Origin of the sequence: Sulfitobacter sp. (assembly GCF_036960155.1) — a bacterium.
Lineage (GTDB): Bacteria > Pseudomonadota > Alphaproteobacteria > Rhodobacterales > Rhodobacteraceae > Sulfitobacter.
Window position 1 is genome coordinate 1 of record NZ_JBALWB010000009.1, and the last position, 191,888, is coordinate 191,888.

At 53.6% G+C, this 191,888-nt stretch carries 188 protein-coding genes, 1 tRNA gene and 2 pseudogenes; 93 read left to right on the plus strand and 98 right to left on the minus strand.

Annotation, left to right across the window (positions count from 1 at the left end; genetic code table 11):
- Window positions 1-610: 610 nt before the first annotated feature.
- The 4 genes from V7775_RS17350 to V7775_RS17365 form a co-directional block, all read right to left on the minus strand.
- Complete coding sequence (locus V7775_RS17350) at window positions 611-1,051, minus strand: MarR family winged helix-turn-helix transcriptional regulator (RefSeq protein WP_335753180.1); 441 nt, start codon at window positions 1,049-1,051, stop codon at window positions 611-613.
- A 266-nt stretch (window positions 1,052-1,317) separates the two neighbouring features.
- Complete coding sequence (locus V7775_RS17355; RefSeq protein ID WP_335753181.1) at window positions 1,318-1,458, minus strand: hypothetical protein; 141 nt, start codon at window positions 1,456-1,458, stop codon at window positions 1,318-1,320.
- 70 nt (window positions 1,459-1,528) lie between these two features.
- Window positions 1,529-1,654: a hypothetical protein gene (locus tag V7775_RS17360; RefSeq protein ID WP_335753182.1), complete on the minus strand. Its 126-nt coding sequence runs from the start codon at window positions 1,652-1,654 to the stop codon at window positions 1,529-1,531.
- A gap of 733 nt (window positions 1,655-2,387) precedes the next feature.
- Complete coding sequence (locus V7775_RS17365) at window positions 2,388-6,344, minus strand: PEP/pyruvate-binding domain-containing protein (RefSeq protein ID WP_335753183.1); 3,957 nt, start codon at window positions 6,342-6,344, stop codon at window positions 2,388-2,390.
- Window positions 6,345-6,676: 332 nt separating this feature from the next.
- Between V7775_RS17365 and V7775_RS17370 the strand changes: the two genes are divergently transcribed.
- From V7775_RS17370 to V7775_RS17385, 5 genes and pseudogenes are all read left to right on the plus strand, one after another.
- Entirely contained in the window at window positions 6,677-7,573 is an 897-nt protein-coding gene (locus tag V7775_RS17370) for a PhnD/SsuA/transferrin family substrate-binding protein (protein ID WP_335753184.1), read from the plus strand.
- 20 nt (window positions 7,574-7,593) lie between these two features.
- The gene (locus tag V7775_RS17375; protein WP_335753185.1) at window positions 7,594-9,912 is read left to right on the plus strand and encodes a response regulator; all 2,319 of its coding nucleotides are present in this window, start codon (window positions 7,594-7,596) and stop codon (window positions 9,910-9,912) included.
- 404 nt (window positions 9,913-10,316) lie between these two features.
- Window positions 10,317-10,478: a hypothetical protein gene (locus tag V7775_RS17380; RefSeq protein ID WP_335753186.1), complete on the plus strand. Its 162-nt coding sequence runs from the start codon at window positions 10,317-10,319 to the stop codon at window positions 10,476-10,478.
- Window positions 10,479-10,495: 17 nt separating this feature from the next.
- Window positions 10,496-10,675: pseudogene (locus tag V7775_RS24850) on the plus strand (choice-of-anchor L domain-containing protein); the annotation flags it as partial.
- A 399-nt stretch (window positions 10,676-11,074) separates the two neighbouring features.
- Complete coding sequence (locus V7775_RS17385; RefSeq protein ID WP_335753187.1) at window positions 11,075-11,287, plus strand: hypothetical protein; 213 nt, start codon at window positions 11,075-11,077, stop codon at window positions 11,285-11,287.
- Between the two features lie 172 nt (window positions 11,288-11,459).
- On the opposite strand, the gene ureG is transcribed toward V7775_RS17385, so the two are convergent.
- From ureG to V7775_RS17420, 7 genes are read right to left on the minus strand one after another with little or no spacing between them, the layout of a single operon-like run.
- Window positions 11,460-12,107 carry an urease accessory protein UreG gene (ureG, locus tag V7775_RS17390; protein ID WP_335753188.1) on the minus strand — a complete coding sequence of 216 codons (648 nt, stop codon included), beginning with the start codon at window positions 12,105-12,107 and terminating at the stop codon, window positions 11,460-11,462.
- A complete protein-coding gene (locus tag V7775_RS17395; protein WP_335753189.1) occupies window positions 12,104-12,751 on the minus strand; it encodes an urease accessory protein UreF in 648 nt (215 codons plus the stop codon). Before V7775_RS17395 ends, ureG begins: the two co-directional genes overlap by 4 nt.
- Window positions 12,741-13,214, minus strand: a complete 474-nt coding sequence (locus V7775_RS17400; RefSeq protein WP_335753190.1) for an urease accessory protein UreE — start codon at window positions 13,212-13,214, stop codon at window positions 12,741-12,743. Before V7775_RS17400 ends, V7775_RS17395 begins: the two co-directional genes overlap by 11 nt.
- 10 nt (window positions 13,215-13,224) lie before the next feature.
- Window positions 13,225-14,934: an urease subunit alpha gene (gene ureC / locus V7775_RS17405; RefSeq protein ID WP_335753191.1), complete on the minus strand. Its 1,710-nt coding sequence runs from the start codon at window positions 14,932-14,934 to the stop codon at window positions 13,225-13,227.
- Entirely contained in the window at window positions 14,935-15,240 is a 306-nt protein-coding gene (locus tag V7775_RS17410) for an urease subunit beta (protein ID WP_335753192.1), read from the minus strand. It lies immediately after the preceding gene.
- A gap of 9 nt (window positions 15,241-15,249) precedes the next feature.
- Window positions 15,250-15,552, minus strand: coding sequence for an urease subunit gamma (locus tag V7775_RS17415; RefSeq protein ID WP_335753193.1), 303 nt, complete (start codon window positions 15,550-15,552; stop codon window positions 15,250-15,252).
- Between the two features lie 3 nt (window positions 15,553-15,555).
- Window positions 15,556-16,356 (minus strand): urease accessory protein UreD, encoded by an 801-nt coding sequence (locus tag V7775_RS17420; protein WP_335753194.1) that lies wholly within the window; start codon window positions 16,354-16,356, stop codon window positions 15,556-15,558.
- A gap of 398 nt (window positions 16,357-16,754) precedes the next feature.
- On the opposite strand from V7775_RS17420, the gene V7775_RS17425 reads away from it, so the two are divergent.
- The 9 genes from V7775_RS17425 (at window position 16,755) to V7775_RS17465 (ending at window position 26,412) form a co-directional block, all read left to right on the plus strand.
- The gene (locus V7775_RS17425; protein ID WP_335753195.1) at window positions 16,755-18,221 is read left to right on the plus strand and encodes an ATP-binding protein; all 1,467 of its coding nucleotides are present in this window, start codon (window positions 16,755-16,757) and stop codon (window positions 18,219-18,221) included.
- The gene (locus tag V7775_RS17430; RefSeq protein ID WP_335753196.1) at window positions 18,218-18,898 is read left to right on the plus strand and encodes a response regulator; all 681 of its coding nucleotides are present in this window, start codon (window positions 18,218-18,220) and stop codon (window positions 18,896-18,898) included. The genes V7775_RS17425 and V7775_RS17430 overlap by 4 nt, the downstream gene beginning before the upstream one ends.
- A gap of 162 nt (window positions 18,899-19,060) precedes the next feature.
- Window positions 19,061-19,447, plus strand: coding sequence for a hypothetical protein (locus V7775_RS17435; protein ID WP_335753197.1), 387 nt, complete (start codon window positions 19,061-19,063; stop codon window positions 19,445-19,447).
- Window positions 19,448-19,567: 120 nt separating this feature from the next.
- Complete coding sequence (locus tag V7775_RS17440) at window positions 19,568-20,740, plus strand: YHYH protein (protein WP_335753198.1); 1,173 nt, start codon at window positions 19,568-19,570, stop codon at window positions 20,738-20,740.
- A 70-nt stretch (window positions 20,741-20,810) separates the two neighbouring features.
- The gene (locus V7775_RS17445) at window positions 20,811-21,938 is read left to right on the plus strand and encodes a patatin-like phospholipase family protein (RefSeq protein ID WP_335753199.1); all 1,128 of its coding nucleotides are present in this window, start codon (window positions 20,811-20,813) and stop codon (window positions 21,936-21,938) included.
- A gap of 92 nt (window positions 21,939-22,030) precedes the next feature.
- Window positions 22,031-22,933 (plus strand): LysR family transcriptional regulator, encoded by a 903-nt coding sequence (locus V7775_RS17450; protein WP_335753200.1) that lies wholly within the window; start codon window positions 22,031-22,033, stop codon window positions 22,931-22,933.
- 516 nt (window positions 22,934-23,449) lie between these two features.
- The gene (locus V7775_RS17455; protein ID WP_335753201.1) at window positions 23,450-24,178 is read left to right on the plus strand and encodes a serine acetyltransferase; all 729 of its coding nucleotides are present in this window, start codon (window positions 23,450-23,452) and stop codon (window positions 24,176-24,178) included.
- Complete coding sequence (locus V7775_RS17460; protein ID WP_335753202.1) at window positions 24,178-25,065, plus strand: VOC family protein; 888 nt, start codon at window positions 24,178-24,180, stop codon at window positions 25,063-25,065. The genes V7775_RS17455 and V7775_RS17460 overlap by 1 nt, the downstream gene beginning before the upstream one ends.
- A gap of 204 nt (window positions 25,066-25,269) precedes the next feature.
- Window positions 25,270-26,412 (plus strand): alpha-D-ribose 1-methylphosphonate 5-triphosphate diphosphatase, encoded by a 1,143-nt coding sequence (locus V7775_RS17465; RefSeq protein WP_335753203.1) that lies wholly within the window; start codon window positions 25,270-25,272, stop codon window positions 26,410-26,412.
- Window positions 26,413-26,505: 93 nt separating this feature from the next.
- Here V7775_RS17465 and ccoS read toward each other — a convergent pair whose 3' ends face one another.
- From ccoS to ccoN, 8 genes are all read right to left on the minus strand, one after another.
- Complete coding sequence (gene ccoS, locus V7775_RS17470; protein WP_335753204.1) at window positions 26,506-26,646, minus strand: cbb3-type cytochrome oxidase assembly protein CcoS; 141 nt, start codon at window positions 26,644-26,646, stop codon at window positions 26,506-26,508.
- On the minus strand, window positions 26,643-28,760 hold the full coding sequence (locus V7775_RS17475) for a heavy metal translocating P-type ATPase (protein ID WP_335753205.1): 2,118 nt from the start codon (window positions 28,758-28,760) through the stop codon (window positions 26,643-26,645). The genes ccoS and V7775_RS17475 overlap by 4 nt, the downstream gene beginning before the upstream one ends.
- Window positions 28,757-29,209 (minus strand): FixH family protein, encoded by a 453-nt coding sequence (locus V7775_RS17480; protein WP_335753206.1) that lies wholly within the window; start codon window positions 29,207-29,209, stop codon window positions 28,757-28,759. Before V7775_RS17480 ends, V7775_RS17475 begins: the two co-directional genes overlap by 4 nt.
- Window positions 29,206-30,612, minus strand: a complete 1,407-nt coding sequence (gene ccoG, locus V7775_RS17485; RefSeq protein ID WP_335753207.1) for a cytochrome c oxidase accessory protein CcoG — start codon at window positions 30,610-30,612, stop codon at window positions 29,206-29,208. Before ccoG ends, V7775_RS17480 begins: the two co-directional genes overlap by 4 nt.
- A 102-nt stretch (window positions 30,613-30,714) precedes the next feature.
- On the minus strand, window positions 30,715-31,578 hold the full coding sequence (ccoP, locus tag V7775_RS17490; RefSeq protein ID WP_335753208.1) for a cytochrome-c oxidase, cbb3-type subunit III: 864 nt from the start codon (window positions 31,576-31,578) through the stop codon (window positions 30,715-30,717).
- Entirely contained in the window at window positions 31,571-31,789 is a 219-nt protein-coding gene (locus V7775_RS17495; RefSeq protein WP_335753209.1) for a cbb3-type cytochrome c oxidase subunit 3, read from the minus strand. Before V7775_RS17495 ends, ccoP begins: the two co-directional genes overlap by 8 nt.
- A gap of 11 nt (window positions 31,790-31,800) precedes the next feature.
- Window positions 31,801-32,526: a cytochrome-c oxidase, cbb3-type subunit II gene (gene ccoO / locus V7775_RS17500; protein WP_335753210.1), complete on the minus strand. Its 726-nt coding sequence runs from the start codon at window positions 32,524-32,526 to the stop codon at window positions 31,801-31,803.
- Window positions 32,527-32,535: 9 nt separating this feature from the next.
- Entirely contained in the window at window positions 32,536-34,149 is a 1,614-nt protein-coding gene (gene ccoN / locus V7775_RS17505; protein WP_335753211.1) for a cytochrome-c oxidase, cbb3-type subunit I, read from the minus strand.
- A 14-nt stretch (window positions 34,150-34,163) separates the two neighbouring features.
- Between ccoN and V7775_RS17510 the strand changes: the two genes are divergently transcribed.
- Entirely contained in the window at window positions 34,164-34,304 is a 141-nt protein-coding gene (locus tag V7775_RS17510) for a hypothetical protein (protein WP_335753212.1), read from the plus strand.
- On the opposite strand, the gene fnrL is transcribed toward V7775_RS17510, so the two are convergent.
- Window positions 34,301-35,032 carry a transcriptional regulator FnrL gene (fnrL, locus tag V7775_RS17515; RefSeq protein ID WP_335753213.1) on the minus strand — a complete coding sequence of 244 codons (732 nt, stop codon included), beginning with the start codon at window positions 35,030-35,032 and terminating at the stop codon, window positions 34,301-34,303. The two genes, V7775_RS17510 and fnrL, sit on opposite strands and share 4 nt — an antisense overlap.
- Window positions 35,033-35,366: 334 nt before the next feature.
- On the opposite strand from fnrL, the gene V7775_RS17520 reads away from it, so the two are divergent.
- From V7775_RS17520 to V7775_RS17530, 3 genes are all read left to right on the plus strand, one after another.
- A complete protein-coding gene (locus V7775_RS17520; protein ID WP_335753214.1) occupies window positions 35,367-36,338 on the plus strand; it encodes a PfkB family carbohydrate kinase in 972 nt (323 codons plus the stop codon).
- A 164-nt stretch (window positions 36,339-36,502) separates the two neighbouring features.
- The gene (locus V7775_RS17525; protein WP_335753215.1) at window positions 36,503-37,648 is read left to right on the plus strand and encodes a lytic murein transglycosylase; all 1,146 of its coding nucleotides are present in this window, start codon (window positions 36,503-36,505) and stop codon (window positions 37,646-37,648) included.
- A gap of 338 nt (window positions 37,649-37,986) precedes the next feature.
- Window positions 37,987-38,691, plus strand: a complete 705-nt coding sequence (locus tag V7775_RS17530) for a hypothetical protein (protein ID WP_335753216.1) — start codon at window positions 37,987-37,989, stop codon at window positions 38,689-38,691.
- A 149-nt stretch (window positions 38,692-38,840) separates the two neighbouring features.
- On the opposite strand, the gene V7775_RS17535 is transcribed toward V7775_RS17530, so the two are convergent.
- A tRNA-Thr gene (locus tag V7775_RS17535) sits at window positions 38,841-38,915 on the minus strand.
- Between the two features lie 166 nt (window positions 38,916-39,081).
- On the opposite strand from V7775_RS17535, the gene V7775_RS17540 reads away from it, so the two are divergent.
- The 6 genes from V7775_RS17540 to V7775_RS17565 all read left to right on the plus strand — a co-directional run bounded on the left by V7775_RS17540 (window position 39,082) and on the right by V7775_RS17565 (window position 43,474).
- Entirely contained in the window at window positions 39,082-39,279 is a 198-nt protein-coding gene (locus V7775_RS17540; RefSeq protein ID WP_335753217.1) for a hypothetical protein, read from the plus strand.
- Window positions 39,280-39,282: 3 nt separating this feature from the next.
- On the plus strand, window positions 39,283-40,554 hold the full coding sequence (gene murA / locus V7775_RS17545; protein ID WP_335753218.1) for a UDP-N-acetylglucosamine 1-carboxyvinyltransferase: 1,272 nt from the start codon (window positions 39,283-39,285) through the stop codon (window positions 40,552-40,554).
- Complete coding sequence (locus V7775_RS17550) at window positions 40,551-41,021, plus strand: DUF2948 family protein (RefSeq protein WP_335753219.1); 471 nt, start codon at window positions 40,551-40,553, stop codon at window positions 41,019-41,021. Before murA ends, V7775_RS17550 begins: the two co-directional genes overlap by 4 nt.
- A gap of 81 nt (window positions 41,022-41,102) precedes the next feature.
- Window positions 41,103-42,404 carry a histidinol dehydrogenase gene (gene hisD / locus V7775_RS17555; RefSeq protein ID WP_335753220.1) on the plus strand — a complete coding sequence of 434 codons (1,302 nt, stop codon included), beginning with the start codon at window positions 41,103-41,105 and terminating at the stop codon, window positions 42,402-42,404.
- 122 nt (window positions 42,405-42,526) lie between these two features.
- Complete coding sequence (locus V7775_RS17560; RefSeq protein ID WP_335753221.1) at window positions 42,527-43,006, plus strand: UPF0262 family protein; 480 nt, start codon at window positions 42,527-42,529, stop codon at window positions 43,004-43,006.
- Between the two features lie 3 nt (window positions 43,007-43,009).
- On the plus strand, window positions 43,010-43,474 hold the full coding sequence (locus tag V7775_RS17565; protein WP_335753222.1) for an arsenate-mycothiol transferase ArsC: 465 nt from the start codon (window positions 43,010-43,012) through the stop codon (window positions 43,472-43,474).
- A 145-nt stretch (window positions 43,475-43,619) separates the two neighbouring features.
- Here V7775_RS17565 and V7775_RS17570 read toward each other — a convergent pair whose 3' ends face one another.
- Together V7775_RS17570 and V7775_RS17575 are read right to left on the minus strand one after the other, a co-directional pair.
- Complete coding sequence (locus V7775_RS17570; RefSeq protein ID WP_335753223.1) at window positions 43,620-43,973, minus strand: hypothetical protein; 354 nt, start codon at window positions 43,971-43,973, stop codon at window positions 43,620-43,622.
- A gap of 170 nt (window positions 43,974-44,143) precedes the next feature.
- On the minus strand, window positions 44,144-45,226 hold the full coding sequence (locus V7775_RS17575; RefSeq protein ID WP_335753224.1) for a porin: 1,083 nt from the start codon (window positions 45,224-45,226) through the stop codon (window positions 44,144-44,146).
- 295 nt (window positions 45,227-45,521) lie between these two features.
- Here V7775_RS17575 and lepA point away from each other — a divergent pair, with 295 nt between their 5' ends.
- From lepA to V7775_RS17600, 5 genes are all read left to right on the plus strand, one after another.
- A complete protein-coding gene (gene lepA, locus V7775_RS17580) occupies window positions 45,522-47,321 on the plus strand; it encodes a translation elongation factor 4 (RefSeq protein WP_335753225.1) in 1,800 nt (599 codons plus the stop codon).
- Window positions 47,322-47,430: 109 nt separating this feature from the next.
- Window positions 47,431-48,480 (plus strand): hypothetical protein, encoded by a 1,050-nt coding sequence (locus V7775_RS17585; RefSeq protein WP_335753226.1) that lies wholly within the window; start codon window positions 47,431-47,433, stop codon window positions 48,478-48,480.
- A 165-nt stretch (window positions 48,481-48,645) separates the two neighbouring features.
- A complete protein-coding gene (locus V7775_RS17590; protein WP_335753363.1) occupies window positions 48,646-49,146 on the plus strand; it encodes an alkylphosphonate utilization protein in 501 nt (166 codons plus the stop codon).
- 88 nt (window positions 49,147-49,234) lie between these two features.
- A complete protein-coding gene (locus tag V7775_RS17595) occupies window positions 49,235-49,426 on the plus strand; it encodes a CTP synthetase (RefSeq protein WP_335753227.1) in 192 nt (63 codons plus the stop codon).
- An 87-nt stretch (window positions 49,427-49,513) separates the two neighbouring features.
- Window positions 49,514-50,341, plus strand: a complete 828-nt coding sequence (locus V7775_RS17600) for a 3-keto-5-aminohexanoate cleavage protein (RefSeq protein WP_335753228.1) — start codon at window positions 49,514-49,516, stop codon at window positions 50,339-50,341.
- Here the strand turns inward: V7775_RS17600 and V7775_RS17605 are convergent.
- The 7 genes from V7775_RS17605 to V7775_RS17635 all read right to left on the minus strand — a co-directional run bounded on the left by V7775_RS17605 (window position 50,314) and on the right by V7775_RS17635 (window position 57,606).
- Complete coding sequence (locus V7775_RS17605) at window positions 50,314-51,087, minus strand: polysaccharide deacetylase family protein (RefSeq protein ID WP_335753229.1); 774 nt, start codon at window positions 51,085-51,087, stop codon at window positions 50,314-50,316. The genes V7775_RS17600 and V7775_RS17605 overlap by 28 nt on opposite strands.
- Window positions 51,084-52,217: a glycosyltransferase family protein gene (locus V7775_RS17610; RefSeq protein WP_335753230.1), complete on the minus strand. Its 1,134-nt coding sequence runs from the start codon at window positions 52,215-52,217 to the stop codon at window positions 51,084-51,086. The genes V7775_RS17605 and V7775_RS17610 overlap by 4 nt, the downstream gene beginning before the upstream one ends.
- Window positions 52,214-52,798 carry a histidine phosphatase family protein gene (locus tag V7775_RS17615; RefSeq protein ID WP_335753231.1) on the minus strand — a complete coding sequence of 195 codons (585 nt, stop codon included), beginning with the start codon at window positions 52,796-52,798 and terminating at the stop codon, window positions 52,214-52,216. The genes V7775_RS17610 and V7775_RS17615 overlap by 4 nt, the downstream gene beginning before the upstream one ends.
- Window positions 52,795-53,775: a glycosyltransferase family 4 protein gene (locus tag V7775_RS17620; RefSeq protein ID WP_335753232.1), complete on the minus strand. Its 981-nt coding sequence runs from the start codon at window positions 53,773-53,775 to the stop codon at window positions 52,795-52,797. The genes V7775_RS17615 and V7775_RS17620 overlap by 4 nt, the downstream gene beginning before the upstream one ends.
- A gap of 65 nt (window positions 53,776-53,840) precedes the next feature.
- A complete protein-coding gene (locus V7775_RS17625; protein ID WP_335753233.1) occupies window positions 53,841-55,079 on the minus strand; it encodes a glycosyltransferase family 4 protein in 1,239 nt (412 codons plus the stop codon).
- Between the two features lie 4 nt (window positions 55,080-55,083).
- Window positions 55,084-56,289, minus strand: coding sequence for a glycosyltransferase family protein (locus V7775_RS17630; protein WP_335753364.1), 1,206 nt, complete (start codon window positions 56,287-56,289; stop codon window positions 55,084-55,086).
- Between the two features lie 36 nt (window positions 56,290-56,325).
- Window positions 56,326-57,606 carry a nucleotide sugar dehydrogenase gene (locus V7775_RS17635; RefSeq protein WP_335753234.1) on the minus strand — a complete coding sequence of 427 codons (1,281 nt, stop codon included), beginning with the start codon at window positions 57,604-57,606 and terminating at the stop codon, window positions 56,326-56,328.
- A 225-nt stretch (window positions 57,607-57,831) separates the two neighbouring features.
- On the opposite strand from V7775_RS17635, the gene V7775_RS17640 reads away from it, so the two are divergent.
- The gene (locus tag V7775_RS17640; protein WP_335753235.1) at window positions 57,832-60,369 is read left to right on the plus strand and encodes a mechanosensitive ion channel family protein; all 2,538 of its coding nucleotides are present in this window, start codon (window positions 57,832-57,834) and stop codon (window positions 60,367-60,369) included.
- 66 nt (window positions 60,370-60,435) lie between these two features.
- Window positions 60,436-61,221, plus strand: coding sequence for an MBL fold metallo-hydrolase (locus V7775_RS17645; RefSeq protein WP_335753236.1), 786 nt, complete (start codon window positions 60,436-60,438; stop codon window positions 61,219-61,221).
- A 110-nt stretch (window positions 61,222-61,331) separates the two neighbouring features.
- Here V7775_RS17645 and V7775_RS17650 read toward each other — a convergent pair whose 3' ends face one another.
- Entirely contained in the window at window positions 61,332-62,267 is a 936-nt protein-coding gene (locus tag V7775_RS17650; RefSeq protein ID WP_335753237.1) for an MBL fold metallo-hydrolase, read from the minus strand.
- A 104-nt stretch (window positions 62,268-62,371) separates the two neighbouring features.
- On the opposite strand from V7775_RS17650, the gene V7775_RS17655 reads away from it, so the two are divergent.
- Window positions 62,372-62,947, plus strand: coding sequence for a TetR/AcrR family transcriptional regulator (locus V7775_RS17655; protein ID WP_335753238.1), 576 nt, complete (start codon window positions 62,372-62,374; stop codon window positions 62,945-62,947).
- Window positions 62,948-62,988: 41 nt separating this feature from the next.
- Here V7775_RS17655 and V7775_RS17660 read toward each other — a convergent pair whose 3' ends face one another.
- Genes V7775_RS17660 through V7775_RS17675 form a run of 4 tightly spaced genes read right to left on the minus strand, consistent with a single transcriptional unit; the run spans window position 62,989 to window position 68,849 of the window.
- A complete protein-coding gene (locus V7775_RS17660) occupies window positions 62,989-64,143 on the minus strand; it encodes an ABC transporter permease (RefSeq protein WP_335753239.1) in 1,155 nt (384 codons plus the stop codon).
- On the minus strand, window positions 64,140-65,168 hold the full coding sequence (locus V7775_RS17665) for an ABC transporter permease (RefSeq protein ID WP_335753240.1): 1,029 nt from the start codon (window positions 65,166-65,168) through the stop codon (window positions 64,140-64,142). Before V7775_RS17665 ends, V7775_RS17660 begins: the two co-directional genes overlap by 4 nt.
- Window positions 65,165-67,087, minus strand: coding sequence for an ABC transporter substrate-binding protein (locus V7775_RS17670; RefSeq protein WP_335753241.1), 1,923 nt, complete (start codon window positions 67,085-67,087; stop codon window positions 65,165-65,167). The genes V7775_RS17665 and V7775_RS17670 overlap by 4 nt, the downstream gene beginning before the upstream one ends.
- Window positions 67,080-68,849, minus strand: coding sequence for an ABC transporter ATP-binding protein (locus tag V7775_RS17675; RefSeq protein ID WP_335753365.1), 1,770 nt, complete (start codon window positions 68,847-68,849; stop codon window positions 67,080-67,082). Before V7775_RS17675 ends, V7775_RS17670 begins: the two co-directional genes overlap by 8 nt.
- A 282-nt stretch (window positions 68,850-69,131) precedes the next feature.
- Here V7775_RS17675 and V7775_RS17680 point away from each other — a divergent pair, with 282 nt between their 5' ends.
- From V7775_RS17680 to V7775_RS17725, 10 genes are all read left to right on the plus strand, one after another.
- Complete coding sequence (locus tag V7775_RS17680; protein ID WP_335753242.1) at window positions 69,132-70,187, plus strand: C4-dicarboxylate TRAP transporter substrate-binding protein; 1,056 nt, start codon at window positions 69,132-69,134, stop codon at window positions 70,185-70,187.
- Between the two features lie 80 nt (window positions 70,188-70,267).
- Window positions 70,268-70,798, plus strand: a complete 531-nt coding sequence (locus tag V7775_RS17685; protein ID WP_335753243.1) for a TRAP transporter small permease — start codon at window positions 70,268-70,270, stop codon at window positions 70,796-70,798.
- Window positions 70,798-72,138 (plus strand): TRAP transporter large permease, encoded by a 1,341-nt coding sequence (locus V7775_RS17690; RefSeq protein ID WP_335753244.1) that lies wholly within the window; start codon window positions 70,798-70,800, stop codon window positions 72,136-72,138. The genes V7775_RS17685 and V7775_RS17690 overlap by 1 nt, the downstream gene beginning before the upstream one ends.
- Window positions 72,135-72,911 (plus strand): IclR family transcriptional regulator, encoded by a 777-nt coding sequence (locus V7775_RS17695; RefSeq protein ID WP_335753245.1) that lies wholly within the window; start codon window positions 72,135-72,137, stop codon window positions 72,909-72,911. The genes V7775_RS17690 and V7775_RS17695 overlap by 4 nt, the downstream gene beginning before the upstream one ends.
- A 21-nt stretch (window positions 72,912-72,932) precedes the next feature.
- Window positions 72,933-75,029 (plus strand): 3-hydroxyacyl-CoA dehydrogenase NAD-binding domain-containing protein, encoded by a 2,097-nt coding sequence (locus tag V7775_RS17700; RefSeq protein ID WP_335753246.1) that lies wholly within the window; start codon window positions 72,933-72,935, stop codon window positions 75,027-75,029.
- A 42-nt stretch (window positions 75,030-75,071) separates the two neighbouring features.
- Entirely contained in the window at window positions 75,072-76,271 is a 1,200-nt protein-coding gene (locus V7775_RS17705) for an acyl-CoA dehydrogenase family protein (RefSeq protein WP_335753247.1), read from the plus strand.
- A gap of 4 nt (window positions 76,272-76,275) precedes the next feature.
- The gene (locus V7775_RS17710) at window positions 76,276-77,409 is read left to right on the plus strand and encodes an acyl-CoA dehydrogenase family protein (RefSeq protein WP_335753248.1); all 1,134 of its coding nucleotides are present in this window, start codon (window positions 76,276-76,278) and stop codon (window positions 77,407-77,409) included.
- Window positions 77,390-77,821, plus strand: coding sequence for a PaaI family thioesterase (locus tag V7775_RS17715; protein WP_335753249.1), 432 nt, complete (start codon window positions 77,390-77,392; stop codon window positions 77,819-77,821). The genes V7775_RS17710 and V7775_RS17715 overlap by 20 nt, the downstream gene beginning before the upstream one ends.
- Window positions 77,818-78,588, plus strand: coding sequence for an oxepin-CoA hydrolase, alternative type (locus V7775_RS17720; RefSeq protein WP_335753250.1), 771 nt, complete (start codon window positions 77,818-77,820; stop codon window positions 78,586-78,588). Before V7775_RS17715 ends, V7775_RS17720 begins: the two co-directional genes overlap by 4 nt.
- Window positions 78,589-78,604: 16 nt before the next feature.
- On the plus strand, window positions 78,605-80,098 hold the full coding sequence (locus V7775_RS17725; RefSeq protein WP_335753251.1) for a class I adenylate-forming enzyme family protein: 1,494 nt from the start codon (window positions 78,605-78,607) through the stop codon (window positions 80,096-80,098).
- A gap of 40 nt (window positions 80,099-80,138) precedes the next feature.
- On the opposite strand, the gene rpe is transcribed toward V7775_RS17725, so the two are convergent.
- Window positions 80,139-80,828 (minus strand): ribulose-phosphate 3-epimerase, encoded by a 690-nt coding sequence (gene rpe, locus V7775_RS17730; RefSeq protein ID WP_335753252.1) that lies wholly within the window; start codon window positions 80,826-80,828, stop codon window positions 80,139-80,141.
- 283 nt (window positions 80,829-81,111) lie between these two features.
- On the opposite strand from rpe, the gene V7775_RS17735 reads away from it, so the two are divergent.
- From V7775_RS17735 to V7775_RS17750, 4 genes are all read left to right on the plus strand, one after another.
- Window positions 81,112-82,317, plus strand: coding sequence for an aminotransferase-like domain-containing protein (locus V7775_RS17735; RefSeq protein WP_335753253.1), 1,206 nt, complete (start codon window positions 81,112-81,114; stop codon window positions 82,315-82,317).
- A gap of 48 nt (window positions 82,318-82,365) precedes the next feature.
- Window positions 82,366-83,013 carry a DUF1007 family protein gene (locus tag V7775_RS17740; RefSeq protein WP_335753254.1) on the plus strand — a complete coding sequence of 216 codons (648 nt, stop codon included), beginning with the start codon at window positions 82,366-82,368 and terminating at the stop codon, window positions 83,011-83,013.
- The gene (locus V7775_RS17745) at window positions 82,998-83,897 is read left to right on the plus strand and encodes a nickel/cobalt transporter (protein WP_335753255.1); all 900 of its coding nucleotides are present in this window, start codon (window positions 82,998-83,000) and stop codon (window positions 83,895-83,897) included. The genes V7775_RS17740 and V7775_RS17745 overlap by 16 nt, the downstream gene beginning before the upstream one ends.
- A 127-nt stretch (window positions 83,898-84,024) precedes the next feature.
- A complete protein-coding gene (locus tag V7775_RS17750; protein WP_335753256.1) occupies window positions 84,025-85,011 on the plus strand; it encodes a helix-turn-helix domain-containing protein in 987 nt (328 codons plus the stop codon).
- Between the two features lie 46 nt (window positions 85,012-85,057).
- On the opposite strand, the gene V7775_RS17755 is transcribed toward V7775_RS17750, so the two are convergent.
- On the minus strand, window positions 85,058-85,447 hold the full coding sequence (locus V7775_RS17755) for a phosphorelay protein (protein ID WP_335753257.1): 390 nt from the start codon (window positions 85,445-85,447) through the stop codon (window positions 85,058-85,060).
- A gap of 363 nt (window positions 85,448-85,810) precedes the next feature.
- On the opposite strand from V7775_RS17755, the gene V7775_RS17760 reads away from it, so the two are divergent.
- Window positions 85,811-86,464 (plus strand): HAD-IA family hydrolase, encoded by a 654-nt coding sequence (locus V7775_RS17760; RefSeq protein ID WP_335753258.1) that lies wholly within the window; start codon window positions 85,811-85,813, stop codon window positions 86,462-86,464.
- On the opposite strand, the gene V7775_RS17765 is transcribed toward V7775_RS17760, so the two are convergent.
- From V7775_RS17765 to V7775_RS17775, 3 genes are all read right to left on the minus strand, one after another.
- Window positions 86,439-86,750 (minus strand): antibiotic biosynthesis monooxygenase family protein, encoded by a 312-nt coding sequence (locus V7775_RS17765; RefSeq protein ID WP_335753259.1) that lies wholly within the window; start codon window positions 86,748-86,750, stop codon window positions 86,439-86,441. The two genes, V7775_RS17760 and V7775_RS17765, sit on opposite strands and share 26 nt — an antisense overlap.
- 112 nt (window positions 86,751-86,862) lie before the next feature.
- Window positions 86,863-87,891, minus strand: a complete 1,029-nt coding sequence (locus V7775_RS17770) for an extracellular solute-binding protein (protein WP_335753260.1) — start codon at window positions 87,889-87,891, stop codon at window positions 86,863-86,865.
- 106 nt (window positions 87,892-87,997) lie between these two features.
- On the minus strand, window positions 87,998-89,515 hold the full coding sequence (locus V7775_RS17775) for a citrate lyase subunit alpha (protein ID WP_335753261.1): 1,518 nt from the start codon (window positions 89,513-89,515) through the stop codon (window positions 87,998-88,000).
- 158 nt (window positions 89,516-89,673) lie between these two features.
- Between V7775_RS17775 and V7775_RS17780 the strand changes: the two genes are divergently transcribed.
- Entirely contained in the window at window positions 89,674-90,123 is a 450-nt protein-coding gene (locus V7775_RS17780) for a methyltransferase family protein (RefSeq protein ID WP_335753262.1), read from the plus strand.
- Between the two features lie 70 nt (window positions 90,124-90,193).
- Complete coding sequence (locus V7775_RS17785; RefSeq protein WP_335753263.1) at window positions 90,194-91,009, plus strand: IclR family transcriptional regulator; 816 nt, start codon at window positions 90,194-90,196, stop codon at window positions 91,007-91,009.
- On the opposite strand, the gene V7775_RS17790 is transcribed toward V7775_RS17785, so the two are convergent.
- From V7775_RS17790 to V7775_RS17810, 5 genes are read right to left on the minus strand one after another with little or no spacing between them, the layout of a single operon-like run.
- The gene (locus V7775_RS17790) at window positions 91,006-91,857 is read right to left on the minus strand and encodes an FAS1-like dehydratase domain-containing protein (protein ID WP_335753264.1); all 852 of its coding nucleotides are present in this window, start codon (window positions 91,855-91,857) and stop codon (window positions 91,006-91,008) included. The two genes, V7775_RS17785 and V7775_RS17790, sit on opposite strands and share 4 nt — an antisense overlap.
- A 39-nt stretch (window positions 91,858-91,896) precedes the next feature.
- Window positions 91,897-92,565: a DUF1045 domain-containing protein gene (locus V7775_RS17795; protein ID WP_335753265.1), complete on the minus strand. Its 669-nt coding sequence runs from the start codon at window positions 92,563-92,565 to the stop codon at window positions 91,897-91,899.
- Window positions 92,565-92,903, minus strand: coding sequence for a carboxymuconolactone decarboxylase family protein (locus V7775_RS17800; protein WP_335753266.1), 339 nt, complete (start codon window positions 92,901-92,903; stop codon window positions 92,565-92,567). Before V7775_RS17800 ends, V7775_RS17795 begins: the two co-directional genes overlap by 1 nt.
- Before the next feature lie 10 nt (window positions 92,904-92,913).
- Window positions 92,914-93,672, minus strand: coding sequence for an amino acid ABC transporter permease (locus V7775_RS17805; protein WP_335753267.1), 759 nt, complete (start codon window positions 93,670-93,672; stop codon window positions 92,914-92,916).
- Window positions 93,673-93,680: 8 nt separating this feature from the next.
- Window positions 93,681-94,439 carry an amino acid ABC transporter ATP-binding protein gene (locus V7775_RS17810; protein WP_335753268.1) on the minus strand — a complete coding sequence of 253 codons (759 nt, stop codon included), beginning with the start codon at window positions 94,437-94,439 and terminating at the stop codon, window positions 93,681-93,683.
- A 126-nt stretch (window positions 94,440-94,565) separates the two neighbouring features.
- Here V7775_RS17810 and V7775_RS17815 point away from each other — a divergent pair, with 126 nt between their 5' ends.
- Window positions 94,566-95,342: an ABC transporter substrate-binding protein gene (locus V7775_RS17815; protein ID WP_335753269.1), complete on the plus strand. Its 777-nt coding sequence runs from the start codon at window positions 94,566-94,568 to the stop codon at window positions 95,340-95,342.
- A gap of 73 nt (window positions 95,343-95,415) precedes the next feature.
- Complete coding sequence (locus V7775_RS17820) at window positions 95,416-96,795, plus strand: MATE family efflux transporter (protein ID WP_335753270.1); 1,380 nt, start codon at window positions 95,416-95,418, stop codon at window positions 96,793-96,795.
- A gap of 44 nt (window positions 96,796-96,839) precedes the next feature.
- Here V7775_RS17820 and V7775_RS17825 read toward each other — a convergent pair whose 3' ends face one another.
- Window positions 96,840-97,856 (minus strand): alpha/beta hydrolase family protein, encoded by a 1,017-nt coding sequence (locus V7775_RS17825; protein ID WP_335753271.1) that lies wholly within the window; start codon window positions 97,854-97,856, stop codon window positions 96,840-96,842.
- A 140-nt stretch (window positions 97,857-97,996) separates the two neighbouring features.
- Between V7775_RS17825 and V7775_RS17830 the strand changes: the two genes are divergently transcribed.
- Window positions 97,997-98,995: a helix-turn-helix domain-containing protein gene (locus V7775_RS17830; RefSeq protein ID WP_335753272.1), complete on the plus strand. Its 999-nt coding sequence runs from the start codon at window positions 97,997-97,999 to the stop codon at window positions 98,993-98,995.
- Between the two features lie 12 nt (window positions 98,996-99,007).
- Here V7775_RS17830 and V7775_RS17835 read toward each other — a convergent pair whose 3' ends face one another.
- Window positions 99,008-99,601, minus strand: coding sequence for an HD domain-containing protein (locus V7775_RS17835; RefSeq protein ID WP_335753273.1), 594 nt, complete (start codon window positions 99,599-99,601; stop codon window positions 99,008-99,010).
- Between the two features lie 594 nt (window positions 99,602-100,195).
- Here V7775_RS17835 and V7775_RS17840 point away from each other — a divergent pair.
- Window positions 100,196-102,229, plus strand: a complete 2,034-nt coding sequence (locus V7775_RS17840; protein ID WP_335753274.1) for an ATP-binding protein — start codon at window positions 100,196-100,198, stop codon at window positions 102,227-102,229.
- 334 nt (window positions 102,230-102,563) lie between these two features.
- On the opposite strand, the gene V7775_RS24855 is transcribed toward V7775_RS17840, so the two are convergent.
- Window positions 102,564-102,740, minus strand: coding sequence for a transposase (locus tag V7775_RS24855; protein WP_443070142.1), 177 nt, complete (start codon window positions 102,738-102,740; stop codon window positions 102,564-102,566).
- Between the two features lie 1,393 nt (window positions 102,741-104,133).
- On the opposite strand from V7775_RS24855, the gene edd reads away from it, so the two are divergent.
- A complete protein-coding gene (edd, locus tag V7775_RS17845; RefSeq protein WP_335753275.1) occupies window positions 104,134-105,942 on the plus strand; it encodes a phosphogluconate dehydratase in 1,809 nt (602 codons plus the stop codon).
- A 3-nt stretch (window positions 105,943-105,945) separates the two neighbouring features.
- The gene (gene eda / locus V7775_RS17850; protein ID WP_335753276.1) at window positions 105,946-106,584 is read left to right on the plus strand and encodes a bifunctional 4-hydroxy-2-oxoglutarate aldolase/2-dehydro-3-deoxy-phosphogluconate aldolase; all 639 of its coding nucleotides are present in this window, start codon (window positions 105,946-105,948) and stop codon (window positions 106,582-106,584) included.
- A gap of 5 nt (window positions 106,585-106,589) precedes the next feature.
- Here eda and V7775_RS17855 read toward each other — a convergent pair whose 3' ends face one another.
- Window positions 106,590-106,982, minus strand: coding sequence for a 5-carboxymethyl-2-hydroxymuconate isomerase (locus V7775_RS17855; RefSeq protein WP_335753277.1), 393 nt, complete (start codon window positions 106,980-106,982; stop codon window positions 106,590-106,592).
- An 84-nt stretch (window positions 106,983-107,066) separates the two neighbouring features.
- On the opposite strand from V7775_RS17855, the gene hpaR reads away from it, so the two are divergent.
- Window positions 107,067-107,534 carry a homoprotocatechuate degradation operon regulator HpaR gene (hpaR, locus tag V7775_RS17860; RefSeq protein ID WP_335753278.1) on the plus strand — a complete coding sequence of 156 codons (468 nt, stop codon included), beginning with the start codon at window positions 107,067-107,069 and terminating at the stop codon, window positions 107,532-107,534.
- A gap of 3 nt (window positions 107,535-107,537) precedes the next feature.
- Here hpaR and V7775_RS17865 read toward each other — a convergent pair whose 3' ends face one another.
- Window positions 107,538-109,190: a sulfatase-like hydrolase/transferase gene (locus V7775_RS17865; RefSeq protein WP_335753279.1), complete on the minus strand. Its 1,653-nt coding sequence runs from the start codon at window positions 109,188-109,190 to the stop codon at window positions 107,538-107,540.
- Window positions 109,191-109,374: 184 nt separating this feature from the next.
- Between V7775_RS17865 and V7775_RS17870 the strand changes: the two genes are divergently transcribed.
- Entirely contained in the window at window positions 109,375-110,304 is a 930-nt protein-coding gene (locus V7775_RS17870; protein WP_335753280.1) for a lipid A-modifier LpxR family protein, read from the plus strand.
- A 113-nt stretch (window positions 110,305-110,417) separates the two neighbouring features.
- Complete coding sequence (locus V7775_RS17875; protein WP_335753281.1) at window positions 110,418-111,488, plus strand: Hint domain-containing protein; 1,071 nt, start codon at window positions 110,418-110,420, stop codon at window positions 111,486-111,488.
- A gap of 22 nt (window positions 111,489-111,510) precedes the next feature.
- Here V7775_RS17875 and V7775_RS17880 read toward each other — a convergent pair whose 3' ends face one another.
- On the minus strand, window positions 111,511-112,083 hold the full coding sequence (locus tag V7775_RS17880; protein ID WP_335753282.1) for a TlpA family protein disulfide reductase: 573 nt from the start codon (window positions 112,081-112,083) through the stop codon (window positions 111,511-111,513).
- A 23-nt stretch (window positions 112,084-112,106) separates the two neighbouring features.
- Here V7775_RS17880 and argH point away from each other — a divergent pair, with 23 nt between their 5' ends.
- The 5 genes from argH to V7775_RS17905 all read left to right on the plus strand — a co-directional run bounded on the left by argH (window position 112,107) and on the right by V7775_RS17905 (window position 118,104).
- Window positions 112,107-113,498: an argininosuccinate lyase gene (argH, locus tag V7775_RS17885; RefSeq protein WP_335753283.1), complete on the plus strand. Its 1,392-nt coding sequence runs from the start codon at window positions 112,107-112,109 to the stop codon at window positions 113,496-113,498.
- Window positions 113,495-113,665, plus strand: a complete 171-nt coding sequence (locus tag V7775_RS17890) for a hypothetical protein (protein WP_335753284.1) — start codon at window positions 113,495-113,497, stop codon at window positions 113,663-113,665. Before argH ends, V7775_RS17890 begins: the two co-directional genes overlap by 4 nt.
- 157 nt (window positions 113,666-113,822) lie before the next feature.
- Window positions 113,823-114,140, plus strand: a complete 318-nt coding sequence (locus tag V7775_RS17895) for a DUF2834 domain-containing protein (protein WP_335753285.1) — start codon at window positions 113,823-113,825, stop codon at window positions 114,138-114,140.
- 31 nt (window positions 114,141-114,171) lie between these two features.
- Window positions 114,172-115,455 carry a diaminopimelate decarboxylase gene (gene lysA / locus V7775_RS17900; protein WP_335753286.1) on the plus strand — a complete coding sequence of 428 codons (1,284 nt, stop codon included), beginning with the start codon at window positions 114,172-114,174 and terminating at the stop codon, window positions 115,453-115,455.
- A 21-nt stretch (window positions 115,456-115,476) separates the two neighbouring features.
- The gene (locus tag V7775_RS17905; protein WP_335753287.1) at window positions 115,477-118,104 is read left to right on the plus strand and encodes a TIGR02302 family protein; all 2,628 of its coding nucleotides are present in this window, start codon (window positions 115,477-115,479) and stop codon (window positions 118,102-118,104) included.
- Window positions 118,105-118,122: 18 nt separating this feature from the next.
- Here V7775_RS17905 and V7775_RS17910 read toward each other — a convergent pair whose 3' ends face one another.
- Window positions 118,123-118,956, minus strand: a complete 834-nt coding sequence (locus tag V7775_RS17910; protein WP_335753288.1) for a zinc-ribbon domain-containing protein — start codon at window positions 118,954-118,956, stop codon at window positions 118,123-118,125.
- Window positions 118,957-119,122: 166 nt separating this feature from the next.
- On the opposite strand from V7775_RS17910, the gene V7775_RS17915 reads away from it, so the two are divergent.
- From V7775_RS17915 to V7775_RS17930, 4 genes are read left to right on the plus strand one after another with little or no spacing between them, the layout of a single operon-like run.
- Window positions 119,123-119,800 (plus strand): cell division ATP-binding protein FtsE, encoded by a 678-nt coding sequence (locus tag V7775_RS17915; protein WP_335753289.1) that lies wholly within the window; start codon window positions 119,123-119,125, stop codon window positions 119,798-119,800.
- The gene (locus V7775_RS17920; protein WP_335753290.1) at window positions 119,797-120,705 is read left to right on the plus strand and encodes a cell division protein FtsX; all 909 of its coding nucleotides are present in this window, start codon (window positions 119,797-119,799) and stop codon (window positions 120,703-120,705) included. The genes V7775_RS17915 and V7775_RS17920 overlap by 4 nt, the downstream gene beginning before the upstream one ends.
- The gene (locus V7775_RS17925) at window positions 120,702-121,442 is read left to right on the plus strand and encodes a lysophospholipid acyltransferase family protein (RefSeq protein WP_335753291.1); all 741 of its coding nucleotides are present in this window, start codon (window positions 120,702-120,704) and stop codon (window positions 121,440-121,442) included. Before V7775_RS17920 ends, V7775_RS17925 begins: the two co-directional genes overlap by 4 nt.
- The gene (locus V7775_RS17930; RefSeq protein WP_335753292.1) at window positions 121,429-122,034 is read left to right on the plus strand and encodes an MSMEG_1061 family FMN-dependent PPOX-type flavoprotein; all 606 of its coding nucleotides are present in this window, start codon (window positions 121,429-121,431) and stop codon (window positions 122,032-122,034) included. Before V7775_RS17925 ends, V7775_RS17930 begins: the two co-directional genes overlap by 14 nt.
- 15 nt (window positions 122,035-122,049) lie before the next feature.
- Here the strand turns inward: V7775_RS17930 and lpdA are convergent, their stop codons facing one another.
- From lpdA to V7775_RS17995, 13 genes are all read right to left on the minus strand, one after another.
- Window positions 122,050-123,438: a dihydrolipoyl dehydrogenase gene (gene lpdA, locus V7775_RS17935; RefSeq protein WP_335753293.1), complete on the minus strand. Its 1,389-nt coding sequence runs from the start codon at window positions 123,436-123,438 to the stop codon at window positions 122,050-122,052.
- A 45-nt stretch (window positions 123,439-123,483) separates the two neighbouring features.
- Complete coding sequence (locus tag V7775_RS17940; protein WP_335753294.1) at window positions 123,484-123,747, minus strand: hypothetical protein; 264 nt, start codon at window positions 123,745-123,747, stop codon at window positions 123,484-123,486.
- 105 nt (window positions 123,748-123,852) lie between these two features.
- The gene (locus V7775_RS17945) at window positions 123,853-124,278 is read right to left on the minus strand and encodes a hypothetical protein (RefSeq protein ID WP_335753295.1); all 426 of its coding nucleotides are present in this window, start codon (window positions 124,276-124,278) and stop codon (window positions 123,853-123,855) included.
- A gap of 8 nt (window positions 124,279-124,286) precedes the next feature.
- A complete protein-coding gene (gene odhB / locus V7775_RS17950) occupies window positions 124,287-125,789 on the minus strand; it encodes a 2-oxoglutarate dehydrogenase complex dihydrolipoyllysine-residue succinyltransferase (RefSeq protein WP_335753296.1) in 1,503 nt (500 codons plus the stop codon).
- 3 nt (window positions 125,790-125,792) lie between these two features.
- Window positions 125,793-128,747, minus strand: a complete 2,955-nt coding sequence (locus V7775_RS17955; RefSeq protein ID WP_335753297.1) for a 2-oxoglutarate dehydrogenase E1 component — start codon at window positions 128,745-128,747, stop codon at window positions 125,793-125,795.
- 408 nt (window positions 128,748-129,155) lie between these two features.
- The gene (gene sucD / locus V7775_RS17960; protein ID WP_335753298.1) at window positions 129,156-130,043 is read right to left on the minus strand and encodes a succinate--CoA ligase subunit alpha; all 888 of its coding nucleotides are present in this window, start codon (window positions 130,041-130,043) and stop codon (window positions 129,156-129,158) included.
- A 1-nt stretch (window position 130,044) separates the two neighbouring features.
- Window positions 130,045-130,470, minus strand: coding sequence for a hypothetical protein (locus tag V7775_RS17965; RefSeq protein ID WP_335753299.1), 426 nt, complete (start codon window positions 130,468-130,470; stop codon window positions 130,045-130,047).
- A 4-nt stretch (window positions 130,471-130,474) separates the two neighbouring features.
- Entirely contained in the window at window positions 130,475-131,668 is a 1,194-nt protein-coding gene (sucC, locus tag V7775_RS17970; RefSeq protein ID WP_335753300.1) for an ADP-forming succinate--CoA ligase subunit beta, read from the minus strand.
- A 187-nt stretch (window positions 131,669-131,855) separates the two neighbouring features.
- Window positions 131,856-132,572 carry a DUF4344 domain-containing metallopeptidase gene (locus tag V7775_RS17975; protein ID WP_335753301.1) on the minus strand — a complete coding sequence of 239 codons (717 nt, stop codon included), beginning with the start codon at window positions 132,570-132,572 and terminating at the stop codon, window positions 131,856-131,858.
- Window positions 132,569-133,603: a MaoC family dehydratase gene (locus V7775_RS17980; RefSeq protein ID WP_335753302.1), complete on the minus strand. Its 1,035-nt coding sequence runs from the start codon at window positions 133,601-133,603 to the stop codon at window positions 132,569-132,571. Before V7775_RS17980 ends, V7775_RS17975 begins: the two co-directional genes overlap by 4 nt.
- Window position 133,604: 1 nt before the next feature.
- Entirely contained in the window at window positions 133,605-133,808 is a 204-nt protein-coding gene (locus V7775_RS17985) for a DUF1737 domain-containing protein (protein WP_335753303.1), read from the minus strand.
- A gap of 16 nt (window positions 133,809-133,824) precedes the next feature.
- Window positions 133,825-134,379 (minus strand): NnrU family protein, encoded by a 555-nt coding sequence (locus V7775_RS17990; RefSeq protein ID WP_335753304.1) that lies wholly within the window; start codon window positions 134,377-134,379, stop codon window positions 133,825-133,827.
- 3 nt (window positions 134,380-134,382) lie between these two features.
- Complete coding sequence (locus V7775_RS17995) at window positions 134,383-135,240, minus strand: HpcH/HpaI aldolase/citrate lyase family protein (protein ID WP_335753305.1); 858 nt, start codon at window positions 135,238-135,240, stop codon at window positions 134,383-134,385.
- Between the two features lie 288 nt (window positions 135,241-135,528).
- Between V7775_RS17995 and V7775_RS18000 the strand changes: the two genes are divergently transcribed.
- Complete coding sequence (locus V7775_RS18000; protein ID WP_335753306.1) at window positions 135,529-135,861, plus strand: hypothetical protein; 333 nt, start codon at window positions 135,529-135,531, stop codon at window positions 135,859-135,861.
- Between the two features lie 2 nt (window positions 135,862-135,863).
- On the opposite strand, the gene V7775_RS18005 is transcribed toward V7775_RS18000, so the two are convergent.
- Window positions 135,864-136,619 (minus strand): sulfite exporter TauE/SafE family protein, encoded by a 756-nt coding sequence (locus tag V7775_RS18005; protein ID WP_335753307.1) that lies wholly within the window; start codon window positions 136,617-136,619, stop codon window positions 135,864-135,866.
- Window positions 136,620-137,014: 395 nt separating this feature from the next.
- Here V7775_RS18005 and mdh point away from each other — a divergent pair, with 395 nt between their 5' ends.
- The 11 genes from mdh to V7775_RS18060 all read left to right on the plus strand — a co-directional run bounded on the left by mdh (window position 137,015) and on the right by V7775_RS18060 (window position 147,273).
- On the plus strand, window positions 137,015-137,977 hold the full coding sequence (mdh, locus tag V7775_RS18010; protein WP_335753308.1) for a malate dehydrogenase: 963 nt from the start codon (window positions 137,015-137,017) through the stop codon (window positions 137,975-137,977).
- A 125-nt stretch (window positions 137,978-138,102) separates the two neighbouring features.
- Entirely contained in the window at window positions 138,103-138,765 is a 663-nt protein-coding gene (locus V7775_RS18015; RefSeq protein WP_335753309.1) for a DUF1194 domain-containing protein, read from the plus strand.
- A 152-nt stretch (window positions 138,766-138,917) separates the two neighbouring features.
- Complete coding sequence (gene sdhC / locus V7775_RS18020) at window positions 138,918-139,301, plus strand: succinate dehydrogenase, cytochrome b556 subunit (RefSeq protein WP_335753310.1); 384 nt, start codon at window positions 138,918-138,920, stop codon at window positions 139,299-139,301.
- A gap of 10 nt (window positions 139,302-139,311) precedes the next feature.
- A complete protein-coding gene (gene sdhD, locus V7775_RS18025; RefSeq protein ID WP_335753311.1) occupies window positions 139,312-139,683 on the plus strand; it encodes a succinate dehydrogenase, hydrophobic membrane anchor protein in 372 nt (123 codons plus the stop codon).
- Between the two features lie 183 nt (window positions 139,684-139,866).
- The gene (gene sdhA / locus V7775_RS18030; RefSeq protein ID WP_335753312.1) at window positions 139,867-141,672 is read left to right on the plus strand and encodes a succinate dehydrogenase flavoprotein subunit; all 1,806 of its coding nucleotides are present in this window, start codon (window positions 139,867-139,869) and stop codon (window positions 141,670-141,672) included.
- Between the two features lie 2 nt (window positions 141,673-141,674).
- Window positions 141,675-142,571 carry a hypothetical protein gene (locus V7775_RS18035; RefSeq protein WP_335753313.1) on the plus strand — a complete coding sequence of 299 codons (897 nt, stop codon included), beginning with the start codon at window positions 141,675-141,677 and terminating at the stop codon, window positions 142,569-142,571.
- Window positions 142,568-142,891 (plus strand): hypothetical protein, encoded by a 324-nt coding sequence (locus V7775_RS18040; protein WP_335753314.1) that lies wholly within the window; start codon window positions 142,568-142,570, stop codon window positions 142,889-142,891. Before V7775_RS18035 ends, V7775_RS18040 begins: the two co-directional genes overlap by 4 nt.
- A 45-nt stretch (window positions 142,892-142,936) precedes the next feature.
- The gene (locus V7775_RS18045; protein WP_335753315.1) at window positions 142,937-143,716 is read left to right on the plus strand and encodes a succinate dehydrogenase iron-sulfur subunit; all 780 of its coding nucleotides are present in this window, start codon (window positions 142,937-142,939) and stop codon (window positions 143,714-143,716) included.
- A gap of 12 nt (window positions 143,717-143,728) precedes the next feature.
- Window positions 143,729-144,505: a DUF1963 domain-containing protein gene (locus tag V7775_RS18050; protein ID WP_335753316.1), complete on the plus strand. Its 777-nt coding sequence runs from the start codon at window positions 143,729-143,731 to the stop codon at window positions 144,503-144,505.
- Window positions 144,506-144,790: 285 nt separating this feature from the next.
- Window positions 144,791-146,434, plus strand: coding sequence for an FAD-binding dehydrogenase (locus V7775_RS18055; protein WP_335753317.1), 1,644 nt, complete (start codon window positions 144,791-144,793; stop codon window positions 146,432-146,434).
- The gene (locus V7775_RS18060) at window positions 146,431-147,273 is read left to right on the plus strand and encodes an urea carboxylase-associated family protein (protein WP_335753318.1); all 843 of its coding nucleotides are present in this window, start codon (window positions 146,431-146,433) and stop codon (window positions 147,271-147,273) included. The genes V7775_RS18055 and V7775_RS18060 overlap by 4 nt, the downstream gene beginning before the upstream one ends.
- A gap of 15 nt (window positions 147,274-147,288) precedes the next feature.
- Here the strand turns inward: V7775_RS18060 and deoD are convergent, their stop codons facing one another.
- Window positions 147,289-147,999 carry a purine-nucleoside phosphorylase gene (gene deoD / locus V7775_RS18065; protein ID WP_335753319.1) on the minus strand — a complete coding sequence of 237 codons (711 nt, stop codon included), beginning with the start codon at window positions 147,997-147,999 and terminating at the stop codon, window positions 147,289-147,291.
- A 141-nt stretch (window positions 148,000-148,140) separates the two neighbouring features.
- On the opposite strand from deoD, the gene V7775_RS18070 reads away from it, so the two are divergent.
- Window positions 148,141-148,494, plus strand: coding sequence for a hypothetical protein (locus V7775_RS18070; RefSeq protein ID WP_335753320.1), 354 nt, complete (start codon window positions 148,141-148,143; stop codon window positions 148,492-148,494).
- A gap of 57 nt (window positions 148,495-148,551) precedes the next feature.
- On the opposite strand, the gene V7775_RS18075 is transcribed toward V7775_RS18070, so the two are convergent.
- The 3 genes from V7775_RS18075 to V7775_RS18085 all read right to left on the minus strand — a co-directional run bounded on the left by V7775_RS18075 (window position 148,552) and on the right by V7775_RS18085 (window position 151,635).
- On the minus strand, window positions 148,552-148,893 hold the full coding sequence (locus tag V7775_RS18075; RefSeq protein ID WP_335753321.1) for an H-NS histone family protein: 342 nt from the start codon (window positions 148,891-148,893) through the stop codon (window positions 148,552-148,554).
- A gap of 83 nt (window positions 148,894-148,976) precedes the next feature.
- A complete protein-coding gene (locus V7775_RS18080) occupies window positions 148,977-150,947 on the minus strand; it encodes a protein meaA (RefSeq protein ID WP_335753322.1) in 1,971 nt (656 codons plus the stop codon).
- Between the two features lie 94 nt (window positions 150,948-151,041).
- On the minus strand, window positions 151,042-151,635 hold the full coding sequence (locus V7775_RS18085) for a GNAT family N-acetyltransferase (RefSeq protein ID WP_335753323.1): 594 nt from the start codon (window positions 151,633-151,635) through the stop codon (window positions 151,042-151,044).
- A gap of 66 nt (window positions 151,636-151,701) precedes the next feature.
- Between V7775_RS18085 and V7775_RS18090 the strand changes: the two genes are divergently transcribed.
- From V7775_RS18090 to V7775_RS18115, 6 genes are all read left to right on the plus strand, one after another.
- A complete protein-coding gene (locus tag V7775_RS18090) occupies window positions 151,702-153,087 on the plus strand; it encodes a 1-acyl-sn-glycerol-3-phosphate acyltransferase (protein ID WP_335753324.1) in 1,386 nt (461 codons plus the stop codon).
- Window positions 153,088-153,222: 135 nt separating this feature from the next.
- On the plus strand, window positions 153,223-154,503 hold the full coding sequence (ccrA, locus tag V7775_RS18095) for a crotonyl-CoA carboxylase/reductase (RefSeq protein WP_335753325.1): 1,281 nt from the start codon (window positions 153,223-153,225) through the stop codon (window positions 154,501-154,503).
- Between the two features lie 371 nt (window positions 154,504-154,874).
- Window positions 154,875-155,597: a helix-turn-helix transcriptional regulator gene (locus V7775_RS18100; RefSeq protein WP_335753326.1), complete on the plus strand. Its 723-nt coding sequence runs from the start codon at window positions 154,875-154,877 to the stop codon at window positions 155,595-155,597.
- A gap of 100 nt (window positions 155,598-155,697) precedes the next feature.
- Window positions 155,698-156,333, plus strand: a complete 636-nt coding sequence (locus V7775_RS18105) for an acyl-homoserine-lactone synthase (protein ID WP_335753327.1) — start codon at window positions 155,698-155,700, stop codon at window positions 156,331-156,333.
- 42 nt (window positions 156,334-156,375) lie between these two features.
- On the plus strand, window positions 156,376-157,914 hold the full coding sequence (locus V7775_RS18110) for an ATP-dependent DNA helicase (protein WP_335753328.1): 1,539 nt from the start codon (window positions 156,376-156,378) through the stop codon (window positions 157,912-157,914).
- Window positions 157,911-158,609 (plus strand): SDR family oxidoreductase, encoded by a 699-nt coding sequence (locus V7775_RS18115; protein WP_335753329.1) that lies wholly within the window; start codon window positions 157,911-157,913, stop codon window positions 158,607-158,609. The genes V7775_RS18110 and V7775_RS18115 overlap by 4 nt, the downstream gene beginning before the upstream one ends.
- Here the strand turns inward: V7775_RS18115 and V7775_RS18120 are convergent.
- From V7775_RS18120 to V7775_RS18175, 12 genes are all read right to left on the minus strand, one after another.
- Window positions 158,606-159,367 (minus strand): TIGR02186 family protein, encoded by a 762-nt coding sequence (locus tag V7775_RS18120; protein ID WP_335753330.1) that lies wholly within the window; start codon window positions 159,365-159,367, stop codon window positions 158,606-158,608. The genes V7775_RS18115 and V7775_RS18120 overlap by 4 nt on opposite strands.
- On the minus strand, window positions 159,367-160,278 hold the full coding sequence (locus V7775_RS18125; RefSeq protein WP_335753331.1) for a sulfite exporter TauE/SafE family protein: 912 nt from the start codon (window positions 160,276-160,278) through the stop codon (window positions 159,367-159,369). The genes V7775_RS18120 and V7775_RS18125 overlap by 1 nt, the downstream gene beginning before the upstream one ends.
- Window positions 160,279-160,364: 86 nt before the next feature.
- Window positions 160,365-161,336 carry an ABC transporter permease gene (locus V7775_RS18130; RefSeq protein ID WP_335753332.1) on the minus strand — a complete coding sequence of 324 codons (972 nt, stop codon included), beginning with the start codon at window positions 161,334-161,336 and terminating at the stop codon, window positions 160,365-160,367.
- 3 nt (window positions 161,337-161,339) lie between these two features.
- Window positions 161,340-162,434, minus strand: a complete 1,095-nt coding sequence (locus V7775_RS18135; protein ID WP_335753333.1) for an ABC transporter permease — start codon at window positions 162,432-162,434, stop codon at window positions 161,340-161,342.
- Between the two features lie 3 nt (window positions 162,435-162,437).
- The gene (locus tag V7775_RS18140; protein WP_335753334.1) at window positions 162,438-164,027 is read right to left on the minus strand and encodes an ABC transporter ATP-binding protein; all 1,590 of its coding nucleotides are present in this window, start codon (window positions 164,025-164,027) and stop codon (window positions 162,438-162,440) included.
- Between the two features lie 98 nt (window positions 164,028-164,125).
- A complete protein-coding gene (locus tag V7775_RS18145; RefSeq protein ID WP_335753335.1) occupies window positions 164,126-165,130 on the minus strand; it encodes a BMP family lipoprotein in 1,005 nt (334 codons plus the stop codon).
- 150 nt (window positions 165,131-165,280) lie between these two features.
- Window positions 165,281-165,697 (minus strand): GNAT family N-acetyltransferase, encoded by a 417-nt coding sequence (locus tag V7775_RS18150; protein WP_335753336.1) that lies wholly within the window; start codon window positions 165,695-165,697, stop codon window positions 165,281-165,283.
- Complete coding sequence (tsaB, locus tag V7775_RS18155) at window positions 165,694-166,299, minus strand: tRNA (adenosine(37)-N6)-threonylcarbamoyltransferase complex dimerization subunit type 1 TsaB (protein WP_335753337.1); 606 nt, start codon at window positions 166,297-166,299, stop codon at window positions 165,694-165,696. Before tsaB ends, V7775_RS18150 begins: the two co-directional genes overlap by 4 nt.
- A gap of 11 nt (window positions 166,300-166,310) precedes the next feature.
- Window positions 166,311-166,871, minus strand: coding sequence for a NifU family protein (locus V7775_RS18160; protein WP_335753338.1), 561 nt, complete (start codon window positions 166,869-166,871; stop codon window positions 166,311-166,313).
- An 89-nt stretch (window positions 166,872-166,960) separates the two neighbouring features.
- Window positions 166,961-167,416 (minus strand): universal stress protein, encoded by a 456-nt coding sequence (locus V7775_RS18165; RefSeq protein WP_335753339.1) that lies wholly within the window; start codon window positions 167,414-167,416, stop codon window positions 166,961-166,963.
- A 141-nt stretch (window positions 167,417-167,557) separates the two neighbouring features.
- Window positions 167,558-168,436 (minus strand): branched-chain amino acid aminotransferase, encoded by an 879-nt coding sequence (locus V7775_RS18170; RefSeq protein WP_335753340.1) that lies wholly within the window; start codon window positions 168,434-168,436, stop codon window positions 167,558-167,560.
- Window positions 168,437-168,460: 24 nt separating this feature from the next.
- Complete coding sequence (locus V7775_RS18175) at window positions 168,461-168,691, minus strand: hypothetical protein (protein WP_335753341.1); 231 nt, start codon at window positions 168,689-168,691, stop codon at window positions 168,461-168,463.
- Window positions 168,692-168,861: 170 nt separating this feature from the next.
- On the opposite strand from V7775_RS18175, the gene V7775_RS18180 reads away from it, so the two are divergent.
- Window positions 168,862-169,569 carry a M48 family metallopeptidase gene (locus V7775_RS18180; RefSeq protein ID WP_335753366.1) on the plus strand — a complete coding sequence of 236 codons (708 nt, stop codon included), beginning with the start codon at window positions 168,862-168,864 and terminating at the stop codon, window positions 169,567-169,569.
- 5 nt (window positions 169,570-169,574) lie between these two features.
- On the opposite strand, the gene V7775_RS18185 is transcribed toward V7775_RS18180, so the two are convergent.
- Window positions 169,575-169,835 (minus strand): CBU_0592 family membrane protein, encoded by a 261-nt coding sequence (locus V7775_RS18185; RefSeq protein ID WP_335753342.1) that lies wholly within the window; start codon window positions 169,833-169,835, stop codon window positions 169,575-169,577.
- A 156-nt stretch (window positions 169,836-169,991) separates the two neighbouring features.
- On the opposite strand from V7775_RS18185, the gene V7775_RS18190 reads away from it, so the two are divergent.
- Window positions 169,992-170,351: a YigZ family protein gene (locus V7775_RS18190; RefSeq protein ID WP_335753343.1), complete on the plus strand. Its 360-nt coding sequence runs from the start codon at window positions 169,992-169,994 to the stop codon at window positions 170,349-170,351.
- Window positions 170,352-170,431: 80 nt separating this feature from the next.
- Here V7775_RS18190 and V7775_RS18195 read toward each other — a convergent pair whose 3' ends face one another.
- Window positions 170,432-170,788 carry a hypothetical protein gene (locus tag V7775_RS18195; RefSeq protein ID WP_335753344.1) on the minus strand — a complete coding sequence of 119 codons (357 nt, stop codon included), beginning with the start codon at window positions 170,786-170,788 and terminating at the stop codon, window positions 170,432-170,434.
- A gap of 123 nt (window positions 170,789-170,911) precedes the next feature.
- Between V7775_RS18195 and V7775_RS18200 the strand changes: the two genes are divergently transcribed.
- Window positions 170,912-171,691, plus strand: a complete 780-nt coding sequence (locus V7775_RS18200; protein ID WP_335753345.1) for a hypothetical protein — start codon at window positions 170,912-170,914, stop codon at window positions 171,689-171,691.
- Window positions 171,692-171,695: 4 nt separating this feature from the next.
- On the opposite strand, the gene rimO is transcribed toward V7775_RS18200, so the two are convergent.
- The 5 genes from rimO to V7775_RS18225 all read right to left on the minus strand — a co-directional run bounded on the left by rimO (window position 171,696) and on the right by V7775_RS18225 (window position 175,798).
- A complete protein-coding gene (gene rimO / locus V7775_RS18205) occupies window positions 171,696-173,066 on the minus strand; it encodes a 30S ribosomal protein S12 methylthiotransferase RimO (RefSeq protein ID WP_335753346.1) in 1,371 nt (456 codons plus the stop codon).
- 39 nt (window positions 173,067-173,105) lie between these two features.
- Window positions 173,106-173,591 carry a rhodanese-like domain-containing protein gene (locus V7775_RS18210; RefSeq protein WP_335753347.1) on the minus strand — a complete coding sequence of 162 codons (486 nt, stop codon included), beginning with the start codon at window positions 173,589-173,591 and terminating at the stop codon, window positions 173,106-173,108.
- A 3-nt stretch (window positions 173,592-173,594) separates the two neighbouring features.
- On the minus strand, window positions 173,595-174,119 hold the full coding sequence (locus V7775_RS18215) for a YHS domain-containing (seleno)protein (protein ID WP_335753348.1): 525 nt from the start codon (window positions 174,117-174,119) through the stop codon (window positions 173,595-173,597).
- A 128-nt stretch (window positions 174,120-174,247) separates the two neighbouring features.
- Window positions 174,248-175,033 carry an SseB family protein gene (locus tag V7775_RS18220; RefSeq protein WP_335753349.1) on the minus strand — a complete coding sequence of 262 codons (786 nt, stop codon included), beginning with the start codon at window positions 175,031-175,033 and terminating at the stop codon, window positions 174,248-174,250.
- Window positions 175,034-175,207: 174 nt separating this feature from the next.
- On the minus strand, window positions 175,208-175,798 hold the full coding sequence (locus tag V7775_RS18225) for a uracil-DNA glycosylase family protein (protein WP_335753350.1): 591 nt from the start codon (window positions 175,796-175,798) through the stop codon (window positions 175,208-175,210).
- Window positions 175,799-176,235: 437 nt separating this feature from the next.
- Here V7775_RS18225 and V7775_RS18230 point away from each other — a divergent pair, with 437 nt between their 5' ends.
- Together V7775_RS18230 and V7775_RS18235 are read left to right on the plus strand one after the other, a co-directional pair.
- Entirely contained in the window at window positions 176,236-176,895 is a 660-nt protein-coding gene (locus V7775_RS18230) for an ABC transporter ATP-binding protein (RefSeq protein WP_335753351.1), read from the plus strand.
- The gene (locus V7775_RS18235; RefSeq protein ID WP_335753352.1) at window positions 176,873-178,564 is read left to right on the plus strand and encodes a capsule biosynthesis protein; all 1,692 of its coding nucleotides are present in this window, start codon (window positions 176,873-176,875) and stop codon (window positions 178,562-178,564) included. The genes V7775_RS18230 and V7775_RS18235 overlap by 23 nt, the downstream gene beginning before the upstream one ends.
- Before the next feature lie 75 nt (window positions 178,565-178,639).
- Here the strand turns inward: V7775_RS18235 and mdoH are convergent, their stop codons facing one another.
- The 8 genes from mdoH to V7775_RS18275 all read right to left on the minus strand — a co-directional run bounded on the left by mdoH (window position 178,640) and on the right by V7775_RS18275 (window position 189,659).
- A complete protein-coding gene (mdoH, locus tag V7775_RS18240; RefSeq protein WP_335753353.1) occupies window positions 178,640-180,505 on the minus strand; it encodes a glucans biosynthesis glucosyltransferase MdoH in 1,866 nt (621 codons plus the stop codon).
- Entirely contained in the window at window positions 180,502-182,028 is a 1,527-nt protein-coding gene (locus V7775_RS18245; protein WP_335753354.1) for a glucan biosynthesis protein, read from the minus strand. Before V7775_RS18245 ends, mdoH begins: the two co-directional genes overlap by 4 nt.
- The gene (locus tag V7775_RS18250) at window positions 182,028-183,281 is read right to left on the minus strand and encodes an OpgC family protein (protein WP_335753355.1); all 1,254 of its coding nucleotides are present in this window, start codon (window positions 183,279-183,281) and stop codon (window positions 182,028-182,030) included. The genes V7775_RS18245 and V7775_RS18250 overlap by 1 nt, the downstream gene beginning before the upstream one ends.
- Before the next feature lie 18 nt (window positions 183,282-183,299).
- Window positions 183,300-184,652: a tetratricopeptide repeat protein gene (locus V7775_RS18255; RefSeq protein ID WP_335753356.1), complete on the minus strand. Its 1,353-nt coding sequence runs from the start codon at window positions 184,650-184,652 to the stop codon at window positions 183,300-183,302.
- A 212-nt stretch (window positions 184,653-184,864) separates the two neighbouring features.
- Complete coding sequence (locus V7775_RS18260; protein ID WP_335753357.1) at window positions 184,865-186,091, minus strand: CaiB/BaiF CoA transferase family protein; 1,227 nt, start codon at window positions 186,089-186,091, stop codon at window positions 184,865-184,867.
- Entirely contained in the window at window positions 186,075-187,697 is a 1,623-nt protein-coding gene (locus tag V7775_RS18265) for a thiamine pyrophosphate-binding protein (protein WP_335753358.1), read from the minus strand. Before V7775_RS18265 ends, V7775_RS18260 begins: the two co-directional genes overlap by 17 nt.
- Before the next feature lie 240 nt (window positions 187,698-187,937).
- Complete coding sequence (locus tag V7775_RS18270) at window positions 187,938-188,702, minus strand: class I SAM-dependent methyltransferase (protein ID WP_335753359.1); 765 nt, start codon at window positions 188,700-188,702, stop codon at window positions 187,938-187,940.
- Window positions 188,703-188,942: 240 nt separating this feature from the next.
- A complete protein-coding gene (locus V7775_RS18275) occupies window positions 188,943-189,659 on the minus strand; it encodes a helix-turn-helix transcriptional regulator (RefSeq protein ID WP_335753360.1) in 717 nt (238 codons plus the stop codon).
- 105 nt (window positions 189,660-189,764) lie between these two features.
- Between V7775_RS18275 and V7775_RS18280 the strand changes: the two genes are divergently transcribed.
- Window positions 189,765-190,163: a GFA family protein gene (locus V7775_RS18280; protein ID WP_335753361.1), complete on the plus strand. Its 399-nt coding sequence runs from the start codon at window positions 189,765-189,767 to the stop codon at window positions 190,161-190,163.
- A 370-nt stretch (window positions 190,164-190,533) separates the two neighbouring features.
- Window positions 190,534-191,019, plus strand: a complete 486-nt coding sequence (locus tag V7775_RS18285) for a hypothetical protein (RefSeq protein ID WP_335753362.1) — start codon at window positions 190,534-190,536, stop codon at window positions 191,017-191,019.
- A gap of 55 nt (window positions 191,020-191,074) precedes the next feature.
- Here V7775_RS18285 and V7775_RS18290 read toward each other — a convergent pair.
- Window positions 191,075-191,283, minus strand: a pseudogene (locus tag V7775_RS18290) (IS256 family transposase); the annotation flags it as partial.
- Between the last annotated feature and the right edge of the window lie 605 nt (window positions 191,284-191,888).

Sequence of the window (191,888 nt, forward strand, 5' to 3'; positions counted from 1 at the left end):
CAACAGCAAAAGATCTCAGCGATAACCCCAACAAAATTAGCCAGTACCTTGGGGTGTAAATGACGTTGACGTTGCGTGATCGCATGATGGCCTGAAGTCACGATTGTTTAAAAGTTGATGTAAAAAATGCAGGCTGGCAGATCAGAACGATCTTGGCGGCTTGTTTTGTCTGGTAGGCCAGTGCCGTTTGTCGGCCAAGGCGTCAGGGCGGTTGTTTGCCCCTCAGCAAGGCCAACCCCTTCAAGCGCATCTATGTGTCATGTAGCATAGCTATTGCGCCGTAAGCCAACGCGCAATCAATCTCACTTGTGATGGGAGGCAAGTAGGGTCGTCAAATACCTTACCGCATCCATCTAGTCGGTAAATGCGCCTCTGAAACGGATAATACTCCCGTATGATCGTGCCATAAAGCTGTAAAACTCGGGTAAATTCACCTCACAACGGGTCATCTTTGACTGCGGCAACCAGTTCTTTACCTTTGGTTCGCTCGCCCACATCACGACACGTATGGATAAACGCGCTCTTCGGACCTTGAAAACAACTGGATTGCTTGCAGGGCCCATCGGATCGTTCACATAAAGAGAAACCGTGGTAGCCACGCTTTGAAGTACTAAGATATCTTGCTGAGTAAATTAAGAAGAGTTTTTTGTTCCCGCGGGGTAAGCGGCGCAAGGGTTTCTTTGGTGATCAGCAATCCAGAATATTTGAGATCGGTGATGAGCGCCGCACCGCGCGCTGACAGTGAAATCGAAGAGCGGCGTTTGTCCTTCGGGTCGGCTTCTGACTGGATCAAACCCTTTGCCTTTAGACGATCGACAACGCCCTTGATCGTAGCAACATCCATCGCCGCGAGACGTCCCAAATGGTTCTGTGAAACCGTGCCAACTTCGGCCAGCCGGATGAGTGTGCTGAACTGGGTTGGCGTTAGTTTTTCATTAGCATGCCTTTGAAAAATCGTTGCGTGTCTTTGGCTAGCGGTACGCAAAATGAAACCGACTTGATCTTCAAGCTGGTATTCGATTTCTTCAATGCGGGTTGGGTCTGTTGACATAGAACATCAATATATCGCTCAATTCATGAGCACAACCAGAACCGATGGGATGTGAAAAGCGGGCTAGTGCAGCTCGTCTTCTCTTTGTGAAGGTGGCAATCGTGTTTGAACCCGCCTACAATTGCACCATCGCATGGCCACCCGGTGCATGCCGCAATGGGCAGGGTTCCAGTTCACTGCCTTCGCCGATCACCGGGCCTTTACCATATCCTTCGACCTAATCTGCATCGCCAAGCATCTCTATTAACCGCTCTGCCATGCTTAGACTAAGAGGTTTTGGTTAGGTGAAGCGCAGTGCCAGCGCAGTTATTTACATAGCCGCGCGTTAAGGTAGCGTCATCCATTGCATCCATTGCATCCATTGCATCCATGACAGTGTCAGCGTCGTTGCCTGCGACTGCGGTCATGCCTGTGACATCGGATCATGACCGCACTTGTTTGGTTTTGCGTGGCGCAATTCATCCGTTTGCATATCGTCTACAGGTTTGATTTCATCCATGTGCCGTCAAGCGTACCATAATCGCCAACCAGCAGCGTAAATCTTGTCGGCGCAACGAGGGCAGATGTTGGTAGATGGCCAAACGATCCTGTGGGCATGTCCAAAACATCAACCTGACAGGGTTTTCGGTGTCGCCAGTCCGCAAGCCCCCCAAGCGGAGTGCACAAACAAAACTGAACCGACTGAGGGCTCACAGTTTTCGCAATTAGATCAACAGGCGCGCGAAACAGTCGGCATCACAACGGGTTGCGGCATAAAGGCATCGTCTATCTCAAAATATGCAGACTGCTCACGGGTTGTTGTGATCCTGAGAAAACACATACCTTTTTGTTCAATCTTTGGATTGAAAGGCCCAAGGAATTATAAAGGGTCATCAATGTTTGTACCGCCCCATCCCGTGCCGGGTTCGGGAAACGTCGGCAGCCATCCCGAGTATTGAGGGGAGACAATTTCGCAGGCCTGCTCCTATTATGGGAGTTGCTCCTTATTTCGTGCCATAGTGCGTTCGATCTGGGATTGTCGAGATTGTGTCACCAATCATCGTTATCAATTGAGACGGACGCCTTTCGGTATCCTAACTCAGAAATGATCGCTTTTTTGGCCTTTCGGTCCCTTAGAAATGGAAACCGATAAAAGCGAACTCCATTCAGCCACTATGAAAGGATGTGATCCATCCGAAGTGTTTGAGCGCGAAACGGCTCTGATGCCAATAAGCCTTAATCATGGTGTGACCATATGTGTTTCCGGACTGTATGCCTCGCTGGTTCAAACGTCTGTAAAGCAGGGCGTCTGGTCAGTGACTTGCTGCCCTTCGGCCGAAGCCGAAAACCTTGAGTATCATGCTGATTGGCGTGCAGGTATCTTTTGCTCTTCTACGATTTCGATGCTCCCATCGGTTCCGGCCCGTATTTTTGCGCCAGTGTCTAAACCAATCAACCCACCACATCCGACATGCATCAAAACGTTCTTTTCTCGGGCGACAATCGCCATGTGGCTTAGCCAGCCGCCTACCTCGCTTAGGACTCCGCCAGATCGCTGGACATAGGGCAACCAAGAGGGGTTAACCATGCGGCACACAATGATGTCGCCATCTTGGAATTCGACAAACGGGTCTGCCGTCAAATCGAATTCGTCCTGCACCTTAAACACGCGACCAGACACATCGTGGCTACCTGACACGCAGGTACCACCCAGAACGGAGCGGTCTGATTGACCTTGAATGGGAACAGGAGCGGACAGTAGCTCGCAATCGCGCAGGGTAAGTGTAACCTGTCTCGGCGCTTGCTTTGAAAGGTGATCTGATTTTTCTTTTCGTATTTGTGCAATCGCCTTGAGCGCTGTTAAATCAGCACTGCCTAAGGCTACCAGTTCTTCCATCTTAAGATGGAAAATCAAATCTGCAAAATCTGTTTCTTCGGCCACCGCCATAATTGCACGCCGAATTTCAGCAACAATTTTGAGCGCTTCATGTTTTGCTTGTTCTTTTAGATCTTGGAAAGCGATGGCCAGATCTATTGCGTCCTTTGGGGGTGTCGCGATGGGGGGGAACCCATCAGAAGACAAAGGCGTGGCACTGTTGAGCAACGGCCACAGCAGACTAGGCGCTTCGCTGTAGCGCGGCGTGCTCAGTTCATAATCAAAGATCGCGCGGTGCCCCATCAGAGCCATGAGCGTGCTCTTTTGCGCATCTCCCTTGAGGCCTGCACAGGCATCTATCATATTGACAGGCGCGTGACGCAAGACGGGACGCATAAGGCGGTTGCGCGCGTCCTGGTCACCTTTTGCAATGGCGTCCGCTTCACTCATCGTGAACCCTGCGACGATGTTGATTTTCTCCGCCTCGACGTAAATCTCGTGGACCAACTTGGTTTGAAGCTTTTCAATGCAGACGATAATTTGTTTTTGGGGCAACGCGTTAAAATCGATGGCCCGCCATACAGCCATATCTTCTTCCAAGGCAGGTTTGATCTGCTCTTGGAAATGGGTGATCATGAAGGGCGCTTGTTTGCGCAACTGGCGCGCTTTTGCGTTGTTGAGACGCAAGGCCATCTTCTTTTTCAGATCATGATCCACAAAGGTTTGTCCAAATAAGTTGACCAAATGACCGGGCCGCCCCTCAGGCAGGTTATAACTGATGCCCAATTGTCGGCATGCGATGTCTACACTGCCACCCGGGCCCCAAATCTGTCCCATAAGAGAAAAGGAAAGGGGGGTTGGCCTTGGCAAGACTTCGGACATTTCATCTTGCTCCAGGATTACGTCATCGGCTTCACTGTCCTTGTAGTTATCAAAGATGCGTTTCCACTCCTGTGTCCGCGCCAGCTCTGCTGGGCTACCACCGACAAGCGTTGTGATGTCGCGACTTTGAACAATCTGGAACGACCCTTCTGCATACGCCCATTCGATGTCTTGAGGGCATCCGAATGTGGTCTCAATTTTTTGCCCAAGTTCCAGCAAGGGGAGCAAATCAATCGGTGCAATGTCATCGCCAATTGCGGATTGGGTATAGCGACCAAACCGCAGACTTTGGGGGGTGACACGGCCAGATACCAAATCATCCCCGCAGCCCTTGACCAGTTCCACCATCATCAATCCAGGCGCGGTTGGGTCTTGGGTGAAGAGAACTCCGGCATATTCTGAACGCACCATTTGCTGGACCAAAATATTGCCGTCGTGTTTCTTTTCACCTTCCGCATCATAGCTTTCGGCGCGGGCGGATGAGAACGAGTCCACAACCGTATCAAGAGCTTCTCGCATCTCAGCTTTCTGTACTTCTAAGACGCTTTCAAAAACACCAGCAAAACTTTGATCCGCACCGTCCTCGCTTGAGGCCGAGCTTCGGACTGCGCAAGGTTTTTCATCCACTAAACGCCAGACCATATTGGAGAATTTGGCCTTTTGGGTTTTGGACATGTCGCTATAGGCATCTATCGCCTCTGACCGGATTACGACACCGTCAGGCACAGGCAGGCCCGCATTTTTTAGAACAGACAACCGGTAAGATTTATTGCCGCTATTGTGCAGGGCTTCAGTGTGATCCAGAGGAAAGATACCGTAGCTGAAATTACGCAGTTTCCAGCGCCGTATAGCGCCTGATGTCTGCAGAATGATTTGTTTGATAACACCCGTGACATAGGCCCGTTGGATCAGCAAAAGGATGAGGCTAGTGCACAGATACACATTGCCAGCGGCACTGAGCTGAAAAACCAGTGCAAACATCGCTGGAGCGCCAATGACCCACCATAAAACCGCCTGTCGTTTCGTCTTGGCAACGGCCCAATGCAAGTAGGTGCCAGCCAGAAGAGCAAAGAGGGTTGGTAGGATGTAAGTGCCATCTGGTTGACCAAGATTCTGCACCCAGAGGAAGGACGTAGTGATAGAGGCGGCGGCTTCGGACGTGGCGCTGAGGCCCAGCATCATCACGGGTAAAAACAACAGTGCAGCCAAGTTACGCATGGGTGTAAGACCCTTGTCCGAATAAAACTGCTGCACAGCGCGTGCTTTGCGGGTTGGGTCGTCCTTTAGACTATCCTTTAGTAGTTTCAGTTCCTGCGCATGCTTTGCTGTGGTCATCTGATCGCGTTCGGATTTGAGTGCGATTGGCAAAACCATCAAACGAGAAAGGAGCGACAGTGCGACTAGACCAAGCACAAAATGTGCCCGTTCTCCAAACCAAACCAGCGCTGAGGCCAATTTGGAAACTGCTATCTGCCAATAGGTGACTTGCTGCTCGGCCAACCATTGTTGGACGTGGGGTTTGGGCGTTGGGGCGACAAAATGCTCCCAAGGAGTGGTGTATCGTCCCTGGAAGTCGATGCCTGCTTCGCTCATCTCCAGTCCGAGAACTTGAGACATGAAACAGCTACGTCGATCATAGCAGGCAGCAATCGTGGGTTTGTTCTGTAATTGAGCAATGCGTGCTTTGAGTTCATTTGTCGGTAGCGCGCGCAGCGGAATATTGATCGCTCCGGGTAAGTGGCCAGACGCAAAGTCGCCCGGATACCGGGTATCGACAATCTGCAAGTCTGCACTCGCCTGCAGGTTTTGGAAATCCTTGGTACTGAGCAAGGTTTCTTTGTTGGGATAGTCTGGAATGGCCCTAAGATCAGACAGTGATTGTACGTCTTTATCGCTAAAGTCGCGTCCTTCAACCAGCCATTTTTCGATGCCGCCACTTATGAAGCGACAATCAATTCCACGGGCAGCAAGCTCGGCACAGGTTTCGCTGCTGCGGTTTCCGTTGTGGCAAAATAATACCACTTTCTTGCCTTCCAGAGGCATGTTGGATTGCAGAAAGTCAGGGAACCGCACGTGTGTGGCACCTGGCAGTGTTCCCATCCGATGCTCACCAGTTTCACGCACATCAAAAAACAAGGTTTCCTCACCGTTCTGCGAACTCTGTAACAGGAGCTGCGCCTCTTGCGTGCTCAATGCGAGCGGGCTTTCTGCCTGTTTATTAAAACTGGTCTCTTTAAGATTTTTATCCTTAATCGCCGTCCCGTCAAATTGAGCAGGGCGAACAAGGGTGGATTGCAAATGAGCCAGTTCTTGAGATTGCTTGGTTCGGTATTGCCAGATGTTGAGAGCACCCAGAGTGGCGGCAATCAACAATAGTGCAACGATAAAACGCACAGGAAACCGGGTATTTCTTTGGCCCAACTTAGGGGTGAATCCGAAGCGTTTTGCGATCAGCGCAGTGGCCCCTGTTACAGCCGCAAAAGCGACGGCAAAGACCTGCGATAATGAGGAAACCGAACCAATCAAGAGTTCTGGCGAAGGGATGGCAAAAGCCATACTGGGCGCTACAACGAGAATACCCAAAAGAGCGAAATGTTGTTGTTTGTGAAGAACCTTAAATGCCTTCGATCTAGCTATTTGAACCGCAATCACAACTCGCCCCGCTTGAATTACCTATGAACAATTCAACTATTAGAGGTAAATTTTAGTTAATATATAATTTACGATCTACATGGTTAACGCTGATTGTGAACATCAGGCGCGAAAATTCGACGCAGGTTGGAATGTGATGTCGAATTAACCAAATCTTCGTTTGGGTCTGCCACGAATAGGTATTCAATTCTCATCGACGCTCAGGTTTCGAGGTCGAAAACCTTTGAGGGGACACCATGAAAAGCAACCTATTGAAGCAGATTTGTCGTCGCTGGCTCGAGAAATATGGTCCATCCCGCTGGGTTCAAACGTGTGCGGTGGCTGGACTTGCAGCTGTAATGGCTGTTCCTGCATCGGCGGATATTGACCTTGTGTTTGGTACATATGCTGCTGACAAGCCGAGTACGACCGTCAGGAAATTCAAACCCTTTCTGAGATATTTGTCTGAAGAAATGGCCAATATTTTGGATGAGCCAGTCAAAATCAGGATGAAGATTGCCAAGGAATATGAAACCGGCATTTCGCACCTAGCAAATGGAGATGTGGATTTTGCCCGATTTGGGCCAGCATCCTATGTCACTGTAAAAGAACGCAATGCTGGGATTGAAATCGTGGCAATGGAATCGAAAAAAGGGACGAAAAGATCTAAGGGGATCATTGCGGTACATCGAGATAGCGAAATTGTTTCCCTTTCAGGTTTGACACAGCAAAGCTTCGCCTTTGGAGATGAGCTTTCTACCATTGGTCGTTACCTCTCACAATGCCACCTGATTGACGCGGGTGTAACCAGTAAAGAACTTAGTGGATATGAATACCTTGGCCGCCATGACCGTGTTGGATCAGCTGTAGGTGAGGGGCGTTTCACGGCAGGTGCGCTTAAGGAAAGTACCTTTAAAAAACTGGTGAAATCAGGCGTCCCTATCAAGGCCTTGTTCGAGTTTGAGAATGTCACAAAACCTTGGCTTGCGGCATCTGATTTAGATCCTGAGGTGTTTGCAGTCATGCGTCAGGTTATGCTTGGCACAACAGACGTAAAGGTACTGGGGGGCATTGCTAAAGATGGATTTATAGAAGGGTTCGATGCCGACTATGATTTCATTCGCAACGCCATAAAGAACAGCAACAAATTCTGATTGACTGGTTAGGCAGGCGTATGAAAAACGTTGGCATAAATACGCAAATCATCGTCTCGATGATCTTTGCTGCCGTTCTCGTGACTTTTGTCGTTGGGGAGTACGAGCGTCGTGCAGAAACCCAGCGTATGAACGTCGACTTGCATACGCAAGCAGATCTAACAGTTTCACTGATCAGCGGGCTGATGTTAGAGCCCATCATCGTACAGGATACACCTGTTTTACAGGCAGCTATGGAAGAAGCGCTTGTGCGCAATGCCAAGCTGTTGGCACTTTCCATAAAGGACGATTTTGGTGATGTTATAGCGCATGTTGTGCGCGAAGGAGTCCCATCCAATACTGGGTCCAAACACTTCACAAACGATATTATCCTCGAAGGTGAACCATTTGGTGTCATGGAAGTGGATTGGTCTACAGCAGAGGGGCAAGCATTGATTGATGCAAATGTCCGCCAAACGCAGGTGACCATCGTATTCACAGTAACAGTTTTGTCGTTGCTTTTTCTATTTCAAACCAATGTTCTGGCCATGCGACCTCTTCGCAATATCCATACTCGAATGTCTTCGGTCATCGCTGGCGAGCGACACGACAGGGCACGCCTTGCATCATTTGTCTCAAGGGAACTTTCTGCGCTCGATTATTCGGTTACAGTGTTGGAAGAAACTTTTACCGAACGGGATGGCCGAGAATATGCATTAAAAATGGCGAAAGAAAATGCTGATAAGGCGAGCAGGGCTAAATCAGATTTTCTGGCAAACATGAGCCACGAAATTCGCACGCCGATGAACGGTGTCATTGGCATGGCCGAACTCATTCTGGACACCGACCTGAATGAGGATCAGAAGATGTATGCCGAGACGATTTCTTCATCTGGCTCAGCACTGTTGACGATCATCAATGACATATTGAATTTCTCCAAGATCGAAGCGGGCAAGATGGAGCTGGAGAATGCTCCATTCGATCTCGAGGCCGCAATGGAGGACATCATCACGTTGCTTTCCACAAAGGCGCGGGAAAAGTCAGTAGAAGTTACTCTGCGATATCATCCTAACCTGCCAAAGGTGTTTCAGGGCGATGTCGGTCGATTGCGGCAAATCATTACTAATATTGCGGGGAACGCAGTTAAATTCACCCTTGAAGGGTACGTCTATATAGATGTGACAGGTGTGAAAGGTCCTAAAGGCTACAATCTAAGGATTGAAGTGAAGGACACTGGTATAGGGATACCGCAAAGCCAAATTTCTCAGATATTTAGTGCATTTGAACAGGCGGATAGCGCCCGAAGCCGTCAATTTGAAGGAACTGGTCTGGGATTGGCAATATCTACCAGATTGTTGGCATTGATGGGTGGAAGGATAAGTGTCACGTCAGAGCCGGAGCAGGGATCGACATTCACCATAGATGTTCCAATGGTTGAAGGCGTACAAGTCCTGGCCAAAACTTATGGTCATGAGCAAGAGTTGGCAGGTTTGCGCATATTGGTTGTAGATGATTTGGAGCTGAACCGGCGAATTCTCTCAGAACGGCTCAGCAGTTGGGATGTGACAGTTGTACTCGCGTCCTCTGGGCCAGAAGCCTTGGATATCCTGGAAAAGACAAGCGAGCATTTTGATCTTGTAATTCAAGACTATCAGATGCCTCAGATGGATGGAGAGGAACTGGCAAAACGTATTCGGGGTATGGACGCTTTCAGAACCATTCCGTTAGTCGTTCTGTCATCGGTTGAGCTGTCAATGAACCACGCCATCAAGTCAGAAATTGGAAATTGCGAATTATTACTTAAACCTGTTCGGTCAACGAGTTTACGGAACGCCATTGTTCGATCTCTTATGATGCAACCCAAAACACTCCAAAAAGTTGAAACAGTAGAACCAAATATAAGTGAAATCGAACATTTGAATATTCTTGTGGCTGAAGATAACAGCACCAATCAGTTTATTGTAAAGACAATGTTAAAAGATGCTAATGTCTCAATCATTTTTGCTGAAAACGGCATTGAAGCATTGCAAAAATTTACAGAAGTTAAACCTGATATTGTATTGATGGACATGTCTATGCCGCAGATGGACGGTATCGAAGCAACCCAAGCAATTCGCAAGTTGGAAAATGAATTCAACTTTGTGCATTGCCCAATAATTGCCTTGACAGCTAACGCAATGCAGGAAGATCAGGAACGTTGCTTGGAGGTCGGGATGGATGACTTTTTAACAAAACCGATCGGAAAAAAAGCGCTGCTGACTGCGGTGCAACGTTGGGGCGTTCAGGCGATAGCCTCGCGCGAAACGGGGCCGCAAAAGGGTATTCACGGCGTAGAAGTAAGTAACGTTTCTTTACGTTAGCCGCGACTACTAAAAATAAGATGGTTCTGGGGGTTTGGTTGCGAATTCGTGGGATGTCATTTTATGTGCTCGCTGTGAACTGATCAATGAGGGGACCGTTCCTTGGCAAGAAAATCCGCAGTGGTGTTAACTCGTTAACTCTTACTATTGCTCAAAAATTGCAACTCAAGGCGATAAAGAACCTCACTTGAGTTCAAAAACCTTACTAGGCGCACGCATTTATTTCTGGCGGGTTCACACCATGCCTGAAAAACTACCGTTTGTTGTCTTAGAGTACCGCCTATCATCAACCATTCCTGTGTTGAAATGGGACACGCCAAGAATGGTTGAGTTCCGAGCGTTAGATTGTCGAAATCGTAATCGCAGACCAGCTCTTCATTGGCCTGAGTGCTGATGCGTTAGTATTGACACAAACAATTCTTGGGAATGGTGTTACGATTGGTATGGCGGCGCTTACGGGTGACGCAGGTGCGCTCGGGACCAGCTCTGGTGCTGATATCACATCGGGTATGTTGCCCGCGCAGATGCCGCTATCATTTTGTCCTCAGGCTAAGCGGCTGATTTAACAAATCCTGAGGGTTCTAATGACACGAAAAATTCTGTCTTTGGGAATGCAGAACTAGACGCTGTATCGGATCAGCCGACGCAAGATGTTGTTATACTTAAGGTGACATTTGCGGCTGTTGGCGATTACATCACGCTGTTCTTTACCTTTTCCTCTGAAGAATATCTGGAATATGTAAACGGGGCAACGATGCGTTAGGCATTTGGCGAAAGGATGTCACCGCGCCTTTTACACCTGCCCAAAGTGAGTTGGTCTCGATTGATACGGTCTCTATCACTTCGGCATCAAATTTCTACGTAGATCGCCTGATAGCAAACGACACCTATAACACTGAAATGGATGGTACGACGTAGGAGTTATCGATAAAGGCACGCGTCGTTTCCACCGACGTAAGTACCATCGAGGTCGCTTTGGCGGATAGTGGTAACGCTCTCTATGGGAGAACAGGTCACGTTGACCATTCTGTCTGACGGGTGCCGTACCCGGCATAGAAAAATATGCCTCCGTTACTCTAGAGAAAACCATGTGGTCGGGTGCATTGGATGACTTTACAGCTTCGCCACAGCACAGGATATTGATCAAAGGACAACAGGTGAATTGCTATTTGATGAATCAGCTGTATTGATGCTCGGGGTTCATATGATCGATGGTGAAAATGCGGTGCGCCAAAAAACAGGAAAGCGCTACCTACATCTACATCATGTTCCAGCAACACGAGATCATTTTTGCCAATGGCTTTCCCAGAGAGAGCTTTCAATCCAAGCGGCTCCGGTGTTGATGGACTGGTTGATCGCACACGAGAAGAATTGATTTAGCTCTTCCCAGAATTACGATGCGATCCCAACGCGTAGGGCTCAACGGCAAGGATGGTCCTTAAAACAGGTGAAATGAAGATACTGTCCCGTTTGATTTGATCAATACTCTTGGGAAAGAGAGCCCCGACGCAGATCTCCTGTGTCGCCAGTGTGTCGGGGTGCTGTCGTTATGTCAGTGTTGTTTCCGTCGACTCGAGAAGGTCGGCAAGGCCACCCATTTCGGTAATCAACTTTAGAACGTCCGTGACGCCCTGACCGTGACGCAGCGCGCAGAAAACAAAAGGCCGTTGCCCACGCATCTTTTTGCTGTCGCGGTCCATGACGTCTAATGACGCGCCGACATGGGGGGCAAGATCAGTTTTGTTGATGACCAATATGTCGGATTTGGTGATCGCGGGACCACCCTTGCGGGGGATCTCTTCTCCAGCGGCCACATCGATCACATAGATTGTTAGGTCTGCCAGTTCGGGGCTGAAGGTAGCTGACAGATTGTCGCCACCACTTTCGATCAGGATGATTTCCAGATCTTCGTGGCGCGCGCGCATCTGCGCAATGGCTGCCAAATTAATTGATGCATCTTCACGGATCGCAGTATGCGGGCAGCCACCTGTTTCCACGCCAATGACACGATCCCGCGGCAAGATTTGCATCCGCATTAGCGCTTCTGCGTCTTCTTGGGTGTAGATGTCATTGGTGATGACACCGATGGAACACTTGGGGTGCAGTGCACGCGCTATACAGGCGGTTAATGTGGTTTTGCCCGCGCCAACGGGACCGCCAATGCCGATGCGTAAAGGTCCGTTTAGCTTTGTCATGATCGGAAAATCCTTGGCTGGAGTGTTTCATGTTTCATCGCGGTAATGTCGGATAAAAACGCTGTGCTGTGTAAGTCATCCAGAGTCGCGCGGCGCGTTTCCTTGGCGATTTGGTCACAGATCGGCGTAAGTGTCGCAAGGACGGATTGCCCGTCAGTCTGACCCAATGGCACCGCGCGCACAGCTGCGGAAACCAGATTGCTGGCAAAGGCTTGCAGATAGAGGACGCAGGTCAGATCAACATCAATCCGTTTTTGCGCGGCAGCAGTCCCAACGGCGACAGGGTAGCAAAGCGCGATTTGTTCTCCGCCCCAGATCGCTGTTGTTGTGGTGTTAAATGCAGCCCCTTGCAGCCCAGTCTCAAGGAGGCGCTCGGCAGAGCTGGAGACTGCCAGCGCTGCATCATTCGTTTCAATCAGCATTTGTTTGCAGTCACTGGCATAGGCTGCGCGCAAAAGGATGCTATCGTTGCGTCCACTGCCAAACGCCAGTACGTCAGCCAGCCAGTTTTGCAGGGTGCTGGCATTGCTGATCGCTCCAGCTTGGATTGCGGTCTCTAACCCGTGCGAATAGGCAAACGCCCCAATCGGAAAGGCAGGCGAAAACCACTGGGCAAGCGTCAGGATATCGTGGTCAGTGGTCATGGGCAGTTGCGACGTGTTCGTGGGAATGTATGCGACCATGCCCATATGCACCGCCTTCAGGCGTGAAGGGTGCATCAATAGCTTCAACCGTTGCGCCTAAATGTTCTAGCATATGGCCAATTACTGGGTCTGCTTGGATGAGCAGGTGATCGGCATTGATCTGACAGGGCGTGTGACGGTTGCCGACATGCCAAGCTAGACGCACAAGGTCGCTACCTGTTATTTTCAGCAAGGCCTCGGCGCTTGCTTTGATCTGGACCAACGTACCAGTGTCTAACTCCAATGCATCGCCATCATCCAGCGAGGTCGTCTGGGCCAAATCGACAATAAATGCATCTCCTGACGCGGTTGTTAGACGTTTGCGGCGCAAAAATCGTTCTGTGTAATCCAGCTCACAATGCTCGGTAGGGCCGGTCCAATGTCCGGTGCGATGTAGGATCTGTGCAATAGGGAGGGTGCTCATATTAGGTCTCTCAGAACATGAAATAACGTTGGGCCATGGGCAGCACCTCGGCTGGCTGGCAGGTGAGTAGAACGCCGTCCGCGCGAACCTCGTAGGTTTCGGGATGGACATCTACGACGGGCAAAGCATCGTTCAGGATCATATCCGCCTTGCCGATATTACGTGTGTTCTTAACCGCAACGGTTTGCTTTTGCAGTCCTAGCGTCTCAGCAATCCCAGCGTCTTGCGCTGCTTGAGACACAAAACTGACCGAGCCATGGCGCAAGGAACTGCCATAAGCACCAAACATCGGGCGGCTATAGACAGGTTGCGGTGTCGGGATCGAGGCGTTCGGGTCGCCCATTTGGGCTACCACAATTGTTCCCGCCATCAGCACCATCTCGGGTTTTACCCCAAAGAAGGCAGGGTTCCACAGTACCAGATCCGCGCGTTTGCCAACTGTGATGTCACCCAACACATGGCTGACGCCCTGTGCAATTGCAGGGTTGATTGTGTATTTGGCGATGTAGCGTCGCACGCGCATGTTGTCGTTGTCGCCAGTTTCTTCGGGCAAGGCACCGCGTTGCTTTTTCATCTTATCAGCGGTCTGCCACGTACGGATCAGCACTTCACCGACCCGCCCCATTGCCTGACTGTCCGAGGCGATGATCGAAAACGCGCCCATGTCATGAAGGATATCCTCGGCGGCGATTGTCTCGCGGCGGATACGGCTTTCAGCAAATGCGATGTCCTCGGGGATGGATTTGTCGAGATGGTGACAGACCATCAACATGTCCAAATGCTCTTCCAAGGTGTTCACCGTGAAGGGGCGGGTCGGATTGGTTGAGGAAGGCAATACGTTGGCATCACCACAAATTTTTATAATGTCGGGAGCATGGCCGCCACCTGCGCCTTCGGTGTGAAAGGCATGGATCGTGCGGCCTTTCATCGCGGCAACTGTGTGCTCGACAAATCCGCTCTCGTTCAGTGTATCCGTGTGGATCATCACCTGAACGTCCATGTCATCCGCGACGGTCAGGCAACAATCAATTGCCGCAGGCGTAGTCCCCCAATCCTCATGTAGCTTTAGCGCACAAGCCCCTGCATTGACCATTTCGACCAAGGCCGCAGGCTGGCTTGCGTTGCCTTTGCCTGCAAGACCTACGTTCATCGGGATGCCGTCAAAGGATTGCAGCATCCGTCCGATGTGCCATGGGCCGGGGGTGCAGGTGGTGGCAAGCGTGCCATGCGCTGGGCCCGTGCCGCCGCCAAAACAAGTGGTCACACCTGAATGCAGTGAGTCATCCATTTGCTGGGGACAGATAAAGTGGATATGGCTGTCCACCCCGCCTGCTGTCAGGATACGACCTTCACCCGCGATCACCTCGGTGCCGGGACCTACGATAATATCGACGCCCGATTGCGTATCAGGATTGCCAGCCTTGCCAATTGCGTGGATCAGTCCGTCCCTTAGCGCAACATCAGCTTTGTAGATGCCTGAGTGATCGACAATCAGGGCGTTGGTGATCACGGTATCTACAGCACCATCCGCGCGGGTGACTTGGGATTGCCCCATGCCATCACGGATGGTCTTACCGCCACCAAATTTCACTTCTTCACCATAGGTGGTCAGGTCACGTTCAACCTCAATGATCAGATCGGTGTCCGCCAGACGAAGCTTGTCGCCAGTGGTGGGGCCATACATTGCGGCGTATTGCGCGCGGGGCATTTCGCGAGGCATCTACAGGTCTCCCATTACTTGACTGTTAAATCCAAATACGCGGCGCGCGCCGCCAATCGGGATCAGTTGAACATCGCGGCGTTGTCCCGGCTCAAACCGCACAGCGGTGCCAGAGGCGATATCAAGGCGCATGCCGTGTGCAGCAGTGCGGTCAAAATCCAACGCAGGGTTGGTTTCGGCGAAATGATAATGGCTGCCGACCTGAACAGGCCTGTCGCCCGTATTGGCGACGATCATGGTGATTGCCTCAGCGTCTGCATTCAGGGTCAGGGTGCCGTCTGCTGGGAATAGCTCTCCGGGGATCATTGCGTTCTCCTACCTGATTGGGTTGTGGACAGTGACAAGTTTGGTGCCGTCGGGGAATGTCGCTTCGACCTGCACCTCGGGGATCATCTCGGCGATGCCAGCCATGCACTGATCGCGCGTAATGACGTGGCCACCCGCTTCCATCATATCCGCTACAGAACGCCCGTCGCGCGCGCCTTCAACCACTGCATCAGTGATCAGGGCGATGGCTTCGGGGTGGTTCAACTTGACGCCGCGCGCCAGACGTTTGCGCGCGACCTCTGCGGCCATGGCAATCAAGAGTTTGTCTTTTTCCCGTGGGGTAAGTTGCATTTATTACAGCCTCCAAGACGTAGGTAATGTGTTGCGTGAGAGATGTTCGAGGATCGGGATCAGGCTGCGCCGCAACTCGTAACTGTCGCGGGCAAGTTGGCGGATCACCAGTGTCGTTTCCGAAAGCAGGCTTGCACCTGCTGTATCTGGGAGTAAGGCGCGGACAGGATTTAGGTGACTTGCCACATCGGCGGTGATCATCACAATGCTTGCCATAGCCCCAGCCCCATTTGCAATTGCAGGGCGCGCCAGATGGGACGTGGCATCGCCGATCAGATCCATCCCGTCGATATAGATTGGCTGCCCTTCACGCGTGATCTTGATCCTGTCCTGAAACATCACATCGCGCAGTGTTTCAGGCATCGCTGCACGGCCAAACACGACAGGCTCTACCATCAACAGACGTGCCTGCGCTGTCAGGTCAATTTCCAGATGTCGCCGCAAGGCGCAGCGCTCAAACAGGATCAACTCCTGAGGTAGCCATTTCAGATAAGCATGATCGCCAACGGATATTTTTGTAGTGACGTGTCCGACTTCACCGCGCTGGGCCCGGTACGCGCGCTCGGCGGCTTGGGTGGTTATGGTGAGGGCCGCTCCGCCACCGACTTGCACATCAAGTGCGAAACTATCACCGCCCGTAATCCCACCAGCCGTATTGACCAAAACCGCTTCGACATCTGGGGTGTATGATTGAGGAAAAACCAACTTCAAGGAACCGGACTGACGCAAGCCCTTTAGGCGGGAAACGCCGTGCACATCCGCGCAAATTGACAGGCTCGCTGCCCCTCGGGCACGAGGCTGCAAAAGGGTTTGGTCCCTCGAGCTAATGGGGGCTAAGTGGTTGATGGGGCGCTCCGGATCAGATTAGTTGTCGAACTTGATCATAACTGGTGCTGAGGCACTCCATTCGGGTAGGGTAAACCTTGATGAAGGCATGTATTTGGCTGTTTAGTAGGCGGCTTTGAGGATCATGTTTGTTTTTTAGGCAATGTAAAAACGTGACCTTGCAGCAATGGTAATGCCGCTGGCCACACACTGACCCATTTCAAGCAATCAAGAATCCGCCGAATATCTGTTCAATGCCAAAGTTGCTGATAGAGGTGTCATAAAGCCGAGAATAGCCTTGTTTAACGCTGTTTTTCCAGTGAGCGGTGGCATGTTTTGCATCCTCCCTCCATATTTCTATGAGAGGAATGTAATTTATGCACCGCTTCCGCAATTCGCTTGCCGCTCAGATATTTGTCGCCATTGCCGCTACTGCCGCGTTGATCATCGCGATCATGGCGTTACTGGTGGCTTTTTCTATGCGCGATGGCTTTGCGCAATATTTGCTTCGTGGTGAACTGACGCGGTTTGACGCATTAGAGCAGGCGTTGATTGAAACGCACGTGGATGCTGCCAAGGGCTGGCCAGAATTTACGGACAATCCGGACAGATGGAATAAATTTGCGCGTACACATTTCCAACCTCGTGGTCGCGAGGAAGGCAGGGGAGCGGGGCCATCAAATGGACCGCCCCCCGTTTGGCGAAATGGGCCGCCGCCACGCGGACCGGGGGGCGGTGATCGCCTGTCGATACGCGGACGCCTTATGCTGCTAGATTCCGAAGGTGTGTATGTCGTCGGTGCTAAAGAACGGGCTGGGCTGTTTGAAAAACGTGCGATCTGCGTCAACGGGAATTGCGAAAATGGTAAGCTGCTTGGCTACATTGGTCTGAATGCGCCACTTTTATCAGCCAGCGGCGGTGATACCTTCTTTTTGCGTCGGCAATATAACTCGCTGGCATTGTCTGCATTGCTTGCGGTGTTGTTGTCCGCCATCGCGGCGTTTTTTGTGGCGCGTCAGATTTTAATTCCTATACGGCAATTAGAGGCAGGGGCGAAAACGATGGCCTCTGGTGATTATTCGGCGCGCATCACACAGGACCGATCTGACGAACTTGGCCAGCTTATTGTGTACTATAACGCCCTTGCTGCGACATTGGGGCGTACAGACAAGGCTGAAAGAGAATGGATTTCCAACACCAGCCATGAACTGCAAACGCCTTTGGCAACTCTGCGCGCCCAAATTGAGGCCGTGCAAGACGGTGTTCGCCAACCTGATGCAGAAACTTTGGCAGGTATGCATGCTGCGATGATGCGATTGTCTCGGCTTATTCAGGACATCAAAATTCTTTCGCATTCCCGCGAGGGCGGCCTAACGACTGCGCTTCACCTTGAGGATTTAAGCGGGATCGCCCGCGAAGCGGCCAGCGTTGCCAAACCGCTGTTAGAAAAAAAGCAGATCAACCTCGAATTGGATTTGCCTGAAAAAGCGCTACTCATGTGTGATCGGATTAGAATTTTTCAGGTGATCGACAATCTGCTTCAGAATGCAGCGCGCTATACCAATGCGCCAGGGCAAGTCAGGTTAAGCGTTCAGGACACCGCCGATATGGTTCACTTGATCGTTGAGGATACACCACCTGCACCGCCAGAAGCAGACATGCCAAAGCTCTTTGATAGATTTTACCGAGCAGAGAGTTCCCGTTCGCGCGCTTTTGGCGGTTCGGGGTTGGGCCTATCGGTTTGTCGGGCGATTGTTGAGGCACATGGTGGCATGGTTACAGCGGAGCGCTCCGCGATGGGAGGGCTTCGGGTTACCATCGCACTGCCCAAGGAGAAAACATGACACCACCACGCATCCTGATTGTGGAAGATGAAACCGCACTTGCCGAAGTTGTGCGGGACTATCTATCTGCGGAGGGCATGGCGGTTGATGTCTTGTTTGAGGGGACGGATGCCGTTTCAACGGCGTTGACTGGCAACCATGATTTGTTGATTTTGGATTTGATGTTGCCGGGTGTTGACGGGCTCACGATTTGTCGCGAACTGCGGCGCACTTCTGATGTGCCGATCATCATGACAACCGCTAAGGTCGAGGAAATTGACCGGCTGCTGGGGCTTGGCCTTGGAGCGGATGACTACCTGTGCAAACCCTATTCGCCGCGAGAATTAGTAGCGCGGGTTCAGGCTATTCTGCGGCGCGCAGCAGGGCGGGCGGATCATGCTGCCACAGCCCCAGCTTCCCGATTAGAGATCGACACAGAGCGTTGGGTTGCTAGGCTTGACGGGAAGGCACTAAACCTGACGCGCCGCGAATTCATGTTGGTGCATTCGCTTGCGGCTCGGCCGGGGCGTGTTTTTTCGCGTGACGACCTCCTCGCGCGTGCCTTTCCAGATGACACAGAGGTGTTTGATAGAACGATAGACAGCCATATTCGCAATATTAGGCGAAAAATTGCGACCATCAGCGACAATGACCCCATCAGATCGGTATATGGTGTAGGTTATTCTTACGATGGCTAGGATGACCTTCTAACTTTCAGTCAGAAGCGGCGCAAAAATGTGCCAACTACAGTATTTTTCACACCTGCACATTCGCTGCATATTCACTGCAACGCCAGTCCACAATGTTAGCGCAAATTACTTTTGTAAGGGCGAATCAATCGCCTCACACAGGAGTGTAAGATGTTCACTAGAGACACCAAAACCAATAAAATCCCGATGTATCGTCCCTCGTTTCTGCGCAAAACGTCAGGCCAGCGAATTGTAACGATGACCACATTGGCAGCTATGTTTGCCATTGCTGTTGGCGTTGTAGCGGCACATGCCGATACAGCATCTAGCACCAGTGATTTACCACTTATCTTTGCCCAGCAGTCAGGGAAAAGTGGGTCAGGGGAACAGCGTGACCGCCCGCCACGTGAGGCGCTTGAAGCTTGCTCCGGTGCGAAAAAGAACGCTGCCTGCAGTTTTGCAGGCCATGACGGTGAGCAGTTAAAAGGTAAATGCGGAGCGCCAGAGGCGGGTGTCCCTCTCGCCTGTATGCCTGACAATTTGCCCAGCAAGGGCTAGCTGCTCATCTTGCCCGCGCGGATTGGGGAACACACCCCGCCTGCGCGGGCCCTTTTTCACGCGCACAGCAACACAGCGCGGAAATTGAACTTTTCTGATATCCCTGAAGTGGACCCACAAATGTATTGCTTACTCCCTATTTGGCGGCCACTTTTGGTCACAGCGGTCCTGACAATTCCGCAAACAGCGATAGCCCATCCTGACCTTGCCGAATTTGAAACCACGGCGTTTACCGAGGAGCCCTCGATTGTTGACTGCATTTTGGCAAACGGGGAGCAGTCAACGTGTTATGAAATTACTGTAGGCTACCTGCCTGAGGGGCTTGAGATTGGGCCGTTTTGTCCCCGTCACCTGAGTGACGAAGGCGGCATTTGGAATTGGACTGGTGAGAACGCGAAACTCTACCGAATTGACGAAAATTTCCTGCGGATGTTGGATGATTTAGGATATCGTTTCTTTGATGAGGACGGAACAGTCCATGTTGTTGATATCGCTACCCAGCAACCCAGCGTTGATCATGCATGTATCAATGTATCCCCTGCCAAAGATGTGACAATTAGCATGTTGTTGCCGGTCAATCCGGTTACGGCAGATCAGCCGACCCCGTTGGGGACTGTAGGCAAGGTCGGTGTGGCGCTGAACGGGGTGCCAATATTCTCCGACGCGCCAAGTATTCAGCAAACGGGCCACATGCCTGCACTTGATACCTGTGGCGGTCACATTGATCCGGGCGGTTGGTACCATTGGCATGCAACCTCAACCGATATTGAAACAACTTTCGAGGCAGCAAATGTAGAAGCGACTTGCGCGCTTGAGCAAAGGAGCTCGGCGTTGTTTGGGTATGCTTTTGACGGGTTTGCAATGTATGGCAGTACAGATTCAGATGGCACAATGCCTGTTTATCTAGACGCATGTAATGGTCATGTCGGGCGGACTATCCGAGGTGCGGATTACCACTATCATGCTTCAGAAGATTTTCCGAATTTGCCTCCTTGTCTGACAGGTGTTCAAGCGACTGATAACTTTTCTACAACCGCTACGGCTGGCATCGGTGCGATCCGCGCCGGAGAGGACGGGCGCAATGAGCCGCCACGCCCTGACAGCGGTGGACAAGGCCCAATGCCCCAAGCTTTTGATGATGCGGCTACTGCACTGGGCATTTCAATTGATACGTTGATGGAGGCATTGCATTCTTCCGGTCAGGGGCATCCCAATTTGGCTGTGGCTGCACAGACCCTCGGTGTAACCGAAGACGCATTGCGGGCCGTCTTGCCACCCCCTCCCGAGCAATAGTGGAGGAAATGATCGCCCGCCTCACTTGGATGTGACCACGGGTGCCATAAACGAAATGACAGGACTTTAGATGAAATATGCGAAACAACGGGCCCCTCGCCTGAACCGCAGGTGTGTGCTGGCAGGGTTTGCAGCGACAGCCCTTACCGCTTGCACCAGTGCGATTGAAACACCTGTGTTGACCTTGCCGAAAACGGCACAAGACCCGTTAGCGCATATTCGGCTTTCTGCAACTGCGGGGGCTGATGAATGGGCGCGCCATCTGCATCAGACAGGTTCGAGCAAGGAGCCCTGTGTCCTCGCCTTGTCTGGCGGTGGAGAGGACGGTGCCTTTGGTGCCGGAGCATTGGCCGGATGGTCCACCACAGGCAAACGCCCCCAGTTTGATATTGTCACTGGGGTGTCTACTGGAGCGCTGATTGCCCCGTTTGCGTTTCTGGGGGCAGACTATGATGACGATCTGCGTCGCGTTTTTACGGGGCATGACGCAGATGATATAATGACGTTCAAACCGCTTCATGTGCTGTTCAGCGATGCTCTTTATGACACGACGCCACTTGCTAATTTGATAGCCGAGTTCACACCCCCAAGGTTTATGCGCGCCGTTGCTAAACGTCACATCGCCGGAGCGCGGCTGTTTGTTGTGACATCTGATCTTGATCGTGCACAAGGCTCTGTCTGGGACATGGGTGAGATCGCAAAATTGGGCCAATACGATCTGTTTCGCGCAATTATGCGCGCATCTGCGGCGCTGCCGGGCATGTTTTCGCCTGTCGAACTTAGATATGCGGTGGATGATGTAACATACTCTGAAACGCACATTGATGGTGGCGTACATATGCAGTTTCTTGCGGTGCCAGAATACGCCTATCTGTCACCAAACAAAAAAGCATCGGGTGGTGAAATGTATCTATTGATCAACAACACGCTTGATCCTGCGCCCGTTGCGGTTTCGCGTTCGGCACTGGGGATCTCCCAACAGGCGTTGACCACAACGGGCCGCGCAACTGCGCAAGCAGGGGTTACAGCCACACAAATGTTTGCCCGTGCAAATGGCATCGATCTATCGGTTGCTTCAATCGATGCTGATGCAGGGATCGTTTATGATGCATCCGACCGTTTTTCTTCACCCTATATGATTGCACTTTATCAACACGGTTTGGCGCGCGGAAAGGATCATACATTGTGGTCAAGATAACCAATCCAGCTATAGCGGATAAATGTACCGCTGCACGATTATGGTGCGTCTCATGCACTGATCAGCCCGATACGTTGCAAAGGAACGCGTAAATGCCAGATATGGAACCAAAACAAGCCGCCTGTTTCCGCGCCGCAATTAACGCGGGATCAGTCAGGGCCGCCGCTGAGCAGATGGGGTTAGAACCCTCAACGGTGAGCCGAAATATAGCGGCGTTGGAAAAGGTGATGGCAACCACATTGATTGAGCGAGGAAGGCATGGCGTCCGGTCGACCGATGCGGGTTCGTTGTTGCTGTCCTATCTCAAGCGGCGCGAAGGAGAGTTTGATCTGTTGCGTTCGGAACTTGATGCGCTTGCAAATATGACGCGTGGTAAAGTGGTGATCGCTGTAGGTGAGGGATTTGTTGGAGATTTCTTTGACAGTGCGCTGGCCAGTTTTAGCGCGCAGTTTCCTGACATTTCATTCTCGGTGAACGTTGGGTCTACCGATTATGTGATGCAGCAGGTTATTTCTGAACAGGCCCATTTGGGAGTGGCATATAATGTCGTCAAAGACCCTGGGATCAGAGTAGAATCTGCCGTGTCACAACCTCTGATCGCGTTGGTTCAGCGGGGAGGGATTTATGACAGGGAAACGCCCCTTGATATAGCGGCCCTTTCAAAAATTCCCTGCGCAATACCACCTAAAACCTTTGGCATCGGCGCGATGATTGTAGCTGTTGAGACGAAATATGCGGTACGGCTGCGGGGCTGTGTCGAAACAGGGTCCATCGCGGCGCTTAAGGCATTTGTGCGTAATGATATGGGGTGCACCATTTTGCCGCGCTTTGTGGTGGAGACTGAACTATCGGATGGTACGTTGAGTGCCCATAAAATCGCCTCCGACGTATTTTCTAATGGCGTCTCTTCACTGATCCGCAAGGAGGGAAGGAGGCTGCCACAGGCCGCCAGCCTGTTACTCACTCAATTGCGGAAGATGTCGGCGTTTTCCTAATCCGGCCTGCGTTGCATAACGCGCAGTAAGAATACTCATTAAATGAAATTCTTTGGCACCAGTTTATACGGTGTCACATCTGAAAACCGGATGTGAATGGAGCGCGATTGTACGGATTGGGTTTATAAAATGCGGGATCATGGGCGGTCAGACGACGGAGCAACTGGGGGTGCGCTCACGTATTGTGATCCAATTCTGAAACGTTGGAAATGGGGCGTAACTAGATGCAACCACGGCCCAAACATCAGCCGCATAGGGGGATAGCGTTGATGGCATCATTCCATCACTTACTATAGCAGTGATTTTTGAGATCATCTCATTTGAAGATGAGACCGTCACTTCAGCCTTGGCCAATGGTATTGAATTTGACTTAGTTAGCGCGGTTCGCTGAATTCCGGATTTGGGTGCTATGATGGCGCGGATTGACTGATGGATTATACCTCTGCAAGAAACGTCTGACTTGACAGCGCGCCAAAATAACCCATCGCTTTCGGTTATGTTTCATATAGGTGGTGAATGATGCTTGTTGATGATGTTACCCGTTTGCTTGAGACTTCGCCGCAAGTTGCTGCGGTTCTGGGTCTTGAACCGTTTGAGGGGTTTGCGCAGATGGCGGGCGCGCTGTTTGCAAGTTTGTGCAACAGACCCGCTGTGGGAAACATTGTCACAGACACCTACGCAAGCAATCCCGAATTGGTGGATATCTCATGCCACGATATTGCTGAAACCGCCCGCCGCAACTTTGAACCCGGCGGAGCCCCGTCAGCGATCCTGTTTTCTCGGGGTATCCATGCAATCATGGGCCACCGTGTCGCGCATCACCTTTGGGCTGAAGGAAACACCGATCTGGCCCTCGCTATGAAGGCTACGTTTGGCCGGGCATTTTCGACCGATATTCACCCTGCAGCACGTATCGGCGCAGGAATATGGCTTGATCATGGATTGGGGTTTGTTGTGGGGGAAACATGCGAGATTGATGAGGATGTATCGATTTGGCATAATGTGACGTTGGGCAGCTCGTTAAATGACAGCGGCCCGCACCGCCATCCGCGTATCGGGCGCGGGGTTGTCATTGGTGCAGGGGCGACTTTGTTGGGCGGGATCACTGTAGGTGCAAACGCGAATATCGCGGCAGGCGCGATTGTTGTTCAGGACGTGCCGCAGGGCGCTTTGGCTGTTGGAACAAAGGCCACCGTGCGCGGGACAGCAAAGGTTAGCTTTAGCGGTTCAGAAGGAATTATTTGATGAATGCATCCTTTGGTATTGATCACCCGTTGCTTGCGACCCACGATATTGAGGGCCTGCGGGCACGGTTGATCGCGATGGGGTTCAACATGACCGCTGTTGGAAAACACCCGTGGGGCACCAGTACCAGCCTAGCAATGTTTGACGGCTGCCTGCTTGAGATCATGGGCATTTATGACGAGACGCTGATAGACGAAGTCCCCGCAGGTGATTTCAGATTTGGGCGACACATTTATGAGCACCTTCAAACACGAGAAGGTGTTGCGCTGTCTGCGTTGCACAGCACAAATTCGCGTTCTGATGCCGAGCGGGCAGAGGCCCTTGGCCTAACCGTTGCAGGGCAATTGGAATTTGGGCGGGATGTGGCGCTGCCAGACGGAACGGCGGGACGCACAAAAACAACGCTTGCACTGCTCCCCCATGCAGCCTTTCCGAGGTTGTCATTTTTTCTGTGCCAGCAGCATCGCCCCGATCTCATTTACGTACCTGAATGGCTGTTACACCCAAACAAGGTGAACGGTATTTGCGGGGTCAACATTGTAGCGAATGAGGGCAACCACCGTGATCTCAAACGCTTGTTTGGTGGGCTGTATAGTGAGATCACTGAGGGGGCGGGTGGTTTTGAATGCCAAACTGCCAATGGTGTCATGCGCGTTATGACCAAAGAAGCGTTTGAGGAACGCATTGGTCCTTTGCCAGATGCGGTTCTGCAGGACCAATCACCTTTTGTCGCGGGCATGGATCTGACGATGTCTGACACACAAGTGATGGCCACCTTCCTTGAACGTTCAAACACGGCCTTCCGCAACATAGATCAAGGGTTTGCGTTGAGCGATCCGTCACTTACCGCGAACACGGTATTGAGGTTTTTGATGCACAGCGATTGACGCCAACTATCCACTTTTCTCTGTTTCACGGACACTTCGAAAGGTGGGCACGGGCGAATGTGCGCACTTTATTTGCTGTTTCTGGGCCATCCCAATGACAGCTCATAGTACGTCTGCGTTTGGTGGGACAAAAAAGACAACATCACGTCAAAAGTTTGATATCCACGGTAGAAGTATTCCTTTGGCCTAGGCGCGTGACACCACATGACAGAGCAAATTTTCGCCAACGCCAAGCTGATTTTGGCGAATGAGGTGATCCGGGGGTCCTGTAGGATTCAGGACGGTATTATCACTGATATTGATAGCGGAACTTCGGTTCCTGTTGGGGCGATGGATCTTGAGGGTAATTACCTCGCGCCGGGGCTGGTTGAGCTACACACAGACAATCTCGAACGCCATCTCGCGCCAAGGCCAAAGGTGGATTGGCCATACCGCGCGGCAATTTTGGCGCATGATAGAGAACTGGTAGGGAGCGGGATCACAACAGTATTTGACGCAATTCGGGTAGGTACAATTCTGTCAGGTGCAAACAATCGGTACGGAAAATATGCGCGTAAGATGGCGGACGAAATCCTCGCCATGCGCGAAACGGGCCTGCTTCGGATCAACCATCATATTCATCTGCGTGCTGAAACCTGTTCAGAAACCCTAATTGATGAACTGGCCGAATTTTCGGCAGACGACCGGATCGGGATCGTCTCGATGATGGATCATACACCCGGTCAGAGACAATTTTCGGATGTAGCAAAATTTGAAACCTATGTGCGTGGAAAATACAGTTTTAGCGCTGAGGAGTTTCGCGACCACATCGAACTAAAATACGAGCTTCAGGCCCGGCTGGGTGCCAAGCACGAAACCGTCACAGTGGATGCAGCAAAAAGGTTGGGCGCAACATTAGCAAGCCATGACGACACGACAAAGGAGCAGGTGGCAGCCAGTCATGGATACGGTGTCACTGTGGCAGAATTTCCGACCACCGCAGCAGCCGCCAATGCGTGTCATGCCCATGGTATCGCAACGATAATGGGTGCGCCAAACTTGATCCGCGGTGGATCGCATTCCGGCAATGTTGCCGCGTCCGAGCTGGCACAGCTAGATCGTTTGGATATTCTCTCGTCGGATTATGTGCCTTCGGGCCTATTGATGGCGGCGGTGCAACTTGGCGAAATTTGGGGTGATATGGCACGTGGCATCAGAACGGTCACTGCTCATCCCGCCAAAGCTGTCGATCTTGTTGATCGCGGAAGCCTGGCGCCCTCGCAGCGCGGGGATGTCATCCGGTTTGCTTTGTTGGACGGCATGCCTGTTCTGCAGGAGACCTGGTGCGCAGGGCGTCGTGTTTTTTGACGCGGACAGCGGTATGTAGGTCGTCTGAAAATGCACAAGGCTGAGATGTATGTGCGGTAACACCTTCTGTTAAAAAAATTGCCACCGACAGATTTAATCGTCATCCAACAGAATGCGCGCCGCATTGCCGCTGTCATCATCGTATTGATCTGACCGGACAGTCCAGATGAAGGCGGCAAGGCCTGCACCACCAAGGATCAGGGAAATCGGGATCAAGATCACAAGAATATTCATTGAATGAACCTCATTCGTTGCGCGTTTGCGAGGACGGTTAGGGAGGATAAAGACATTGCCAGTGCCGCCGCAAGAGGGGTGGCAAAACCTGCAAGGGCAATCGGAACCGCAATACAGTTATAAACCGCGGCAATAGCAAAGTTTTGTTGAGACAAGCGCCGCGTAGCGCGTGCGACACGGATGATGAGGGGCAGATCAGCAAAGCTGTCCTTGAGGATCACAATATCTGCGGCATTGCGGGAAGCCTCAAGCGCGGTTGAAGGCGCAATCGATGCATGTGCCTTTGCCAAAGCTGCCGTGTCATTTAGGCCATCACCAACCATAAGGACGCGTTCCCCCTCATCGCTGAGTGTTTGCAGACGGTCAATCTTTGCTTGGGGTGAGGCATTTGAGATGACAGGTAAAGATAATTTTGCAGCAAGCGTTTGGGCGGGCAGGTCTGTATCGCCAGTAACGATCTCACAAGGAAGATCAAGTGCACCGATGGCCTCGGCCACACCCGCCCGCAAGGCTTCGGGTACTTCAAGCGGTAGGGCAGCAGCATCGCCAACGCGCAAACACAAACCGCTATGTTGCGCGCCCAACCATGGGCCGCGGCCCAGTTGTACGGTTTGTCCTTGATAGATGCCACTCACACCTTGGCCTGCGATTTCTTCGATGTTGTCAACGGCGGCGGCTGGAACATCAGTGAGTGTGTTCACAAGGGCGCGCGACAATGGGTGGAAAGAAGACTGAGCAAGCGCCTTTGCAACGCTTTTTTCCTCCTTGGTCATGTCGATAGGGAGCTGCACGGTGGGGCGGGTCAGCGTGCCTGTTTTGTCAAAGACAATGCGGGTGACTTCGGCCAAGCGTTCCAGTGCTGTTGCGTGCCGAACAAGAAATCCCGCGGAAAACAGGCGGCTCACCGCAGCGGTTGAAACCGCAGGCACGGCCAACCCCAATGCACAGGGGCAGGTGATGATCAGGACCGCAATTGCGATGTTTAAGGAATGTCGGAAATCGCCTGTGGCAAACCACCAGCCCAATAGCGCCACCAGCGCCAAAGTGTGCACCGCAGGAGCGTAAATTTGGGCAGCGCGATCAGCCAGTGCAGTATAGCTGTTGCGGGCGTTTTCGGCAGTTTCAACCAGCTCGGCCATGCGCCGCAGAGATGTGTCCGCGCCTACGGTCATCGCGCGCAATCGAAGCGGGGCGGTGAGGTTGATTTCACCCGCCTGCAAAATGTCGCCAGATTTCAACGTGACCGCGGCGCTTTCTCCGGTAAGGACCGAACGGTCCATCAATGCATCAGCAGACAGCAACACACCGTCAACAGCCACACGCGCGCCAGTTGGAACCAGAATGATGTCTCCAACTTCCAGATCGGTTACGGCAACGGTTTTTGTCTCATCACCAGTTAGGCGTTCAGCGGTGTGAACCTCCAATGCGGTCAGTTCACGTGCGGCAGACCGTGCAGCGCTGCGTGTTCGGTGGTCCATGTAACGACCGATAAGCAGGAAGAACGTCAACGAAAGAGCCGCGTCAAAATAGGCTTCAGTGCCACCTTGAAGAGTTTCAAATAGAGACATGGCTGACGCAAGCAGGATCGCCAAAGAGATTGGGACGTCCATATTCAATCGGCGCACCCGCAACGCAGACCACGCAGAGCGGAAAAACGGCTGACCTGCATAAAGGACAACAGGCAAAGCAATGGCCGCCGAAATCAGATGGAACAGATCACGTGTGGAATCGGTTGCCCCTGACCAGATCGCAACCGAGAACAGCATGACGTTCATCATCGCAAAGCCAGCAACCGCCATGCGTGTCAGCAGCGAACGCCCCACACTATCTTGCGCCACCTGAAGGGAAGCTGAATCTAGCGCAAAAACCTCAAACCCCAAGTCTTCAACTGCCGTCAAAACCTGATCAGGATCAACAGGGCCTGTGATAGACAGGCGTTTCATCGATAGGTTCACACGTACTGACAGAACACCATTCAAATGGGCCAACCCGCGTTCGATTTTCCCGATGCAGGCGGCACAGTGGACGCTGGGCACGGAAAATTGCAGCGCGGGGCCGCTTGCGGTTTCCAGTGCAAGCGGCGCTGCAGAGCAGGCAGGGCAGGCGGCAGTCACTTGGCCACCGTTACAATGATACGCTGCTGAAACAGATCACCATTTGCGCCGCGTGCACGAATGCGCAGGTTCCAGTTTCCAGCGCCGCCTTGCACAATTGCGTGCAGCGCATGACCGTCAAATTCGAATTGGGGTGTTTGGTCTTGTTGGACATTTGTCGCCCGACCAAAAGTCACTGTTTCAATCTCAGGGCTGATGGGGCGACCATCTTCCAAAATAGTAAGCGTCAGTTTGGTACCTTCCAACGCGGCAGACACATCCCAGTTCAGCGCGAGTTGCGCCTCACGGTCTTTGTCAAAGGTTTGGCTGGCCACGTAAGAGTTGGAAACTTCCAAACCTGGAAATGTGCGCACGGCATTAAATGCGAGCACCAAGTTGACCGAGATAATGACGCTAAATGCGAGGACGAAGACGGTTGCGACGTGCCAACCTTTGATCTCTTTGGTCATTGTACTCTCCCATTAAAGGATGTGGCCCTACTTGCGCGGTCACCCGTTGTTAAATCCTCAACCCAAAGACGCAGGTCTGTTGTATGGGTCGCCGCCGCCGGATCTTGGGGGCGCGCGGTTACGTATACCTGTTGGCTAAGGGTTGTATCGGCTGGCACCGTAAAGGTCAGGCTCAAATCCTTGCCTGGCAACTGAATGCGCAGAATGGAGTCGCTTGTAAGGCTCATGTGGAACTCCCGTTCCTCGCTGGATTTGTTGCGCAGACGCACGTCATAGATGTTCCGGATGCCCCCGTTTGATTGCAAGACATAGGTTGGATTGCGCACAGGGCTAACTGTTAGTTCTATATCAGAGCGGATGAACAAGGCATAGACAAGACCCAAGCCAATCGCGGACCACATTGCGGTATAGACCAACGTGCGGGGCCGGAAAATGTGACGCCACAAGGCACGCGGTGGCTTCCCTTCTCGCTCGGCAGGTTCATCAGTTAAGGCCATATAATCGATCAAGCCGCGCGGCTTACCGATTTTGTCCATCACATCATCGCAGGCATCGATGCAAAGCGCGCATGTGATGCACTCCATCTGTTGGCCGTCACGGATATCAATGCCCATGGGACACACATTTACGCAGGCCATGCAATCGATGCAGTCACCTGCTGTTTCATCACGGGGTTTGCCGCGCGGTTCTCCGCGCCAGTCACGGTAGGTGACGGTGATTGTGTCTGGGTCCATCATGGCGGCTTGGATGCGCGGCCACGGGCACATGTAGATGCAGACCTGTTCGCGCATGAACCCGCCAAAAACGAATGTGGTCAATGTGAGGACAGCGATGGTGATATAGGCGACTGCGTGGGCTTGGCCATTTACCAGATCAACCAGCAGGGTAGGTGCATCTGTGAAATAAAACACCCAGGCACCGCCCGTCGCCATCCCGATGAGCAGCCAAACGGTCCATTTGAGGATCCGTAGACGCCATTTTTTGAAGTCCCATCCGGCGTGGTGCAGTCGCACGCGAGCGTTACGGTCGCCCTCAATCCAACGCTCAACCAATATAAACAGATCGGTCCAAACCGTCTGGGGGCACGTATAGCCACACCAAACCCGCCCTAAGGCGGAGGTGAACAGGAACAAACCCAGTCCGGCCATGATCAATAAGCCCGCAACAAAGTAAAATTCGTGCGGCCAGATTTCGATCCAAAGAAAATAGAAACGCCGATTCGCCAGATCGATCAGCACCGCCTGATCAGGAAGGTTGGGGCCCCGGTCCCAGCGTAAAAATGGCGTAAGGTAATAAATACCGAGCGTTAACCCCATAATCCACCATTTTAGACGGCGGAAGGCGCCGGAAACACGGCGGGGGAAAATCGGTTCGCGGGCGCTGTAAAGGGAGGGAGTAGACATGAGAAACCTTTTGCTGATTTCTCTACCTAGATCGGCGCAAGGGTGGTCGCGTTGATCTGGATCAACAATGCCCCTCGAAAGGGGCATTGTTGGTTTTAAAGCTTATTCACCGCCGCCAAGGTTGTGAACGTATACCGCAACTGCGCGCACATCCTCATCCGACAGGCGTTGCCCCCATGCGGGCATCACGCCAAAGCGCGAATTGCGAACTGTTTCAGCCAGAGTCGCAGGATCGCCGCCATAGAGCCAGATCGCGTCGACAAGGTTTGGCGCGCCTACTTCGCGGTCGCCTTTACCGTTTTCGCCGTGACATGCGGAGCAGTTATCTTCAAAGATCGTAGCACCTGCGGCCACCAATGCGGCATCTTCCACTGGGCTAGATAGGCTGCTGACATAAGTAACAACCGCATCGATCTCTTCGTCACTTAGGATTTCCCCAAATGCAGGCATCTCGGACCAGCGTGCATCGCCGTCGGTTTCGTTGCGAACACCGTGATCAATAGTGGCAGAGATGGCATCAAGATCGCCACCCCACAGCCAATCATCATCACGCAGGTTTGGATAGCCTTTGGCGCCCGCCGCACCAGAGCCGTGGCACTGGCTACATTGCGCCCGAAACACAGAACCGCCGCGCGCAACTGCGTAACGGTGCAGATCGTCGCCCGGTTGGAGGGTAGGCAAATCAGCCGCTAGTAAATCAGCGACAAGCGCTGTGTTTTTTGCTTCATGTGCAGTGATGTCTTTGGCAACCTCACCGCGTGTGGAATAGCCCAGCAAACCGGAAGTCGCGCCAGAAATCATTGGCCATGCGGGATAAGCAATCGTATAGGCAATGGCCCATACGATACAGGCATAAAGCGTGTACAGCCACCAACGCGGCAGTGGGTTATTAAGTTCTCGGATGCCGTCCCACTCGTGGCCAGTTGTTTCGACGCCAGTGGCGTCGTCCAGCTTTTTATCAGTCATGGCTCTTTGCCTCCATGTTGCGGGACATGCCCTTGGGTCCAAGTCCGGCGGAGTCTTCACCGTCTTTGCGAAAAGGGATCATGCTTGCTTCTTCACGTGCACTGCTTTGGCTAGGCAGAAAGGCCCAGATTGCGGCGCCAGCGAAAAAGCCGAACATTGCTAGTAAAATCCAGCTGTCGGCCAGTTCCCTAAGAAATGAATAGGTGTCCATGTTTTTGTCTCCTATCGGCTGGCGTCAGGGGTGAAGGTGGAAAAGTCGACCATCGTACCCAAAACCTGAAGATATGCGATCATGGCATCCATCTCGGTCAGATCGCTCTGACCGTCAAAATTACCAACTGCCGCACCGGGATAGCGTTCTAACAAATCATCCCAATCCGCGTCTGGATCAGCCTGAGCTTGGAAGTCGCTATACGCGGCTTCGATCTGCTGATCGCTGTAGGGAACGCCAACCATGCGGTGCGTTTCAAGCAAGTCAACGATATATTCCCCATCAATTTTTGTAGACGCCAGAAATGCGTATTTTGGCATGACGCTTTCGGGTACGACAGATTGCGGGTCTGTCAGGTGATCGGTATGCCACGCATCCGAGTAACGACCACCAACACGTGCCAGATCGGGCCCTGTCCGTTTAGAGCCCCACTGGTGCGGGTGATCATACATTGATTCCGCTGCCAATGAGTAGTGACCGTAGCGTTCAACCTCGTCCCGCATCGGCCGGATCATCTGGCTGTGGCAGACATAGCAGCCTTCGCGCACATAGATGTCACGTCCGGTGAGTTCGAGAGGGGAGTAGGGGCGTACGCCCTCTACTTTCTCAATTGTGTTCTCCAGCCAGAACAGCGGGGCGATTTCAACAATCCCACCAATGGTAACCACCAGCAAAGAGAAGGTCAGCAGCAGCGTAGGGCTGCGTTCAAGGATGGCGTGTTTATCCAGAAATGCCATATTCTTATCCTATTCTGCAGGTGTTGCGTTAAGACGAGCAGGAAGCTCTGTGGTGGCTGGCTTGCCGGCGCGGATGGTCATCCACATGTTCCAGCACATCACAAGCGCACCAGAGAGGAACAAGACTCCGCCCAAGCCGCGTACAACATACATCGGGAACTTGGCGCTGACGGTGTCCGCGAACGAGTTGACGAGGAAACCTTGGTCATCAACTTCGCGCCACATCAGACCTTCCATGATGCCCGATACCCACATGGAGGAGGCGTATAAAACGATCCCCAATGTCGCGAGCCAGAAATGCCAGTTGATTGCCGCCATAGAGTGCATCTGCTTGCGACCCCACAGCCGCGGCGTCAGGAAGTAGAGCGCACCAAAGGTGATCATCCCGTTCCAACCAAGCGCACCAGAGTGTACGTGGCCAATGGTCCAGTCGGTATAGTGCGACAGTGAGTTCACAGCGCGGATCGACATCATCGGACCCTCAAAGGTGGACATGCCATAAAAACCAAGGCTGAGAACAAACATCCGCAAGATCGGATCGGTGCGCAACTTGTCCCACGCGCCTTGCAGCGTCATCAGGCCGTTGATCATACCACCCCAGCTGGGCATCCAAAGAACAATTGAGAACACCATACCAAGGGTCGCAGCCCAGTCAGGCAAAGCCGTATAGTGCAGGTGGTGTGGACCCGCCCAGATGTACAAAAAGATTAAGGCCCAGAAGTGGATGATAGACAGTTTGTAGCTGTAAACCGGACGCTCGGCTTGTTTTGGCACAAAGTAGTACATCATGCCCAAGAAGCCGGCAGTCAGGAAAAAGCCAACGGCGTTGTGGCCGTACCACCACTGCGTCATCGCATCCTGCACACCCGAAAAGAGCTGAACAGATTTGCTGCCGAAGATGCTGACTGGGATGCTAAGGTTATTAACCAAATGCAACATCGCAACCGTCACGATAAAGGCGAGGTAGAACCAGTTGGCAACGTAAATGTGTTTTTCGCGCCGTTTGATGATCGTGCCCATAAAGACGACCAGATAAGTTACCCAAACGATGGTGAGCCAGATATCTACGTACCATTCAGGCTCGGCGTATTCTTTGGACTGTGTTGAACCCAACAAATAGCCAGTTGCCGCAAGAACGATGAACAACTGATAGCCCCAAAAGACAAACCAGCCTGCTTTTCCGCCCCACAGCCGTACACCGCTGGTGCGCTGAACTACGTAAAAGGATGTCGCGATTAGGGCGTTGCCTCCGAAGGCAAAGATAACCGCACTGGTGTGCAGTGGCCGCAGCCTGCCAAAGTTGGTGAAGGGCTGGCCCCAATCAAAATTGAGTTCGGGGAATGCCAGCTGAAACGCGATAAACGTCCCAACCAAGAAGCCCGCAATACCCCAGAAGGCCGTTGCGATCACGCCTGCGCGGATCACCCCGTCTTCATATAGACCTTGGGAATCATTAGCGACAACCGGTTCATCCGTTTGGCGCAACACACGAACAAACATGAACGCGGCGATCAGCATGATCAATACGGCATGAAGTTGGTAGGCTGGATCGCGTGCCCAATCACTGGCAAGTGCCGCAAAAAGCGTCACAAATCCCAGGAGCACAAGTTTTACATAGTTCATTGAGTACCCTCGCAATGGCAACACGGCACGGCATGCGCGTGTTGTTCTTGGATGGGGTTCTAGGTCAGGCGGCAGAACGCATCTTTGATCTGGATCAATCCCTGACCAGATTAAGTAATAATACTTGGATGAATTTCAAGTCTGTTGGGTCTTAGCTGCCAAAGCCTTGGTCGCTGTCGTCGCCCGAAGCCGCGTGCAAAGCAGGAAGATCTTTGACTGCGATATATTTGCGGTCGCTAAATTCAATGACCCCTTGTTTTTTAAAGGCGTTGAGCTGTCGGCTGACAGTTTCCAATGTTAGCCCCAGAAAGTTGGCGATCTGGTCACGGGTCATCGACATCGGCAAGATCATGCTGGATCTTTTTTCGTCGGGTTCTGCACGGCGCGCTAGCATCTCTAAAAAGGTAGCAATTTTCTCGCGGGCGGTTTTGCGGCCCAGCAACAGCATCCAGTCTCGTGCGACGTCGAGCTCATCCAGTGCGAGTTCCATGAGGCGCTGGGTCAGATGGGGTGTTTCGCGCACAAGCGTTTCAAAGGGTTTGCGGTCAAAACAACAAAGCGTAACATCTGTGGTGGCCGTAACGTCAAAATCGATTTTGTCCCGGCCGGGTCTCCCGATGAAATCGGAGGGCAGTAACAAGCCAACCATCTGAGTGCGGCCGTCTTCTAAAGTTTTGGATAGGGCTGCTACACCTGTCACCAACGAAGCTACATAACCCAACGGCTCGCCGCGCCAAAAGATGACTTCGCCAGCTGAAAAGCTGCGATAGGTTTTGATGTTTTCCAACATATTGAGTTCGCCAGTATCACAGTGTGAACACACGGCCCGATGTCGAATCGGGCAGTGACTGCATTGGAAATCTCTAAGAATCGGAAGCGTCATAATTTGATCTACATCAAAGTTGTTTCTTGAAACTTTACTATAATTCGCGACCGCAAAAGAAGCGACAGTATTCGGTTGGGCGCGTCAATATTGACCATGTGGTAAGGCGGGCGTGTGTGTTTGCCGCCGAATTGGTGTTGGTTTTCAAGTGTTTCCAGTAGCAGGTCCCGAACGTGCGGTCTTGCGGCGAAAAGGCGCGCGATTATTGACGCGCGTAAAAATATGTTCAATCTACCACCATAGGCTGATGACTTGAGATTTAAATCGGGTTATAAAATATGCCAAATACACCGATCTGTCGCGCGTAACTTTTTCAGCAAAGGCCAGCACGTAAATGTCAAAGCATGCTAAACCCGTTATCGCAGTCGGCGGTGAAAACCTGATCGACAGTATGCACACTTTCGATTCTGAGGGTGTAGCGCAAGTTACTCACAAGATTGGTGGATCTCCTTATAACGTTGCCTTTGCCCTCGCGCGTCAGGGTCAACGCACGCATTATCTCACACCAGTCTCAACCGATGAGTACGGTCAACAGCTCGCTGCAAACCTTGAGGCTGAAGATGGCGTCTTGGCGGGTGGGCGGCGTGATGAGCCAACAACAGAGGCCGTTGTTACGCTAATTGATGGCATTCCAGAGTATGTGTTCCACCGCGAAGGCACCGCAGAGCGATGCGTAACCGCCGAAAGTCTTTGTGCATCATTGGCGGATGAAGCGGTGCATTTTCATGCGGGTTCTTTGGCGTTTGCAGGGATTGAGGATGGTGCGGCATGGGAGGCGGCGTTCAATGAGGCCATCGCACGGGGGATGACAACGTCTTTTGACCCCAACATTCGTAGCGCCTTGTTGGAAGACCCTGTCCAGTACCACGCTCGTGTTTTGCGGCTTTTGAAAACAGCCACCATCGTGAAATTGAGCGATGAAGACCTTGAATGGATTTACCCTGAACTGTCTTTGGAAGAGGGAATGGAAACCTTGCTTTCGATGACAGGGGCTAAGCTGATCGCGTTAACAAAAGGGCCGGACGGGGCGGAGGGCTGGACACCGTCGCTATACTGCGCTGTGGAGAATCCGGTTATTGAGGTTTTTGTTGATAGCGTTGGTGCTGGCGATACGTTTATGGCCACGCTGGTTTCAGGCCTTGCTGACGCGGATGTGCTAAATAACAGCGCACTGGAAAAACTTACAAAAGACGCGTTGCAACAGCTCTTGCGGCGCGGGGTTCAGGCTGCATGCCTTAACTGTGCAAAAGAAGGGTGCAACCCTCCAACTGCAGACGAAATTAATCAGGCCTTGGCCAAGGCTTGAAGCGGTTGGGCCTAATTATTGCACCTATTGCTACACCGCAACATTTCTAAATGTTGATGGCGGTAGGCAAAGCAGCGCCCAGACCAGTTTAAGGCCTGTTGCCATGACCCACCAATCGGATAGCATAGCTGGAAAAAGCAATGTTAAAAAACCGGGGCAGCAGTATGCATCTATCACGTCGTCACTTTGGATTGGGCCTCGGCGCTCTTGCGCTTTCTGGTTGCGGTGGCAGTGCAACGTCGACCAGCAGTAGTGCGATCCCCGCTGGCCTTCCTGCCGATCTGAGGCCCACTCCAAACGCGGGCTATGATGTATGGGTATCCAGCTTTAAGTCTCGCGCAGTGTCTAAGGGGATATCACAATCAACGCTGAATTCGGCGTTTCGTGGCACAGGATACTTGCCCGGCTGCGTAAAGCGGGACCGCAATCAGACGGAATTTAAACGCACGTTAGAAGATTACCTCTCTATTGCCGCCTCAGATGAACGGATCAGCAAGGGGCGCGCTGCCTTTAGCCTTCACGCCAATACGCTACAAACACTAGAAGGGCGTTATGGCGTTGATGCTGAAATTATCTGCGCGATTTGGGGCCTGGAAAGTTTCTTTGGAGAGCGGCGCGGCAATGTGCCAGTGATCTCGGCCACCTCAACGCTTGCTTACGACGGTCGACGTGGGGTGTTTTTTGAAAAACAACTTATCGCGGCGCTCAAGATTTTGCAGAACGGCGATATTTCTGCGGGCCGAATGACAGGGTCTTGGGCTGGTGCGATGGGGCACACCCAGTTTATTCCGACGTCTTATCAGGCGTTCGCGGTCGATTTTACAGGCGATGGTCGCCGCGACATCTGGTCAGAAGACCCAACAGATGCGTTGGCCTCAACAGCGGCGTATCTACAGCGCAACGGTTGGGCGCGCGGCGTGAAATGGGGTGGTGAGGTCGGTAACGGTGCACCAAGTGGCAGCATCATCCAACCACAAGCTGGCGGACCGCGCTTTGCCGTTACCCGCAACTTCCGTGCGATTAAACGGTATAATAACTCTGATGCTTACGCGATTGGCGTTGGCCATCTGGCAGACCGCATCGGTGGGGCAGGGCCCTTGCGTGGAAGCTTCCCGCCGGATGCAAACGGGTTGTCCAAAGAGGACCGTGTAGCGTTGCAAGAACGGCTGACCGCTAAAGGTTTTGATACAGGCGGCAGTGATGGTGTCATTGGTCCAAACAGTGAAAAAGCCGTTCGCGCCTATCAAGCGAGTAAGGGGTTGCCCGTGACAGGTAAACCTTCCCAAGAACTGCTGCGGCAATTGGGTTAAGCGGACTAGATCCCGGCAAACTTATTGGCTTGCCGGGATGTGGTGTTGCTAGAACGAAGGTAGCACACTCTGCATATCCAAATGTCTCTTGATCCCAATGAGAAACAGGTTTGGTCAATGAAGATCTCTTTTGGGGTGTATCAGGCTAAGCTAAAGCGGCATCATTGTTTCGAAGTAGAGCCAAATCCACGTGACAGGTGACCCACGTGTGGGGCGTTTCCCAAGCCCGTTAAGCATGTGCTCGGTTGAAAAGGCAGGAAACTTTTTCCCCAGTCACAGTTTGGCCTTGATTGGTTATTATCCCGTATTTTGAAACAATGATGTTAGGTTCTTTTTCGATGCGTATTCCCGCTTTTCTCATTTTGCCGTTTTTATTAACTGCTTGTGCTCCTGCGCCTTCCTCTAATTCTAGCCGGTTTGATACAACCCGATTGGGTTTTGCTGCCGAGCAACCCGCCCAGATTGAGGCGCAAACAATGGCTCTGACGGAGATGTCCAGACGCATCGTTGTGCAAACCACGGTTAAAGGAGTGGGCATCGGTGCCGCTGTCGGATGTGGCCTTGCGGTGGTGTCAGCCGGGAATGCCAATAACTGTATTGCTGCAGCCGCTGCGGGGGCTGCTGGTGGTGCTGTTGTTGGGCATATCGTTGGTCAACGCAAAGTGAACCGCAGGGTTGAGTCTGTTTCACCGAGTGCCGTGGTACGCACCCTGCGTAAAACCAATACACAAATGGCACTCGTAACAGACGCGTTACCCGACCGTTTGGCCGCTCAAGAAGTAGCGTTGGCGCGGATAGACCTGCAGCGTGCGTCGGGGGCATTGTCTCCACAAGCTTATGCCAAGTCTCATGCAAGCATAATGGCAGAGCGGCGGGCAATCGCATCTGCTTTGTTGGAAACTGAGAACCACGCAAACCAAGCAACGGCCAACTTGCGTGCGGCTCAATCGAAAGGCCAAACAGGTTTGGACTGGCACATCAGCAGCACCGCCAAACTGGCCGATGAGGCAAGCTCCGCGCGTTCCAGTATTAAATTGCTGTAACCCTGAATATTGCAGGCCCCTTGGGCTTACGTCATGCCAGTCCCTTTTGAGTCATGGGGCTGGCGTGATGACATTTCACGGCTGATATGAAAAAAATCGCGATGCCCTGATGTATACGATGTCTTGAGGCCTACTGCGAATTTTTGAAATGGTGCTGTGAGGGAGGATTGAACTCCCGACCTCGTCATTACCAATGACGCGCTCTACCACTGAGCTACCACAGCATCAGGCGCTTTTTCCGAGTATGAAACATTCCCCGAAATGGAGGCCGTTCCTGTCGGAAGAAATATCAGCGCCGATAACGGGCTGATTAGCGGCAATTTGGCCGCCGTGCAACCCAAATTCGCGCGTAATCTGGACCCCGTGCGCCTGCTGGGCTAGACAGGGGACATGGTAGACAAAAAGCCCTCTCAAACGCCAGCCCAAACGGCCAAGGCAGAAGAAGCAGCACGCAAGCAGGCGCGGCTGTCCCAAGCGTTAAAGGCCAACATGGCAAGGCGCAAAGGGCAGGCACGCGCGCGTAACGCTGACACACAAGAGAGTGCACAAACAGGCAGCGCGCAAGACGTGCAGGAAAAGGAAACGTAAGGCATGGACGCAATTCTGGTACGCGGTGGTGGGCCGCTTAAGGGCTCAATACCGATTGCAGGGGCAAAAAATGCCTCTCTCGCGTTGATGCCGGCAACACTGCTGAGCGAAGAGCCGCTTACGCTGACCAACGCGCCGCGCCTGTCAGACATCAGTACCATGACGCAATTGTTGCAGTCATTGGGTGCAGAAGTAACAACACTGCAAGACGGCCGCGTGATTTCCATGTCTTGTCACGGCGATATCAATACACGCGCGGAATACGATATTGTCCGCAAAATGCGCGCCTCTAATCTGGTGCTTGGCCCGTTGCTGGCCCGTGAGGGTTATGCCGAGGTATCTTTGCCGGGGGGCTGCGCCATTGGTGCGCGCCCGATGGATATTCACACAAATGGCCTAGAGAAAATGGGTGCGTCTATCGATCTGCGTGACGGGTATCTGTACGCCAAGGCGGCAGGTGGTCGTCTCAAAGGTGCGGTGATTGATTTCCCGTTTGCCTCTGTGGGCGCGACTGAAAACATCTTGATGGCGGCGACCTTGGCTAAGGGCACAACCGTAATAAATAATGCCGCGCGCGAGCCCGAGATCGTCGATCTTGCGGATTGTCTGCGCCGTATGGGGGCGCAGATTGAAGGTGATGGCACCCATAGCATTACCATTCAGGGCGTTGACCGCCTTGGTGCAGCAACACACCCGATTGTAACAGACCGGATCGAACTGGGTACGTATATGCTGGCACCCGCAATTTGCGGTGGCGAGGTTGAGCTGCTTGGCGGACGTATCAATCTGATCGGCGCATTCTGTGAAAAGCTGGATGAGGCTGGCATTGAGGTCACTGAGACTGAAAAAGGCCTTAAGGTAAAGCGTCGCACCGATCGCGTGAGGGCAGTTGACGTCACCACAGAACCGTTTCCGGGCTTCCCTACCGATCTGCAGGCGCAGATGATGGCGCTGTTGTGCACGGCCGAAGGGACTTCGACGCTGGAAGAGAAGATCTTTGAAAACCGCTTTATGCACGCACCTGAGCTGATCCGCATGGGCGCGAAGGTTGATGTGAGCGGCGGCAAGGCCGTTGTGACAGGTGTTGATAAGCTCAAAGGCGCGCCAGTAATGGCGACTGATTTGCGGGCTTCTGTTTCGCTGATCCTGGCCGGAATGGCGGCGGAAGGCGAAACTAAAGTGTCGCGTGTTTATCACCTTGATCGCGGATACGAGCATGTAGTGGCCAAACTGTCCGGCGTTGGGGCAAACATTGAACGGATCAAAGACGAATGAATGATGACGCACGTTTTGAAGATGGCGGCGAAACGCCGCTAAACCTAGGCGCATTGGACGTCGAGGACCTTTCGGTGATTTCTTCACTGGTTCAGGATGCTGTTTTTCCGGCCTCCGAGATGAGCTGGCACAAGCGGGAAGGGCGTTTTGCCCTTCTGCTGAACCGGATGCGTTGGGAGGATGGCGGTGCAGATCGTCATGCGCCCGAACGTGTGCAATCCGTTTTGATGTTTTCTGATGTTCAAGGCGTTGCCTCACAAGGTGTTCCAAAGGGCGACGCGGACACTGTGTTGTCCTTGCTGCAGGTCAGCTTTGAGGAAACAGATGCGCCTTCGGGTCACGTGGTCCTGACATTGGCGGGGGACGGCGCAATCCGTTTAAGCGTCGAAGCGTTGGATGTTTCTCTCAAGGACGTCACGCGCCCCTATGTAGCGCCTTCCAAAAAACGCCCCCATCATCCTGATTGAACAATGGGCACTTCGCGGTGCCTGTTTTTAAGTTGGCAATAATATCCACTACATTCCGTTATTTAGACAAGAGCGATCAGCATGCCTGTATTCCTAGATGCGACTACACCCGAATTCGAAGATGCCTTTATTACATTGTTGAATGCTAAGCGCGAAGACAGTCCCGATGTGGATGCGGTTGTCGCCAGTATTATTGCAGACGTTCGTGCGCGCGGGGATCAGGCGGTCATTGACCTCACAACCAAATTTGACCGCATTACACTAACGCCGGAAACGCTACGCATTACCGACGCGGAAATTACAGCGGCGTGTGCGCAGGTCAATGCAGAAGACAAGGCAGCCCTTGAATTGGCCGCCGCGCGCATACGCGCCTATCACGCACGCCAATTGCCAACAGATGAGCAATGGACAGATGAAACTGGCGCAACCCTTGGCTGGCGCTGGAGTGCTGTATCTGCGGCGGGTCTTTATGTGCCGGGCGGATTGGCGAGCTATCCAAGCTCAGTATTGATGAACGCTATTCCCGCCAAAGTCGCGGGGGTAGGGCGCCTTGCCATGGTTGTACCCACACCTGACGGCATCTTGAATCCGTTGGTTTTGTTGGCCGCTCAAATCTCTGGGGTGGATGAGGTCTACCGAATTGGCGGCGCGCAGGCGGTTGCAGCACTTGCCTATGGGACTGACACTATCGCGCCTGTTGATAAAATTACTGGCCCAGGGAACGCATATGTCGCGGCAGCGAAGCGCCGTGTTTTTGGCAAGGTAGGGATCGATATGATTGCGGGCCCATCCGAGATCCTTGTTGTTGCGGATGCAGATAATGATCCCGATTGGATCGCATTGGACCTGCTATCACAGGCTGAACATGACGAAAGCGCGCAATCGATCCTCATTACAACTGATGCCGCGTTTGGTCACGCTGTGGCGCAGGCCGTTGAAAAACGCCTCGAAACTCTGCAACGCGCGCATATTGCTGGCCCATCATGGCGTGACTTTGGCGCTATTATTACCGTGCCTGATCTGAATGTCGCAGCTGCCCTCACAGACCGCATTGCGCCAGAGCACCTTGAGCTGTGCGTTGCTGATCCGCATGCTTTAAGTGCGAAAATCACTCACGCGGGCGCGATTTTCTTGGGACAATGGACACCCGAAGCGATCGGGGATTATGTCGGTGGGCCGAACCACGTATTGCCCACGGCACGGTCTGCGCGCTTCTCTTCAGGCCTTTCTGTGCTTGATTTTATGAAGCGCACAACGCTGTCTCACATGAGCCCGCAAGCCCTACGTGCTATCGGTCCGGCGGCTGAACGTCTTGCAACATCAGAAAGCCTTGAGGCGCATGGCCTATCGGTCACAGCCCGTTTGCGCAAACTCAACGACTGAAAATCCTTGCATGGTTTCACGCCTTACAGCATCGGCATTAACGCTCTTGCGTAAGGTGTGATTGCCCCTGCTGGATAGGTGGTCTAGAACACCTCATCAACCCCACGGTCCGGAGACGTGTCATGTCGCACATCACACATATTATCCTAGATGACGCCAATCTGCCGCCCCCCACGGCGGAGATTGAACAAGAACGCCGTGTCGCGATGTTCGATCTGTTGGAGGACAACACATTTACGTTGCCCAAACGCGAAGATCGGTCCGCACCCAGTGGCCCTTATCATCTTGGTCTGTCCATCCGAGATAAACGTCTGGTGTTCGATGTGAACACCGAAAGTGCTGAAAAAGCTGCGGAATTCCATCTTTCGTTGGGGCCGTTCCGTCAGGTTGTAAAAGATTACTTCCAGATTTGCGAAAGCTATTTCGACGCTGTTAAAAAGCTGCCACCGGCACAGATTGAAACCATCGATATGGCGCGGCGCGGCATCCACATGGAGGGCAGTCGTGTGCTGCAAGAACGGCTAGAGGGCAAGGCGGAGATCGATATCGATACTGCACGCCGCCTCTTTACGCTTATCTGTGTTCTACATTTCGGAGGCTAATGCGTGACGCAACAACTGCCTCAATCAGTTCTGTTTTGTTGCGATCATAACGCGGTCCGGTCGCCCATGGCCGAAGGTTTGATGAAATTGTTCTACGGAATGGATGTTTATGTTCAATCTGTGGGGGTCAAAAATGACCTGGAAATTGACGGATTTTCCATAGCAGTCTGTCAAGAAATGGGAGTCGAACTGTCGCGTCATCGATCCCGCAGTTTCGACGAGATGGAGGACTGGGGGGATGACCTAAGTTCTTTTGATCTTGTGATATCACTATCGCCCGCGTCCCAGCGACGTGCGTTGGAATTGACGCGGTATTTCCATCTTGATGTTGAATATTGGCCGATCCTTGATCCGACAGGATTAGGAGAGGGGCGCGAAGCCAAGCTGCTCCAATTCCGCGCCGCTCGTGATCAAATTGTGGGCAGGCTTAAGGAACGCTTTGGTCCACCGACCCGCGCACCTGTCTAAGTTGCAATCTCGACTTTTTGCAAAAAAGTGAAATTAAATAGCGTGTGTTGAGGCATACTGAAGGTCGCCGCCGGCAACACGTATTTCACATGTTGCCAGTGGCCTCTAGGACAGGGAAGTTCCGTCCATTTCGCAAGTATGGTGCCTATGTGCAAACTCTAGACGCGTTTTGCCCAAAGGTTTTCCATGTGGCCCAGAATGCATTGTCTGATGCGCGATCAGATTGGCGCCAAACTTGTACTTTGTGGGGGTCTTTAAACGCTTTGACACCGCGCTTTTGCTCGGCTGAGGAAAGCTGCTGGTCCGCAACCGCCTGAATGCATCCGCATCGCTGTGAGCTGGCCGCTTTACGTCCTTGCGACAGGCATGCCCGTTGAAGGGGGCCAGTCGCGTAAAGCTGCGTAGGCGTATAAGCGCCCCGCGTTGTGTAATTTGTTGCACCGCCACCACAGGCGGCCAAAGTGGACAGCGCAATCAGCGCCATAACCATGGGTTTCATATCGTCTGCCTTTGTCTCATGCCGCTGTTGGGGTTTTCCCCATTCGTCGCGGTGTTATCTGCTCTGAGCAGAGTATGGAGAACGCAGGCAAACTTTTCAATTCACAATTAGTAAAGGCCACGGTGTTGCAGTTGCACCGTGGCCTTCATGTCAGCAAATTGTTGCTTAGCTTAGAACTTCCAGCGCGCGCCGACGAATGTCACGTCGATATCTTGGTTGGAGGAGCCTGCACTGCTGAAATCATAGGTGCGGTAGCTTGCGTATACTTCTAGATTGTAGGCATCCACTTTTTGAACAACCGCAAGGCCAATGGATTCTGAATCGCTACCCGCGAAGGCAAAATCTTCACCGCTGTAGTAATCTAGTGATAGATACGTGCGACCAAATGAGACCCAATCTCGCTGCAAGCCAGCTTTTGCATAGATGTAGCCTGCATCGCTCTCGCGCGCCTGACCACCGGCCAAGGCAAAGCTAAGACCCGTTGGTTCGTGCAAGATTGCGGCAGATCCAAGGGTGAATGCCTCGTCACTGTCGCGGATAGAGTGGCCAAAGCGACCAGCAACTTTGTAATCGCCATAGTCCTTGTTGTAGGTCAGGCCGATGTCGTAGAATTCGCCGTCATTCCCACTCGCGAGCACTTCTTCGCCCGCTGAAATCGCAAGACCAAAGCCTTTGTAGGTTGGTGTGTCATAGCGGATGCGGAACCGGCGGCTGCCGTCGAATGCGGAAAACGCATCACCAACTTGCGTGCCCGATCCTGTACCGTCTGCAAGCAGGAATTCCTGCGATCCGGCCTGATCCTGAAGGCTGGAATAGGCAATTACACTTGTGCCCGAAAAGTCAGCCTCGGCTGTGCTGTCCGTCGCAATTGAACCTTGTCCAAATGAGAAGGTACCGATACGAGCGGTTTCGTAGATCAATTCCAGTTTACGCAATTCAGTGCGGCGGTAATCAGCATCAAGGCTGTTATCTGAACCGCTAATGCTGCTGGAACCTGTGAAGCCTAGAGCAGTTTCAAAGTGAAAGCGGAACTGTCCACCATTTGCCAAGTCTTGGCGGAAGATCGCCCCAACGCGGGAGTTTGAGTTGTCATTGTCAGTAACAGCGGTTTCGTCGTCCTGGCCGTTATCGACGTTGATCACGCCAAGGTTAAGCTGACCGTAGAAATCCCATACAGGATCGGTTTCCTGTGCGGCAGATATGGTAGGAATAGCAATGAGTGCTGGCAGTGCAAGGCGGACTATCGGGTGCATGTGTTTGTCTCCTGATTGGACGGGGCAGCAAAATGGCTAGCCCTATGATCCCTATATGGGGGGAATTTTCCGAGTGTGAACTCACACCTGCGCACGATTTTGCACGCACATGTGAAGCAGGTGTGAAAAGAGGGGGGCAGGCCTATACGGGCTTGAAAAATGCGCCTGAATTCACAATTTGTTGAAGCGCTGGGCATTGAACCAAGGGTGTGTGCACAGGCTGCTTTAAAGGGTGATATTGGCCAGCTGCATCATCCACCTTGACCGCCCCACAAAACCCCTACATATCCTACTCATGACACCACTTTCACACATCCGCAATTTCTCCATCGTCGCGCACATCGATCATGGCAAATCCACCCTCGCTGACCGTCTCATCCAAGAGACGGAGACAGTCGCCGTACGCGATATGAAAGCGCAAATGCTTGATAGTATGGACATTGAGCGCGAGCGTGGCATCACGATCAAAGCGCAGACTGTGCGGATCAACTACAAGGCGCTCAACGGTGAGGAATACGTCCTCAACCTGATCGACACTCCCGGCCACGTCGATTTCGCTTATGAGGTCTCCCGCTCCATGCGTGCGGTTGAAGGCTCACTGCTGGTTGTAGACAGCACGCAAGGCGTCGAAGCGCAGACATTAGCCAACGTTTATCACGCCCTTGATGCGGATCACGAGATCGTGCCCGTCCTGAACAAGATCGACCTGCCCGCAACTGATTGTGATCGCGTCGCCGAGCAGATCGAAGACGTCATCGGCATCGACGCCTCCGAGGCCATCCGCGTTTCCGCAAAAACGGGCGAAGGTATTGTTGAGACGCTAGAGGCCGTGGTCCACAGACTGCCCGCCCCCAAAGGTACCCTCGATGCGCCGCTTAAGGCGATGCTGGTCGACAGTTGGTACGACAGCTATCTCGGCGTTATTGTTCTGGTCCGGATCATGGACGGGCGGCTGAAAAAGGGCGACAAGATCACGATGATGCAGAATGGTTCTGTTCACCATGTCGACCGCATCGGTGTGTTCCGTCCTGCCATGACAGAAATCGATGAGCTTGGACCAGGCGAGATCGGCTTTCTTACCGCGTCAATCAAACAGGTGCGCGACACACGTGTGGGCGATACGATCACCCATGAAAAGAGGGGCTGCACCGAAGCATTGCCCGGCTTTAAACCCGCTCAACCTGTTGTTTTCTGTGGACTCTTCCCTGTCGACACAGCCTTGTTTGAGGACCTGCGCGACAGCATTGAAAAACTAGCGCTTAATGATGCCTCCTTCTCATTCGAGATGGAAACCTCTGCCGCGCTTGGATTTGGGTTCCGCTGTGGGTTCCTTGGACTACTGCACCTCGAAGTGATCCGCGACCGGATTGAGCGTGAGTATGACATCGATCTGATCACCACCGCGCCTTCGGTTATCTACGACATCCACATGCGCGACGGCACTATGATTCAGCTGCACAACCCTGCAGACATGCCCGACATGACCCATGTCGACCACTTGGAAGAGCCGCGGATCAAGGCGACTATCCTTGTTCCCGATGAATACTTGGGCGATGTGCTGAAGCTGTGCCAAGACCGCCGTGGCATCCAGATGGACCTCACCTATGCGGGCTCGCGCGCGATGGTTGTGTATGATCTGCCGCTCAATGAGGTTGTGTTCGACTTCTATGACCGCCTGAAATCCGTGACGAAGGGCTATGCCTCGTTTGACTATTCGATGATCGGCTACCGCGAAGACGCGCTGGTGAAGATGAGCATCCTTGTGAATGACGAGCCTGTCGACGCGCTGAGCACCATGGTCCACCGTGACCGTGCAGACGTGCGTGGCCGCGCGATGGTTGAAAAACTAAAAGACCTGATCCCCCGCCACATGTTCAAAATCCCAATCCAAGCGGCGATTGGCGGCAAGGTGATCGCGCGCGAAACTCTATCTGCCATGCGCAAAGACGTGACCGCCAAATGCTACGGCGGCGACGCATCGCGTAAACGCAAACTGCTGGATAAGCAGAAGGCGGGTAAGAAGAAGATGCGCCAGTTCGGGTCAGTGAATATCCCTCAAGAAGCATTCATCAGCGCGTTGAAAATGGACGGCTAAAGCCGACCAATTTCAACGCGCTGATGAATGACGGTGGGAGGCAGCGTATTGCAAAGCAATGCGCGTTCCCACTGGGTGCGGATGGAGAACAAGGGCTAGGTCGAGATGGATGAGTGAATCAGAGAGAACGAATGTTATCGTTGTGGGCGCCGGTGCTAGCCAAGAGTTCAACCTTCCGACAGGTGCTGAACTCACATCGATTATTCAAAAAGATCTAAGTTTTAAGCACGACATGTTCGGAGATGTGTCCGCTGGAAGTGGTGACTTTGGCCTTAAAAAGGCAATAAAGAAGCTCTCACATGAGACAGGTGTTCAATTTGTAAATTACGTGAATGCAGCTGAACAAATTTGTCGCAATATGGCGTTAGCGCCTTCAATAGACAATTATCTAGATACTCACAAAGATAATCAAGAATTGGTCAGTGTTGGCAAGCTCGCAATTGCAAACGCAATAATAAAGGCTGAAAATAGGAGCAGCCTGACCATTGATTCGAGTAACATTTACAATCGGTTAGATTTTACTAAAAATATTAATACGTGGGCAGCCGTTTTCTTCAAGGTTATTGTTGCGAAGAGAGACTATGTTAGTTTTCTCGCAGCACTTCGGAATATTACTTTCGTATCCTTTAATTACGATAGGTGCATAAAACAGTATTTTGTAAATGCTGCCGCCAGTTACTTTGAGCTTGATGGTCCAAGAATTGAAGAAGTTTTGGATGCGCTTGAAGTTATTCATCCTTACGGGTCAATTGGCGAAATTAGATATTCAGGGGAAAGAGTTGCTGGATATGGTCTCGAAGTAAATGTCGAAAATATCTATAATTCATCAAAGCGAATTCGTACTTTCACGGAAGGTGTTGCAGACCCAAAGCTCCTAGAAGGTATCAGAGGTTCCCTTGGGCGTGCTGAATTGGTAATTTTCCTTGGGTTCTCATTCATCGATATCAACATGAAAATCCTAAAGCCTGATACCCAAATTGCAAAGAGAGTCTTGGCGACAGCAAAAGGTCGCTCTGAGGATACGAGGATGATCCTGCGTAACCAGCTTGAGCGGGACTTTACTGGATACAACCGACAGGGAGGGAAATCTGTGGAAATGTTTAACGGGAAGTGCTTTGAGTTGTTTTATGAATTTGATAATTACTTGGCTTCTTCATAAGCGGCCCGGTGCTACAGTACTAATTTGGCATGCGTCGGCCGTGTCTGATAAAATGGCGCATAGAATGGTTCCTCAGTGCAGGATCTACTCGATAATTTAGAAGTGGACACTTGTCGGGAATCCAAAGCCGTTGCACCCTTTCCACACAAACCCTACACATCCCCCATGACATGCCCCCTCTGCACAACAGATGCCCCGCTCATCGAAACGCCCGTCTCTGGCGGCCCTGCTGACGCAAGCGTCGAAATCTGCGCCCTATGCGCCGATCCGCAAACAGCGCCTGATCACTTCCGCCCCATTGCCTCAACCATGTGGTCCGAGGACCCAGCCCTCCAAGTGTACGCCGCGCGCACGCTCAAGCGGCTTGATACCGACTGGTCCCGTGATCTGTTGGAGCAGCTTTACCTTGATGAAGAGACCCAAGAATGGGCCGATAACGTTGCGGCGCAAAGCAATCACAAGGACAGCAACGGCCAGCCCCTCGCCACAGGCGATACGGTTGTTCTGATCAAGGATCTCAACGTCAAAGGTGCGGGCTTTACCGCCAAGCGCGGCACGGCTGTGTATAAGATCACACTTGTTCCCGACAATGACGCCCACATCGAGGGCCGCGTTGAGGGCCAGCGTATTGTCATCCTGACCGAGTTTGTGAAAAAGCGCGGCTAGCCTGCCCGCGATTGACCCAGATCAAAGTGCGGTCCGGCCCTGAGTGATACCAATTGCGCAACCGCATTGGCTTTGAAGGGAACCGCACATGATCCGTCTCGCATCAATCCTATACTCCATCGTCGCAACCACATTGGCGGGGATCGGTGTGATTGCCGTTTTGACCGCTGGCTATGATACAACCGTTCCCATCATCGTTGCAGCGGCCATTGGTGCAGTGATTGCCTTGCCCGTTTCCTATCTGGTGGCGGGTAAAATCATTAACCTGACCTCTAGCTGAGCGCGCATAAATTCTGGTGGTGTACTGGGGGTGCCTCTGAGGTGTACAAGAGCTTAACACGTTACTTTTGTTCATCCCGAGGCCCCTATGACTCCATGTATCCTATGCGTCGCCATCACCGGCTCTGTCCCGACCAAGGCAGCTAATCCTGCGGTCCCGATTACCATTTCCGAGCAGATCGAAAGCACCCATGCGGCCTATGAGGCAGGGGCCAGTATTTGCCACGCCCACGTGCGCAACGCGGATGAAACGCCGTCGTCTGACCCGGATAAATTTGCCGCATTGCAGGAAGGCATCAAGGCGCATTGCCCTGATATGATTATGCAGTTCTCGACAGGGGGGCGTTCTGGTGCAGGGCAGGAGCGCGGCGGTATGCTGTCCTTGCGCCCTGACATGGCGAGCTTGTCTGTCGGGTCCAACAATTTCCCCACGCGCGTCTATGAAAACCCGCCGCAATTGGTGGATTGGCTGGCGTCCGAGATGGTGAAATACGATGTAAAGCCAGAGATCGAAGCCTTTGATCTGAGCCATATTCACAAAGCTGCAGAGATGAACCGTGATGGCCGCATTCCCGGCCAGCTGTATATCCAGTTTGTGATGGGTGTGAAAAATGCGATGCCAGCGGACAAAGAGACGTTTGATTTCTATATTCAAACAGTGAAACGTTTAGTGCCTGATGCGCTGTGGTGCGCTGCTGGCGTGGGGCCAAGCCAGATCGTTCTGAATGAATGGGCGATTGCTGCGGGTGGTCACGTGCGTGCAGGTCTTGAGGACAATGTGAGGTGGGATAAAACCACGCTTGCGCCGTCCAACGCGGCGCTGATCAAACGCGCAGCAGACCTGTGTGAAACCTACGAGCGAACGGTGGCTACACCAGCACAAGCGCGTCAGATGTTGGGGTTACGTTCCGCCTGAAGCAAGCCGCCAATGTCTGCGGGTTTTGCACCTCCGTCAAGCAAGACCCGCAATACATCACCGCTAAAGGCCCAGATATCTTCGTCATGCACGAGATGATGGGTCAGCAGGCCCAATGGCTCAGTTGTATCAGTGCGGCCTTCGCGTCGCTCGCGCAGTGTGGCGGCGATGCCCTCAATAAGGACTTCTGGCGCTACCAATCCACGATGCCCGCGCCAATAGATTGGATCGATGTGGGTGTTGATTTGCATCAGACCAGTGGTCGCATGGGTAGCGCCACGCGCTCCGTAGGTTGAGACGCCGCGATATCCGGCTGTCGCAAGGACGGGCAATAGATCAGGGGATATCCTGTTCCACGGGGGGACAAATAACTTTATCAATTGGTCGCCAAACCCGTCTTCAAGAACCTCAATCGCCTGTTTTAACTCCGCCGCAGCCTCAGGACGAGGATGCCCGAACTCGGCATTTTTTGAACCCTCAGGCGCGTGGCTGACATGCCGCCATCCGTGGATGATCGGGATCAGATGTGGGTTCTGTTTGATTGCTGGGGGCAATGACGGTGTCATCGGGTCTGGGATCACCGCAATATGGACAGGAACGCCGACGTCATTCGCGATTTGAGAGAGTCGTTGTAACGCAGGAGTGTCCGCAATCGCGTCATCATCGCGCCACCAAATTGGCAAAGGTAGATCATGGTTGCGCCAAAGGGCCAGTTCGGTTGTGAGCAGGGACCAATCAATCTTCATCTTGCGTTCCATAAACTGTGGGTGCGTGAAACCGTGTTCGCAGCTCCGCCAAAGCTGGAGGTCATTGCCTCGCGTCGAGGTGCTTTGATCACAGCACTCAGCGCGGCAGATAGTGTTTGGGCTGTCAGGTCTGCCCGACGCACGGTTTCAATGCCGGATCTTTGGGCTAAAGCATCTGCGCGCAACCCTTGTTCAACTTCATTCCCTTCATCAAAGGGAATGAAGACTGCTGGCGTGCAGGCCTGTAAGACATCGAGGGCGGTGTTGTAGCCGCACAGTGACACAGATGCTGCTGCTCCTGAAAGCATCTGACGGAAGTCTTTGCGTACGGGTTCTACGGTTACGTTTGCGGGCGCGCGAGCTGTAAGATCGTCAATGCGAGACTGCGGAGATGCGCCTCCCACAAGTAGCCGAATTGGATGTTCGATGTGTGGTGCAGCAGACAGGACAGCTTCATAGATCGGCCCGCCCACATCTCCACCACCTGCGCTCACAATGATCTCACCTGTGCCCGCGCCAGTTGGGTGGGGGCCAGCGGCCTTGGGCGCAACAAATCCGGTGTATTGCAGATAGCCACGTAGGGTTTCAGAAACGGGCCAGCTTAGGTCCAACGGTGTAAGGGTCGCGTCGGAGTGCACAAGGACCGCATCATAAAAGGACGTGACCATTTCTTCGGCAAATAGTGTCTTCTTGGGTTTGGAAGGGGGCGCGAGGATGTCGCGGATCGATGCGCAGATCAGCGGAGGCATGGTTTGGGTCTTCGCGACCTTTAACAACGCCTGAAACTCGTCTCGCAAAATACGGCGGCCAAAGGGGAACAGCTCGGTAATCAGAACACCCGGTGCAAAGTTGGTATAGGTATCTAGCAATTGCTTTTGTCTGTGCGCTAGAAACTCTGGTGTAGCTTCGCTTGCGTCAGCACAAATTAGCCGCGAGAAATCAATACCGTTTGAGCGTACAGGCGGCAGTTGAACAACTGGGACATCGTCTTTGGCCAACTGCGGTGCAGGCATGCCGCCACTCACCACGCAAACCTCATCACCTGCTGCAAGATAGGCCTGCGCCAAAGTCATCGCGCGGGCCAGATGTCCTGTGCCCAGCAAGTGAGTAACGACAATCATCACCTTCATGTTGTGGGCTTTTCCAATCGAACGGGCTCGGGTTGTAGCCGCCATGTGTCGCCATCGATTTCGATCACAAACAGGCGGTTACGCTTCACTGTAAATGGAGCAGGTCCGTCGAAATTCCAACCCGTGGCATGGGCCATTAAAACGCGCATGACGCCAATATGACAGACGGCAACGCTGTCCCGAGTTAGGGCCAGCCCCCATGGCACCAATCTGTCACGCAGGGCTGTAGGGCTTTCACCATTCGGAGGCGTATAGTTCCAACCCCAATCGTCGATGTCGCGGTGATCACAGGCTGGATCGGCGCGCAACTCTTTAGCGATGCGGCCTTCCCAATCACCCCAATTCATTTCGATCAAGGCAGGATCAGTGCGCGGTGCTTTACCTGAAACGAGCTGTGCAGTATGTGCCGCACGCTCCAAAGGGCTAGACCATAGTGCGGCAGCGTCCCAAGGGGCGGGCAGGCGTTGCGCGCCCAATTCGGCGACAGCAGTTGCATCCAGCGCGATGTCAGTGCGGCCTTGCACGCGTCCTTCGCGGTTCCAATGTGTATGACCGTGGCGCAGCAGGGCAAGACGGATCATGTGATACCTACCTTTTGCAAACCGTCACGCAGTGTTGCTGCTGCGGCTGGCAGTAAATGAAATTTGCGGATGTGATCGCGGATCGCATCTTGAGATGGTGGAGGAGTGCTTGCAAGATCAGCAAGGCCAGTGGCACCTTGGTCCACAGACGGATAGCTGCGCGGGAATAGGACATCGCGCACGCCGGGGCGGTCTTGGGCAATGACAGGCAGCCCATGCGCCTGCGCCTCTAGATAGGTCAGGCCAAAGGCCTCATCAACACCGGGCCAAATCAAGGCTCCAGCACGGGCATATGCGGTTTCCAGCTCATCTTTGTTTAGCGCACCAAGAAATTTAACGCGTGTGCCAAATGGCACCATGAGGGCTTCGACCTGTGAACGTACAGGTCCATCACCAGCAATTTCTAGGGTGGCTTCATTAGGCAGCAAGGCCATCGTTTGCGCGATGAGTTGATATGACCCCAGCTTGGCCGCTGCACGCATCATGCCAACTGCAAGCAGATGAGCGCCCTTGGCCATGGCAGGCAGATCGCTGCGCGGCAAAAAGGGACGTAAATGAATATGCTGTTGATGTGGGGGCGCATAAGCAAGGAGCGCTTCGCGGTCTCGCGCGGTCAGATAAAATGCAAGGTCTGCTGCATCACAAGCATCTTCAGCTGCGCGGGCAAAGAGATCCCAAGGTCCGCCAAGGCGCTTTTTGGCGCGTGTTGCTTCAATCGTAAGATAGGGGATTTTTAATGCGCGGGCCACCGCAGGGCCGATTAGATCAGGCGCTTTGTAATAGGTGTGGTAGGTGATCCAACCTTGCCAACCTGCTGCGCGGCCTTTGGCAATAATACCCGGGATCAGCGCCTTTGCCTCAGCCATCAGACGTGCCTGAACTGCAGCGTCACCCGCGCCATCGCGACTGCGCAATGTCGCGGCCAGATCAACATTAGCACCTAATTGGGTGAGGGCCGCCATTAAGGAGCGAGCCATGGCACGTTCCCCCGAAGGAACAGGGTGGGCTGGTGGTTTTAAAGGCGCATAAAAGGCCAGCCGCATCAGGTGTTTTTCAAAATGCCACGTAGGCGTTTTGCCAGATGGACAATGCCCGGAGCCATCGTGAACTCTGCATGAAGACGAGTGTGGGCGGCATCTGCAAGTCGTGGACCAAGTTTGGCATCACCAGCAATCGCGAGCATCGCGTCAGCAAAGGCTTGGGGTGTGTCCTGCGCTAGCAGCCCGTGTTCGCCGTCGGTGATGAATTCCGGGATCGCCGACACAGGCGTCGACAAGATCGGCAGCTTTTGACTAGCAGCTTCCATAAGAACATTGGGCAGGCCGTCTCGGTCTCCGTCCGCGGCGATGCGGGAGGGCAGAACAAACAGATCTGCTTCGCGCATTGCCTCGATCACGTCAGGTTGATCACAGGCACCGCGCCACGTGATCTGATCCTCTACGCCTGCGGATTTGGCGCGGGCGCGCATTTTTTCATCTAACGTGCCACCACCGATATGGGTCCAGTGCCAGCCAAGTGATTTAGGTAACAAGGCAAGGGCATCAATCAGCGTATCAAAGCCCTTTTTCTCAACCAGACGCCCAACAGACATCATCCGCAAAGGCGCATCTGCATCTCGCAACGCACGTTCAGGTGGTGCGGGGAAACGCGCAAGGTCCAGACCGTGATAGACCAGATCAACACGCGTGGGCGTATCTGCAAGTGATTGTAGGTGTTCAGCGCCAAATCCCGTGCATGTCGCGCCAAAGGCCGCGCCGTAGGTGTCTGCGGATAGTTTTTCGCGCAGTTCCCATTCCGGCGAGGTCCATATGTCTTTTGCGTGGGCCGAAAACGACCATGGCAGGCCGCGCAAGATAGCCGCATATCGCGCAACAGAGGACGGGGTGTGTAGGAAGTGGGCATAAAGCGCCTCAAGGCCCTCCCCAGCTTCATGCGCCAAGACACAAGCCTGCCCCCAACGTCGACGGCGGTTGGCCGTATCATCACGCACCAGATCACGAGCGTATGCATCTGCAGCTGCATCAAAGCCGGGCAGAGCGGTAACCGCGCCCATCGCCTCATGCACGCGGCGGGGTTCCTCATGGAGGTATTCAGGAAGATATCGCACATGCGCCTTTAGGCGGTCATGCAGCGGGTGGGTTTTAATGTCGGTCGGGTGACGTAAAGACCATAGTTCAAACGCAATGCCTGCTTCCTCAAGGGCAACAAGTTCTTGCGCGATAAAGGTTTCGGACAGGCGTGGCCAGCCTTTGACCACAATGGCGAGAGGGGGCGTGGTCATGGCGTTAGTCCTTTTGGTTCATCAGATTGCGTCCGCGTTGAACAACAACATCCAGCCCGTCCAGCAGACCATCAGCGCCTGCTTGTGAAGGTTTTTGTTGGGTAGGCAAGGCGCGGATGGCTTTGATCATGGCGTCAACGGTCATGCCGTCGCGGCCATTATCCAACATCCGTACCAGTCCCAATTCTTCGGCGCGACTAGCGCGTATCCATTGCTCCAACCGTGGTACAGTGCGCGGCACAATGACGGCGCGCTGATCAAAGCTGAGAACTTCGCAGAACGTGTTGTACCCACCCATGCACACGACACCTTGCGCATTTGCAAACAGTGCCTCGATATGGCTGTCAAATCCGGTAGCAATAACGCGGCCGCCTAAAGCGTCAACGCGCGCGTCCATCGCATCGCGGACCTCACCAGACAGGAAGGGGCCATAAACCAACATCGCTTTTGGTCCCAGTGTTGGGTCTGCCTCGTAGGCATCCAGCACAAGCGAAACCATAGCTGCGCCGTCGCCACCACCACCAGGGGTGATAAGGATATAGGGTTCGTTTGGTGCATCGGCGGCATCGGTCAATTCACGACGCAGATACCCCGTGTAATGCATCCGTTCACGGGTGGCGTCGCTAAAGGGCAACCCACTTGTCGGGTCATAGATACGTTCGACGCCGTAAACCCAGAATTCGTCATAATAGGCCTCGGCGGCTTTAACCGCACCTTTGCGTTCCCATTCGGCAGCCAGCACCTCAGGTTCATCCAGAACATCGCGCAGCCCCAGCACCATGCGGCAATCGCCTTTTGTTTGCAGCCACTCCAGAGTGGGGAGCAATTCGCCGCGAAACCCAGTGGGTTCTTTGTCTACGATCAACAGATCAGGTTTGTATTGTTCCACTGCGGACTGGATCAGCCCTGAACGCAAGTTTGTTGTGGCATCAATATCCAACCCAAGGGTGGAACTGACGTATGATCCATCAGGTAGTTTTGTCACGCCAGGCAGACGAATGTGGTCAACCCGTTCAGGAAAGGTAAAGCGGCCTGCAACAGGGGACCCCGTCAGGATGATCGCCGAGGCTTGATCATCCCCAGCAGTCAGTGCGGTGGCCAGCGCGCGAGAGCGACGCAGGTGGCCCAGCCCGAATGTATCATGGCTGTAGAGCATAACGCGCCGCGCTGGTGCGCGTGCGTTGGCTTGGACGATGGCCTTTTGCGGCATAATTTGTCTTTCCGTCATGGCGTGTATCTGGTGGAATTAGAGCCGCAGGTCGCTACCTGATTTTCCGAATATTCCCTTAATGTCATACAACACTGCACCGTCCTTCCCAAAGGTCCGGATGGCATCACTGCCCAAACTTACGAACTCGCGATGCCCAACAGCCACAAGGATCGCATCATAGGCGCCAATTTCGGGGCTTTCTACCGCTTGGACACCGTGTTCTGCGCGCAAACGTTCAGTTCCGACCCACGGATCGTGTACTATGGCCTGTACCGCGTACTCGCCCAACTCGGCCACGATATCGGCAACGCGAGTGTTTCGCGTATCTGCACAGTTTTCTTTGAACGTATAGCCAAGGATCAGCACACGCGCGCCGCGCACGCCGATCTCTTTTTTCAACATTGCCTTGATCAGGGTTTGGGCAACATGCGCGCCCATGGCATCATTGATCCGTCGGCCAGCAAGGATAACTTCGGGATGATATCCCAACTGCTCAGCGCGGTAGGTGAGGTAATAGGGATCAACCCCGATACAATGCCCGCCAACAAGACCGGGTTTGAATGGGAGAAAATTCCATTTGGTTCCCGCCGCCTCAAGAACCTCAAGCGTATCAAGGCCAAGACGTGCAAAGATCAGCGCGAATTCATTCACCAGCGCGATGTTCAGGTCGCGCTGTGTGTTCTCAATCACTTTGGCGGCTTCGGCGGTTGCGATGGTGGGGGCACGGTGCAGACCAGCTTTTACAACGGGCGCATAAATCTTTTCGACGCGGTCCAGGGTTTCATCGTCTTGGGCAGCAATGACTTTGATAACATTCTCCATGGAATGTTCTGCATCGCCGGGGTTCACGCGCTCGGGGGAATAGGCCAGCTTGATCTGCGTCCCACCTTTTAGGCCACTTCCCGCAGCAAGGGCAGGGCCGCAGACGTCTTCGGTGACGCCGGGGTAAACCGTGCTTTCCAACACGACCAGTGCACCATCCGTCAAGTGCGGTGCGATAGACGCACAAGCGCCCAATATTGGACCTAGATCAGGGGCATGGGCGTCCGTTATGGGGGTGGGGACGGCAATGATAAATGCGGTCCTGCCTTTAAGGTCAGCAGCGTCATGGGAAAAGCGTGCGGCGCTGCTGGCTACTTTTTCATCGGCGATTTCGCCGTTTGGATCACGCCCTGCGCGTAGGGCTTGGATCACTGGGGGATGGATATCAAACCCGAGTACATCAAACCCCGCCCGCGCCAACGCCAGCGTGAGGGGGAGCCCGACATAGCCAAGGCCCAATACTGCGATCCGGTCGTTGTTTGGGGTAGTGGTCATTTTAGTATCCTCGGACTGCGCTAGAGACGGGTATAAACGGTCGCACCCATCAACCCGCTATGGCATGAAATGCAGACTCTTGTAAAACATGATCAGGATAGCTGATGCCATCCACGCTCCTAGAAAATGGTGCGTCCGCGGGCAATTGCAATGCAAGGTCCAAACCCGTAGCGTCAACTGACTGTGAGCACTGCCCATACCAGAACGCCAAAAGGGACTCCAAATATGATCTACCGCCTTGTACTGGCTGCATTGATATGGCTCACGATGTCTTTATCGCCAACCAGCAGTGCATATGCCCAAGGGTTGCAAACCTTGTTGTCTGGCGGAAAAGAGGAGGTCGCGCAGACTGCTCAAGAAACGCTGGCTGACACACTCAGAAACGCCGTCAAGGAGGGTGTTGACGTCATTGTGATCGACACCGAAGGGCGTGTGATCACCCAGTCCGAACCTAAAACATCTGTGAGTGTTGCACCGACGGTCGAAGATTATTCGCGTTTGATGAAGGCCCAAGAAAATGCAGATCACTTGCGGGATGCATTGTTCACGCGATTGAAAGAATTACCCTCCGCCGTGAATGAGGTGATCTATATCCTACGCGCCGCATCGCCGGACGGCACGATAATGCTGTTTGTCAAAACACTGGGGCTAAGTTTGCTGCTGTTTGGGGTGGGTGTCATCTTTGAACGTGAGGTGTTTGGCAAACGTTTTGCACGTAAATTTGTTGTCAGCCGTGTTGTCGACGCGCCGATGGGCTACGCGGAGAAAATGCCGTTTCTCGTTTTCCGTTTCTTTACGGGCGTGATCGGTATTTTGACGTCTATGGCCGTGGCCTATATTCTGGGTATCGCTTTCTTTCCTCCAATCGAGGATAGCGCGATGCAATTTACGATAACGCTGATCAACATCGCGTATTTCGGTAGCCGTGTCACGGCTGGGCTGTGGCGGATGATCTTGTCACCCTTCCTTGCACAATATCGCATTCCAATCATTGATGACCACGATGCCAAAAGGTTGCACCGTTGGCTGTGGGTGTTGGGCAGTTTCGATATCTGTGCGATCTTGTTTGGTATTTGGATTGGGGAACTGGGCTTGAATTACGATGTCTATGCCCTGTTTGCGGCCAGTCTGTCTGGCGCGGTTGTTTTGTTGAATATTTTATTGGTCGTGGTCAATCGTAACGCTATTTCAGTTGCATTGCGTCATGGAAAAGAACCCAACGAGGTGGGGATGCTCGCTCGTTTGCTGAGCCGTTTATGGGCGCCGATGATCATTTTGTATGTGATCTTTGCGTGGTTTGAACTGACCTATGATCTGGTTCTCGAAAACCCCAGTTCGATCCCCTTGATCGCTGGTGCTTACGGTATCCTTATTTCTATCATCGTGGTCTACGGCGTTGTGAACTACCTGATCGAACGGGGCTTTGCTCGCGCGCGGGTCATGCGCCTAATGCGTGACAAACAGGTCGAGGTCGAAGCCTATGAGCAGACCCGGCTTGAGAATGAGGCACGCGCGCAAATGACCCTGCGCGACGATAGCCCGGACCCTGACCCCGAAACAGCACTGGAAGGCGACACAGACGCAGGCGCGCTTGCGGATAGGATCGAACCTGCTCTGACAAGGTCATCAGGTCCCACAAGCACTCTCACGGAGGCAGAGCATGATATGCTGTCTGCGGCGGCAGAAGAGCACGGTAAACCCGTGCGGGTCCTCAACAGCTTTGAAGCATTAGCGCGGCGTGTGGCGGGTATTTTGGCATTTGTTGCTGGCGCATATGCGTTCTTTTACATCTGGGACAATGACAGCGCCCGAATGGTTGAATCCGTTCTGGATCGGCTGCTTGATATCATCATCATCATCTTTCTCGGCTATGTGGTTTTCCACGCATTTCGTATCTGGATCGATACAAAAATTGCCGAAGAAACCAGTGACGAAATCGAAGCAGAGCCGGGGGACGAAGGCGGCGCATCCTCGGCTTCACGTTTGGCCACACTTTTGCCGCTCTTTCGAAATTTCACGTTGATCGTGGTGATCGTGACAATCACTTTAATTGTGATGATGGAAATAGGGGTCAACGTAGGGCCGTTGTTTGCTGGTGCTGGTATCGTTGGGGTTGCTGTCGGTTTTGGGTCTCAGGCGTTGGTACGTGATATTTTTGCGGGCGCGTTTTTCCTGTTTGATGATGCGTTTCGCAAGGGCGAGTATCTTGATGTTGGCGGCGTCAAAGGAACCGTTGAGAAGATCTCGGTGCGTTCGTTTCAACTGCGTCACCATTTGGGGGCACTGCACACAATTCCGTTTGGCGAGTTGCAAGTGATGACAAACTACAGCCGCGACTGGGTCATCATGAAGCTGCCCTTGCGGGTGACCTATGACACAGATGTTGAAAAGGTCCGCAAGCTGATCAAAAAACTGGGGGTTTTGTTATTGGATGATCCTGTGATTGGTCAAAATTTCATTGCACCTCTGAAATCTCAAGGTGTGATCGAGATGCAAGATAGCGCCATGATCATCCGCGTAAAGTTTATGACCAAACCTGGGGATCAGTGGCTGGTCCGCAAGCGGGTTTATGAAGAAATTCGCGCATTGTTTGAACTGGAAGGGATCAAGTTTGCCCACCGCGAAGTCACCGTCCGTTTGGCGGATGGCAAGGCAGCTGACCTTACCGAAGATCAAAAGCGGGAGGTGGCGGCCGCCGCACATGCCTCTATCGAGGAAGATGTCGAAGATTTGACTGACACAGATGGCGGCGATGATCGTTAAAACTTGATACTCGTTCTGGGTGTTCTAATTTTCATGTATGACGTTCACATCTATTAGGAGATTCATATGTTCGATTTATCTGCCCCCTCTCGTCGCCAGTTTTTGGCCGTAACCGCTGCGGCAGCCGGAGCTGTTACAATCTTACCATTTGGCGCGCGCGCTGCTGGTCATGCGCATGATACGTTTGACACAGCTGCAGGTCCGATTTCGATTTCTCCAGTATCGCATGCGTCTTTTGTGGCTCAAACTCCAGTTGGCGTAATCTATGTTGATCCGGTTGGTGGCCCCGAGAAATACAGTAGTTTCCCTGCTCCTGATCTGGTGCTCATCACGCATGAACACGGTGATCACTTTAATCAGGAAACACTGGATGGCATCGTTGTTGAGGGCACCCAGATGATCGTGAACCCTGCCGTTTTCGGGATGTTACCCGATGCAATGCAGGCGCAGGCCAGTGCCGTTGAAAATGGCGGTGTCGCAGTGTTCAATGAACTCAGCATTGATGCGATCCCTGCCTATAACACCACTGAAGAACGTAAAAAGTTCCATCCTATGGGACGTGACAACGGGTATGTCCTGAACTTTGAAGGATTCCGCATGTATGTTTCGGGTGACACCGAAGATACGCCTGAAATGCGGGCGCTTGAGAACATCGATATTGCATTTGTCTGCATGAACTTGCCGTTCACCATGGATGCAAATACGGCGGCCTCTGCCGTGGCTGAGTTTAAGCCAACCTATGTATATCCATACCACTACCGCGGCCGCGACAATGGCACACAGGACCCTGCCGAGTTCGCCAAAATGGTTGGTGAAGGCATCGAAGTGAAAATGGGCGGCTGGTACGGGTAATCTACTAACCAGAATGCTGATTTGTGAAGATGAAAAAGGGGCTGCGGAAACGTGGCTCCTTTTTGCTTGGTGGTGTTGCGGGCAAAGATGTCGCCCGCAACTAAACTTACTTAACTTTTGGGGAACAAGAACAGGTTTTGAATATCCACAAGACCTGCGGCTAGGTAGGAGGGGTAACGCTCCATAATTGCAGCTTTCAACTCGTCACCAGTGTTGGCCTTGGCATAGGCAGCTTGCACATGATCCAGATAGATTAGTGCATCATCCATCGCCTGACGTGAGCCAGCTGTCGGGCCGTGCCCAGGAAGAACAAGATCAAAGGACGTGTCGTTTTGCATGTCGACGAGGCCTTTTTTCCAACCGTCGAAGTTCCCGTGACCACAGAACAGGTGGCAGTTATTATACAGCATGTCCTGTGCAATCAGCACTTTTTGATCTGGCAAATAGATCGTCATCATGTTGTCAGATTCTGCATCTGTGACATGGCGGAATTCAAACGTGACACCATCGATCACCTCTGTTGTGCCATGTTCAATGACACGGTTTGGGACGACCTTTGTCGGCGGCACATGTTTGCCCAATGACTCGATGCTGATCTCGATGAAAAAATCACCCAGTTGATCAATTTCGGCCTGTGTTTCTGCAAAGGAATAGATTGGAACATCGCGGAACTGATAAGCGCCAAACCAGTGATCAGGGTGCAAGTGCGAGATGATCATCCGGTCCACTGGTTTGCCTGTTTTCTCGGCGTAGTCGCGGATTTCTTGTCCATAGATTACCGAACGCTGGCCATCCACAAACACAAGGCGTTCCGGCGTTTCGATGACATGCGTAGTGACGCAACCCGTCAAATCAGGGCTTTGGTAGCTGTGGATTTTCACATCCCCAAAATCGGCAACGGTAACGACACCATGTTCAAGCGGCGTGGTGCCTTGTCCAAGTGGACCGCCCCCAAGGGCGTTCGCGCTAAGAAGGCTTGGCGCAGCAAGTGTTGTGGCGGCAGTGCCAAGCAATAGTGAGCGACGGTTTACAATAAGATTTGACATGTAGCTCTCCCGACTATCAAGTACTAGATAGGTTATGGGTAGACGCTTGTTTTTCATCCGTCAATCCCCTATCTATTACTTGATAGATGAATGAGGAGAGTGTGATGAGCGTTGCAAATCCTAGTGACAAGGCGGTGGCCATATTGAATTCGGCGCGCGCCCTGATGATGGACCGTGGCTATAATGGTTTCAGCTTTCGCGATGTCGCGGCTGAGGTTGGTATCAAAAGTGCCAGCATTCACTACCATTATGCGACCAAGGCCGATTTGGCAGAGGCCACGGCAAAAGCGTATCGAGAAGCGTTCTCAGACGCGATGGATGGATTGGTGGGCTTAGATGCGCCAGCAACTTTGCGGGCATACGGCACATTCTTTGTGACAACGCTTCGCGATCAGGGTGGTTTGTGCCTTGGCGGTGTTCTGGCAGCAGATGCCATTACGCTACCTGATCAGGTGCGCGCGGAAGTCATCTCATTTTTTGACACGCAACATGACTGGGTAGCGGCCGTATTGCGTAAAGGTCAAGCAGAAGGCGGCATCCGCGCCGACCTTGATGTAGATACCTTCGCGAAGGTATTTGTGTCTGGGCTTGAGGGCGCGATGATGGTGTCTCGTGGCATCAGGCAGCCCCAAAACCTTGAAACGGTTTTGGAGCATTTGATTTTGCTGGCACGGCCTTAGCACGTGCCTCCCTTTAAGCGAAGAACGGGGCAAGCCCGCCTTTAGCTGCGGTATGGATCAAGCGAAGCGCGTAGCCCATCACCAAGGAAGTTGAATGCCAGAACGACAACGATGATGGGAAGCATCGGGATCGCTGTCCACGGATAGATTTCGATGCTGGCAAGGTTTTGTGCATCGTTCAGCATCACACCCCAAGACACAGCAGGTGCCCGCAGACCAAGCCCCAAAAAGCTAAGCGCAGTTTCACCAAGGATCATCGCAGGGATCGACAAGGTTGCGCTGGCAATCAGGTGGCTCGTAAAGTTTGGCAATAGGTGACGCCGGATCACACGGGCAGGGCGTGCGCCCATCATTTCAGCGGCACGCACGTATTCTTCTTCCCGCAGGCTTAGGAATTTTGCGCGTACAGCACGCGCGAGGCCCGGCCAGTCGAGAATCCCCAAAATGATTGAGATGATAAAGAACACTGCAACTGGTCCCCAGTTGGAGGGTACGGCTGCAGATAGCGCCAACCACAGTGGCAATTCAGGTAATGAGCGCAGTATTTCGATGGCGCGGTTGATGGTCCAATCTATCTTGCCACCAAAATATCCAGCCATCGCACCAAAAAAGATACCTAGGATAAAGCTGACTGTGATGCCGATGATCCCAACAGTCAGCGACAGCTGCGCACCGAATAAGATGCGGCTAAACACATCGCGACCCAAACGATCAGACCCCCAAAGGAATACTGTGCCGCCTTCTGGTGCGCAGACCAAATGGGTATCTGATGGGATGAAACCCGCCAGATTGTATTTCGCCCCTTCACAGAAAAACTTGAGCGGTAGGGGCTGTGTTGTATCAACGGTATAACGCCAGCGGTAATTCTCTAAATCGGCAACTGCGAGTGTTGGATAGACATAGGGGCCAATAAATTCGCCTTCGTGCCACAGGTTAATTTCCTGAGGTGGATGGTACAGGTAATCTGCGCTTCGTTCGTTGGCGCCGTAGGGGGCTATAAACCCAGCCACAGGCAGAATGAGATAGCAGATCAAAAGGAACAATCCGGACATCAGCCCCAGCTTGTGACGGCGAAACTTGCGCCAGATCAGGACCGAGCTGGGTGCGTCAAATTCTGCGCGTTCTGGCGCAGAAAGGTCTGCGTCTTCGGACCACGGCTCGCTATCGACATAGCGATCATCTGATGGGGTGCTCATGTTTTGCGCCCCCCTAATCGAATACGTGGATCAAGTAGCATCAACAGTACATCCGAAATCATTGTCCCAATCAGGGTCAGGAGGGCGACGAACATCAAAACAAATGCTGCCAAAAACTGGTCTTGGGATTTGAGCGCCGTCAGCAGGTAAGGACCAATCGTTTGAAGACCAAGGACAACTGACACCAAAACCGATCCAGACACCATTGCTGGCAACAGGGTGCCAATGTCCGCGACAAACGGGTTGAACGCCATGCGCAAAGGGTATTTGCGCAACATCTGTGAGGGCTTCATGCCCTTGGCAATTGCGGTCTCCACGTAGGGTTTGCTCAGCTCATCGAGCATGTTTGCGCGCAGGCGTTGCATCATAGCAGCCGCGCCCGACGTACCGATTACAAAGGTCGGGACGATGAGGTGAACAAGGATAGATTGCACCTTGGCCCATGACATCGCTTGGCCTTCATACTCAGGGCTCATGAGGCCCCCGATGGGCAGATTAAAATACTTATTGCCATAGTAGAACAGGATCAAAGCAAGCAGGAAGTTAGGGGTGGCTAGGCCAAGGTATCCAACAAAACCGGCGGTGTAATCCACCCACGTTTCGGATTTGGCTGCGGCGAGCACACCCAAGGGGAGGGCCACAACATAGACAAACAAAACTGCCGCAAGGTTCACCAACACGGTGAGCCACAAGGCATCTCCGACGATCTCGCTCACGGGGCGGTCAAATTCAAATGACCAACCAAAGTTACCCTGAACCAACCCAGCAAAACCCTGCGGGCCGGGCATGAAGCCTACCCAGATCATATATTGTTCCCAAAGGGGGCGATCCAACGCATATTCAGTCCGCAGAAACTCGGCCTTGGCGACGCCCTCGGCCTGACCTGTGGCGCGCAGCTCTGCGATTTGGTTACTTAGGAAATCACCGGGAGGCAGATTGATAATCACAAACACAAGGATGGATACAATCCAAAGCGTTAGCAGCATCGTCGCAAAACGGCTGATGGCATAGCGCAGGATCATCATTGGCTTACCTGCATAAATGCATCCTCAAAATAGAATTCGTCAATGTGGTGGATGCCAAAATGTGAACCCGGGTCATAAGCCCAAATCCCTTCCTCGGGAACATTGCGCAAGTGTTTCGAAACCACCACAGGTTGTGGCGCGCCGGACAAAATCCCAATCGCAAACTGTTGTTGGGCATGAATGTCCAGCATCTCGGCCCAGATTGTCGTGCGTTTGGCTGGGTCATTTGTGTGATCCCAGTCCCATTTGAGTTGAAGCAACCGCTTGGGGGCTTTCATGTCAGGTTCTTCACCGGATTTCCCCATGGTTTGATAATATTGGCCCCATTTCGGCCAAGAAAAGAACTCTTGCTCGGTTGGGGCAAGGTATTTTGGCGATGTCTCTGCGCGCGGCAGGCCATTGTCCCAGCCATACCAAATAGCGGCCATTCCAGTTCCCGCATAAATGCGGCTACGCATGATGTCGCGGTTAAGGGGGCGCATGATCAGGCGGATGCCCAGCTCGCGCCATGTATCTGTGATGATGCTAAGGGCGTTTTCTTCTTCCTGACGTTCCCCTGCGGTCTCAATGACAAACTCCATAGGGCGCCCGTCGGGTAACTTGCGAAGGCCGTTTGGCGTGCGCTCGGTCAGGCCCATTTCGTCCAGCAGTTGGTTGCCTTGGTCGATGTCCAAAGCCGACCATGCGGCCAAGTCGTCTGGGTTGTGCAGGGGGCTGCGTGCAAGGGCGGTCATGCCGCCCTCGTTAGCCATGCCAAAATACAGCGCACGATTGATCATGCGGCGGTCAATGCCAAGGCTCAGCGCGCGGCGAAATCGTACGTCACGCATGACATCGCGCCAGATTGGATCAGCAAAGTTGAGGTTAGGGTAAATGGCAAGTTGGCTTGCGGTGCCATTGCCCCACAAGAGGGTGCGATAGTTTCCGCCATCGGCCTCTCCTTTTTTCAATATTGCGACATTGCGAAAATCAAGGCCACGTGCCTGAAGGTCTACTTCGCCAGCGTTTGCTTTTGCCGCGATCAGGCCCCCTCCCACTACGGTCATTTCAACCACGTCGATGTAGGGCAATTGCGTGCCGGCAGTGTCGATGCGGTGGAAAAAGGGGTTGCGAACGAACAAGTTGCGCGAGGTTGGTTTGCCTGAGGCGTTCAGCCATGGCTGTAACGTAGGTTGATCAGGGTTGTCGAACTTGTACATGTTGTCGCGCTTATTGTGCAGCGCTGCCCAGCTTTTCACACGTGCGTTAAGTATTTCCTGAACGAGGTAGTTGGGATCTGCAAAATCGACATGAAATTGTTTAAGATAGTGAGCCGGCCGATAAATAAATGGCGGTCTGGCCTGTGCCAGTAGCGGTAAAAAATTCGAGTTTGGCGATGCCCATTCAAAAACAACAGTTTGCGCATCTGGAAAGGTGACTGTACCCAGTTTGCCATCAATGGTCATCCATTCTGGTGGGCCTGAAGGGGTGATCTCGGCATTGTTGGCCACATTCTCCCACCAATAGGCGAAGTCCGCTGAGGTAAACGGAGCGCCGTCTGACCAGCGGTGACCGCGACGTAGATGCAAGGTGAATTTGCGATCTTCTTCGATGCTGATGTCGCGCAAAATGTCGGGCTGCAGGGAATAATCGGGGTTATACCCAACCAAACGAGCATACCCATAGACAACCATTTGGCGGATATCTTTGCTGCGTGATACAAGTGTGCGCAATGTACCGCCCTGAATGCCTAGCGTGCGGCCTTTTGCCTCTAGGTCAACGATCAGCGGGTCAAGAGGTACGCGATCCGCGGCAACTGGAAGATTGCCGTTTTGAACTTCGGACGCCCAGAACGAGCTTTCTTGCACAGATGTCGTCTGGCTGAATGCGGGCGCGGCAAGCAAAAGCAACGTGGCGGAAATTTTAATCAGTTTATGCATGATAGCGTACCATATGTCCGGGCTCTAGTTCACGCAGGTCAGGGGCGTTTTGCCCTTCAAACCGGAACATATCTGGCCACCCTTCAGGATCGCCAGCGCCCTTAGCCACCAGATCTAGGTCGATAGGGCGGTTTATGTCTGGCTCTGGCTGGGCGGCGATTAGGGCGCGAGTATAGGGGTGTTGCGGGTTGTAAAACAGGGTGTCGGGCGGTGCCTGTTCAACGATAACACCTGCACGCATGACTGCAACTTCGTCAGCGATACGGGCGACAACAGCCAAATCATGGGAGATAAACAAGTAACTCAGGCCTGCACGGTCGCGGATGTCCTCAAGCAGCCCCAGAATTTGGTCCTGCACTGAAACATCTAGGGCGGATGTTGGTTCGTCACAAACCAACAACTGTGGATCAAGGGTAAGCGCACGTGCGATCGACAGGCGTTGGCGTTGGCCGCCTGAAAATGCATGCGGATATCGGGGCAACATATCGGGACTTAGGCCTACCATACGGATCATCTCAGCGGCCTTTTCGCGCCGCTCTGAGCGATTGCCAATGCCATGTATTTCCGAGGGCTCCATCAATGCATCCACCACCCGCATACGTGGGGACAGGGACGAGTAGGGGTCTTGGAACACCATCTGCGCATCACGCTGAAAACAGCGGCGCTGGGTGTTGCTCATGCTGTGTACTTTCAGGGGTGTCTCACCTGCGCGGGGTGCAAATAGAACTTCGCCGCCTGCATCGGGGGAAATTGCGCCGAGTGCGATTCTAGCGCATGTTGTTTTACCAGAGCCACTTTCGCCGACCACTGCGAGTGTCTTGCCGCGCGGCAGTTTAAGATCAACGTCGCGGCAAGCGGTGATAACCGTGGGCGGCTTCCACCCGTTTGCGCGCATGGTAAAGCTTTTGGTTACATTGCGGATTTCTAGGATCAGATCTGTTTGTGGCATTACCCTAGCTGGCTCGGCCACGGTGGGGATGATGGGTGCTGCCGCGAATAGCTTTTTGGTATAGCCATGTGCAGGCGCTCCCAGAACGGCTTGCGCACAGCCAGCTTCCATCACGCGGCCCTTGTTCATCACAACAACTTTGTCTGCCATATTGGCAACGACGCCTAGATCATGCGTAACCAGAATGACGGCCATGCCTGTTTCGGCCTGCAAATCTTTGATCAGCCCCAGAACTTGCGCCTGTGTTGTTACATCCAGCGCGGTTGTCGGCTCGTCCGCAATCAATAGATCAGGCTTTGATACCATCGCCATGGCGATCATAGCGCGTTGGCGCATACCGCCAGACATTTCAAACGGATAGCTTGACCATGCCCGTTCCGGATCAGCAAATCCGACACGCTCGAACTGTGCTAATACACGCGCCTTTGCTTCTGCTTTGCTGATTTTTTCATGCAGGTGCAAAACCTCGGAGACCTGATCGCCCAGTCGGTGCAATGGAGACAAAGAGCGCATGGGCTCTTGAAAGATCATCGAGATTCGGCTGCCGCGCAGGCTGCGCATTTGTCGTTGAGAGGCGTTGATCAGATCGTGAACGTCACCGTCACAATGATAGCTCACCTTTCCGCCGCGCAGCTGTGCACCAGTAGGCAGAATGCGTAATAAGGATCGGCACGTCAAAGTTTTGCCCGATCCACTTTCGCCAACAAGTGCAAGGGTTTCACCACATTCCACCGAAAATGACACGTTTTGAACAACAGGCGGCGCATTTCCGAAGCCGATTGTCAGTGATTCTACGTCCAGCAGTGGCATGATTGTTCCCTATTCTCTGAAAAGAGTGAACCTGATTAACGTCCGGGCGTCCAGCAGGTTCCTATGGTTATTCCATGGAAACAGACCGGTAATGCCAACATGTAACACAACTATTGTGGTCTTGAGGCCGCTTGGGGCGATTGGTTCACGTTAAGGGTGTGGGACGATGCTGTGCAGCCGCGCAACTTTCACTTGCATGCAGAGATTCGGTCCTTTACCCGTTAGGCAACTAAGTGAAACATAATTCCGCATAGTGAAACAAATATCCTTGGGAGGGGATCACACATGAATTTTCTGAAAAAAACGGCATTAACTGCAGCGTTTTCGTTGGCCGCGACATCTGGCTTTGCAGAAACAACGCTCATTCACGGTGAAGCAGGCCCCAATCGTGGTGCACGTGCAGCTGCCTTGCAGTGGTACGCGGATCAAGTCGCAGAACGTTCAGCGGGTGATTTGAAGATCAACATCCAATGGGGTGGTGCGCTGTTCAAATCCAAGGCGGCCATGCAAGCCATTGGGGATGGTGTTGCGGATATGGGCTCCGTCATCGCGGTTTATTACCCTAAAGATATGGCTGCCTACGGCATCGCCGATTTGCCAGTCAACAACCCGGATGCATGGGTCGGTATGCGCGCCACAGATGAGCTGATGCGCTCCTCAGCGGCCATCCAGAACAACCTTGCAGACCGTGATCTGCGCTACATCGGGACGTGGACAACGTCTCAGGTGAACATCGGGTGCAAAGACACCGCCATTCGCAGCGTTGCTGACATTGCAGGCAAAAAGGTCCGCGGTGTGGGCGCTTATGGTAAGGTCATGGGCGAAATGGGTGCAAACCTTGTTTCCATGTCGATTTATGACGCCTACCAAGGTCTCGATACGGGTTTGATTGATTGCTCGCAGGGATATTCCTATGCGGTTTCAGCGCTCAAGCAGGCAGAAGTGATGACCAGCTACACGATGCTCGACTGGGGTCAGGTTGGCGGCGTTGGTATGTTCATGAACTTGGACGCCTACGAGGGTCTAAGTGAAGAGCAACGCGCAGTGATTGATCAAACCGGTATGGACATGGCAGACGAATTTGGCCGTCTCATCACCAAAGCCAACGCAGACGCAATTGTCTCAATGAAAGAGCAGGGCGTAGAAGTGATTGAACTGCCCGCCGAAGAGCGTGCCAAGCTGGTTGCCTCGGGTGCGAAATTCCTTGACCAGTGGGTTGAAACTGCAACTTCAGATGGTCTTGATGGTGCCGCTCTTCTTGAAGAGTACAAAGGTCTGATCGCCAAATACACTGCTGAGCGTGACGCCAATGGCTACCCGTGGGCAAAAGCGTCTAACTAAGATTTGACGATTTGGACGGGGCTGTTGCGGCCCTGTCCACCCACATCCCAATTCCCGTTTTACAACAAGGAGCCGGACCCATGTTGGTGCCGCTAGAAAGAATTTTGCTGGCCCTCGGTGCGCTGGCTGTCATCCTTTTAGGGGTGTTGATTACGTCCAATGTGATCGCGCGTGCTGTGTTCAACACCTTTATCCCCGATAGTGTGATTATGGTTCGCGAACTCATGGTTGCCGCGATCTTGCTGCCGCTGGCCGCAGCGACAGCTCAGCGTGCCCATGTCTCGGTGGCGTTTTTGTCTGACCGTTTTTCCCCGCGTGTGCGCAGTTGGTTGATTGTTGCGGGCTCGTTGTTTGGAATGATCGCCTTGGCCCCATTGTTTTACAAAGGGTGCCTAGAACTGATGAAAGTAATCGAGCGTGGCTCGTTCTTTTCCGGTGACCTCGATCTGCCCAAATGGCCGGGGTATTTGTTTTTTGTGCTGGGATTAGGGGCCGCATGGTTACGTCTGGCCGAGATATTCGTGCGCGACATTCGCACAATTTCAGCAGGTGGGACTGTTTCTGATGAGCAGCTGCACGCTGGTGACTTACTAGAAGAGGGACGCAAATAATGGATCCTTCAACAATTGGCATGGTGGCCTTTGCGGCCGTTCTTCTTTTGCTGGCATTGCGCATTCCAATCGCCTTTACGCTGGCTTCTGTTGCTACAGTTGGCGCATTCCTGATCTACGCGTTTAGAGGCGGCAGTTTTGCACCCGAACGCGCGATCAAGCCCACGTCGTCGATGGTGTTCTCGAACTCTTATGATCTGGTTCACAGCTATGAGTTGTCGATGATCCCGCTTTTTGTAGCGCTGGGGCACATCGCGTATAAGGCTGACATCACTACCAAGATTTACCATGCCGCCAAGGTGTGGCTGACCAAGCTGCCGGGTGGCGTTGCGATGGCCAGTGTCATGGGTTGTGCCGGGTTTTCCGCGATCACAGGTTCATCGATTGCTTGTGCCTCGACGATGGGCAAAATCTGTACGCCTGAAATGTTGCGTATGGGGTATGATCCACGGCTTGCCACTGCTTCGGTTGCGGCAGGAGGCACGTTGGGGTCGCTCATTCCGCCATCTGTTTTGTTCATCATTTACGGCATCTTTACCGAGACCTCTATCTCATCCCTGTTCCTTGCAGGCATTTTACCCGGCTTGCTAACACTTGCCGGATTTATCCTCGTGATTGCGGTTTGGGTGTTTATGCGCCCCGAAGTCGCCCCAGCAAACAATGTCCGCTACTCCGCGAAAGAACGCTGGATGGCCGCGTTAGATAGCTGGCCTGCGGTTCTGCTGTTTGTGGTGATTATTGGCGGTATTTATGGCGGCATTTTCACCGCCACCGAGGCCGCAGCGGTCTGTGTGGTTGCTGCGACGTTGATCGGGTTTGCCCAGAAAAAGCTCACAGTCACTGACCTGTGGGAGGCTGTGAAAGAAACCTGTGTCCAAACATCTTCGATCTTTATCATTGCCGCATGTGCAAAGATATTTGTGGCCTTCATTGCGCTCACGGGTGTTGCACCGGTGATTGTTCAGGCGGTTACGGACGCAGACCTAAGTGTCGTGATGCTGCTGGTGTGTATCGCCGTGATCTATCTCGCGTTGGGGATGTTCCTTGATCCGATTGGGATTATGGTTCTGACGCTGCCGCTTATGATCCCGTTGGTCGAAAGCTATGATCTGAACCTCATCTGGTTTGGCGTTGTGGTGATCAAGCTACTCGAGATCGGTCTGATCACGCCGCCTGTAGGCTTAAACGTGTTTGTTATTGCTAACGTCGTAGGGCGCGAAGCACCGATTGATAAGATATTTGCCGGTATCACAAGATTCCTGAGTGTGGACATCATCGTATTAATCCTGATTATGTCTTTCCCAATGATATCCTTATTGATCCCCATGGCCGCACGATGACGGACGCTGGCACAGACCGTAAATTTGCCAACACGTTGGCACGTGGTCTGGGCGTGCTGCGCGCGTTTCGCGCCAGCGATAATGGTCTGACCCATGCACAAATCGCGGAACGCACGGGCCTTCCCAAGCCGACGATCTCGCGGTTGACCTATACGCTTTGCGAGTTGGGTTACCTTAGCCACGGCGGGCGCAATGACCGTTTTCGTCTTGGGCCTGCGGCAATTGTTTTAGGGTCGGTTGCCTCTGTCGCTGTTAGCTTTGTGGATATGGTCAGTGATGACATGCAGCGGCTTGCCGATGAAACGGGCACGTTGGCATTGATCGCAGTGCGCGATGCAGATCGCATGATGCTGGTGCGCACGTGGCGTCCGGCAACGGCCTCTACCATTTGGTTAGAGCCGGGGCACCGAATTCCAATGAGTAGTTCGTCCTCTGGGATGGCCTTCCTTGCCGCGCTTGATCATGAACGATTTCAGGCGCTGGAACCTGACGCGCAAATGACGGAAGTTCGCCAGGATGGATACGAGCAATTGGTCGGTAAGGGCTTTATCATTGCGTCTGAGGCCGCGCGGTACGCCAGGACGATAAACGCGGTGAGCGTGCCGCACTATGCTGCGGAATTTGGCGAGGCTGTAGCATTCACCTGCGGTGCCACACCCCAAGATTTACCACGCGAGCGGATGGTAAACGAAGTCGGCCCAGCCCTACATGCGCTTGTCCAAGCGCTGGAAAGCCGAACTGGCCGCGTGTCAGCGTTAAGCCGTCGCGGCTAATATTTAAATAAGAGAGACATCATGACAGACCCTGTATCCTATTCCATCCACGGCCCTGTTGCCGTTTTGCGCATCAACAATCCGCCGGTCAATGCACTGTCCCAAGCGGTGCGTCAGGGGCTGGCTGATGGCATGGATCGTGCAGAGGCGGACACAGAAATCAAGGCAATCTTGGTTGTAGGCGAAGGCCGCGCGTTTATCGCGGGTGCGGACATCACGGAATTCGGTAAGCCGCCGATGGAGCCAAATTTGCCTGATTTGTGTACACGGATTGAAAATTCTCCGTTGCTCGTGATTGCCTCAATGCACGGTGTCACACTGGGCGGTGGTCTGGAGGTCGCGCTGGGCGCGCATTACCGTATCGCGCAACCCACCGCGCGGTTGGGGCTTCCCGAGGTGCACCTTGGCCTGTTGCCGGGGGCTGGCGGAACACAACGTCTTCCACGTCTAACGGGATCGGACAAGGCGATCGAGATTATGATCTCGGGCCGTCAGATCAAAGCGGCTGAAGCGCATGAAATGGGGTTGCTCAACAAAGTAGAAGAGGGTGATCCGCAGGAGGTTGGCCTTGCCTATGCCACTGAATTACTGAGCAGTGGCGCAACGCGCCGCGCGGTGTCCGAGTTGCCAGCGCCAGATGCGATTGACTGGGAAGCAGCTCATGAAGGTGGGTTGAAAAAGGGCCGTGGGCAGATCAACACTGGGGTGATTGTGCGCGCGGTTCAGGCCGCATCGGAGCTGTCCTTCAAAGAGGGCATGGCCAAAGAACGCGCGCTATTTGCTGGGTTGCTGAAAAGCGACCAAAGCAAGGGCATGATCCATGCATTCTTTAATGAACGCGCGGTGAGCAACCTGCCCGAACTCAAAGGCGTCACACCGCGCGCCCTGAACGCCATCGGCGTAATTGGTGGCGGCACCATGGGCGCGGGCATTGCAACTGCAGCGCTATTGGCGAAATTGAATGTTGTCCTAATTGAAACAGGGCAAGAACAGGCCGATGCCGCCAGAGGCCGTATTGAAGGCAACCTGCAAGGCGCGCTGAAACGTGGCAAAATCAACCAACCACAATACGATGCGCTCACCACTGAGGCACTGACCGTCGCCATTGATTACGCCAGCCTTGGCGATGTTGATCTGGTGATTGAAGCTGTGTTCGAAGACATGGCTGTGAAAAAGGAAGTGTTCGGCAAACTGGATGCAGCTTGCAAGGCGGGCGCAATCTTGGCCTCCAACACATCCTATCTGGACATTGATGAAATCGCCGCTGCCACCTCGCGCCCTGCGGATGTCATCGGCTTGCACTTTTTCTCACCTGCACATGTGATGAAGCTGCTTGAAGTTGTAGTGGCAGATAAGACTGCGGCTGATGTGGTTGCGACAGGGTTTGATTTGGGCAAACGACTGGGCAAAATCTCGGTTCGGGCCGGGGTTTGTGATGGCTTTATCGGGAACCGCATTTTGGCAGTTTACCGCACGGCGGCAGATCACATGGTGCTGGATGGCGCATCCCCTTATCAGATCGACCGCGCCTTGACGGGTTTTGGTTTTGCCATGGGGCCGTTCGCCGTGGCCGACCTTGCTGGCCTCGATATCGGATGGATGACCCGCAAGCGAAAAGCAGCAGGCCGCCACGCAGATGAGCGGGTGCCAACATACATCGACCGTTTGTGCGAACAGGGCCATTTTGGCCGCAAGACGGGCGAAGGCTATTACCTCTATGAGGCCGGAACGCGTGCGAGTGTGCCAAACCCTAAAATCCCGGAATTAATTGCCGCAGAGCAGACCGAACTCAATATTACGCCACGTGATTTCACCGATCAGGAGATTGTCAGGCGCTACATGTGTGCGATGGTGAACGAAGCCGCAAAAGTGGTGGAAGAGGGCATCGCCCGACGCCCCGCTGACGTGGATATGGTGCTGCTCTTTGGGTACGGTTTTCCTCGGTATGGCGGGGGGCCACTTAAATGGGCGGACCTGCAAGGTTTGGCTGCGGTGTTGGCTGATATTGAACGATTTGCGCAGGAGGATGCATGGTTTTGGCAGCCTGCGGATTTGCTCAAGACACTGGTGGCCGAGGGCCGCAGCTTTGAAGATTTGAACCGCGCGGCATCCAAATAGGACCGAACGGACGATAGATATACTGGTGGAGGAGAACCCAGAATGGACCTGAGCTATTCCGACGAAGAGATTGCGTTCCGCGACGAAGTGCGTGCGTTTATGAAAGAAAAGGTCACGCCTGAATTACGCGACAAAGTGCGCGGCATGGGTGAGCTGACCAAAGCGGATATGGAAGGCTGGCATGCGACATTGAATGCGCGTGGCTGGCTGGCCCCCAACTGGACCAAAAAGTTCGGTGGTGCTGAATGGAATGCCGTACAAAAACACATCTTTGAAGAAGAAGCCGAGGCTGCATCTGCACCCCGTATTGTGCCTTTTGGCCTGAGCATGTTGGCCCCTGTTCTGCAAAAGTTCGGCAGCCAAGAGCAAAACGATTATTGGTTGCCGCGCTTGCTGGCAGGCGATGATTGGTGGTGCCAAGGGTACTCTGAGCCAGGTGCGGGTTCTGATTTGGCCTCGCTGAAAACCAGCGCAGTCAAGAATGAAGCTGGTACGCACTATATCGTAAACGGCCAGAAAACGTGGACCACATTGGGTCAGCACGCAAATATGATCTTTTGTCTTGTGCGCACCGATAAGGACGTGAAGCAGCAAGAGGGCATTTCGTTCCTGCTGATCGACATGGACACGCCGGGCATCGAAGTGCGTCCGATCATCTTGCTTGATGGCACACCTGAAGTGAACGAGGTCTGGTTCACAGATGTAGAAGTGCCTGTCGAAAGCCTTGTGGGCGAAGAAAACAAAGGTTGGACTTATGCCAAGTATCTGCTGACACACGAGCGCACGAATATCGCGGGTGTTGGCGCTTCTCAAGCGGGTCTGGCAACCGTCAAACGCCTTGCGCGTTCCGAGATGTCAGGGGGGAAGCCATTGATGGAAAACCCGATGTTTGCCGCTCGTGTTGCACAGGTTGAGATTGATTTGATGGCGATGTCCACGACCAATATGCGGATCGTTTCCAAGGCAGCTGCAGGCCAAGCCCCAGGTGTTGAATCGTCGATGCTCAAGGTTAAAGGCACAATTATCCGTCAGGAGATCAACGATCTAGCGCGTCGTGCAGCGGGCGTCTATGCAATGCCATTCGCGTCTGAGGCTGTTGAAGGCGCAAACGATGCATTGCCTGACCCATTGGGTGCTGGTCCAGTTGCGGCCAAATATTTCAATAACCGCAAATTGTCGATCTTCGGGGGGTCCAACGAGATCCAGCGCGGGATTATCGCAAAAGTAACGATGGGGAGCTAAGGCCATGAATTTTGATCTGACAGAAGAACGGCAAATGCTACAAGACACGTTGCGTCGTTTCTTGCGGGACCGTTACGATACCGCGGCACGTAACAAGATTCTTGAAAGCGACAGCGGCATGTCGACCGCGATCTGGGCCGAACTGGCCGAGCTGGGCGTGATTGGCGCGTTGTTCACCGAAGAGCAGGGCGGCTTTGGCGGTAAGGGCTTTGATATCGCAGTTGTCTTTGAGGAATTGGGCCGCGCTGGCGTGGTTGAACCGTTCCTTGATACGGCCGTTTTGGCGGGTGGTTTGATCGCTGATTTGGGCGACGCTGATCAGCTTGCACACGTCGAAGGGGTTATCGACGGTTCGCTACAGTTGGCGTTTGCACATGGCGAACCAACCAGCCGATATGAGCAGACACAGGTTTCCACCTCGGCAACCGAGAAGGCGGGTAACGTCGTTCTTAATGGCCGCAAGGCTGTTGTTGTGAACGCTGAAGCTGCTGACATGCTTGTTGTTTCCGCCCGCGAAAGCGGTGCGCAGGGTGATGCTGACGGTATTTCACTGTTCCTTGTTCCCAAGGATGCAAAAGGTCTTACCGTTCAGGGCTACGCGCTGTTGGCTGGTGGCCGTGCCGCTGAAGTGACGTTGGATGATGTGACGGTTCCGGCCTCTGCGCGTCTAGGCGCTGCTGGTAAAGCTGCATCTGCGATCGAGGCACGTATTGCTGCTGCCAATGTGGCCCAAACTGCCGAGACATTGGGCGCTATGGAAACGGCCTGTGCGCTGACCAAAGACTATCTTGGGACACGCAAACAGTTCGGCCGCCCGATTGGGACATTCCAAGCATTGGCACACCGCATGGCGGATTTGCTCATCGAGATGGAGCAGGCACGTTCTGCTGTGATCCTTGCTGCGGGTTGTTTGGAACAAGATCGCGTTACGCGCGAGCGTCAGATCTCAGCGACCAAGAACCTGATTGGTCGCGTAGGTCGTTTGGTGGGCGAGGAATCTATCCAGCTGCATGGCGGAATCGCGATGACACAAGAATACGAACTGGCCCATATCGCCAAACGTATTGTCATGGCCGATCACCGCTTTGGCGATGTGGATTACCATCTGGAGCGGTTTATTGCCCTCGCAGCAGCCTAATGAAGAAGCCGGTTTCATCTATGGTGAGACCGGCACCCAACGCCTAATCGGTTACGTAGTTGACGTGCGTGATCCAGAACATGGCCGTTGCTTTCTTGATGTCACATCAGATCACCTAAACCGCCATGGCGCATTGCACGGGGGCATAGCCGTGACCTTGCTGGATAACGCCAGCGGCACAACGGGTTCTTTGACAGTAGATGCCGAAGGCAAGGCTCCGTTTTTGACGGTGTCGATGAATACGCAATTTGTCGGTTCCGGCCGGCCGGGGCGGATGACGGGCAGTGGAACAGTCACTGGTGGCGGACGCAGTTTGCTGTTTATCTCAGCCGAGCTGCGCCACGAGGACGGCACATTGGTGGCCACATCAACGGGCGTTTTCAAACGCGTCCCACAGGAGAAATTGAAATGAGCGCACGGTTGGAAGACGCAGGTGACCGCCTGATCATCTGGAACGGTAACACCGACAAGCGCGGCGCGCTTTCCCCCGAACTTTACGCCTGTATTCTGCAGGCTTGCGAGATGGCGAGTGAGCGGCGCATCCGCGCGATTATCCTCACCGCTGAAGGCCCGTTTTTCTGCGCTGGCGGTGATTTAAATGTGTTGATCAACCGTCAAGGTATGGCGGAAGATGAACGCCGTGCAGGGATTGAAGGACTTCACGATGTTATTCGTGCGATGCGCGCTTGCCCTGTGCCGATTATCGCGGCCATTGAAGGTGGCGCAGCGGGCGCAGGCCTTAGCTTTGCGTTGGCATGTGATATTGTTGTTGCGGCGCAAGGCGCGAAATTTGTAGCCGCTTACGTAAAGGCGGGTTTGGTCCCTGATGGTGGCCTCACTGCGCATCTGGCGCGCACAGTACCGCGTCAATTGTCCATGGAAATGTGCATGCTTGCCCAGCCGGTTCTGGCCGAGCGGATGCATGCGCTAGGCGTCGTGAATGCCCTGACCGAAGTTGGCGGCGCAATGGATGTGGCGCGCGGTTTTGCAGATCGGTTTGCGGCTGGTCCACGTGATGCGCAGGCCGCGATCCGCAAGATGGTTGCCGCCGCCTATGACGTGACCGAGGCCGAGCAACTGGATCATGAACGCGATGCGATGGGTTTTGCCACGGGCGCACCCGAAGCGGCTGAAGGCATCGCCGCATTTTTGGAAAAACGCAGCCCGAATTACGGCTGATAGGGAGTATTGCCAGATGGCACGGGTTGAAGAGTTTCTAAGAGATCGCGTTGCGGTTGCACCTGACACCACTGCGCTGAGCGATTCCAGCGGTGTAACGTGGAGCTATGCGGAATTGGACCGCGCGAGCGATGATCTGGCTGATGCACTGCGCGGGGTTGGAGTTCAGGCAAATGACCGCGTGTTGTTGCTGGTTGAAAACTGCGCGGCAGCTGTTGCAACGCTACATGCGGCGTGGAAAGTTGGCGCCGTGATTATCCCGTTCAACGCCCGCCAAACCGAGGGCGAAGTTGCGCGTGTAGTCAAACATGCGTCACCTGCTGCCATCATAACGACCAGCCATGTCTCAAAGGATGCAGCCGCGCACGGCGCGCGCATGGGGGGCCAAGAAATTACAGGCGCTTTTGGCACAATGATGCTGGCCAAAGGCACCTCTGATCCGGATCCCGTGCTGAGTGATGTTGCGGTTCTTCTGTATACAACCGGAACCACAGGCGACCCCAAAGGCGTGATGCTAACCCATGATGGCGTCCGGTTTGGCGGCATGGCCTCAAGCGGTCTGCGCAAAATGGTGCCCGAAGATGTTGTGTATGGTGTTCTCCCGATGAGCCACGTTTTTGGCCTCATCTCGGTTTTGACAGGGGCGTGCTACACGGGCGCTCATGTCCAGATCGAAGCACGGTTCTCGGCGCAAAAACTGTATGATGCGGCGATGGGCGGTGTGACGATCATACCCGCCGTTCCGCAAATGCACGCGCTGGTCATGCAATACACCAAGGAACAGGGGATGGAGCGGTTGGGCGCGCCCAAGCTGCGTTATGTTTCATCAGGCGGTGCGCCGCTTGATCCTGCGTGGAAACGGGGTGCTGAAGCCTTTTACGAGCTGCCGTTGCAGAACGGTTTTGGCATGACCGAGACATCTTCAGGCGCGTCGGCCACCAATAACGTCATTGGCTCACCAGACATTTCTGTGGGTCCACCTACACCCGGAACGCGTGCACGCATTGATGTGGATGCACCCGGTGGGAATGGTGTGGAAGAGGGCGAAGTTTTGATCGCAGGACCCCACGTCATGAAAGGCTATTACCGCAACCCCGAAGAAACGACCAAGGCGCTGGACAGTGATGGCTGGCTGCGCACAGGTGATTTGGGCAAAATTGACGATGACGGCAATTTGTACATTCTGGGCCGCTCAAAAGAACTAATCATTCATGGTGGGTTCAATGTGTATCCGCCCGAAGTTGAGGCTGCGCTAAATGATCATCCGCAGGTGATCCAATCTGCGGTGGTTGGGCGCACGAAAGACGGCGACGAAGAGGTTCTGGCCTTTGTTCAGGTGTCCGATATAGACAGGCCCAGCATTGATGAGTTGCGGGCTTTTGTAAAAGAACGCCTTACCGGGTACAAACGCCCCAAGCACATCATTCTGGCCACGGCTTTGCCTGCGGCACCAACAGGTAAATTGCTCAAGCATAAGATGATTGAACAGCTTGGAAGTGACCTCCCTTAGGACGTAATCATGAGCCCCAAGGGAAACTTCCCCTTAGGGCTTAGACGTAAACGCCTGCCGCCGCTTCGCGGATGGCGCGGATGTTTTTGCCGTATGGGGCTGGGTCGGAAACCGACCCGCCTTTAAACACTGCGGAACCCGCAACCAATACATCAGCACCAGCACCCGCAACGATGGGTGCAGTTTTGGGATCAACACCGCCGTCGATCTCGATGTGGATCGGACGATCCCCAATCATCTCACGCAGGGTTTTGATCTTTGCACTCATGTCGATGAATTTTTGCCCGCCAAATCCGGGGTTCACGGTCATCACGCAGACAAGATCAGTTAGGTCCAACAGTTCAGCAACAGCCTCGGCTGGGGTGCCTGGGTTGAGGGCAACACCCGCCTTTGCACCCGTGGCGCGGATCGCCTGAAGGGTCCGGTGAATGTGGGGGGTCGCCTCAACATGGGCAGTGATGAAATCAGCACCCGCGTTGGCAAAGTCTTCGATGTAGGCATCGACAGGTGAAATCATCAAGTGAACATCCATGATGCCTTTGATGTGGGGGCGGATGGCCGCGCAGGTCGCTGCGCCAAAGGTGATGTTGGGGACAAAATGCCCATCCATCACGTCAACATGAATCCAGTCCGCACCTTGGCTTTCAACGGCGGCGCATTCGGCACCAAAGTTGGCAAAATCCGAGGCAAGAATGGAAGGGGCGATTTTGATTGAACGGTCGAAGGACATCAGGGGCAGCCTTTAGGTTATGGAGTTGACTGCTGATAACGGGTGATGGCGCGCGGGGCAATCAGGCGGTAGGTGAATTGATCATGTGTCAGCGCACCACTGCTTGGGCTGCGCTATTTCTGATATGGTTATCTTGTTCTTAGCTTCTGCGGTGGGAGGGCCGAGGTATTGCAGTTTCAGGTTAGGAGAGGGTAGGGCCGTTTCGGACATATAGGACATAATTATTGACCTAAATCGCGAATCTGTGTTTTGTGGTGAAAATCAGTTTTCTGGGAGGGAAATAATGGATTGGCATCAGATATTCGCGGCCCGTAATGACCGTATGAAAGCCAGCGAAATTCGTGAGCTTCTCAAGCTGCTGGATCAACCTGATATCATTTCCTTTGCGGGCGGTATCCCCGATCCAGATCTATTCCCTGCCCAAGCGTTTCAGGATGCGTTCAGCCAAGCGTTAAATCCCGACACGCAGGCGACCGCATTGCAGTATTCGGTTTCTGAAGGCTATGCGCCGCTGCGCGATTGGATTGTTGGCGAAATGGCGCGCCTTGGCATTCCGTGTACCCGCGACAATATACTGATCACGTCTGGGTCACAGCAAGCGCTTGATTACCTTGGTAAGTTGATGCTCAACGTAGGTGATACGGCGCTGGTGGGTTGGCCTACCTATCTGGGCGCGCTTGGTGCGTTCAATGCGTATGAGCCGCGATATGACCGCCTTGATCCTGAGACCAACCGCTCGGCTGCTGATTACGCTAAGGCGGCGGGCAAGGGACGTGTAAAATTCGCCTATATGTCGGTGGATTTTGCCAATCCCACGGGCCGCACGTTGGATGCGCAAATGCGTGAGCGGGTGATTGATTTGGCGGATGAGCTGGACATCGCCGTGATTGAGGACGCCGCCTATCAGTCGTTGCGGTTTGAGGGTGAGGCATTGGCCCCCGTTCTTGCCCGCGAGATTGAGCGTAAAGGCAGTATTGATGCCTGTCGCACCATCTATTGTGGCAGTTTTTCCAAGACGCTAGCGCCGGGCTTGCGTGTGGGTTGGATGTGTGGCGCCCAAGAGGTGATTGATCAAGTTGTCTTGATGAAGCAAGCTGCCGATTTACACAGTTCGACGATCAACCAAATGGCGATTGCAACGGTTGCGAATGCGCAGTTTGACAGCCATGTGGCAACCATCAAAAAAGCCTACCGCGCACGTCGTGACCGGATGCTGAGCGCGCTTGAGGCGCATATGCCCGAAGGCGTCACATGGACACGCCCAGAGGGCGGTATGTTTATCTGGTTGGAACTCCCGACACAGATCAATGCGGCCGACCTTTTGGCGCAATCGCTGAAAACAGAACGGGTTGCATTTGTGCCGGGCCATGCGTTTTTCGCGGATGGATCAGGGACGAACACCATGCGGCTTAGCTTTAGCCGGACAGACGAGGCCGGCATCGATGAAGGCATCGCCCGTTTGGGCAGGCTGATTACCGCCGCCGTCTAACTGCATGAGCGATTGAACAGCGGCGAGGGCGCGCATAAGTTGCGATTTATGAAAACCATATTCGCCCTATGCTTGTCCCTTTGCGCCGCCCCTGTGGGCGCGCACCCCCATATTTTTATAAACACTGGGTTGGTGTTCCTGATTGATGCGGAAAACCAACTCACCCATGTGCAAGTTACATGGGAGTATGACGAACTATATTCGCTGTTGGTCACTGAGGATATGGGCTTGGATGACGATTATGACGGTGTTCTGACGGCGGCGGACTCTGCTGCGCTGACGGGCTTTGATATGAACTGGGTTGACGGATACAATGGCGATCTGGTTGCCCAGATGGACAAAATGCCGCTGACACTGGGTCCACCTTCGGCCCCAACCGCGACACTGAAAGACGGTAAAATAATCACAACTCATTTGCGCGCAGTGCAGGGGGCGCCGTCCGTAACGGGAACACTGAATTTCCGACCTTATGATGGTACCTATTACACCGCTTATGAGGTTGGTCTTGGCGTTGATGTTAAGGGTCGTGCAGGATGCGATGTTGCGCTGGATGCGCCCGACATCGCAGGCGCGCTTGCGATGACCAAAGCGGAACTGTCTGCCTTGCCCGAAGACATGGATATGGACGCCGCAGGTCTGGGCGATATCGGCAGCCGTTTTGCCACGAAGGTGTTGGTCACATGCGCCGCGTTGTAGCTTGTGCGCTTATTTTGGCTCTTGCAGTACTGGCGTGGCTTTGGCTCAGCGGCGGCTTTAGTCAGCTATTGGTTTGGGCAGCCGGTGAGCAACGTAGTTTTCAAAACGGCATAGCACGCACATTGCGTGCTCTACGTGGTGGTGAGGCTGGTGCATATGCTGTACTTTTAAGCAGCTGTTTTGCTTATGGGTTTTTCCACGCTATCGGGCCGGGCCATGGAAAGTTATTGGTTGGCGGCTACGGCGTAGCCCAAAACGTGCCAATGTTGCGCCTGTCTTTAATCGCATTGGCATCAAGCCTTGGGCAGGCGGTGACGGCGATTGTATTGGCCTTCGGTGGTCTTTGGATTTTGGGCCTAACCCGAGACCGGATGGTAGGTGCCGCCGAAGAAATTCTTGCCCCGCTTAGTTATGGATTGATCGCTATCATTGGTCTTTGGCTGGTTGTGCGGGGTTTTAGACGGATGCGCCGTGCGCAGGTTACTCATGATCACACGCATCACGCAGACGGCGAGGCCTGCAATACCTGCGGTCACCGCCACGGGCCATCCTTGGACGAGGCAGGACAAACGAATAACTTGAGAGATGCGTTTCTGTTGATTGGCGGGATCGCAATTCGCCCCTGCACGGGTGCGTTGTTTGTCCTGATAATCACATGGCAGATGGGCATTGCGATGGTCGGCGTTGCGGGGGCATTCGCCATGGCGCTGGGCACGGCCTCAGTAACCGTTGCTGTTGGAATTGCCGCCAGCGGGTTTCGGGGCGGAATAATGCGCAGTGTGGCGCAGGTCAGCGCGCTTGCCTGGATTATGCCAATGCTCGAAATAGCAGCGGGGGTTGTTGTGATCGTGCTTTCCACAGGGCTGCTGTTGCGCGCGCTTTAGCGATGTAAACAGGTGTCTTGGCAAATGCGTATAATTTGGGTAAATCCGTAGGGCGTGAAATTTTTATTGAATTTTTCACAACCCGCTGAACGCTTGTCCAACATTCTCGCTTTTGAAGGAAACGCTTTTGTCCCGTGAGGTTTTAAAAAATGACCAGCCCTGCTATTTCGAGGTGTTTGTGCAGCGCGGATTCAACGAAGTTGAGCTGACAGGCGTCACAGCGACCCTCAAGACAGCGAACATGATGATCGGACATCAACGGTTTCCCTGTCGCATTGTCAGTGACATGCCGGGCCTTGTTAAGGGACGCGGCGAGATCATGGTCCGTGCCGAGCCCTCCATTGAGGAGCATGTATATGCCGATATCATGGTGATCTTAGGGGGCGAAAAAGTGGTGCACGATGGGTGGAGCAGGCGTTTACGCGCCATGCGCCGACTAAACCGATCTGCAGTTTTGCTCAGTGATGCGGCGACAGCATATATCCGGAACAAAAGCAGCAAGCAGGGCAATGTCACAACCCATTGGCGCGACATCGCATTACTGAAAGAGCAGGGGTACTATCCAAATCTCACCACTCGGTTGGCTGAGAAAAGTGATGGTGTCACGACGGCTGCTGGGGGGGCTGGCACAGCCGAGCTGATCATCGGGCTCATTGCGCCCTACCTTGAACCCATCGAAGTAGCAGAATTGGGAAATCGTCTTTTGCTACCTGCAATCCGCCATAGCGATGCTGAGCAACCTAGGGATATCTCGGATAATGCTGGCTTGTTTGACGCGCGGATCACCAAAGCAATCAAATTGATGGAAACCAATATGGACGAACCTCTAAGCATGACCGAGCTGACAGGCCAAGTAGGGCTGTCGACGCGTCATGTTGAACGGGTGTTTCGCGAAGTCTTTGATGAGACGCCAGCGAGGTTTTACAAACGCCTGCGGGTGCGTCGCGCCCGTGCAATGATTGAGGATACGCTGATCCCGCTGATCGATGTTGCGATTGCTACAGGGTTTTGCTCGCACAATGCGCTTAGCCGCGCGGTGCGGGATGAATACGGTAGTACCCCTTCAAAAATGCGGGCGCGCAAATCGATTCAGTTGATTAATCACCGCCACTGACGGCGCTTCATCAGGCGTAAGAGGCACTTGCAATCATCGCGCTAAATCAACTTGCGCGGGCTTCTAAGTAGGTTTGAGGGAAGTAACGATCAAGAATTTCTTGGCAAGCCTGCGCAAACATATCCACCCACCAGATGACTTCCCCCGGGCAGATCGCCAAATCGGAATACGGCCCGTCAAGATGGGCGAGCATCTGTGCATCGCAATGCTGAGCCGTCATGCCAAGGGCATGAAATCCTGCTGGAATTGCTTCTTGGGTGATCTGCTGCAAAACGATGCGCGCTTCGGCAAGGTTGGTGTTGATGCCGTCAGTTGTTTCACCGTCCCATGCGGCAAGCGCGTGCTGTGCAACAAGATTACGTCGCTCTTCGAGGCATTCCAGAAATGGGATGCCAAAGCAGTCTTGATCGAGGTTTTGAATGGCAAAATCCCTCATGTTGCGGTCTCCGTTGCATGTGATTGGCAAGCAAGGTGAACAACACCGTTCAGCCCGGCAGCTTTCAAAGGCTGTTGGTGGATTCTGAATGGACAGGGATTGTTACCTACAGTGAGGGGCTTCATCTGTTGCTACTCCGCGCGCTTACGCCAATCGTTATCGACTGGTTAAGAAATGACTGTCAAAAATGGCCAAATTTGGACGAATTGATAGCCTTAGCGGGACCTTGTAGAATTGATCATCCAATGTGCATGATGCGCGTATCAGATAGGGGCAATGCATAATGGTTTTTGCAAATTCGCAGGCAAAAGAGATCAGCTTAATGGGGGAGGCCCAGTTAGTACGCAGATCTTTGGTGCTTTTATGAAGGTGCGTGTTGTATTTGATTTGGATGGTACGCTGATCGACAGTGCGCCAGATATTCATGCTGTCGCAAATAGTTTGATCGCACCGCACGGGGCGCAGATATCGCTGGCCCAGACCCATGCGTTTATCGGGAATGGTGTCAGCGTCTTTGTTACGCGGATGCTGGAAGCGGTGGGGCTGCCTGACGGCTTGCATGATGAGATATTGGCCAAGTTCAAACTGGCCTATCTCACGGCGGTGCATCACACGCGGATTTATGACGGCGTTGTGGACGCATTGCAAAGATTGAAGGTAACCGATCACGCGCTTGGTATTTGTACCAACAAGCCGATGGACCCGTGTATGGCGGTGTTAGACCATCTCAACCTCACACCGTTTTTTGAAACATTCTGGGGCGGAGACAGCTTGAGCACTCATAAACCTGATCCTGCGTTACTGCACGCTGCGTTTGCCGATCTGGGCGAGGGGCCATGTGTTTACGTTGGTGATAGCGAAGTTGACGCGCAAACGGCGCAGGCCGCTGGCGTGCCGTTTTTGCTATACACCGAAGGATACCGGAAAACGGCAGTTGAGGAGATACCACACACTGCCGCCTTTAGTGATTTCGCCGATTTGCCGGCTTTGGTCACACAATATGCTGTATCGCAGTGAACCCTTCAAACACTGGCGTGCCCTCAAATAGCTTTTCAGTGGTTTTTGCACCCTTGTGAGAGTTGCGGAAGGCGTCGCTTGTTGTCCAACCGCGAAAGGCGTCCTCGGAGACCCAAACAGTGTGGGAGGCATAGACAATTTTGCCGTCTACTTCTGGGCCTTTGAGCATGTGAAACTCGACAAACCCGTCCATCTCTTTGAGGTGACTATCGCGATTTAGCCAAAGCGCTTCAAACGCTTCGGCATTTTTGATCGGGACGGTAAATCGGTTCATTGCAAGGTACATGTGGGGTTTCCTCTGGGTTTGTGGCGTTGTTTCTAGCAGTCAAATGGCACATAGGCATAAAAAAAGCCCCCCCGCCAATAAGGCAGAGGGGCTAACGACGGCAGTGGTGGAATTACTTCCAGCCAACCGCATCAAAGATTTTTTGTGCTGTTGGCAGGTTTTCGGCAACCGCGGATAGATCCACGCTGTCTGCTTTGAACTCACCCAATTTTGCAACACTTTCGCTTAGCTTGACGCCTTCAACTGTTGGGAACTCATCGTTGCCCGCTGAGAAGTACTGCTGCGCTTGATCCGAGGAGAGGTACTCAAGGAAGGCAACTGCGTTGTCGTGGTTTGGCGCGTGTGCTGCCATGCCGCCACCGGACAGGTTCATGTGTGCGCCCTCGGCATCTTGTGCTGGAAAGATCCAACCAATCTGGTCGATGCTTTCGGTGACGCCGGAAACGTCTTTGCGCATGGCGCGGGCGAAGTAGTAGGTGTTCGCAACCGAGATGTCGCACTCACCTGATACGATGCCGCGCAGCTGGTCTGTGTCACCACCCTGTGGGTCGCGTGCAAAGTTATCGACCATGCCCTGTGCCCATGCTGTTGCTGCTTCTTCGCCGTGGTTTTCGATGATCGAGGACAGCAGCGTTTGTGCATAAACGTTTGAAGACGAACGGTGGCAGACCATGCCTTTGAATTCTGGGTTTGCCAGCGAAAGGTAGTCGGTCGGCGGTGTTGTTACGTCATTTTTGTCAAAGAAAATGATGCGTGAACGCTGGGAAAACCCAAACCATTCGTTGTCGCTGTCTTGTAGGTTTGACGGAATGCGTTCTTCTAGAACTTCGCTGTCGACGCTTTGCAATACACCTGCGTCCTTGGCACGCTTGAGGCGTGATGTGTCGACTGTCAGCAGGATGTCGGCTGGGGAGTTCGCACCCTCGGCTTGCATACGAGCAATCAACTCGTCTGCTTTGCCCTCGATACGGTTGACCGTGATGCCAGTGGCTTCTGTGAAATCACTGTAGAGGCGTTCATCGGTGTCATAGTGGCGTGAGGAATAAAGGTTCAGCTCACCCTCGGCGGCAGCGGCGCATGTGCCAGCAACAAGAGCGGCAACAGCAAGGGCGATAGGGGAGGTAGCAGTAAAGCGGGACATGGGGAATCCTTTAGGAATTAATTCTTACTGTTTTGATCAATTACTTATTCTGGCGACAATTGCAATACCCGATTGTTTTAGTCGGAAACAGATTGCCATCCATGCTTTAGGCCCAATCCAACAGCCCGCCTTCGCGATGTTCAATCAGCAAGCGCGGGAATGGAGAGACGGGAGAAGGTGTGTGAACGGCTTGCAGCTCTGCCATCTCCCTAAGAGTGTCAAAACCTACGATAGGCAGGCCAGCATTGGTTAGCTTGGCCAGCAGGTCTGTACGAGCAGGGTTCACTGCGATTCCATGATCGTTCACCAATACATCGATGTCAGTACCGGGGGTCGTGACACAGCGCACATCCTTGACCAATTTTGGGTATCCAGCGCCCGTTAACCCCGTTGTTACAATCGTAAGGTTGGCGCCTTGGGCGGCATCTGGGTGCCCTCCCGGTCCGCCGATCAATCGCCCGTCACCTGCGATTGTAACATTGACGTTGAAGTGTTGATCAATCTCGACCGCGCCCAGCACCATGACGGACAACTGATCCACAATTGGCGCACTGTGCAGGGGGTTGGCGTATTCAGAAGCGCTCATGGCGTAGTGGTTCGGATTGGAGATTGAAGACGCAACAGCCGCGCCGTCAAAGCACTGCACATCATGAATACGATCAAACAACCCTTCTTGTTGAAGTGCGACATGCGCACCAGTGATACCGCCCGACAAAAAGCTGCCGCGCAGATTGGCAATGCGCAACGCCTGTCCGATGAAAGGAACCGCCGCTAGAGAATACCCGCCTGCACCTGTTTGCAGAGACATGCCGTTTTGTAACAACCCTGCTGCAGTGATCACCTCGGCCACCAAGCGGCCGATATTTTGTGCTTGTGGTGTCTGCGCTGGCAAAGTGGTGTCTGATGCGATGCCCCCCACATCACCGGGATTGGCAAAGGGAATGACAGCATCGATATGTTCAGCGGGAATGTCGATGTGGGGTAGGGGGTGCTCAACGATCTCATGGGCGCACACAACTGAGTGACGCGCATAAGCGGCATCAACTTGGGCATATCCAAGTGGACCACAAGGCACCGCCCCACCACGTCCTGTACAGGCACCATCTGAGGTGGCCAGCGACGCGCCAATAAATGCCACATCAACGCTCAGCAATCCCGATGCTAACGCACGGGCCCGTCCGCCATGGCTTTGCAAAAGGGGTGGTGTTTGCAAGGTTCCCGACATCATCGCATCAGCAACGGGTCCCTTGGCGTAATCAGTGACAACCCCCGTGATAACGCCACTTTGGATATGGGTGACCAGCGGTGCATGGACTGGAAACAGCGAACTGGGCGCGATTGTGAGCCCTTTCAATCCGCGGTTTGCTGCTACGTCGAGTACCGCGTTCATCAACCGGTCGCCATTGCGGTAGTGGTGATGAAACGAGAGCACACTGCCATCTTTGATGTCGAAGGTATCAAATGCATCAGAAAGAGCGCGCAAGTTTTTGTCGTGTTTGGTGGATGGCAAACGGGGGGCTTGGACGCTTGAAGGCGCAATCGGACTGGCGGGCATTGGCCCCAGTGGCGTTTCCAGATTTTTGGGCAATGCGCGCAACCTTTTGTTTCGGCATGTTATGCTCATTTTTGCCCCTTCTTAGGTCTGACTTTGAATGCCGTTTGAATATGTGGTCACAAAGAAGCGAGGGCTTGCGTCTGTCAATACAAAGCCGTTGGTTGCTTCGCCCTTGGCCTTTGGTTCTCTAGCAACTAGCGTCGGGAAAACAAGAAAAGGACATGAAAATGAAGGGCTTTCCTGATTTGCCGCCTCTTTGGTGGCTTGGTAGTATTGTGCTGATTTACCTCGGCGAATGGGTGCTGCCTTCGGTGCATATCACTTTGGACGTTCTGACGGCGTTGTCATGGGTGGTTTTTCTATCTGCCGTTGCTGTGATCGCGTGGTCTGGGCTGTGGTTCCTAAAAAAGAAAACGCCGATTGAGCCTCATCTCACCCCAAAGACGTTAATCATTGAGGGGCCATATCGTTTGTCTCGCAACCCGATTTATCTGGCGTTGGTTATGATGACGGTTGCGTTTGCGTTGAAGACTGGATCGGTAATTGGACTAGCAGTCGCTGCGGGTTTGTGGTGGATACTAGATCGCCGTTTTGCTGCGCCCGAAGAAGCACTATTGCGCACTACCTTTGGCAAAGAGGCAGAAGGCTATCTCAGCAGGACCAAGCGTTGGATGTGATTTTGCGCACTGTTCCGGCCGCCGTGCCCGCGTGCTATGGGGTAGGCTAGACATTCAAAAGGTCAGATCAATGAGCGACACTGCAAAACCTACTCGTAAAGGTATTCAATCCCTTGTCACGGGATTTGAGGTGATTGATTTCCTTGTAAAGGCAGGCAAACCTGTCCCGCTGCGCGAGATTGCGAAAGGCACAGGTTTGTCTCCGAGCAAATTGCAATTTTATCTTGTCAGCCTGGTAGAGGTTCGTGTTGTTCACCAAGACGCAGGCACTGGCCACTATGGTTTGGGGCCGTATTCGCTTCAGCTGGGCATCGCGGGATTGCAGCAGTTTGATATTTTTGAAGCTACGCGTTCGCGTTTGGATGAATTTGCTGAACGGCATGGCCACACTGTGTTTCTAGGGGTCTGGGGTAATGAGGGACCGACCGTAGTCTACCGTGCACGCGGCTATCGTACGGGCAGCCTGATGGAGCTACGTCTGGGCAGTGTCTTGCCTGTTTTACGCTCGGCGCTGGGCCAGTTGTTTCTCGCGCATCTGCCAGATCGAATAACTAAGGCGAATGTTGCGCGTGAACTGGATCAAGGTGTCGCAATGGCCCCACTACCTGAAGTACCGCGCACCAGCGAGGACGTGACCGCGCGGTGCGCCGAAATTCGCAAGCAAGGGATCAGCCGCTGCCGTGGCGGCCTGTTGTCAGATCATACCGGGTTGTCGGTGCCCGTGTTTGATTACCGAGGCAAGATCGTTGCGGGGATTACAGTGATGGCCCCACTTGCTGACATTGACGACGAAACCAATAGCGAAGTCGCCAATGAACTGCTTATCGCGGCACAGGAAATTTCTGTCGAGGCAGGCCAGAACAGCATTCACTATCTCGACATTTAGAACGTCGCCTTTGCCCGCATGGCAAGCCGCCCGTCAGTGGTGGCTGCTGCCAGTTCGACGTGATCGCCGAGATCACGCGCATTTAGCGTGAAAGGGGCTGTGTCAAACAGCGGGCTTGCCGCGCGGAACTCAAACGCCTTTGGTGAGGCACCCTGTTTTAGTCGCTGCGCCATGTCGATCAGTAGGGTTGCGATGAGCGGACCATGCACAACCAACCCGCCATGCCCTTCAACTTTGCGCGCATAATCACGGTCATAGTGGATGCGGTGGCCGTTAAAGGTGAGAGCGGAGTAGCGAAACAAGAGAACTTCGGATGGCGTGAGGGTCTCGCAATGGTGCCAGTCATCTCCAACGGGTGTTGATTTGGGCAAGGGCGCATCTGGTGTAGGGTCTTCGCGGTAAACAATGTCATGTTCTTCCCAAAATCCGGGTGCTGATCCAGTGTGGCCAACTTCATGGCGCACGGTGACAAAACACAACGCGCCTGTACGTCCAGTTTTCAACGCGACATCTTTAATTGTGGATTTCTTTGTAACCTGTGCGCCGATTTGTAAATTACCATCAAATCCAAAACGCCCGCCAGCCCACATGCGCCTTGGCAATGCGACAGGGGGTAAAAAACCGCCCTTGGCAGGATGCCCGTCCCGTCCTAACGCGTGAAGGGGCGCTGAACGTAGAAAGTAGAGCCAATGCCAAAGTGGGGGCAAGGTATCGCCATGACTTAGGGATGGCGCGCGGTCCATCGTCATTTCCATCAGATTGGCAGGCCCAAGGTGCAGGGTGTCCTCAAGCGTCTCACTGCGGCCTATCCATTGGCGCAAGACATCAGGATCAACGGTTGATTGCATGGTTTTCCCTTTGGTTTTGCGAGCAGTGCTTTTGCCGCGTTAGCCCCGCAGTGGCAGGCGGGAAATACTGTGGAACATGCCGTCTGAATCTTCGCCTGCAAGGGTAAGATGGTCAATGACATAAGGCTCGGGCAGAACTGGCGCGAAATGCGCGGATAAAATGGGCGCTATCTCCTCAGCGTCTTTCAATGGGCCAGTTAAGGTGATGTGAAATCGAAATTCATCCATCACATAGGGATATCCCCACTGCGTGAGGTTACGTTCTTGGGAGGTGCTGAGGGAACTCTGGCGCCTGCGGTCCATTTCTTCCGGCGTGGCAGGTGAACGAAATGCATCAAGGCCTTTCACAACCAATGCGGCCATTGCGGCCAGCGCGTTGGTGTCGCCCAATGGGGTAAGCGCAAGAAATCCGCCAATGCGACTGACACCCAATCCCGCAAGCGTAACAGGCGCTAGGTGGTTAGTGAGGCTGGTTGCTGTGCTTTTAAGTTCCCCAATTGAGGTCCCATTAGCCAGTACCAGTGGCGGCTTGATCGTCCCATGAAACCCATATTTGCGCGGGCGTTTGGTGATCTTGGCAACGTCTAGATCCTGCACATCAGGATGTGGAACCGCGCCCGCCTGCGCCATGTCCCACCCAAGCCATTCAGCACCGCGTTGGCCCAACAGCCCCTCAGGCGTCACGTAAATAGCGTATCGGCGAAACATCAGCTGGCTGTGAACTCGTCATAGGCTTCGAGCGCTTTTGCGCCAAACGCAATGGAAGGGCCGCCGCCCATGTAACCGATCATTTCCAATGCTTCGCACAGTTCTTCTCGGGTTGTGTTGAGGCGCACCAGTGATTTCACGTGGAATCCGATGCAGCTGTCACACCGTGTGGAAATAGCGATGCCAAGAGCGATCAGCTCTTTGGTTTTTTCATCAAGCGCGCCGTTTCTCTTGGCTGATTTGCCCATGGCGTTAAAGCCCGCAAACATATCGGGGGTTTGCTTTTGCAAGCTGCCCATGCGCTTCATCGTGTCGTCCAGAAATTGGGTCCAGTTCATGGTCTCTCCTTTAACGGCTTTCATCTGCGCCCATCTTACGTTCAAGCCAGCGCACAAAGAAACTGATGATCAGCACAAGCACGAGGTATTCGAGGATGAGCAGGGAATAAATTTCCAGTGGTCGGTATTCTGTGACCACCAATTCATTTGCACGGCGAGTCAGTTCCTGCATGCCAATCACAGAGGCAAAGGCAGACATTTTAACAATATAAATGAACTGGTTGGCCAATGGCGGCAGGATGCGCCGGATGGCCTGAGGCAGGACCACATAGCGCATGGTCTGGGAGTAGGTCAGGCCAATTGTTTTGGCGGCTTCGGTTTGGCCGCGGGCAATTGACTGGATGCCTGATCGGTAGATCTCGGCGGTAAAGGCACTGTCAGAGATCGCGAGCGTGATGACCGCCCCCCAGAATGCATCAATACTGACCGAAATGCCCATGGATTTGAGCACGACTGGCAAGCCATAGAACACCCAGAACAACATCGGCAACAGCGGGATGGCACGGACAAATTCGATGTAGATGCGGCTGGGCAATCTGATCCAGCGGTTGGTCGACATGCCGGGCAGGGCCACCATCAGGCCGATGGCCATCGACATGAACGCGGCAATGACAGACAGTACTATCGTCGCGCCAAAGCCGTTGAGCAGGAAAGTGATGTTGGACCAGCCCTTTGGCGTGGTGGGGTCGATCACATACCACCCCCATGTGCCAGAGCTGCCACAGCCAGCAAGGATCAACAGGCAAGAAAGTGCGAGAATGTTTTTCATGGGCGCGTTCAATGCTTGAGAATTTGATTGAGGAAGGTGCGGCAGCGATCTGTCTTTGGGTTTTCAAAGAACTCTGTGGGCGTCCCTGTTTCGACAATGGCACCATGATCCATGAACACCATGCGATCTGCTGCACGGCGTGCAAACCCCATCTCATGTGTGACCACAATCATTGTCATGCCGCTATCGGCCAGATCAACAATCACATCCAACACCTCGGAGATCATTTCAGGGTCTAGCGCCGAAGTTGGCTCATCAAATAGCATGATTTTTGGCTCCATGCAGAGCGAACGGGCGATTGCTACGCGCTGCTGTTGGCCGCCTGATAATGCACCCGGTTTTTTGTCGGCTTGCTCGGGGATTTGTACGCGCTCTAGGTATTTCATGGCACGCGCTTCTGCGTCAGCGCGGCTGAGCCCGCGTGCTTTCATCGGGCCAAGTGTGAGGTTTTGTAGGATGGTCAGATGCGGGAACAGGTTGAACTGTTGAAACACCATACCAACTTCGGAACGGATCGCCTCAATCGAGGAGGCATCGCGCATCACGGTCCCAGCGACGGTGATCTTGCCGCTGCCATGGGCCTCCAATGAGTTCACGCACCGTATCAACGTGGATTTACCAGACCCCGAAGGGCCACAGACTACAATCCGCTCGCCGTGGGCTACAGTAAGGTCGACATCTTTCAACGCATGGAACTTGTCATACCATTTGTTTAGGCCGCTGATTTCGATCGCGTTTCTGTGATCGTTGTCGGCTGGTTCTGTCATGGATCTCTCCCTACTCAAGCGGTTAGTTAAGTTTACAGTTGCCTTGAGCGCAACCAGCATTAGGTTCGTAAGTTGATCACAAAGTCGCGTTTGCGACCACATAGCCCAAGACATGAAGGAAACCACATGAAATTTATTAAAAACATCGGTCTCGCAGTTGGCTTTGCCGCCAGTCTGTTTGCAGCCCCTGTTGTTGCACAATCTGCTCTGACAGAAATTCTAAGCGGAGGTGTGCTAAAAGTTGGCACAACGGGCGACTGGAACCCGATGAGTGTACGTGACCCTGCAACAAACAGCTATGTCGGGTATGACATTGACATTATGACACAGCTGGCCGCCGACATGGGTGTTGAGCTGGAAATGGTGCCAACCGACTGGAAAACACTGGTAAACGGTGTTGTTGCTGGCAACTACCACATGACGGGCTCTGCCTCGATCAGTCCTGCGCGCCTTAAGGCGGCGGGCTATTCCAACAGCTATATCGCTGTTGAGATGTTCCCATTTACCACAGAAGACAAAGCCGCAAACTTTGACGGTTGGGATAGCATCAACAAAGAAGGCGTAAAAGTTGCGACCACGTTGGGCACCTCATTTGAGAAAATGGTCAAGGAATGGTTCCCGAACGCAGAGATCGTAGTGGTCGAAGCACCTGCACGTGGCTTCCAAGAAGTTCTGTCGGGCCGCGCGGATGTGTTTGTTACATCCAACATCGAAGGTTCAACATTGGTTGAGAAGTTCCCGAATGTCCGTCAGGTCGAAGTATCCGGGTCCCGCGCGCCGACGCCCATCGCGATGTTGCTGCCCCAAACCGATCAGGTCTGGATCAACTACATCAACAGCTGGATCGAGTTGAAAAAGGCCCAAGGCTTCTTTGAAGAGGTTGCCCTGAAGTGGGGCCTCTGAGCCACTTGTAATATGGTTGAAAAGGGCGCTCTTTAACGAGCGCCCTTTTTCGTTGCATCAGAAAGCCTCCCCAATGATCGAGTATGATCTTACGACAGGTCCGCTCAGCGGCCATTTCCGCCGCCTTGCGGTTCCTGCCGCCATCGGGATGCTGTTCAGTACGCTCTATAATATCGTTGATACGTTTTACGCAGGTTTTTTCGGCACGCAGGCGCAGGCAGGTCTAGCCGTTGGGTTTCAGGCATTCTTTATTCTGGTTGCGATTGGCTTTGGCCTCAGCTCCGCGATGAGCGCGTTGGTGGGCAATGCCAAAGGGCGCAAAGACGATGCTGATGCGCGCCACCTTGCAGTGCAAGGCATTGGGCTGGCGGTGGTCGCGACCATTGCGATGATGGTGATTGCCGTCCTTGCGGGGCCATCTTTAATCGCCGTTGTCTCGGAACCCGGCGCATACCGTGATGCGGGTCTGAGCTATTTCTATTGGCTGATCTTTGCCTTGCCCGGTTTCATCATCGGGCCGTCGGCAAACGGCATCCTTCAGGCGCGCGGTGATACGTTGACCATGCAACGTGCGCTGGTCGTCGCGTTTTTTGTGAATGTCGCGCTGAACCCGTTGCTGATGTTTGGCATTCCGGGTGTGATCGACGGGATGGGATTTAACGGGATCGCCTTGGCAACAGTTCTGAGCCAAACAGGTGTGGCTGTGTTTATCCTCAGCCGGGTCTTTGGTCGCGCAATGATGCAAGACCTTAAACTGTCCGAATTTATCCCCATTCCAGCGAAATACTATGAGATCATCGCCCAAGCGTTCCCTGCGGGCTTTGCGCTGTTAGTGACATTCTCCAGCGGCTTTATCGTGCAATATGCGCTTAAAGATTACGGTGAGGCCGCATTGGCAGCCTACGGGATCACCATGCGGATAGAGCAGTTATTCCTTTTACCTGCCCTTGGCATCACCATCTCGCTGGTGCCGATTGCGGCGCAAAACTATGGCGCGGGAAATCCGGAAAGGGTGCGTGAGGCTTTTCACCGTTGCTGGATGATTGGCGTTGTTATGACCATGGCGGCGTTCCCGTTTTTATGGTTCGGCGGGGCCTATGCCACGCGGATTTTCTCGGATGATCCCGAAGTTATTCGTATTTCGGCGCTGTTCCTCAAGGTTGAGGCGGTCATCCTGCCGATTTATGTGGTGCTGTTCTCGATCAACTCGTTGTTGCAGGCTTTGAAAAAGGCCGCTTGGACGATGTGGATAGGGATTTACCGTCAGTGGGTCGGTATCGCGTTTTTCATCTGGTTGTTTGTCTTTGTGATAGACGGCGGTCTGACAGGGGTTCGTATCGGCATCGCGGTTGGCGTTGGAACGGGACTATTGTTGTCGCTATGGATCGCTGTGCGTGTTGCCAAAGATCGGATCGGTGGTTTGGGCCGTCCCGAGATTTTTGCAAAGAGCTGAATTGGAGATTAGCAAGCGACGCGCTGGGCGTCGCTTGCTGGCGGTTACAGCCCCAGCTTGGAAGCAACCGCTGCTATGATGGTTTCATGCACTGCAACGCGATCGGTGCCAACAGGGTCGGTACAGACCGGATCGTCATCTTCTTCTTCCAAAATAGCTGCGCCGTGTGGCTTGCAGACAGGCAGCATCGAGAAATGGGCGGCTGGTACAATCGAGATGACATCCGCCTGTGGGATCACGGCAGGTAATTCGGCCAGATCAAAATCTGTTGCCAACAATCTGCTTTCGTCTTCACCCAAAGATACAAGGCTAATGCTTCGCACCAATTTGGAGGTTTCTTCGTCTCTCATGCCCCAGATCAGGCCCGGATCAACAGCAAATACCGAACTGATCCGCGGATCGCTATAATCAGAATCCCATTCGGTTGGTGAGACGTCTTGCAGCCCAACATTGCCGCGCATCAGGTCACCGCAATGACTCGATTTTGCGCCGTGCTCATTGCAGTGCGAAATATAGGCAGCGTGATTGCCCCGCATCCCGCCCAAGGACAGGGCAGTCCAACCGCCGTATGAAAAACCTGCAGCCATTATCCTGCCGGGGTCAATCGCGGCATTCATTTCAGGGTCAGCAAGGATGGTATCCAAAGCCAACTTGAGGTCTTGGGTGCGTGTCCAATGCTTTAGCCCTGCACCAAGGTCAAAATCCCTCCAAGTTGAATTGGGATGATTCATGGCGACAACAATTGCTCCTCGTTCAGCAAGGCCAGTAGAGAGCCACCCAAGCGAACGGATATGCCCGCCCATGCCGTGGCTCAGTAATACTAGCGGATATTTACCGGACGCCATTTCGGCGTCTTTAAGAACTGGCACCCCTACAAACACAGGGTTTTCAGCATAGGTCTGCACGGAGCCGCCGCCGCTGGTGGGGTAGTAGATCGCCCCGGTCAGGGCGCGCCCGTGATGCGGGGCATCAATGTTCAATTCCCGCACGCCAGCGGGATCAGCCAAGAGGGTCGTTGCGGAAACGATAAAAGCTGCAGCGGATTTAAGAATGATATTCATGTGGCTCTCCGGTGTTAAAGGTTTGATGAAACCTGAATGTGATAAAACCGGAATGCCGCGCGTCCTAAATCCTGATTGAGGTCGCCATGATCGCATTTTAGGACCATGTTGCACCGTGAATTGATGCGAAAGTTATCACCATGCCCAGCCTTCCGATCCCGATGTTCAGCGCCTTGGTGCTTGGCTTTTTACTCGTTCGGCTTTTGGTGGTAGATCGCCGGCACGGGCCGCTTGCGATGTTGCTGGCGCTATGTGCCTTGCAAGGGCTGATCATTTCGCTTGCGCAGCACTATCTAATGACTGGCGCACTTTACGTTCAACCCGTCACGGCCAGTATGATCCCGCCCATGGCATGGGTCGCGTTTCAGGCGACAGCAGTGCGCCGGATGGCGTGGCGTGATACGGTGCATTTGGGCGTGCCTTGCGCGGTGCTGGCGGTGATGGTTTTGCAACCCATAGCGCTTGATACTGTGATCCCTGCGTTGTTTGTCGGGTATGGGGCGATGATTGTTTGGACCTGCCTAAAAGGGGCAGATGCACTGCCGCGTATGCGTTTGGAAGCCGGAGAGCGCCCGGGCCGTATCTGGCAGATCATCGGGTGGTCATTGATGGCCTCCGCGCTGAGTGACGGGCTGATTGTCCTGGTTCAGATGATAGGTGCAGGACATTTGCAGCCCTGGATCATCAGCATCTACTCCTCCACAACCCTAATCCTGATTGGGGCGCTTACGTTATCGGGGGCCTTGAGCAACAGTGTGCCAGAGCCCATTGAGGAAAGCCGCACCTCCCGCGTCCCAGATCCGATGGATGCGCAGATCATGCAGCAGCTTGAAACCTACATGGCCCAAGCAAAGCCGTATCTTAATCCTGACCTTACATTGTCTCAGCTGTCGCGTCGGTTGCGCATTCCTATGAAACAACTGTCAGGTGCAATAAATCGCGTGTCGGGTGAAAATGTTTCTCGCTACATAAACGCCGCGCGCATTGCAGCCGCTCAGGATGCAATGCTGGCGGGCGAGAATGTGACCGTCGCGATGTTTGGGGCAGGATTCAACACAAAGTCTAATTTTAACCGAGAATTCCTGCGCATTACTACCTATAGCCCAACCGATTGGCTAACGGTTCAGCACGCTGATTAAGGGTAACGGACCTCAAAGGCCTATGGCTTCGCCTTCGCGGATAACTGCAGGATCATACGCCTTGCGCGCAAAAACCTCACGCAGCATTGGTTCAAAGTGGCTGAGCGGCTTTGTCACGTAATCTGGATCAAAGGAGGATTGATCCCAACGTTCGCAGAAGGCTGCGCAAGTATCAAAGCACGGATGATCGCGGAATTCGTCTCGCGCATTGCGATCCCATCCATAATGATGCCCAAAATACAATGTCTGGAAGATCCCGTGATGCTCTACTGTCCAAGCAACCTCCCAACGTACAAACGGACGGATGACTTCGGCGGAAAAGCGGTCGTGGTTTTGGGGGGCTAGGCCATCTCCGACATCGTGTAGCAATGCGCCAACGATCCAGTCAATATCAGCGCCTTCCGCCTCTGCGCGGGTCGCGGCCTGCAATCCGTGATGAAGGCGTGTGATTTTATATCCGTCCAGCGTGGCTGTATCTTGACGGTTTAACTCCTCAAGAACGCGGTCTGGGGTAAGGGCAAGATAGGGTTTTTCCAACTCCTCAAGCAGCGCATAGTCTTCTGCGGTGCCATCTTTCATCTGCGTGAATGTAACAGTTTTGGTCATGTGTGCCTCCGTTTCGTGGACGTTACGCGCAACAATTGAGACATGGCAAGTGATGAAAGGTAGGACATTTCATCTTCGAGAAATGGGAGTGCTCCTTTCTCGAAGATGTTTATCTTGGAAATCGGTTTTTTCGCAGCATAAATGGACCTCCGGTGAAACTGGTAACCATTGTCCCAAAAAGCGTGTCACATGAAATCTCAGTCCCGTCATGTGTCATGGGTGGTGAAGTTGCGGGGTACTCGGCTTTGTTTCACCTAACCCAAAAAGAATGCACGCGATGTTATTCACTGATCTCATCGGACGAATAACCAATACCGCACCGTTGACATCCGTGCTGCCCGCTTAAGGCGCCGTAATTATCGCTGCCATTGGCTAGGAATGCGCGGTTTTTTAAACCGACGTCGGACCCTATGTCACGCATTCGTTTCGGCGTATGGAGAGCTTTATTATTCGCAATGTACTGTTATTATTTATCATTTTTTGGCTGGTGTGTCGTCTGTAGCTGGCTGAAACCGGAAGGGTATAGGCGTTAAGGGGGAATTCATGACCAAGGACTAGATTGAGGTGATATCCTTTCACTGCGTGAGCTTGCCTATGAATTTATTTCTGCGTCGTTCTCTGGTCGGTTGCCTTTGCTTGCTACTGCTTTTGATGGGTAAGGCTGCAATGGCCGAAGCCTTGCATGAGCGCCCAGTTTTGCGTGCGCTGTATGCCGATTCAGTCCCCTACAGCTTTACTGGTGTTGACGGGAATGCGCAGGGATACAACATAGATGTGATCCGCCAATTGGCGGAGGTGGCTGGGTATCGGGTGCATTTTATTCCTGCAGAAAACCCTCAACAAATCCTTGATCTACTGGAACAAGGCAGGGCGGATTTGACGCCTTTTCTGGCGCTTACACCCGAGCATAGAGCGGCTGGGTTAGCGACATCTTCCTTGGGCGAATATGCTTTGTCGGTTTACGTACGCCGTGACAGGAAATTTGAAACGATAGAGGCCCTCGCGGGGATGCAGGTGGGCGTTGTACTAGGTGAAGTGACGCAGACTATAGTTGATCGGTTTCCGTTCGCACATATTGTTCAGTATAACTCTTCAGATGAGGTGTTGTTGCCATTGATGGCCGGCGAAATCGACGCAGTGGTCAGCGTAGCAGAGACATTCGAAGCAAGATTGCGTACCAATTTCATCGAAGACAAGGTGCGGCGCCTTAGCCCTGCTTTGACGACTGTTCCTTACGGGCTTATTGTCCGTCGCGATTTGCCTGACCTACATGCTGCACTTGAAGGGGCTATTCAGACCTCCGCCACACCGGCTGCTTTGATGCCGATGCGCGCCCATTGGTTCGGTAGTTCCCGTAGTATCACAGAACATCCTTGGTTCAGTAACGTCGCGTTGATTGTTGGGGGCATTGGGACTGCGATGGTTGCGTTGACAATTTATGCGGTGCGGTTACGTCGCCGCTCCGTACAGTTGCAGGTCGAGAACCGTGAAAATCAACTCCTTATTGATGCGTTTGATAAGACTCGTGGCGCAATCATTATTTTTGGGAGTGATATGAAGGGAGTGCATTGGAACGGGGGTTTTGAGAAACGCTTTCCTCAAATCGTTCCCAAGTTGTGCGAAGGGGCCGATATCGAAACGGTTGTTAAGTACGCTTATGCAAATGGCATCTTTCAATCTGAAATGTCGGATCAAGAGATTGGCGATTTTGCAACCCAAACAGTGCAACGTTTGCGGGCAGGTGGTACCGTTCAGCGGATTATTGAAACGCAAAGCGGCAACACATTTGATCTCAGTATGTTTCGCCTTGGTCGTCGGCACTTTGCGGCAATCTGGGTGGACGTTAGCGTGCTGTACCAGCAGCAGGCGCAGATTGCCCGTCAAAGCGAAGAGTTGGCGCGCAAGAACCAGCAACTGTTGGCCTTTTCAACTATGGCAGCACATGATCTCAAGGCACCATTGATGCAGCAGGCGACATTGATAGGCTTCATTCTTGAGGACCTAAGCGATGCAAAGATCAACTTGCCCTCAGCGGCACAAAGCAATTTTGACACTTTGACAGAGGTGTCACACAGGATGAATACTCTTGTGAGTGATCTGTTGAATTACGCAAGGTCGGATGTAGACGCCTCGAAAGCGGAGAGTTTTGTACCCAACTCCCGGCTTGATGGCATCCTCGCTTTGTCCGGAATTGACCCTAGAATAGAATTGGTGATCATGCCTAATATGCCCAAAATATTGGTTGAACCGAATTCCTTTGATTTGGTGATGCGCAACCTTATCACAAACGCGGCGAAGCATAATGATCAACTGGCTGGTCGGATCACCATACGGGCATTCAAACGGGATCAATCGGTTGTCATCGAAATAGAAGACGATGGGCCCGGCGTTCCAGAAAATCATCGCACGCGTATTTTTGAACCTTTCTGTCGATTGACCAAAGTGGAGGGCACTGGACTTGGCCTTGCATTTGTGAAAAAGACTGTGGAAAGCTGGGGCGGGGAAATCAACCTAAACGGGGCGCCTGTAAGAGGATGTGTTTTTGAAGTCAGCCTACCAGCGGGTCCCGATAACATAGCTTTCCTGACCCATCCAGAGGCCTTTACTGAGCGTTGTTGCACAACCTGAACTTAGACCGGATACCCGTTTTTCTTTTCTGGCCAGCGTTTAGCAATCGTCTTGGGAATGTGAGGTTTGGCGAAACCATTCAGGATAGAAGTGTTGACCAAATTCTTTGCACCCTGACCGCCAAAGGCTCGTTTGGTTTCACGTTGCGCCAGATGTTGCAGAAAAATAATCTGTTGCCCCACAGTGCATTTTCAACACATGAGAGCACTGGTGAAACAACTAAACGCGAGATTTGATCAAGTAAATCAAGAGGGGCATCACTCAGCAGGCATAACTGTAGGATGCAGCTGGGGCATTGCGCGTGCCATCAATCAGGAGATGTAATAATCCCTCTTTAAACACGATATGGGATGCTTGCAGCCGAGATAACCTTGCGACGACACAGCGTTCCAAAGTCTGGGGCTGACCCGCTCAAACAAGACAACTCAAGAAGGCTTTCTGCTAGGCCTGAGGTCGGCCCGTAAGATAAGTCGAACAGAGGTTTGAAGGTCAGACATACTTGGAGTGCCACATAGTTATGAGCTCAAAGCTAATCCCAGCGGCTCGAAAGGTTGGCCTTTCAAAGTTTTTCAGCGTCCAAACAACCTGAAGATGCTGCTTGACTAAGGAGCGATGACGAACCCCATTTTTTCAAGGTTAGATCAGAGCGATGCCGTGTATGTCGTCCGTGATCAATCGCGCACGGCTGCCAGCTGTCACGCTAGCCTTGCAACGTGAATTTCATCTGTCGATCTGTGTACCAAAGCTCCTCTGTGACGACCTTTCGCGAATGTATCTTGGTTGGTGATGCGGGGCCGATTATTGGTCTTGGGGGATGACTCTCTTAGGGGGGACGACGGGGACGAATCGCTTTTGGGCGGCGATGGTGCGGATATCCAAAGCTTCTTGTTTTCTGGACAAGGGGGCTAGGGCCTGAGCCTTCATGTAAAAAATATAGGGCGATTCAGGTAGTGGTCATAAAAAAGGAGAACATTATCTTGTTGACCTATTAGCAAATAGGTCCGCGCTAAGTTTTTCCGAGCCTCAGTATAATTTGAATTCAAACGAATTGCTCGCCTGTAGCTCTTCACTGTTTCGGAAAATCGGCCCATCGCGCTTAAGGCGATACCTGATAAATTATGGTGAGCTGGGAGCTTCAACCTGCTACTTTTTTTGAATACCTTTAAAACATTCTTAAATCGGCGTTGAGCGAGCTCTTGCTGAGCAAGATATAAGCTCGATCCGCGTGGTGGCAACATACTCGTTCCCAGCTTTCAATATTTGCTGTGTTTGAAATAGGCTCTGCCCATACATTCTTTCAATCATCGGATCTTGTCAGAACACTACGGTACGGCCTTCTAGTGATGTTGACGCTTTATCGGAATGGGCTGGACCTATCTGTACTATTTTTTACCCCCTAAGTCCTTTGAAAAAAAGAGAAATTGGGAGTATCCAACTGTCCTAAAAGCACTACGTCAACATCAGGAAGACGTGTATTTTGTTTCTGTTCGGATGTGATAGCAAGTAGCTACTCAGCAGAATTGAGACGATCAGCCTTGTTTTGCATAAATGCCCTCTATTCAAAAGGCGGCACAGCGCAGATCGTGCATGCGCGCTACTGGGCGGTACGAGATGCAATCCACTTTAGTTTCTTGGCGCGGTCTAAACCGCGCGGTGCCGTGCTTTGCAGTTCGAAGGGGAGCTTGATCCTCTGTATGAGGACGGAGGCGCTCGCTCGAGGTGACATTCACAAAGAGCTGAGCCGTCTAATTGTGGAGTGGTCGAGTGTTGTCTGTTCTAGGGGAATCTAGCCTTGCGGTCAGCAATCGTGTAGACATTACCTGCGTTAGAGAAAGAGACTTTTAAATTGTGAATATGTCGCTATGTTAGCGCTAACTTTAGCTTAGACCGATCAGGATTCCCATATGCCCGTACATCAGGACCTACAAAAGATCACCGACCGCATCGTTGCGCGCAGCGCGAAATCACGCGAGACGTATTTAGAGCGCATGAGTGCCGCGCGGGGCAAGGGCCCTTCACGCGGTCATTTGTCATGTAGCGGACAGGCACATGCATTCGCCGCGGCTGGGCCGGATCAAGGTGAATTAGCGACAGGACAGGGTGGCAATTTGGGCATCGTGACCGCGTATAATGATATGCTGTCTGCGCATCAGCCGTTTGAGCGTTACCCGACATTGATCCGCGACGCGGTGCGGGCGAATGGTAGCACTGCGCAGGTTGCAGGTGGCGTGCCAGCAATGTGTGATGGCGTGACCCAAGGTGAGGCGGGCATGGAGCTTAGCCTGTTTTCCCGCGATTTGATTGCAATGGCGGCGGGTATTGCCCTCAGCCACAACACGTTTGACGCGTCAGTGTATCTAGGCGTCTGTGATAAGATCGTTCCGGGACTGGTAATCGGTGCGCAGGTGTTTGGGCATTTGCCTGCTGTGTTTATTCCTGCAGGTCCGATGACAAGCGGTTTGCAGAACGACGAAAAAGCCAAGGTGCGCCAGAAGTTTGCGGCGGGTGAATGTGGCCGTGATGAGCTGATGGCAGCCGAGATGGCAGCCTACCATGGTCCGGGTACATGCACGTTTTATGGCACGGCGAATACCAATCAGATGTTGATGGAGTTCATGGGGCTGCACCTGCCGTCTTCCAGCTTCATCAATCCGGGTGCGGAAGTCCGCGACGCGCTTACGATTGAAGCGGCCCACCGCGCGCTTTCGCTGAGTGATCTGGGGGATAACTATACGCCAGTTTGCGAAATCCTATCTGAGAAGACATTTGTGAACGGCATGGTTGGCCTGATGGCCACGGGCGGTTCGACCAACCTGCTGATCCACCTTATTGCGATGGCGCGTGCTGGCGGGATCATTCTGGACTGGCAGGACTTCTCTGATGTTTCTGATATCGTACCGTTGCTGGCGCGGGTGTATCCAAACGGCTTAGCGGACGTAAACCACTTCCACGCGGCTGGCGGTCTTGGCTATATGATTGGCGAGTTGCTAGGGGCAGGGTTGCTGCATCCCGATACAAAAACAATCGCGGGTGACGGCCTGCACAACTACACCCAAGAACCATTTATGGAAGACGGCGCGCTTGCATGGCGCGCAGGTACGTCCAAAAGTTTGAATGAACGTATTTTGCGGCCTGCGTCAGAACCGTTTGCAACGTCTGGCGGCCTTAAGCGGTTGTCGGGCAGTCTTGGTACAAGTGTGATCAAGATATCTGCCGTTGACCCGGCGCATCATGTGATCGAAGCGCCCGTTCGCGTGTTCCATGATCAAGATGAGGTGAAGGCAGCGTTCAAGGCAGGCGAGTTTACGGGTGATGTCATCGTCGTGGTTCGTTTCCAAGGTCCCAAGGCCAACGGCATGCCAGAGCTGCACAGCCTCACGCCGATGCTCGGTATCTTGCAAGGACGCGGCTATAAGGTGGCGCTGGTCACGGATGGGCGGATGTCTGGTGCATCGGGCAAGGTACCCGCTGCGATCCACGTCAGCCCCGAAGCACTGGATGGCGGCCCAATCGCCTATCTCCAAGACGGTGATGTGCTGCGTTTGGATGCCGCCACTGGCACGTTGGAGATATTGACCCATGGAGTGCTTGACCGTGAAGCTGTCACCGCTGATATGAGCCACAATAACTATGGAACAGGGCGTGAACTATTTGCGCCATTCCGCAATGCCGTCGGTACTGCCGACACTGGCGCAACTGTATTCGGGAGCTAACCCATGACGAACGACACTGCTTTTATCCGTGAGCTTGCTGACCTCGCTCCTATCATTCCCGTACTTGTGGTCGAAGATGTAGCCCACGCTGTGCCCCTTGCCGAAGCCTTGGTGCGTGGCGGTTTGCCCGTACTCGAAGTGACACTGCGTACTGAGGCCGCTTTGGACGTGATCGCTGCAATGGCAACCGTCAAAGGCGCGCGTGTTGGTGCGGGTACTTTGGTCACAAAGGATGATGTTACGGCAGCTATTGCGGCTGGCTCGACTTTTGGTGTGACACCCGGTTCACCAGCGGCTTTGATCGATGCCTGTCTTGCGGCGAACCTGCCCTTGTTACCCGGTGCTGCAACCGCGACCGAAGCAATGACCCTACAGGCGCGTGGCTTTGAAGTGCTCAAGTTTTTCCCCGCAGAAGCTGCGGGCGGGATCAAAACACTTAAAGGTTTGGGCGGCCCGCTAGCGGGAATTTCGTTCTGCCCAACGGGTGGCGTAAGCGCTTCCAATGCAGTTGATTATCTCGCACTGCCAAACGTGGTGTGCGCTGGCGGCAGCTGGATTGCGCCACTGGATCTGGTCAACGCAGAGAAATGGGATGAGATCGAAGCCCGTGCACGCGTGGCTGCAGCCTTGCCGCGCGGTTAAATTATCTAGGCCATATCTGCGGGAAGATATTCGCGAATTGAGCTGGTCTTTCGGCTAAACTCGGCGTTGATATCACGCATTTCAAGGGACAGCATAAAGGGGTGTGCCGCCATATGGGCGGCACTAAACTGCTTTGCCGCATTGAATATTTCGTCAGTTGCATTGGTTTTGGCCTCGTCGCTGCGGCCAGCAAGCAGGCGAACTGAAATGTCGATAAACCCATGGCGTGGATCACCGTCAGCGATCACGCTATGGGTGCACGAAATGGCACGAACGCGAATCCCGGCAGGCGGAAATACGCCCGTTCCTGCAGCAGCGTTTTTCAGTACTGTGCAAAACTCGTACATATCTAGGGCGCTTTCTAGATTGGCTGAATATTCCAATGTGATATGCGGCATCTGTACTGTTCCTTGATAACGGTTGATTTGTTAATTAATGATATAGGATATGTCAACGCACTAGCGATGGCTCAAAGTGAGGCTATGAAAAAAGACGATACATCTTCCCCGGCAACGTCGCCATTGCGACGTACCGATCGATCGCTGCCTATTGCGCTGCTTAGAGCACGCGAAACGGTTATGGGTCCTGTTAGAGAAATGCTGGCAGGCAGCTCTGTCAACGAACAAAAGTGGCGTGTACTGCGCGTGCTACAAGAAGGCGGAGCGCAGGACCAAAACACGATTGCGCAGCGTGCATGCCTTTTGCTTCCCAGTCTGACCCGTATTTTGCGTGTGATGGAGGCCGATAGCCTTGTCTCGCGCCATGAGGACCATGCCGACCGCCGCCGCAGTATCGTGACAATTGAAAAAGCAGGCCGTGCCATTCTTGACGAGCGCGGCGGACAAGCTGCGGCATTGGTTGCTGATTTGCGTGCCAGCTATGGGGACGAAAAATTCGAACAGCTGCTTGATTTGCTCGAAGACCTTCAGAACGTTGAGATCCGGCCCTGAGGCCTAGATTTCTGTATCTTTGATCGTGTGGTTCTGGCGTGCGCGCCCTCGGTATTTGACGGTCAATTCTTCGTTAACTTCTGATCCATCATAGAGGAAAGGAAGGATGCCTTTGCGTCCTGAATTTCCTCGCATGGCCTTGATATCGTCCTCTGACTTGGTAACGCGCTGTGACATCCGTCGGCCCCACCTGGCTAACATTTCATATAGACGGTCAATCTCCGCCTGATGGGTGTCTCCTTTTGCTAGGTCGACAAATTCATCGGGATCTTCGGACAGATCAAACAACATGGGACGAAACCCGCCCTCGGCATGCATCATTTTATAGCGGCCATCAAAAACCATAAACAGCCGGGCATCGCGCGGCTCCAGTCCCAGTTTTACGCATTGAGGTGTCGCAGAATAGTCATATTCCGAGATGACATATTCGCGCCACTCGGGCGTCTCTGCGCGCAACCATGGGAGTAGGGAACGCCCCTCAATGATGTGATCGGGTACTTTATCGCCAGCCGCATCGACAAAGGTGGCGGCCAGATCAATGCTTTCTACCAAGGCATCACAGGTTGTCCCGCGTGTCGCATCAGCGCTGTTGCGTGGATCATAGATGATCAGCGGTACTTTTACGGATTGTTCGTGGAATAAATCCTTTTCGCCCATCCAATGATCGCCCAAATAATCGCCATGATCAGAAGTAAGGACAATCATCGTGTCTTTGAGCGTATCTGTCGCCTCCAAATGGTCGAGCAGGCGGCCCAGTTGGTCGTCACATTGTTTGATAAGGCCCATGTAGGCAGGGATCACCTTGTCGCGGACTTCCTCGCGGTGAAACGCCTGCGCAATCTTGTTGCTTTGATAGGCGCCGTAAACGGGATGCGGGTCTTCGCGCTCCATATCATGGCGCCGCGCCGGGGGCACATCATCTGGGCCGAACATGTTGTGGTAGGGCGCTGGCACGATGTAGGGCCAGTGCGGTTTGATAAAGCTAACGTGCGCGCACCAAGGGCCCTTAGCCTGTTCCATAAACTCAATGGTTTGGGTGGTTAGCCACGGCGTTTCACTGTCTTCTTCGCGGATGTTGGCGGGCTTATCGGCATTGCGAAACATCCAGCCAGACGCGATCTGGTCATCGGTGACCGCTGCGTTCGCGTAATCTGCCCATGGGTTTTCGCCGTCATACCCCTTTGATTTTAGGTATTCATTATAGGGCGAACGTTTTTCATCATAGTACCCGTCTGGCCCTTGGCCCCAAAGACCATCATCACGCGCCCACGCATCAAAGCCACATTCAGCTTGGCGTGCGCCTATCGTGCTGTCTGGCGCAAGGCCTAGACGTTCCATTCCTTCGGCATCGGCTTTCATATGGGTTTTGCCTAGCAGCCAGCAATCCATTCCCGCCTTGCGCAAATGATCGCCCAAGGTCAATTCACCCACCCGTAATGGAAAGCCGTTCCATTGCGCGCCGTGGCTGGAGGCATAACGGCCTGTATAATAACACATTCTGCTGGCACCACAGATTGGAGATTGTACATAAGCATTGCTAAACCGAACGCCCATTTCCGCAACCCGGTCAAAATGAGGCGTCTTCAAATGTGGGTGGCCAGCACAACTTAGATAATCAAATCGCAGCTGGTCGTACATTATGAACAAAATATTCATGGCACAGTACCTCCCGTTTTCAGGAGCTAACCACATCTGCCCTGTGATATTCTAGTGCAGATGCGTGGCATCAATGACGCAATCCAAGATAGTTACGAAATTTGACAACTGCTTGCTTGGCTCGAATCGAGGTTTTGGCGTAACTGGAAGTCCGCTGTGGGGGCGCTAAACGACAGGAATTTCGATGCTTAAACATGTCGCTGGCTCACTCACGGCACTTGTGCTTTCCCTTATGATGATCGTCCCAGCAGCGGATGCTGGTGAGCGTACTAAGCTTGGCTATGGTCGGTTGATGACGAACGACTATTTTGGGGATGGCAAAGACCGCTGGCGCACGGGTTCTTGGACATCTTCGCGGGTCTGGGGGTCGCAGTGGGACGGGAAAGCACCAAATAAGTTTGGTGATCTGATCGAGCTGCGCCTGTCCTCTGAAATCTTGGCTCCTGATAATTTGACACGCGCTGCTGCTGGGGATCGCGCCTATGCAGGTGCTTTGTCTATCGGTGCACACACCCATTTCACATGGCAGGGTTTAGATGCGGCCCTTGGTGCTGATATGGTGGTTACCGGGTCTGATACGGGTCTTGGCACTTTCCAACGTGCGGTTCACAAAGTTTTAGGTGTACGCCAACCGTCCCAAGTGACGTTGAACGATCAAATCTCAAATGGGTTCCACCCGACTGTAGTTGCGGAGCTTGGCCGCGACCTTCTCATCGCGCCGCGGGTTCATCTGCGTCCGTTTCTTGAGGGCCGTGCAGGTGCTGAAACCATGGTACGGGTAGGGATGGATCTTACCTTTGGGTCGGTGGGCGTTGGTGAGTTGCTGGTCCGCGAAAATGTTACAGGTCACCGCTACCGTGTGATTGCGGACGAAGAGGCCACCGGATTTTCCTTCTTGCTGGGTGCAGATATTGCCCATGTGAGTGACAGTATTTACCTCCCTGAAGAGGACGGCTTTGAGTTGACCGACAGCCGTGATCGCGTCCGTGCGGGCGTGCACTGGCAGGGGGAACGGGCAACTGCGTTTTATGGCCTGACGTATCTGGGCGAAGAGTTTGAAGCGCAGAAAGAGGGCCAGGTTGTTGGATCAATCCACATCAATCTAAGTTTTTAGATCGGCCCAATCGCAACAGGTGTTGCGGATGTGTCATTATGTCTTTTCAGAGCCTCATGAATTTGTTAACAAGAGATTAATAAAAAAAGAAACTGAGGCAGGCGAGACAGTAAATGGGAACGGGCTTTCGAGGCACGTTCGTCATATCCTGGTCGCAAACAGAAATTGATGGTCTTGATGCTGCACCAATGCAGTCATTGAGTGTGGGTGCCGCTTGGGCATGGCGTGGTGACGCTGTGCGTGTGGATGGGCCGTCAGATGTGTTGCGACTGGACGAGGCGGACGGAACAGAGAATTTACGCAGACGGGCCGCACGTATGGTGCACCGGCTGGTGGGTGCGGCGTTTGAACGTGAAGCAGGTCCGCGCGCGTGGGATGCTAAGGGTGATAACTCGCCGCTGATGGATAACAGTTTTGTCGTCACGGACGGCGGTAAAAGTTATAGCGTGACGTTGATCGAAGTTGGTGGCGGCAGCAAGCCATTGCTGATGTTCCTCAATGAGATGCCTCCGCGCAATTGCGATCTATGGATCGTGCATCATACCTTGGGCACGACGGTTCCAAAAGACGCAGGGCCCCAGCAGGGCGGCGTCATTTGCTTTACGCCGGGAACACGCATTCGCACAGAATACGGCACATCCCTTATCGAAGACCTGAACGAAGGCAATCTGGTTCAGACAAAAGACAATGGATTGCAGCCACTTCGTTGGATCGGCAAACGGCGTATGTCGGGTGCGCGTCTGTTCGCAATGCCTAGGCTGCGGCCCGTTCGCATTGCGGGCGGTGCGTTCGGAATTGAACGGCCTGATACTGATTTGCTGGTCTCGCCAGAGCACCGGATGCTGATCACAGGCCCTCAGGCGCAGGCATTGTTCAACACTTCAGAAGTGTTGGTTGCGGCAAAAGATTTAATTAACGGCAAAACGATCACCGTAGACATGCAAGTGCGTGAGGTGACCTACATCCATGTTTTGCTTGAACAGCATCAGGTGCTTTGGGCCAACGGGCTGGAAACTGAAAGCTTCCATCCAGCCTCGGCTGCGTTTTCAACGCTAGATCAAAGCGACCGTCAGCGCCTGTTGGCGGAGTGTCCTGAACTGGAACAAGATCCGCACACATACGGCAGCTTTGCCCGGCGGACATTGTCCTCATCCGAGGCCGCGATACTAACACACGCGGCCTAATGTCCGATATCGGCGGTTGGGTTTAACCTTCTTTGCGGGCTGCGATCAGGGCTTTGATGATACTTTTGGCGCTGTCACCAGCCCAATCAGCATCGCCGCGCAGGCGCGCAATTTCGCGGCCTTCGGGGTCAAGCAAGACTGTGATCGGCAGTCCAAACACACCCATCTGGCTGGCCAGCGCTTGTTTGGGGTCCATGTGGCGGGGCAGATTGGTGATGTCTGTATCTTCAAAGAACTTCTTGATCCCAACGACTGAGTTACGCCCTGTTGCAATGGTTAATACTTCAAAATCGTCACCGCCCAATTCGTCCTGCAATTCGGACAGGTGAGGCATTTCTTTGCGACACGGTGCGCACCATGTTGCCCAGAAGTTCAGCAAAATATATTTGCCCTCGTAGTCTTCTAGGGTCGCACGACCTTTATCATCTTCCAGATCAAAGGCAGCAGATGAAGTGGCCTTTGGCGTGCTGTGAACCGCCAGCTTTTTCATGTCCCCCGCAATCAGCGGTGATATGATATCTATGTCCGCAGCAAGCGCAGGGTTTGCACCTGTTGTCAGGGCCGTATAGACGAGAGCTAGCAACAGTTTCTTCATGGGTCCCTCCGGGGAATAGGCAAATGACAGACAAGACTTCCAATAAAATGTGGGGCGGCCGTTTTGCCGCTGGTCCTGACGCGATCATGGAGGCAATCAATGCCTCGATCAGTTTTGACAAGCGAATGGCAGCCCAAGATATTGCTGGGTCTCGTGCCCATGCTGCAATGTTGGCGGCACAGGGCATCATTGAGACTAACGATGCCGAAGCCATCAGGGAAGGCCTGCTCACGGTCTTGTCAGAAATTGAGGGCGGAACGTTTGAATATTCCACCGCGCTTGAAGATATTCACATGAACGTTGAGGCGCGCCTGAAAGAAGTGATTGGTGAGCCCGCAGGCCGCCTACACACAGGCCGTTCGCGTAATGATCAGGTTGCGACCGATTTCAAGCTATGGGTGCGTGACCAGTTTGACGCCGCCGAGGGGGCGCTTTTGGCGCTGATCCGCGCGCTTTTGACGCAAGCCGAAGACGGCGCAGATTGGGTGATGCCCGGTTTCACACACCTACAAACAGCTCAACCTGTAACATGGGGCCATCATATGATGGCTTACGTCGAAATGTTTGGCCGCGATTTAAGCCGTATGCGTGATGCACGCGCGCGGATGAACGAAAGCCCGTTGGGTGCTGCCGCACTTGCGGGGACGTCCTTTCCGATTGATCGCGAAATGACAGCAGCGGCGCTTGGCTTTGATCGTCCAGCGGCCAACAGCCTTGATGCGGTCAGCGACCGTGACTTTGCGCTCGAATTTCTAGGTGCTTCTAGCATTTGTGCCATGCACCTGAGCCGCTTTGCCGAAGAATTGGTGATTTGGTCCTCCGCGCAGTTCCGCTTTGTTACGTTGTCGGATCGTTTCTCAACGGGCTCGTCGATCATGCCGCAAAAGAAGAACCCAGACGCTGCCGAGCTGATCCGCGCTAAAATTGGCCGTATCTTTGGCGCTAATGTTGCGTTGATGATGGTGATGAAAGGCCTGCCTTTGGCGTATTCCAAAGACATGCAAGAAGACAAGGAACAGGTATTTGACGCTGCTGATAACCTGATGCTGGCGCTGGCCGCGATGGACGGGATGGTCCGCGACATGAGCGCCAACCGCCCACAGCTTGCCGCTGCTGCGGGAAGCGGTTTCTCGACCGCTACTGATCTGGCCGACTGGCTGGTGCGTGTATTAGGCCTGCCGTTTCGCGATGCACACCACATTACGGGATCTTTGGTGGCAATGGCGGAAAAACAAGGCTGTGATCTGCCCGATTTGACGCTGGAACAGATGCAATCAGAGCATGCTGGGATCACAAAAGACGTATTCAACGTGTTGGGCGTGGATAATTCGGTCAATTCCCGTATGTCATATGGCGGTACGGCTCCCGCGCAAGTGCGTGCGCAGGTCGCGCGGTGGAAGGACCTAATCGAATGAAAAAGATGATTATTTTGTCTGCGTTGATCTTGGCTGCATGTGGCGTGGACGGTGAACCGGTGCAGCCCACTGGCGGTGTGAAAGTTACCCTTTCCTCGTCAGGTGTTGGTCTTGGTGCGAACGTTGGCCTCAAAAAAGGCCCGCTGCGGATTGGTTTGGGCCTGTGAGATTATTGATCGTTCCAGTTGTGTTGTTTGTGGCGGCATGTGTGCCACCCCAACAAGCACGCCAGAACGAGGTGTCACCGCATCAGGAACCTTCAAACACAACGCCAGGTGTCCATGTAAGTGGGTATGCTAATATCGGCGTAAAGCGGAGTTTTTGATGTCAGTCCTACGGATGCTATATCTTTTGCTGGCTGTTTGGGGGGCGATCCACCCAATGTATTATTTCGTCCAGTGGTTTCAGGAAAACGGCTGGGATATCATGGCTATGGTGGATGCATGGCATGTTAATGTGGCGGCCAGCGGGTTGGTTTGGGATCTGACGATTTCCGCTATTGCACTGACCATCTGGATCATCGCCGAGGTCACTACTCGGCGGAACTGGGGGGCGTTGATCGCTATTCCAGCAACGTTTTGCATCGGGGTAAGCTGCGGCTTGCCTCTTTATCTATTTCTACGCTCGGCACCTGTCCGCTAGGGCAGGCCTGAGACTATAAGGTTATCTACGAATGGATCACTTCCTGTATCGCGACGGCACATTGTTTGCCGAAGATGTTCCCGTGTCTGAAATCGCAGCAACTGTTGGCACGCCGTTTTATGTCTATTCAACCGCGACGTTATTGCGCCATTTTCAGGCGTTTGACGAGGCGTTGGAAGGCATGGAGCACTTGGTCTGTTATGCCATGAAGGCCAACTCCAATCAGGCGGTTTTGCGCACGTTAGCGCAGGCGGGTGCGGGTATGGATGTGGTGTCCCAAGGTGAATATCTGCGCGCCCGTGCTGCCGGTGTTTCAGGGGACAAAATTGTGTTTTCTGGCGTTGGCAAAACGGGGGAAGAAATTCGCGTGGCGCTTGAAGGTGGCATTCGCCAGTTTAACGTCGAAAGCGAACCCGAGATGGAAGTGCTTAACGCAGTGGCGCTGGAGCTTGGCAAAGTGGCGCCGATCACCATTCGCGTTAATCCGGATGTAGACGCCAAAACCCACGCCAAAATCGCGACAGGAAAATCCGAAAACAAATTCGGTATTCCAATTGCCCGCGCGCGGGATGTTTACGCGATGGCGGCTGCGATGCCCGGCCTTAACGTGATCGGGATCGATGTGCACATCGGTTCGCAATTGACCGATCTCGCGCCATTTGAGCAAGCCTACCTAAAGGTCGCAGAATTGACGGAGCAGCTGCGCGAAGATGGTCATACGATCACGCGTCTTGATCTGGGTGGCGGCCTTGGCATCCCCTACGAGACCAGTAACGAAGCGCCTCCACTGCCTGCGGAATATGGCGCAATGGTGAAACGTACCCTTGGGCATCTGGAATGCGAGATCGAGATCGAACCGGGTCGTTTGATTGCGGGCAATGCAGGCCTGATGATCAGCAAAGTAATCTATGTTAAATCCGGTGAGGGGCGTGATTTTCTCATCCTTGATGGTGCAATGAACGATCTGATCCGCCCCGCCATGTACGAGGCGCATCACGATATCATTCCCGTGCAAGAAGCTGCAGCCGGAGCCGAGAAACAACCTTATGACATTGTCGGCCCCGTTTGCGAATCTGGTGATACCTTTGCCAAGCAGCGCAACATGGTGGCGATGGCCGCAGACGACCTTGTGGCGTTCCGCAGTGCGGGCGCATATGGCGCGGTAATGTCTAGTGAGTATAATTCGCGGGCCCTTATCCCCGAAGTTCTGGTGCACGGCGATCAATTTGCGGTTATCCGCCGACGTCCAACCTTTGACGAAATGATAAATCGCGATACCATCCCTGAATGGCTTGAGGCGCATCCCGCGACCTGAGCCCGCCTTTGAGAGGTCGCTATGGTTCAATTCACCCCGAATGATCTGCGTCGCACGTTGATCGGTTTGCGTCGGCCATTGCGGCTGACACGTTTGGGGATGGTTGCCGAACTGGCTGTTCGGGCCTTTTGGCCGTTGCTCACGATCATCTTGCTAGCCCTTGCCGCTGCGATGATGGGGCTGCATGAAATTATCCCGATTGAGGCACTTTGGTCCGTTGTCGGTTTGACGGTTGGAGCAGGGCTTTGGGCGGTCGTGTATGCCGTTCGGCGTTGGATGTGGCCAACACAGGCGGATGCAATGGAACGCCTTGATAACAGCTTGGCAGGCCGCCCACTAACCGCGTTATTGGACGATCAGGCCATTGGTGGTCAAGATGAGGCATCCGCCGCAGTTTGGCGCGCGCACAAGCGCCGGATGGCGCAGCGGGCTGCCGCAGCCAGCGCAGTTGCGGGCGATTACCGCGTGTCTTCACGTGATCCATTTGCGTTTAGGCTGGTTGCCGTTTTAGCTTTTGCTGTTGCCTTGCTGTTCGGATCGGTTTGGCGTGTTGGAACGGTTGCGCAAATGGCCGCTGGTGGAAACACAGGCTTGGCGTCTGGCCCTGTTTGGGAAGGTTGGGCCGAACCGCCCCGTTATACTGGCAAACCAACGTTGTATCTTAACGATTTGGCTGAGGGACCGCTTGAGCTGCCTGCGGGCACATTGATTACCATGCGGCTATACGGCGAAGTTGGCGCGCTGGAGGTTTCGGAGGGGGTATCTGGCAAGGTTGCCCAGACTGATCCCGATGCCCCACCGCAAATGGCGTTCGATTTTAAGGTCACCCAGAGTGGCAGTATCACTGTGGATGGGCCAAGTGCGCGCGCGTGGGATGTAACGGTTCGGGCTGACGAGGCACCGGAAATTACGATCCTTGGCAAACCCGAAGTTGCCGCATTGGGTGAGATGCGTCTGCCGTTTGCGGCCAAAGACGACTACGGCGTGGAAGCTGGCGAAGCGCGGATTAAACTTGAACTGGCATCTGTTGAGCGGCGTTATGGCCTTATGTCTGAGCCAGATGCACGACCAGAGATCACAATCCCGCTGCCGATGCCGATTGCTGGTGGGCGCAGTGCGTTTGAGGAAAACCTGATAGACGATTTTTCGCAGCACCCATGGGCGAACTTGCCTGTAACGATTGCGATGACAGCGCTAGATGCAGCTGAGCAGGAGGCCCAGACCGCGCCGATGCAAATGACATTGCCGGGACGGCGGTTCTTTGATCCGGTGGCGGCCGCTGTAATCGAAATGCGCCGCGATATTTTATGGGCTCGGACAAATGCCCGCCGCACAGCACAGGTATTGCGTGCGGTTAGCTATCTGCCGCAGGACGCTTTTCGCTCAGAAACAACGGCACTACGTTTGCACAAGCTGATTGGTCGGATTGAAACACACGCGCGTTTCGGGATGAACGAGGAAAACCAGAATGATCTGGCCCAAGACATGTGGGATCTTGCGCTTGAGCTGGAAGAAGGTGATCTGGATGATGCCCGTGAGCGGATGCGCCGCGCCCAAGAGCGCCTGAACGAGGCCATGAAGAATGGTGCGTCCGAGGAAGAGATTGCAGAGCTGATGCAAGAGTTGCGCCGCGCAACCGAAGATTTCATGCAACAATTGCAGCGCGAGCAGGCTGAGCGCCGTAATCAACAGGACCCTGGTGACAGAGAACAAGGCGAGACGATCGAAATGACGCAGGATGACCTGCAGCGTATGATGGACCATATCCAAGAGCTGATGGAGCAAGGCCGGATGGCCGAGGCCGAACAAGCGCTCAAAGAGCTCCAAGAGATGATGGAGAACATGCAGGTCACCGAAGGCCAACCCGGTGAAGGTGGGAAATCTCCGGGTGAGCAGGCGATGGAAGGCCTTGCGGATACGCTTCGCGAGCAACAAGGATTAAGTGACCAGGCCTTTCGTGATCTGCAAGAACAGTTCAATCCAAATGCTCAGGCGGGGGAAAGCCAAGGCAATGAGGGCCGCAATGGTGGTCAGGGCCGCGGTGAAAGCCACGAGGGTCAAGGCCAAGGCGAAGGGCAGCAAGATGGTGAACAAGGCGGCGGTGGGGATCAGCGCCAAGGCGAGAGTCACGGGCAGGGTCAAGGCCAAGAGGAAAGTCTTGCACAGCGCCAGCAACAACTACGCGACGAGCTGAACCGCCAAGAAGGCCAGATGCCGGGCGCTGGAACGCCAGAGGGAGATGCGGCGCGCGATGCATTAGGCCGTGCAGGCGAGGCGATGGATCAAGCCGAACAAAACCTACGGGATGGCGATTTGGCAGAAGCGATCGATAATCAGTCCCAAGCGATGGACGCCCTGCGTGACAGCATGCATTCCCTTGGTGAGGCGCTGGCGGAAGATGAACGTAACCAGCAACCGGGCCAAGGCACACAGCGAAGCGAACGGGAAGCAAATAACCGTGATCCGCTGGGCCGTGGTCAACCCGACGGAACCGATGGACCGAATGAAGGCGGCAGGCGGATCGATTCCGACGGAGATGTCTATGGCCGTGCGCGTGAATTGATAGATGAAATCCGCCGTCGCTCAAGAAATACGTCGCGCCCCGAAGTGGAACGCGACTATCTTAATAGGTTGTTGGATCGGTTCTAAAACCTATCCGCCGTTTGATTATCTGCTTTCTTCAGCCGCTGAATCGAGAGATTTCAGCATCGACTGCAACTTGATATCAAGCCAGCCGCGCCCTTGATCAACTATGGACACATAGCTTTGAAGCGGTGCTTTGAGAGCAGGAACGGCATCGGCCAGACGCGGCGCAAGCACGTAGACCGCTGCCAGAACAATAAAGATCAACAAGACAGTGAGGAAACCCGTTCTAAAGCCACGGCGTTTCCGCTGGCGTGTGGGCGCCTCGATTTCGGGCTCAACGTCGGCGGCCCCTGAACCGCTTCGCGCGCTCCCTGAGCGCAGGGTTGAATTGATTTCGTCAATGTCGGGTAGCAGATCACGGCGAGACCCTAGTGCGGCTGATGTGGTGTCGGTAACGGCACCACTACCACCTGCAGCTTGAATTTCAGTAGAATCGTTGCCGCGTAGGCGCGCCATCCGTTCACGTGCTTCGCGGGCACGGCGATCTGTATCATCTTCGGGGCTTGTATCTTCAAGGTCCATGCCGAGGTCTGGTTGGCTTTCCAGTCCACCAGACTGGGCCGTCCGACGTGCGGCTTGTTCGGCTTCGGCCTCTTGGCGTAGAATGTCTGCTACCGCAGGATCAAGCTGTTTCCGCTCGGGTTCTGCTGGCGGAGGAGGAGGGGGTGGTGGCGCCGTTTCCTCGTCTGGGGCATGATCATCTGACGCGGCAATGTCGTCATTGGGTGTATGATCGGGGTGATGTTGAAACCATGTTTGACCACAGTTCGAGCATTGAACATCACGACCTGCCGTGGGCATGACATCATCAGGCACTTCATATTGTGCATCGCAATTTGGACAGATTAGTCTCATTTTGTGCCCCGAAACATCGGTCTTTGACCTGTTTACTACTCATTAACACTAGCATAAGAGGTAAGCCCCTTAACGAAAAGGTGTAATCTGGTGCATTCGGGTGTTGGGGACGGATTGAAAGTCAAGCGATGCTCAGGCACAACAGGCTAACTGATAGGGGCAGACAGTGATTGAGCTGGAAAACGTAGCTTATAGCTATAGCGGTGGGGAGTTGTTGTCTGACATCTCATTGAAGCTTGCGCCGGGGTCATTCCATTTTTTGACCGGCCCATCTGGCTCAGGGAAAACGACCTTGATGAAGTTATGTTACGGCGCGTTATTGCCGACGGCGGGTCATGTACGGTTGTTTGATACGGATGTGCGGGCGTTGACCCGCGATGACGTGGCCCAACTGCGCCGCCGCGTCGGGGTGGTGCATCAAGATTGTCAGTTCTTGGATCACTTACCCGTCAGCGAAAATATTGCATTGCCGCTACATGTGTCTGGCCGTAGTAGCGAAGCCGCTGGCGAGGATTTGGGCGATTTGTTGCATTGGGTCGGCCTTACGGAGCGCGCAAATGCACTGCCGGCAGAATTATCAGGAGGTGAGCGGCAACGCGCGGCATTGGCCCGTGCGGTGATTATGTCGCCGGATGTGATATTGGCTGATGAACCCACAGGCAATGTAGATTGGGAAATGTCCCAACGGTTGTTGCGTCTTTTGATTGAGCTAAACCGCATGGGAAAAACCGTGCTGATCGCCACCCACGACCTTAGCCTTATTCGCGCAACCAAGGCCCATGTGCAGGCCCGGGTTTTACGCATTGCCAATCGCCGGATTCAGCTGGCCGGAGCTGACTTGTGAGAGGCGCGTTGGAGAATATTCGTCGCGCGTTTCATTCTGATGCGCAGGCTGACCGTGTTGTGCCACCATCGGGATTTACCGCGCAACTGATATTATTTGCTGCCGGCGCGATGGCATTTCTCGCGGTGTTTGCACTTGCTTTGTCCCTTGCTTCGGGAAGGTTGGCTGAACGCTGGGGCGAGGAACTTGCGCGTTCAGCTACCATCCGCATCGCAGCACCCTCTGATCAGCGACAGGCCCAAACGGAAGCGGCGCTACGTATCCTTGAAACCACACGCGGTATCGCGCAGGCCCGCGCCTTAAGTGACGATGAGCAAGCCGCACTATTGGCGCCGTGGTTTGGCGAAGGTCTTGAACTGGCAGCATTGCCTGTACCACGTCTGATCGAGGTGATCGAAACCTCAGAGGGCATGGATGCCGCAGGGTTACGCCTAAGGTTGGCCGCCGAAGTCCCGGGGGCGGTATTGGATGACCACAGCAGATGGCGCGCACCGTTGGTCAAAGCTGCGAGTAGATTGCGCCTGTTGGGATGGGCCGCGATCATCCTGATAGCTGCAGTTACGGCTGCTATGGTGACGCTTGCCGCGAATGCGGCGCTGGCTGCGAATGCGCAATTGATTGCGGTTTTGCGACTTGTTGGGGCTAAAGACGATTACATCGCGCATGCATTTATCCGTCGGTTCACCTTGCGTGCGTTGATTGGCGCGGCTGTAGGGATGGTGCTGGGGATGATTGCAGTCATATTTTTGCCGAGCGGGGGCGATGATGCCGCTAGTTTCCTCACAGGACTGGGGTTTCAGGGGCTGCATTGGTTGCTGCCTCTTTTGATCCCACCGTTGGCAGCTGCTGTGGCGTTTGCTGCAACACGTATGGCCGCAAAACGAACGTTGGAAGGGTTGTCATGAACATATTGCAATGGATCCGATCGGTCCTGTTTATCATACAAGCAACAGTGATGCTGCCGTTGATTGGCCTGATCTGGGCGCCGTGGGCAATGGTATCAAAACGCGGAGCTTATTCAGCATGCCATGCCTATGCTGGCTGGGTGATTTGGTCCGCAGGTTGGATGATTAACTTGCGCTGTGAAGTGCGCGGAACACCACCTGACATGGCAGCAATTGTCCCTTCCAAACACCAGTCGTTTCTCGATATCTTGCTGATCTTCCATGCGTTGCCTTCGGCCAAATTTGTGATGAAGAACCAACTGCGCTGGTCTCCGGTTTTGGGGCAATATGCGACCAAGATGCAGATGGTATTTGTAGATCGTGGTAAACGGGGTGCTGCGATCACAAAGATGCTTGCGGACGTTGAAGCGGGACAACGTGAACCCGGTCAATTGGTGATCTACCCTCAGGGCACGCGCTCTCCTCCCGGCACTAAAATGCCCTATAAGGTGGGGACAGCAGTGCTGTATGAACAGTTAGAGCAGCCGTGCTATCCGGTTGCTACTAATGCGGGTGTATTCTGGCCGCGTCGGGGATTGTATCGCCGGCCAGGTGTGGCAGTGGTTGAGTTCTTACCCCACATTGCGACAGGGATGGAACGTAACGCGTTTGTGGCAGAGCTAGAGAGACGGATCGAGACTGCTTCGGATGCTTTGTTGGAAGAAACAGGACTGGCACATCTTTATGGACAAGATTGATAACATCCCCGAACTTGAGGCGTTGTACGGCACACCAGGTGCTGCATCCCTACGCAAAGTCGCGAACCATCTGACACCACTCTATCGCAAATGGATCATTGCCTCTCAGCTTTGCATCCTGAGTACTGTGGGAGCAGAGGGCACTGATGGCAGCCCGCGCGGTGATGACGGCCCCGTTGTTCTGGAACTTGATCAACACAGACTTGCCCTGCCTGATTGGCGCGGAAACCAACGTTTGGATACGCTGCGCAATATCGTAGAAGACGGGCGCATATCTTGCCTGTTTATTGTTCCAGGATCAAACAATGTAGTGCGGGTGAATGGCACTGCTTGGGTGACCGCGGATAAAGACCTGCGGGCACGGTTTGAGAAAAAGAGCCGCCAGCCTGCAACTGTCATTATCATCGAGATAGTAGAGATTTATAGCCAATGTGCACGCGCATTGATGCGCGCAAAAACATGGGCCGGAGCTGACCTGAGTGATGGGCTTCCTACTGTTGGTCAAATTTTGGCGGAAGTGTCGGAAGGGGATGAGGGCGGCGCAGAGTACGATGCAGCGTGGGCGCCGCGCGCGGCCAAAACCATGTGGTAGGCCGCGCGCAGTAATTTACATGTGGATCGCGCCGTCACCACAGGCCAGTGCTGCTTCACGTACAGCTTCCGAGAACGTCGGGTGCGCATGGCAGGTCATTGCCAAGTCTTGAGCAGACGCACCAAATTCCATTGCAACGCAGACTTCATGGATCAGATCACCTGCTGATGGCCCAATGATGTGACAGCCCAAAATGCGGTCGGTCTCTTTGTCAGCGATCAGTTTTACAAACCCGTCGCCGGAAAAGTTCGCTTTGGCACGGGCGTTGCCCATAAAGCTGAACTTACCAACTTTATATGCACGACCAGCTGCTTTCAGCGTTTCTTCGGTTTCACCTACATTTGCCACTTCGGGGTGGGTGTAGATCACTCCGGGGATGAGGGAGTAGTTCACGTGGCCGTGCTGGCCTGCGATTGTCTCGGCGGCTGCCATGCCTTCGTCTTCGGCTTTATGCGCTAGCATAGGGCCCTCGATGACGTCACCGATGGCGTAGATGCCTTTGACGGATGTTTCCCATGTACCATTCACAGCGATCTGACCGCGATCGGTCATGGCAACATTCAAGGCCTCAAGGCCAAGTCCATCAACAAACGGACGGCGGCCTGTGGAGAGCAGAACAGTGTCAGCGTCAATCACATGCTCACTGTCGTCTTTGCGCAGCTTGTAGGTGACTTTGGCTTTTGACTTGCTGGTTTCCGTTTTCTGGACGGCTGCACCCATAACGAACTTAAGGCCTTGTTTTTTCAATAATCTTTGGAGGTTCTTGCTCACCTCGGCATCCATGCCAGGGGTGACATGATCAAGGAATTCAATCACGGTCACTTCGGCACCAAGACGGGCGTAGACCGAGCCAAGCTCAAGCCCGATCACACCAGCGCCAATGACGATCATCTTTTTGGGAACTTTGCCCAGTTCAAGCGCACCAGTTGAGCTGACAACGATTTTTTCGTCAACTTCAACACCGCCCAAAGGGGCAGGCTCGGAGCCTGTTGCGATGATAATGTTCTTGGCGGTGTGGGTGTCGTCACCGACTGTAACTTTGCCAGCTTCAGGGATGGTTGCCCAGCCTTTGATCCAGTCTACCTTGTTCTTTTTGAACAAGAATTCGATACCCTTGGTATTGGTGTCAACGGTGGACTGCTTGTACTTGAGCATTTGTGGCCAATCGACGGACGGGCTTTTGCCCTTTAGTCCCATCTCGGCAAAGTTATGCTCGGCTTCGTGCAGCATGTGCGACGAATGAAGCAGCGCCTTTGACGGGATACAGCCCACGTTCAAGCAGGTGCCGCCCAATGTTTCACGGCCCTCGACGCAGGCAGTTTTCAGGCCCAATTGGGCGCAACGGATGGCCGCGACATAGCCGCCGGGGCCGGAGCCGATGATGATGACGTCATAGTCAGACATGAGAGTCTCCTTGATAAATATTGTAGCAGGCAAGCGCTGTGGCAATTACGCTGTTTCGATGAAAAAATGACTGGCGTGAGTGACGGTTGAGGCGTCATCCGAGTTGAGTGCGTTTGAGCGAGTGATCCACGTTTCGGCCCGGGATCGGTCGTTGACGGACAGGAGAGCAAAAGCATGTGTTGTGCTGTCGGCGTCGCGCCAGATTTGCAACACGCTGAGGCCCGCATCGCGACGCGCTTCGTCATCGGCCATGAAGGCGGTTTGCCATGCAGTGAAATCGGTGACTTCATAGTGGGCGATCAGTTGCATGTTTCGAGCTTTCTAATCTTGGAGAAATGTTAAGGGGTCGCAGTGTGGTAAACGTGGAGGACATGGTTTTGCTTTGAGGCATGTTGGGCCCTTCAAAAGAATTGGTCAAACTGCATGGGTTGATTTTTTAATGTGTTTTTCCTTGTCCAGCGCATGCCCCACTCCGAAACAACAAATCAGCCCAACGATCCCCACTGGTAAGGACACAATCGTTAGAAACCCGATGAAGAAAAGGCATGCGCTCACGATAACGGCGAGGACCGTGCCAAGCCAAACAACAGCTCTGCCGCCGCGCGGGCGCGCTGACCAAAGACATGCTCCGAATGTAATCAAACCGGCAGGCAGGAAGGTCAAGCCAGCCCACAGTAGGATTGTTGTGTCCCAGTCATTCGTGGCCCACAAGATGAGCAACCCCAAAGGTGCAAAGCACAAGCCGGGAAGCCAACCGAAGAGCATTTTTCTTGCTTTCCATTTTGTTGGTTCCGCGTCTTGCAAACGCTCTGCTCCCGCCTTTGGTTTTGTGGCGTTCATTTTCTAGATTATAAATCCATCAACAGACGGCGTGGATCTTCAAGTGCTTCTTTCACGCGCACAAGGAAGGTCACGGCACCTTTGCCGTCTACGATACGGTGATCATAGCTGAGGGCGAGGTACATCATCGGGCGGATGACAACTTGGCCATTGATCGCCATGGGACGGTCTTGGATTTTGTGCATGCCAAGGATGCCGGACTGTGGTGGATTCAGGATGGGTGAGGACATAAGCGAGCCGTAGACACCACCGTTTGAGATGGTGAAGGTGCCGCCCTGCATTTCCGCCATAGACAGTTTGCCGTCACGCGCACGGGTGCCTTTTTCGGCGATTGCTTTTTCGATGTCTGCAAAGCCCATCGCATCCGCGTCACGGATAACCGGCACAACAAGGCCTGTAGGCGTACCAGCTGCGATGCCCATGTGAACGAATTTTTTGTAGACAACATCGGTGCCGTCGATCTCGGCGTTGACCTCTGGTACTTCGCGCAACGCATGAACACACGCCTTGGTAAAGAAGGACATAAAGCCAAGTTTTACGCCGTGTTTCTTGAGGAACAGGTCTTTGTATTCATTGCGCAAGGACATCACCTCGGTCATGTCGACCTCGTTGTAGGTGGTGAGCATGGCAGCCGTGTTCTGGCTTTCTTTCAGGCGACGGGCAATGGTTTGGCGCAGACGGGTCATTTTCACCCGTTCTTCGCGGGAGGCGTCATCGGCGCTGGAAGCGGCACGCGGTGCAGCGGCGGCAGGTGCCGGAGCTGCGGCGGCATTGCCAGCGGCAAGCGCCTTGGCCACATCGTCTTTCATAACGCGACCGTCACGGCCAGAGCCTGTAACCTGATCACGGTTCAAGCCTGCTTCGGCCATTGCCTTTTTGGCGGATGGGGCATCTTCGATGTCCTTGCCAGTAGGTGCTGCCGCTGGCGCGGCAGGTGCTGCAGCAGGTTTTGCAACTGCCGCGCCTGCACCTGATGTAATCACCGCCAGTTTGGCCGAGGCATCCACAGTTGCGCCTTCTTCGGCTACAATCGCAGTCAGAGTACCTGCGGCGGGGCTAGGGACTTCGACTGATACTTTGTCGGTTTCCAGCTCACAAAGCATTTCGTCCTGTGCGACGGTATCGCCAACTTTCTTGAACCATGTGCTGACGGTTGCTTCTGTCACAGACTCGCCCAAAGTTGGAACCATCACATCAACAGATGCACTCGCTTCGGCCGCTGCAGGTTGTGCGGCTGGGCTGGCATCTTTTGCCGCAGCAGGGGTTGCAGCCGCCCCTTCGGAGACAGTTGCCAGAAGGGCATCAACGCCTACGGTCTCGCCTTCGGCAGCGACGATCTCGTTCAACGTGCCAGCAATGGGACTGGGAACTTCGACCGTAACCTTATCTGTTTCCAGCTCGCACAGCATTTCGTCGACAGCAACGGTATCACCTGGCTTTTTGAACCATGTGGCTACTGTCGCTTCAGTAACGGACTCGCCCAATGTGGGCACGCGGACTTCACTACTCATGATTCAGGATCCTTTTACTGTCAGCGCTTCGTTCACGAGGGCTGCTTGTTGTGCTTTGTGTTGCGATGCAAGGCCAGTTGCGGGCGATGCTGCGGTGGCGCGGCCTGCATAGTCGGGCCGGTTGTGTTTTGCTTTGATGCGGCTCAGAACCCATTCGATATTGGGTTCGATAAAGCTCCATGCACCTTGGTTCTTGGGCTCTTCCTGACACCAGACCATTTCGGCGTTCTTAAATCGCTCAAGTTCCTTCACCGCGGATTGGGCGGGGAAGGGGTAGAACTGTTCAAAACGCAGGATGTAGACATCTTCGATACCGCGTGCATCACGTTCTTCAAGCAGGTCATAGTATACCTTGCCTGAACACATCACGACGCGCTTGATATCTTTGTCTGCAGCCAGTTTGGTATCGGAATTGCCCTGCTGGGCGTCATCCCAAAGAACACGGTGAAAGCTGGAACCTGTTGTGAATTCTTCGGTCTTGCTGACTGCCATTTTGTGGCGCAACAAGGACTTTGGGGTCATCAACATGAGCGGCTTGCGGTAGCTGCGGTGTAGCTGGCGGCGTAGGATGTGAAAGTAGTTGGCCGGGGTTGTGCAGTTGGCAACGATCCAGTTGTCACCGCCACACATGGTCAAGAAACGTTCCAGACGTGCGGAGGAGTGTTCCGGTCCTTGGCCTTCATAGCCATGCGGCATAAGGCAAACGAGGCCAGACATACGCAGCCATTTGCTTTCACCTGATGAGATGAATTGGTCAAACATGATTTGTGCGCCGTTGGCGAAGTCCCCAAATTGCGCTTCCCACAGGGTCAGTGCGTTTGGTTCTGCAAGCGAATACCCATATTCAAAACCCAGTACGGCGTATTCTGACAACATCGAGTCGATGACTTCGTATTCTGCCTGACCTTTGCGGATATTGTTGAGCGGGTAATACCGTTCTTCAGTATCTTGGTTGATCAAGGCTGAGTGGCGTTGGGAGAAAGTGCCGCGCGTACTGTCCTGACCAGAAAGGCGGACTTTGTAACCCTCAGTTAGCAAGGAACCAAACGCAAGCGCTTCGGCGGTGGCCCAATCAAAACCTTCGCCATTCTTGAGCATATTGGCCTTTGCATCCATTAGACGGCCAACCGTTTTGTGGACCGGATACCCTTCTGGAATAGTACTGAGGGCCGTACCAACGTCTTTCATAGTTTCTGGCGCAATCGCCGTTTCACCACGCTGATATTGGTCTTTGTTTTTGTCCAGGTGGGACCACTTACCATCAAGCCAGTCAGCTTTGTTCGGGCGGTATTCTTTACCAGCCTCAAATTCACTGTTCAGCTTGGCCTGAAACTCAGCTTTCATGTCCTCGATCTCGCCCTCGGGGATGAGGCCGTCCTTGACCAAGCGGTCGGTATAGAGAGTAAGCGTGGTTTTCTGCTTTTTGATCTTTTTGTACATGACGGGGTTTGTGAACATCGGTTCATCCCCTTCATTGTGACCAAAGCGGCGGTAGCAGATGAGGTCAATGACCACGTCTTTGTGGAACTTTTGGCGGAATTCGGTTGCGACGCGCGCGGCATGAACAACGGCCTCTGGATCATCACCATTCACGTGGAAGATTGGTGCCTCAACAACCAGCGCATTGTCAGTGGGGTAGGGGGATGAGCGCGAGAAGTGCGGTGCGGTGGTAAAGCCGATCTGGTTATTCACAACGATGTGCATCGTGCCGCCAGTTTTGTGACCTCGCAAGCCGGACAGGGCAAAACATTCTGCCACTACGCCTTGGCCCGCAAACGCGGCATCACCGTGAAGCAAGATTGGCATGACGGCGATGCGATCTTTGTCGCCCAACTGATCCTGCTTGGCGCGAACCTTGCCGATAACAACAGGGTTCACGGCCTCTAGGTGCGAGGGGTTGGCGGTCAGTGACAGGTGCACTGTGTTGCCGTCAAATTCGCGGTCCGAGGAGGCCCCGAGGTGATATTTCACATCGCCTGAACCATCGACATCTTCGGGCTTGAAACTGCCACCTTGAAATTCGTTAAAGATCGCGCGGTAGGGCTTTTGCATCACGTTGGCCAGCACGGATAAACGGCCACGGTGCGGCATACCGATAACGACATCACGCACACCCAGATTGCCGCCACGTTTGATGATCTGCTCCATCGCGGGGATCAGGCTTTCGCCGCCATCAAGACCAAAACGTTTTGTGCCCATGTATTTGACGTGCAGGAATTTCTCAAAACCTTCGGCCTCGACCAGTTTGTTCAGGATCGCCTTGCGGCCCTGCTTGGTGAACTGGATTTCCTTGCCGTAGCCCTCAATCCGTTCCTTCAGCCATGCGGCTTCTTGAGGGTTGGAGATGTGCATGTACTGCAACGCAAAAGTGCCGCAATAGGTGGCTTTCAGGATGTCGGTGATCTGACGCATGGTTGCGATCTGCAGGCCAAGCACGTTGTCGATAAAGATCGGACGATCCATATCGGCATCGGTAAAGCCGTATGATTTTGCGTCGAGTTCGGGGTGGTTGTTGATTTCGCGCATGCCAAGCGGATCAAGGTCAGCAGCGAGGTGGCCACGGATGCGATACGCGCGGATGATCATCAACGCACGTATGCTGTCCAAAACGGCGCGCTGGATTTGATCGTCAGTGATTTCTACGCCCTTTGCAGCGGCTTGCTTGGCAATCTTGCCGCCTGCGGCTTTTGCTTCAACCGGCCATTCGCCTGTGAGTGCTGCCGTTAGGTCGTCGCCGGGCATGGGAGGCCAGTCGCTGCGCGCCCAGGAAGGGCCTGTCGCCTCTGCCTTTACATCATTTTCTGCATCGCCGAGCGCTTTGAAGAACTCCTGCCATGCTGCATCGACCGCATTGGGGTCATTGGCATAGCGGGCATACATCTGCTCTAAATACTCGGCATTGTGGCCTTGCATGAAGGAAGAGGCGTGGAATTGGTCGTTGGCGGGATGGTCAGTCATTGGTCTACCTCGTTTGGATTGGCAGGATCAGTTATGCGCGCTGCGTAAAGCACTAAATTCAGAATAAGAGTGGTGGGAAAGGTGACCAAAAAAATCAGGGCACCACCAAAGCCTCTACCATCATCGCTAATTCCCTTGAGTGGACCAAGCGTTGCCTCCCAGTAGGCTGGCAGAATGAAATATGCGAGCGTGCCTATCGCAAAGGGTGAAAACGAAATCAGTAAGATGGGCTGAAGCCGGATTGCTCGGGGATTTCGAACGATCCATAAAGTGAGCGTGAATAGGAATGCGATATAGACAACGGAAAGACCCATCATGGATCTCCTGAGCAGCAATGCCGCTTGGTATCCCCCATCCGGTCACACGGACGGGGGATACCTTCGTTGTTTATGTATTTCCTTAGCTGCATTAGCCCTTGCTGATCGCTTCTTGCACTGCTTCACCAAGCGTCGCAGGGCTATCAGCAACAACAATACCTGCTTCGCGCATGGCGTTGATTTTGCTTTCTGCGTCGCCTTTGCCGCCAGCAACAATCGCGCCTGCGTGGCCCATGCGGCGGCCTGGAGGGGCTGTGCGGCCCGCGATGAAGCCCGCAGTTGGTTTCCAGCGGCCTTTTTTGCGCTCGTCTGCAAGGAACTGGGCCGCTTCTTCTTCGGCGGAACCGCCGATTTCACCGATCATGATGATGGATGTTGTTTCTGGATCGGCGAGGAACATCTCAAGGATATCGATATGCTCTGAACCCTTGATCGGATCGCCACCGATACCGACGGCAGAGGATTGGCCAAGGCCCAGATCGGTTGTCTGCTTTACCGCTTCATAGGTCAACGTGCCGGAGCGCGATACAACACCGCAAGAGCCGCGCTTGTGGATATGTCCGGGCATGATGCCGATTTTGCATGCATCCGGTGTGATGACGCCGGGACAGTTGGGGCCGATCAAACGGGATTTGGAGCCGTCCAACGCACGCTGTACGCGCATCATGTCCAGAACCGGAATACCTTCGGTGATACAGATGATCAGTTCCATTTCGGCATCAATGGCCTCAAGGATTGAATCCGCAGCAAAGGGGGGCGGTACGTAAATCACAGAAGCGTTCGCCTCGGTCACGTGCTTTGCTTCGTGGACAGAGTTGAACACGGGCAGGTCGAGATGGGACTGGCCACCTTTGCCAGGCGTTACGCCGCCAACCATTTTGGTGCCGTATGCAATTGCTTGTTCTGTGTGGAAAGTACCCTGTGAACCCGTGAGGCCCTGACAGATTACTTTGGTGTTTTCGTCGATGAGTATGGCCATCTTATTTTTCCTTGAAGTGTGACCTGATAAAATCAGCGGTTTCGGATTCTATCGAGGTGATTTTGTTGAGTGCATGTTTGTACAGGGCCTTACCAAGCGGAGCCTCGGGCGCAGCGTCTTCGCTGTCACGGTTCGAGGCGAGTTGCTCGATGTTCATGGCACTTTGGGGTGCGCTGGCGGTGATCTTTAGATCAAGCACCAGTTCCTTGTGTTCGCCCTGTCCACTTTTATTGGCAAAACTCTCAATTCTGGAGGCTTGAACTATGCCATATGCTGCCAGTCCATGCCCTCCAGATTGTTCAGAGGTCCAAACGAAAATTTCTTCTCCAGCTTGAATATCGGCCTGCTTGTAAGGTCGCGCATGTATCAGCGCGACCCCATCAGAGTCGATGCTCAAAGGTGGATCAATTTTCGCGATCAGTGCCATTCCCTCAGCCCTTAACCGCTTTCACGATTTTCTGCGCACCATCTTTCAGGTTGTCGGCGGCAATCACGTCTAAGCCGGAGTTGTTGATGATGGCTTTGCCTTCTGCAACGTTTGTACCCTCAAGGCGCACAACAAGCGGAACCTTTAGGCCAACTTCTTTTACGGCTGCTACAACACCCTCTGCGATAACGTCACAGCGCATGATGCCACCAAAGATGTTCACCAAGATGCCTTTGACCTGTGGGTCAGACGTGATGATTTTGAACGCTTCGGTAACTTTCTCTTTGGTAGCGCCGCCACCAACGTCGAGGAAGTTTGCAGGCTCGGCGCCATAAAGTTTGATGATGTCCATTGTCGCCATCGCGAGGCCAGCGCCGTTCACCATACAGCCGATTTCACCATCCAGAGCGATGTAGTTGAGGTCGTATTTGGACGCCTCTAGCTCTTTGCTGTCTTCTTCGGTTTCGTCACGCAGTTCAGCCACTTCGGCCTGACGGTACATTGCGTTGCCGTCAAAGGAGACTTTTGCGTCGAGTACTTTCAGATCGCCACTGTCGGTTACGATCAGCGGGTTGATTTCCAACATTTCCATGTCGCGCTCGATGAAGGCTTTGTAGAGCAGACCCATCAGGTTAACGCACTGCTTGACTGCTTTGCCTTGCAGGCCCAGCGTAAATGCGATGCGGCGGCCGTGGAATGCTTGGAAACCAGTTGCTGGATCAACGGAGAAGTTGATGATTTTCTCAGGTGTGTTCGCAGCGACTTCCTCGATGTCCATGCCACCTTCGGTGGAACAAACGAAACCAACGCGAGATGTTTCACGATCCACAAGCAGGGCGAGGTACAATTCTGTCTCGATGCCGGAGCCGTCTTCGATGTAGACGCGGTTGACCTGTTTGCCAGCCGGACCCGTTTGGTGTGTGACCAACGTGCGGCCCAACATTTTTTTGGTTTCTTCTGCGGCTTCGGCCACAGATTTGGTCAGGCGTACACCGCCCGCGTCACCAGCGTCGGCTTCTTTAAATTTACCTTTGCCGCGTCCACCTGCGTGGATTTGCGCTTTTACGACCCACAGTGGCCCGTCAAGTTCGCTGGCGGCTGCTTTGGCATCTTCTGCCTTGAGTACAACGCGTCCATCGGAGACTGGTGCGCCGTAGCTACGTAGGAGGGCTTTAGCTTGGTATTCGTGGATGTTCATATCGAAACGGTCCCGTCTTTGGTTCTGATCATGCGTGTTATACGCTAGTTACGTAATATTTCCTGAACAGCATTTCGCAGGTAGTAGAATTAATCCACTGAAAAGCGACATTTGTGATCACACGATAAAAGTGTGTGATCACAAAATGAATTTTGAGGAAGGTGCAGGGGTGAAAATATGGTGAGAATCAACGAAACGCTGGAGAAATATCACGCAGATGTGTTTCAAATTCGGTGCAAATAACGATGCTTTGGTCCTGTGGGTCATAAAAGGCGTTGGCCTCGCCGCAAGATTCGACAGACACTTTGATGTCTGAGGGGAGCTGAAGCTGAGCATTCAGGGCTTTAACTTCGGCGCTGATAATATTGGCTGTAAAATTATCAACTGAACTGGAGTAGGTCAGGCTTTTACCACCACCATGGGCTGTGATTTCGTCAAAAACCGGTCCCCAACTATCGTTTGCGAGATTGAATTCATCCTCGCAACCTTCTGCGCGATCGGTGGGCAGGTTCATGTCATCAGCAAAATCATCGCGATTGTCAGGGTCAGCTCCATAAAACAGACAGACAAGATTGTAGAACCTTTGCAGATCGGGGCCATGTACATCTGACCACGCAATGTCATTGGCGGTTTCGCCAGCTTCGGCCTGAAACCCCAATGCAGCATCGTAGGCGATTTCAATCGCGGTTTCATTTTCAAAGGTGGAATCAATGAGCAAAATGGAAGCAGTGTCAGCGGCATCTTCTTCCTGCCCGAAGACAGGAAGGTGCATCACGTCGATCAGGGCGTGGCCAAGTTCGTGATAGAAAATAGAGAGCAGATTGGCCTCAACAAAGGAATCCGTTGCCTCCTCGCTTTGAACTGGGGTTGCGGCCAGTGCGAGGAGTGTAACGATTGCCCTCATGTTGGGATCAATGCCCAGTAATCTAGATCGAGCAGAACAGTGGGGAGGTATTTACCGTCTTCACCGCGCAATTCGAACGGGGTGCCGCCTTTTGTTGCGACAAGGCGCAGGCGGATCGCGCTAACACCCGGGGCGGGTGTTTCGGCTTTGTCGATCACTTCTGACCATGCGCGAATGGTATCGCCCGACAGGCAGGGGTTTGCGTGTGCACCCCCGTTCAAACCAACAACCATCTGCGCGTTGGCCAATCCGTTGAAGGACAGTGCGCGCGCCATTGAGATAACGTGGCCACCATAGATCAGACGGCTGCCATCTGGACGGGCGGATGTGTCAAAGTGGACCTTGGCCGTGTTCTGCCACAGGCGCGTGGCCATCATGTGTTCGGCTTCTTCAATGGTCACGCCGTCAACGTGGTCGATCTTTTCGCCAATGTCGTAGTCGCCCCAGCGATGGGGCTCCCCCGCGAGATCAAAGTTGTAGTTGGAAAAATCGAGACCTTTGGGGATGACCAGATCAGAGGCCGCAATCGCTTTGGGCAGTTCAGGCACAACCGTTTCCGGGGCAGGAGCGTCTACATCGCGTTTGCGCACCATAACCCAACGGACATATTCCATGACTGCTTCGTCGTGCTGGTTCAGACCTGTTGTACGGACATAAACAACGCCAGTTTTTCCGTTGGAGTTTTGCTTTACGCCGATCACTTCGGATTGGCTACGCAGCGTATCGCCGGGCCAGACAGGCAACAGCCAACGGCCTTGGGCATAGCCAAGGTTTGCGACAGCGTTCAATGAGACGTCGGGCACAGTTTTCCCAAATATCACGTGGAATGCGATCATGTCGTCCAGCGGGCTGAACGGTAGGCCACAGTCCTGAGCGAACTGATCAGAGGAGTAGAGCGCGTGGCGTGCTGGATATAACATGTGATAAAGTGCGCGCTCACCCATCTTGACTGTGCGCGGCACAGCGTGGGTGAGAACCTGACCAACGGAGTAATCTTCAAAGAAGCGACCAGCGTTTGTTTTTGTGGCCATGCTAATGTGCTCCCAGTTTTGTTTCAGGTGTGTAGGTGCCCTCAACTTCCTTCATCACGGATTGGCCGCAGCGCATAATTCCCGCTGCGTGATCCCATGTCTGCGTAGGAGAGCCATATAGCTCCCACCCATTGTTGAGGGCTTCAGTGACTTTGTGACAAAACGCGGAGGTGTCTTCCTCCGACAGGAAACGGTATAGTTTCATGATGTTATCCGTGAGTTCAGGAGAAAGGCGAAACGCCTAGCGCAAGGTGAATGAGGCTGATGACGGTGAACATGACCAGTGTGATGACGGCAAGGCGGATGTAGGTTTTTTGTCCTGCTGGTTCAGGGGCAACCCAATCTGGTTCCGCGCGGTTGATCAAGATGACTGAGCCAACGGCCCAAGCAAGAATGCCTCCAAACAGAATAATGGATGCGAGATCGCCGTTTACCAGCAGGTGCGCAGCAGCCCATATTTTAACTGCCACCAGCTGTGGGTGGCGCAGCATATAGGCTGGCCATGCCTTGGCCCCTTTGGCAGCACTGGATCCATAAACCCAAAGTGCAAGCAGCATGGCAAGGTTGTTAATGCCTGTTAGAAAGGTCGGGGGCGACCAAACAGGAATAAACGCAGCCATGCGGTACCCGATGATCATTAAGATAAGAGACGCAACGATAGCCACCGCTACGATCCCTTTACCGGGTTTCCCCAATGCAACACGCTGATCTGGCATAAGTCGTGTGAAGTAATGTGCTGCCGTCCAAAGAACGACGCCGATTATTAGTAGGGCCATGGGTTACTCCGCGCTGAGTGCTTCAATAGCCTCAAGTTTTGCCAGTGTTTCACGCGCAGTTGCAACATGTAGATTCTCAACGATCTTGCCATCAACTACTGCAACGCCCTGACCGGTGGCTTCACATTCCTCAAATGCGGCGATCTGGCGACGTGCGACTTCGATCTCGGCCTCTGACGGGGAGAATGCCTCATTTGCCACATCAAGCTGGGAAGGGTGGATCAGCGTTTTACCGTCAAAACCCATGTCGCGGCCCTGATCAGACTCAATACGCAGCCCTTCGTCGTCTTTAAATGCGTTGTAGACACCATCAATTAGGGCAATGCCGTGTGCTTTACCTGCCAAGACACATAATCCTAGTCCAGCCATCAGCGGTAGGCGGTCAGCGCGAAAGCGTGTTTGAAGGTCTTTGGCCAGATCGTTTGTGCCCATGACCATGCCCTGCAACTGTTTGTGTGCGGCAATCGCTGCAGCATTCAGCATACCTAAAGGTGTCTCCATCATGGCCCACAACGGGACATCACCCACAATAGCGGCAAGCGCGTCGAGATCCGCCGGCGAGTTGACCTTAGGCAACAGAATCGCATCAGCGCCCATTTCTTTGGCGGCCTTTGCATCATCAGCGCCCCATTCGGTGTCCAGCCCGTTGATGCGGATGATCTTCATACGGCTGCCATAACCGCCTGTTGCCAAAGCCTCTGCGAGCGTCACGCGTGCAGCAATTTTCTCCTCAGGAATCACAGCATCTTCGAGATCAAAAATTATCGCGTCCGTTGGTAGGCCGCGGGCCTTATCCAGCGCACGGGGTTTGGAACCGGGAATGTAGAGGACGGAACGCAATGGGCGGGAGATAGAGGGCATGAGAAGATCCTGAATTATTTGATGACGTAATATTGTTGCGCGTAGAGGGGCATTTTTGGCCGTAAACATCAAGCGCAATCGTGCCGCAGCGCAGCAAAAGATCTGTTGCGGCAAGTAGCGAACGCACCGTTAACCCCGTTTTCAGGTCGCTTGGGGCAGGATTGTTCCAAGTTGCAGATGTTTGATTGGCAGACTGGTCTTGTTGCCGGAACCCAAAGAAAGCCGCTGCAGCAGCACGGATCAACGGTGGCATAGGATGCCACGCCTCCCCACTGGAAAGGCACTGATATGACACGAACTGCAAAATTCCTTCACCTTGTTGCGCTGACGGCTGCGGCGGCCCTGTTTTTGGCCACGACCACCTCAGCCAAGGCACAAGCCCAACAAAACTGTGGTCCACGTGCTTCGGTTATCAAAAAGCTGGCCGAGAAGTACGGCGAAACGCGTCAATCGGTAGGCATTGGGTCAAACAACGCAATGGTTGAAGTATTTGCCAGCGACGATACTGGGAGTTGGACAATCCTTGTGACGCGGCCAACGGGGGTGACGTGCCTTGTCGCGTCAGGACAGGCTTTTGAAGAAGTTGCAGAGGCGTTACCTGCAAAAGGAAATGACGCTTAGGGTTAAGTCAGCCCGTCCCAGATGAGTTTGAGACCTGTAATCGTAAGAAACACATATGTGAGCGCAAAGAATATGCGCTCCGGCACAGCGTGATGCGCGCGAACCCCCAGCCAGGTGCCCGCAAGCGCAAATGGGGCGAGAACTAAGTTGGCCTTTGCCGTCTCTAAGGTGAACATCCCAAGAAATGCATAGGGGATGAATTTGGCGATGTTGATCGCCCAGAATGTCAGAACTGATGTGGCTTGATACCCTGTCTTGCTGAGCTTTCGCGAGAGAAGATACACAGCCGCTGGCGGGCCGCCCGCGTGACTTACAAAACTGGTAAAACCAGCCACGACACCCGCGAATACCCCAGCACTATCTGACATGGGGCGCGATCCAATTGTGAGCCATCCGCGCTTTAAGCTTATTTGCCAAATTACAAATCCAACGGACACTGCACCAATCATCAGCCTGAGAAAATCGGGGGATGCCACACAGTAAAGTGCGGCGCCTAGCGCCACGCCAGGTAGTCCACCTGCGATGAGCAGCAGTGTTTCGCGTAGGTGCCAACGGCCCCAATAGGGTTTGAGGGAGGCCAGATCGATAAGCATCAACAAGGGAAGCATCACGCCCAATGCCAATCCTGGGTCAACGACCAGTGCTAGCACTGAAGCTGAAGCAAAAGCGGCACCAGAGCCGAACCCCCCTTTGGAAATTCCAGCGAATAGTACAGCTGGCCCAGCGATTGCGAAGAACCATAGGTCGAGATCAAGCATGATGGCCTCTTGTAGTTACCTCACAATCGAAACCTCTACAGGAAATGGTAAGCGGTCCAACTGTTGATTTCGTTCTTGGCGGTTTTTGATTAGCGCTAAATGACAAAAAACCCATGAGATTGCGGTTAAGTCAGGTAATCTGTCGGATTTCACTGCCGTGGCGACGTTTGGTTGCATCTATTCTGCGCTAGGGTGTCGAAGCTGTGAAACCAATTTTTAAAATCCTACTAAAATATTGAAAAATATAAGTAACATTGATTTCATACGATACGTGAACATGGGAGAATGTGGTGGGAAGAGAGCCTATTGGTCCAGCTCATGTTGAACTCCAACTTGCAAGAATGCCTCGGAGGGTTTATGCCGCCGCCAACGCAAACCTCATGGAGTACTGCAAAATGGCACGAGCCAAAATTGCGCTGATCGGCGCGGGTAACATCGGTGGCACACTTGCTCACCTCGCGGCTGTCAAAGAATTGGGCGACGTTGTTATGTTCGACATCGCCGATGGTCTGCCGCAGGGTAAGGCCCTTGATATTGCAGAATCCGGCCCGTCCGAGGGTTTTGATGCTGCCATGTCTGGCACGTCGGATTACGCTGATATCGCTGGCGCAGATGTATGTATCGTTACAGCTGGTGTTGCACGCAAGCCGGGCATGTCACGTGATGATCTGTTGGGCATCAACCTCAAGGTTATGAAATCCGTAGGCGAAGGCATCGCTGCCCATGCGCCAAACGCATTTGTTATCTGTATCACAAACCCGCTTGATGCGATGGTTTGGGCACTGCGCGAATTCTCTGGTCTGCCACATGAAAAAGTATGCGGCATGGCGGGTGTTCTTGATTCGGCACGCTTCCGCCACTTCCTTGCTGATGAGTTCAACGTTTCCATGCGTGACGTGACTGCATTTGTTTTGGGTGGTCACGGCGATACAATGGTTCCATTGACGCGCTACTCAACAGTTGCGGGCATCCCGCTCCCTGACCTGGTGAAAATGGGCTGGACCACACAAGAGAAACTGGACGCAATCGTTCAGCGTACACGTGATGGCGGCGCAGAGATTGTTGGCCTGTTGAAAACAGGTTCCGCGTTCTACGCACCTGCAACCTCAGCCATCGAAATGGCCGAAGCATACCTGAAAGACCAAAAGCGCGTCCTGCCATGTGCAGCCTATGTTGACGGTGCTTATGGCCTAAACGGCTTTTATGTGGGTGTCCCAACAGTGATTGGCGCCGGTGGCGTTGAGAAAGTTGTTGAGATCTCCATGAACAAAGACGAGCAGGCAATGTTCGACAGCTCTGTTTCTGCAGTTAAAGGTCTCGTTGAGGCATGCAAAAGTATCGACGGTTCACTGAACTAAGTTTTCTTAGACATAAATTACGAAAAGGCGCGCCAGCAATGGTGCGCCTTTTTTTCGTTATGGGCCCCGGATCGCGCAGGGAGATGTAATATAGACGTTTGGATGGAAAGAGTTAAGGTGGCAGTATGCACATTCTATCTGCCTTTTTATTTGCTTTTTGGCCGACCATATCTTGGTCTTGTGATCTTGCGCTTGTATTGGCCGTTGATGTTTCTGGTTCAGTAGATCAACAAGAATATCGCGTTCAGATGGATGGTCTTGCTGCTGCACTGCGCGACGGTACTGTTGTGGATGCATTGATCGACCAGCGCGCTCAGGTCACTTTGATCCAATGGTCAGGCAGTGGCCGTCAGCGTCAAACTATTGAGTGGCGCCAGATCGACGATGCTGCTGGTGCAGCGGCGCTGGCTACGGCGATATCCGATGATCCCCGTGTCTGGCGCAATTTCTCGACTGCGGTTGGGGAGGCTATAGGCTTGTCATTAGATGTACTGGCGCAAGTCCCCAATTGTCGCCGCAAGGTGATCGATGTTTCAGGGGATGGGGTGTCAAATGAGGGGCCCGCACCACAAGAGTATCGCGATGCTTTGGGTGCTGCGGATGTGACCGTGAATGCACTGGCAATCGAGACAGGTGACGATGACCTAACCGCATGGTTTTTTGAAAACCTCATTCAGGGTGAGGGCGCTTTTGTGATCACAGCAAATGGATTTGAGGATTATCCTGATCAAATCCGTCGGAAATTACAGCGGGAAACGACTCGACAGCTGAGTTTGGCTCTCCCGTGATCACAGGGATGTCTGCTGTGATCACAAAGTTGCGAGGTACGACAAATTATCGCTCAATTCGTACAAACAGGCCTCCGATTCACTGCTTGTTCACGTGACAGCGGCGAAAAGTTTGTTAGTAGTAGAAGCAAGTAGCCACAAAGGAGCCTGATATGGCCGATGTGAACCGGGGCAACCGCCCTCTGTCGCCGCATTTGACGATCTACCGCCCGCAGCTAACCTCGATGACGTCGATCCTGACACGGATCACAGGCAACGCGATGTTGATTTCGGCTTTGCTAATTGTCTGGTGGTTTCTCGCCGCAGCAAGCGGACCCACCTATTTTGCCATTGTGAACGGCTTCCTGACCAGCTGGTTTGGTGACCTGATCATGTTCTTCTCGGTTCTTGGTCTTTGGTACCACACGCTTGCGGGTATTCGTCACCTGATTTGGGATAACGCCATTGCGATGGACATCCCGACAGCGGAAAAACTGGGTTGGGCTATTATTGGCGGTTCGGTTGTACTGACGTTGATCACAGTTATCGCGGTTTAAGGAGAGCATCATGGCATATTTGACAGACCGCAAGCGCGCAAAAGGTCTTGGTTCTGCCAAGACGGGTACAGCGCACTTCTGGGCGATGAAAGTCAGCGCGGTTGCGTTGCTTATCCTCCTACCGTTGTTTGTATTTACATTCGGCGCTGCGCTGGGCGGCACCTACGAAGAGATTGTTGCCTATTACGGGCGTCCTTTCCCTGCAATTATTGCGGCCCTTACCATCGCAGTGACGTTCAAGCACTTTAATGACGGTGTGCAGACGCTGCTCGAAGACTACGTGCATGGCATGGCGCAAAAGATCTCAATTATCGTAATGACCTGCATCAGCTACGGCGCTGCGGCGATTGGCATCTTCGCGATTGCGCGACTGGCGCTGTAGCGAATAAATAAAAGGTGTGGCGGTCCTGTTAGGTATGTCGGCCACCTGAACCAGAATTCAAATGAATGACCGACTGGTCTGTCATTAGAGAACATCAGATGATCGTGCGCCAAGGGCCGCGAACGTACAGACAGGGTTTGAACCGCAGAGGCGGACATCCCCCAAGCTTGAAGAGGGCGCGATATGGCTGCTTATGAATATGAGACCCACGAATATGACGTTGTTGTTGTAGGGGCAGGGGGCGCAGGTTTGCGCGCCACATTGGGTATGGCAGAACAAGGGCTGCGGACTGCCTGTGTTTCCAAAGTATTCCCAACCCGCTCACACACTGTGGCGGCACAAGGCGGTATCGCTGCCAGCCTCAGCAACATGGGTCCTGATAACTGGCAGTGGCACATGTACGACACGGTCAAAGGGTCTGACTGGTTGGGCGATACGGATGCGATGGAATATCTCGCACGTGAAGCGCCAAAGGCTGTGTACGAGCTGGAGCACTACGGTGTTCCTTTCTCGCGCACCGAAGAAGGCAAGATTTATCAGCGCCCGTTTGGCGGCCACACAACTGAATTCGGCGAAGGCCCACCCGTGCAGCGTACCTGCGCTGCGGCTGACCGTACGGGTCACGCGATCCTGCACACGCTTTATGGTCAATCGCTTAAGCATAACGCGGAATTCTACATTGAATATTTCGCCATTGATCTGGTGATGTCTGATGACGGCGTCTGCCAAGGTGTTCTGTGCTGGAAGCTGGATGACGGCACCATGCACCTGTTCAGCGCCAAAATGGTTGTGCTGGCCACAGGTGGTTATGGGCGCGCATATTTCTCGGCTACTTCAGCGCATACATGTACTGGCGATGGCGGCGGCATGGCGGCACGCGCTGGTCTGGCGTTGCAGGACATGGAATTTGTTCAGTTCCATCCAACCGGCATTTACGGCGCTGGTACTCTGATCACCGAAGGGGCGCGCGGCGAGGGCGGTTACCTGACCAACTCCGAAGGCGAACGCTTTATGGAGCGGTATGCGCCGACCTACAAAGACCTAGCATCGCGGGATGTTGTGAGCCGTTGTATGACGTTGGAAATTCGCGAAGGACGCGGTGTAGGTGATAAAAGTGACCACATCCACCTGCACCTGAACCACCTGCCCAAAGAAACGCTGGATCTGCGCCTGCCTGGAATCACCGAAAGCGCGCGCATTTTCGCAGGCGTGGACCTAACCAAAGAACCAATCCCTGTTCTTCCAACTGTGCACTATAACATGGGCGGAATTCCAACAAACTATTGGGGTGAAGTGTTGGCGCCAACTGCTGATAGTCCTGATGCGGTCTCACCCGGTCTGATGGCTGTTGGCGAAGCGGGCTGTGCCTCTGTTCACGGTGCAAACCGTCTGGGATCCAATTCCCTGATTGACCTTGTTGTATTTGGTCGCGCCGCGGCCATTCGCGCAGCTAAGATTGTTGATCCAACAACAGCAGTACCGACACCATCCCAGAAATCTATCGATGCAGCATTCGATCGCTTTGACGGTCTGCGCTACGCTCAGGGTGGTGTACCAACTGCTGAGCTGCGCCTTGAGATGCAGCAGACCATGCAGGCGGATGCGGCCGTATTCCGGACTGACAAGACGTTGGCAGAAGGCGAAGAGAAGATGAAAGGCGTTGCGGCAAAACTGGGCGATCTGAAAGTTACGGATAACTCGCTTGTCTGGAACTCTGATCTGATGGAAACGCTGGAACTGACCAACCTGATGCCCAACGCGGTTGCGACAATCACCGCTGCCGCTGCGCGTAAGGAAAGCCGTGGTGCCCACGCGCATGAGGATTATCCTGATCGCGATGACAAAACTTGGCGCAAGCACAGCCTTATCCGCTTTGAGGGCGATGCTGCCGCGTTGGATTTCCGTCCGGTGCACTTGAAACCATTGACCACCCACGACGAAGGCGGGATTGATCTGAAAAAGATCGCGCCGAAAAAACGGGTTTACTAAACATGACACGTGCGGCGCAGATGGACACAGTATGGTCGCAGGCTGGGTATTCCCCTGCTTGCGCCTTGCAGGTGTTTGGCATGCGCCGCTCGGGCAATCACGCCATTATTGATTGGTTGATGCGCAACGCACCGCAGGCCGCAACAGGTGGTGTGTTTTACAATAACTGTCGGTTTAACAAAAATCCTCTGCAGGCCTATGGATCACTTGATGTGTATGGCGTTGACGGCCAAGTACAGCCCCATAAAGATGTCCCTAAGGCCAATCGCATCGCGGCGGGTGGTGCCGCGCCGATGGTCATTGTCTCCTATGAGGACCGGATGCCGCAGCCCGTTGGCGCGCAACAAAAGGCCAGTGAGGGTTTTTCAGATGGAGATTTCACCCGTCAGGTCATCATCTATCGGAGTTTCCTGAACTGGTCGGCTTCCATGCTGGCAAAGCTCAAAAGAAATGACGGCTACGGCGCAACAGATCGCATGCGGATCATGGCGAATTCTTTGAATGGTTACATTGACGGGTTGGACCGTATCGCAGGCGCGCAAGACATTGTGGCCATCTGCTATGATGAATGGATGACGTCCGAGACCTACCGCGCAAGCATTCTTAAAAAGCTAAACCTGCCTTTGCGCGATCTAGAGCGTGGGACCGTACAGCGGTATGGGGGCGGTTCGTCTTTTCAGGAAAAAGGGACCGTGGCGGAGAACCTCAATAGCACTGCGCGAGATGTCGCCATGGCAGATGATCTTGAATATAAGATGCTGCTGTGGACTGCTGCGCATGATCTACGTTTTATGGAACGTTTGATCCCTCATTTTGAACAAGATGCAGAACGGCTGGCCACATTGGCCGAAACATCCAAGCTGCACATGACCCTACCGCCCAGAGAGGCCACACCATGATCCGAGCAATTATTCTAACAAGCGTATTGGCATTGTCGGCCTGTACAGAAGTACAAAACGCAGCAGATAAAACGGGCCGAAAGGCCGCGACATCTGCCGTGACAGAAGTTGTCGCGATCCACTTTCCACAAGTGCCCAAGTCCTTGATCGAGACCTTCACGGGATGCGTGATCGAAAACGCCCAAGCGGTCGAAGTTCGCGAACTGGCCAAAGCCTCTATTGTAGGGATCGACGACGACACTGTTGCGGTAGTGCGCAATGTGATGTCGCGCCCTGCTACCCAGACTTGTTTGCGTGAACGCGCGCTTACAGCACTTTAAGATTTTCAGGCGCACAGCGCCAATTGACGCAAAAGGAACAGCATCATGGTACAACTGACGCTCCCCAAGAACTCCCGTATGACCAGCGGTAAAACATGGCCGAAGCCACAAGGTGCTACCAACATCAGGGAATTCCACATCTACCGCTGGAACCCGGATGATGGCAAAAACCCTGCTGTTGATACGTATTTTGTTGATCTAGATACCTGTGGGCCAATGATTTTGGACGCTCTGATCAAAATCAAAAACGAGATTGACCCAACGCTGACATTCCGCCGTTCATGCCGTGAAGGTATTTGCGGATCTTGCGCGATGAACATTGATGGCATCAACACTCTGGCTTGTACCTACGGGATGTCCGAAGTGAAGGGTGTTGTGAAAATTTACCCACTACCGCACATGCCAGTGGTTAAGGATTTGATCCCCGATTTGACGCATTTCTATGCACAACACGCGTCCGTAAAGCCGTGGTTGGAAACAGTGACACCAGCACCCGCAAAAGAGTGGAAGCAATCGGTGGATGACCGCAGCAAGCTGGATGGCTTGTATGAATGTATCATGTGCGCATGCTGCTCCACGTCCTGCCCCAGCTATTGGTGGAATGGCGATCGCTACCTAGGACCAGCAGCCTTGCTGCATGCCTACCGTTGGATCATCGACAGCCGCGATGAGGGCACGGGCGAGCGTCTGGACGAGCTTGAGGATCCCTTCAAACTATACCGCTGCCACACAATTATGAACTGTGCCAAGACATGTCCTAAAGGCTTGAACCCAGCGCTGGCGATTAGCCAAATCAAAAAACTGATGGTTGAGCGTCGCATCTAAGGGCTAAATCCAGTGTTTGGCTGGCTGAAGAAATGGACTGGCGGCGCGCAATTACCCGCGCCGCCGTTGATCCCACAAGGGCCGCTTGATGAAGCCGCGCTGAAACTAGCGTTAACTCGGCCCTGTGCGCCGATAGTGTTTAGCAAACCCGCAAATATTGATCCGTTTATGTCGATGTTCGGGACTGTCCGCCTGTCTCTCAAAGACGAGGCATGGCCCGCGCAAAGTGGCGTGCCAATGTGGCCGATATGCCAACTGAACCTAACCCATGCGCCGATTGTACCTGACGCGCTGGGCGACCTTTCCCTGATTACAATATTTCTATCACCAGATGATGCGTTGTCCCCAACACGGATCATTAACACTGCACGGCCTGATCCGCAGGCAACATGGGTATTGCGCAGCTATTCTACGCTGGAGGGGCTCACAATTCCGCGTCATCCGGCGCACGCTAGCCCTTTGTCTCCCCGTCTTGGGGCATGGATTGAGGCGCAACCTGATTACGCCAATCATGATGTGGCAGGGCAGGCCGTGGATACGCAGGTAAATAATGTGAGCGCCTATGACTGGGCGCAGACCATTGCACTGACTAAACTGGGCGGTTGGCCTGCTACGATACAATCAGAGCCCTGGTGGGATTACACTGCGGGCAAAGACACATGGGACTTTGTGTTACAAATCGAGAATGAACCAAAAGCAGGTTGGCACGGCTGGGGCGACGGCGCAGCCTATATCGCACGCTCACGTGAGCGCCCGCATCTTTGGGCCATAGATGTGCAGTTCACCTAATGATCCTGCTTTTTGCGCCCATCATTTTTGGTGTTGTTGTCTATCTCGCGTGGCGAAACCGCGAAGTGCGGGGATGTCGGTGGCGTGAAAACCGCACCGGCGACAAAGGCAGTTTGCGGATGTACCGATGCGTTGCGTGCGGGGCCGAAGCGTTTACTGCAACGAAAGGGCCGCCGCTGAGCTGTAAAAAAGGCTTGGGCAGCTCCTCGCTTTGAACCTCGCGTTATCCTCGACATGCATGACGAAGGAAGTGTAGCGTTCCTTGAATAATATGGGGACCTACAAATGAGCGACTTTTCCGCAGATGTAATCATCATCGGTGCAGGCCTTGCTGGCATGACTGCAGCGCATGAAGCAATTTTGCGGGGACGCCGTGTATTGATGTTGGATCAGGAGGGGCCACAAAGCCTTGGTGGGCAGGCGTTCTGGTCCCTAGGTGGTTTGTTTATGGTCGACAGCCCCGAGCAGCGCCGCCTTGGCATCAAAGACAGTGCCGAGCTTGCGTGGAGCGATTGGCAGGGGTCTGCGCAGTTTGACCGTGATGAGGATGCAAACCCGCGCGCATGGGCAGAGAAATTTGTAGAATTCGCCGCCGGAGACATGCGCAGCTGGTTACACGGTTTGGGCATGCGGTGGTTCCCCGTTGTCGGCTGGGCCGAACGCGGCGGCGCATTGGCGAATGGCCACGGCAATACTGTTCCCCGCTTTCACATCACATGGGGCACTGGCACCGGAGTGGTGAAACCCTTTGCGGATTTGATGGTGCGCTATGCGGCGGACGGTCATCTGAAGATGGGATTTAGGCACCGCGCCAATGGGCTAATCGTTGAAAATGGTGCCGTCAAAGGAGTGACTGGCGATGTTTTGGAAGACACTACCGCGCGGCGTGGCCAATCGACCTCTCGTAAGGTCATTGGAGCGTTTGAACACCGCGCTGAATCGGTGATTGTGACCTCCGGCGGTATTGGCGGGAACCACGCCATGGTGCGCAAACATTGGCCAGCGCGGATGGGCAAGGCTCCCAAAACCATGGTGGCAGGTGTGCCTGACTATGTCGATGGCCGGATGCATGGCATCTCGGCCAAGGCAGGTGCGGGGCTGATCAATGAAGACCGCATGTGGCACTACTGTGAAGGTCTGCAAAACTATGATCCGATCTGGCCCAACCACGGCATCCGCATTTTGCCGGGCCCGTCCTCGATGTGGTTTGATGCCAAAGGCGATCGGATGGAAGCGCCCTATATGCCGGGCTTTGATACGCTTGGCACATTGAAACGCATTCTCAGCGTGGGCGAACACAGCTGGTTTATCCTGACGCAAAAGATCATCGAAAAGGAATTTGCCCTGTCGGGATCAGAGCAGAATGCCGACTTGACCGAGGGTGGTTGGCGTGAAGTCTTGAGCGCGCGTTTGGGCAAGGGAGCCACGCCAGCGGTTGAAGCGTTCAAAGAAAAAGGCGTGGATTTCATCGTTGCGGATGATCTGGAAACACTGGTGGGGCGGATGAACGCGCTGACACCAAATGCACCCGTCAAATTGGACCATATTCGCGCGCAAATTCAGGCCCGTGATTTGCAGCTCAACAACAAATTCAGCAAGGACGCTCAGATCACTGCAATTCACGGCGCGCGCAGCTATAAAGGGGACAAGCTAATTCGGACTGCAAAACCTCATGCCATTCTGGACCGCAAAAACGGCCCGCTGATCGCCGTGCGGCTGAACGTGATCACGCGTAAATCGCTGGGCGGTATCCATACTGATCTGCAATCACGTGTGCTGACGCCGGATGGTCAGGTTCTTGATGGATTGTATGCTGCCGGTGAGGCCAGCGGCTTTGGCGGTGGCGGGTATCACGGCTATAACGCTCTTGAAGGAACATTTTTAGGAGGCTGCCTGTTTTCAGGTCGCGCCGCGGGGCAAAACGCATGAGCGCGCCAATAGACGCCGATGCGCGCCGCGCCATCGCACCTGTCATCTGTTATCCGGTGGAAACATTGCCTGCGCCTGACATGCCCCTGTTGGACGCGGCACGTGCGACGCTTACTAAAACGGGTGAGGTCATTGTCCCGCCGCGCGATGCCGCGACATTCACTGTACCTGCAGGCCATTTCTTTCGCATTTCCAGCGTTGAAGGATCGCAAGTTGGCGATCTGAACCTTTGGAACGCCAATGACCTAAGTGAGCGGTTCTATTCGGGAAAGACGCGTGCACTGCATGGAACCCATATCACGCGCGGTCAGCGCGTGTGGTCCAGCTTTTCCGCGATGCGGCCCATGGCGACGATCACCCACGATAGTCTTGAATGGTACGGCATGGATGAGTTCGGCGGCTCGGTTCACGATGTGATCGGGACACGATGTGATCCTTACACGCATAATCTGTTGTCAGGCGGCCAGTACCACCATTGCTGCCACTCAAACCTGACGCGGGCATTGGCGGATCATCTGGGCGTTACGCCTGCTGAGGCCGAACCCCATGTGCATGACGTACTGAATGTTTTTATGTGTACTGGCTTCACCCGCGATACAGGTCAGTATTTTATGAAAGCCAGCCCTGTACGGGTCGGCGACAGTCTAGAGTTCTTTGCTGAGATTGATCTACTGGGCGCGCTTAGCGCATGCCCCGGAGGGGATTGCAGCACGGTGCATTCATCCGATCAGGCGCAATGCCATCCGCTATTGGTCGAAACATTCGCGCCAGAACCGGGGACGTTAAAGGATTGGGTTAGTCTGCCAGTGAACGGGTATGATCGCAGCCATGGTAGGTGACTGCGATCTAAGGGTTTAACCTTCGTCAAAGGCAGCATGCAGTGCGATTTCGACCATATCCCCGAATGAGCGTTCGCGCTCTTCGGAGGGTAAGGCTTCGCCGGTTTGCAAATGGTCCGACACGGTAAGCACGGCAAGCGCGCGGCGACCGTGGCGCGCGGCAAGCATATACAGCTCGGCGGCTTCCATTTCGACGCCCAAGATACCGTGGCGCACCATCTGTTCATCCAGATCAGGACGTTCGGCGTAGAACACATCGGATGAGTAAATGCCGCCAACGTGTGTTTTGGTGCCTTTGGCCTCGGCTGCGGCGACGGCTGCGCGCAGCAGACCCCAATCCGCGCAGGGTGCATAGTTTAACTCACGCATGATACCTGAAGAGGGAGACGTGATTGTGCTGGCCGTCATTGCGATAATTACGTCGCGGATTCCCACATGAGGCTGCATGCCACCACATGAACCGATGCGGATAAGGGTTTGTACGTCATAGCTGCTGATCAGTTCATTTGCATAAATGGACAGCGACGGCATCCCCATGCCTGACCCTTGAATAGTGACAGGGTGGCCGCGCCACGTGCCAGTAAACCCCAACATGCCGCGGACTTCGTTTACAAGCACAGCGTCGTCAAGAAACGTCTCGGCTGCCCAACGCGCGCGATAGGGATCACCGGGCATAAGTACGGTTTGTGCAATTTGGCCAGGAGCGGCGCCAATGTGAACGGTCATATTTGTCATTCCTTTTTGTGGATTGCAGCCAAGATGCCCACCCTGTGCAGTAGGAGCAAGTTCCAATGGCGGAATTCCATACTCGAAGGCACAAGAAAAATCAGCTTTGATGAAGCGGTAACAAATAAAAAGGGTAAAGACATGCGTTTGATAAGTGTAACCGCTGCAATTGGCTTGGGTCTGTTGGCAGCTTGCGATGTCAGCCACCCTGTTGCCGTGGTCGGCCCCGGCAATACAGTATTCAAAGGAACGGCCACTGCGACCTTCCTTGAGGGAGGATGGTTTCAGGCCAGCAATGGTAAAACCTCATGTCAGGGCCGATACCGTCCCGCATCTGAAACTAAAATGGTTACGTTTCCGGTCACGTGTTCAAACGGTTTGACGGGGGTCGGCACGGCCACCTATGAAACGCCGCGCGCAGGGGGCGGAGAGATCATTATGAAGGACGGCAGCCGCTGGAAATTTATTTTTGGTCGCGCGGCACTCGCCGTTTAGGGTTCGCGCGGGGGTAGGCGAACCTACGCCCAACCACCCGCGCAAATTGAACGTCCCTTAGATTTCCAAATCGGTAGGATCGATTCCTTTTTCAACCGCTGCAAGAAACCACAACGGCTGACGCCCTTTTCCAGTCCATGTGCGTGATGGATCGGCGGGGTTTGCGTATTTTGGTTTGGAAGGTTTTGCAGGCTTTTTCGGGCCTTTGGGTTTTTTCTTTTCGACAGGCGCGTCTTCGCGCAACTCGTTGAGGTTAAATCCAAATTCGGCTGCAGCGCGTTCAGCAGCCTTGAGCGCTTTGCGGCGATCACGTGCCTTTGTAATCTGTAATTCTTTCTTCGCATCAACCAAGAGTTTTTCCAACTCTTTGCTAGTCATCGTTTTAAGTTCGGTATTCATTGAAGGAGGCCTCCTTAGTTTCCTAAGAACGCCCCTAGCCCAAATAATCTGAAATTACAGTCCTAATTTAGGTCCGCTTGGCGTCATTCCGCCGCAATAGAGGCGGGATCAGCCAAAGTCACGATGTCAGCCATGATGGTATTGAGTTCGAAATCTTTGGGCGTATAGACCCGTGCAACGCCCATCGCGAGCAACCGCTTGGCGTCCTCATCTGGAATAATCCCACCGACAATCACGGGAATGGCCCCAAGGCCCGCATCGCGCATTTGAGACATCAAATCTTCGACCAGCGGAATATGCGATCCGGATAGAATGGACAGGCCGACCACATGCGCGTCGTCCGCTTTTGCGGCGGCTACAATTTCGGACGGGGTGAGGCGGATGCCCTCATAGGCGATGTCCATGCCGCAGTCACGCGCACGTACTGCGATCTGTTCTGCACCGTTGGAATGGCCATCGAGGCCGGGCTTGCCAACGAGGAACTTCAGGCGGCGGCCAAGGCGGTCACTGACAGCATCAACGGATGCGCGTAACTCATCCAGACCCTCGGTTTTGTTTGAGCGGCCTTTGCCGACACCTGTGGGGCCGCGGTACTCGCCGTGAACGGCGCGCATTTGTTCCGCCCATTCGCCCGTTGTGACGCCAGCCTTTGCGGCGACAATAGAGGCGGGCATGATGTTGCGGCCTTCCTCAGCGGCAGCGCGTAGTTCTTTGAGCGCGGCTCTTACTTTGCTGTCGTCCCGCTCAGAGCGCCATTCGTTTAGGCGATCGATCTGCTCGGCTTCGCCCGCAGGGTCCACAATCATAATGCCGCCGTCACCTGTCATCAGCGGCGATGGTTCGCCCTTTTGCCATTTGTTCACGCCGACAACGATGGTTTCACCGGATTCAATGCGGCCCAGTCGTTCTGCATTGCTGTCTACAAGGCGGGATTTCATATAGTCGATAGCGTCGATTGCGCCGCCCATGCTGTCCAGATGCGCCAACTCGGCACGTGCGCCTTCTTTCAGGGCTTCGACCTTGGCATCGACTGCGGGATTGCCGTCAAACAGATCGTCAAATTCCAACAGGTCCGTTTCATAGGCCATGATCTGTTGCATGCGCATGGACCATTGCTGATCCCACGGACGCGGCAGGCCAAGGGCTTCGTTCCAAGCAGGTAATTGAACCGCGCGCGCGCGGGCCTTTTTGCTGAGCGTCACAGCCAGCATTTCAATCAAAATGCGGTAAACGTTGTTTTCGGGCTGTTGCTCGGTCAGGCCGAGGGAGTTCACCTGCACCCCGTATCGGAAGCGGCGGTATTTGGGGTCGGTCACGCCGTAACGCTCGGCGCAAATTTCATCCCAGAGGTCCACAAATGCGCGCATCTTGCACATCTCGGTCACAAAACGGATGCCCGCATTCACAAAGAACGAAATCCGACCAACAAGTGCTGGGAAGTCTTCTTCGGCTACGCGTGGGCGGAGCTGGTCAAGTACTGCGGTCGCTGTGGCCAGAGCGAAGGAAAGTTCCTGCTCGGGCGTCGCGCCTGCTTCTTGCAGATGGTAGGAACACACGTTCATCGGGTTCCATTTTGGAACTGAGGTATAGCAGTACTCGGCCACGTCCGCGATCATCTTGAGGGATGGGGCAGGGGGGCAAATATAGGTGCCGCGCGACAGGTATTCTTTGATCAGATCGTTCTGCACAGTGCCTTGCAGCTTGGTGACATCTGCGCCTTGTTCCTCAGCGACGGCAATATACAATGACAACAACCAAGGTGCAGTCGCATTGATCGTCATCGAGGTGTTCATTTGCTCCAGCGGGATGTCTTTGAATAGCGCGCGCATGTCGCCCAAGTGACCAACCGGAACGCCAACTTTGCCGACTTCGCCGCGTGCCAGAATATGGTCGCTATCATATCCCGTTTGTGTCGGCAGATCGAATGCAACTGACAGGCCCGTCTGACCTTTGGCCAGATTGCCGCGATACAACTCGTTGGAAGCTTTGGCAGTTGAGTGCCCAGCGTAGGTGCGGATGAGCCAAGGGCGGTCTTTCTTGGAAACTTCGGTCATGACGGGCCTCTCTGAATTAGCATGGCAATAATATTGCGTTAAATGCTAGATATAAGAAACTTTCGGCAACTGTCAATTCGCTGCGTTGCGGCATCTACAGATTATTGGCCCATGTCATAGGTGTAGCGTTGGAAAAGCCAAAGATCAGGCGGAGGGGGCCTAGGCGCTGCACAGGGCCCGCGACAAAACCTTCGCGTTCATACAGGGCACGCGCGCGCGGATTGATGTCGATCACGTCTAGACGCACTTGCGCTAGATTGCGGGTTTTTGCTTCGGCTTTGATTGCATCCAGCAAGGCAGTACCGATGCCAAGATCGCGTGCAGAGGAATCCACACAGATACCGTCCATAAGCAAGGTGTCCTCTGAAAGGTCACGTTCTAACAGGGCCAACAACGGTGCCTTCCATAGCGTATTGAGCCAACCATAGTGTTGGGCCATGTCACGCAGGCCGCCACCTGTTAGCGCACCATGTGCCGTTTTGAAACCAGCTACCCCAATGAGGTTGCCATCAGTATCGCGTGCTGTCAGGGCAAAATCTGATGTGATGATCTGGGCAAAGAATGAGACCGCCCGCGCGTCAGGACCCAGCAACAGGCCAAGCTTTGCAGAAAATGCCTGCCAATACAGCCGCGCAACAGTTTCCCGCTCGGCGTCGGAAAAGCCTTTTGAAATTGAGAAACCAGACATCATCACACTCCAATATAGTGAGTTAGTTATTGTCCTTAGGTGCGTGCGCTGCAAGGGTATGCGCCTATGACCCAGACCGTGCAACTTCCTCTTTGGCTTTTTGTCCTGATCTTGCTTTTTGCAGCGGTGACAGCCCTGAGCCATTTCTTGCTGCCCTCTGTGCGCTGGTTTTTCCGACGCAGGTTTGAGAAGGCGGTTGGGCGTTTGAATACACGTCTCAAGCGCCCGATACAGCCATTCAAGCTGGCGCGCCGCTATGACATGATCCAGCGCTTGATCTATGATCCCGAAGTATCGCGCGAGATTGCGTTATATGCGGAGAAAAATAACGTACCAGAAAATGTAGCATTTCAAAAAGCGCAAGAATACGCGCGTGAGATAGTGCCCAGCTTTTCTGCGTTTGCCTATTTCAGCTTTGCCATGCGTCTGGCCAAGGTGTTGGCGGAATCCGTTTACCGCATTCGCACGGCGCCGCAAAATGATGTGGTTTTTGGTGCAATCCCCGAAAACGCTACAGCGGTGTTTGTCATGAACCACCGCAGCAACATGGATTATGTGCTAGTGACTTATCTGGCCTCCAAAACCTCGACGCTTAGTTACGCTGTGGGTGAATGGGCGCGGGTTTGGCCGCTGTCATCCTTGATCCGGATGTGGGGAGCATATTTTATCCGTCGTCGATCTGGCGGGACATTATATCGAAAAGTGTTATCGCGCTACGTTCAGATGGCCACGTCCGGCGGAGATACCCAGGCCTTTTATCCCGAAGGGGGCCTTAGCCTGACGGGGCGCCTCCAGCCACCAAAGATGGGACTACTGAGCTATCTAGTTGATGGCTTTGATCATGAAGGCCCGCGCGATATCGTCTTTGTGCCAGTTGCCATTAATTACGACCGCGTTCTAGAGGACCGGGTACTGATGGCCGCACATGCCCGCGGGGACCGCCGCTTTGGCGCGCGGGTATCTGTAGTTGTTGCGTTTATCTTGCGCAAATTCTGGCAGCGGCTTCGGGGGCACGATACGCGATTTGGTACTGCGGCTGTCGCATTTGGCGATCCCGTGAGCTTGCGAGAGTTTGGTAAGATGGAAGATGTGGACGCCATGTCCAAAGAGCTGATGTCACGCATCGAAGCGGTGATGCCAGTGCTGGGTGTTCCGCTGGTCGCTACTGCGTTACTGGCCAAAGGCACGTTGAACGTGATGGAGCTAGAAGCAGAGGTTGCATTGTTATTGGCAGAAATCCCTCTTCAAAGCGTGGCAGTGGATCAGGATAACATTTCAGGTGAAGTGACCCGTGCCTGCCTTCACATGCTGCAACACGGGTTGATCAATCAGGTCGATGGGGAATGGCGGGTGATGGATGGGCAGGAGATAGCTGTTCAGTTTTACGCTAACTCAATTGGTCATTATCTGTCTGAAGGTCATGAGCCTGATGATGCTGCGACTGCAGAATAAATTTCTGCAGCTGCTGGGTCATAAAGTTACAATTTAGAGCCTCTTGAGGTTGCAATGTTGCGCGACCATCCTTAATCAATATCAGGAACGCCGCGATTCTGCACTGCGGCACCTAACATTTCCGCAGGAGGCGACATGGCACTAGATACAACGATCGCGCATTACGAGGCGCCCGAAAAAGACCTGTATGAGATGGGTGAAATTCCCCCAATGGGTTATGTGCCCAAACAGATGTATGCATGGGCCATTCGCCAAGAACGTCACGGCGAGCCAAATACAGCGATGCTTCAAGAGGTTGTCGACGTTCCAAAGCTGGACAGTCAAGACGTGCTGATACTCGTTATGGCCGCAGGCGTTAACTATAACGGTGTTTGGGCCGCCTTGGGGACGCCGATCAGCCCGTTTGATGGTCACAAACAGCCATACCACATTGCGGGTTCGGACGCGGCAGGCATCGTTTGGGCCGTTGGTGATCGTGTGACCCGTTGGAAAGTGGGCGACGAAGTTGTTGTGCACTGCAACCAAGATGACGGGGACGACGAAGAATGTAACGGTGGCGATCCCATGTTCTCTCCAACCCAGCGCATTTGGGGGTATGAGACACCTGACGGATCGTTTGGCCAGTTCACACGTGTCCAAAGCCAGCAGTTGATGCCACGCCCCAAGCACCTGACATGGGAAGAAAGCGCCTGCTACACGCTGACCCTTGCAACAGCCTACCGCATGCTGTTCGGCCATGAGCCACACGACCTGAAGCCCGGCCAGAACGTTTTGGTTTGGGGCGCGTCAGGTGGTCTGGGGTCTTATGCGATCCAGTTGATTAACACGGCTGGCGCCAACGCCATCGGCGTGATCTCGGACGAGAGCAAGCGCCAGTTTGTTATGGATTTGGGTGCCAAAGGCGTCCTGAACCGCAAGGACTTTGATTGTTGGGGGCAACTGCCCACAGTGAACACGCCTGAGTACAACACTTGGCTCAAAGGTGCGCGTAAGTTTGGCAAGGCCATCTGGGAGATCACAGGCAAAGGTGTCAGCGTCGACATGGTGTTTGAACACCCAGGCGAAAGCACATTCCCAGTTTCCAGCCTTGTTGTGAAAAAGGGTGGCATGGTTGTGATCTGTGCGGGCACCACCGGCTTTAACTGTACATTTGATGTGCGCTACATGTGGATGCACCAGAAACGCTTGCAGGGCTCTCACTTTGCCCATCTCAAGCAAGCAGCAGCCGCAAACAAGCTGATGATGGAACGCCGCTTGGATCCGTGCATGTCAGAAGTGTTCGCTTGGAATGATCTGCCAGAGGCTCACATGAAGATGCTGCGCAACGAACATAAACCGGGCAACATGTCTGTGTTGGTCCAAGCGCCGACAACAGGTCTGCGCACATTGGAAGACGCATTGGAAGCCCGCAAGTAACCTCTGCACCTTGCTCATGAGCACCCTGAACACCCCGCGAATCGCCTAGCGACTCGCGGGGTGTTTTGATTCTGAGGGGGGATTCAATAGGATCAATAGCTTGGAAATCCTGCCCTCCCCATTTCTGGGGAGTAGAAATACGCGAATATCCACACTGAATCGATACATGCTATGATTCTATTAACGTATTGTTAACTATTTCGGAGGGAAAATCAGAATGCGAAGTGATTGGATTATAGACGTTCTTGCCGATCTACGCTGTTTCGCTCAAGCGAACGATCTGCCCCTACTTGCAGAACAGCTTGATGACACAGCGTTGATAGCCACGGCCGAGATCGCCTCAAGGGATGAGAGGTCTGCGAAGCGCGGACATGCTGGGGAAGAAAACCAAACTAGAGAACATCCTGTCCGACTTGGAACAGGCGGCTTCGCTTGAAGGGATGCAAAGCGTCTCTGAGGCGCTGAAAGAACATTACGAGGTGGATCACCTCGTTTACCATTGGGTTGATTCTAGTGGGGATCAGTACGGCTGCGGCACTTACTCTGAAGAGTGGCAGCAGAAATACCTCACCGAAAATTACCTTCGAATAGATCCGGTGATCCAAGGGTGTTATCAACGGTTTCATCCCGTTGATTGGAAGCGCCTTGATTGGTCCAGCAAAGCAGCACGCGAGTTTCTAAAAGTGTCGGCTGAGTACGGGGTTGGGAACCAAGGGTTCTCAATTCCTATCCGCGGGCCGAATGGCCAGTTTGCATTGTTCACCATCAATCACAGTTGTGCAGATGAGGAATGGGCGAAGTTCACGCACGAAAATCGCCGCGATCTGATCCTGATTGCACATTACTTCAATGAAAAAGCGTTAGATTTTGAACCCGTTCGGCTACCTGAGCAGCAACAGTCGCTTTCCCCTAGGGAGGTGGATGCGATGACCTTGCTTGCCATTGGATACAGCCGGGCACAGGTGGCAAATTCACTGGCTATTTCTGAACATACCCTGCGTGTTTACATTGAAAGTGCACGCTTTAAACTGGGGGCTCTGAACACGACACATGCGGTAGCGCGCGCAATGAGCCGGGGCTTGATCGTGGTGTAAACCGCCAGCTGTTGCGCGGCACGGGGCGTTGCGTTCAAGCATGCTTAACTCAGCAACAGGTACCTCTTAAGCGTCATCACGATGCTAGGGGAGCCATCATATGTTACGTTATATTTACGCTGACGAATTGCACAAATTTCCACGTCTTGCAGATGAAATGTTTACTCACCGCGCGGATCAGTTCCGCACGCGCCTTGGTTGGGATGTTAGTGTTGATGCCAATGGGCATGAGCGCGACGAGTATGACGCGCTTAACCCGCTTTACGTGATCTGGGAAACGGCTGAAGGCGGGCACGGTGGCTCTACCCGATTTTTACCGACAACAGGTCCTGTGATGGTGAATGATCACTTTAGCCATCTTACGTCTTCACCAATCTGCAGCCCTCTTATCTGGGAATGCACGCGATTTTGCATGGCACCGGGGCAGGGCGCCAATGTTGCGGCTGCCCTAATGCTGGGCGGCGGTGAGTTGATGAACGGTTTTGGTGTGCGCCATTTTGTGGGCGTATTTGATGCCCGTATGGTGCGGATTTATAGCCGCGTTGGATCGTCCCCTGAGGTATTGGGAAGCGTTGGTGAGGGGCGCGAACAGATCAGCGTCGGCCTGTGGGAATTTGAGGAAGAAGCGCAGGCAAAGGTTGCGGCGCGCGCTGGTGTTACGCCTGCTCAGAGCCTTGCGTGGTTTGAACGCTCATTTGGACTAAACCCAGTGATGGAATTTGCCGCCAGCGCCTGAACTGCACTGGCACCTATCCGGTCATGGGCATAGTGTCGGCCCATGACCACAGAACTCACCTATTCCGACGATCAGGCCGCCGCCCATGATGCTGTTGCAGAGATGCTGCGATCTGCAGGCATCAGTATGGATGATGCGCTTCTCATGCCGCCCAAAGGCGACAAGCCACAAGTCATGGCCATCACGGGCAAAGCGGGTTCAGGCAAGACGCTGTTGCTGGCAGAACTCTACAGAACATTGGAAGAAGCCGGCGTCGAAATTGTTTCCGGTGATTACGAGAGCAAGAAGAAGGGCAAGGACAAAAGGACCTTGGCCATTCTGGCACCAACCAACAAAGCGGCAAGCGTGCTGCGCCTGCGCGGTGTGCCAGCGACAACAATTCACCGCATCCTCTATACCCCTGTTTATGATCCTGAGTATGAGCGCATCGCGGAATGGCTTGCCGGAAATGGTGAACGTCCAGAGATTGAGGGCATCACGGAGATCGCGTTGGACCGCGCAATTGCGTTTTACGAAAAGAATAAATCCATTCCCGGAGCTTTGGCCTCTGCTGGCTTGCGCGGCAGTGATTTCATCACCGGATGGAAACGGCGCGAAGAGCCATTGGATATCGGGTTTGTTGATGAATCCTCGATGTTGGATGATCGGCAGTTCGAAGACCTAAAGGAAATTTTCCCAACGCTGCTGCTGTTTGGTGATCCGGCCCAGTTAGCGCCTGTCGGTCAATCAGGTACAATGGTGTTTGAAAAGCTCCCTGAAAATAGGGTGATGAACCTCAACCGTATTTTCCGCCAACAGGCTGATAATCCGATCCTTGATCTGGCCCACGCATTGGCTGATCCCGATATCGGGTTTGAACAATTCGAGCGGATGGTGGAAGAGGCCTCTAAACGCGATGAACGTGTTGTGTGGGGTCAGAGGGTGGAAGTTGACCTGATGGCCCGCTCACCGGTCTTGGTTTGGCGCAATGCGACACGTATTCGGCTGATCAATGCGTTCCGGCGTGTGCACGGCGCGCCAGAGGATGCGCTGCTGGAAGGTGAGCCGTTAATTTGCGACGGGATCGAGCTGCCGCTTAAGCACCGTAAAAAGCGGCTAGACCTTGAGGCGCGTGGCCTCATCAAGGGCGCTCAGGTTGTGTATTTGGGGGTCGGACGTAAGCCGGGGTTCTCACGACTTCACGTGATGGGCGCCGAAGACCCACAGGTGAGTGCGGCAAGCATTGTCAAAATTGAAAAGCCCGATGAAGAAGAACCGTTCATTCCCTTTGCCGCGCGCATGGGGGCCACGTTTTTGCATGGCGCCGCTGTAACGATCCACAAGGCGCAGGGCAGCCAATGGGACACAGTTCAGGTGTTTGCGCCGGACCTTTACGCAGCAGCGCGAATGGGTCGGATGGAGGCAGGCCAACCCTTATGGAAGCGGCTGGCTTACGTCGCGATCACCCGTGCGCAAGAGCGGCTGATTTGGGTTGTGCGCAACCGTTTGGCAACGCCGTCTTATGCATTGAACGTGAATGACCTGCGTGCAGCACCTGCTGCGGCATTGAAACTGGACGCAATGCAAGAGGAACCAGAATGAAGTCGATCATCATAACAGGCGCCAGCTCTGGCATTGGGCGCGCAACGGCCGAGCTGTTCCTCAAAGACGGATGGCGTGTGGGTTTGATAGCGCGACGCGAAGCGCTTTTGCAGGAGATGGCACAGGGGCAGGAACGCGCTGTTGTTCTCCCAGCTGATGTTACTGATGCAGATGCGATGGCCAATGCTTTTGCCCGTTTTGGGGAGGTTGATGTGCTATTCAACAATGCGGGGATGTTCGGTCCGTCAGCGCCCATTGATGAGATCGCGCTAGAGGACTGGCTGCGGGTCATGGGGGTGAACCTCAATGGGATGTTCATTGCGGCGCGTCTTGCGTTTGGTGCTATGCGTACGCAAGGGCGCGGTGGACGGATCATAAACAATGGTTCGATTTCAGCGCATACTCCGCGTGAAAATTCAATCTGCTACACAACCACCAAACACGCGATTACAGGCCTGACAAAGTCACTGGCGCTGGATGGGCGGCCGTTTGATATTACCGCTGGTCAGATTGACATTGGAAACGCTGAAAGTGCGATTGTAGCAGACCTCAAAGAAGCAAATCCTGACTTGCATACAATGGACGTAAATCACGCGGCAGCGTCAGTCTTGCATATGGCGCAGCTGCCGCTTGGCGCGAACATTCCATTCCTGACAGTGATGGCAACTAAGATGCCTTATCTTGGGCGCGGTTAGCGGCGCAAAAGCCCGAAGATCGCAGAAGCACCCCAACCCGCAAACACTGCGATCGCAAGTGACATAAGCCCGTAAAGGAACGCCTTTTCACGGCTCAGGACATACAGCCAACGCTCTAGCCCCACTTTACGTACATAGATGCTTGTCTCGTATTGCGAGACAACCTGACCACCGCGGGTAAGGAAAATCCGTGTTTGGTAGTCCCCCTCGGTCAATGCAGCAGGCAGTTGGATTGACGTGCGGAACAGCGTCTGTTCGTCGACGCTCACGGTGCCTTCGTTCAACTGATATTGGTTGGCCTTGGATTTGATCCGGATCAACGCTTCGGTGAAGGTTCCACTGTTGGCAATATCGTCGGGCGCATCAATCGAACGGATCGCACGCGGGATTGAGATGCTGTGGCGCACGTCTTCTGTTTCGCTGAGCGAAAGCCCCAATAGAGTGCTGGTTGAGACCGCATAGAAGCTAGGTGCGCTATCAATCTCGACCGCATCCGTGTTTACCCAAATGCCAAAACGCTTTTCCTTGCGCCGCACTGTTTTGCTCTCAGATGGTCCCGCGACAGTGACAATCACCTGCAGGCGTGGATCGCTGGGGGAGGGGGCGTCGCGTTTCACAGCGCCAAAAATCAAAATTTCCGAACCATCGAAATTGGTGTTGATAGAAACAGTATCACTGCTCAGCCCTAACACGACGCTTTCGGCGGCGGCAGGCAACGTTGTTGCGAGCAGCAGTAAAGTAAGGATCAGGGCGCGCATTAGTGGCCACCCTCAGCGATTGAGTACAGCTCGGACGGCTGGAACAACAGCTCAAGAGCCAGTTTACCACAAACTGCCAGCACCATGATTGCCAGTAAAATGCGCAACTGTTCTGCTTTCATTTTGACGCCGATCCGTGTGCCGATCTGAGCGCCAATCACTCCGCCAATCAACAAAAGAACCGCAAGCACGATATCAACGGTAAAGTTCGTGGTTGCATGGAGCATGGTTGTGAACGCGGTCACAAAGATAATCTGGAACAGAGATGTACCCACAACAACTTTGGTTGGCATGCCCAGCAGATAAATCATCGCGGGGACCATGATGAAGCCACCACCAACACCCATAATGGCGGCCAGAACACCCACAGCAACACCAACGATCAGCGGCGGAATGACCGAGATATATAGGCCAGAGACGCGAAAACGCATTTTGAAGGGTAGGCCGTGAATCCAGTTATGTTTCTTGCGAACGGGGGCTTTGCCCTTTCTGACATTCCGAATGGCATTGAGGCTTTCAAAGAACATCAGCCCGCCGATTACACCCAGAAACACGACATAACAAAGCTTGACCAGTAGATCGACCTGACCCTGCGCCTTGAGGTAGTTAAAGAGCATCACACCAAAACCAGCACCAACGAGGCCGCCAATCAGCAGCACGGTGCCCATCCTGAGGTCCACCGTCTTGCGTTTGAAGTGCGCAAGCACGCCAGAGAATGAGGATGCTACGATTTGGTTGGCTTCAGTTGCTACAGCCACGGCTGGTGGAATGCCGATAAAGAACAAGAGGGGCGTCATCAAAAATCCGCCGCCAACGCCAAACATCCCCGATAATATGCCCACAATTCCGCCTAGTCCGAGCAGAAGGAACGCGTTGACCGATACTTCGGCGATGGGCAGGTATATTTGCATGGTTTTCCTTAGGCTTGGCTGGCCGTAAAATCAATCACCTATGCCTGCATTTTACCGTCAGGATATAAAAATTTGATGATCTGGCCTTATCTCTCTTTAACGTAGGGCTCCCCGCCTGCGCGTGGTGGAATGGCTTTGCCGCCAAATCCGGCAAGGATAACCACAGTCATCACATAAGGAAGTGCAGCCAGCAGTTGGCCTTGGACTTTCATACCAATGAACGACTCGATTACATCGGGGCGTGTTTCCAATGCACCAAATAGGCCGAACAACAGCGTTGCATATAGTGCGTGCCATGGACGCCATTTGGCAAAGATCAGCGCAGCAAGGGCGATAAACCCGCGACCAGCTGACATGTCTTTCACAAAACCCGCTTGTAGTGCGGTGCTGAGATAAGCGCCCGCAATGCCGCAGAGGATCCCGCAAATGCCAACAGCAGCAAAGCGTAACCCAACAACAGAGACACCAGCAGTATCCACGGCGGCAGGGTTTTCACCCACAGCGCGCAGACGCAGGCCAAAACGGGTGCGAAACAGCAGCCACCATGTGAAGGGAACAGCCGTAAATGCGATATACACGAGGATTGGATGGCCGGAAATGAGTTCGTAATACAGCGGCCCGATGATTGGAACGTCTTGCAGGGCCTCGGCAAAGGGCAGGGTGATCGGCTCGAACCGTGCATTCCCAACCAATGAAGGGGTGCGTCCACCTTGCTTAAACCATGCTTGCGCAATGAGGACCGTCAGCCCAGCCGCCAAAAAGTTGATCGCAACGCCTGAGATGAGCTGATTGCCGCGAAATGTGATCGATGCAATGCCGTGAATGGCGCTGAGCACAAGAGACGCAGCGATACCAGCGAGCAGGCCGATCCAAACCGATCCCGTCATCGCAGCGATCGCTGCAGAAAAGAATGCCGCCGCGAGCATTTTGCCCTCTAACCCAATGTCAAAGATGCCTGCACGCTCGGAATAAAGACCTGCAAGACAAGCCAGCAACAAAGGTGTAGCGAGGCGAACCGTAGAATCTAGAAGTTGGATAAGGGTGAGATACATGTCCATGGCTCAGGCGCCTTTCTTGCGTAGGGCAAGGAACACACGTTCCAGCGGCATTCGCACCATATTATCAAGGGCGCCTGTGAACAGGATTACCAGAGCTTGGATTACGACGATTAATTCGCGCGGGATCGACGTCCAAAGAGCAAGTTCTGCACCGCCTTGGTAGAGAAACCCAAACAGAATGGCGGAAAGGAAAACGCCAAAGGGATGCGAACGCCCCATCAACGCAACAGCAATGCCGATAAAACCGGCACCCTCGACTGAGTTGAGAACCAGCCGCTCTGCTTCACCCATGACGTTGTTGATGGCCATCATGCCCGCCAGCGCGCCCGAAATCATCATGGTTATCATGATGATTTTGACAGGCGGGATGCCTGCGTATTTTGCCGCAGATTCAGAATTCCCGAAGGACCGGATTTCATACCCCAACCGTGTGCGCCAGATTAGGAACCAAAGGAATACGCAGGCTGCAACGGCCACCAAAAGGGAGACGTTTGCCGGTGCGGATTTTGAAAATGCGATGCCAAAGGGAGCAAGAATATCGTGCAGGGTGGGTAGGTGAACCGCTTCTGGAAAACGGGCGGATGCTGGGTCCATAGACCCTTTAGGCCGCATCAGGTTTACCAACACGTAATTCAGCAGGGATGCAGCGATAAAGTTGAACATGATTGTGGTGATGACGACGTGACTGCCGCGTTTTGCTTGCAAAAACGCAGGTATAGCCGCCCAAGCGGCACCAAACAGACCAGCCGCGACCGTCGCCCCGATCAACGCCAAGGACCAATGAGGCCAAGGAATGTAAAGACAGGCCATCGCAACACCCAAACCGCCCAATGCCGCCTGACCTTCGCCACCAATGTTGAACAGGCGTGCATGAAATGCGATCGCCACGGCCAATCCGGTGAACATAAAGTTCGTCGCATAATACAGCGTGTATCCCCAGCCATAGCTGGACCCAAGCGCGCCAGTTATCATCAGCTTGACAGCGGCAACGGGGTCTTCACCAATGGCAAGGATCACTAAGGCCGACAATATCGCAGCCAGCAACAGAGAGATAAGCGGCACAAGGATAACCTCGGCCCATTTTGGCATCACATCCATGGTTTATGCTCCCCCATCGCCAACGTGGGCAAGGTTCGCCTGAACCTCTTCAACGCTATGCGGATTATCGGTATCGGTGATGCCCGCCATCAGCAGGCCCAGCTCTTTTTCATTTGTCTCGGCAGGTAGGCGTTCGCCCATGATATGACCGTCAAACATGACGGCAATACGATCCGACAGCGCGATGATCTCTTCCAACTCAACACTGACCAGTAGCACGGCCTTGCCTTTGTCACGCAGCGCAACGATTTGTTGGTGGATAAATTCGATGGCGCCAATATCTACGCCGCGGGTCGGTTGACCAATCAACAGTAGGTCGGGATTGCGCTCGATCTCACGCGCGAGGACAATCTTTTGCTGGTTTCCGCCCGAAAAATTCTTGGCGGCCAGTTTAGGATCGGGTGGGCGCACATCAAAGCGTTCCATCTTGCCTTCGGTGTCTTCGCGAATGGCAGCGTTGTTCATCAGAATGCCGGATTGGTATGCCTCGTCCTGATGATAACCAAACGCCACGTTTTCCCACGCGGCAAAGTCCATGATTAGACCTTCACGTTGACGGTCTTCGGGCACGTGGGCAATGCCACGGGCGCGGCGGGACTGCCCGTCAGAAAGCTTACCAGTAAGGTCCAGTGGTTGACCGTTAACCATGATGCTGCCAGTGCCATCCGCATAGCCGCCCAATACTTCCAGCAGCTCTGATTGGCCATTACCAGCGACACCAGCAATGCCGACAATCTCGCCAGCGCGGATTTGCAGGTTGATGCCTTTCAGGCGCTCAACGCCCTTATCATCATTCACACGCAGTTCTTGGACATCCAAAACAACATCACCAAGTGTGGCTGGTTCTTTGTCTACACGCAGCAAGACTTTACGCCCCACCATCAGCTCAGCCAGTTCGGCGGGGGAGGTATCTGATGTTTTGACTGTCGCGGTCATCTCACCACGGCGCATCACGCTGACGGTGTCAGTGGTGTCCATGATTTCGCGCAGTTTGTGGGTGATCAGTATAATCGTTTTCCCCTCAGCACGCAGGCGATCAAGAATGCGAAACAGTTGATCTGCCTCTGCGGGGGTTAAAACGCCAGTTGGTTCATCGAGAATAAGAATGTCGGCCTGACGGTACAGTGCCTTGAGGATTTCTACACGCTGCTGCATCCCCACGCCAATGTCTTGGATCAGCGCGTCAGGTTCAACGTTCAGGCCGTAATCAGCAGCAAGCGCCAACAGGCTTTTGCGTGCCTTTGCCATGGATTGCTTGAGCCAAGGACCATCTTCGGCCCCTAAAATGATATTTTCAAGAACGCTAAAGTTCTCGACCAGTTTAAAGTGCTGGAACACCATTCCGATGCCAGCGCCTATTGCTGCTTGGCTGTCGGGGATTTGTGTCTTTTGACCCTTGATGAAAATCTCGCCCTTGTCCGCTTTGTAAAATCCGTAAAGGATCGACATGAGCGTGGATTTTCCGGCGCCATTCTCTCCGATAATACCGTGAATTGTTCCGGGCATGACGCGGATCGAGATATCTTTGTTGGCTTGGACAGGGCCAAAGGCCTTTGAGATACCTTTTAGTTCGATGGCGGGGGCATTTGTCATAGGGCGGTAAATTCCCGAAATATTGGGGGTGTCTTATAATAGACGGGGCCGCGTTGAGAGTGTCAACGCGGCCCCAGAGATTTTGGGTATCAAATGACTTAGAAGTCCAGTGCTGGGCAGCTGTCGTTGGCGTAATAGGCAACAACTTTGAGGTCACCAGAGATGATTTTTAAACGTGCGTCGTCCACGGCAGCTTTCATTTCAGGGCTCACCAGCGCTGCGTTGTGTTCGTCCAACGCATAACCAACGCCTTCTTCGGCAAGACCCAGTGTGGTAAAGCCACCTGTTGCCGTGTCAGCGCCAGACTTCATCGTGTCATAAACAGCAACATCAACGCGCTTCATCATGGAAGTCAGAACTTTGCCAGAGTGCAGGTGGTTCTGGTTGCTGTCCACACCGATGGACAGGATGTCTTCGTCAGCAGCAGTTTGCAAAACGCCAACGCCTGTGCCGCCAGCCGCAGCATAAATTACGTCAGCGCCTTGGCTGATTTGTGCTTTGGTCAGCTCGGAACCTTTTACAGGGTCATTCCATGCTGCAGGCGTGGTGCCTGTCATGTTCGCAATAATGGTCGCGTCAGGGTTCACTGCTTTTACGCCTTGGGCGAAACCGCACCCAAAGTGGCGGATCAGTGGAATGTCCATGCCGCCGATAAAGCCTACTGTGCCGGATTTAGACGCCATCGCGGCCATCATGCCAACAAGGTATGAACCTTCATGTTCCTGAAAGCCGATCAGCTGAACGTTTGCTGGAACTTCAGGCATCCACCCATCGATGTTGATGAATTTTGTGTCAGGATAATCGCCTGCAACTACGCTGACCGGATCAGCAAAGGCAAAACCTGTGGTGATAACTGGGTTCGCGCCAGATTCTGCAAAGCGGCGCAATGCCTGCTCACGCTGGGCTTCGGACTGCAGTTCGATTTCAAAGAACTTGCCGCCCGTTTCTTCTGCCCAACGCTGTGCGCCAGCGAATGCTGCTTCGTTGAATGATTTGTCAAATTTGCCGCCAAGATCAAAGATCAGGGCAGGGTCGGCAAGAGCTGCACCGGCTGTAAGTGCGGTGGCGGCAACTGCGCCGAGGAATTTGGTCATGAGGGTCATAGGTATCTCCCAGAGTTTTATGTTGGGGCAGCTACCACACGCTGTGATGCTGCCCAGTCTCGCGCGCTTGCGCGACGCTAACCGAAATTGTCGGTGTGTAACGGGTTGGGGTCAACCTGATTCTGATGTGGGAGACCTTCAGGAGGGAGATTAACCCTGCGTTAAGTCTCTGGACATGAGTATGGCATCAACCGCTGGACCGCCCTTACGAGGGTAATAGCCTTTGCGTAGGTTAATACGTTGAAATAAAAGGCTATCGTAGAGTTTTAAGGCGGCGTTATTATCTGCTGCGACGTCTAGAAATGCGGTGTCTGCTAAGGGCGCTGAATTTTTGAGCCATTGCATCAGAAGTGTGCGTGCGATTCCGCGTCTTTGATGTTCTGGAGCGACTGCGAGAGTCAAAAGCTCTGATTCTCCAGCCAAAGTGCGGGTCAGAGCGAATCCACCAACGGTGCTAAAGTGTTGAATATAGGGCTGTGCTAGCATCTGTTCGAACTCTACCGCGCTCCATCCACGTTCATGGACAAAAGCAGCGCCGTGGATGCGCGACATTTCTTCAGGTGTCATGCGATGATCTGGGGCGGAGCATCCCGTGCAGGGGCCGCGTCTGCGGGGCGCAAATATAGCGGTGCAGGGGGCAATGTTGTGTCGCCGAAACGTCGCGCAGTGACGCGCGCAATCGCATGGGCCACGGGATATGCTGGCGTGTCGCCATAGGCCCCAATGCAGGGGATGTCTGATGGCAAATCTACGCGCGGGCACAAAACCGGAGCTTCATACACCGAAGTGTCAAACCCTTGCACAAATACCATGTCGCGTCGCGCATCTACCGTGCAAAGACAGGGGGTGGTGGCACCAAAGTGCAGGGCGTCAAATGCGTTAACGCCAACCGCAGGGATGTTAAGGCCCAACGCAAGCCCGCGCGCCGCGGAGACAGAAATGCGGATGCCCGTAAAGTTCCCAGGTCCAACACCAACGCCAATCGCGTCCAGCTGATCCATGGTTTTACCTGCTTGAACGAGCAGCTCTTGAACCAGAACAAGCAGGCGTTCTGCTTGACCCTTAGCCATTTCTTCTTGGCTGCTGGCTAGAATTTCATCACCACAAAGAACTGCCGCCGCGCAATGCGCAGCGGAAGTATCTATTGCAAGAATTAGGGGAGCGATCACCGATGGTCGCCTTAGGCGACAGGGCGTACTTCGGTCACTTCAGGAATGTAGTGCCGCAGTAGGTTTTCGATGCCCATTTTCAACGTAAGCGTGGAAGACGGGCAGCCAGCGCAAGCGCCTTGCATGTGAAGATAAACAACACCGCGTTCAAAGCCGTGGAATGTGATGTCGCCGCCGTCTTGGGCAACGGCAGGACGCACGCGGCTGTCGAGCAGCTCTTTGATCTGGCCCACAATCGCGCCATCTTCACCAGTATGCTCGGCATGGCCGGAGGTCGCAGTGTGATCGGCACCCATGACAGGCTGACCAGATTGGAAGTGTTCCATGATCGCGCCCAGCAGGCTGGGTTTCAGGTGATCCCACTCGACCGCTTCAGCTTTTGTAACGGTGACAAAATCGGTGCCAAAGAACACACCCGTTACGCCATCAACCCCAAATAGGCGCGTGGCCAGTGGGGATGTGGAGGCCGTATCTGGCGTTGGGAAGTCAGCAGTGCCCAGTTCTAGCACCGTTTGACCGGGCAGAAACTTGAGGGTTGCGGGGTTCGGGGTGGATTCTGTTTGAATAAACATAGTGCAAAGCCTCCGGCAGGGTTACCTTCCATATGCGGATACATGGCAGGAATGTCAAGGTTGTTAGAATCATTCTAAGTTGAGAGCGGTTAGGTAATTGCCTCTAACCGCTCTTTGGTCATGTCCCCGGGGACAATTGTAATGGGTACGGGCAAACTGCCTGAGTTACGGCTAAGTTGTGTGACAAGCGGACCGGGGCCCTTGCCGTCTGTGCCCGCACCTAAGACGAGAACGCCAATGTCTTTGTCCTCCGCGATCTGCGCGATGATTTCATCGACAGGTTGTCCTTCACGAATGACAAGTTCAGGATCAACACCTTGGCGGTCGCGCATCCATTTTGCGAAGACCTCGAAATGCACTTCGATCCGTTCACGCGTTTCTGCGCGCATGATATCGCCCACGCCGATCCAGTGGTTGAATTCTTCGGGCGGGATGACTGCTAGTACTTCGACGCCGCCACCTGTTTTTGAGGCGCGCATCGCGGCAAAACGCATCGCGTTCAGGCATTCGCGGCTATCGTCCAGAACCACAAGAAACTTGCGCATAATAATCTCCCTACATCGGTGCAATCATGGCGTGGGTACGCATCGCTTGCAATTGGCTTTTGTAGGTCCAGTGTAACTAACGTCGGGCAAAGGTAGGATAGTTGGCAATGGATTGCTTATTTCGGCCTGCGTTTGAAGATCTTAAGCTTTTTGAGTCGCGGCCCAATCCCAATACATCTCGCGCACGCGTTGGGTCACAGGATTTCCTTTGCCCCCAACTTGGTAAGTGGTCTCATCAAATGCTTTGATCGGGGTGACCTTCATCATGTTGCCAGACAGGAATATCTCGTCAGCGGCATGAAAGTCGTCAAAGCTCAGGACGCTTTCATGTACTTTAATCCCATCGGCGCGCATGTTTTCCATGTGACGCGCACGGGTGATCCCAGCAAGGAACGTTCCGTTTGGCACAGGGGTAAATACCTCACCGTCTTTGACCATAAACACATTGGCCGAGGCCGTTTCGGCGACATTGCCAATGGCATCGGCCACTAGCGCATTGGCAAATCCCTTGCTGCGGGCTTCGGCCATCATGCGGGCGTTATTGGGATAAAGGCATCCTGCCTTTGCGTTAACGACATTGTCTTCCAGCACGGGGCGGCGAAAACGGGTGCGTGTTAACGTTGAGGCCGCTTCTGGCGGGGCCATGGGGATTTGTTCCAGGGATATTGCAAAACCAGTGGCATCCTTTAGCGGGATAATACCCAGCTCATCGCCTGCAAGAGCCCAGTACATAGGGCGAATATACACTGCAGCTTCGCGCGGATACTGCGCAAGCCCTTCGCGCACGATGGCGATCATGTCTTCGGTTTTCACTGTGGGTGTGATCATCAGCGCGCGCGCCGAGCGATCAATGCGCGCACAATGCGCCTCCAAATCAGGGGCAAGACCATCAAACAGGCGTGCGCCGTCAAATACCGTTGTTCCCAACCATGCACCGTGATCAGCAGCTTTCATCACGCTTAGATCACCATTGTGCCACGTGCCTTCGAAATAGGTGCGGATATTTGTGCCAGTTGCCATGGGATATTCCTGCTGATCAGCCGCCTAGGGCGCGCTGTGATAAATGCCTTCCGGCAAGTTGAGTGCTGCCGCTAGATCACGCAACTGATTGGGAGACAACGTGATCTTAACCACTTGATCTGTTTTAGGGTCCCATTGTTCAATGGTGATCTGGCTGGCGAACGCGTTTATGGTGGCATCCTCGCGCAGAGGTGCTTCACCCTCATCTACAAGGGTGATCACGGACGCGTCAAATTCATGCTCAATTGTAAACATATGCACAGACTACCTGATAGACATTCGCATGCAAGTGCCTAGCTTACAGGCTGCTTGGGCCCCAGAATGGATATGTTGCTTAGCTAACGGCGAACATGCTGGCCCCGCACGCCCAGCATGTTAAACTAACTTAAACGCTGTGAACGAATAAGGATTCCATCCCTATGATTATGCGCCCCTTCGTGCTTCTTGGCCTTCTTGTGGGGCTTGCAGCCTGTGAAGTTGTGCCCGTTGATCCCGTAGGGACGACGCCAGCAACGACACAGCAAAATTCCGCAGCACCAGCGACACGCACAAGTGCCCGCAGTTTTGTGAGAGTCGTCAATGTATTAGAGCCGGTGGCCGAACGTGAGTGTCGCACACAGACCACAAACGTAAATTGCGATTTCAACATCGTGGTGGATGACAGGCCCGGTGAACCTGCTAACGCGTATCAAACGCTTGATCGTCAGGGGCGCCCCATCATCGCCTTTACATTAGCATTGATTGCGGATGCGCAAAACGAAGACGAGCTGGCCTTTGTTATGGGCCACGAAGCAGCGCACCACATTCTAGGTCATATCGGCCGCCAACAACAAAACGCTGTTGCTGGTGCGGTGATCTTTGCTGGCCTCGCCACATTGAGTGGGGGCGACGCCAGCGCGGTCGAATCTGCGCAACGTCTTGGCGCGCAAGTGGGAGCGCGCAGCTATTCAAAGGATTTTGAGCTTGAAGCGGACGCGCTGGGCACAATCATCACGCACCGCGCAGGTTATAACCCTCTGCGCGGTGCCGAGTTCTTTACCCGCATCCCCGATCCCGGTGATAAGTTCTTGGGAACGCATCCGCCCAACGCTGCACGGATCAACACTGTGCGTAATACCGTTGCGGGGCTTTAACGGCCTCAGCCTCGGGCCAATCGCAATGTAATTCCGGTCAACGACATGGATATCCAGAAGATCTGGATCAGTGCAGAGGCTAGGTTGAAGCTGGCCGTCAGCCCGACCAATACGCAACTTGCCGCCGTGAGGTTCAGTGCGAAGTAATACACCGAATTCCCGCTGAGAAACCCAAAGGTCAACAGCGCGTAGGTCATAACGTACAAGCAAAAGCCAGTGATGCCGATGCTCTCGGCAAAGAGCGTCGCGTTTCCATAAAAATGCATGGACAATACTAATGCATGGACAATACTCCGGTAAAAATGTGTGGTTTTTAAAATACTAAAAATGGATCGGTCTGAAATGACGCCAAGCGAAAATTGCCCAGCGTGTTTGATGTATAGTTCTAGACCCAGCGCGGGCAAAGTGGGGAATTCCTGACCATGCTCAAACTGGGCCAAATCCTGAATGACCGCGGGAGCAAATATGCAGTGTCTGGTTGTGCGGTTGAAAATCGCGCGGATATTGATGCGGCATTAAAATCCCTCAAACGAGAGAAGTCTTATGCAAAGGCGACCCACAACACGTGGGGTGTGCTGCTGCCCGAAAATGTGCCTTTAAAGGCTGATGACGGAGAAAGCGGCGCTGGGATGGTGATCTTGCGAATGCTTGAGCGTGAAGAGCTGAGGGGGCATCTGGTGGTTGTCACCCGTTGGTATGGCGGCAAACATCTGGGCGGTGATCGCTTTCGCCACGTCCAGACCTGCGTACGTGCGTATCTGGACGCGCTTTCCGAGCGCTAAAGGGCAAAAACAACCGTAAGCCAAACGCTAAAATCGCAGCTCAAGGTCCCTGTCATCTGCAAAATCCGATGTTGCAGCGCCTAATGTGGCTTGTTGCTGTCAATCCACCGCGACATCAACGAGCGATCCCTGAAACATTCCTGCGGCACTTGGGTACGCTTTAGTCTGGCGATCCGTTCTGCAAAACCAACCTGTTTGGAAGAGGGATAATCATTGAACGCGCTTGGCGCGGGTTTATGGGCATCAATCCATTTGGACAGGCGCGCACGGTCCTGAGCGATCCCCACAGGCAGCTTTGATTTGGTTTTCTCAGCCAACGACATAGCATAATCAATCTGCTTTTGCGTGGCAGCTGTGGGCGCAGGCAAAGGAAGCTCAGCCTGAGTGGCGGGCTGCACTGCCTCAAAGAGATCGTTAAACGTAGTTTGATACGACATGGGCTTCTCCCTGTTCTTGCATAAGATACAATATAGAACATAAAGAGAACATTGCAAGCTTTAGCCTTGTAGCTCAGCCTGAGACCCTGCATCTTGCAACCTATTGGGGAGCTGGAACATGCTATGACAGAGCATCTTAAGCAAATTGCGGAAGCATGGGGCGATCGAATTCGTAGCCCTATATTAGGGTCAATTCTGATCTTCTTCACGCTCACCAACTGGCAAACACTGTATTATCTCTTTTTCGCAGACAAGCCTGTGCGTTCGAGATTGTTGTATTTTGACGCTAATACAGACAATTTGAGTCTGTATTTCTGGCCCATTGTTGGGGGTGTGTCCTTGGCTGTTCTTGTTCCTTGGATATCTTTCGGTGGCGCATTCCTTGCAAAGTTGCCGCGTTCCTATTTGCATGATGTGCAGTCTTCGGAAGCTTTAAAGCGGCGTATTGTCGAGCATCGGAGGAAGTCAGAGGAAGAAGATGCAAAAGCAGCAGAAGAAGAAGCACGTGAAAGACGGAAAATTGACGCTGCAAAGCGACTAAACGAAGCAGAAGAAGTGAGCACTGAGCTCAAGTCTGAGATTGAAGAGGAAAGAAAGTCGTCTTCAGCTTCGGTAGCCCAACCTTTGCTTAGCCATCTTGATGTCAAGGTGCTGGAGTTCGCTTCTAAACTACAAAGCGGAAGATTCATGGTCGAAAATGGTGCTTTGACTGATGCTAGCCAAGGAAAGCGTGGTATGCCGTTGTCTGTTGCTAACTCTCATCGAGAAGAAAAGCTGCTTGCGCGGTCGTTAGCATATTTGTCCAATAACCTTATGTTAAAAAAAGTAACAAACTTTGGGGACGGGCCAAGGTATGAAATATCGACCGCGGGTTATGATGCTTTAGAACAATACAAATCTTGATCGCTCAAACAACCCGCCCCCACAAATCATACTCTCCTGCTTCTTCAACCTCGACAGTGACGATCTCGCCAACCTTCAGGTTTTCGAAACCCTCGTCGATGAACAGGTTGCCATCAATCTCTGGCGCATCCGATTTGGTGCGGCAGGTGGCGGCATCATCGTCGATCTCGTCGATGATGACATCCATGCGTTTACCAACCTTGGCCTCCAGCTTGGCCTCGGAAATGGTCTGCGCCTTCTCCATAAAGCGGTTCCAGCGGTCCTGCTTTTCGTCGGCAGGCACGTGATCGGGCAGCGCGTTTGAGCGGGCACCAGCTACGTTTTCGTACTGAAAACATCCAATCCGATCCAGCTGCGCCTCGTCCATCCAATCAAGCAGTGTCTGGAACTCGGCCTCGGTTTCGCCGGGGTAGCCGACAATAAAGGTCGAGCGCAGGGTGATGTCAGGGCACACATCGCGCCAAGCGGCGATTTCATCCAGCGTTTTGGAGGCAGCCGCAGGGCGCGCCATACGTTTGAGCACATCAGGGTGCGCATGCTGGAACGGGATGTCGAGGTACGGCAGCACAAGTCCCTCAGCCATCAGCGGGATCAGTTTGCGCACATGCGGGTAGGGGTAGACGTAGTGCAGGCGTATCCACGCGCCCAAAGACCCCAGATCACGCGCCAGATCGGTGATATGCGCGCGGTGGCCGCGGTCTTCGGCGTGTTTGATGTCTACACCATAGGCCGATGTGTCCTGCGAGATAACGAGCAGTTCTTTGACGCCATTCTCAACCAGCTTTTCCGCTTCGCGCATCACAGCATGGGCTGGACGGCTTTGCAGACGTCCACGCATGTCAGGAATGATGCAGAACTTACATTTGTGGTTACAGCCCTCGGAAATCTTCAGATAGCTATAGTGGCGCGGGGTCAGCGAAACACCCGAGGCGGGCAGCAGATCAATAAACGGATCAGGTGAGGGGGGCACAGCGGTGTGCACCGCATCCAAGACCTGTTCGTATTGATGCGGTCCTGTCACGGCTAGGATTTTAGGGTGGTGTTCGCGGATGTAATCGGGTTCCGCACCCAAACATCCTGTGACGATCACGCGGCCATTCTCGGTCAGGGCCTCACCGATGGCATCAAGGCTTTCGGCTTTGGCCGAATCCAAAAATCCGCAGGTGTTCACAATCACCGCGTCCGCACCGGAATAGTCAGGCGAAATCGCATACCCTTCGGCGCGCAGACGCGTCAGGATACGTTCACTGTCCACCAATGCTTTGGGGCAGCCAAGGCTAACCATGCCGATGGTCGGCTGGCCGGGGCGGGTGTTTGGTGCGATTTTGGCGCGCGGTGCCAAGTCGGGGCGGAGATTGGGAGGATTTGTGCTCATGCCGTCGCTATAGGGCACCAAATTGAATTGGGCAATTGCTCAGGGGAAGGTGACAGGAAGGCCTGCGCCCAACCAACCCGGACCCGCACCAGAACCTTGCATCCCCTCGGGGACATCTATGATGTTGGTAAAGCCAGCTTCGGTTAGACGTTTTGTTAACCCGCGAGAGCGCACACCGCGCGCGCAAATCAACGCGATAGCGGCGTCTTTACCGGATACTTTGGACAGTAATTGCGTCACGAAGTCACGGTCGCGCATGTCAATCGGGATCGCCCCCACGCCGACACCTGTGCGCGCCCATTCATCAGGGCGGCGGATATCGATCAGGGTGAAATCACCGTCGCGTGCACCCCTAAAGGCCGACTCCACGCTAACGGCAGTATCACCTGTCACAACTCCGCGAATGTTGAACCAATAGCCCGTTGCTGCCAGCCCGCCGATTGAGACCAGCCCAAACAAAGCACCCCGCCGCGCAAATGCGCGACGGGGCTCTTGACCTTCGGGCGTATGGCCACCCTTGGTCACTGGTTAACCTTGCGGCGCAGCTGAGGACCACTGTGGGATAGTGGCGCCAGAAGCTGGTTTTGGATCAAGGCTTGGCCAGTTTGTTGTGGAAAGGTTCAGGTTGCCTGGAATGTCTTCTTCCCAGAACCCAACAACGTTTTTAGTGATGTTGAGATAAAGCTTGTCATCAAGGATGCGCCACAGGGTTGGGTTCCCTGGAACTTTGCCGCCTTTGGCAACGCCGTATGCGCAGTGGCCATCGTATTGCGGTACATATTTATCAGGATTGGCAACGAATGTTGCGCGGTTTGCTTCAGTGGAGAAAGCGAATTTTGCGCCGTTATGTTCGGCTGTGATGGATTTGTTGCCTTCAACAGGCGCTGTTTGCTTTTGGCCAACAGGGTTCTGTGGCAATGAGAAGTAGGCAACAACATCATAACCTGAAACGGCAAAACCTGTCTCATCTATATATTGGTCGCCTGCAAAGGCTGCACTGGCAAAGCTCAGCGCGGTGGCTGCGGCGGCGATGGTGAGGGCAAAACGGGTCATTGTGTTCTCCTGAGTTGAGAGGCGCTGTTGGCCTGTACACTAGAAGGTAGGGAGGGCCAGCAGCATTTGCATCTCGCAAGTGCGTGAACTCGCGTTGGCGTGAGTAGAGCGTGTGCGAAACGGCCCAATTATTTCAAAATTGGCGGTTCATCGGGGTTGCTGCCGGGCATTCGGGGCGTTTTTTGTAACGTCTCCATCTGTGGCAGGTCAAATCGTAGGCCTACCCGCATCAGCTTTGTTACAGTTGGATCGGAGTGATTGAAAAAACCGACATCCATGGCGCCTGCTTCGATTCCCGAGAATGTCAGCGCCTCAGAGGCAGCACGCACCAATGCATCCTGCGCGCGCGGGATCGCATCGATAAATGCCAACAGGTGACCACGTCCTCCGCCTGAATACTCAACACCGACCAGCCACGCGTTTGCGGCCATGCCTGTCGCAGTGGCCAGTTTGGCGTCAATGGCCTCGATCAAGCTTTCGGGTAGACCTTTGGGGGGCAGCACGCTTTCGATTTTGGCTTCGACTTGGGCGGCTTCATGGGTCAATGTTTCGCGTAGCCATGCCACGGCGGTGTCTGGCAATAAAATTGCAGAAGGCGCTACATCAATGTTGAGCGCAATGCCCAGCGGCTGGTCTTCTAACATTGCGGCAACATTCCGGCCTGATAGCGCGACATAAGCTGCAGTATCGCCAGCGTATTGCGCCAATCGTTGGGCTCGATCAAAGGCAAGCAAGTATTGCGCGCCATCTGTTTCTAGCACTTTGGGGTTGATTTGATCGTTCACGGGCTCTGCTTCTAGCAATAGATATAACTCTACGTCTGCCATGCGCTCATAGAACCGCAGGCGTGCTGTGTCGTCATCAGGTGCAGCGTTCATCGCGGCATGAGCCGTGTCTAACGGTGTCATTTCCATCTATATTACCTCAGCATTTGCGGTTTGCAGGCGCTAAATTAGATGAGCCTCAAACCGCGGGTTTTTCCTGTGCTAATCCGTATTGTGCCAAGGCGAGGGTGGCAAGGTAAAGACGTCGTCTAGGGTAGGAACACGCTGATGCAATCCGCAAACAATCAATAGCGCCGTTTCAGATTAAGGAGTGTTTTTCAGCAATCTTGTGACATCCAATTGAATGCGCGGGACAACTTGGGTTTCAAACCAATCATTCTGCTTAAGCCATCTGTTATTTCTAGGACTGGGGTGTGGCAGCACGAAAATCCCATTTTGGCCGTCTGAGGATCGCTTTACTGCTTCGGTGACCGACAGACCTTTGAAGTCAGGCAGATGCCATTCAATCGCGTAACGGCCCAAAACCAACGTAAGCTCTACGTTTTTAAGGGTTTCCATAACAGGAGATCGCCAAGTGTTCGCACATTCCGGTCTTGGTGGTTTGTCGCCTCCGGAACCAGAACCTGGAAAACACAGACCCATTGGGAAGATGCCTATTCTTTTGTCGCCATAAAAGGTCGCACGGTCTACCCCCAACCATGCACGCAGGCGCTCGCCTGAGGGATCATCAAAAGGGCGGTCCTTCGCATGGGTTATGCGACCTGGCGCTTGCCCGACTATTAGAACTCTCACACTTTGATCTAACTGGAAGATGGGCCTTGGACCTAGTTCTAGGCCTTCGCAAAGTGAGCAGGCCAACATCTTTGACTTAAGCGACTTAAGCGTCTCTGACATAACGATCTACCTGTTTTTGTTTTTGTACCACATTTTATGGATTACAAGATTTCACCTTTTTGCGAGTGATGAGTAGCACGCACTGCCTTGGGTAGAAGAAGCGCAAAGTGGAAAATATATTGCCAACATGTTTATGATGTGGCTCGCAGGCGAGTAGAAAAGGGCCTGACATACCCGCCTTTTACCGCCTGATGCTGCCATTGCATGTCTGTTTGAGGGATGCGCCCAAAAATCGATGAAGACGAAGCAGGTTTCTACTTAAAATGGTTAAGCGGATGAGTATCAAATAATCTGCTTTGGTTTCCCCCGTAAGGCCGCGTTGTACATTTGTTTCCTAATCGGACATAATATAGCCAAATTCCGTTGATATTCGGGATCATAACCTCCGCAAGAGAGGGCCAAATTAACCCCGCAAGCCGAACCGGAGCAGGCGCGCAATGCTGGAATTTCGAAACGTTTCCAAGTCCTTCTGGACAGGCACCCAACACAAGGTCATTCTTGACCAAGTGTCCTTTCGTGTTGATCTAGGCAACTCGATGGGAATCCTTGCCCCCAATGGCACAGGTAAAACCACGCTCATCAACATGATGGCCGGGTTGGAAAAGCCCGATGATGGCGAGGTTGTGCGTGCGTGCAACATATCGTTCCCGCTTGGATTTATGGGGGGGGTTGTAGGTAAGGTTTCTGCCATGGAAAATGCGCGTTATATTGCGCGTCTTTATGGGCTGGACCCCGACTATGTAGAGAGCTTTTGCCGCTGGCTATGTGGGCTTGGCGAATACTTTGACCAACCGCTAGGCACCTATTCAGCAGGGATGCGCGCACGCTTTTCGTTTGCGCTGATGTTGGCGCTTGATTTTGATATGTATCTAATCGATGAAGGCATGCCGTCCACAACGGATGTTGAATTCAACCGCAAGGCAGGCGAAATCCTGCAAGAACGCCTGCGCACCACGACCATTGTGATCGTGTCGCATCAGGCGGAAACGCTAGAAAAATTCGCGCGTACTGCCGCAGTTCTTATGAACGGGCAGCTCAACGTATTTGACAGCTTGGAAGAAGCGAAACAGTTGTATGACTACCAAACCAAAAGCTAGAAAATTTCGCATCAAGCGTAGCCCAAGCGCGGTCACCGAGGGTGAGACGCCAAAACCACAGGCCGCTGCGGACGCGCCACCTGTTTCCATGCCGGAACCGGCGCGTCGAACTGCGCGTGAGAAACCGGCAAGCCCGCGGCCTGAGGCAAAAGTCGGTGAGGTATCATCGGCTGCGCAAATGGACGGCGAACAGACCATGGATGCAATCCGCCGTGAAGGGCTGACAGGGCGTCAACTTCGTATGGCACGCCGCGTTGCACAAAAGCACGGACTGCCCGCGACGTCGGATTTCGATGCAGTGCGTCTGTTGCGTGAAAAAGGGATTGATCCTTTCCAACGTTCAAACATGTTAGAACTTGTTGTCCCCCAAGCGGGTGGCGCGCAGCATGAAGGAGGCCCCGGAAATGCGCTCGCCGAGCTTCCCGCGCAAGCAGGCGGTGCAGGTTCAGATCGTGTGCAACTGCCGCAAACAGTTCCTGTCGGCAAAGAGACACTGCCCTCAACAGAGGTCAGCCCGATGGAACGCCGGATGCGGGAGATTTCGGAGATCCAGTTGGACATCACGCGTCGCCGCCGCAAAAAGATGGGTCTTCTCATCGTGCGGCTTGCGTTTTTTGTACTTATTCCAACGTTTTTTGCAGGATATTATTTCTACAAAATTGCGACACCGATGTACGCAACAGACAGTCAGTTCTTGATCATTCAGAACGAAGGTGGTGGCGGTGCGAGCCCGTTCGGAGGGTTGCTGCCAACGCAATTTGCGAACTCGGCTGACAGTATTGCCACCCAAGCTTACTTGCAGTCCAAAGACGCGATGTTGCGGTTGGATGGAGATGCAGGTTTCAAGGATCACTTTGCAAATGAAGACGTTGATCCGATCCAGCGTTTGACGGCAGATCCAACAAACGAAGAGGCCTATAAGCTTTATAAGAAACACATCAAAATTGGTTATGATCCCACCGAAGGTGTGATCCGTATGGAAGTTATCGCCGCTGACCCGCTTGTGGCGACGCAGTTCTCGGAACGGTTGCTGACCTATGCAGAGGATCGGGTGAACAACCTGAGCCAAGCAAAACGTGATAGCGGGATGAACGATGCCGAGAATGGGCATGAAAAAGCCGTGGCTGCGCGGCGCGATTCACAACAACGCCTGATCGAGCTTCAAGTTGAAAACGGTGTGGACCCAGAGGCGGTGATTGCTGCGATCCGGACTCAGATCACAAACTACGAAACTTTGATGATCGAAAAACAACTGGAGCTTGCGGCACTGCTGGATAACTCCCGTCCGAACCGTGCCAAAGTAGAAGGCGCGCAAGGGGACGTTCGCCGTCTTGAGGGGGCGTTGAAACAGTTGAATGACCGGATGAACAACGCAACCGAGGGTAAAAACTCACTGGCGCAGCAGGCTGTGAGCTTGCAGTTGGCGCAGGCTGATCTGGTGAATGCGGATACCAATCTGCAACTTGCCCAGACGGGTCTGGAACAAGCCCGCACCGAAGCAAGCCGTCAGGTGCGCTATCTGACAGTTGCTGTGCGTCCGGTTCCCAGCGAAGAACCAAGCTATCCACGCAAGTTTGAGAACACCATTCTGGCGTTCCTGATCTTTGGTGGCATCTACTTGATGTTGTCCCTGACGGCATCAATCCTGCGCGAGCAAGTAACCTCGTAACAGGTCTAATCAAGTCACGTGAAAACGCCCGCTAGATCACTCTAGCGGGCGTTTTTCATTTCTGCATATAAGGGATTATTCGGCGGGGTGCTTTATCGCTGCTAGGGTCGTTTCAAGGCGGGCCCGCTCGCGCATTGCGTGTTTCACAATAGCAGGTTCGCGCAGCGTGAAGGGGCTATCTAGCCGGAAAGTCGCTGGTGCGCTCTTTGATATTTGCACGCCGGAAAAGGCCGAGAGCGGTACAGCCATAACAAGGCTTGCGACAATGGGAACCAACCAGACCGAGATGAGCCCAGCGATAAGTCCGCTGAGCAGCACCAACCCCAAGACCATCTCGACCCAATGAAATTTGATCAACGTGCCCCAGCTGTGCTGACGTGCATCTCGGGCCTGCGGTGCCCACGCGTCTTGTTTGGTGGTCAGGGCGCGTAAAACAGCCTTGCTTTGTTGGATCATCATGATGGGCGCATACGCCACCGATAGGGCAACTTCGACAGTGAAGCTGCCGAGGAATGGCCAAGCTCCGCCAAACAGGCGCGCGGCGCGCGGTGTGGCCGCAATAATTCCCGCACCCGCGATCTTCGGAGTGAGCAGCATCGCGTACATGATCACCAAGAACACAGCACTGTCGATGTGGCTCATGGCGGGGGGCCAATCAGGGAACAGCGGGTTCGCCTCGTTGAAATAGCGGATGACGTTGGTTTCGGAATCTTTGCCAAGCAGTGCCCAGACCACCAATAGAAAAAACCATGCAGGGCTGAGCAAATAGGCGACTGCCCCATGGAAAAGGTGGAAGCGAGAAACAGGGTGCAGCCCTTTTGTTCCCAACAGCCGCAAATGCTGCAGGTTGCCGCGACACCAACGGCGGTCGCGGATTACATAATCGATGAGGGTGGCAGGGGTCTCTTCAAAGCTACCTGTAACACGCGGTAAAAACCGAACACCCCAACCTGCACGCCGCAGCAGTCCAGCTTCGACAAAATCATGGCTCAGGATCAGTTCGTTGCGCAACCGGGGTAACATGGCACTGTCGGCAAACGCGCGGGTACGGATGATGGCATTATGCCCCCAATAGTTCCCTTCTGAGCGCGCCCATGTGGCAAGCCCCTCGGCTAATAGCCAGCCATAGGCTATGTTGGAAAACTGCTGGAGGCGCGCGAACACAGTCTGTGCCCCAATCAGCATCGGGAAGGTCTGGATCAAGCCGGCATGCGGATCACTGGATAGCTCAGAGGCCAAACGCTCAATCGCGCGCCCGCTCATGAGGCTGTCTGCGTCCAGCACAACCATGCCCTCAAATGCAGCGCCCCATCCTCGTGTCCATTCTGCAATGTTGCCAACCTTTTTGTCGGTGTTCATCGCGCGGCGGCGATAGTAGACTGAAAAACTGTTGGGGGCATGGGCGCGAAGATCTTCAAAGGCTTGCCATTCTTGTGCGGCAATTGCGTCATCGCGGGTGTCTGAAAGGACAAAAAGCGTAAAGCGGTGCGGCCCATTGCGCGCGGCCAAATCATGGAGCATCGCAACCGCATTGCCAAAAACATTCTGGGGAATTTCGTTATAGATCGGCACCAGCAGGGCCACATCAATACCCTTAACAATGCCCGCTGGACGCTCATCAGCGCGCGCACGTGCAAGAAGGCCCGCGATGGCGACACCTACCGTACTGACAGACAGCGAAACCCAAACAAAGGTTGCGCCAATCATGCTCAGCAGTGCCCATTCCATCCCGCTCATGCCGCCATTCGCCAGCCAGCCGTAGAGGCCATACATCAATAGCGCAGTGCCGATGAGGGCGGGGGCAAAGGTGGCCGTCCGCCAAATATTCTTTGGTGCAATTGGTGCAGAAATCGCTGCCTTCGGGGCGCGCCCCAAAGTCTGCTCCTGGGCAAGGAGCGGTGCCGCATCGGGCATGCATGACGGGTGCAAGATGTCTCTCATCCAGTTTTGGTCCACCGGTATAACCATACTTCGCTGATGGTCTGGCCTGCGGTCCGCAGTTGCACGCGGAATTCAGAGAAGCGAGCGTCTTGCGGGTCAAACGTAAACGCCAGACGCGGGCCATTGGTTTCTGGGTTGCGCTGTAAAATGCCGGGTGTGGTTGTCCCGTGGCTGCTGCGCAGGACAATATCCACCTCGTCCAAATCGTCCGGCAGGACGACGCCGTTTTCAAAATCGATTACCATCAGCAGGCCGCCTTCAGGGCGTCCCCCCATGGCGGTGCGGTGCACTGGTAGAAGGGATGGCATCGTCGGAGACGGGTCAGCGCCCCATTGAAGACGATAGCGCATTTCATGTTCATCCCCGCCTTGGATCGGGGCAGAGGGACGCCAGTAGGCCACGATATTATCGTAAATTTCCAGATCGGCAGGAATTTCCACCAATGTCACTGATCCTTCACCCCAGTCACCGCGCGGGGTGATCCAGACGGAGGGCCGATTGTGATAGAGAGCCTCGAGATCATTATAATCGCCGAATTCGCGTTTGCGCTGCATCAGGCCAAAGCCTTTGGGATTTTTGTCGCCAAAGGCGCTTATTTGTAGCGATTGAGGATTGGAGAGCGGGCGCCAAATGACTTCACCAGCACCGTTGTGGATCAACAGGCCATCGCTGTCGTGCACATTGGGTCGGAAATCAGAAAAGCGCGCCCGATCCGTAGCATCAAACAAGAACATCGAGGTGAGGGGAGCAATCCCGACATGCGCCAATTCTGTGCGGGCAAAGATCGTGGCTTCGACCTCCATGTCCATCACATCCCCATGGGTGATTTCGAAGCGGAACGCACCTGTGCAACTAGGGCTGTCCATCAGGGCATGAAGGGTCACTGATTTGTCTGACGGGTTGGGTGTCTCTATCCAGAATGCGACAAAATCGGGAAACTCCTCGCCCATAGGATCGCCTGTTTTGAGCGCAAGACCGCGTGCAGACAGGCCATATGTTTCACCAGCGCCTATGCCGCGAAAATAGCTGGCGCCTTGGAAAACGGCGTATTCAGTGTGAATGCCTGATCCCATCAGGTCGGCCCGCAGGCGCAGGCCAGAATATCCCATGTGGTCGTTCAGGGGCAGATCGGGAAATTTGTCTGAGCGATCAAAAACATTAAGGTCAAACACCAGCGGGCTTGCAGTACCTTCCTCAACGATATTCACCTCAACAGCTTGAGGGTAATATAGGCCGGGTGGAAAGACATCCAAACGCTGGGGGCGCTCGGTGTTTTCCCAAAGCGCATTGCGGGCATCGAACCAGATTTTGCGGTACTGGTCATAGCTGATGTTTTGCCACTCGTCGGGGATGGTTGGACGTGGCGTATAATCCCCGGCAGCCAATGCGCGTGCACGCTGGCGCACAGTTTGATCGTTAAACGGAACTGGAGTGCCTGTTTGAAGAGGCGTGTCAGCGGCCATCGCTGCGGCAGGTATGGCGGCCAATGCAGCCAAAGCTTTTAAAACATCGCGACGCAACATCAAGCTTTCCGCCTCCAAGGTTGAGATTTGAACCAGCCAGCACCGTAGGCTGTGGCAACCAACAAGATTGCGCCGCCCAGGTTAACCAACAACGTCGTTCCAGTAGTCCGGCCAATTTGATCCATCACAAAACCCATCACACGGGCGGTGAACATGGACACCACAAACACCGCCAATGATTGCTGACCTACCTTCAGGATGATCTTGAGCGCGTGCCCCCAAATGCGGGCCAAAATGCCGGTGCCACGCGCCAATAGGTTGTCGCCCTTATCGCCAGCTAAAACCCAAGCCAAATAAGCAAGCGCTAGGAAGTGGACAAACCGGAACAGGCCAAAATCGCTTTTGTCGATCAAGGGCTTGAGCGCGATGCGCGCGCTGATCACCGGATTGCCTGTATCGGTCACAAAGAACCAATCACGCGCAATGGCGCGCACGCCAATATTGCTCAGCGGGATGTTGGCGATAACGATTAGGGCTGCAACAATGATCAAGGCAATATGCACTGGCGGTTTTGGAATCCAGCCGCGCATCAGCGCAAACCCAGTAAAGAAAATAAGCTGCCAACCAAAGGGGTTGAAGTACCAATTGCGGTCTGACCAAGGTTCTGCAGGCAGTGCCAAATGCGCATCACCCCACAAGGATGTCTGCGCGCCAAGCCAGACGGCGGCCATGAATGCAAACACCAGCCCTGTGTGAATGCGTTGCAGGGCCATGATGATGGGCATCATTGCAAGCACGACCATATACATTGGCAGAATGTCGAAATAGTTGGGAACATACGTTAGCGTCACAAGCCCCAGCAGGGGGACAGCCGGATCAGCAAAGAATTTCCACAGGTTCAGCGAACCGATATAGTTTTTACCATACCCGCCGTAAAAATCGAAACCCGCCAATAACGCAGCGATGGCTATGAATAATCCCAGATGCGCCCAATAGACTTGCCAGACACGAAACCCCACGCGGGCTGTGCCCAAGACCCAACCTGATTGTTTGAACGCCCCGCCAAACGCAATGGCCGAGGCCATGCCAGAGCAGAACACAAACATCTCAGTTGCATCTGAAAAGCCCCAGCGCGCAGGAATCCATGATGTCAGGAAGTTTCCCGGTGTGTGGGCCATCAGGATGATAAACATGGCAATACCACGAAAGAAATCCAACCTTAGGTCACGCACACGTGGTGCGGCCGATGACGCGGCAACCGCGGCAGAAGATGGGGCATTTGTGAGCATTGTATCAGTGGCAGCGAGAGTCATGTATGTGCCTAATCCGGTCTATTGCGCCGCGATACCGCGGGCGGCGTTAAGTTTCTCAAAACGTGTCGCTGCAAAGCGGTCAATGTGACCGTCGCGCAACTTTAGACGATCACGCAAGATTGCGTCGGCCGCGTCATAGCGACCAGCGCGCAAACCTGCGTCAATTGTCATGCGTTCAAATACATCACGTTGGGCATGGCTGCCACCAATTGTCGGCATCAAGGGGCGTGCTGCCAACAAGTTAAGGAAAGCGGTATCATAACGCCCTTCAGAAAACGCATTGAGACCCGCAAGAGCCGCTGTGCCCGGAGCTTCAACACATGCCGCCACTTCACCTGTTTTTGCAGCGTCACGAGCAAATCGTGTGGTCATTGCATCGCGCGCAGACCCGCGCTCAGCACCTGTGAGGGCAAGCAAATAATGCAGGTCGGCAAACACCAGACATCCATCTTCGACGCGGTTTTCAGAGAAATCGGCCAGCTCTTCCCAGCGGCGCCCAATGTCCATGCCTTCGAGTTCTAACCGCATCAACAGAGATGTCGCGTTTGAGATGTCTCGGTAATCGTCAGTTTTATCCGCGCGAATTTGCGCATCATAAAGACCGAGGGCGATATCAAGCTCCCCGCGTTCCATGTGCAACAGCGCTTTGTGCCACCATACGTGGTAGCGAAAGTTGTTTGATCCCTGCCAAGCAAAACTGTTGTTTTCGATCAGGGCAATGCCATCGTCGGCCCGCGCGGTCATATCACAGACATGTGCTACCGCGTGCAGACCCCATGCATCATCCTTTGCGTATTGCAGTCCTCTGCGACCAGCGGTTTCTGCGCAGGCGTATTCGCCAGTTTCCTCAAGGGTGAAGGCGTGACAACCCAATAGATACCCGTAACAGGCGTGATCGGTGCCATGGGCGTCTAGCACCCGCTCAACCGAGCGGCGCATGCCTGCACTATCGCCCAACATAAACCGGATACCATGGCTCAGTTTGGCGGAAAGCGTATCATGGGGCAGGGCGCGCAGTATTTCTTCGACGGCGGCGATGGCTGCAGTCGGCTGACCATTCAACCAAAGCTCTAGCGCCTTGATCCAACCCTGTTCACGTGCGGTGATGGATATGTGTGCGGCGGATGTTTTTGCCGCCGCAAGTGCGTCGTGGGCGGCACTTAATACTTCAGCACGACCTGTCATCAGGCAGAACAATCCGCGCGCGGCGTGGCCCATGGCGAAATCCGGTTCCGCATCCATCAGGCGGCCCAAGTGAACTGGGGTCTGGGTGCCATGTGACAACAGGCCAAGGATAACACCATTCCAATCGTCTAAAGCAGCGGAAGAGTTCAAGCTTACGGGGCATTCGCAAATATCGATCTGGGTCACTCGAAAGGCACCTTTAGTTAGGTTTGGCGCAACGAATTTTGTACGCCCTTGCCCTATCTTTAACTCATGAGAGCGCTTCAAGGCAGGTCTGGGGGTGCTGTCACACGGCAACGTGAAGCCGTCTAGGGGTTTTCGTGAAGAGCATTTCAAAAACGAACCGAGTCGCACGTGAATTGGGCGTAATCCCGCCACTTAACGTCGGGAAAAGCACCCTATTGCTTAGGCTTATCGCTTGCCCATGTTTCAAGAACCTCTTTGGTGTCTTGGCCAAACCTAGGGGGGGCACGGTGATATTTCACTGGTGTTGCCGAGAATTTCAAAGGATTCCCTAGCAATTGAACATGCCCTCCCTCAATTCCCTCGGTTGCAACACGGCGCACGGTTCCGCGCGCATTCGCCTGATCTGAAGTTAGGGCTTCTGCAATGGTGTTGATCGGGCCAGCGGGGACTTTTACGGCGCGCAATGCTTCGAGAATATCTGCTTTGGCCCACGTCTTGAGCGCGGGTTTGATGTGAGACATCAATGCGTCACGGTTTTCGATACGTGCTTGGTTGGTGGCGAAATCGCTGTTGGCCGCCAGATCAGGTAATCCAATCACGTCACTAAATCGTGCAAACTGTGCATCATTGCCTACCGCCAGCAAAAAGTGGCCGTCTGTAACCTCAAAGGCATCGTAGGGCACGATGTTTGGGTGCGCGTTGCCGCGACGTTCAGGCAACTCACCTGACGTGAGATAGTTGAGACCCTCATTGATCAACCATGCCATCTGGCTGTCGATCAAGGCTAGTTCAACGTGTTGCCCGATCCCGGTTTTATCGCGGTGACGCAGGGCAGTTAGGATGCCAATTGTCGCGTACATGCCGCACATCACATCTGCGATCCCGACGCCAACTTTGGTAGGCGCCCCGTCTGGATCACCTGTAATTGACATAATCCCGCCAAACCCTTGGGCCATCAGATCATAGCCGGGTTTTTCGCGGTTTGGTCCTGTCTGGCCGTAACCCGAGATAGAACAGTACACAAGTTCGGGGTGAGCGGCACAAAGGGTCGCGTGATCCAACCCGTATTTCACCAACCCGTCAGGTTTGAAGTTTTCCACTATCACATCAGCCCTAGCGGCAAGCTGGCGAATGATGTCTTGTCCCTCTGGGGTTGCGATATCAACTGCAACAGAGCGTTTGTTGCGGTTTGCAGACATGAAATATGCGGACAAATCCGAGGGAGAGCCGTCTTCGTTGCGGGCATAGTTTGGTCCCCAGCCGCGCGTGTCATCGCCCCCCGTTTTTGGGTTTTCAACCTTGATCACTGTTGCGCCCAAATCACCCAGCATTTGCGTGGCAGTTGGGCCTGCCAGAATGCGCGACAGGTCAAGAACAAACAGCCCGTCCAATGCGCCAGTTGTTTCAGATGCGCCAGTTTCTTCAGATACGTCCGTCATATGCGCCTCGCTCGATTGTGCAGGCGATCACGGTGAACGTGTCAGCCGTTTGTGCTGTTTTTAACGCGGCCACTAGCTCAGCGCGGTTGGTTGCTGTGTGGCCTGCGCCCCCAAATGCCTGCCCCATGGCGGCAAAGTTGTGCAAACTGAAATCCACGGCTGCATTGCGCAATTGGCGTTGGCGCTGCTTTAGCTCAATCAACGCAAGGGAGGCATCAACGAAGACGATAAAGATCGGTTTGATCTCAAGCTCTTTGGCGGTTGATAGCTCGCCCGCGATCATCAGAAATCCTGCATCACCGGAAAAGGAAGCCACGGTACGGTCAGGTGCGCATAGCGCCGTGCCCATCGCTAAAGGCAGGGCGCAGCCCATGGTGCATAGTGCAGAAGACTGCAGCAATCCGCGCGGTTGAGTGCATTGCCACATCTGGCTCAGCAGAATGCGGTGCGCGCCACTGTCGGCTGTTGCAATGGTATCATCGGGTAGGTTGGCGCGGCATGTATCAATGATTGCGGCAGGGCCCCATGCCTCATCTTTGGGGAAGTCAGCGGCGAGGGCGTCTTTGATTACAGCCACCTCGCCATTTGCCCATGCGTCTTGTGGTTCAATGCCATCGGAAATGGCCGATAAGCTGGCCGCACAATCAGCGATAATGCTGAGGCTGGCCTGATGCATATAGTGATGATTTGGAGCCGCCGTGATGTCGATCACATGTGTGCTTCGCGGATCCCAAATGTCGCGCCAGCCGGGGCGCATTTCGATAGGGTCGTATCCAACGCAGATGATCAGGTCGGATTTCTGAATAAACGGCACCAGATGCGCATCGGCGCGCGGGGACAGGCCGGCGCCACCGAGAGACAGCGCGTGACGTTCATCAAGCAGCCCCTTGGCCTTGTAGCTTGTGATGACGGGAATGCCGAAACGTGTCGCAAATTCTGTGATGGCGGTGCCAGCACCTTCATTCATCGCATCAACACCTACAATCATCACGGGACGTTGCGCGCTACCCAACCAGTCGCGGGCCGTTTCCAGTGCGTCACCAGCAGGCGCGGTTGGTACGGATGTAGACCTTGGCGCGGGTGCGCGCGCGGGAATGGGAGCATCAGCGGTGGAAATCGGAACATCGATGTGTACCGGACCGGGGCGACCCTCTAGCGCGATGCCAACAGCTTTGTCGGCAATAACATGCGCAGCTCCAGCACTTAGTCTAAATGTCGCTTTGGTGATCGGGCGCAAAACGGCCTGTTGATCAAGTACTTGGTGCGTGTAGGTTTCGGCCTCATGGGCGTCGACACATCCTGACAGGATGATCAATGGCACGCGGTCCTGCAGGGCGTTTGCAATGGAGTTGACGCCGTTCAGCACACCCGGCCCGATTGTCGCGACCATAATGCCGGGGGCGCCTGTCTGGTGCCATGCCGCTTCGGCCATGAAGCCTGCTGCGTTTTCATGTTTGCACAAGACAAACGTGATGCCAGCGGCTTCTAATGCATCCACAATGGTAAGGACTTCGCCGCCGGGCATGCCAAACGCATGGCGACACCCCGCAGCATAAAGACGTCGGGCAATGGCATCAGCGGCGCGGATCGTATCAGGAACAGACATGGGAAACCTTATGCATAAACTTCGAAAGGTTCAGACCATGTCCGACGTGTTTCAGCAACTCAATACTGCGTGTGAGAAATGTCTGATCGCTTTGGTCGTCATAAGGCAAGTCTGTCCAGAGATTAAGAAGAACGCTTAGCGTTATTAAGCGTGTATTGTTGGGAATGTCCGCTTGGAGCCCAAATTGTCACTTCAGGACGTGGCACCGAATGCCCGGTTCGAAGAAGCGCAGTTGCTTGGCTAGGGCGTATCTTCCGAAATCGCTGAATGCTTATACCCAGCAACGCTGGTTGCACAGCCGAATACGTGTTTTTTCATCGATACTGTTAAACTGGCATCCCGCAATGCTTCTGCTATATGAGCGCTACTTTCAAAATTTCGAGTGTAGGTGCCGATCATGCTAAAATCGTGAGCGCCCTTTAGGCAGAGCCGTTCAATCTGCGGCAAAAGCCCATCGAGGTAGAACCGATAAAGCGGGCGCAACATCCAGCCTTTGGGGTCTGACGCCTCAATCAATGAAAAGCTGCCGCCCGGTTTTAGGATACGTGCAATCTGATTGGCCAAAACGGTTTGCTGGTTGGTATCAAAAGTCTTTAGGCCAAATGTTGAAACGACAAGATCGGCATGATTTGCAGGTAGATCGGTCTGTAATGCGTCGGCCTCAAGGTGAGTAATCTTGTTAGCATATTCACCGTGCAAACGTTCAACGGCCTCCAAATGCATGCGATGCGAAATATCGAGCGCTGTGACTGTGTCGAGGTTAGGGAAACGGCGCAAGAGATGTGGCCAAACCTCACCGGTACCCGCCATTAGATCAACCGCGACAGCACCGGATTGCTTAGGAGGGATCAAGCGGGCAACGCATTGACGACGCCACAGATAGATAAAGCCAAATGAGCTTACAGCGCTCCATTTTCGATAATTCGACGAACACCTATCAAACAAGTCAGCAACAAATGCTGGATCATAAATGTTGTCGTGCGCATCGTTGCTTGGGCTTGTCATAAGATCGCCAGCTTTCCTGATGTGAAATCACTACATATTTGGATTGAAACATTATGCCAACGCTGAAAGCTGCCAGCGGAGCGAGCGCCACGAACGGCAGCAAAGTCCGCATAGCCACCTCTCGCCTTCCAACTTGGCGTTGATCTAGTGTGCAAATGTAGCGAATGTCGGCAACGAGCCCAGAGTTACAGATGCTGCGGTTTGAAAAAATGTCGGCTTTAGCGAACAGAATGAAAGAGATTATCTGATCTCTTGGGGTTGGTCTGCATAGCGCGCGCGTTCCTGATCCATGGTCGAACGCCAGCGTGCGCGTAAAGTTAAAGCATTTTCTGGTATCCGTTGCTCTAAAATATCCGCTGAAATCATACGATCCGTGCGAAAGTAGCGAAAGCTGTTTCGAAGTTCACACCAAGCCGCGAGGATCCGGCCCGCGTCCCGATAGCCAAGCAGAACTGGCCAGACCATGCGCTCAGTACGCACTCCAGAAACACCTTCGTATACCAACGCTATCTTTCGGTGCGCACGGATGGCATTCCTAAGACTTGCAGAATTGACTACCTCAAACGCTGGAAGAACCGGCGCGATACTCGTAGCAGGTTCCAACACGTGCCCCCGCAGGCGTTCTGGGATGACCACCTCGATCTTTGCAAGAAGGTTAAGCGCCGCTTTTGCCAAGTCTGGCTCGCCTCTACTTGCAACCCAATGCGCTCCTAAAACAGCGGCATCCATTTCATCCGAGGTCAACATTAAAGGCGGCATATCAAATCCCTTTTCAAGGACGTACCCGACGCCAGCTTCTCCTCGGATGGGGACATCTTGCGCTTTTAATGCCGCTATATCGCGATAAACGGAACGTTTGGATGATCCCAATTCATTCGCGATACGCTGTGCAGAAATCGGTTCTCGCACAAGGCGGAGAAGCTGGACTATTTCGAATAATCGTTCCGCTTTGCGCAAAAACCGTTCCTCGTGTTGAATGCTGCCATGATGCTGTCAGCATGACATATTTATGTCGTCAAGCAAACGTGTGAATAAAGTCAAACAAACAAAAGGGAGAAGAGTATGATTAAGGGAAGTTGTTGCTGCAAAGCCGTCCAATTTGAGTTGACGAAAGAACCGTCATTTGTTGGCACGTGTCACTGCTCAAGGTGTCGTAAAGTTGGTGCAAGCACCATCGCATTTGTGAAAAAGGAAGACCTAAGATGGATTGCAGGTAAGGACTGCGTTCAGATTTTCGAACCGACCGCCCCTTACATTTATGCGCGGTGCTTTTGCAAAGTCTGCGGCACATCACTGGGGGAGATTCTATCCACCGAAGACAGTTTTCCAATCGCGGCAAATGCCCTTGATGGAAATACCGGCCTCACGAACCAATCACATGAGTTTGTTGGGGAAAAACCTTCATGGTATGATATCTGTGACGATGCGCCCCAGAACCATGGGCATCCAGAAGAGGCCTAAGCGGACACTCAAACGGTTCTATCCGTGGGTCGGTTTGTCCCGCAAAGCCGCCTATCGCCTTCTCATTTGGCGTGATCTCGTGAGCAAACGCAGCGAAAGTCGGCTATGAGTCCTTTTTAACCTATACTGCGGATTGCACGGATGTCGGCTAGCGAATGACAGCCAAAAACCTTCAACAACTGCTTGAGTTTTGAACGGGGTTTTTGGCAGTCGAAAATCGGCCGTGCTTCAGTCGTGCCAAAATGGAGGGTTTTGGGAACGGTCGCAGACGACCGTATTGCGGATGAAGTTAACATCTGAAGCGTCATTGGCGAGGACTTTATACGCGTGGTAATAAGCTGAATCGATGTTGTTGTGAGGCTAACCAAACATGCGAAAGCGTTTCATTGTCGGTCTCGCCTTGCTGGTTGTATCGACGGCACCCGTTTGGTTCTCCGTATTGAGGAATGAAATTGCAGCCTTTCAACTAAAAACCGGCCTTGGCAGTGCTTCTTTGCCAGACGGTGCAAAAGTCATATCATCGTTCAGCCGTGTCTATAATTCGGGAAATAGTGATGGATGCGACTATGAAGCCATTGCAGTAATTGAATATTATGGGCGGGTAGCTGCGTTACAGTCTTCATATTTAGACTTGATTGGAACGATGTCAGACGAAGAACCTTGGTTGGGACAGAATGAGCAGCCCACACGTTGGGGCGCTAAATTATCCAGTTTGGGGACCGAGTTCAGCATTATTCCCAACATTGACCACGCAAGCCATTATCTTGTTTCAGTTACGTCTTACGCACGAAATATAAACCCTGATTTTGGTGCTGGTGACAGATATTTGCGGTCTCCCAAAAACGTCCGTTTCTAAACGTTCACAATCGAGCGTTTTTGGAACATACCACCGGGATGCCGTCTTTGGATCAAGCCTTGGTAATACGTACATTCACCGGGCCAATGCCCGTTTGAACCGGGCGGCAGGTTGATGGCCGTTGCGAACAAGCGCTGCATGACCTGCTGTCGTGCGCGCCTGCGCAAATTGCGTGAGGAAGCATTCAAGCTCAGCTTCAACGGCAGAGGCTATCAATTGCTGCGCTCCTGTTCTCAGCAAATCCGTCAGCGCGTCAAATGGCACATCTCAACTGGTGAAATCAACAATGTTAGTCGTGTCCATGGTGGTGTATCTCCTGCGGTTGGGTTGTCGTCTTGCAACAACAAATCAACCAGATACGCCGCCAACCTTCAAATCCCCAAAACACCAGATTCAGTCATAACTCTTGGCGCATCGAGGTCTTGGATGTTAAAACCTCTCATCGTTGTACGCAAAACTATGGTTGCCTAAGCAGTCCAATGGATTGTCGCGGGCATGGTATTGCTATCGATCCGGTAGTGTAATGCTCGATGCTATCGAGCCACAGACAGCATTAACATCCAAGTGAAACAAGGAAGCGTACGGCGATATGACTGCTCTGACCTTGGATCACTTTGTCTTCTAATTACCTTGCGAGACACGGGGTGGGCCGGACACGTACCCTTGAGCCGCATACAAAAACGGCGCCTCAATACGGGGCGCCGTTTCTTTTTGTGTACTGTGTAGCTGGTACTCTTAGAGTATGAAGTCACCCGCAGTCATCGAGGTCACGCCCAGCAACAGGATGTTCAGGTCAACAGTGCCGTCTCCATCGACATCCCCCAGCACAAAGCCGTTGGTGCCGTTTGTAGCAAAGCGCAGATCACCAG

Bases quoted from the DNA above. Each gene is read 5' to 3' on its own strand.
- V7775_RS17350 (WP_335753180.1), bottom strand. From the start codon at position 1,051: ATGTCAACAGACCCAACCCGCATTGAAGAAATCGAATACCAGCTTGAA.
- V7775_RS17355 (WP_335753181.1), bottom strand. From the start codon at position 1,458: ATGACCGCAGTCGCAGGCAACGACGCTGACACTGTCATGGATGCAATG.
- V7775_RS17365 (WP_335753183.1), bottom strand. From the start codon at position 6,344: ATGGCTTTTGCCATCCCTTCGCCAGAACTCTTGATTGGTTCGGTTTCC.
- V7775_RS17370 (WP_335753184.1), top strand. From the start codon at position 6,677: ATGAAAAGCAACCTATTGAAGCAGATTTGTCGTCGCTGGCTCGAGAAA.
- V7775_RS17375 (WP_335753185.1), top strand. From the start codon at position 7,594: ATGAAAAACGTTGGCATAAATACGCAAATCATCGTCTCGATGATCTTT.
- ureG (WP_335753188.1), bottom strand. From the start codon at position 12,107: ATGACAAAGCTAAACGGACCTTTACGCATCGGCATTGGCGGTCCCGTT.
- V7775_RS17395 (WP_335753189.1), bottom strand. From the start codon at position 12,751: ATGACCACTGACCACGATATCCTGACGCTTGCCCAGTGGTTTTCGCCT.
- V7775_RS17400 (WP_335753190.1), bottom strand. From the start codon at position 13,214: ATGAGCACCCTCCCTATTGCACAGATCCTACATCGCACCGGACATTGG.
- ureC (WP_335753191.1), bottom strand. From the start codon at position 14,934: ATGCCTCGCGAAATGCCCCGCGCGCAATACGCCGCAATGTATGGCCCC.
- V7775_RS17410 (WP_335753192.1), bottom strand. From the start codon at position 15,240: ATGATCCCCGGAGAGCTATTCCCAGCAGACGGCACCCTGACCCTGAAT.
- V7775_RS17415 (WP_335753193.1), bottom strand. From the start codon at position 15,552: ATGCAACTTACCCCACGGGAAAAAGACAAACTCTTGATTGCCATGGCC.
- V7775_RS17425 (WP_335753195.1), top strand. From the start codon at position 16,755: ATGCACCGCTTCCGCAATTCGCTTGCCGCTCAGATATTTGTCGCCATT.
- V7775_RS17430 (WP_335753196.1), top strand. From the start codon at position 18,218: ATGACACCACCACGCATCCTGATTGTGGAAGATGAAACCGCACTTGCC.
- V7775_RS17435 (WP_335753197.1), top strand. From the start codon at position 19,061: ATGTTCACTAGAGACACCAAAACCAATAAAATCCCGATGTATCGTCCC.
- V7775_RS17440 (WP_335753198.1), top strand. From the start codon at position 19,568: ATGTATTGCTTACTCCCTATTTGGCGGCCACTTTTGGTCACAGCGGTC.
- V7775_RS17445 (WP_335753199.1), top strand. From the start codon at position 20,811: ATGAAATATGCGAAACAACGGGCCCCTCGCCTGAACCGCAGGTGTGTG.
- V7775_RS17450 (WP_335753200.1), top strand. From the start codon at position 22,031: ATGCCAGATATGGAACCAAAACAAGCCGCCTGTTTCCGCGCCGCAATT.
- V7775_RS17455 (WP_335753201.1), top strand. From the start codon at position 23,450: ATGATGCTTGTTGATGATGTTACCCGTTTGCTTGAGACTTCGCCGCAA.
- V7775_RS17460 (WP_335753202.1), top strand. From the start codon at position 24,178: ATGAATGCATCCTTTGGTATTGATCACCCGTTGCTTGCGACCCACGAT.
- V7775_RS17465 (WP_335753203.1), top strand. From the start codon at position 25,270: ATGACAGAGCAAATTTTCGCCAACGCCAAGCTGATTTTGGCGAATGAG.
- ccoS (WP_335753204.1), bottom strand. From the start codon at position 26,646: ATGAATATTCTTGTGATCTTGATCCCGATTTCCCTGATCCTTGGTGGT.
- V7775_RS17480 (WP_335753206.1), bottom strand. From the start codon at position 29,209: ATGACCAAAGAGATCAAAGGTTGGCACGTCGCAACCGTCTTCGTCCTC.
- ccoG (WP_335753207.1), bottom strand. From the start codon at position 30,612: ATGTCTACTCCCTCCCTTTACAGCGCCCGCGAACCGATTTTCCCCCGC.
- ccoP (WP_335753208.1), bottom strand. From the start codon at position 31,578: ATGACTGATAAAAAGCTGGACGACGCCACTGGCGTCGAAACAACTGGC.
- V7775_RS17495 (WP_335753209.1), bottom strand. From the start codon at position 31,789: ATGGACACCTATTCATTTCTTAGGGAACTGGCCGACAGCTGGATTTTA.
- ccoO (WP_335753210.1), bottom strand. From the start codon at position 32,526: ATGGCATTTCTGGATAAACACGCCATCCTTGAACGCAGCCCTACGCTG.
- ccoN (WP_335753211.1), bottom strand. From the start codon at position 34,149: ATGAACTATGTAAAACTTGTGCTCCTGGGATTTGTGACGCTTTTTGCG.
- V7775_RS17510 (WP_335753212.1), top strand. From the start codon at position 34,164: ATGGCAACACGGCACGGCATGCGCGTGTTGTTCTTGGATGGGGTTCTA.
- fnrL (WP_335753213.1), bottom strand. From the start codon at position 35,032: ATGACGCTTCCGATTCTTAGAGATTTCCAATGCAGTCACTGCCCGATT.
- V7775_RS17520 (WP_335753214.1), top strand. From the start codon at position 35,367: ATGTCAAAGCATGCTAAACCCGTTATCGCAGTCGGCGGTGAAAACCTG.
- V7775_RS17525 (WP_335753215.1), top strand. From the start codon at position 36,503: ATGCATCTATCACGTCGTCACTTTGGATTGGGCCTCGGCGCTCTTGCG.
- V7775_RS17530 (WP_335753216.1), top strand. From the start codon at position 37,987: ATGCGTATTCCCGCTTTTCTCATTTTGCCGTTTTTATTAACTGCTTGT.
- V7775_RS17540 (WP_335753217.1), top strand. From the start codon at position 39,082: ATGGTAGACAAAAAGCCCTCTCAAACGCCAGCCCAAACGGCCAAGGCA.
- murA (WP_335753218.1), top strand. From the start codon at position 39,283: ATGGACGCAATTCTGGTACGCGGTGGTGGGCCGCTTAAGGGCTCAATA.
- V7775_RS17550 (WP_335753219.1), top strand. From the start codon at position 40,551: ATGAATGATGACGCACGTTTTGAAGATGGCGGCGAAACGCCGCTAAAC.
- hisD (WP_335753220.1), top strand. From the start codon at position 41,103: ATGCCTGTATTCCTAGATGCGACTACACCCGAATTCGAAGATGCCTTT.
- V7775_RS17560 (WP_335753221.1), top strand. From the start codon at position 42,527: ATGTCGCACATCACACATATTATCCTAGATGACGCCAATCTGCCGCCC.
- V7775_RS17570 (WP_335753223.1), bottom strand. From the start codon at position 43,973: ATGAAACCCATGGTTATGGCGCTGATTGCGCTGTCCACTTTGGCCGCC.
- V7775_RS17575 (WP_335753224.1), bottom strand. From the start codon at position 45,226: ATGCACCCGATAGTCCGCCTTGCACTGCCAGCACTCATTGCTATTCCT.
- lepA (WP_335753225.1), top strand. From the start codon at position 45,522: ATGACACCACTTTCACACATCCGCAATTTCTCCATCGTCGCGCACATC.
- V7775_RS17585 (WP_335753226.1), top strand. From the start codon at position 47,431: ATGAGTGAATCAGAGAGAACGAATGTTATCGTTGTGGGCGCCGGTGCT.
- V7775_RS17590 (WP_335753363.1), top strand. From the start codon at position 48,646: ATGACATGCCCCCTCTGCACAACAGATGCCCCGCTCATCGAAACGCCC.
- V7775_RS17595 (WP_335753227.1), top strand. From the start codon at position 49,235: ATGATCCGTCTCGCATCAATCCTATACTCCATCGTCGCAACCACATTG.
- V7775_RS17600 (WP_335753228.1), top strand. From the start codon at position 49,514: ATGACTCCATGTATCCTATGCGTCGCCATCACCGGCTCTGTCCCGACC.
- V7775_RS17605 (WP_335753229.1), bottom strand. From the start codon at position 51,087: ATGAAGATTGATTGGTCCCTGCTCACAACCGAACTGGCCCTTTGGCGC.
- V7775_RS17610 (WP_335753230.1), bottom strand. From the start codon at position 52,217: ATGAAGGTGATGATTGTCGTTACTCACTTGCTGGGCACAGGACATCTG.
- V7775_RS17615 (WP_335753231.1), bottom strand. From the start codon at position 52,798: ATGATCCGTCTTGCCCTGCTGCGCCACGGTCATACACATTGGAACCGC.
- V7775_RS17620 (WP_335753232.1), bottom strand. From the start codon at position 53,775: ATGGCTCGCTCCTTAATGGCGGCCCTCACCCAATTAGGTGCTAATGTT.
- V7775_RS17625 (WP_335753233.1), bottom strand. From the start codon at position 55,079: ATGACCACGCCCCCTCTCGCCATTGTGGTCAAAGGCTGGCCACGCCTG.
- V7775_RS17630 (WP_335753364.1), bottom strand. From the start codon at position 56,289: ATGCCGCAAAAGGCCATCGTCCAAGCCAACGCACGCGCACCAGCGCGG.
- V7775_RS17635 (WP_335753234.1), bottom strand. From the start codon at position 57,606: ATGACCACTACCCCAAACAACGACCGGATCGCAGTATTGGGCCTTGGC.
- V7775_RS17640 (WP_335753235.1), top strand. From the start codon at position 57,832: ATGATCTACCGCCTTGTACTGGCTGCATTGATATGGCTCACGATGTCT.
- V7775_RS17645 (WP_335753236.1), top strand. From the start codon at position 60,436: ATGTTCGATTTATCTGCCCCCTCTCGTCGCCAGTTTTTGGCCGTAACC.
- V7775_RS17650 (WP_335753237.1), bottom strand. From the start codon at position 62,267: ATGTCAAATCTTATTGTAAACCGTCGCTCACTATTGCTTGGCACTGCC.
- V7775_RS17655 (WP_335753238.1), top strand. From the start codon at position 62,372: ATGAGCGTTGCAAATCCTAGTGACAAGGCGGTGGCCATATTGAATTCG.
- V7775_RS17660 (WP_335753239.1), bottom strand. From the start codon at position 64,143: ATGAGCACCCCATCAGATGATCGCTATGTCGATAGCGAGCCGTGGTCC.
- V7775_RS17665 (WP_335753240.1), bottom strand. From the start codon at position 65,168: ATGATGATCCTGCGCTATGCCATCAGCCGTTTTGCGACGATGCTGCTA.
- V7775_RS17670 (WP_335753241.1), bottom strand. From the start codon at position 67,087: ATGCATAAACTGATTAAAATTTCCGCCACGTTGCTTTTGCTTGCCGCG.
- V7775_RS17680 (WP_335753242.1), top strand. From the start codon at position 69,132: ATGAATTTTCTGAAAAAAACGGCATTAACTGCAGCGTTTTCGTTGGCC.
- V7775_RS17685 (WP_335753243.1), top strand. From the start codon at position 70,268: ATGTTGGTGCCGCTAGAAAGAATTTTGCTGGCCCTCGGTGCGCTGGCT.
- V7775_RS17690 (WP_335753244.1), top strand. From the start codon at position 70,798: ATGGATCCTTCAACAATTGGCATGGTGGCCTTTGCGGCCGTTCTTCTT.
- V7775_RS17695 (WP_335753245.1), top strand. From the start codon at position 72,135: ATGACGGACGCTGGCACAGACCGTAAATTTGCCAACACGTTGGCACGT.
- V7775_RS17700 (WP_335753246.1), top strand. From the start codon at position 72,933: ATGACAGACCCTGTATCCTATTCCATCCACGGCCCTGTTGCCGTTTTG.
- V7775_RS17705 (WP_335753247.1), top strand. From the start codon at position 75,072: ATGGACCTGAGCTATTCCGACGAAGAGATTGCGTTCCGCGACGAAGTG.
- V7775_RS17710 (WP_335753248.1), top strand. From the start codon at position 76,276: ATGAATTTTGATCTGACAGAAGAACGGCAAATGCTACAAGACACGTTG.
- V7775_RS17720 (WP_335753250.1), top strand. From the start codon at position 77,818: ATGAGCGCACGGTTGGAAGACGCAGGTGACCGCCTGATCATCTGGAAC.
- V7775_RS17725 (WP_335753251.1), top strand. From the start codon at position 78,605: ATGGCACGGGTTGAAGAGTTTCTAAGAGATCGCGTTGCGGTTGCACCT.
- rpe (WP_335753252.1), bottom strand. From the start codon at position 80,828: ATGTCCTTCGACCGTTCAATCAAAATCGCCCCTTCCATTCTTGCCTCG.
- V7775_RS17735 (WP_335753253.1), top strand. From the start codon at position 81,112: ATGGATTGGCATCAGATATTCGCGGCCCGTAATGACCGTATGAAAGCC.
- V7775_RS17740 (WP_335753254.1), top strand. From the start codon at position 82,366: ATGAAAACCATATTCGCCCTATGCTTGTCCCTTTGCGCCGCCCCTGTG.
- V7775_RS17745 (WP_335753255.1), top strand. From the start codon at position 82,998: ATGCGCCGCGTTGTAGCTTGTGCGCTTATTTTGGCTCTTGCAGTACTG.
- V7775_RS17755 (WP_335753257.1), bottom strand. From the start codon at position 85,447: ATGAGGGATTTTGCCATTCAAAACCTCGATCAAGACTGCTTTGGCATC.
- V7775_RS17760 (WP_335753258.1), top strand. From the start codon at position 85,811: ATGAAGGTGCGTGTTGTATTTGATTTGGATGGTACGCTGATCGACAGT.
- V7775_RS17765 (WP_335753259.1), bottom strand. From the start codon at position 86,750: ATGTACCTTGCAATGAACCGATTTACCGTCCCGATCAAAAATGCCGAA.
- V7775_RS17770 (WP_335753260.1), bottom strand. From the start codon at position 87,891: ATGTCCCGCTTTACTGCTACCTCCCCTATCGCCCTTGCTGTTGCCGCT.
- V7775_RS17775 (WP_335753261.1), bottom strand. From the start codon at position 89,515: ATGAGCATAACATGCCGAAACAAAAGGTTGCGCGCATTGCCCAAAAAT.
- V7775_RS17780 (WP_335753262.1), top strand. From the start codon at position 89,674: ATGAAGGGCTTTCCTGATTTGCCGCCTCTTTGGTGGCTTGGTAGTATT.
- V7775_RS17785 (WP_335753263.1), top strand. From the start codon at position 90,194: ATGAGCGACACTGCAAAACCTACTCGTAAAGGTATTCAATCCCTTGTC.
- V7775_RS17790 (WP_335753264.1), bottom strand. From the start codon at position 91,857: ATGCAATCAACCGTTGATCCTGATGTCTTGCGCCAATGGATAGGCCGC.
- V7775_RS17795 (WP_335753265.1), bottom strand. From the start codon at position 92,565: ATGTTTCGCCGATACGCTATTTACGTGACGCCTGAGGGGCTGTTGGGC.
- V7775_RS17800 (WP_335753266.1), bottom strand. From the start codon at position 92,903: ATGAACTGGACCCAATTTCTGGACGACACGATGAAGCGCATGGGCAGC.
- V7775_RS17805 (WP_335753267.1), bottom strand. From the start codon at position 93,672: ATGAAAAACATTCTCGCACTTTCTTGCCTGTTGATCCTTGCTGGCTGT.
- V7775_RS17810 (WP_335753268.1), bottom strand. From the start codon at position 94,439: ATGACAGAACCAGCCGACAACGATCACAGAAACGCGATCGAAATCAGC.
- V7775_RS17815 (WP_335753269.1), top strand. From the start codon at position 94,566: ATGAAATTTATTAAAAACATCGGTCTCGCAGTTGGCTTTGCCGCCAGT.
- V7775_RS17820 (WP_335753270.1), top strand. From the start codon at position 95,416: ATGATCGAGTATGATCTTACGACAGGTCCGCTCAGCGGCCATTTCCGC.
- V7775_RS17825 (WP_335753271.1), bottom strand. From the start codon at position 97,856: ATGAATATCATTCTTAAATCCGCTGCAGCTTTTATCGTTTCCGCAACG.
- V7775_RS17830 (WP_335753272.1), top strand. From the start codon at position 97,997: ATGCCCAGCCTTCCGATCCCGATGTTCAGCGCCTTGGTGCTTGGCTTT.
- V7775_RS17835 (WP_335753273.1), bottom strand. From the start codon at position 99,601: ATGACCAAAACTGTTACATTCACGCAGATGAAAGATGGCACCGCAGAA.
- V7775_RS17840 (WP_335753274.1), top strand. From the start codon at position 100,196: ATGAATTTATTTCTGCGTCGTTCTCTGGTCGGTTGCCTTTGCTTGCTA.
- edd (WP_335753275.1), top strand. From the start codon at position 104,134: ATGCCCGTACATCAGGACCTACAAAAGATCACCGACCGCATCGTTGCG.
- eda (WP_335753276.1), top strand. From the start codon at position 105,946: ATGACGAACGACACTGCTTTTATCCGTGAGCTTGCTGACCTCGCTCCT.
- V7775_RS17855 (WP_335753277.1), bottom strand. From the start codon at position 106,982: ATGCCGCATATCACATTGGAATATTCAGCCAATCTAGAAAGCGCCCTA.
- hpaR (WP_335753278.1), top strand. From the start codon at position 107,067: ATGAAAAAAGACGATACATCTTCCCCGGCAACGTCGCCATTGCGACGT.
- V7775_RS17865 (WP_335753279.1), bottom strand. From the start codon at position 109,190: ATGAATATTTTGTTCATAATGTACGACCAGCTGCGATTTGATTATCTA.
- V7775_RS17870 (WP_335753280.1), top strand. From the start codon at position 109,375: ATGCTTAAACATGTCGCTGGCTCACTCACGGCACTTGTGCTTTCCCTT.
- V7775_RS17875 (WP_335753281.1), top strand. From the start codon at position 110,418: ATGGGAACGGGCTTTCGAGGCACGTTCGTCATATCCTGGTCGCAAACA.
- V7775_RS17880 (WP_335753282.1), bottom strand. From the start codon at position 112,083: ATGAAGAAACTGTTGCTAGCTCTCGTCTATACGGCCCTGACAACAGGT.
- argH (WP_335753283.1), top strand. From the start codon at position 112,107: ATGACAGACAAGACTTCCAATAAAATGTGGGGCGGCCGTTTTGCCGCT.
- V7775_RS17890 (WP_335753284.1), top strand. From the start codon at position 113,495: ATGAAAAAGATGATTATTTTGTCTGCGTTGATCTTGGCTGCATGTGGC.
- V7775_RS17895 (WP_335753285.1), top strand. From the start codon at position 113,823: ATGTCAGTCCTACGGATGCTATATCTTTTGCTGGCTGTTTGGGGGGCG.
- lysA (WP_335753286.1), top strand. From the start codon at position 114,172: ATGGATCACTTCCTGTATCGCGACGGCACATTGTTTGCCGAAGATGTT.
- V7775_RS17905 (WP_335753287.1), top strand. From the start codon at position 115,477: ATGGTTCAATTCACCCCGAATGATCTGCGTCGCACGTTGATCGGTTTG.
- V7775_RS17910 (WP_335753288.1), bottom strand. From the start codon at position 118,956: ATGAGACTAATCTGTCCAAATTGCGATGCACAATATGAAGTGCCTGAT.
- V7775_RS17925 (WP_335753291.1), top strand. From the start codon at position 120,702: ATGAACATATTGCAATGGATCCGATCGGTCCTGTTTATCATACAAGCA.
- V7775_RS17930 (WP_335753292.1), top strand. From the start codon at position 121,429: ATGGACAAGATTGATAACATCCCCGAACTTGAGGCGTTGTACGGCACA.
- lpdA (WP_335753293.1), bottom strand. From the start codon at position 123,438: ATGTCTGACTATGACGTCATCATCATCGGCTCCGGCCCCGGCGGCTAT.
- V7775_RS17940 (WP_335753294.1), bottom strand. From the start codon at position 123,747: ATGCAACTGATCGCCCACTATGAAGTCACCGATTTCACTGCATGGCAA.
- V7775_RS17945 (WP_335753295.1), bottom strand. From the start codon at position 124,278: ATGAACGCCACAAAACCAAAGGCGGGAGCAGAGCGTTTGCAAGACGCG.
- odhB (WP_335753296.1), bottom strand. From the start codon at position 125,789: ATGAGTAGTGAAGTCCGCGTGCCCACATTGGGCGAGTCCGTTACTGAA.
- V7775_RS17955 (WP_335753297.1), bottom strand. From the start codon at position 128,747: ATGACTGACCATCCCGCCAACGACCAATTCCACGCCTCTTCCTTCATG.
- sucD (WP_335753298.1), bottom strand. From the start codon at position 130,043: ATGGCCATACTCATCGACGAAAACACCAAAGTAATCTGTCAGGGCCTC.
- V7775_RS17965 (WP_335753299.1), bottom strand. From the start codon at position 130,470: ATGGCACTGATCGCGAAAATTGATCCACCTTTGAGCATCGACTCTGAT.
- sucC (WP_335753300.1), bottom strand. From the start codon at position 131,668: ATGAACATCCACGAATACCAAGCTAAAGCCCTCCTACGTAGCTACGGC.
- V7775_RS17975 (WP_335753301.1), bottom strand. From the start codon at position 132,572: ATGAGGGCAATCGTTACACTCCTCGCACTGGCCGCAACCCCAGTTCAA.
- V7775_RS17980 (WP_335753302.1), bottom strand. From the start codon at position 133,603: ATGGCCACAAAAACAAACGCTGGTCGCTTCTTTGAAGATTACTCCGTT.
- V7775_RS17985 (WP_335753303.1), bottom strand. From the start codon at position 133,808: ATGAAACTATACCGTTTCCTGTCGGAGGAAGACACCTCCGCGTTTTGT.
- V7775_RS17990 (WP_335753304.1), bottom strand. From the start codon at position 134,379: ATGGCCCTACTAATAATCGGCGTCGTTCTTTGGACGGCAGCACATTAC.
- V7775_RS17995 (WP_335753305.1), bottom strand. From the start codon at position 135,240: ATGCCCTCTATCTCCCGCCCATTGCGTTCCGTCCTCTACATTCCCGGT.
- V7775_RS18000 (WP_335753306.1), top strand. From the start codon at position 135,529: ATGACACGAACTGCAAAATTCCTTCACCTTGTTGCGCTGACGGCTGCG.
- V7775_RS18005 (WP_335753307.1), bottom strand. From the start codon at position 136,619: ATGCTTGATCTCGACCTATGGTTCTTCGCAATCGCTGGGCCAGCTGTA.
- mdh (WP_335753308.1), top strand. From the start codon at position 137,015: ATGGCACGAGCCAAAATTGCGCTGATCGGCGCGGGTAACATCGGTGGC.
- V7775_RS18015 (WP_335753309.1), top strand. From the start codon at position 138,103: ATGCACATTCTATCTGCCTTTTTATTTGCTTTTTGGCCGACCATATCT.
- sdhC (WP_335753310.1), top strand. From the start codon at position 138,918: ATGGCCGATGTGAACCGGGGCAACCGCCCTCTGTCGCCGCATTTGACG.
- sdhD (WP_335753311.1), top strand. From the start codon at position 139,312: ATGGCATATTTGACAGACCGCAAGCGCGCAAAAGGTCTTGGTTCTGCC.
- sdhA (WP_335753312.1), top strand. From the start codon at position 139,867: ATGGCTGCTTATGAATATGAGACCCACGAATATGACGTTGTTGTTGTA.
- V7775_RS18035 (WP_335753313.1), top strand. From the start codon at position 141,675: ATGACACGTGCGGCGCAGATGGACACAGTATGGTCGCAGGCTGGGTAT.
- V7775_RS18040 (WP_335753314.1), top strand. From the start codon at position 142,568: ATGATCCGAGCAATTATTCTAACAAGCGTATTGGCATTGTCGGCCTGT.
- V7775_RS18045 (WP_335753315.1), top strand. From the start codon at position 142,937: ATGGTACAACTGACGCTCCCCAAGAACTCCCGTATGACCAGCGGTAAA.
- V7775_RS18055 (WP_335753317.1), top strand. From the start codon at position 144,791: ATGAGCGACTTTTCCGCAGATGTAATCATCATCGGTGCAGGCCTTGCT.
- V7775_RS18060 (WP_335753318.1), top strand. From the start codon at position 146,431: ATGAGCGCGCCAATAGACGCCGATGCGCGCCGCGCCATCGCACCTGTC.
- deoD (WP_335753319.1), bottom strand. From the start codon at position 147,999: ATGACCGTTCACATTGGCGCCGCTCCTGGCCAAATTGCACAAACCGTA.
- V7775_RS18070 (WP_335753320.1), top strand. From the start codon at position 148,141: ATGCGTTTGATAAGTGTAACCGCTGCAATTGGCTTGGGTCTGTTGGCA.
- V7775_RS18075 (WP_335753321.1), bottom strand. From the start codon at position 148,893: ATGAATACCGAACTTAAAACGATGACTAGCAAAGAGTTGGAAAAACTC.
- V7775_RS18080 (WP_335753322.1), bottom strand. From the start codon at position 150,947: ATGACCGAAGTTTCCAAGAAAGACCGCCCTTGGCTCATCCGCACCTAC.
- V7775_RS18085 (WP_335753323.1), bottom strand. From the start codon at position 151,635: ATGTCTGGTTTCTCAATTTCAAAAGGCTTTTCCGACGCCGAGCGGGAA.
- V7775_RS18090 (WP_335753324.1), top strand. From the start codon at position 151,702: ATGACCCAGACCGTGCAACTTCCTCTTTGGCTTTTTGTCCTGATCTTG.
- ccrA (WP_335753325.1), top strand. From the start codon at position 153,223: ATGGCACTAGATACAACGATCGCGCATTACGAGGCGCCCGAAAAAGAC.
- V7775_RS18100 (WP_335753326.1), top strand. From the start codon at position 154,875: ATGCTGGGGAAGAAAACCAAACTAGAGAACATCCTGTCCGACTTGGAA.
- V7775_RS18105 (WP_335753327.1), top strand. From the start codon at position 155,698: ATGTTACGTTATATTTACGCTGACGAATTGCACAAATTTCCACGTCTT.
- V7775_RS18110 (WP_335753328.1), top strand. From the start codon at position 156,376: ATGACCACAGAACTCACCTATTCCGACGATCAGGCCGCCGCCCATGAT.
- V7775_RS18115 (WP_335753329.1), top strand. From the start codon at position 157,911: ATGAAGTCGATCATCATAACAGGCGCCAGCTCTGGCATTGGGCGCGCA.
- V7775_RS18120 (WP_335753330.1), bottom strand. From the start codon at position 159,367: ATGCGCGCCCTGATCCTTACTTTACTGCTGCTCGCAACAACGTTGCCT.
- V7775_RS18125 (WP_335753331.1), bottom strand. From the start codon at position 160,278: ATGCAAATATACCTGCCCATCGCCGAAGTATCGGTCAACGCGTTCCTT.
- V7775_RS18130 (WP_335753332.1), bottom strand. From the start codon at position 161,336: ATGGACATGTATCTCACCCTTATCCAACTTCTAGATTCTACGGTTCGC.
- V7775_RS18135 (WP_335753333.1), bottom strand. From the start codon at position 162,434: ATGGATGTGATGCCAAAATGGGCCGAGGTTATCCTTGTGCCGCTTATC.
- V7775_RS18140 (WP_335753334.1), bottom strand. From the start codon at position 164,027: ATGACAAATGCCCCCGCCATCGAACTAAAAGGTATCTCAAAGGCCTTT.
- V7775_RS18145 (WP_335753335.1), bottom strand. From the start codon at position 165,130: ATGACCCTCATGACCAAATTCCTCGGCGCAGTTGCCGCCACCGCACTT.
- V7775_RS18150 (WP_335753336.1), bottom strand. From the start codon at position 165,697: ATGACACCTGAAGAAATGTCGCGCATCCACGGCGCTGCTTTTGTCCAT.
- V7775_RS18160 (WP_335753338.1), bottom strand. From the start codon at position 166,871: ATGTTTATTCAAACAGAATCCACCCCGAACCCCGCAACCCTCAAGTTT.
- V7775_RS18165 (WP_335753339.1), bottom strand. From the start codon at position 167,416: ATGCGCAAGTTTCTTGTGGTTCTGGACGATAGCCGCGAATGCCTGAAC.
- V7775_RS18170 (WP_335753340.1), bottom strand. From the start codon at position 168,436: ATGGCAACTGGCACAAATATCCGCACCTATTTCGAAGGCACGTGGCAC.
- V7775_RS18175 (WP_335753341.1), bottom strand. From the start codon at position 168,691: ATGTTTACAATTGAGCATGAATTTGACGCGTCCGTGATCACCCTTGTA.
- V7775_RS18180 (WP_335753366.1), top strand. From the start codon at position 168,862: ATGCGCCCCTTCGTGCTTCTTGGCCTTCTTGTGGGGCTTGCAGCCTGT.
- V7775_RS18185 (WP_335753342.1), bottom strand. From the start codon at position 169,835: ATGCATTTTTATGGAAACGCGACGCTCTTTGCCGAGAGCATCGGCATC.
- V7775_RS18190 (WP_335753343.1), top strand. From the start codon at position 169,992: ATGCTCAAACTGGGCCAAATCCTGAATGACCGCGGGAGCAAATATGCA.
- V7775_RS18195 (WP_335753344.1), bottom strand. From the start codon at position 170,788: ATGTCGTATCAAACTACGTTTAACGATCTCTTTGAGGCAGTGCAGCCC.
- V7775_RS18200 (WP_335753345.1), top strand. From the start codon at position 170,912: ATGACAGAGCATCTTAAGCAAATTGCGGAAGCATGGGGCGATCGAATT.
- rimO (WP_335753346.1), bottom strand. From the start codon at position 173,066: ATGAGCACAAATCCTCCCAATCTCCGCCCCGACTTGGCACCGCGCGCC.
- V7775_RS18215 (WP_335753348.1), bottom strand. From the start codon at position 174,119: ATGACCCGTTTTGCCCTCACCATCGCCGCCGCAGCCACCGCGCTGAGC.
- V7775_RS18220 (WP_335753349.1), bottom strand. From the start codon at position 175,033: ATGGAAATGACACCGTTAGACACGGCTCATGCCGCGATGAACGCTGCA.
- V7775_RS18225 (WP_335753350.1), bottom strand. From the start codon at position 175,798: ATGTCAGAGACGCTTAAGTCGCTTAAGTCAAAGATGTTGGCCTGCTCA.
- V7775_RS18230 (WP_335753351.1), top strand. From the start codon at position 176,236: ATGCTGGAATTTCGAAACGTTTCCAAGTCCTTCTGGACAGGCACCCAA.
- V7775_RS18235 (WP_335753352.1), top strand. From the start codon at position 176,873: ATGACTACCAAACCAAAAGCTAGAAAATTTCGCATCAAGCGTAGCCCA.
- mdoH (WP_335753353.1), bottom strand. From the start codon at position 180,505: ATGAGAGACATCTTGCACCCGTCATGCATGCCCGATGCGGCACCGCTC.
- V7775_RS18245 (WP_335753354.1), bottom strand. From the start codon at position 182,028: ATGTTGCGTCGCGATGTTTTAAAAGCTTTGGCTGCATTGGCCGCCATA.
- V7775_RS18250 (WP_335753355.1), bottom strand. From the start codon at position 183,281: ATGACTCTCGCTGCCACTGATACAATGCTCACAAATGCCCCATCTTCT.
- V7775_RS18260 (WP_335753357.1), bottom strand. From the start codon at position 186,091: ATGACGGACGTATCTGAAGAAACTGGCGCATCTGAAACAACTGGCGCA.
- V7775_RS18265 (WP_335753358.1), bottom strand. From the start codon at position 187,697: ATGTCTGTTCCTGATACGATCCGCGCCGCTGATGCCATTGCCCGACGT.
- V7775_RS18270 (WP_335753359.1), bottom strand. From the start codon at position 188,702: ATGACAAGCCCAAGCAACGATGCGCACGACAACATTTATGATCCAGCA.
- V7775_RS18280 (WP_335753361.1), top strand. From the start codon at position 189,765: ATGATTAAGGGAAGTTGTTGCTGCAAAGCCGTCCAATTTGAGTTGACG.
- V7775_RS18285 (WP_335753362.1), top strand. From the start codon at position 190,534: ATGCGAAAGCGTTTCATTGTCGGTCTCGCCTTGCTGGTTGTATCGACG.